The following is a 230,686-nucleotide window of genomic DNA, read 5'->3' as shown; positions in this document are numbered from 1 at the left end:
TTCAGCCGATTCGCGTGGAGCGTACGCTGACGCCAAAAGCTCTGACAGAGCCGAGACCTGGCGTGTTTATTTACGACATGGGACAGAATTTTTCCGGTGTGGAGAAGTTGCATTTGAAGGGACCAGCAGGCACGGATGTTCAAGTGCGCACCGGTGAAATTTTGAATGCGGATGGAACGCTGTATACGGATAATTTAAGGACGGCGCTTTCTACAGATCACTTCATTCTTGCGGGCAAAGGCGAGGAAGAGTTTCAACCTCAGTTTACTTTTCATGGCTTCCGTTATCTGGAGTTGACGGGCGTGGTGAGGAAGCCAAGTCTAAGTACTGTGACGGGTGTTGTCTTTCATACGGATGCTGCATTCACTGCTCAATTGAAGACGGGCAGCGGGATGATCAATAGCTTGTGGAGCAATATTCTCTGGGGACAACGATCGAACTTTGTCGGTGTGCCGACGGATTGTCCGCAACGCGATGAGCGGTTGGGTTGGATGGCGGATGCCCAGGTCTTTTGGCGTACGGCGACTTACAACATGGACCTGGCGGCGTTCTCAAGGAAGTATTCTGCCGATATGCGTGGGACGCAGGTGGGAAGCGCCTCCGGAACGCAGGCGGAGGGTGCGATGTTTGGAATTTACGCACCGGGTATCAGCACAACTTCGTCTGATTCTGGTGCGGGCTGGAGTGATGCAGGCGTGATCATTCCGTGGACTTCGTGGATGCAGAACGGTGATACGACGGTGGTGCAGCAGAACTGGAACGCGATGACGAAATACCTCGCTGCTATTGAGGTTTCCAATCCCGATCACCTATGGAAGAAGAATGCGGGCATCGGATTTGGTGACTGGCTTTCGCCTGAGGGACCGACGTATTATCCGTTGGTGGCGACGGCTTCCTGGGCCTATGACATTACGCTCATGAAGCAGATGGCTCATGCGCTGGGGAAGACACAGGACGAAGCCAAGTATGCGGCGCTGTTTGAGGAGATCAAGGCTTCTTTCGAGAAGGAGTTTGTACACGCGGACGGGTTCGTTGAAGGTGCGGACCATCAAGAGCCGTCTCATGCGGAGAACAATCCAGATGCGAAGGCTAAAACCGGCGATACACAAACGGGCTATGTGCTTGCGTTGCAGGTGAATCTTGTTCCTGAGAATCTGCGCGGTGCCGTTGCACAAAAGCTTGTCGATAAGATTGAGGCCAATCATGGATTGCTGGGAACGGGATTCCTGGGAACGCCGTATCTATTGGCTGTTCTAACTGAGACTGGACATCGCGATCTGGCATATCACTTGTTATTGAATACGACTTATCCTTCGTGGGGATATCTTGTAGATCATGGCGCGACGACGATGTGGGAGCGTTGGAATGGCGACAAGATGAAGGATGATCCAAGCATGAATTCGTACAACCACTATGCGTATGGCGCGGTTGCGGATTGGATCTATCGTTACGCCGCGGGTGTGGATGCTACGCCGATGGATGCTGGATTTCATACTGTGTATCTGCATCCGGCTTTTGATGCGCAGCTGGGCAGCATCGATTTCAGCTATCCATCTCCGTACGGTGAGATACATTCTGCGTGGTCGGTGAAGGATGGGACTGCGCATTGGCAACTGACGATTCCTGCGAATGCTTCGGGTTGGTTGCCGTTGAGTGATGCAGAGGCTGGCGAGTACAAGTTGGACGGACAGGCGCTGGCTTCGAGCAAACTGGTGCAGGCTGTTTCGCGAGATTCAAAGGCGGGCTACGTATTACCTGCAGGAAACTACAGCTTCGTGGTGAGTGGCGTTCGATAGAGGTCAGGGCCTGGGCTTGCATGCATGGCAGAATAGGGTATGTCTTTGATTACGAACAAGCCTATTCCAACATTTCTCTACGGCACAGCATGGAAAGAAGAACGAACGGCGGGGCTCACGGAAGCTGCGATTCGCAACGGGTTTCGTGCCATTGATACGGCGAATCAGCGGAAGCATTATTTTGAAGCAGGTGTAGGTGAAGGAATTGCGGCGGCCTGTGCTGACGACCTGGTAACGCGCGACGATCTTTTTTTACAAACTAAATTTACTTATGTACGCGGGCAGGATCATCGGCTGCCCTACGATGCTGTAGCAAGTCCATCTGTGCAGGTTGCGCAGTCGATGGCGAGTTCGCTTGAGCACCTTGGCACTGATTACGTCGATAGTTATATGCTCCACGGGCCGGCCTCTGGTTACGCCTGGGCAGATGCAGATGCTGAGGTTTGGGCGGCTATGCAGCGGGAGCGGGATGCTGGGCGAGCACGATTACTCGGGGTCAGTAACATCTCGCTGGAACAACTGGAGCAGATGATTGCCACGCATAGGGATGCGCCGGCGTTTGTGCAGAATCGTTGCTATGCGCGACTTGGCTGGGACAGGGAAGTGCGGGCCCTGTGTAATGCGCACGGCATTGTTTACCAGGGCTTTTCGCTGTTAACTGTGAATGCGGATGTGCTGGGCGACCCTTATTTGCGGAAGACGGCTATGCGTCATCGTGCGACGACTGCGCAGGTGGTATTTAGCTTTGCGCGGAGTGTGGGTATGCTGCCGCTTACCGGCACGTCGGCTTCGACGCATATGTTGGAGGATCTTGCGAGTGAGCGGGTGTTGCTCTCGCAGGATGAGATACGGGCTATCGAATCTCTAGCTGGCTGATTCGTTTTTGAGGCTATGTGCCAGCAAGCGGTGGAAGAGATGTTCGCCTGCTTCACGGCGTACTGATAAGCGGCCAGCGATGTAGGCGCGCGAGGTGAGTCCTCTTTGCACGGACTCGCAGATGGCCAGGTCTTCGTCCTGTACTTTGTCGCTGGTGGCGATGCTGGCGGCATTGTGCTCTTCATGTTCCTCATCGATATGGGTGAAGAAGAAATCGAAGACGACGCGACACTTATCGGGGCCAAGTGGAAGAACGAGATTGGTGTCCGTTACGCCTTCATAGATGTTGATCATGAAGTTAGGGTATAGCCAGAAGTAATGGGCGCGGTTGCCCTTGCGCGTGGTAGCAATTGCTGCATCTTTATCGCTGGCAACCATTGGACTGGATTGCAGACAATAGTGTTCGCCGTTTTCGATGGTGTAGCGGGTGTAGTCGAGTACGCTGTTCAGACCCTTGTGCAGATGGGGTACGTGATAGCCACCGTCGAGATAGTTATCTACATAGACCTTCCAGTTGCAATTGAGAGTGTAGCTTCGCTGTGAGTGAAATTGGAGAGAGTTGAGATTGAGTGGTGTTACTCGTTCCATCATGTTGCCAAGGAAGTGGTGCAGGGAAGATGGGTTGGGGGTAAGGTTGATGAAAACGAAGTTTTCCCATGTATCGATTGCAAGAGGAACGAGGCCGTTGCTGGAGCGATCAAAGTTGCAGACGCCAGTGAACTCGGGCGTGCCTTTGAGTGTGCCGTCCAGGCCGTAGTTCCAACCGTGGTATGGGCAACGAAATGACTGCGCTTGTCCGCAGGGAGCCGTGGCGACAGCGGCGGCGTGATGGCGGCATACGTTGTAGAAGGCGCGGAGTACTCCGTCGGCGTCGCGCACGGCGAGAATGGGTTCGCCAGCGAGTTCGGTGGTGAAGTAATCACCGTGCTTTGCTACCTGATCAATGCGACCGATTGCCTGCCATGTGCCGCCGAAGACTTGCTGCTGTTCCAGCGCAGCGATGGCGGGATCGACATACCAGGGCGCGGGAATCGTATGCGCTTCTTCGAGCGGCGCTTTGTCGTTGTAGAGACCAAGGATGGCTGTGAGCGACTGGTTCATGGTCGATTCTCTCGGATGATTTGAGCTGTTGTCGTAGTTATGCGCGATGACGCATGTTCGTTACGCGTTCACGGTTAGTCTTGCTTGTCTGCGCTTGCCGAGTGTATAGACGATTACGCCAGCTGCGAGGAGGATGAATGTCATTCCGACTACTTTGATTATGGCGAGGGGCTTGTTTGGTTCGTCGTCTGAAGGCAGTACGGAAAGGCAGATGGTGATGGTCGTTGTGAGCAGGCCGAGGATGCCGAGTGCAATGGCTATGCGGCTCCCGCCGGGAACGCGGATGATGTCTTCTCCGGAGGGCTTGCTCTGTACACGAATCATGGAGGCGAAGAGGAATAAGTAAGGAATGAAGTAGGTGATGATGCTCATGCTGACGAGCACGTCGTACGCACCTTTGACGGAGGTTTGTGCCTGACCGAGGAAGGCGAAGAGCATGCCTGCGAGTCCATAAAAGAAGACGGCGATGTAGGGTGTGTTCCATTTGGGGTGGATGCGACCGAATGCGGCGGGAAGGTAGTTGTCGATACCAGCGACGAAGGGCAAGCGGGAGCAGGAGGCCAGGTATGCTCCGGCTGCGCCTATGCTGCTGAGTGTGACGAGGAGGGCGATGCAGACGACGATCCAATCGATGTTGAGGTTGTGGCACATCTGCACGATGGCGGTCATGAAGCCGCCTAGTCCGCTGATCTGTTCGCTGGGGAGTGCGACGAGCATGGCGAGGGTTCCGCCGATGTAGCCGAGTGTTATCAGCAGGCCTGCTGCGATAAGCGCCCGAGGGACGGTGCGGCGGGTGTTTTTGATTTCTTCTCCCATGAAGGAGCCGGATTCTACGCCGCCAAAGGCGAAGAAGATGGTGGACCAGAAGATCGCGTTCTTGATGCTGGTGTGCGGTATCAAGCTGGCCAGAGTGAAGTGAGTTGCGCTACCGAAGTGAAGGAAAGAGATGAAACCGAGAATGATCAGAACTGCTACGGGTAAGGCCATACCAATGGCTCCGATGTTGTTGAGCCATTTGCTGGGCTTGACGCCGCGCATGTTTAAGAGAGTGATGCCGCCGAGTGCAACGAGTGAGAATGTCATGTAATAGCCGCTCTGGCTGGCGAGTCTTGCGCCGCGAGGTCCGGCGGCAAAGAGAGCGCTTCCTGCTGCGAAATAGAGTATGGCGGAGAAGTAGGGAAGGTTGCTCATCCAGTACGTCCATGCGGCCATGAAGCCGGCGAAATTGCCATATTCTTCGCGCGCCCAGACGTAGAGGCCGCCCTCCTGCGGATAGCGGGAAGAGAGCTCCAATACGCTGGCTGCGAGTGGGAGAAAGAAGCCGATCCAGGCGAAGATCCAGACGGCGATTGAACTGGGGCCAGAGGCGGCCGCGGTTGCGATCCAACGAAGGCTTAGACCGCTGACTACATAGAAGAGGGTGAGATCGAGGAAGCCGATCTCGCGCTTCATTTCAGGTTTATTGGGAAGAGGATGGATTGTCTGTTGCAAATCTGCCGCCTTCGCTGACCTGGTATGGATGCATCTACGATTACACTTTGACTCCTGTATCTTTCAGGACGGCCATGGCTGCGTTGCGACCATTCATGCCGATGACGCTGCCGCCGGGATGTGTGCATGCTCCGCAGAGATAGAAGCCGGGCATTGGGGTGCGCGCTTGCAGGCGGTTGCTCCACATGAACTGCGGGAGAATTTCGCCCTGAAAGATGTGGCCGCCGGTGAGGCCTACCTTCTTTTCAATGTCTGGAGGGCCGAGTACCTGCGCATCTTCGACAGCCTTGGGGATGTTGCTGCAAAAGCGGCCAATCGACTTGAGAGCAAGCGTTCGTGCGGCTGCGCGGTGATCGTCCCAGGTACCTTCTGCAAAGGTGTGCGGAACGTATTGCGCGAAGACGCTCATGGTGTGTTGACCGGCAGGGACGACGCTGGAGTCATGCACGCTTTGGAAATAAAGTTCGCACCAGAGATGCTCGGGGAGTTGGCCTGCGCTGGCAGCGGCGAATCCGCGTTTCCATTCTTCTTTGGTTAGAGGGGCATTGATCTGGCCGTAGTGATGAGGTTGGTTTGTGCCGGGGCGCGATTTGAAGTTGGGCAACTCACGAAGCAATACGTTCAGCTTGACGGTGCAGCCTTTAATGGGGATGGATTCGACTTGTGACTTCCATGCGTGGTCGGCGTTTGCACCCAACAGACGAAGCGAAACGACTGGGTCTGCGTTCGAGATGACGATGGGAGCGGAGATTTTTTCTCCGCTTTCGAGAAGGACACCTTCGCCGGGAAGAATCTGTGCGACGGGCACGCCTGCGGCTATTGTGGCTCCTGCCTCACGTGCTGCGTCGCAGAGGTAGAAGGAGACCATGCCCATGCCTCCTTTGACATATCCCCACATGCCGGGCATGCCGCCGAGACGACCTGAGGAGTGATGAAAACGGACTGACGCTGTGCCCTTGTCAAAGGGGCTGGCATTGGTGCCGATGACTCCCTGGCCGAGGTAGGCAACCTGTAACTGTTCATCGCGCAGATAGTGCTCGACGAACTCGGCCATTGACCAATCAAAGAGAACTGCGAGTGCCTCTTTGTCATTGCCGAGACGCTGCTCGATCTCGTCACGCGTGGGGGCTTCGCCTATCCAGGTATCGCGCGCGCCAGGTGGCCGGAGTGCATCGCGGAGACGGCGGATAACATCGCCCATGGCGCGGAAGCCTTCAATATCTGCAGGTGCAAAGCGCTGGACCTCCGCATTACATTGCGAGTCGTCATCCCAGAGCTGAATGCTGCGTCCGTCGAGGAAGGGAACGAAGAGTCCGTTCGTTGCCGGAGTCCATGAGAATCCGCGAGAGGAAAGGTCGAGTTCGTCGATGATAAGAGGATGGAGCAGGCCGGCAAGATAGGCGCATGGGGACATCTTTACGCCGGGGAACGCTTCTTCTACTGTGCATGCGCCGCCGATGCGTTCGCGTGCCTCAAGTACCAGCACCCGCTGTCCGCCACGAGCTAGATAGGCTGCGCATGCGAGGCCATTGTGGCCTGCGCCTACGACGATTGCATCCCACGGCTGCGATGCCAGTTGTTGGATGGAGGCTGGCAGGCCGATGCGTCCAAGAGTTTGCGCGGCTGGAGTTTGTGAGAACTGGGCGTCTTTCAAGTGAGAGTGCGCTCCACTATGAGATCGAGGTACGTCGAGTTGTTGTCTAAAAGAATAGGTCAGGTGGCGAGCTAACGTTCAATATATGCGCTGGAATCGCTTGCGTATAGCAATTTTTGTTGCATGGACAGAGGACAGTTGACTAATAGATGACTGAGCCAACTTGTTTCTTGCGGATATGGCTGTGATCGACGTTCTGCTGTTGCCTGCTGGATAATGCAGATGTGCGAGGTAGCTTGATTAGCAGGAAAATAAAGGTGTTGCTGGGAGTTGTGCTGTTCTTTGCGAGCCTCATTCAGGCGCATGCGCAGGAGGTAGAACGCGCGCTTTTCCGTGCTCTGCAAGGAACGCAAGGCTCGGCAGTAGTGCTTGATCCGCGGACGGGAGCGGTGCTTGCTTCCGCGGGAAAACAACGCCGCGGATCGCCTGGCTCGGCGATCAAGCCGCTGCTGCTGGAGTATGCGCTGGAGCATGGTATTGTACGTCCGGAGATGGAGGTTTACTGCCGACGTGATCTGCATGTGGGGGGCAGGGCATTGCCATGCACGCATCCGGCGGACCATCCTGTATTCACTGCTGAGAGCGCACTGGCTGAGTCATGTAATACATGGTTTGCAGAGATGGCGCGCCGTTTTTCCGGACCAGCATTAGAAGAGGCATTCCATGAGTTTCATTTGCAGCATGCGTCTATGAATCTGGTGAATGTGGAGCAACGCCAACTGGCTGTTCTGGGGCTTGACGGAGTGTCTGTGTCTCCGTTGGAAATGGGGCGAGCGTATCGTGACCTATTAAGCAGAATGCCGCGGGATGGAGTTATCGCGCGTGGATTGAGGGATTCGGTGAGTTATGGCATGGCTGATCCGGCGGCTGTTAAAGGTGTAGATATTCTCGGCAAGACGGGGACTGCGAGTGATGCTGGAGAGGCCTGGACTCATGGATGGTTTGTCGGCGCGATACCTGGTCGATATGTGCTTGTAGTGTATGTGCCGCATGGCGATGGTGGAACTGCTGCACGGTTGGCGCAGAAATTCTTCCGAGATATTACGTCTGAAGGGCAAACGCGATGAGGGGCTGCTGTTGGGCTGCCTGGCTTGTGATGTTATTCGCGAGTCTGGGAGCGGTTGCAGCAACGAGCGACGGCAGCGGTGGACGGGATATATCGGTGGCGCTTTTCTCCACGCAAAGTCTTCGTACTGTGACAGTGACGCCGATTGGCGCGCATGCATGGACGTCGCTATGCGCTAAATGTATACACACTCCGTTGACTGCGCCGCTTCATGTTATTGCGCCTAAGGAGATCTTTGCTGGTGGATCCCTGCGTGTTACTGACGATGCGACAGGTGAGATGCGTACCGCTACGGGACTTTGGCATCTACAGGCTCGGAGGCAGAATGTTGATGTTGTGCTTACGCTGCCGAGCGAGCGTTATGTGGCTGCGGTATTGAACGCGGAGGCTGCACATGACGAACCTGGGCAATCCTTGCGTGCGTTGGCTATTCTTGCGCGGACGTATGCGTTGAATGGAAGCCACTTCGTTGCTCAACATGGTCACCTGAGCGCGGATCTATGCGATAGCACTGCGTGTCAGGCGATGCTGCCTGGATCGGCGTCTTTGGCTATCGAAGATGCAGTGCGGGCAACTGCAGGGGAGACATTGTGGTTTGGTCCGCATCAGGTGGAGGTTTTCTTTAGCCAGAACTGTGGCGGTTTAACAGAAGATGCTGGAATCCTCTGGCCCAAACTTCGTGGTACGCCTTATCTGCGCAGTCACGGAGATCCATATTGCGGACGGCGTGATACGGCAGCGTGGCATGCGGATGTTCCGCTGGGTACGCTGCTGGAGGTCGCACAAAAAGAAGGATGGCATTTGCCTGCAAGGATCGTGACAGCGCATGTTGCGGAGCGAAGTCCGTCGCGGCGCGCGTTGCGCGTACTTTTCACTGGCGCGGATGGGGCGACATCGATGGTTTCGGCAAGTGCATTGCGCTTTGGGATTGGCCGAACGATGGGATGGAATCGTGTTCGTAGCGATGCATACGAACTTGGGGTTCGCAACGGCGAGCTTGTCTTTGATGGCCGTGGCCATGGTCATGGAGTTGGTCTTTGCCAGGTGGGCGCGACGGAGATGGCTTCTGAGGGGAAGAATGCGCGAGAGATTCTTGCCTTCTATTTTTCGGGGACGACGGTACGCATCTTGCCGGAGGACATGGGGTGGCAGGAGACGCGCGTCGGTCCACTTGCTCTACGCGCTACGCATGTGTTTTCTGCAGAGAAACAGGCAGAGATCGAGCGGATGTGGGGTGATGCAGAGAAGCGGTTTCCACCTCAACAAGAGATTCATCCTGAGATTATTTTTGCGTCGACGACGGAGGTGTTTCGTCAGCTTACGACGCAGCCTGGATGGGCACTTGCGAGTACGCGAGGGGACACGATTGTTTTACAGCCGGAGGCAATTTTGCATGCGCGTGGACGAGTTGCTTCGGAGACGCTGATGCACGAGATGCTTCATGTTCTTGTGGAGTCTGAGTCCAACGAGCGCACACCGCTTTGGTTACGGGAGGGCCTGGTTGAGGTGTTGGCAGGGGAACATTTTGAAAGCGCACATACGATGTCTATCGACGAGATCGAAAGCGCGTTGCAGCATACGGATTCGTTGAGGGCCAGCGAGAGCGCGCATCTTGCTGCTGCTTCTCGGGTGCATGCATTGCTTATACGCTATGGAGTTTCTTCTGTACGCGGATGGCTTTCGTCTGGAGTTCCGGCAGGTGTGAGGTAAAGCGCATCGGTCTGCCGCTCGCATACGGCCAGGATCGCAAGCAGGAAACATGCAATGGTGGCATCCAGGATCATTGCTACGCTTAGACGAAGCACCAGACTTAGCATCTCGATAGTCAAGCCCTGGCCCGGCGTCCACTCTAGCAGCAAGCCTGTGATGACAATCGCGCTGGCCGTTCCTAAGATAAGTACGCTCCAATAAGAGAGGGAGCTGAGTGCGCGGACTATGGCGCGAAGCGGCCGGATACTCGCAGTCAGGGTGAACACGAAGACGGCAATTATGCCAGCCATAATCCACCGCAGTGTTGCCCATAGCCATCCGAAGCAGAGCAGGATATGTTCAAAGGAAAACAGGTTGCGTAGCGAGTGCGGAAATCGCGAATTCAGATAACCGGCGCGAAGGTAGTCATCGCCATGCAAGTGTTGAAGCAGTACACTCCAGCCAAGCCAGAGTGCGGCTCCAATGAATAGCAACAGAGCACCGCGCAGGAGTTTGCTCAATGTGTGATGTTGGCCGGAGAGACGGAGGATGAGGGAAGACTCCCCTATGCCTGCTACTGCGAGCACGATGAGAGCAAGCAACACCGAGCCAATTACATCGATTGCACTTGCATCCGGGATGCGCAGCCAGAGAACGGAAAGTCCGAAGACCAGCAGTGCGAGGATGATCTGCTGCAAAATGAAACGAACGTTGAGCAGAGCCAGAGCGCCACGCAATGGCGAGGTTGAGTGTGATGTCATTGCGGACCTCCTGGCAGGGCTGGTGCAGGTACCTGTAGCTGCAGAGCATCGCTGGTAGCTTGCACGCCTTGCTGATACATAGGCTCCACGCGCGCGGGACTGATTTGAAATGTGCCAGGATTCACTACTCTGATCAGGTAGAAAATCTCTTGTCTTCCGGTGAATTCACTGGCGAAGAAGGCGGCGTGATCATCGTGGAATTCTCGTCTTGTAAACCAGTCATACCATCCACCGGGTTTGTGATCGATGGGATAGCTATCTTCACTCTGAACGAATTCTGTGCCTGCGGGGATTGGATCTTCGAGTAGGAGATAACGGGCGGGCGTGCCGTTGATTGCTTCGTGTACGGCGAGCACGTCTCCTACCTGGGCTGTGCCATTCATGGGCTGCAATGAATACAGTATTTTGTCATCTTTCTGCATAGGTTGCAGCTTGTAGTAATCGCGGGTCAAATTCAGAGACATGGTGCCGACCTGGTAGTTTTTCTTTTCTGTGGAGTAGTAGCCGCCGCGGACAGACCAATATATGCGTCCACTGCCGCTGGTTCGGACTATCTGTACATTGTTTGCCGCGGTCTGTAGATGTGCGGCGTCGAGATCGATTGTGAGAGAAGCGCCGTTGAGTGCATCTTCAGCGGTGAAATGTCGTTGCCCGGCGGAGTGGCCATTCACGAGCACGTCTACTGTGAAGTCTGACTGTAACTCCTGCGACGCGGCGAGATAGTCGGTTAGTCCGAAGAGCACCATTGCGGTCTGTTCGGTGGAATCCCACCAGACGTTACCGTTGCGCGCTAACATCAGACCTTGCGCAGCGCCGCCCAACAATGGGTTGCTCGGATCAACCTTCGCCAGCAGGCGTACTGCGTATGCGGTTGCTTCGGCATCGTTGTTGTAGTCGTAATCAAGCAGGGGGAGATAAGATCCTTTCCACGAGACGAGATTGCCTTGATGTATGGCCTGTGATGCGAGCAGATTGGCAATCTCTGTGGCGCGTTTATCGCGCATCTGCAACATCGCGAGCCCGGTCATGGCCAGTGCCTCTGGTTGCAGATCTTTGCGCTGTGCCCACTGAGCGTCGAGGGCGGTGCCAAGCCGTTTGTCGCCTGCTTCCGCAAGGGCGTAAACTACCGCAGCTCGCAGGTCGGGGCGCATGCTTGAATGCTGATCAAGAGCACTGCGCAGATAACCCATGCCGCGGTTGAGCATTGCTTGTTGGTCGTTTGAGAGTGGGACATACTGGGCTCCCTGACCGATACCACTGACGACGTATGCGGTCATGTAGACGCGGCTATCGTCTTCCTTCCACCAGCCCCAGCCTCCGTCGTCATGTTGATAATCCTTCAGACGTTCGAGGCCGGCTTGCATCTTGGCGTGCAGATCCACGTCGTCGATATGGCGATTTACCTTGAGGCGACTGAGTGTCTCGGCCACAATTACGTTTGGCAGATAACTCGACATCGTTTGTTCGGTGCAGCCGTAGGGATAGGACGTGAGATAGTTCAGAGCAGAGAAGAGCGAGCCAGCGATAGACGAACTTGCCTCGATATGGAGAGTGTGCGCAGCCGGATCGGTGTTGGATGGATAGGTTATGTTTGCTGTGACCTGGGAAGCGTTTTGTGCGATCGCTCCGCTCTGCGACAGGGTTTGCGCGACGCCCGCCGGTTCGACGGGGAAGGTTAGTTCAAGCGCGTCAGACTCGGTATCTGTTATGGCGGAGGCGGTAAGGTTTGCTTTGCCGACTTGTGTGGCTCGCAAGCGCCACAATACGGTGGCCTCGCCTTTGCTGGGGATTGTGACGCTCTTTTGTGCTCCGCTGAGTGTATCGAGCCCTTCGACTTTGAGCGAGACGGTTGCTTGTTTTGCTGTGTCGAGGTAGTTATGCACGATCACTGGCAGCGTGATTTCGTCGCCTTTTAACATGAAGCGCGGTGTGCCCATGCGTACCAGCACATTCTTGCGCACGAGAACACGGCTGATGGCGGAGCCGGCTTTCGAATCCGGCGTTATAGCGTGTACTGTGGCTCGCCAGGTCGTGAGCGAATCTGGAAAGGTGAGTGACACATGGGCGTGTCCGCTTGCGTCTGTATGGACGATAGGCGCCCAGAATGCTGTGTCGGGGAAGGCCTTGCGGATGCGCGGCTTTTGCTCATTGCCCGGCTTGACCTGAGCGAGTTGGGGACGATAGCGGGCGTCGCGCATGGCCAATAACGGCGACTTGCTGCCAGCCTCACCACTGAAGTAGTAATCGAGGGAAGAGTCAACCTGAGACTCAGCGAAGCGCTGTGGATACAGCCTTGCGACCATATCTCCACTACTGTCTGGATAGAGAGAGTAGATAGCTTCATCCACTACACCGAAACTTAAATCTGCACTGACGGGTTTGCTTGCATAATCCCGCGTGACGACATCATAAGTAGCGCTCTGCTGCGGTTGAAAAACTTCTTTTCCTGGGGTGATCTCTACATTCAGTTGCTGCTGAACGGGCGGGACTTTCAGAATTTTGCTGGCCTGGTAAAGAGTGTTGTCCTTGATGAAGTATGCATTCACCGAGATGTTGGGCTGCGAGTCGGAAGTAATGGGCAGATCGAACGAAAGCGTGTTGCCGTCGGTATGCATCACTTCGCGCATTTGTGTTGTGTAGCCCTGTGCGATTACCAGTGCATAGAAGCCGCCTGTCTGCGAGACGATGCTTAGATGTGCGGTATCGCCGGGGGCGTAGGTTTTCTTGTCGGCCACGATCTGCGTGGCCTGGGTGCTGCTATCCCAGCTTGTCTCTCCTGCGCCCATGATCCACAGATAACTATCGTTTACCGGGTCGCGTGTTCCTGGCACAACTGCAGCGGCAGTTACCTGAAGGCTGGCGCTACTGTACTTTGGCTGGCCGATGGGTACTTCGCCTGTGGCTTTGCCTGTTGCGTCGGTGGTTACATCGACTGTTGCGCCGAGCGTGGTTTCTGTCTTTCCGCTTTCATAATGTCGGAAGACAAGCTGAACGTGGACGCGGGTGCTGACAGGTTTATTGTCATAGTCCACCGTGGTCACGCGGAATTTTGCCTGTTCGCCGGGGCGTACCGCGTAACTTACAGGTTCGATATTCACGCGGAATGTTCCGTAGGTTGCGAGGAAGCGGCCGCGGCCTGTGATCTCGCGGTTGGCTGCGTCGGTTACGCCAGCTTCTACTGTGTAGTCCAGATCTGGATGTGCGTGGCCCTGGGAGTCGACGCGGGTTGGAACCTGGATGACGAGGATTCCGTTTGCATTCAGCTTGCCGGTCTGCTCGGCTTCCTCGTCACCGGCGTAACCGGTTTGATTTTCTGTGGATTGATTTTCTGCATCTGCATCGGCGCTTTCATCGCCGCCGGAGCTATCGTCATCCTGCTCTCCCCACCAGTAATGACGGCTGTGATACACGCGATACTTAACCTTTGCATTGGCCACAGGCTCGCCGAAGAAGTAGCGAGAATCGATCGTGACCGGCATTGTTGCGCCTTCAAGTACTCGTTTCTGCGCTGCTGTTACCTGTACGCGATACTCGGGCTTGCGGTAGTCCTCGACATGAAAGCCGCTGGAGATGAGATCTTCCTGCTTATCGCCTATTTGTAGAGAGTAGTAGCCCAGCGAGGCATCTTTGGGAAGATCGAAGTCGCCGGTAATTTCGCCGGTTGCGGGAAGAGGCATCTGCCGATCAAAGACCTTTTTGCTCTCCCCATCGGAGATGATTACGTGAACGCTGCCTGCTTTTGGGAGCGCCAATGCATTGCCGTTGTGTTCGCGGAGTATCCCCTTCCAATGAACGGTATGAGTTGGTCGATAAACCGGTCGTTCGGTGAAGACATAGCCTGCGAACTTGCCGCTTGAAGAGAGGTTCAGTGCCCAGCTACCTGGGGTGGAAGCTGCGAATTCATTTCCTTTGCCTGCAACCACCCAGAAGTTATCCGGCGAAGACTTATCAATGGGAATGGCAAGTTGAACTATTCCCTTGGCATCGGTGGTGGCTGTGGCTACTGCCTTCTGACCAAAACCTGCGTCCACCTTTACGTTGGGGATTGGCTGACCGGTTGTGCGATCGACAACATAGGCTACGACATTGCCGGAGGTGGTCCGCGTTACGAGGGCCATCTGCGTCATCATCAGCAGCGTGTAGGCCTTGTATCGTCCGTCGGTCGCCTCCAGGAGATATAGTCCGGCGGACAACTTGGGTACGGCTAGGTCATTCGCATCGGAGATGTACGTAGACGGTACGAGTTGTCGCCAGCGCGACACGAGTTGCCCCTGGTTGAGGATGGGAATCTGTGCGAACTCGGCTTCGCTAACGATGCGGCTGTGATGGGTGATTGCGCTTTGATGATCACGCAGCGCGCTGCGTGCTTCCTGCGAAAACTGTTGCCGGAAGAAATTGCGAATGCTGCTCCAGAGACCTGCTTTCCAGTCGTGGAACTTCTCCAGCAAGGTCCGTTTGTCGATTTGTTCTTTGCCGAGCAGGCCTGCTTCTGGCCCGAAGGAATGCAGCTCCCGCAGATTCTCCATGAACTTTACGGGATCATTTATACGATAGACGCGAAATTCGAGGGCATCTACGTTGTGCGTGTAGAGATGGATTTTAGGTTGCTCGCCGGGAGCAAATGTCTTGCTGGTGCTCAGATTGAACGAGACTGCACGGTCCTGTGCATGGGCGGCAGGATGGGCAAAGAGAAGCAAGGCAAGGAACGAAACAGCGCGCAGTCTCATCGAGGCTCCTCGCGAAGTATATTCCAACGGTAGACACCCAGGAAGTTATTATTTTCCGGAACTGGCCGCCAACGTGTATCCGGATGATGAAGTAAATCGTTCAATGTAACTCGCCGTATCTCTCCTGGTCCGGTACCGATTGGTCCGGTGTGATAGACCACCCAATTGTGAGTAGGGCCGGTCAGAATCATTGAGTGAAACGGGGAGTTTTGTTCTAACTGGCGATAAAAAAGCAGGTCTCCTGGCTGAGCTGTACGCACATCCCTGGTGACGAAGAAAGTGTTGTGCTGCCAAAGGGTTTTGGCGTCGGCGAACTGCGTAAAACTGCCATTGGAAACGTCGTCCGAAGCATAGGCTCCAGACGTTACGCGGAAAAGGTTTGAGCCCAGTGGTGTGAAGGGGTACGCATACTGCGTAATGGATGGGATGGGCGGCAGAGTTTCCATGGGCATGGTTGCCAGCCATGTTTCATCGTGAGAGTGCAGGGCGTTGCGGTAGCACCATCGCAGCAGGGCGGCGCAGTCATCAATCTCGTGCGGCAGGTGTTCGGTTGGAAGTGTGGCGGTGATATCGGCCATTGTTGTGAACCAGCGGCGGAAGGCTGAACGATCTTCTGTGGTGTGTAGACGGAGAAAGTCGGGAGTGCCGTCGCTGAAGCGATCGTTGTTATCGGAGATGAAATGCGCTACCAGGGTAACGGGAGCACCGCGGTACTTGAGGATGAACCGCTCGGTTGCCGGGTTGACCGGGGACTGAATCTCCAAGGCAGCGGCGGCGTCCCTGGTGGCGGGAAGGATGCGCGCAGGGGCGTGTCCAGTGATCGTGATGTTATTACTTTCGATCTGTTTGTTTTGTGACAGCCTTATTTGCGCAGCGCGATGTGGAGCGCCATCCGCGGGCAGGGTGAGTTCTCGAGGGGAGATCGCGAGGTGTGGCTGCGCACTCCGTTGCCACGTAATCAATGCAATGATCGCGGCGAGCATGACAAGCAAAAGAGCGATAGCGCGATTCACCGATGCGAGCCTCGTCCGGTTTTTCAGGATCGGAGATTACAACCGCAATTGTATGGCTTCTGATTCACCATGAAGATATCAAGTTATGAGTTGTTATAGAGGCTTTGGACTCTTTCGTACTATCCAGGTTGTCATGCAGCGATGATTTTGGACGATGGTTGTTTTTAATGGATCAACGAGTGTTCCGTGCATCTGCCGGGTTAACTTGAGGAGCATTTCTTCTTCTACGAGAAACCACTCCGAACCATCGCCGATGAGGAATCGATTGTTTCCCAGTGGCGGGAAGTCCATTCCAATTTTTGAACCGAGGCGGCAAAATAACATACCTCCTGGTTTTACGACTCGCCAGAGTTCGGACAACATCTTTTGGAAGTGGTCTTCATCGCGTGCGAAATGGAGTACCGAGTTGCAGAGGACTACATCTGCGAAATCATCTGGAAATTGCATGTGCTCGATGACTTCGACCTGGAAGTTTTCGGGAGGTAATCCGGTCATGAGCGAGCCGGATAATCGTCGAACGTGTTCAACAGCGTCGGCGTTGGCGTCGAGTGCGAATATCTGGCATCGTTCACGCAATAGATATACGAGATTGCGTCCGTATCCGCATCCTGCGTCGAGTACACGCATATCTGCGGTGATATTTCCTCGCAGGATCTGGTCGAATACATAGATATCAATCTGTCCGAATTGTTGCTGAATACTGAGTGTCATTTCTCTGCTGTCCTGATTTGCGAGGTTGTTTGTTTTGCGGATGATGCGCGATGTTCCTGTAGATGTTGTACAACATGAGATCCAATCCTCGTTATGAGAGATGGCATGGATGGAGTATGCTGCAGGCATGCTTGGAAATCGGAGTTGGGATAGTTGGATCACGCGTTACTCGGAGAGCCATCAGCATCCGCTGAATCAGTTGACGCATACTTTTGGTATTCCGATGATCCTGGTTTCACTGCCGATGATGATTGCGGGGATCTTTTGGAGACCGGTGCTTTGGGTCGGGATCGGCCTTTTTGTGGTGGGATGGGCATTGCAGTTTCTAGGCCACGCTATTGAGGGAAAGCCACCTGAGTTCCTGAGTGACTGGCGATTTTTACTGGTTGGGACGCGCTGGTGGGCAGCGAAGATGCGAGGGAAGGTTTAGTGGATGGCAACGAGGATACGTCGATCTCCTCGATACGGCATTCGGCCGTGTGTAACGAGGAAGTTGTCGACAACCAGCAGATCGCCACGCTGCCAGCGAAACCGAATTGTTGCGGTATCAATCGCGTGATGAATGGCGTTTAGTTGTTGAACGCTGATCGGGTACCCGTTTCCAAACGTCGCGTGAAAAGGCCGCACAAATGGATCTGGAAACGCGGCCTGATATAGAAGCCAGCGCATGAGACCGGTGGATCGCGGCGAGCTGAGGAAGGTCGCTACCTGGTTAAACCAGAGCACCTCGTTCGTGTCTGGATGTCTTCGGATGGCGGGCAGGACGTTGTTGATCTTTGCCCCTTCTTCTCGATCCCATCGTACTGTTCCACCATTCTCAGCGCAGGATTGCTCTACTACTGCGGGGTCTTCGGTGGAGAAGGCGGCCATCCACGAGGTATGCAGTTTCGCTATGCGATGACGGTTGCGGTGATGGAGCGTCATGCGTGGGCCATTCAAATAGCGATGGTAGGAGATGCCTACCCTTTCGAAAACATCGCGAATCTCCGCGGGCACGAGGTCGTAGATCACACGCGAATCGGCCAGCGGAGTTTCGCCGCCGTGCTGCGGTTCGATTTCGCAGAAGAATGCGAGCTCGCGGGGTGGGTCGGGAAGGTACGCCATTTCGTTGTGTTGCGGGATGCGGAGATGAGCTGGGAAGCGAGTGGATTCGTAGACGCCGGACATGACTTGCCCACGCGGACTTACGCCGCCAACGTAGTTCCGAAGGCTGTTCTCAAAGGCCAGGGCTGCAGCGGCGCGGAAATCCTCGGGAGTGCTGAGATCAAAGCCGCGAAAGAGAATTGCGCCGTACTTTTGCCTTATCGCGGTCAGCGAATCGCGTGCATCCCTGAGCAGAGTATGCAGCGATTCGCCTGCGATCGGGGTGATCATTGCAGGCAGCTTTCGCTCATTCAGAAACGCAAGGCGGTCTTCGATCTTCTCTTCCTGGGCGGTAGACAAGATTCTGTTTCTCCTTGCATTGGTTCGCTTTTACAAAGGGCGAGAGCTACCGGGTAGATGAGCAACTGACAGGCACTATGGAGTGAGACGTCTCAGAGTGCGGGCAAATTCATTTTGAGATGGAAAACATCCTCGGCGGGTAAAGCCGCGCTCTTGCAAAACGAAGGTGTTTGCATCAACGTGACAAGTCTATCCCTTTATTGTGGTTTTAAGATGTCTCTTCACTGGAAACCGGTTTTTTAATGGATCTCTTGTGAAAACCGCTCCTGCAGGACTCGTCGAAGTATCTTGCCGGTGTGATTTTGCGGTAAGTCGCCTGCTGGAAGAATCCAGATTTTGCGTGGGGATTTATAGGCTGCGAGATTCTCCCGGCACCAGGCGAGCAGGTCGCTTTCGCTTGCGGTGGAGTTGTTGTTCAGTTCGACTGCTGCGGCGGGAATCTCGCCTTTCTCTTGATGCGGCAGGCCGAAAGCGGCGGCTCGCGCTACTGCGGGATGGGTTACCAGGGTCTCTTCCAGTTCACGGACATAGACGGAATAACCGCCGGACTTGATCACGTCTTTCATGCGGCCAACGAGGCGGATCATGCCGAGGCGATTTCGCTTTGCGAGGTCTCCGGTGCGCAGCCAGCCATCGGAGGTAAGCAGGTCATTTGTGGCTGAATCATCGTGCTTTTTCTCATCGCTCCAATAATGCGGAATGAGGCCGCGACGGCGAATCTGACATTCGCCGGTAGAGCCAGCGGGCAGAGCGTTTCCGTTCTCGTCGGCGACGCGGATGTGAAAAGGCGGCACGGGGAAACAGAGATCTCCACTGCCGGGGAGAAGCGAAAACTCGATGCCCATCATGGCGAGGCCGCCGAGTTCTACCATGCCGTAGCCGTTGATGAGTACGGGCGGAATGCGCCGGCCACCCGGCAGTCGGATCAGAGCGCCATATTGTCGCAGGCGCTGCCTTACTTGAGAAGGTAGGTGATCGCTGGCCGAGAGCCAGACGCGCACACTGGCGAGCCTTGCAGGTTCAGGATTGCTGTTGACCAGTCGCGCAAACATTGCGGGCACACCGACGAAAGCGGTGATGCCGAAGCGTTCGACAAGGTCTATTGCGCGGGTTACGTCAAAGCGATCGAGGAAGCAGCCGCGGATGCCAGCCATGAGGCCATAGAGTGCGATGCTGACGGCCATGATATGTGACCAGGGCAGGGCTATGAGAGCGAGATCTTTTGGCCCCAGAAATAGTCCGGCAAACACTGTGGACGCGCGCGCACCGAGCAGGGCATTGCTTGAAAGCGCGGCGCCTTTGGGAAATCCGCTGGTGCCGGAGGTGTGGAATACGGCTACTGTCGCGGATGGATCGACGACTACGGGAGGGAGCGGAGATTGGGTATCGCCATCGACAATGCGTATGAATCCGTCGAGAAGCTCTGCCTCTTCGCTGTCAGCTTGAATCCAGGTGCGGACATTCAACTCGGAACGCTGCTTGATGCTGTGTTCAAAGACTGCCTTGTCGGTCACCAGAATCTCTGTGCCGCTGCTGGCCAGAATTCGCCGTACCTCGGACAGCGAAAGCATCGGGTTCAAGGGAACTGCGATGCCTCCAGCGCGGACAATCGCCAGGAACCAGCGGAAACACCGCCGATCATTGGTGCGATAAATGGCTACGGGTTGACCGGGGCGGAGTCCGATTGTGCGACGAAGAAAGGCGTCGATCAGGCAAACCTCTGCGTGCAGCTCGGCGAGGCGCCAGGGACCATCCTCCTCGACGCCGACTTCGCAATCTCCTTTGTGTTGCAGCAGCTCGTCGACGAGATTGGCGACGGTGACGTTGGGATCGCGTGAGAGCCGAAGCTGCTCCTGGATATTCATTGAGGAGAGACCGTCTTGCGTCCCCATTCGCTGGCTACGCAGTAATCGAACAGGCTATTGAGATACTCAAGGACGGGTGGCGGCCGTAGTCCAGATGGCGCCAACAGGCGCTCGGCATTGGTGGTATCGAACTGCATGCGCATGGAGAAGTAATCGCGATAGGCGCGGCCATCGCGGAGCACTTTGCGCTTGCGTCCCCATAGGGATAGATACAGCAGCGGTCGCAGTGCAGCGAAGAAGAACTTTGGATCGACGTAGCGCGGCTCGGGCACATGGAAATATTCCGATGCACGCTGGGCGATTTGCTGGATGGTGGCGCTGCCGCGTGGTCCGGCGCAGAGATGAACTGTGCTGCCCAACGCTGCCTCGTCAAAGGCCAGTAGTGCGACTGCGTTGGCAACGTAGTCGACCGGCACGATATCCAATACTGCGTCGGGAAAGCCGGGTATTGTGCGCCAGAGGCGGCGGGAGTAAATCTTTAAAGGCCAGTACATCATTTTGAAGCTGGAGGTCGCGCCGGTCTGGGAGTCGCCCACGATGATGCTGGGGCGCAGGATGACTCCCGGGATGGAGCCAAGATGTGAGCGCACGAGCGCCTCGGCCTCTGCTTTGGTTTGTTCGTAGGTGTTGCGATAGCTTTGCCCTAATATCAATTCACTTTCGAGGACTGGGCCGGTGCGTTCGCCGGCGACATAGGCTGTACCCACGTAGGCGAGGCTGCGAAGTTGTGGCGCTGTGGCTGCGAAATCCAGTATGCGCTGGGTGCCCTCGACGTTGATACGGCGGGCCTCCTCCAGCGAGTGATCAAAGCGGACGGTGGCGGCGCAGTGAATCACGCGGGTTGTCTCAGAGGAAAGATATTGCCTGGCACAGGCGTCGAGGCCGCAGTTGGGCAGGCCTACATCCCCTGAGTACACCTGTATGCGTTTGCGATCGGCTGGAGACACGATCAAATCGGCGCGTTGCTGGGCGGATTGATTGGATCTATCTCGAATCAGCAGCGCCAGAGTAGCCTGTGGATGGCGGTCCAGCAGTTCGTGAACCAGCTGCGAGCCCAGAAATCCGGTCGCGCCGGTGACAAAGATGAGTTCTTCGTTCTTCATTCTAAAAACCGACCTCAGTGTACGAACTACTCGAAGGCCGGTGGATGATGACCTTTCAGGTGCTCGTGGGGACGAGCAGATTCATGCGGAATTATAGCTTGAGGGCTTTAGTCGTAAATTTAGACAATTCCTCGAACTCGATTGGAGGTTTCGCAGGCTGATTTTTCTGAGCGACTTTCCGTTACTATCAGCATAAATGAGATAGAGGAAGAGTCGCTTATTGTGCGAGATTGAAGGCACCGGAAGAGGGGCGGATGCGGCTGTGATTTTAGTGTTTTATTTTATTCCTCGGCAGTCGTATCAGCATTAATATCAGAGGACCGGCTGGTAGCGTTCGCAATTCTGGGATCCATGTGGCTATTTCCAGGCCCCACAAATCACGGCGCATCGCTAGAATCCAGGTCTTCGCGATTTCGACTCTTTCAGTCGCGGGGATTATTAATTACATCGATCGCGGCTCCCTGGCGATTGCCAATACGACAATTCGAGCTGATCTTGGCATCTCCGCCACGCAGATGGGGATTCTGCTTTCGATTTTTTCGTTGGCCTACGCTATTTTCCAACTTCCGATGGGAATACTTCTGGATCGCTTCGGAGAACGCCTGGTTCTGGGCGCAGGGATGTTTCTATGGTCTGTAACGCAGGCAGCGACGGGTATGGTGAGTGGCTTTACCTCGTTCTTTGCTGCACGAGTAGGTTTGGCCGTAGGGGAATCACCATTTGTCATCTCGGCAGTCAAGACGGTGAACGACTGGTTCGATGTTCGTGATCGTGCTACGCCGATGGGGATAGTCAACTCCGCAACAACGATGGGGCAGGCTATTGCACCACCGATTCTTACGGTGACGATGATGGCATTTGGCTGGAGGGGGATGTTTATGCTGATCGGCATCCCTGGGTTGATTCTCTCGGTTGTCTGGTATGTTTTCTACCGCGATCGCAGGGCTGTTTCATTGAGCGATCACGAGATGGAGTATCTGGATACATCTGGGCAGAAGAGTGATCTGAGGAATGATCGAACGCGCATTTCTTCCGCTCAATGGCTTGGGCTCTTTCGCATGCGCACTATGTGGGGGATGATGCTGGGCTTTGGCGGTATCAACTACACGGTATGGCTTTATATGAGCTGGATGCCGAATTACTTTGAGGCAGAACATCATGTAAGTATCGCGGCTACCGGGATGATTGCCGTTATTCCTTTTGCCTTTGGGACTGTCGGCATGTTGATCAGCGGGATCATTGCAGATTTCTGGGTACGTCGTGGAAGTGCGCCGATCAAGACTCATCGAACTCTGCTGGTTACGGGGTTGACGTGTTCTGCAATCTGTACTTTGCTGGTGCCTTATATTCCGGGGGCAATGGGCGCTGCGTTTGGCATCGGGCTGGCGCTCTTTTTTACGTATCTCGCTGGGAACTCGGGATGGGGATTGGTGCAGTCCATCGCTCCAGCGGAAATTGTGGCTTCGGTTGGTGCGATACAAAACTTTGGAAGCTTCATCTGTGCGTCTTTTGCGCCGATCATCACGGGCTTTCTGCTTGACCGTACACATTCTTTTCATCTCACACTGGTGATCTGTGCGATGGTCTCGTTTTTGGGCGCACTCTCTTATCTCCTGATTGTGAAAGACCCAATCGTTATAGGAGAAAAGAAGCAGCTTGAGGGTGTGAGTTAAGAGCTAAAAATCGTGATGGTCATCCAATTGAAATGCGATGGATTGGGTACCCGTGGTGGGCTGCGTTTCTTCATTGGGGGTTGAATTAGCTGCCTCGGCATTGGCTCGCAATCTGGCTACAGACAGCCAGTTGTCCTTATGCGGCTTGTCAGCGATCCACGGAGGAAGCGGCATGCAAAGATAGTCCCCAAGAGCCTCGGCGTAACCCTCGTAGAGGGCGCGCATCTCGCGAAGACGTGCGAAGGATTGACCGTCGCGGCAGACACTTACACCGCTTTGACAAAGCAGGCTGTAGAGCTGTTCGTAGCGCTCGTAAGAGAGTCGGTCAGGGGCATTCTTGATTGGGGTAAGAGCGAAGATCTGCGCGAGGTCTACCATCGCATGACGCGCCATAGCAAAGGTCAGTTGTGCCTGACGCGCCTCATGTCCCTGCACCCCGGCAATCAGCAACGCCGACGTATCGAGGATGGCTGTCAGAGCGCTGATCCAACTCTGATTGTTGTGTTGCGAACGAAAATAACAAAGGAGCGGGTAGGAGATATGACTCTCCAATAGCTCTGCTGACCACCGCTCCCACTCCTCCAGCAGTAGTGTGAGAGCACGGTCTGCGCCGAGGTAGGAGTGGCGACGCATCAATTCAGCGGCGGTTGGCGGGGATCCAGCCCTGGCATCCAGTAGAGAGATGTTCACTTCGCGTCGTGAAAAAGCGCTATAGAGAACAGGGAAATATCCCATGACGACGGCTAAAAAGCCAAACCCGGTACCGGCCTCAAGAATTACAAGTTCGCGAGCCCAGGCACTGCGCGGGGTCACGTCTCCTAACCCCAGGGTGAATATCGTGGTTCCGCTCACGTACAGGTCGGATCGTAAGCCCGGCTTCTGCGTCATGTCGTTGAAAGGGCTTCCTAGCCCGTAGAAGATAAGCGCAAATCCGAAGACCATTGCACTTGCCCACACCACTAAAAGAATGATCAAGGACAAGGGACCGAAATAGCTGAGGGCGGATTCTCGCTTACGAGGATCGCTCATGCGTTGGGTAAAGAAGCTCCAGGGGGTCCATGTAGCAAGATAGAAAATGCGTGTGAGGCGAAAGCGGCCGGATGCGCGGCGCGGCAAAATGATGGTCTGGAAGGCATCGATCAGCACGGCGAATAGACAAACGATGCCTATAAGCAATATGAATATTCGCACTTAGTCCTCTTTCCCTGGATTACCCCAGCCACATTCTTAGCCAACTCACACACTCTATGTTAGTGGAGTGTGTGAGTCGGCTAAGAATGCGGGTGAGGTTGCGAGGAATTTTGTGGGTGGATTGTTTTATGAATGTTGTGAATATGGGGAAGGGACTGGTTTCTCCCATCCTTGTGCGATGAGACTGCACAAGGATGGGCTGGGTTAAGTTGCGGTGGCTACTGCCAGCCGCCGCCGAGAGCGCTATAGAGTTGCACGAGGGTGAGTGCTTCGCCTTGTTGAGCGCTTACGAGGTTTAGTTGAGCGGTGAAGAGATTGGTGTCGGTGGTTAGTACTTCGAGGTAGCTGGTAGCGCCGCCTTTGTAACGCATGCGTGCCAGACGCGTTGAGTCCTGCGCTGCGGCTACGAGCTTTTCCTGCTGCTCGCGGTAGGCGCGTTGTTTGTTCAATGCGATGAGGGCATTGGAGACGTCGCGGAAGGCGCCTGCGATGGTTTTCTGATAGCTGATCACCATCTCTTTTTCAGTTTCCTGAGAGAGATGGAGTTGGCCGCGAAGTTTACCGCCTTCAAAGAGCGGTTGAGCGAGGCTGCCGAGGCCGTAGATAGTTTTGCCGGCGGGGTCGAAGATGTTGTTCAGTGCGTCTCCGCCGACGCCACCTGAGGCGCTGATCGAGAGACTGGGAAAGAATTGCGCACGCGCAACGCCGATCTGTGCATTGGCAGAAATGAGCGTTGCCTCGGCTTGCTGGATGTCGGGACGGCGCTCCAGCAATTCGGAGGGCAGGCCGGTAGGCAGATTCTGCGGCGGAGGCGTCAAGGCATTGGGATCTTTGTGTGCGATTGGGCCGGGGTTTTCGCCGAGCAGGAAAGCGATTGCGTTTTCCTGCTGCTGAATCTGTTGCTCAAGTTGAGGAATCTCGGAGGTGGCGGCGTAGAGAAGTTGTTCGGCCTGACGGACATCTGAGAGCGGAACAGAACCTCCGCTTTCCAGAGTTGTGGTCAGGTCGACGGAGTTCTGACGCGCCTTGAGGGTGTCCCTGGTGATTTCAAGCTGGCGGTCGAGAGCGCGAATTTGCAAATAGGCCGTCGCTACCTGCTGCACAAGCGTCATTTGAACAGCGCGCTGGGCCCAGGTCTGCGCGAGCAATTGTGCGCGAGCGCTTTCTGTTTGTTTACGATAGAGGCCCCAGAAATCAGGCGTCCATGCGGCGGATAGATTGAAAGAGCCATCCACGAGCGGACTGCCGATCTGAGTCCCAAGGGAGGATGGCAGGGTAGCGCCAATTCCTGTGCCGCCAACGGAGAGCGTCGGTAGCTCCTGCGAACGGGTGATCTTTACCTGTGCCTGCTGTTCCAGAATGTGCTGGGCAGCGATACGCAGATCGTAGTTGTTGGCGAGCGCTTTGCGGATGAGTTCCTGGAGTTCCGGTTCCTGGTAGACGGCCGACCATTTTTCGTCACCGAGAGAACTCTTGGCGTCGCTGGTGACGGGAGCTTCATCTGCTCCGCGGAATGCGGGCGGCGCAGATGAAGCGGGCCTCTTGTATTTGGGCCCCACGTTGCAGCCGGCCAGAAAGCTGATGCCGATAGCTGCGAGGGCGAGCATATTGACGTTCTTCAGGGGCGATGAGGACGTTACGGAAGAACGAATCATGCCTGACCTCCTTCTGTCGTGGAGTGAGTCGTAGTAGATTGAGCGCCTCCGCCGGGGGGCAATTTGGTTCTTGGCTTGCAGTCCATCGTTGTGCCTTTGCCGCCTCTTACATAGCGATGCGAGAGGAACTCAACAACAGCAAATGTGACCGGGATGAAGATGAGTCCGATTGCGGTTGAGAGTGTCATGCCGCCGATAACGACAGTGCCGAGAATGCGCCGAGAGACAGCGCCGGAGCCGCTGGCGGTCCAGAGAGGCAAGCAGCCAAAGATGAAGGCGAGAGCCGTCATGACAATTGGTCTGAAGCGGAGACGCGCAGCGTTGAGAGCGGATTCGCAGATGCTTTGGCCACTGTCGTAATTGAGTTTTGCGAACTCAACGATGAGGATGGCGTTCTTCGCCGACAGACCGATCAGCATGACGAGCCCGATGGTGGCGAAGATGTCGTTTTCAAAAGAGCGTATGTGTAGTGCGATATACGCGCCAAGGATAGCGACAGGCGTGCTGAGAAGAACGCTGAAGGGCAGAGTCCAACTCTCGTAAAGAGCTGCAAGGATGAGGAAGACGAAGAGCAGGGAGAGTCCGAATACGGCCCAGGACGGAACGCCCTTTTCTGCCTGCTGCTCCTGGTAGGACATGCCGGAGTAATCAAAGCCGGCGCCTGGGGGCATGGTCTTCTTGAAGGTGTCCTCAAGCGCGGCCCGTATCTGGCCGGAGCTGTAGCCGGGAGCACCTGTGATGTTGAGCTGTGCGGCGTTGAATTCGTTGAAGCGGAAGATGAATTCAGGCCCGGTGATCTGTTTCACATGAACGAGTGAGCCGAGCGGGACCTGGCTGCCGTTGGCGCTGCGAACATAGAACTGATTGATATTCGCAATGCTGGTGCGGGATGTGCCTTCCGCCTCGACGTAGGTCTGCCACTGGCGGCCAAAGCGGTTGAAGTAGTTGACGAGATAGCCACCCATGAAGGTTTGCATGGTGGTGTAAATGTTTGAAAGGTCAACCTGCTGCTGGAGCGCTTTTTCGCGATCTACATCGGCGTAGAGCTGCGGCACGGCGGGTTGATAGGACGGGATGGCTGCTCCGATCTCGGGACGTTTGGAGAGTGCGCCGAGGAAGCCCATCACATTCTTGGTCAGGGTTGTGGGGTCGTCAGAGCCGGAGCGATCTTCGATCACCATGGTTACGCCGCCGGAGGTTCCGATGCCTGGAATTGAAGGAGGCGGGAAGGCGAAGGCGATGCCGTCCGGATCAGCGAAGAGCTGCTTCTGCAGATTGGCCTGAATGTACTCAAGCTGTTCCTGCTTGCTCTTACGAACCTCCCATGGTTTGAGGGAGACGAAGAAGAAGCCAGCGTTGGTACTTTGCACCTGGGTAAGCAGCGAGAAGTTGGTGACGGCGATTACGCCTTCAATGCCTGGGGTTTTCAGCAGGGCAGCGGTGATCTTCTGCTGTGCGGCATCGGTGCGCTGCGCCGATGCACCGTCGGGAAGCTGCAGGGCTAGGAACATATAGCCCTGGTCTTCTGTCGGGATAAATCCGCTGGGAAGGGATTTGCCGAGAAAGATCGCCAGAATACCGATGACGAGAATGCCAAGCATGGCCAGGCCAGATTTATGGATAAGTACATTGGAGGTGGAAACGAAGCTTTCCGTGGTGCGGCCAAAGAACTTATTGAAGAGCGCGAAGCCTTTGGCGAGAGGACCTTTGCTGGCACCTTCCTGCTTTGGCTTGAGTAGAAGAGAGGCGAGCGCTGGGGATAATGTGAGCGCATTGAATGCGGAGATGAGTACCGAGATCGCGATGGTAACGGCGAACTGCTGGTATAGACGTCCGGTGATGCCTGGGATGAAGGCAGTAGGGATGAACACCGCGGCGAGAATAAGGGCAATAGCAACGACTGGGCCGCCGACTTCTTTCATCGCCTGTTCGGTTGCGGCCTTCGGCTCCATTCCCTCTTCGATGTGATGCTCGACGGCTTCAACGACGATGATGGCATCGTCGACAACGAGACCGATGGCGAGGACGAGGCCGAAGAGTGAAAGAGTATTGATGGAGAAGCCGAGTGCGGGGAAGATGATGAAGGTTCCGATGAGTGAGACAGGAACAGCCAGCAATGGGATGAGGGTGGCACGCCATCCCTGAAGAAAGATGAAGACGACGATGACGACGAGAACGAGCGCCTCAACAAGCGTGAGGACGATCTCGTGGATACCGGCAGTGACGGCCTTGGTGGTGTCCAGAGGGACGTCGTAAGTGATCCCGGTTGGGAAGGTCGCTGATAGCTCCTTCATGCGGGCGTTGACGGATGCAGCGGTTTGGACGGCGTTGGAGCCGGGAAGCTGATAGATCGCCATTACGCCAGAAGGGGCCTGGTTATAACGGCCTGAGATGCCGTATGCCTGATCTCCAAGTTCGATACGAGCAACATCGCTCAGGAGCACGATCGATCCATCGGGGTTTGCACGGAGAATGATCTTACCGAACTCTTCCGGTGTAACGAGACGGCCCTGGGTTCGAACGGTGTAGGTGAATTGCTGGCCTTTAGGGATTGGCTCGGCGCCGATCTGACCGGCTGGATTCACGTTGTTCTGGGCTTGAATGGCGCTGATAACGTCGGGCGCGGTGATGCCCAGTTTGGCGAGTTTGTCCGGTTGGACCCAGACTCGCAGGGCGTACTGGCCGCCGAAGGTCTGAACGCGGGAGACGCCTTTGACGCGAGAGATCTGGTCCTGAAGGTTAATGATGGCGTAGTTGGTGAGGAAGTCCTGGCTCAGCTTGCCACCCTTGGAGTTAATCGCGACAAGCATGAGGGGTGAAGTGAGAGCCTTCTGAACAGTGAGGCCAGCGGTGGTTACCTGGGCAGGAAGCTGAGACTGTGCCTGGTCAACGCGGAGTTGGGCGAGGACCTGATCGATATTGGGATCGGTCTTGACATCGAAATCGACAAAGAGCTGAACTACGCCGTTATTGGCGCTGACGGAGTTCATGTAGATCATGTTGTCGACGCCGTTCATCTGCTGTTCGATCGGAGTCGAGACGGCCTGGGCGACGGTTTTGGCATCGGCACCGGGATAGGTCGCGGTGACGAGAATTTCTGGCGGAACGATGTCCGGGAACTGCGAAGTCGGCAGCGTAAGCAGTGTAACGACGCCGACAATCACAGTGAGGATAGCGATAACAATGGCCACAATGGGCCGACGAATAAAGAATTTTGACATCGATTACCTTCCTGCCGGGTTGACGGACGTAGCGGTAGGAGCAGCAGGGCTCTGATGCGGTGCGACGGGTGCACCTTCGCGTAGTTTTTGGAGATTGTCGACGATTACCAGGTCTCCGGCGGCGACTCCGCTCTCGGCGAGCCAGTCTGTACCGATCTGAGGTCCAAGCGTGACGGTGACCAGGTGGGCTTTGCCGTCTTTGCCTGCGACGTAGATTTGCTGCAGTCCCTGGAGTTCCTGAATGGCGATCTGGGGAATAAGCAGCCCATTGTGCCGCAGCTCGGTTTCAGCTTTGATGCGTCCGAACTGGCCGGGGCGCAGAACATTCCCTGGGTTGGGGAAGGCAGCGGCGATGCGGATGGCTCCAGTCTGCGGGTTCATCTGACGATCAACAAAAGCGATGTGTCCCTTGATAGGGAAGGGCTCTCCGTTCGCGAGTGTAAGGGTCAAGGGAACGGCAGATGCATTCTTGAGGAGATCTCCGCCGCCTTCGCGCGCGCGCTGTGTCAGGGCGAGATATTCCGAGTCGCTGATGGAGAAGTAAACCTTGATCGGATTCAATTGCGAGACGGAGGTAAGAACGGACTGGCCGTTTACCAGGTTGCCTACCTGGGTTGTTGCCTGGCCTGCAACTCCGTCGATGAGCGAGCGAACTTCGGTGAATCCTAGGTTGAGCTTTGCGTTGGCGACAGCGGCTTCAGCGGTGGCAACGGATGCCTCGGCCGATTTTACTGCGGCTTCATTCTGGGCCTTCTGCTGGGTGTCGTTATCGAGTTGGCTCTGAGCAATGGCATGTGCCTGTGCGAGCGGGGTATCACGATTGACGTTGATATCAGCGAGTCCAAGCTGCGCTTTGGCCTGTTGTACCTGAGCCTTGGCCTGCCCGAGTTGTCCAGTTGCCTGATCAAGCGCGGCCTGGAACGGACGAGGATCGATTTCAAAGAGAACCTGCCCTTTCGATACCTCGGCGCCTTCGCGGTAGTTCTGCTTGACGAGATAACCGCTAGCCTGGGGCTGGATCTGGGCGTTCACGTAGCCGTCGAGTGTTCCGACCCATTCGCCGGTGAGGGGCACGTTGGTCGATGTGACCTGAACTACGGTGACGGGCATCGGTCCTTGCGGCCCTGCTGGAGCGGTACTCTTGGGGCCACAGCCTGCGAGCAATCCGGCGCCGAGTAGAAGTATTACGGCAGTCCCGGCGGATGTAGCTCTGTTGAAGGTATTCATCTCTACTGCATATCCAGACTGTTCGCTCATGCTCATTCTCCGTAAGAAAGTTTCATTGTCTTGTCGTTCAGGCCCTATTGTTGAAAATAATACATCTATGTATGTTTGTTATATGACGCGGTGAAAAGCATGACCGATTCAAAAAATCAAAACGAGCAACAGGATGCAAAGCTTTTCAAGCAGAAGCGTGCACTTCTTACCCGGCGTGAGCTTATTCGTTCGGCTAGGGTTATCTTCGCGCGGGACGGGTTTGAACACGCTCGCCTTGAGGATATCGCATCGAACGCAGGAAAGACGCGGGGGGCTTTTTACGCGAATTTCAAAAACAAGGAAGATGTGTTTTTTGCCATCTTTGAAGAAGACAAGCAGCGGGATATGGCTGAACTTTGTCCGTTGCTCGTTAGTTTACCTACAAATGAGCAACGCATCGATGCATTAGGCGAATATTTAGGTGAACTTAGTAAAGATCGCCAGAGGATATTGCTCAATCTCGAATTTAAACTTTATGCGGTGCGCCATCCACGAAAGCGCAAGCGGCTTGCTGAGTTGCACTCTGTCATGTGTCTTCGTAATTCAGTTCCAGAGCTGGATCGATTACTTCCACAATTGGCCACACGGAACACCAGTGAAGAGTTGGGAGATTCTCTTACGATTGGTGGAATTATTGATGGGCTTGCTCTCAATCACCTCTTCGATCCGGATGCTTTTGACAATCGGGAGGTTGCGCGTTACCTCAAGCTGTGCCTGCGGGAAATGTTATGCGGAATACCAGAGGTGAAGAACGAAAAAGAGATTGAACCAATTGAATCAATAGAACCAATGGAATAAGCACTCGCCGTGTATAGCACATATGTTTATGAAATAAAGATTTAATTTCGATGCACTGCACATTGCCAGGCGAACCTGTTGGCCCCTCTGTATCTACAATTGGAATGAGGACGATGGCTGATGCTCCGGTATTGAACGCGTTGTTAAAGTCGTGAGAGTTTTGCGCTATTTGCACATATAGATATTGATGAATCTCAAGGTACAAGTTGTAGCAGGCTTGGCGTTTTTGCTTAGGCCTTCATGCGCTGGGCAGGTTTACCTGTGTGTCCGCTGCTGGACATGCTTGTCCGAAGATGGACGTTGAGCTGGCTGATTTATGTGTATCCCATCGTATTTATTTAGAGTAAGAGACTGACGATGCAGGTGATCTTGCATGGCGCAGTTGTGGGGCGCTGATTGCTAAGAGAAACTGAGAAGTGAGTTTGGAAAAGGTTAGTCAATGAAGCAATTCGAGTCGTTTGGGCTGGATACGTCCAATGAGTGCCTGTGGCGCGAAGGGACGAAGCTTGCTCTGCCGCCCAAGCCGTTTGCGGTACTCCGCTATCTGGTAGAGAATCCGGGGCGGCTTATTACGCATGATGAATTGCTGGATGCTCTGTGGCCTGAGACTTATGTGCAGCCCCAGGTTTTGAGAACGTATGTGTTGGAGTTGCGCAAAATCCTTGGCGATGATGCGGGGCAGCCGCGGTTTATTCAGACATTGCCTAAACGTGGTTATTGTTTTGTGGCGCAGGTGACAGATCGGAATGAATTGAAGCATGGGTCCGTTGCGACTGCTGCTCTGGATATAAAGCCTGCGGGGATCGTGGGCCGTGAAGCGGAACTTGGCCACCTTAAAACGCATGTCGAACAACTGCTCAAAGGGCAGCGTTGCGCGGTGTTCATTACGGGTGAGGCGGGGATTGGGAAGACTGCGCTTGTGGATGCTTTTTGCCAGCAGGCGGAGGTTATTTCACGCGTGAGTGTGGCTCGCGGACAATGCGTGGAGGGATTTGGCGGCAAGGAAGAGTATTACCCGGTGATGGAGGCGCTTGGACAACTCTGCTCATCGCCAGACGGAGAGCGAGCGTGTCGAACTTTATCCAGGATGGCGCCTGCATGGCTGGCGGCGCATGGCAGAGAAGATGGCATTGCGGATACACGGAACGCATCTGATGAGCGGATGCCAGGAGATCTTTGCGGCGCGCTTGAGGAGCTTGCAGCAGAAAAATCTCTGATACTCATCTTTGAAGATTTGCATTGGGCCGATGATTCTACGGTTCATCTCATATCGGCTTTGGCGCGGCGTCGCGCACAGGCAAAGTTGATGGTGCTGGTAACGTACAGGCCTCATGATATGGCGATCGAACATCGGTTGAAAGGTGTGAAGCAGGATTTACTGATGCGCCGGTTATGTGCGGAGATTCCGTTGCCTCCACTTGCCAAGATCGCGGTGAAGGAACTGCTGAGCAGGGAATTGAAGCAGGAGGAATTGCCCCAGGGACTGGCCAGCTTTGTACATAAACATTCGGAGGGCAATCCGCTCTTCGTGATAGCCATTCTGGAGCATCTGATAGCTCAGCATTTTCTGGTACGTGCTTGTAGGGGCGACGCTACTCTATGGGAACAGCGTGCGCCGTTCCAGGAGATGGAAGCGGGTGTGCCTGATGGACTCGCACAGATGATTGAGTTGAAAATTGATCGCCTGAATGCGGATGAGAAAAGTCTGCTTGAGGCTGGAAGCCTGATTAGCGTTGCGTTTCCTGCATGGGCAGTCGCGGCGGCATTGGGTAAAGATCCAGCAGAGACAGAGGAAGCATGTGATGCGTTGGCGCGCAGGCTCTACTTTTTGGAGCGTGCCGGGCAGGATGAGCTGCCTGATGGGACGAGTTCGGCGTTTTATGTGTTTGCTCATGGGCTCTATCGTGAAGTGCTGTATCAACGGCAGGTTTCGGCTCGGCGCTCGCAAAGGCATATTCGTATCGCGGAGAGATTGGGCGAGCTATTTGTTGGGCGTGAAGCCAACGTTGCCCGCGAGATTGCCATGCACTATGAAGCCGCCGGAAGCTGGCAACGCGCTGCAAAGGCTCTGCTTGCGGCTGCGAAATATGCAGAGAAGCGAGGGGCTCATGTAGAGGCTGTTCAACTGCTGGAGCACGCGCGGCGACTTGCGGAAAACCTGAATGAGACAGAGTGTGCCGTGGCTACCCAGGAAATCTGCGGCGAACTGGCAAAGGCGCATGAATCGCTGGCCAGAGCGGATGTACACGAACGGGTGACAATGACAAAAGTTTGACGATTTCTGGACGGGAACTTGACGTATTTATTTTTGAGAATCGCTAGTGTTGCTCAGGTAGGCAGGAGGACACACCAATGCGATCCATTCTTCGTAATCTTATTCTGGCGCCAGTGGTAATGGCGGCAGCAGTTGTGGCGACAAACACGGCGAAGGCGGAGGTAACAGTCAAGGTGCCTTTCAACTTCAAGGTTGATGGCAAGGACTGCCCTGCTGGCATCTATACGGTGAACAAAGACGCTTTTCGAGGCGTGGTGACGCTGCAGAACAAAGACACGGCGAGGGCCTTTACATGGATACTCGGCCCAGGAACCGATGTTCAATCCAGCTCCAAAGTGGTTCTGAAATTTGACCAGGCAGGCGAGGAGCATTCTCTTAGATCGCTTCAATATGGACAGCTCTCGACTCCCCCGCTCGACAAGCAACGGAAGGAAGCTGATTCCGTGCGCGTACAGACCGGTCACGGCCGGTAGAGTCGATTTCTGAGCCTAAACTGAGGGTGTTGGAAGGTTACTGCCGAAGTAATAAAAAATAGAAGTTATCTCCAGGGAGATAACTTCTATTTTTATTTGAACGGTTAATTTAACTACTATGCCAAGGCGAGAGGTACGGCTTCTTCCCAGCGACCTTGGGCTTTCAGGATGAGTTCTATTACTTCGCGGGCGGTTCCGCGACCACCTGTTCGCACGGTGATGTAATGCGATACAGCTTTTAATTCGGGTACACCGTCAGCAACGCAGACTGCCAGGCCTGCGCGCATGGCGAGAGGAATGTCAGGGAGATCGTCCCCCATGTAAGCGACTTCGTCTTCGGTTACGCCGGCTTGTTTCATGCACTCTTCAAAGGCCTGCATCTTTTTAGCCTGACCCAGGTATACAAAACGGACCTTGAGTTCTTCGGCGCGTTTGGCAACGGCTGGAGAGCGGCGGCCTGTGATGAAGCCGGTTTGAATGCCCATCGTATGCGCAAGAGACAGCCCCTGACCATCTTGTGCATTGAAGACCTTCATCTCTGAAACGGTTGAGCTGCCGTCACCGCTTGCCGAGGTCGAGGAGATGAGGCAGACGCCGCCGTCGGTGATCGTTCCATCTACATCCATGAGGAAGAGTTTGATCTTTCGGGCGCGGGCCAGTACTTCTGGAGATACAGACGATGCGGGAGTGGTGTTCGACATATTTGAATGATAAATGGCGTGGTTCGTCTGCGTCTGAATGATTGCCTTTGCTCTGCCTGAAGAAAAGGGAACTGGCGGTCGTGAATTGTTTGCATGGTTATGCGTGTTAGGTGATTGAATAGCGCATGAGAAAGGATCGGCTGGGATGATGGATGGAGTTGGGGCGGAGGTGCGGAAGCTGATTCGGCCTTTGCAGGCAGATCTTAAACGGTTGTTGCAGGAGCTTGTTCGAACGAACAGTGTGGCGTCGCCACCGGACGGAAATGAGACTCCTGCGCAGCAAGTTTTGCAGGTTTTTTTTCGCGAGCATGGGGTGAAGTCTGTTCTGTATGACACAGCTTTCATTGAAAAATCCGGGAATGCGTTGGTGCGGAAGAACAGGCGCTATCGAGGCAGGAAAAACCTGCATGCTCATGTGAGTGGTACTGGGCGGGGAAAGAGCCTGCTGCTGAATGGGCATATGGATACGGTGCCTCCTGGAGTCTCTGCGTGGAGCCGATCCCCGTGGTCGGGTCAGTCTGGGGATGGAAGGATTCATGGATTAGGCGCCTTCGATATGAAGGGTGGGGTCGTAGCAAATGCAGCGGTGCTTTGTGCTTTGGTTCGCGCAGGGATACGACCGAGTGGAGATGTTTTATTTGAGTCGGTGGTCGATGAGGAATGGGGCGGCGGCGGCGGAACGATTGCTGCTCGCCTGCGATCAGGCTCTGCCGATGCGTGCGTGATCTCTGAGGGTACGCAACTCGAGATTTACCGGGCCACGCGTGGAGGGTTTACTGTCGACCTGATTGTAGATGCGGGAGATACTTCGGGCTACTTTTCCAAGTCTGAAGTCGTAAGTCCTGCGATAGCCATTGGGCGTTTGCTGGGTTGGGTAGATCGTTGCGCAAAGCGGCGTGCCAGGCTCAAATCTACCGGGGCGTATAAGACTTTTTCCGATCCTGTTCCTGTCCAGGTATTGGCGATCGAGGCGAATGGGCTGGGTCGGGAGATTCCTTTGAGTGTGCCGTCAAGGGCTACGGTTCGCGTCTATTTCCAGTTTTTGCCGGAGGAAGATGTGGATACTGTGATCGATGGAATTCATGCCGATCTGGTCGAGTTTTCAAAGGCAGATAAATTCTTTCAGAAGTATCCGATTCAATGGGTGCCCCTGCTTGGCGGGCCTTTGTATGGGCACGAGCTTGCATTGGATCATCCGTTGACTCGTTGTATGGCGGAGAGCGCAGGTGCGGTATTGCAGAGGAAGCCGGTCGTTACAGCGGCTCCGTATCCATGCGATGCCGGGTTGATTCACCGCGATTTTGGGATTCCAACGCTTTTGTTTGGTCCGTGCGGTGCCGGTGCTCATAATGTGGATGAGTATGTGGAGTTCGGCTCGGTGTTGAGGACGGCAGAGGTCTTACTGGCAGCAGCGCTTACGTGGAATGGTTGATGCAGCTATCGTTGATAAACGATTGATCTGGCTATGTATACTTGGGCTTACGTTTAATGACCAGATTTTCCAACCCGCCCACTTTGACCGATGTTGCGCGTAAAGCGGGTGTCGGGACGACGACTGTGTCGCGTGTTATTAACGGCGGCGAGCGGGTCAGTCCGGAGACTTTAAGCCGCGTACAGGCAGTGATCGCTGAACTGGGATTTCGCCCAAATCAGGCGGCTCGGATACTGAAGGGTAATCGGGCCAAGACGATCAGTCTTGTGATTCCAAGTATTGCGGATCCGTTTTTTGCGCAGTGTGCGGAGGCGGTGCAGGTGATCGCACGGGCCCAGGATTCTCTTCTGATTGTGACGGTCACGAATAACGATCCGAGAGCCGAGGTTGAGAATCTCGAAACGCTGGTGCAGCACCGGACAGATGGATTGTTGGTGGTGCCGGCGAACCATCAGAGTCGCACGCTTCCTGCTTTATTGCAGCGGATGGGCGTTCCGGTAATATGCCTGGATCGGCCATTGGAGAATGCTCCATTTTCGAGCGTGGTGACGAAGAACTTTCAGGCTGCGCGGGATGCTACGAAGCATCTTGTCGATCATGGTTATAAGCGAATCCTGTGCCTGGGTGGGGAAGCGAATCTGTATACGATCCATGAACGAATTCGCGGATATAGCCGGGCGATGAAGGACGCGAAGCTGGTGGCGCTTATCGATATGTCTGCGAAGGATTATAAGAGTACCGAGCAGGCGCTTGAGGCGCATATGGGTGGGACGACTCCCCCGGACGCGATTCTTACATTAAAGAATGAGACCACGATAGATACATTTGAGGTGCTTCAGAAGTTTCGTATCAGTGTGCCAAAACAAGTGGCTCTGCTTGGATACGATGACTTTGAACTAGCGTCGTCGTTGCGTCCATCGATCACGGTGGTGCAGCAACCGATTTCAGATCTGGGCAGGATTGCGGCGGAAATGCTGTTTGCCGTTATGGCACAGCAGCCGCGTGGAGCAGGCAGGAGCACGGAACAGGTAAAGCTCGATACACGCCTGATTGTGCGTAGTTCCTGCGGCTGTAATCCCAGGGGAATCTGATACCGGGACAGGGAGTATTTTTTTGCTGTATAAATGGTATCGTTTCCATTTATGAATTTTTCCTGTATACAGGATGTGTAGATGGGTGGCTGCTGTGTGACGGCCAATCAATCGTCCTATGGATGAACATTCCGGGATAGGGAGTTATTAGGATATGGATTTCAGCATTGGGGTTGACCTTGGGGGGACAAACCTTCGAATAGCTGCGTACTCCCCTGCATCAGGGGTGCTTGAGGTGATCTCGCTGCCGACACGTCTGGCTTCGGGGAGCCTTGCTGTTGTTGACGATTTATGCGATGGCGTTCAGGCATTGATAGCACGGCATTCAGATGAATATGAGTTGTCGGGAATCGGAATTGGACTTCCAGGGCCGTTGGAACTGCCGGCTGGACGCGTTCACAGCCCACCGAATCTTCCGGGCTGGGATCAATTTGAATTTCGTCGCGAGGTAGAAGCACGGATTGGGCGACATGTGGCAATCGATAAAGACGCAAATCTGGCTGCGTTAGCGGAGGCTGGGCTGGGGCTTGGTTTCGAGATGGGTGTTTCTTCACTTTGTATGCTGACCCTGGGTACTGGGATAGGGAATGGCATTGTGCTTGATGGAAAGGTGTATCACGGTGCGATGGGTATGGCCGGTGAAGCTGGCCATTTGACAATCGATCCTGATGGACCGGTTTGTGGTTGCAAGAATACCGGATGCCTGGAGGTATTTGCATCGGCTACAGGGGTAGTGCGAATGGCAAGAGAGGCAATCTCAAAGGGTGCTGAGGGACTTGGGCGTCTGCACGATATTGATGGTGGGCAGTTCAGCGCACGAACAGTTGCTGAAGCTGCCAAAGGTGGCGACGTAGATGCACAGCGAATTTTCGAGACTGTGGGGCGATCTATTGGAATTGGGCTTGCGGAACTCGTGAATACTCTCAATCTGCCCTTGTATGTGATTGGTGGCGGATTAGTTGCAGCGTGGGAATTATTTGCTCCGTTTGCTCTCAAAGAGCTGCGAGCTCGGAGCTATGTATATCGGCTCACGGAGCCGGGAAGCGCTGTCGGAAGTGCGTTTTCTTTTGGAGGCACACAGGTGTTGCCTGCCAAGCTTGGCACGGATGCTGGTTTGCTCGGGGCCTGTTTGCTGGGGATGAACGAGATTTAAATATTAAAATTATTTTCTAAAATGATCGCCGGGCTGAACTATCAGTTTTCAGTCCGGCGGCTGGTACAAGTTTTAGCTATTTGAGTGCCGGAATCGTATGCGTTTCGCGCTTGAGCTATGAGGGCTTTCCAGCGGGTTTATTTCTTTTGCCTCTCTAGCTCCCCCGATGCGGTGACCGCGACGGCTGGGTCAGCATGAAATTCAGATCTTTAATTTGTCTGGAAGTTGCTATTGCGGTGAGATTGTTGTGTCATCTGCTACTGACGGGAATGCTTATGTTCTGGATAATGCATCCAACCGGCATAGCAGTCGGATTTATTCCGATGTCGAAAAGGCAAGAAAGGTACAAGCCCTGACCGTGAAAAACACCGTGCCAATAGCCTCTAACGCTCCTTCTAATCCTCCTTCTATCGACAGGTTCGCCAAGTTTGCGGCAGTTGCTTCTAACTGGCTTGGATCTAAGTGGGCATTTGCGGGAGCAGGTCTCGTAATTGTTATCTGGGCACTTACCGGGCCACTCTTTCACTTCAGCGATACGTGGCAGCTTGTGATCAATACCGGGACGACTATCGTTACTTTTTTAATGGTGTTCCTTATTCAAAACACGCAAAACCGCGATGCACGCGCTATCAATTTGAAGTTGAATGAATTGATACGTGCAATCGATAAAGCTCGTGATCAGATGATCGATATCGAAAATCTTACGGATATTGAGCTGGATGAATTGCAGGCAAAATATGAGGGGATCAAGGCGGCGTGGACTCAGCGGAATGGAAATGTAAATCCGGATTAATTATGTGCAGTGGAAATCTGGGTGATGAGGGTTGTTCTTTTATTGTGGGGTATCTGATTATCGGGTCGCCGGATTTTAAGTTCGGCGACCCGGTGTTGGTTCGTTTGGGATGATTGTTCTTTTTAGGGATGGGAGAAGCAGATTCCCTTCGGGAATGACAGCCAGAAAGGCAAGTGCTAAGGCAACGGCTAACAGCAGATTCCTTTCGGGAATGACGGCCGGAAAAGGAAGGGCAAAGGCTAAGGGCGAGAACGAAGTTCTGAACTTCGTTCTCGTGTAACAGACTTACTACTGGTGGCCTTGTTACCTTATCTTCCGTTTCCTTGGCTTACTTACATACCGTTTCGCTTTTCATTATTGGAACTTGAGTCCGGGTGGATGACGCGGTAGGTGGCGCCCCCTCTGGACCAGACCAGCAACAGAATATCTTTGCCAGTCGGCGTGGAATGTACTTCGCTGACGAAGGTGTCCGCAGACTGAAGAGGATGGCGATTGACTTCGAGAATCACGTCGCCGGGGGTTAGACCTGCATCTTCGGCAGGGCTTGCGGGGCGGACGCTTTCTACGGCAACTCCGTTGACCTGCGTGGGGATGTTCAACTGCTGACGGATGTCAGGGGTTAGATCGTTGACGGCGAGGCCGAGTCTGCCTCCATGCTGTGCTGGTGAATCGGATGCATCGGCTTCTTCAGTGCTGGCATGAAATTCGCCGACCGTCAGCTTAATGGTTTCTGGTTTGCCATCGCGAAGGATGCCGAGAGCGATGGTGGTGCCGGGCGAGATCTGACTTACGGCAACCTGAAGGGCACCGCTGTTTATGATTTCGCTGCCGTTGAGACTGCGCAAGACATCGCCGCCCTTGAGGCCGGCCTGTACGGCTGGAGAGTCTGGGCTCACCTGGCTGACGAGTGCTCCGTTGGTATCGGGAAGGTTGAAGAAGCTGGCGTTTTCCGGGGTGACATCGTTCATGCTGATGCCGAGGTAGCCGTGGTGAACAACGCCATTCTTAATGAGAGCGTCGGCTGTGGAACGAGCGATCTGGGATGGAATAGCGAATCCGGCACCGGCGAACGATCCGCTGTCAGAGATGATGAAGGTGTTGATGCCGACCAGCTCGCCGTGTGCATCGACGAGCGCTCCACCGGAGTTGCCGGGATTGATGGCGGCGTCCGTTTGAATAAATCCGCCGGGCTTGCGGGCGTCATCCCGGTAGGGGTTGGGACGGTTTACTGCGCTTACGATTCCACGTGTGACGGAGAACTGGAAATAGCCAAAGGGGCTGCCGAATGCCAGAACTGTTTGACCTGGGCGCAGCTTGGTGGAGTCTCCCCAGGGAATGTTGGGAAGGTTTTTGGCATCAACCTTGATTACGGCGAGATCGGTGAGCTTATCCGCACCGATGAGTTTGGCAGGCAGAACACGACGATCATTGAGGGTGACGCGAATCTGCACGGCTCCGTCGATCACGTGGTTGTTGGTGACGATGTACCCGTCGGGGGAGATGATGATGCCGCTGCCGATGCCATGCTGCAACTGTTGCGCCGGAGGCTGCATACGCTGACCGTGCTGGCCGTGTCCTTGTGGGCCTTGAGGACCGAAGAACCATTGAAATGCCGGTGGAATTCCGGAGTCCTGGCCATCGTCGTTGGCAGCGGCTTCCGAGTCTCCATGAGAGGTGACTGCGACGTTGACGACGGCGGGCGTGACGCGGGCTGCGACGGATTCGACAGCGTCATCGAGCGCGGTGAGAGCGGCTACGCTGTGGTCATCCAAAGGCGATGCTGTGCTGGCGGCATGCACCTGATTGTGTCCAAAGAAAAAGGCTGTAGCCAGAAGAAGAGTTGCTGCAGTGCCGACGGGGACTGCGAGTTTCTTTGCCTTAGCGACTAATGAATTAGTTGGTGAAGTCATGGGTTTCCTCTGAATTAAATTTCGTTGGCGGTTAGAGTTGGATTACGAGCCAGCCGCTGCGGAAGGGCACGGCTGCAAAGGTCGGTGAGGAAGAATTTGGAGGTCCGACTTGAAAGACTACGGGTTTGGGGATTGGCTGAGTGCCTGTACGAGAAGAGGGATGCGCCGTTTGAGAGGAGGGAATATGTGTGGTGTATTCCTGCCAGGTTGCGAAGACGACCAGGCTTTCCTGCTGAACTGAGTAGGTCTCATTGATCGCGAAGGTTGTGTCGGTGGGGAGAGCAGGGAAATTGGTTTCTGCTACCAAGGAGTTTGGCGTCGGTGCCTGCGGTTGTGTCAGTGCGTGTGCTTGCGTAGATCGCTGTTGGATGCCGATGTTGAGCTGTGCACGCTTTTGGATGATTTGCTTCGCATCGAACGGCCTGGGGGTGGTTCTCAGCGCACGAGGATTGATGACTGAATTTGTATCTCGGGGAGGCATGGTTGCGGTTAATTCCACGAGATGAGGCCTTGCAGAATTACGTGCCGAGACGGTGTGAAAAGCTTCGGGATTCGGTGTATTTCCGAATGTTTGTGCAATGGAACGTTGGTGTACATTCGCAACCGGCACGAAGGCGATGAGTTGCGGGCAACGCGAGAGTTCCAGCGAACCGATCGCCAGCCCTGCAATCAGAGTGATGGAAAGCGCACGTGCAGCCACGGGGCCAAGGAATTGCTTGCTGGCCAGGATACTGTGAACGCGGTGGACCAGCTCTGATCGGCGGTGCCATGTGCCTAGAGAGAGGACTTCGGAGTGACGCTGCAAGCGATGCTCTGCGAGACGCGTGAGGCATGTGGCGTAGGCTCGGGGCGCGTGGGTAATCTGAATGACGCCTTCATCACAGGCCATCTCACGCTCGAAGCAGAGGCGGCGTTCGATCCAAAGCAGGGCGGGATTGACCGGAAACAAGATCAGGCTGATTTTTTGGAGAAGGTTGGTCCAATCGTCACCGCGACCGAGATGCTGGTGTTCATGAAGGAGGATTTGTTCGAGCTCGGACTGGGATAAATTGGCGAAGAGCCACTCGGGGATCAGGATTCGTGGCTTGAAGAAGCCGATGACGCTGGGCCGATCGAGATCCGATGTGGTGCATAGTTGGGCCTGTCTGCCGATTTTGGATTGCCTGATCGCAGACAGTTGCGATGCGGAGGTTGGGACGGGGGTGGCGTTCGTCCATAATCTGCGAAGGCGAATGCTGTGCGAGGTCAAATCCACGGCCCGATAGAGAGATGCTGCGGCCCAGAGTGCGGTAATCAGCAGGCTCCAACGGGCATCGAGCTGAAACCAGGGATGATTCGCTATGGCGGTTCCGGAGGGAGATACGCCGGAAACTGACGTCCGATGAAGGTGAAGCAGGGGAAGAATAACTACAACCCCGAAAGAGGCGCTCCAGATGCTGAAGCGCAGGGCTGCCGTTGTGCGCGGAGCAAGTTTGAGGCAGATCCAGACGAAAGCGGCCAGAAGAGCGCCCTGCCATAGAGTGGCTACAAGAATGGTAGCTGCGCTCTGGGTCAGTGTTGGCAGGGATGTAAATAGCATATGTTCGATGTGTCCCATGGGCTATTTCTTCTCCTGTACTGCGTGCTTTGGTACTGTGTGCTCCGGTATTACATGATCCAGTGGGGTCTGCTCTGGGTCGCCAGTTGCGGGATCTTCCGAGGCATTCTGGATTGCTTCTTTGAGGCGTTGCAGTTCTTCCGGGGTGATTTCGTCGTCGCCGATCAGAGAAAGCAGGAGGCGTTCGCGGGAGTTGCCGAAGAAGCGGCTGAGGACGTGGCGAACTTCGGATTTGCCTGCTTCATGCTCCGCTACGCTGGTGCTGTAGAGGAATGCCCGGCCTTCCTGACGGTGCTGGACGTAGCCTTTTTGTTCGAGGATGCGGATCGTGGTTAGAACGGAGTTATAGGCGAGGGTTTCTCCTTCGGGCATGGCAGCAACCATATCGCTGACGCCGGATTCGCCGCGACGCCAGAGAATTTTCATTAGCCTTAACTCGGCTTCTGTCAACGTGATGGACTTTTTAGGTGGCATCCGAATCCGTTCGCCTTGGCTGGAAAGACGGCCAAGGTGCGTGCTTATATTTATAGACGATCAACTAAAGGATTAGTTTGCATGTTGGGCGGGGAATTTTCTGGAGGCTCTACTCTTTTGCCGTCTGCGACCAGACGGGATCTGGCGATCCACGAAGTGCTGGATTGTCCAGACTGGTGAAGTCGAAGACCACGACTTCGTTGGTGCCGGACTTGAGCCAGGGAGCGGGTAGGTAGAGCGATTTTTGAGGTCCGATGTCCCATACGCGACCGAGATTGTGGCCGTTGCCCCAGACGAATCCTTTACCTAATTTGCTGGTATCCAGATAGGTGTCGGCGATGGTCGTGAGGCTGAAGGAGCCGCGATGAAAGGCAGGGCCCGGGACGGAGGTGTCGCTCCAATGTTGAATGCTGCCGGAATCGGACATGGGCAGCGGAAAGATCTTCCAACCGGTGAGGGGTTGGCCAGCGAGGGTGACTGAACCGACGATTCCTGCACGGCCATCTGAAAGATGCGGACCATAGTTCACGCGACCTGTGTTTTCAACAAGGATGTCGAGCGTGGCGTGGCCTGAGGGCAGGTTCAGGTTGAGAGTTGTCTGCTTGAGCCGATGATCCAGGGTGCCGACTAGCTTCTGATTGATGTAGACAGCGGCGTAGTCACGGGGTTCGTCAATCTTTAGCTCACCGGATTTCGGTTGCGTCAGTTCTGTGCGGTAGAGGATGTATCCGTAGGCCTGGCCAAAGCTTTCCATCGGGTTTGGGTTTGCAGATTCGATGGATGTTGGCAGATTGCTCCAGAGACTGGCTGACTCTTTGAGCTGAAACTCGGGCACTGCGGCAATGGGTAGAGGCGCAGGCAATGGCGGAGGAGTGATGCCGGTATGTTTCTGGATTATGTCGCGAAGGAGGAAGAATTTCTTTGTGGGGCGACCGCCTTCATCGAGTGCGGCATCGTAGTCATAACTGGTGGTTTGTGGAGCGTAATGTCCGTCTGCATCGGCCTGGAGGTTGGCGCCATTCATGAAGCCGAAACTGGTGCCCCCGTGAAACATATAAAGGTTAAAGGAGTAGCCCTGGCTTAGCATCCAATCGATCTCGTTGGCCTGCTGCTGGGAGTCGGTGTGTACGTGTTGTTTATCGCCCCAGGCGTCGAACCAGCCATCCCAGTACTCGCCGGTCATCTTTGGTCCGTCGGGACGGAGCTTGATGAGCTTGGCAAACTCTCCTTTGGCTTCTCCGGGACCGAAGTTGATGACGGCGAGAATGCCGGGCATGGCATCGTTATGCAACTCGTCGACGCCGTCTGAGGTGTAGAAGAGGGAATCACCAAGTCCGGCGCGGATGAGCGACTGATGGATGTCTTCCATGTATTCGCGATCGCTGCCGAAGGAGCCGTATTCGTTCTCAATCTGAACAGCGATAATCGGGCCGCCGTGCGTGGCCTGGAGCGGGGCCAGTTCTTTGCCAACCCGGGCTAGATAGCGATCGGCCAGGGCGAGGAATTTGGGATCTTTGGTTCGGACTTTTATGTTTGGGTTGGCGAAGAGCCATGCGGGGTATCCGCCTGCTTCCCACTCTGCGCAGACGTAGGGTCCGGGGCGCACGATGACGTTCAGCCCCTCTTGCTGCGCGATGCGAACAAAGGCTGCTATGTCGTTTTGACCTGTGAAGTCGAAGACGCCGGGTTGGGGCTCGTGCAGGTTCCAGAAGACATAGGTCTCAACGGTGTTGAGGCCCATCGCCCGGGCTTTTTGCAGGCGGTCACGCCAATAGGCGCGTGGCACGCGGGCGTAGTGGATCGCTCCGGAGAGGATCTGATACGGCTTGCCGTTGCGAACGAAGTGATCGCCCTCGATGGTGACGGGCGATGCCGGGATATTTTGCGCTGCGGCCTGATGGGTGATGCCAGCAATCAGTGCCGCAGCCAAAAGTACGGAGTATGCGCGAAGCCTCATCGGACATCTCCGATCGTGCGTGTTCTCAGGAGCTGGTCTAAGCTGAGACGGTCAATTCGGACTTGGGCCGATCTTCGACCGAAGCTCCGAACTTCTCGTTGGGTTGATTTTTGAGGTCGAATACAAAATGACCTCCCCGTTCTACGTCGGCATGATGGAACCACGACTTTGAATGTGGCTTGCCGTCGAGTTCCGCAGAGTTGATGTAGATACTCTCTGCCGATTCGCGCCTGGCCTCGATGATGAGCTTTTTCCCACCAGCGAGGTTGAGGGTTACTCGATCGTAGAGCGGTGTGCCGATGATGTACTTCGTGCTCACGGGATCGACGGAATAAAAACCGATTGCGCTGAGGATGAACCAGGCTGACATCTGGCCGCAGTCCTCGTTGCCGGCGATGCCGTCGAGTGAGTTGGAGTAGAGCGTGGTCACGATCTGGTGAATACGCTGCTGCGTCTTGTGCGGCTGGCCTGCGAATGCGTAGAGATAGGCGATGTGATGGCTGGGTTCATTGCCATGCGCATACTGGCCGATCATTCCGGCGATATCCGGCGGAGCATCTTTGGGCAGTGTTGAAGGGCCGTCGAAAAGCTGATCGAGTTTAGCTACGAAGGCTTGATCGCCACCGAGTAGTTCGATGTAGCTGGTGACGTCGTGCTGGACTCCGAAGGTTGTCTGCCATGCATTCGATTCAGTGTAGTCGCGCCACTTGGACGAATGGCCCATGTCGATGGGATCGAACGGTGTTGACCAGCTTCCATTCTCGAATTTAGGACGAAGGAACCCTGTGGATTGATCCCAGAAGTTGCGATAGTTGCGGCTGCGCTTGAGAAGGAAGTTTGCGTCTTCAGATTGGCCAACGCGTGCGGCGACGTGTGCGACTCCCCAATCGTTGTAGTCATATTCGAGAGTTTTAGAGACGGATTCTTCTTCGAGATCGCATGGAATGTAGCCGAGTTTGCGATACCAGTTGAGGCCGCGATAGTCATCGACGAAGGCACGCTTGTGCATGACTTTGTAGGCGCGATTCCAGTCGATGCCAGAGAAGTTCTTGGCGCAGGCCTCGGCCATGACGGAGGCAGAGTGATAGCCGGTCATGGTGCCTGTTTCGGTGCCTTGCAGCGGCCATACTGGCATGCCTGCCGGGCTTTGTTCCGCCATGAGAATCAGGCTGTTGACCATATCCGGTACACGATCCGCGTGGATGAGCGTAAAGAGAGGATGCTCGGCGCGATAGGTATCCCAGAGCGAGTAGGTGGTGTAGTTGCGCTGACCGTGATCGAGCTGATGATTCTTGCCATCCATGCCGCGGTAGAGGCCGTCTACATCGTCAAAGAGCGTGGGGCCGAGCATGGAGTGGTAGAGCGATGTGTAGAAGAGTGTGCGCTCATTGAGGTCTGGATCAGGGCGTGAACTCTCGATCTGAATTTTACCGAGCTGATCCTGCCATTGATGAGCGGCGCTGGTTTGAATCTTGCGGAAGTCCCATGAGGGAATTTCTGCTTTGAGATTTTTCTGTGCGCCTGCAGTTCCGGTACCGGAGATTCCGGTTTTGACGTGCAGCTTTTCGTCGGCTGTGGTCTTGTAGTGAATGACGAGCTTGACGTTTTTGCCGCGTGTCTCGCCCGATGGGGACTCGACCAGTTTGCCATCGAGATAGACATCGACTTTGCCGAAGGGTTTGGAGAACTGCATCGCCGCGTACATCTCGCGGTTCGTACCCCAGGCGTTGGTCATGTGGCCGAGCAGAAGCGTGTCATTGCCTGAAATCTGTGCGCTGCACCAGCCGAGGCTTCGGTCAAGCTGTCCGTAGACATGGGTGAGGTCAACAATGACATGTGCGGAATCGCTGGCGGGAAATGTGTAACGGTGCAGGCCGGCGTGTTCCGTTGCCGTCAGCTCGGCTGTGATGCCGGAGTCCGCGAGCAGGACGGAGTAGTAGCCGGGGGTTGCGACCTCGGTTTTTTTGTCAAAGGTGGAGCGATAGCCCGCGGAGGGATCTTTGCGGTCGCCTGGCTCAAGGTGTACTTCGCCAATGCGAGGCATGACGAGAAAGTCCAGGAGATCGCCGCAACCTGTACCGCTCAGGTGCGTGTGGCTGAAGCCCATGATGGAGGTGTCGGTCGAGTGATAGCCGGAGCACCAGTCCCAGTCATCGTTGTACGTATCGGGGCTGAGTTGAACCATGCCGAAGGGAACGGTTGCACCGGGATAGGTATGTCCGTGGCCACCGGTGCCCAGGAAGATGTTGACTGGGTAGCCCTGCTCTTTTTTAGAGTGCTTGTTGGACTCGCCGCGTGCGATGGCGGGAAGCCCTAACGCTGTATATGCTCCAATTGCCGAAAGTCCGCCGATCAACTCTCGCCTGGTAATCCCATGATTCTTTCTCGCCGACATTCCTGATTTTCCCCTTTTCAACTAAACTTCACATTACTATTGTGCAGCCTCGACCGCAGGCATGCCAAAAGTCTCAGCGGGCGGCAGTCCCTTGTTGTTGTCAAAGCTGCGAATCACGGTTGCGAAAGCATATCCGCGTTGTTGCCAGCGCTGCATCTCCAGATCGAAGCGAACCATCACATTGCCGAGCCAATAGGGACGATTTTCGGCGAGCCATACTTCGCGATACTGATCCTTGATTGCGGAGTAGGCATCGCGCAGATCCTGGCAGCGGCCATTGTTGCTGCTGATGGCGTAGAGGGAGTTGTCGAGCACACTGGAGTGGTCCATATCGTGCTGACGCTTGTATACGGTTGCGTAGAAGTGCTGCATTTCGTCGCCGTACTGGAACTTCATTCCGATCAAATCGAGACGGCGAGCTCCAAGGTCCATGGCTTCTACGGCAGCCATTTCTTTGAGATGTGGATTGGCGGTGCGGACCTCGGTGAGCAGGACTACGGCGCGCTCTGCGTGTTCTCGAAGCTCGGAATTGTAGGGGCGCAATTTGGTTGAGATAACCTGACCTTCGGCGCTCCAGGGATCCATCCAGAAGAGGTCGTTCGAATTCATATCGACCTTGGCTTTGCCGAAGACTGCGTTGGCTGCAATCAGCTCTTCCTGTGCCTGGTTGATCTTGCCGCTGAAGTCTTCATGGAGGATTGGTCCATAGACGGCTTTGTAGGCAGGGATTGAGGCCTCTCCTGGCTGCCAACCTGCTGCGGAGGTAAAGAGTACGCCGTACCAGTCTTCGTTGAAGAGACCGTCGCCATCGTCGTTCCAGACTGTTGTCAGGAGGCCGGTGCTGCCGAGACGCTGGCCGTCGCGGGCGAATCCTTGAATGTTGGGTAGCGAGATGGAGTTGTCGGGGTAGACCAGGTTCCAGTTGGCGACGCCGGGGGCAACCCAGGTTTCAATGCCGTTGTCGGCGAAGGGCTTGATGTACTGGTCATAGCTCTTCTCAGGGTCATAGACCCACGGAATCGCGATCATATCTTTTGGAAGGCCTGCGACGGCTTTGGGATCGCTGCCGCCGATGTCTCCCCAGAAAAGTAGACGACGATGGAGAGGCGCAAGCTCTTTGTCGATTGAAGCGAGGAATTGTACGTAGGTCGGTCCGAGGCCATTCTTTTGAACTTGATCTTTGGTGCGACCAAGGCCGAGATCGAATGTTTCATCAGCGCCGATGTGGATGAAGGGAGAAGGGAACTCTTCGGCGATCTGGGTGAACCAGTCGTGGATTAGCGGCAGTGTTCCAGACTGACCTGGAGCAAGGACAAATCCATGCGGGGTTTCTGCGTCGTCTTTGTACAACTCATATTTCAAAACATGATGGAGATGTCCGAAGGCTTCCTGCTCGGGGACCACTGTGACGTGATATTGCGTGGCGAACTTGACTAACTCGGCTACGTCGGCGCGCGTCAGTGCTCCTCCGCGCGGAGCGGCCATTGGCGCTTTGTCATAGGCGAGCGTGTGTTCGATATAGGGTGAGTAGATATTCATCTTCACCGAGGCAAAGATTTCGATCTGGTGCTTCTGAAACTCGAGAGTTGGTACTGGACCGCGCGAGAGGTCATCATCCATGCCGCGATACTTCATTGCAGGCCAGTCGCGGATCGTTCCTGTGGGCAGTCCGGATTGAGGATCGCTCGTGGTCAGGAGCTGGCGGAGGGTCTGCGCGCCATAAAAAACTCCTGCACTGGTTGATCCAATGATAAATGCCTCTTTTGTGCGGATGACCAGGATGTAGCCCTGGTCTGTCATCTCCGGCGCAAAGGTCAATTTCTCTTCGGATAGGATGTCGTGAGCTTTGCTGGAGTCTGCGCGAAGGATGGTTACCGGATAACCTTGCTTGCCGCTTACCGGAGCTTCTTTGGTGATGGTTCTCGCGGCGAATTCGTCCTCGGCATCGTGGCCGGGAACGCGGACTTCGACTTTTTCCGGCGTGTCGATTTTGCCGGAGAGGTGGAGTTCGCGAGGCTGCGGCAGCAGGTGAGTTTCAGCGAAGGCGCCGGTTGCGGGGGCGATTAGCAGGCAGAGCCCTGCGCTGAGGCAGAGCGTTTTCACAAAACCATGGCGAAGTACAACAGATGTCTTGCAGGTGTTCGACATTTCGCTTGTCTCCGGCCCGTTATGCGAGCCTCTCGTTATCATGCATGTGCTGTTCGGGCTTATGCCTTTACGCTGTTTCGTTCGAAATACATCTCTATCTCTTCAAGTGACTTGCCCTTGGTCTCTGGAACCAGGAATGCTGAGGTCAGGAAGTAAAGCGTGGTGCAGCCTGCCCAGAAAAAGAACATGGCGAAGTAGCCATAGTTGCCTACAACTGGCAGGAAGACTCCGGCTATGAGTGTGGAGATGCCTTGATTGAGCAACAGAGCGATACCCATGCCCATGGCGCGAATGCGCGTGGGCATGAGCTCTGAAAGCATGAGCCAGACTACAACACCGGGGCCGAAGGAATAAGAAGTAATAAACAAGGCGAGACAGATGGTGATGAGCCAGCCGGTTGTTTCCGTGGGTACTGGCCCATACTGAGCGCGCTTGATAACGAGCGGAGATGTCGCCGTTGTATCTGCAGGGATGGTCAGAACCGGAACGGGATCGTTGCTCAGTACAGTGGCTACCTTGTTGCCGGAGCCAGTCGAGTAAAGGACGGTCAGGGCCATCGGACGTCCATTTTCCGCCGGGCCTAGCGTGGATTCGTTTATGGGTATGGTGAGCGCGTTGTTTGCGACAGAGGTTTGTACGCGGCTCAGCACATCTCGTTTTTGCGATTCAAAACTATGGAAGACAATTCCGCCGGCAAGAAACGCGATAACAATGCCAGCTGTGCCGAGATTGAGCAGGAACTTACGTCCTTTTCTATCTACCAGCGCGACACCGATAATTGTCATAACGCAATTCAACACCTTGACGACAACATCCCCTTGCGTAGCGTGACTGGCGGTCATGCCAGCCTGCTTGAGAATGATCACCAGGTATGCCATTACGGAGTTAATGCCGGTGGTTTGATTCAGCGAGAGAATGATGCAGGCGAGCAGGAATGGCCAGACATACTTACGCTTGAACAGCGAACCGGAGGTTTGTTCTTTTTTGTTTTCGAGAATAAGCGCCTGCATTTCGCGCATCTCGATTTCAGCCTCTTCGGGCGAAACAGAGCGCAACAGGGCTGCCCTGGCTGCGTCTACTTTGCCACGGCGAATGAGCCATCGGGGTGTTTCGCTCAGGAAAAAAGATCCGAGAAAAAAGATGATTCCGGGATAGATAACGGAGAGAAACATTCCGCGCCAGGCGTGGTTCTGGGCGAGTCTGATCAATTCCTGATTGCCTGCAGCGGCTGTGATGGCGGCCTCTGCCTGGCGGGTATAGAAGAAGCCAGTAAGCGCGGCGACGACGATACCAAAGGTGAGCATGAACTGGAAGATTGCCGTGCCGCTTCCGCGACGTTTGGAGCTTAGACATTCAGCGAGGTAGAGGGGCACAACGACTGCGATGACTCCTCCACTCATGCCTTGCAGCAGGCGACCGACGAAAAGCGATACGAATCCCTGCGAGACAACGATCAGGCCTACGCTCACCACGAACATAAAGCCGCTGACGATCATCATTTTCTTGCGACCGAACCAATCGGCGAAGAAGCCCGCGACCAGGGAAGAAACTGTACCTCCGCCGAGCACTGCGGCTACGAGAAGGGAAGTTTGTTCGATGGAAAGATTGATCGTCTTATTGAGATACAACAAAGCGGCGGCAATAATGCCTACATCAATGCCGTAGAGAAGACCACCCAAGCCTGCGATGAAAAGTAGAAACCTGCCATAGAGCACTCTGTTGCGGGCATTCGCAGACAATGGGCAATCCTCCGAAGAAAGTCGATCCGAGGTAATGACTATATTCAAAAAACAAAGAGCCGTTGCAGGCAGGCCCTGGAGAGTTTGGCTGGATTCAGCTTGTGAGCATTATATGGCAAGATGATCAGGCTGGCGATCTATCGATCAGGAGAGGTTTTGCCCCTCTATGAGCTACGCCAATATAGGCTCATAGAGGGGTAGTATCAGGCTTCGATGACTGCTTTAGAGAGATTGCGGGGGCGGTCGACATCTACGCCATGTTCGAGTGCCATGAAGTAGGAGAATATCTGAAACGGGATAACTTCCGAAACGGGGAAGATGTGTTCGGAGAGAGGCTCGACGTAGATGCAATCGGATACGAGGCGGGCGACGTCTGCATCCCCGGTATTGGCGACGGCGATCACGGTAGCACCCTGGGTTTGCAGGTCGGCGAGCAACTGTAATGTCTTCTCATAACGAACACGCGAGGCTTCCAGATTGCGATCGACCGTAGCGACAATTACGACGGGTACGCGGTCGCTGACGAGTGCATTGGGGCCGTGCTTGAGTTCGCCGGAAGGATAGCCCTCGGCATGTACGTACGAGGCCTCTTTGAGCTTGAGAGCGCCTTCACGAGCGATGGGATAGTGGACTCCGCGGCCCAGATACAGGAATGTTGAAGCGTTGCGGTACTTATGCGCCAGGGCTTCGATGTCTTTCTCCCAGGCTTCGAGTTGTGCGTCGAGTTGATCGGGAAGCGCCTGGAGCTCGGCCAGGTGTGCGGCGACGGTTGCTTCACTGAGACTGCCGCGGCGCAAGCCCTCATTGAGAGCGAGCAAATAAAGAACGACGAGCTGGCAGGTGAAGCTTTTGGTTGCAGGGATTGCGAATTCTTTGCCGGCACCCAGGGGCAGTGAAACGGTTGCTTCGCGGGCCATGGATGAAGTGGCCACATTGGTGATGGCGAGGGTCCTTTGTCCGCGGCTCTGTGCTTCGCGCAGGGCTGCGAGCGTGTCTGAGGTCTCACCGGACTGGGAGATCACGATGACGGAGGGATGACGGGTTTCTTCGCTGCCGCGGCAACTGTATTCGCTGGCATATTCCACATCGACGGCGAGGCCAGAGAGATCTTCAAGTGTGACCTCGGCGCAAAGGCCGGAGTGGCGGCTGGAGCCGCTGGCTGCGATCAACACTTCGCCGCCTGCGTTAGCCCATGCGGCTACGGGCGCCCATGCTTCCGCTTTGAGGCTTGTGCCTTCTACGTACATTGCAAGCGTGCGACGGATGGCGTCGGGTTGTTCGTAGATTTCGCGCAACATGGCATGTGGAAATTGACGCATCCCGGTATGAACCTCCGGCTGCTTCGCTTGGGCGAAGAATAGATCAGCTAATGATCATAATAAGGCAAATTGATCAAACACCTGCGCCTTTTTCCTAAACTGGAAGCATCTTGCCGTGCGAAAGTCGTAGTGGTAAGCACTTGCCCACAGGTAGAATCCTCAGGTATGCCCACAGAACTGAACGGTCGCGCCGAAAAGATCATGAAGTTCCTGCTCCGAGAGGGAGCAGCTTCTATTGAAGAGATTTTGAACGAAGTTGGGTCTTCCGCGCCAAGTATTCGGCGAGATCTGGTTTTGCTGGAAAATCGTGGGCTCATTCGCAGAACGCATGGCGGAGCGACACTCGTCGAGCCGCTGTTGTATGAGCCTTTTCGGTATGATCGCTCTTTCCAGGCTCGCGAACAGCGGTATGCGGAAGAGAAGCGCCGAATTGGTCTGGCGGCAGCGGAACTAATTCAAGAGCATGAGACGATCGGGCTGACCGCGGGCACCACGGCAACTCTGGTTGGACGCAGCCTGCGGCACCGGCATCATCTGCAGGTGGTTACGAACGCGATCAATATCGGAATGGAGCTTTGCAATCAGCCCGGAATTCGAACTTATCTGACGGGTGGCGCAGTGTCCTGGGCATGGTCGTTCTCGCTGACGGGTAATGCGGCGTTGAGTTTTCTCAATGACGTTTATATGGACAAGGTTTTTCTGAGTGTGATTGGTTTTGATACCGAGCGTGGTGCGACGACACTTGAGGCGGATGAAGCACTGGTGTTTCGAAAAATGTTGAAGCAGTCGAAACAGGTGATTGTTGTTGCGGATTCGAGCAAGCTGGGCGCGGTGAGTCCTGCGTTTATCTGCCCGGTCAGTGATGTACATCTTCTTATCACCGATACTGGTGCGACGGATGAGGATGTGGCTCTTTTTACCAGCCGAGGCGTGAAAGTGGTTCGCGTTTAAAGAGACAACAGCTTAGCTATCAGGGCTTCTGGATGGCTTCGCCGGTGATCTCGAAGCTGGTTCCATCGGTAGTCAAGTCTTTCGGTTGGGCATCTCCGATGAAAACTTTATATGAGCCTGGGCGTACCGCTCTTATCCCATCTGTGTCGACGAGGCTCAACTGGCGCTGAGTCAGCATGAAGTTCAAGGAACGCGACTCCCCAGGATTGAGGTGTATGCGCTGCATGCCCTGGAGCGTGAGCCGCGGCGCTCCGCTGCCTTGCGGAGGAATCAGGTATAGCTCGGCAACTTCGTCACTGGCGATGTGGCCGGTGTTCGTAACCTTTGCTTGAACCTGAAGGGATTGCCCGGCGCGCAGAGTTTTTGTCGATGGGGCTGCGGCGGAATATTGGAATGAGGAGTAGCTCAATCCAAAGCCAAAGGGGAACTCTACTGGTCGATCGAAGTACCGATAGGTGCGGTTAGACATAGAGTAATCCGTGAAGGCGGGCAGGTCTTCGATGGATCGATAGATGGTGACGGGAAGATGACCGGAGGGAGAGATGCTGCCACTCAGGATGTTGGCCAGGGCATGGCCACCTTCTTCGCCGGGATACCACAATTGAAGCAGGGCAATGGGTACGGTCATGTTCGAGATGATGGAGGCGGTTGAGACTGCACTGCCGGATGTGATGCCGATAACCATTGGCTTATGAAGTTTTGCCAGTTCCGATAGTAGCTTGCGTTGGGCCTCGGGCAGACTAAGGTCGGTGCGATCGCCACCGTCGAAGCCGGGGATTTTAATTCTCAGCGCTTCGCCTTCTAATGCCGGCGATAATCCAACCAGTGCGAGGAGGATGTCGGCATCTTTTGCTATGTGCAAGCTCTCCGCGAGTTGCGCCTCTGCGGGTGCTTCCCATTCGAGATGAATGCCTTGATCTTCACCGGTATGCAGCAGTTCAAGTTGGATTGTATGAGCGTGTGTGTCTTGCCAATTCACGGATAGCGAGTCGGGGACGTGTTCTTTTGTCCCATCATCTGAGAGCACTAGCTGTTTGTCGATCAAGAGACGATAGGCATCGTGGCCTTTGCAGTCGAAGCAGCGGTCGACTGCGACGTGTAATTTATATGTGCCTGGAGCAGGCGGAATGAGTGAGCCGGTCCAACGTATTGAATAGGCCGTGCCGGGCTGTGCAGCGAGAGATTGAGCGGCAGGTGAGATGTGATCGAAATCGAAATCTATGCGGGAATCGCTGCGTGTGAAAGCCGGTTTTCCGGTGAGGTCGGGAGTCGGGAAATATTCGGCGTGAAGACCGTTGCCAACGAAGGCTGTTGAGGCGATTGGGACGCTGACACCTTGCGCGAGTGTGCTTCCCTGCGCGTAGGTGATGATCGCGTTCTGGGGCAGCCAATGCCTTAACTCTTCGAGAAGGGTTTGTGTATTGCGGGTTGTGCCGTGGTAGTTGGCTTCGATTGTTGCGAGCATATCTGCAGTGGGGCCAATGACCGCGATGCGTTTTCCGTGCAGGTTGAGTGGCAGCAGAGGAGTAGGTGTTGATGTATCCGTCGTCGTGTTGTTGCGGAGAAGAACGATTGACTCTTCGGCTGCGCGGAGTGCAATAGCACGGTGATCTTCTGTATCGATTTCATTCGATGAGATCTTTGAATAAGGAGAGCAGTCCGCTGGCTGCAGCATTCCCAGGCGTAAACGCGCGAGCAGGAGACGATGGAGCGCACGGTTAATATCGGGAAGCGTTATGAGGTGTTGGTTCAGTGATTCATTGAGGTGGCTGTAGGCATTGCCGCAATTCAGATCAGTGCCTGCTTTGAGTGAGTCTGCAGCGCCGTGGGCATGGTCGGCTGTGTAGTGCAGATATTCCGTGACCTCATCTACTGCATCGCAATCGGAGACAATGTAGCCGTTGAATCCCCAGACGTTGCGTACGCGATCTTGCAATAGTGCGGTGTTGGCGCATGATGGGATGCCGTTGATGGCATTGTAGGAACACATCATTGCATCGGCGTGGCCTTCGATCGAGAGCTGGCGAAACGCTGGAAGATATGTGTCGGAGAGATCGTGCTGGCTCACGATGGAGTTAAAGCCGTCGCGGATGGACTCCGGGCCACTGTGAACTGCGAAGTGTTTTGGAGTTGCGTCGGCTTTGCGGTAGAAGCCATCTGGCCCCTGGATGCCGCGTACAAAGTGAGCTCCCAATTCGCCGGTCAGATATGGATCTTCACCGTAGGTTTCCTGTCCGCGTCCCCAACGTGGATCACGAAAAATATTAATGTTCGGGGACCAGATGGTCAGACCTGCATAGCGTGCTGAATCGACGTCGCTGTGCGAATTGAACTTGGCGCGCGCTTCTGTTGATACGACGTTGCCGACTTGTTGCAGCAAGTCTGGATCGAAGGTGGCAGCAAGGCCTATCGCTTGTGGGAAGACTGTTGCGTAGCCATTGCGTGCGATACCGTGCAGTCCCTCATTCCACCAGTTGTATGCAGGGATGTGCAGCCGCGGGATCGCGGGCGCGCGATCCTGTAACTGTGCGATGCGCTCCTCTGGAGTCATTTGTGCAATCAGGTTTTCTATCTTCTGATCGAGTTGTTGCGGAGTGAGTGTTGCGGCGCACTCCTGCTGAGCGAGTACCGGAAGCGTCGGGAGTACAAGGCTTATCGCTACAAGCAGGAGGCGCAATTTCATCGCTATAACTTCTCTGCGAGCAAGTGAGGTTTTTCCGTGGATAGTTTGACGATCAGTTCGCCAAAGAGAGTGTTCGCCCACGCAAACCAGGGGCGTGTAAATTGCGATGGATTATCCGGGTGGAAGGTTTCGTGCATGAAGCCTGTTCCCGCGGTTGTATCGCGGAGCCAGCGCAGGCATTGGCGAATCTCTGTATCGCTGGTGGAAGTGAAGGCGCGCATCATGATCGACATGGGCCAGACGCTGTTGAGTCCTTCGTGAGGACCACCGATGCCTTCGGCTGCGTTGCCGCGGAAGAAGTAGGGATTGGCCATGCTCCACGCGAAGTTGCGTGTGCGCTGATATAGCGGATCATCCAGCTTGCAGCAGCCGAGGTAGGCGAGACTCAAGAGGCCGGGTGCGTTGGCATCGTCCATCATCAATGCGTTGCCGTAGCCATCCACTTCATAGGCCCAGATCTCGCCATGCTCAGGATTGTGAACGATTCCGTGTTGGCGCACGGCGGCTTCGACCTCGGTTGCGAGTGCGTGACATTCGGCTGCCAGCTTCTGGTCCTGGACTGTGTGCGTCGCCAGCTCCGCTAATTGACGAAGGCTGGTTACAGCAAAAAGATTTGCGGGTACGAAGAGCGGATAGACGCAGGCATCATCGGAAGGACGAAAGCCAGAGAAGATCATGCCCACGGGTTTAGCGGGATTACCGAACCCACTGAGTGGCAGAGTGTCCGTTGGAGCAAGAGCTTCTCTTTGGAAGGAATATGGGCCTTGGTCATGCTTGCGCTGTTGTTCGCGAAAGGTCTGGACGATCTTCCATGCGGAGGCCTGCCACTGCTTGTCAAATGGATTGCCGGCCGATGTAATCGAACCAGATCCGGCGGCTTTCCAGTAGCCGTAGGCCAGGCGAATCGGATAGCAGAGCGAATCGATCTCCCACTTACGCTCGCCCACCCCGGCGATGTGTGTTGTTACATCTTTGACAGCCCAACTCAGAGGCGGGTCAGAAGGACTGTGCAGGAAGGCGTTTGCGTATGAGTCAAGCAGAATCAACCGCGCCTGGCGTCGAATCAATCCTTCTACGAAGGTGCGCAGGCCTGGGTCTTCATTCACCAGCGGAAGATAGGGAACCACCTGCGCAGATGAATCGCGCAACCACATTGCATCGATGTCGCCGGTGACTACGTAGGTATCCGGCTTGCCCTCAAAGGTGCCTACGGTCACGGTCGTATCGAGGGTATTGGGGAAACAGTTCTCGAAGATTGTTGCAAGATTCGCGTCGGCGATCTTTGGCTTTAGGCGCGTGATGAGTGCTTCAACCGCGGGGCTCTGAAATCTGCGATCTGCGAGCGCTGGCCGTGCGTGAGGTAATGCCGAGGCTGAGGGTATCGCTGTCGAGAGACTGTCGGTCGCCATGGCGGTTAGTCCATGAGCCTGAATGGTGAGGGCGGCAGCACCCATGACGAAACTACGACGACTTGGCAGAATGGGCGACATCCGAACGCTCCAATAAGTAGAAAATTTAAAACTTCCACCTCTATCATCGCTCACTGTACTGATGTTTGGATCATCATATGGCAGGTACTTGTCACTGTGAAGCTAGCGTGTCAATTGGGAGCTATGGGAGCTTACCTGCTCAGACTGGAAAGCATCGTTCAATCGGCTGATTGCCAGCTTTACATCTTCTAAGAAGACATCTCCCATCGAGATTGAATCGGTTGTTGCATGCGTTTGTGCAGCAGGCACAGGGGATTTGGCAGCTTTGCGGATGAGCGAACCATGTAGATATGTGACGCCTGTCTTGCGAGCGACCTCAAGCATGTTAGAGAGAGAAAGTCCTCCGCCAGCCATGATGGTGATTCGATTGCCGGCTTGCTCTCTCAATGCACTGATCTGATCTGCCCCTTCGAGAACGTTGGCCTTGCCTCCTGAGGTCAAGAGACAATCCGCTCCCGCGGCTATTACATCCTCCAGTCCCACATCCTGTACAAGCACTTTATCGAAGGCTCGATGGAAGGTGATCTTCAGAGGTGCTGCCAGTTCGGCAATTTCGCGGGTTCGTTTGACGTCGACGCGGCCATCGGGGAGCAGCAGGCCGATGGCTACTCCGGCTGCGCCTGCGGTTTTCGCTTGCAGTGTCTGTTCCCTGATTAAGGTAAAGTCGGTGTCGTTGTAGACGAAATTGCCTGCCCGTGGGCGAATGAGCATGTGAACGGGAATGGAGACGGCCCGAACCGTGTCTACCATGGTGGCGAAATCTGGGGTAATACCGCCGGCGGATAGCTGGTGGCATAGCTCGACACGATCGGCGCCACCGGCCTCAGCAATTCTGGCGGCTTGGAGGCTTTCGGCGCACAGCTCAAAAAAGAAGGTATTCATTCAGGGTTAGTGCCTATTCGAATTTTCTGACTACAAACAACACTCAAGGTGACCCTCAGCAGTCGAGTACTGAGGGCAGGGAATAGAGATGATTTGAAAAACAACGATGTTCAACCAGAAAGTGCTAACTTTTACGGATCATGGCAGGATGGGGCCTGCCCATTGATCATATCGGCTAGAAATGATCATATCAATGCTTCCGAGAGATCAATAATCCCTCAAGATTCTTAATTCGGTATTTCTCGATTCATTTAAACCTTTTTGAAGTCGGGCTTCGAATGGTTTGCGGACTGATGAGTTGTAGTGCTGATGTTGGATTAACCAGCAAAGAGCACCTCTCCTGGCGGCAAATTGCGGTGAGATACTAACGGATAACGAGAGGGAAAAATGTCGAGCTTTACTTCGAGAATGTTTGAGAAAGTGGTAGCAACGAGCCTGTGCTGGGTTTTGGCTGGAGGACTCGCCACGGCGCAGAGTTTCCCTGACATCAAGCCCGCTCCGCAGCAAACGGCATGGCAGGATCTGGAATTTGGCGTGATTCTCCACTTCTCGACGAATACATTTCTCAATAGAGAGTGGGGCGATGGAACAGCTGATCCAAAGGTCTTCAATCCGACCCAGTTTGATCCAGATCAATGGATGAAGGCGATTCGTGATTCGGGTGCGAAGTATGTAGTGCTTGTGGCGAAGCACCATGATGGTTTTTGTCTATGGCCGACAGGCCAAACAGAGTACAGCATAAAGAGCAGCCCCTGGAAGGATGGCAAGGGGGATTTGGTCGGCGATGTTGCACGTTCTGCGCGTAAGTACGGTTTAAAATTTGGAGTTTATCTCTCTCCCTGGGATCGTCATGAGCCGCGATATAAAGACTCCGCGGAATATGACAAGTACTACCTGGCCGAACTAGAGGAACTGGTGCAGAATTACGGTGATCTTGTGGAGTTCTGGCTGGATGGGGCAGGGAGCGCGGGCCATGTTTATAACTTCCCAAAGATTATGGAGACACTGCGAACATATCAGCCGAATACGGTTGTCTTCGCGGATACGGCGTTGTTTGAATACGGAGATGCGCGCTGGGTCGGGACAGAATCCGGCCGCGTAGGTTATGAGAACTGGAATGTGATTGATCGGCACGGCTATCTGCGTTGGCGTCCGGTTGAGGCGGATACTCCGCTGCGAGACTTGCATTGGTTCTGGCATCCAGATGATGAGAAATCACTGAAGAGCGTGGATGAACTGGTCAATACGTATGAGCAGACAGTGGGCCGCGGGGCGCAGTTGATGCTGGGTGTCGCTCCTGATAGTCGAGGGCTGCTGCCTGACTCGGATGCTGCGCGACTCAGAGAGTTTGGCGAAGCGATCCACAAGCGCTACGGTAATAATCTTGCTCTTGCTCATACGGCGGGTCCGACAGAAATATCGGTGGCCTTGGATAATGATCCTGACACATTCTGGACTGCTCCATCAGGATCGCACCATGCAACGCTCGAAGTGAACTTTGCGAAACCTGTGACCTTTGACCATGCCATTACTATGGAGTGGTTGAATGACGGCCAGAAGGTGCAGAAGTATGCGATCGAGGTCTGGTCGGAAGGTAAGTGGAAGCGAGTTGCCGGTGCAGAAGCGATTGGCCACAAGAAGATTGATGGATTCGCACCAGTAACTGCGAGCAGAGTGCGTTTGAATATTCTGTCCAGTACTTCAGAAGCTCAGATACGGGAGTTTCAGTTATATTTCACTGGCGCCGTCACGGCGAAGTGATGCGATTCAGACTCGCATCACTTCGATTCCGCTCTTTGTAAAGGCGAGCAGTGCTTCTTCCGAGATTCCATCATCGGTGATGAGCAGATCAATATCGGTTACGCTGCAGATTACAGCAGGGCTGACCATGCCTACTTTGCTGGAGTCTGCGACGACTACCACCTGCTTTGCCTGACGCGTCATGGCGCGAAAGACGGCTGCTTCATCTGCCTCGATGGTGGTTGCTCCGCGAACGGCATCTATGCCGCATACGCCTATAAATACACGGTCCATTACGACAACATTCAGACTCTCGATTGCAGTAGGACCAATCAGAGAGAATGCGTCTGCCCAGCGCATACAACCTCCGGTGAGTGTTGTATCGAGGCCATTGCTGCTGCTTAGTTCCATACCGATGTTTACTGCGTTGGTGATGATATGCAGGTTGCTGCGGTGGCGGAGGCTTCGAGCAACCTGGGTGGTCGTCGTTCCCGCTGTGAAGCCGAGGGTTTCGTTTTCGAGAACAAGTTGAGCCGCGGCTTGAGCGATACGTTGTTTCTCTTGAGAGAAGCGATCTTCACGAATACGAAAAGACGCGTCAAAGCGAAATGGTTCGTAGACGGTTGGCTCTGCGAGCATAGCTCCGCCGTGAGTACGGTGAACCAGGCCTCGTTCTTCAAGTCGTACAAGATCCCGCCGTACGCTGGCAGGGGAGGTTCCGAAGACTTCGGTCAGATCTTCGATCGAGGTCTTTCCATGGCTCAGTAGCAATCGCAGTATTTTATTTGCGCGTTCGTCAGTTTTGGATGACATAGCAATGAAAACGATTGAATCGGTGTACGACTGTTGTGGGGCTGGGTTTGCGTCGATTATCGCGTGGCTTGGTCTTGGTTTGAAAGGTAGGCAACTTCATCGAGAGCTTGTCTGAGTGCTCGGACCTCTTCTTCCAGGACGATGTAGCGTTGAAATTCTTCTCCCATGCGGCTGCCCATGTTCAAAACATGGTTGTGATAGGTTACCGGGCTGGCGACTCGCTTGCGTAGAGAGGCATGGAATTGTTGCGCTCCTGTGGCTCTAGCAACTTCAAGAATGTTGTTAGTACGAAGTCCACTTCCTACCATAATGCCTATTCTGTCTTGAGCGGCCTCAACCATTTTTGCTATCTTCTGGCTTCCGAGGGGCGCAGTCTGTTTGCCGCCGGAGGTGAGGATACGATGAGCACCTGTTGTGATGATATCTTCACAGGCCTGATCGAGATCGACGGCCATGTCGATGGCGCGATGAAAGGTTACATGCATGGGGGCGGCAAGTCTGACGAGCTTTTCCGTTCTAAGCACGTCTACATGCCCGTCGACGGTGAGTAGGCCTAACACGACACCGTCTGCTCCGAGGCGTTTGGCATCTGCGATGTCCTGAATCATGACAACGTATTCAGAATCCGAATAATACAAATCTCCGCCGCGTGGACGGATCATGACGAAGACACCGATATCGATTTTTGATCGAACGGAATGAATTAAGCCGCTGCTCGGGGTTATGCCACCTTCCATCAGATCGCTGCATAACTCAACCCGGTCTGCGCCTCCTTTTTCAGCTACGATCGCTGATTCCACGGAGTCCACACATATTTCGAGTTCCATGATTGCCTAGTCCTGTTCCTTTAAAAAATCCCGGATGTCTCGTGATCCAAGATATTAGGCGAGACATCCGGAGAGATGAAATGTTTCATAAGAGGTAGCCGCGATGTTTCGCGGCTGCCTACATCGTTAGAAGCTATAGTGTGCCGAGAATTGCAGATGCCGCTCGGTTGACCGGATCGAATTCTGTTGTCCGATATCGCCGAAGGTTGTGTTATTGATGCCGGTATCCGGGTTGCCATAGCTCACAATGTTGAATGCGTTAAAGGCATCAAATCGGAAGCCTACCGAATGGTCGCCTATGATGTGAAAGTCCTTGAATGCCGACATGTCCACATTTAGATATCCTGGGCCGCGTACAGAGCCGTTCCTGGATGTTCCAAAGGTGCTGTTTGCCGGGGCGCCGAAGGCACAAACACCGTTATCCACGCCTGGCGTGGTGCAGGGTTGAGCGGAAGGATCTGTTCCAAACCAGTGGTCGATGGAGCGATTCACAATCTTAATGTGACGATACTGGTTGGCACGCTCATTGCCGTAGCTTTGAGAGTTGCTGCTGATGCTAGAGGTAACGGTTTCCGGGAATCCCGAATACGCTACACCTGCGGTTGCGATTTTCCAGCCTCCAATGGCCTCATCCAAAATGCGATTGGCATGTGAGAAATACTCTTTGCCACGTCCCACAGGCAGCGCGTAGACGGCATTACCCGAAACGTTGTGGGTTACATCGTAACCCGATGGTCCGTAGTCGGCGGCACTGTCGTAGTAGTTTTGGAATGCGCCGCTGTATCCGTTCACATTCAACGCAAAATTACCAAGACTGTTGGTCATCGATTTGCCATATGTGTAGTTTAGCGTGTACTCCAGTCCATGGCTTTGACGTTGTCGCAGAACAACCTCGAGCGCGTTGAAATTCATCATGGCGCGCGATTCGGTTACGAGAAGTTTACTGGCGTCAACGGCAGTTGCCTGAGGCGAATTGATGCCGATATATGGGCTGTTGTAGAACGGAGCGGATGTTTGATCGCCGTTGACACGGTACTGATTCAGGTTGCCGTAGTCTTCAATGTGTTGACCCTGTTCGCCGAGGTAACCAGCCTGCAAGGAGAGTGTGCGTGTCAGTGCATATTCCATCGTCAGATTCCATTCCTGCACGTAGGCGGGCTGGATGTTCTTTGGATAGACGTTGTATGTTCCACCTGCGGTTGCCGGCGTGCTAAAAGCGGTCTCCGCGTTGAGGGGAGTTGGGACATCTGTAGCGGTAGGCTGCGTAAGGCTGAAGTTAATTGCCTGGATGAAGGGGGTTATGGAAGTCAAACGCTGGTTCGAAGAGTTGCCTTCGAAAAAGCTGGTTGCACCATAGCCGCCACGAACTACATATCGGTCATTGGCTTGATAAGCGAAACCAACGCGCGGCATGATCTGCCGGAAGTTTGGATCGTAGCAAGCGCGGTTGGTGCATACGCCGGATCCGGCTGGCGCTCCGATTGGAACGCTATGCGCGTATAGCACTTGACCGGTAATTTCATCGACGTTTCCGGTCTTGTTGTTGGACTCGACCCAGGGTTCATCGAATTCGTATCGTATGCCAAAGTTCAAAGTCAAATTCGGAAACAATTTGAAATCGTCGTTGACGAAGCCTGCCACGCGCCACTGACGCTGGCCAACGTTGACACTGGTGTTAGTTGCGGCGACTGAACTGACGCGATCGAGCAGGAAGTCGGCACCACCGTATCCCGAGTTGGCATTCGTGGGGTCCTTGGTGTAGTTTCCGTTGTAGCCCAAAGAACCCAGGTAACCGTTGTTGTTGGCGGTTGGATAGTTGTTCTGATAGCGCAGGCCTTGTACGCCCATGCTCAAGAGGTGACGACCGCGCTGCCAGGTGATGTTGTCGATGTAGCTATAGGTGTTATCGATGAGACCGCCACCGAAAACAGGGTTGCCGCCTGCAAAGATGCCGCCAGTGATGTTCTGGGAGGAGAAGCCGTTAAAGGCTTGATCTGGGAAAGTGATGCCTACTTTGGCGTTGCCAGAGGTTCCAAATAGACCTGTCGGATCGAGAGGAAAATTTTGAGCCCATACTGTGCGCGTAAATCCGATGCGAGCTGAATTAATCAGAGCAGGGGAGAACGTATGAACCCAGGTGGTGCCAAAGAGCTTGGTTGGATAAAGGTTGACGCCAGGAAAGCTAATGGCCAATACAGGTGTCGAGCCATCGTAGGCGGTGGACATTGAATAGAACCCGGAGATCTTGTCTTTCACACGGGGATCAAATTCAATCTTGATGTCACCTTGATTGTTGGCTTTGAAGTTACGCGTGGGTGCCTGGTAGTTGTTATTTGCGATTCCATCGGTAGGGGTAGCATTTGGCAATGGATACAGTGACGGATTCGCAAACAAAAACTTGGCTACAGGATTGATGGTCGGAATGCCCTGGTTATTGGCGTATGGTTTGAAACCATTGAGTGCGTCATAAAGCTGGATCGGTGTTGATGCGGAGAGCAGGGTAGAGAAGTCACCATCCCGCATTGCCTGTGTGAATACACTGGTCGAACCGATGCCCCCCGTATGGAAGCGCGATCCGAGGTAATCGACAAAGAAGAATAGTTTATCCCGCTTGATCGGACCACCGAAAGTCCCTCCGAACTGATTCTGAGAGAAGGGATTGATTGGAATGACGGGGGTTTGGTTCTTGTTCCCCCATGTGTTGGCATTCAGCCTGTAGTCCTGCACCAGGCCGTAAGCCGAGCCGTGGAATTGGTTGGTGCCGCTCTTGAGTATGCTCACGACGCCTGCCCCGTTTACGTTGCCGTAGTCTGCAGGGGAGTCAGCCGTGATGACCTTGAGCTCTTCAAGAGCCTCTGGGGCAGGGCTATAGGAGATCAGGTTATTGAATGTCTCATTCATATCGATGCCGTCGAGCGTGTAATTGTTCGACTGGGCACGGTTACCGTTCAGGTTTACGGAGTCGGTGTAATACGTACTGCGTTCGATGCTGGTTGTTCCACCTGTGCCAGCGGTGCTTACCGCTCCGGGGACGTACAGTGTCAGAGCCGAGAAGTCGAGGCCATTCAATGGAAAGTTTGAGATGGTATTGGCGGTAAAAGTGCCGCTCAAGGTGTCGTCATTTGTATTCAGGATAGGCGCGGCGGCGGATACATCTACGGTTGTCGCGGAACTGCCTACACCGAGTTTCACATTGAAGGTCGTGGTTTGCAGGACTTCCAGTTGGAAGGGCGGCAGTGTCTCCGTGTTGAAACCCTTGGCTTCAATTGTGACCTGATAGTGGCCGATCGGGAGAAACTGGATGCGGTAGAAGCCAGTTGAGTTTGTAGTTGTCGGTGAATCTACGTTCGTGTCTAGATTATGGGCGACGACACGGGCTCCGGGAACGACGGCGCCACTCGGGTCGGTCACTTCGCCGGTTATGGAACCGGTGACCGTTTGGGCGTGTGCAAACGTCGCTGTAAAAACGAGTGCGAATACCAGCCACGAAAATTGTCTGAGAATAGATCGGCACATGGGAGGCCTTCCTTTGAATGAGGTTGAGTCAATTCCTTAATCGAGTTTGCAAACAATGAAACGGTTGAATTTAGGGAAAATTCATGTGACATCCACATTAATCCAAAATGACGACATATTCCAGAAAAATGAAAAAATCTATCAAAATTGCTTCGTTTTAGCGTAATTTTTTGGCGTAAATGATCATTATTTGTTTGCGGGTTGTCCAAACCAATCGATTTTAGGAGTCGCAATCCTGAAGATGCAGAAGTGGCGAGCCCTGTATCAGAGCGACACGCCATCCTGATTTGGACTTCTGCTTCGCATGGGACGACAGGAATATGAAAAATACCTTGACCCATCAGAAACTGGACATATATAAAACTTGATTAATCGTTCAACTATGTGATCGAAATGCGCCAATGTGATCATTGCTCTATCTAGTGGGCGAGAATTTTGGCCTCGTGTATACGAGTACTGCTCGAATACGTTTCTTACGAACAACTTCTCATAGAGCGAAGGTACGAATAATGGCATTTCAGGTACTAAAGCGGCTTTTGGTTGTCCTCAATGTCCTGCTTTTTGCTTCCCCGTTGCTGGCTGCCGGCACCACGATGCCGTTGCACGAAGGATGGCGGTTGAAGTCGGGGTGTGAGGTTTCTGTTGATGGTGCGGCTATTTCCAAACCGGGGTTGGATGTTCAGTCCTGGCTCGGGATTACGGTTCCATCCACTGTCCTTGCCGCACAATCCGCAGCTAAAGTTGTTCCTGATCTTTATGTAGGAACGCATTTGCGGGATATTCCTGGTGGTGGGTATCCAATTGGAGCGAACTTTTCAAACCTGGCTATGCCGACCGACAGCCCTTATCGGTGCGCATGGTGGTATCGCAAAGAGTTTAGTTTGCCTGAGGCGGGACGTGGCGGTCACTACACGCTGCATTTTGGCGGCATAAACTACCGGGCTAACATTTGGCTTAACGGCAAGCGTATTGCGGATTCGACAACGATTGCCGGAGCCTATCGTGTGTACGATCTCGACGTCACCGGCCAGGTTCTTGCGGGGCAGCAAAATGTACTCGCCGTTGAAACGTTTGCTCCGACTGAAAAAGATCTTGGCATCAACTGGGTTGATTGGAGTCCCGCACCTCCGGATAAGGACATGGGGTTGATCGGGGATGTGTCCCTGGTTCGTACTGGAGCTGTGACTTTGCAGTCCCCGGAAGTGTCGACTCACTTTTCTGATGGCTCATTGGCTGATGCTGAATTGACCGTCTATGCCGAGCTTCACAACGCAACCGACGAAACGATTACGGGGGATGTAAAAGGAAAAATAGCTGGAGTCGACATTGAGCAAAAGGTTTCGCTGAATCCGCATGAAGACCGCACAGTAGCGTTCCTGCCGAGTGACTATCCGCAATTAAAGATCCGGAATCCAAAAGTGTGGTGGCCCTATGCGATGGGTGATCCGCATCTTGAGTCTCTCGATCTCCACTTTATTCGCAATGGCCAGATATCGGATGAGAAGGCGATTCGCTTTGGTATTCGCGAGATGACATCCGAACTCACGGAGAAGGGAAGCCGACTTTTTCGCGTGAATGGGAAGCCGATCCTGATACGTGGGGGCGGCTGGTCGCAGGATATGCTGCTGCGCACCGATGAAAAGAGGCTTAAAGAGCAGTTCAAGCTGGTACGCGATCTACGTCTAAATACGATTCGGCTCGAAGGAAAGTTGGAGACGGAGGACTTTTTCAATCTAGCAGACGAGCAGGGAATCCTCGTGATGCTTGGGTGGTGTTGCTGCGATCAATGGGAGCAATGGGATCAATGGTCGCCTGAAAACCGGACTGTTGCCGCAGCCTCGCTTCGCTCACAGATGTTGCGCCTGCGACATCACGCGAGCCTGCTTGTTTGGCTGAATGGAAGCGATAACCCACCGCCGTCCGATGTTGAGGAGCTCTACCTGAAGGTTGAAGCGGAAACGCATTGGCCTAACCCAACGCTTTCTTCTGCCAGTGCAACGCCTACATCCGTTAGCGGAAAGAGTGGCGTGAAGATGACTGGCCCTTACGATTATGTTGCTCCGTCCTATTGGTACGTGGATCAGAGCCATGGGGGTGCTTACGGATTTAATACGGAGACAGGGCCTGGGCCTGCAATTCCGAGCATTGTCAGTTTGAAAAAATTTGTTCCAGGAACTCTCGCGTGGCCGCCCAGTGAAGAATGGAATTTTCATAACGGCGGGGGTGAATTTCATTCTCTTAAAGTTTTTGATGATGCGATGAGCCATGTGTACACTTCGCCAACCGACGCGAAGGATTATGTACAGGTAGCACAGACGATGCAGTATGACTCTGAACGCGCGATGTTCGAAGCCTACAGCAGGAATAAATACACCTCGACTGGTGTGGTTCAGTGGATGTTGAATAATGCGTGGCCATCGAATATCTGGCATCTGTATGACTACTACCTGGATGCTGGCGGCGGATATTTCGGAGTCAAGAAGGCCTGCGAACCAGTGCATATTCAGTATTCCTATGATGATCACAGCATTGTTGTCGTAAACAGCACCTATCAGGCTCTGCCTAAACTACGCTCGACGGTGCATGTTTACGACATGCAACTGAAGGAGATCTTCTCTGATACGAAGGAAGTTGAATCGTCGGCAGATTCTTCGACACGTGCCGGCGTAATTCCAGACAACGTATTTGCCGGCGATTCCAGGATATTATTCGTGGAACTCATGCTCGTTGACTTGAGAGGACAGACCGTAAGCCGTAATTTTTATTGGGTTCCGACGACTCTTACCACCTTCGATTGGGAGAAGACGGACTTCACGCATACACCGGCATTGAAGCATGAAGAATTGTCGGCGCTAAGAGCACTCAAGCCGGTTAAGATAGCTTCGCATGCAGAGACTGTAAATACGAGCAAGGGGCGCGAAGTAAGAGTTCATCTCCAGAACCCATCCGATGGGCTTGCATTTCAGCTATCTGCTGCTATCCGTAGCAGCAAGGGAGAGCTGGTTGCGCCTGTGTTATGGTCGGACAACTGGATCGAGCTTATGCCCGGGGAGTCCGCAACTCTTATCGCGATTCTTCCCGAGGATGCGCCAGAGAAACCTGTTGTTGATATCGCAGGATGGAATGTGAAGCAAGAAGAGCTATCGCCTACTGTTGCCCCATAAGGATCAGAATGTCATCCAAGCAGGACGAAGTCTCCATGAATCAGCCGGCAAGCTTGAAACGGAGTCTTCGTTTCTGGGATCTCATCCTTTACGGGATCATCCTTATTCAACCGACGGCTCCTATGCCTAGCTACGGCGTTATCTCTGCCGAGGCGCATGGGCATGTCGTTACAGCGATCTTGCTGGCAATGATAGCGATGCTTTTCACGTCTGTAAGCTACGGACGAATGGCAAGAGTCCATCCGCACGGCGGTTCGGCCTTTCTTTATGTAGGCAAGGAGATTCATTCCAGCCTTGGCTATCTAACCGGCTGGTGCATGGTCATGGATTACATTCTCAATCCATTGATATGCATGATTTGGTGCAGCAAAGCTGCCATCAATTTTCTGCCAGAGGTACCGTATGTTATCTGGGTGTGTTTGTTCGCATTGCTCTTTACTACACTGAATTGCAATGGCATGGAGACGTCGGCCAAGATCAACGCAGGCATGGCACTTGTACTTGGTATAGTAATCATTCTCGTACTCATCGCAGCCCTGCGTTATCTTCTCCATCTACCGACATATCCTGCTGGATTTCTGACACATCCGTTCTATGACCCATCAACCTTTACGTCGTCAGGACTACTGCGAGGTACATCTATAGCGGTGCTTACCTACATTGGATTTGACGGCATTTCCACTTTGTCAGACGAGGCAAAAGATCCGTCACGGAATGTCCCGCGCGCGATTGTATGGACATGCATTGTTACTGGAATGCTCGCTAGCATTGAAGTATATGTTGGACAGCTTGCATGGCCCCAGAGCAAGGTGTTTCCCGATATAGATACAGCATATGTCTATATATCCGGCCGTGTGGGTGGCCCGGCATTGTTCACAATTGTGAATGGTGCGCTGTTATTAGCGACAATCGGTTCTGGCATGGCTTCACAGCTCGGAGCTGCCCGTCTCATGCTTGCGATGGGGCAGGATGGCGCGCTTCCTAAGCGATTCTTCGGAGCGGTCCATCCCAAGAACCGGATTCCTCGTAACAATGTGCTTCTCATTGGCGGCATATGTCTGGTTGGAGCTCTTTGCTTCAGCTATCAGCTCGGAACAGAACTCCTGAATTACGGTGCATTGCTTGCTTTTATGGGAGTAAACGTCGCTGCAATACTGAATGCCTGGCGACAGGGAAGACTGAAGGAATGGTTTCCTATTCTGCTTGGGGTTTGCGGCTTCGCCACCTGCTGTTTCCTCTGGTTCAATCTTGGGCATCTCGCTCGTGTAGTAGGAACCGTGTGGGCTGTTATCGGCATTGGCTTATGGCTACTTCGAAAGCGATACATGAAGCTACCCGGTGACGGCGTCGAAGCCTCTGTGTAATCGCCCTGTACGATTTAAACATCCTTGCTACTAAGCACCTGCTGATTCGCCTATCCGGAACGATTTTCATTGTTCGAATGAATGGGTATGAAATCGCCTCCCTCGGTAAATAGCCGGGGTGGAAGACGTGCGCTGTAACGGATGAGATGGTGTCCTACCTGTTGACACGACAAAGGGTGAAATTGCACACTTAGATGAGTTCACCCACCGAGATGGAGGACCACATTGCGAGACACCCCGCCGCAGGGAACATACAAAGTTCAGGCCCTAGACCGCGCATTTGCAGTACTTGATTTGTTGGGCGAGAGTGATGTTCCTCTTGGCTTGGCACAGGTTGCCTCATCGCTGAGCCTGCACAAGAGCACAGCTCATCGTTTTTTGATGGTTTTGGAACGACACCACATGGTGGAAAGAACGGTGAACGGCAAGTTTCGCCTTGGACTGCGGCTGTTCGATTTTGGAAACCGTGCCATCGAACAATATGACCTGCGGGATCGCGCTCAGCCTCATCTTCGCAAGCTGGTCAATGAGACCGAGGAGACTGCTCATCTCTGCATCCTGGAGCAGGCACATGTCATTTATCTGGATAAAATCGAGCCAGCGCGTTCGGTTCGAATGATCACTAGAGTTGGTGCGAGCAATCCGGTGCATTGCACCTCCGTTGGTAAAGCTATTCTGGCGTTTTTGCCTGAAGAACGCATTGTTGAAGTGATCCGCCGTACCCGCTTCGAGCGGTTTACGCATCGTACTATCGCCACCGCTGAAGCTCTTCGCGCTGAGATCGAAAAGACGCGTCGCCGCGGATATGCGGTCGATGATGAAGAGTTGGAGGAAGGGTTGCGATGCATCGCAGTTCCGGTGCTCGATGCGCAGCGACAACCTATTGCCGCCGTCAGCATTTCCGGTCCGTCCTTCCGCGTGACGGCGCAAAAGCTACCTGCGATTGCGAATAATTTACTGCAGTGCGTGCGCGGAATCTCTATGGATATGGGCTTTGTGTCTGCGATACGTAACTCGCGCGTTAGCTAGTTAATGCACGAGTTTTCCACGCCGCAGGTTTTACGAGAATCGGGTGGTTCTGCTACACTCGAAGAGTTGCAGTCAGTGAGACCAAAGGGTCAAGCTTGGGGACGTAGCTCAGTTGGTTAGAGCGCTGCCCTGTCACGGCAGAGGTCGCGGGTTCGAGCCCCGTCGTCCCCGCCATAAACCAAAGAAAATGAATGGTTTATGGCACAGTGACAATCTTAGTTTTAACCCGCGAGGGTGCTGAAGGGTGCTGAGAGTTTCCGGCACCTTTTTTGCTGCCTTCCAACATCAGCGGTTCCCTTTGCGAGGGTGCTGGCGAGGGTGCTGAAAGCCTAGTCTTGCCGGCCTCAATTACCATCTCCATCACTTTATTGTTGGCCTCACGTTTGTTCGCTGAGATCGCTCGTGTGTAGAGATCGAGAGTGATCCGCGAGTTCGCGTGACGCAGGAGTTCCTGGGCTGTCTTCAGGTCGGCTCCAGCCGCTCTCAGGTTGGTTGCCAAAGAGTGACGGAAGCTGTGCCATCCGATCCTTTTGCCCATGATTTTCGCCCGGACGAGTGCGGGGCGAATGATCTTCTTCAGAATCATGTCGGGAGTGACCGGCGTTCTTCCCTCATTCCGAAGCGATGGAAAGAGAAAATCGTCCTCGCCGTTGTAGCGGGATTCCTTCCTCCAGACATCGAGGCATTCGACGACCGACGTGTGCAGTGGAACGGGTTTGCGGCTGGCCTCGGTTTTCGTATCTCCGAAGCGACCCCGCACACATGAACGAAGGACGTTGATCTGCATCAGGAGCGGATCGACATCTCGCCATGTGAGGGCAACCAGTTCCGACCGCCGCAACCCCGTACTCCCAGCCAGGATTACCATCGCTTTTACACGCAGCGGTAGTTCTTCCACTAGGGCGGAAAATTCGCCAGGTGTCAGAACATCCGGTTCGCGCAGGCGCTTTGACGAGGCCCGGACCTTGGTGATGGGGTTGCGATGCGTCCACTCATACCGGATGGCATGGTTGAACACTGCGGACATGATGTTCCGGACTTTGCTCTTTGTCGCTGGAGCGTACGGCAGGGCGTGCAGCCACTCTTCGACTTCCACGGTCCGAACATCGGATAACCACTTTTCGCCCCATTTCGGAGCGATGTGGTTCGTCAGATAGATCGAGGTTGACTCAATAGTGGCGAATGCCTTTTTGTCGGCAGTCAGCTCGTGTTTGCGATAGTGGGCTATGAGTTCAGAGACCGTGATAGGAACTCTGACCTCGACATTGATGTTGGCGCGAAAGTCGGCGACGGCCTGCTCCGCATCCCGGCGCGACGGAAGATCTCTCACCGTCCCGAGATTACGTTTCTTGTATGTGCGTTTGCCACTGGTCTCGTCATACCAGCGAAACACCCATACGTCCGGCCCGCTCTTGCGCTTTTGTTTCAAGAGACTTCCTTGTTGAAACCGACTCATGCTGTTCTCCTAGCATGAGCGTTGATGGCTACTCCCATGGTACTCGTGGGCGGACGTCGTTCACAGTTGATTCTTCGGGCTTCCACCCACTGCAGCAGCTCATGCTCTACAAAGCGCCACAGCTTCCGTTTGCCCTCTCCCATCGGGTGGGCTGGAATTTGACCAAGACGTGCCCAGCGAACCAGCGTTCGCTTATCCATCCGAAGAATCTGTGCAGCTTCCTTTGCGTCAAGCAGGTAATGAGTCTGAGCCATAAAGATCACTCCAAACCAAGCGTCGAAGTCCGTCGTCCCCGAAACGAAAATTGGAACTTCTGGCCGATGCCTGAATTGAGCCAATGATCGTGAGGGATGTGCTCACGCGTCCAATGAAAATTAGGGAGACCGTTATTCCGCGCAAGAATAACGAGAACTTTTGGAGCATAGTCGTCTATAGCAAGTCGAGATGCATGAGGACTAAAATGCATACGTTGTAATCGACGAATGACGCTGTTTGTCTGTTCGCCGTCTCCCATCGCTGAGCTAGGAGGATGGTCATGGCTCTTCCCGAAGTTCGCTTACTTCAAGCCGCTATCGCTGTGGCGAAAGACTTGAATTTCTCGCGTGCCGCCGACCGCTTGCATATCGGTCAGTCCACGCTGAGCAAACAAATTTATGAACTGGAAAACCAGTTGGGATTTCGGCTCTTCAATCGCACCCACCAATCTGTCGAGTTGACCGACGCTGGACGTGCGTTCGTCGAAGAGGCGCGTGAAGCGATTTTGCACACCGAGCGTGCCGTTACAGTAGCAACCGCCGTCTTTAACGGTGCTGATGAAATTTTGAATCTAGGAAAGTCTTCCTATACCGATCCATTTCTCGTTTCCACTTTGTTATCCATCCGTTTGCCACTATTTCCCGGGATGAGGATTAAGCAGTGGAGCAACTATTCAAACGAATTGGCGCGCCATGTAATTTCAGGGGATCTGGACGCAGCTATCACAACCGGAATTCCCGAGACACCTAAACTTAGCCTATTGCGTCTAGCCGACAATCCGTTTTACATCGCCATGTCAATAGACGATCTTCTGGTGGATCATCGAGAAATTTCGATGGAGCAAATGCAGGGACGGAACTGGATACTACTCAGTCGTCATGCAAATCCGTACCTGTACGATTTGATTCTGCTCGCTGGCTCCGATAAGAATGTACGTCCGAAAGACATCTTTCACGTTATGAGCCCTGAAGAGGTATCCGAGCTCATTTTGGAGCATCAAGCGCTTGCATTTCTTCCGCGAAGCGCGGCATGGCGCATCTCGCGTGACGGCATAACTATGAGGCCGTTGTCAGAACAAAATCTTCGCCTAGTGACAAATCTTGCAGTTCGCTCCGATACCAAATCACGTCTCGTGAAAGAGTTTGTTCGAGCCACGTCGCGCAAGATCGATAACCTCGGTCACAAAATTCAGTCAAGATTGCCACTCACCGGATGACGAAATCTGCTAGTCAGATGGTTGGTCGGCGCTTCTAATTTCAACGTTAAGCGGTCCTTCATTCCCGCACTTTGGGCAAGTAAATATGCCGGAGGTAAGAGGCCTTCCCTCGAATTCCTCCCGTCTAAATGCACTTCCACAAAAAATGCACACATGAAAGTGCATAGGAATCGAACGGGGCCGATTGGGGGAGTCATCTCCTGCCATAGCAAACCTCTATGCTGGCGGCATGTATGTTCATTGCTTGCCTTCCAGCACTTTTTAGAAGCAACGTCGTTCCTGACTCCGGCGGCAAGTTGGCGTGCAGTCTTTGCGTCGGACACAAATCGAACGGGGCACAGCTACGCAAGCGCTGTGCCCCGTTTGATTTGACTGGAAACAACTACGCTCTGATGAATTGGACATCGAGAACTATCTGCACGTCTTCCCCAACCAAAACTCCTCCTGTTTCAAGGGCAGCGTTCCATGTCAGGCCAAAGTCTTTCCGGTTGATCTTCGTTGTCGCCGATAGACCGATTCGGGTGTTGCCGTATGGATCTTTTCCTGGCGCACTGGGACCTTCGACTGCAAATGTCACCACTTTTGTAATGCCGTGGATCGTAAGATCGCCCGTAACGGAATATTCTTCATTCCCCTTCTTTTCAACCGTCGTTGACTTGAAGGTCATCGCCGGATGCTGTTCCTGATGGAAGAAGTCGACGCTCTTGAGATGAGTGTCACGTTGTGCGTCTCCTGTGTTCAATGTGCTGATATCAATTGACGCATCGATCTCGCTCCAAGAATGATCAGTCGTATTCTCAAGGAGTGTTCCGCTTAGGCCGCTAAAGCTACCCTTCACGTTCGAGATCATCATATGTCTGATTTTGAATTCTGCACGAGAGTGCGCGGGATCCATTTTCCAGACAGTCGTTGGGCTTGATTGCGTTGCTGCGGTCGTCATTTGTATTCTTTCTCTCCGGCGATTCTGTCTTGTCTACTGCTGCGGCGATTGCTTTTACCGCAATTCGGTGAAGAACTAAAACTGGTGGTCCAAGTTTATTCCGTCTTGAGTGGGCTGCAACCTATACGAAGGTATTGGTCGATATCATCGTCCCATTACGCACAGCTACGCTGCGCATTATTTGCAATATCGATACCTTCGTCTAATTGTTCTCGCAGCGCCTCTCAGGCCTACTGAAAGCTTAGGACACGAAAGTATGTCGCGTCCGAACATCAGACGCTGAAGGAGAGTAGGGGAGATGGAAGGCATAGCTAAGGTTCAAAATATCAATTTGCCACGTCGCAAACTCGTAGTCGCTGCGGCAATCGGAGGGTTATTGAAATTGTTACCGTCCAATGCGTTCGCGCAAATAGCTTCTCAGGGCGCAGGATCGCAGTGGGACCGTGCAGCGGCTTTTGATGCCGCGATCGACAAAATCATAAGCTCACAAAAGATTGTCGGTCTCACGGTTGTTGCTGCGAAAAGCGGCCACGTCGTCTACGAACGTACAGCCGGCTTCGGAGATCGTGAGGCCAAACGTGTCGTAGGACCTAATGAGATCTACAGAATCGCGTCAATGACGAAGGCCCTTGTTTGTGTAACCGGTCTCTCTTTCATTGAAAAGGGAAAGCTATCCTTGGAAGATCCCGTTTCCAAGTGGCTGCCGTATTTTATGCCGAAGACGCAAGATGGAAAACAACCAGTTATCACTATCCGCCACTTGATGACGCATACGGCTGGTCTAACCTATGGCTTTCTTGAGCCGGAGGATGGCATTTATCACAAGCTTGGAGTGTCGGATGGTCTTGATAATGGAGAACTGACGCTTGAGGAAAATCTTCGCCGGTTGGCCTCAGCGCCCCTTCTTTACGAGCCCGGCACCAGTTGGGGCTACTCGCTGGCGATTGACGTTCTGGGCGGAGTTATCGAACAAGTCGCTCAAGCAAGCCTTCAGGATGCGGTCAAGACAACGATCACAGATCCTCTGGGTTTGGATAGTTTGAAATTTAGCGTGCCTAAAGGGACTGTTGTAGCCACCGCTTATGCAGACTCTCAGACACCGCCGGTCCGGATGACCGACTCTTTTCGATTCAAATTTGGTAAAGGAGCAATTGTGTATTCTCCGTCTCGTGCCTTCAATAACAAAGCTTTTCCTTCAGGCGGAGTCGGAATGGTTGGTACGGCGCGAGATTATCTGAAGTTTGTCGAAACAATCAGGATGGGCGGCGGACGCATTATTACTCCTAAATCAGCGGCAGCATTTACGACTAATGCATTGGGCGACCTGCCTATGAGTATGGGAGGCCCGGGCTTCGGTTGGGGGCTTGGAGTCGCGGTTCTTAAGGACCCCTCTGCAGCGGGACTTCGGTTGGGTCCAGGGTCGTGGAACTGGTCGGGCGTATACGGAACAAATTTCTGGGTCGATCCGGTCGCCGAGTTGTCAGTTGTAGCACTTACGAATACAGCTATCGGAGGTATGGCTGGGTCTCTGCCAGGAGACCTTCGGCATGCAGCCTACAACGGCTAAGAGCGAGTACGTCCGGCATATGTAGTTTGCCAGGGGCGCGACCACGACGGTTGCGTCCTTGGCAAACGTAATTCAAACGCTCTTACCTCCCATTTCGACTTCCACAGCCATGCAGTGAACCCGGCGTTGCCGGAATGAAGTGGTGGGAGGGGAGATCTCAAATGAATGATGCCTTACTCGTGTCTGTGGTCGATGATGATTTATCAATCCGCGAAGCATTACCCGTCCTTCTTCGCCAACTCGGATATGAAGCGAAGGCGTTCCGTTCGGCTGAAGAGTTTCTTGGGTCCGGATGTGTCGCATCTACTCACTGTCTGCTTCTGGATATCCAGATGCCGGGTATGAATGGACCCCAGCTTCACACTGAACTTAAACTCAGGCATCGACCTATCTCGGTGATATTCATTACCGCGCACTGGGACGACGCTATCTGCTCTCGCATGCTTGAGCTGGGCGCTGTGGCATGCCTTTCAAAGCCATTTAGTGACACGATGCTAATAAAAGCATTGAATTCGACCCTACAACGGTGCGGCGCGACATCCGGCAACAACCGTGTTGATTGACAGTGCATCTGGCGGGGGGCAACGGTCTTCATGATTGATGATCATATCTCGATGCGCAAAGCTATGGCTCCACGGGTAGGTCGGGCAGAGTCAACTCTCCATGCGATACGGGATCGCCATCCTCAAATCAAAAGCGTAAGAATATTTCCGAGGTCTGAGACAAAAGCGAAGATTTTGACACGCACGTATTTAGGCACCCATTTGTAATTGATCAGTGAGGTCCTATGGAGGATCAATAACTGAAGCCGTGGTCGACAGGACGATGTTAGGCGGTAATACCGCCCCCTACCTGCACAGAGGTGGCGCGAGTATCCGGATTCCCGCACCACCTCACCCCTTGTGAATCAAACTGTAAATAGGAGAATTGCTACATGCCTCAGAAAGTCGCATTTATTACCGGTGGAAACCGCGGCCTTGGTTTTCAGACCGCTCTCGATCTTAAATCCCCGGAAACCAAAGTCATCATCGGCTCCCGCGACCTTAAGCAAGGCGAAGACGCCCTCGCAAAGTTGCGGACCGCAGGCGTAGACGCCGATGTGATCAAGTTTGACATGACCAATTTATCCGACCACAAAGCTGCCTACGACTACTTCAATTCCAAGTACGATCGCCTCGATATCCTTATCAACAACGCTGGCATCGCAGGGGGCAAATTCCCCGGTAACGGCCCCGAGCACAGTGCGTCCGATGTTCCTCTCGACCTGCTTCACAAAGTATTCGAGACGAATTTCTTCTCTCAGGTGGCGCTCACGAAGTCCTTGCTTCCTCTCATCAAGAAGAGCCCCGCAGGCCGTATTGTTAACCTGTCTAGTATTCTCGGTTCACTCACTTTGAATGCCGATCCTAACTCTTTCATCTATAACTACAAGACATTCGCGTACAGCGCCTCCAAAGCTGCGTTAAACGACTTCACGGTCCACCTCGCATACGAACTGCGCGATACCAATATTAAGGTGAACTCCGCGCATCCAGGATGGGTGAAGACTGACATGGGCGGCGATCAAGCTCCAATGGAAATTGGCGAAGGCGGCAAGACTAGCGCTGAGCTTGCAACGCTTCCCGTCGACGGCCCCACCGGCGGTTTCTTCCACCTCGGACAACCGCTCCCGTGGTGACATCTCCGCCCAACATGGCTTCCACAGTTGGGTAACTGTGGAAGCCAAAGCTCCGATCAACCTTACAAGTCGACATCGTTTGACTAGGTATTTTCTTCAGGATACTTCTTTTGTCTTCAACCTCGAGCGCAACGTTAGGTGGGATTCGCCTCGCCACGCTAACAATTTCTCTCGTGCGCAATACTGGGAAAACGGGTAGTCAGGATGATTCCAACTGTCCAACGTATTAAGAGAAATGCAAGCGATCGAAGGCGTGAGCCTGTGTCGTGCATTGATTGCTCTTGGCAATGAAGGCAATGCGCAGCTAAGTATTTCGTACGAACAAAAAGGAAGACGTTCATGCTCTTGTTGTATGCACGTGTGTTGATTAGTAGTCTCGCCGTGGCGCTCTTTTCCAGCGGAACACCGTCGGTACCTAAATGGCAAACCATGCCCGCGGAACAGCCCCTTCCGAGACTCGCCAGGCAAGGCTTCGTCGAACATGACCAGGCTCGTATTTGGTTTGGAACGGTCGGTAAAGGTGCGCCGGTTATTCTCCTCCACGGCGGACTAGCGAGTAGTCGAACTTGGGGTAATCAGATCCCTGCTCTAGTTAACTCTCATCATGAAGTAATCCTCATCGATAGTCGTGGTCATGGCAGGAGTACTCTTGGACCGTATCCGCTCTCCTACGAGCGAATGCAAACCGATGTAGTGGCGGTGATGGATAACCTCCATATCAAAAGAGCGGCCCTCGTTGGCTGGAGCGACGGGGCGATTGTCAGCATCATCATGGCGATGAAGTGTCCTTCCCGGGTAACGAGGATATATGCATTTGGTGCAAATATGAACACGGATGGCCTTAGAAAGAACACCTTTGTTTCGCCACTTCTTTCTCTCTTAGCGAGGCGAATGAAGGAGGACTACATCCAGCTCTCAAGCACACCTCAAGCGTTCAACGTTCTTCATGTCGCAGTTGAAACTATGCAAATGAGTCAACCGAGGTACACAGAGCAAGACCTCTCCCACATAGTGGGCCCTAAGATTGCGATCGCCGATGGCGACCACGAGGAGTTTATAACCCGTGATCATACCGAATATCTTGCGAGGACTATTCCAGGAGCAAAGCTCGTAATGCTTCCCAATGTAAGTCACTTCGCGGCCTGGCAAGATCCCAGCACCTTCAATGCTTCAATGCTGGAGTTCCTCGGTGACTGATGAGTGGTTGTATCCAATGACATCTGCAGAGTCGCGTCGATGACAAAGGCCATTGCCATCACCACAGTAGTGAGAGATGCGTCTCTTACTGTAAAAACCAGAAAAGGAAATGAATCATGTCTTTGACCTCTCCTGAACTGCAACCGCTTGAGCCTCTCGCCGGCGTTCTTCTCCGTCCCCTCGGTGCCTTTGAAGAGCTCTACTGCCTCTTCGACCAGCATTTTCCCATCAACGGAGCCCTTGCCGCCGAGATTGCCGGACATACAACCGTCCAGCAATGGCGCGACGCGCTGGACGCGATACAACGACGCCACCCGCTGCTCTCCGTTTGCATCGACACAGCCTTCAACCGTGTCCCTCACTTTCGGCACGTTGCCCACCAGCACATCCCCCTCCGTGTAGTCACATCTCCCGATGCCCGCTGGCAGCAGGAGATCGCCGAAGAGATCAATGCGCCTTTCACGCCGGATCAGTCTCCTCTCTTCCGTGCCGTCCTTCTCTATCAGGAGAAGCGGAGCATCTTCATCCTCTCCTCCCATCACGCCGTGTGCGATGGTTCGTCCCGCATCTTTCTACTCCGCGACATGCTCCTTTCTCTTAGCGGCCATGACCTCGAAAAGCTGCCGTTGATGCCCTCTCGCGAGACTCTGTTCGGAGCAGAACAGAGGACATCCACCGAGCCCGGCCTGCCGGCTCTCGTTGCGCAGCGCCCGGCAATGCCCTACGTAGACGGTATTAAATTCACACCGGAACAGACCATCGCTCTTCAGGACCGCAGCCGCCTGGAAGGCGTTACGATCCATGCCGCTATCTCCGCGGCTCTCACCATTGCAGGTAGGTCTCTCGACGAAAGCTGGCGTAACAGCCCGCTCCGCATCATGTCACCCGCTGAGGTCCGCGATATTCTCGGCCTTGAAGATCAATGCATGGTCTCCCTCGCCGGGGGTGAGATCTCGATCCCGCCAGAGGGTCCGATGACATTCTGGGATCTCGCGCGGTTCGCGAAAGATGGCCTCTCTACTGTAAAAAGCCTGGAGAGCATCACGATGATGATCGATCGGCAATCTAAGTTGGTATCTACTAATCTCTCCGTCGAACAGGCGGATCAACTCAAGCGCAATGTGTTCAATGCACAGGTCATGTTCACGAATCTCGGCCGTCTCCCATTTGACAGCACCTTCGGTACTCTACAACTCGTAGATCTCTGGGCGCCATGTGCTCTACGTGGCATCGACGGAGAGCAGACCCTTGGAGCAGTCACAGTCAACGGATCACTGCATCTCACGCACACCAGCCCCGAACCTATCCCCGGCCTGCTTACGGGCATAGAAGAGGTACTCCGCAAAGCCTGCACGTCTTAGGGGGACGTTTGCAATGACTTTGGCGAAGCGGAGGGTACAAGAACCTCTTCGTCGTCGATGGACGCTCATCTCCGGGGCTGCGGGATGCGCAAATCCCTCACTCACAATTGCTGCCTTAGCGGAACAGAGTCTGGACTGCTTCCTAAGTACATACCGAAGATAGGCTCACAGACTGACCGTCGAGTTGTGGCGGGACCATTATTAACTGTGCCCATCGGCACCTACCATGAAAGGAAATAGAAGTGACTGTATCAAGCAATCAAGAAATCGTGCGCCCTCTCAGTGGCGTTGAAGAGTTGTTCTGGGTGTTAGACCACAGCAATACGCTACATTTTTCGCTCATTGGCGAAGTACAAGGTCCAATTGACGCGGACACACTACGCAAAGCCATCAACTCAGTGCAACGGCGTCATCCCCTGCTTACTGTCTCGATCGATTCTAGTTTCAATCGAGTACCCCACTTCCGCCGGACCGGGAGCCCTATTCCTCTGCGAATCGCCGAAGGCTTATCTTGGGAAGAGGAAGTCTCCCGCGAGTTGCGCACTCCCTTTGACCCGGCAATCGGACCCTTGCTTCGCGTTGTCTTCATGCCAGGAGCAGAGAGCTCGATTGTGATCGTGACCAGCCATCATGCTATTGCAGACGGAATGTCTCTAATCTTCGTTCTGCGCGACCTTCTGAAAGCGGCCGCCGGCCAGCACCTGGAACCGCTTCCGGAACCTGTCCCTATCGATGAAATTTTCGGCTATTCCACAAGAACATCTTCGGCGCCGGGTGTCGACTTTAAGTACAGTCGCGTGTGTGAGGAAGCGGTCTACGTCAAGAGCACGACCCTTACCGTTGATGAGACCCGGAGCCTGCATGAGCGTGCTCGCCAGGAGGGCACCACCATCCACGGTGTCCTTTGTGGAGCCCTAGCCCTGGCCGCTCGTGAACTCAATCCGGCTTTCCGTGAAGAAGACTTCCGGATTTTCAATCCGATTGACCTACGCAAGGCCGTTAATCTCCAAGACCAATTTCAGTTCGCTTTCATCGCCGGACAGATCAAGTTCCCCCCACACACAGACGCGTCTATCTGGGACATGGCCCGCGCTGCACCGTCCGTTCTCGCTCCCCTTAAGAGCTTCGAGGGAGGCGGGGCGGTCATAAACTTCCTTCACCAACTTGCCGATGAGGACATCGACGTCGAGCGGGGCGCCGAAATCATCCAGATTTATTTCAACGAACAAGCATCTATATCCAATGTCGGGATACTTCCCTATGAGTCGACGTTCGGAGACTTGAAGCTTGTTGCAGTTTGGGGGCCGGCAGTCCTTCGGGGTATGAAAGGTGAGCAGACTCTTGGCGCGGCGACGATAAATGGCGCACTTCATCTGCTGCACACAACTCGTGTACCCCTGCCGGAGCTTCTTGAGCGCACAAAGCAGCAACTTACCGCCGCTTTTGCTCCCGTTACTTTACAAACATAAAAGGCGGATAGCGACACGGCCCCAATCGAAAGATTTGGGCCGTGCCCTTTGTAAGCTTCAAGTTGTGGTCTCTGCGAGTCTTTGGTCTCACATGGCTGTCCGACTACGCTTGACGCGGAAATCCGACAAGAACAAGTCGCCAATATGCTAAATCTCTCGAGCGGTGTCGCCTTGGTAGCTGATTCGATGCTCTTTGTCGAATATTCTCGATCATTCGAAAGTCACTCAACCGATACCTTTGTCTAATGGTGTGTGTATGCAGATGACTGCATCCTAAAGAGGATTCCGCGAGAGCGTTACGTCCCTGCGGGGGTCAACTCACCTGCAAATGTGGCATGTGAGTGAGGCTTAATTCGGAGGAAAGATGAAACGGCACATCCTTGCATTTGTTCTCGCTGCTCTAATCTCACCTGCACTCAGCGTCGCGCAGCCGCATCAGAAAGGAGCAAAGACCGCGGCTGCATCGAATGAATTTGGCATCGTTGCCGATGCGGCGCTTGTGGCGATGAGTGAACGGGCGCATGAGTTGGGTGCCACTGGGGTCGCCGTGGTGGCGTACTTCCAAGACGAGACGATCCAGACGTGGAGCTCAAAGATGACCGTTGTAGGTAACTATAAGGTTGATCCAACGGCTGGAGACAAAGGCTTAAATCTACTCGCCATCGCTTACGCCAAAGCTGCCGAGGTGGCCGATACGCACAAGGATAGCGGGACCGGGATTAGGCCTCCCATGACTGGTGAGTTCGAATGGACCGGCGGTTTGATCGTGCGAGCCAAAACTGGCTACCTCATCGCGGCCTTCAGCGGAGGCAAATCCGATGAAGATACGCTTATCTCTCAAGCGGGCCTAGCGAAGCTCAAAGCAGAACTATAGCTGGAAGGCAGTAAGACAGCCCTGACCAGTCGTGCTTCGCGGAGGTCGAGACCTCGATTGACAGTGCATCACGCGAGCATACAAGATGAATGCATTATGTTGCAGATTCCAGATATGCCAGCAACGGTCTTCATCGTTGACGATGATATCTCGATACGCGAAGCACTTGAGGTGCTCGTGAGGCGTGAAGGCTTGAATGTTGAAACTTTTGTTTCTGCGCTGGCCTTTCTCGATTGTCCCAGACGGGCCGGCCCGAGCTGTTTGGTGTTGGACATCTCGCTCCCAGGATTGACCGGGTTGGAACTGCAGAAAAAGATTGCACCTGACCGTTCTGAAACACCCATCATTTTTATCACCGGTCACGGCGATATCCCGATGACCGTGCAGGCGATGAGAGCCGGTGCGATTGAATTTCTTACGAAGCCCCTCAATGATGATGCTCTGCTGCGAGCGATTCACGCGGCTCTTGATCGCAGTAAAGCGCTTTTGCTTCGCGATGCAGAAATGTCAGCTCTGAGGCTTCGATATGCCGGTCTCACTCCTCGTGAGCGAGCAGTGATGCTCCAAGTCGTGCTGGGTCTTCCCAATAAACAGATTGGCGATCTGCTTGGCATCAGCGAAATCACAGTAAAGGCACACCGTGGCAATGTGATGCGAAAGATGGAAGCTGACTCGGTGGCAGCTTTGGTTTACATGGCTGTCCGGCTGCGCCTCACGCGGAAATCCGCCACGAACAAATCGTCCATCTGCTAAAGCTGTCGAGCAGTGTTGCCTTGGTAGCTGGTTCGATACTCTAGGTCGGATGTTCTTCACGATTCTTCGAAAGTCACTCAACCGATACCTTCGTCTAATGGCGTGTATATACGGATAGCTGCATCCTAAAGAGGATCCCGCGAGGACGTTACGTCTCCGCGGAGATTAAATGTGGATTCGACCTCTTGGGATGCACCGATGGTTGTTCGAAAGGTGAGTATGATCTCACCCGTTTGTCCATCTTCGGTAATGTCAAAGCGATGGTCAAAACCCAGAAAAGAGAGAGATTATGAAACATGCAACAAGAGTTCTTATTATGGGCGCGGTGTTTTTCATGATGACGGCAGTGGCTCATGCGGCGAGCGAGGTCATCGAGGTAGTAACATTTAAATTGAAACCGGGCGTCAGTGCTCAGGAATTCACAAACATGGACAAAGCGGTTGGCCGAGAACATGTCGCCAAGCAACCCGGGTTTATTTCGCGGGAGTCGGCGTCAGGTGAAGACGGTACATGGCTGGTCGTCGTCCACTGGAGATCCAGACAAGATGCCGATGCCTCGATGAAGAGCTTCACTTCGGCACCAAGCGCGAAGCCTTTCATGGATAAGTTGCAAGCAGACACTATGAAGATGATTCGCTATGACAAACGCTGAACGGCGCTCTAACGAAAACCTGCTGCTGCATAGCCAATAGTTCACGCGGGATGGAGGAACCATATCTCCAGTGGGTCATTAGCGGGGGGGAAAGCTCGTTAAACGTGGGATAATTTTTATAACGATACTTCTCGAGACCTCTTCTGACATCAGCCGATGTATCGTCTGGAGCGCCGCATGCCTCTTGCACTAGACGTAAATGAAAAGAAGCAAATCGTTCATCAATTATTCACGGTATTTCGCGATCGAGGGTTCGAGGGTGCTTCATTGGCGGATCTTTCCCGCGCAACTGGTTTAGGGAAATCGAGCCTCTACCATCACTTTCCTGGGGGGAAGGCGCAGATGGTTGAGGCTGTGCTCGCACAAGTCAAGGCTGCTGTTCAGGAGGCGATCTCTGAAGTTGCAGACTCCCCGGAATCATTGAGTGTCCGCGTCCGCAAGATTGTTGAGGCGATTGAAATCATATACGAGGGCGGAAAGATTCCGTGTGTCCCGGGAAAACTCGCAGGCTCAAGCGTCTGCGGAAAAGCTCGCAAAATACTTAGTGAGGTTTTTGATCTCTGGCTGGGGGCGATTGCGGATCTGGCTCGCGACAGTGGAATGTCAGCAGAGCACGCACGTCATTTCAGCGAGGATTGGGTTGCTCAGATGCAGGGAGCTTTTGTCTTGTACGCTGCCAATGGAAATACAGGTCCGTTCGAGCGTGCATGCGCCTCATTGGAGAAACTCGCGAGATGTAGGTCCAAACTTGGCGGCAAATCTTGAATTGCTAAACCCGTTTCAGACGAAAGGATTCTGGCGATATCAGTATTTATCGACCCAACATTCTTCCGTCATCGTGGTCCCACGCTTTAGCCGCGAGGAGCCGGTTTTTTAAACGCACTTGAAGGTAAGTTGGAAGTCTATGAGGAGAGCGGTGTACAGCGAGGTCGGTCACGGATCGATTGCGTGAACAAGGAGAACACATCTTAGATCGCTTTAGAGGGGCTTTGGACGAAACGCAGCTTCTACATAGGTTTCTCTTTGTGACCGCTGCCACGCTCTGCCCTGCGAGCTGGTGTTTTCCTCAGGGGAGGCGCGCCTGCCGACGAAATTCCGACGGTGTAACGTTACAGAGTTTTTGGAATACCCGAGCGAAGTGTTGTGATGTCTCGAATCCACAGGCGAGTGCTACCTCGATGATCTTTCTCTCCGAAGTAATCAACATTTCTTTTGCGCGTTGAATCCGCGTCCGAATCACAAACTGATGCGGGGCGTATCCGGTAGAACGCTGAAACATTTGGGAAAAATAAGCCGGACTTAGCTGTACCGTTTCCGCGAGTTGCATGACACTCATATCCTCATCGATCCGTTCGTGGATATACTCGGTCACTCTTCGCAGTTGAGGGGGTGTAAGTGCTCCGGAATAGGAGCGCAGTGGCTTGCGAAGAACACCGCGCACCTGTGTGACGGCCGCAGCTAACGCCTGTCCTATGCCATCGAGATAAAGCCGCCCCGACGGAAATCCGTCGGCCTGCTCCTGTTCCACAGCCTCAATCAAGGCAGCCACGCGCTTGTCTTCAAAGCGCGGGGTGCCTTCGATCTCGATCCGATCCGCTCCGGTTGCCTGTGCCACCGCTTGTAGGGCACTGTCGGGCAGTTCGAGTACCAGCAGAACGGCATCGCTGGTCCATCTCACCCACTCCGCCGTGTCCCGGCGAGAGAGGATCATCTCTCCAGCGCCGTAGGAGTACGGGACCAGCTTGCCGGGTTGGAAGCCGTGCTGAAAGGTAGCTGGCTTCAAAATCTTTGCGATGCACTGGCTGGTCAGCACTTGGGTGTAAACATCCGGACTATTTGAGGCAACAAGCCTCTGTACTTTGAGCGAATCTCCCATGTTTGAAAAAGAATCCTTTCTTAGCTCACAACCAGAAATTCCTAACGTTTGGACACAAGTTCGAAGGAATGGATACGCGTTCGGTTCGTGTCTAAGGTGTTATCAATTTAGGAATAGTGTACCGCACGTTCGGTACGGTAAATTACGTTACAACCTTCAGCGAATTACTCGGTTGTGGAGGAGCATGATGCCGGTTACGGCCCTCGGAAGGATTTCGTTGGTACAAACCGGCGATGCCACACTCGATGCTCCGGCGACATCAGTGGTGGAGGCACGCCTGGAAGACGAGTGTCGTTCGGGCCAGAATTCAATTCAGCCATCTATGGAAGACCAGGACATGGATTTCTCTGATTCCAGTGACCTCCACGCGCAAATCGACTGTTTTCCCCCGCCAAACCAAAATGCCTTCCAAATATCGATGACGCGCTCAGGCATAGAGAACGAAATTGCTCGACGGGTAGCCGAGCGGACGCGAGAGCTCGAAATCTTGAATCAACAGCTCATAGAGGAAATTCGGACGAGTTGCATCGGGGCTCTGACGGCATCGGTCGTGCATGAGGTAAATCAACCGCTCTCCGGAATCATTACTAATGGAAACATTTGTGTCGGCATGTTGGACGATTCGCCACCCAACATTGACGGCGCAAAGGATGCTGCACGGCGAATCATCCGCGACGGAAATCGTACCTCAGAAGTACTTGTACGACTGCGAAAGCTATTCAGTCGCAAAGGACGAGTCGCTGAGTCGGTTGATCTGAACGATGCTATCCGCGACGTCATTGACCTTTCTTTAGCCGATCTCCGGAAAAGCCAGATTGTGTTGCGCCAAGAGCTCACGGATACCTTACCTCAGATCACTGGAGATCGAGTTCAACTGCAGCAGGTGATCCTGAATTTGCTGCGCAACTCTGTCGACGCACTAGCCACTGCCGATGATCAGGTACGCACCATCGTCGTCCGTACGGAACATGACGGCGAATATGTCTGCATGTCCGTTGAAGATTCCGGGACCGGATTCGATCCTGAATTTGCAGATCAACTCTTTGAATATTTCTTTACAACTAAGCCCGATGGGATGGGAATAGGACTCTCCATCAGCAGGTCGATCATTGAGCTCCACAATGGAAAGCTGTGGGCGATAAATAATAATGCTAGAGGCGCCACCTTTGGGTTTCGGATCCCTATAATCCAACCGCGGCCAACCAACGGCAAAACCGGAGTCTCCGGACTGGCCAGAGTAATTCCTTAGCTGACGCAAGAAATTCACAGCTTCATTGCAGGAACATCACAAAGCCACAGCAACAATGTTCGGGCGCAACCCCTGAAATAGATTCCGGCGCGACTTGTGCCACAGAAAGGTAAAAAACAATGAATTCCGATTCCACTATTCTTGTCACTGGCGTTAGCGGAATGATCGGTTCAGCGATCGCAAAACAGCTTCTGGATAACCAAATGCCGGTTCGTCTATTCACCCGAGACGCAAACAAGCTTAAAGGTTTTTCCACTGCGGAGACAGTGGAAGGCGACTACCGGGATATTCCATCACTCGATCGGGCCTTTGCCGGAGTGCGCGCGGCCTTCATTGTCTCTGGCTCCTCTGCTCCTGGCGATAGAGCCAAGCTTCACCGCAATGCATTCCAAGCGGCGCGACGAGCTGGGGTCCCATATGTGATCTATCTGTCATTTCTTGGAGCCGCTCCTAATTCGAAGTTTCCCATGTCCCGCGACCACTACGAGAGTGAACAGTATCTAAAGGAAACCAGCATACGGCACACCATTTTGCAAGACAGTTTTTATTCAGATCTAGCGCCAAAGATGTTCGACAGGAGTGGCGTAATTAAAGGCCCTGCCGGAGATGGCAAGGTTTCCTGGGTGGGGCGGGATGAGATTGCCGAAGCGGCGGCAACTCTTCTGTCCACCGAACACGACTTCATCGGGACCTTTCCAATGACAGGGCCATCAGCTCTATCCCTCGCCGAAACCGCTGAGGTGCTGTCGGATATCACGGAACGTCAGCTTCGATATCAGGAAGAATCGATCGAACAGGCTTACACATGGCGTAGAACACTCGGCGCTTCCGAATGGGAGGTTGGGGCCTGGGTAGGTTCTTACGAGGCGATTCAAGCTGGCGAAGTCGCTTACGTCGATTCCTCACTTGGTGCCATCCTCGGCAGGCCCACGAGCGACTTAGCATCTTATCTCCGCGCCCGTTCACATCTTTGGCACGGACTTGTCGGCTAAGTTTAACAGAACGTCTGTAATCACACGGAGCAAGGCTGCTTTATGCGTCGGCGAGTCCACCGTGGGGCTCAACGATTGACCAGGAACGATTTATGTCTTTTGAACGACTGTCGGCATCAATGACTTGCTCCGCCAGAAACCGGCTACTCATCAAATTCTGTTCGTTATGTCTCTTCTCTGCCGTCGGGTCCGCACAGCAGTTGCAGCCGTCTGCCGGAACACTTCGCCCGCTGGACCCACGCGTAATGGATCTTGGAGCGGATCCATGTGTGGACTTCGCGAAGTTTGCCTGCGGTAATTTCAACAAGCTCTATCCCATTCGTGCGGACGAAATGGAGTCCAGCCCCGGCGCGAGTTCAGGCGCACAGATCCGAGCGGCTCTAAAAGGGATTCTGGTGAATGACGCATCCCCGGGAGAGCACACTCCAGAAGAACGTTTGCTGGGCGACTATTACACGGCATGTATGGATGTCGACGCAGTCGATGCCAAAGGGCTAACGGCGCTGAGGCCTCTGTTGTTGGCTATTGATGCGTTCTCGGACAAAAGCCAGTTGCCCGCGTTGCTCGCGGAAATTCAGATGGTGCAAGGCGATAGCTTCTTTCGCGTGTACGCCTTCGCCGACGAACTGCACGCCAACCAGACGATCGCCGTGGTGGACCAGGCAGGCTTTGGTTTGCAAACCGGCGAGAATTACATGTCGAAAGATGCCAAGGCCGTCGCTCTGCGGCAGCAGTATGTCGCGCATATCGCAGCGCTTCTGGCGTTGTCTGGCAAGAACGCACAACATAGCCGGGCAGTGGCGGAAAACATTGTCTCGCTTGAAGTACAGTTGGTAGGGAAATTCCCGGAGCCCGCAATTCGCCGCGATCCGGTAGCTCGTTACCATGCGTTTACGTTGGATGAGCTTGAGCATCTCACACCTGCTTTGGGCTGGAGGAAGTACTTTGCAGGAATTGGAGTTAAGTATCCAATCAAAATCAATGTGTGGTCTCCTGCTTATATTCAACGTGTGGAGGAGGTGATCAACACCTCGAACCTTGAGACTCTGCGCTCGTTCCTGCGGTGGAGAGTATTGTCCTCCATTCCCGGTGTGGACTTACCGGTGGCCCTAGACGACGAGAAGTTCTCCTTTGAGGGCAGGATAATGTTGGGGATGAAACAACAGGCACCGCGAGAGCGACGATGCTTGTCATCCATTACTTCAGACATTCCAGGCCCTGTGTCCAGCGCAGTCATTCACCAGATGTTCTCTGCGGACGAGATCCGATCCGTTGATCAGATGGTCGCGCAGGTTGAAGCCGCGCTGACACACGAGATCGATGGCCTTTCATGGATGGGCCCGGACACAAAGTTACAGGCAAAACGGAAAGTTGACGCGATTACCAATAACATTGTTCGGCTCGATCCGTGGAATGGATGGTCGGCTGTCACCGTAACCCAAAACGACCCGCTCGCGAACTATTTAAAAGCGGCGCAGCTGAATGCACAGCGGACCTTTCAAAGGATCGGCCAGCCAGCCGATAAGACAGAACTCGCGATGAGTCCTATCTATTCAGGTGCCTATTGGACGAACTCTCGCTTGAGCATGAATGTGAATGCCGGTTCGATTCTACCGCCGTCCTACGATGCAACCAGTACAATCGCCACTAACTACGGTCATCTCGGTGCGGTCATTGGCCATGAGATCACCCACGGATTCGATAACTCTGGCGCTCATTATGATTACACCGGCAGCCTGGCTGACTGGTGGAGCGCCGATGACAAGCGGAAGTTTGATGAGAAAGCCTCCTGCTTTGTACAGGAATACTCAAACTTTGCAGAAGGTGATCTCCACGTTAATGGGGAGCTTACCTTGGGCGAGAATATTGCTGACAATGGAGGGCTTCGGCTTGCCTACCTGGCAATGCTGGAAGCTGTGGCCAAAAAACGTATCGCTCTTGCCGATAGAGCTGACGGCTTCACCCCCGAACAGCAATTCTTTATTGCCTTTGGGCAGGAATATTGCGGAGCTACTCGCCCGGAACGCGAAAGAGTCCTCATGTTGACAGATCCGCACTCTCTCGACCAGTTCCGGGTGAACGGATCGGTGCAGAACATGCGTCAGTTTGGGAACGCTTTCTCCTGTAAGGTGGGACAACCCATGATGCCTGCGAAGACTTGTCAGATCTGGTAGCCCTAACCAATTTGCGTCCTCTTGTGGCTATGTCACCGAAGAGGATCTTTCTGGAGACACCTGGCAATGGATAAGCGTTTCTGTGTGTTTCGGGCGGGCCTGAAACACACAGAAACGTGAATCGAGCGAGTCAGGCCGTCAGGACGACCTTGCCGACGTTTCCCTTTTCCGCAAATGCCTGAGCTTCGGCAGCTTCAGCCATCGGAAAGGTCTTTTCGATAGGCAACACAAGCTTTCCGTCGCGGACTGCAGTTCCATAGTGGACATAGGCCTTTGGGTCGGGCGCAGAGCTAATGGCCTTGACCGTAACTTTGAACTCAGAGGCGTTCGCTGGTGCCGATGTCACCGTTGCGAGGAAGCCGCCGGGTTTCACTTTGCCGATGATTTTCGTCGTAACTGTTCCGCCAACTGTGTCGGCGACCGCGTCCAACACTGGAAGTTTCGCGATCGCGGCGTCATCATTCACATCAATCGCTTCGGTTGCGCCCGCCTTGAGGGCTTCGTTGATCTGGGCCTTGCGGACACCCGCGATGACTTTAGCTCCGATCTCGAGCGCGGAAAACAGTGCCATACGTCCGACGCTCCCCACGGCACCCGTTAGTAGAATGGTCTGTCCCTTTTCAACCTTCGTGGCGCGAATCAATTGATCTCCGGTTGTCGCGACCAAGGGAAGGGGGAACGTCGTCCTGCCGCGCAGCCAGCGAGCGGAGGCCGGAGAGAAGGCGGGATGAGAGTCCGGGAGAAACCAAAGCGGTTTCTCCCGGCGCGGCGCGGAAGCGCCGTTGTTGTGCCAGAAGAGAAACTCCGGACAAGCTGTGATTGAGCGAAATGGGGGCGTCGCCGCTCCCATTTCGCTTACGCCGCCTTCTGCTTCTTGGCAGGGCTTTTTTTCTGAGGAGTCTTGACGAGCTTGGGCGTCTCCTTAGATTTGCTCGCACTCTTTGGCTTGGAAGACTTCGGCTGTGGTGGAGCGAATACGCCCTCGGCCTCGGACAATGGGTCTGGTTCGTTTTCGCGGGGGATGCTGACGTGGTCGATGAGGGCCAGACGCAGGGCAAAGCTGGTTAGCTTGTCGTCTGCGGTGTTTTCCAGTGCGGCGAGTACGATTTCCTCGTCGGTCTGCTGTGCGTTTTCGTCGTTCCCGGCGAAGTGGCTAGCTACCTCCTCAAGGAAGCTGTACGGGTCGATGTAGACAAGCAAGCGCAGGAAGGTGCGAAGCTGCGCGGTGGTGAACATGGCTGGGGCTTGGTCGAGAATGCGCTCGAAGGTCGCTGTCCGTGCCTTGCTCAACTTCTCCCGTCGCTTCTGTTCGGCTTCGTAGTGCTTCTGTTGCTTCTCCAAATCGGCTTCGCGTTCCTCCTCGCGTCGCCGCTGTTCCGCTTCATGCTCCTTACGACGCTGTTCGTATTCCGCTTCTTGCTTACTGACACGAGCAGCCGTGGCGGGATCATGCACCGGGCATTCGTCATCGGTGCAAACGGTGATGGTTTTTCCGGCATGGCGTCCGAAGACGATCAATGCGGATTTGGTGTGTTCGCACGGCGGCTCTGCGTCCGGGTTGTCGGGCGTGTCGAGTTCGCGGTAGGAGTGCTTGGCGAGAACGCCGGGGCGTTGTTCTTTCGCAGGTCGCCACGTCGTCTCGATTTGGACAAGGTGCGGATGTGCGGCCAACTCACGGTCGATGTACGCGGCAACTTTGGTCTGGTAGCAGAGACCGTCGAGGCACTGGTCGCCCTGCACATCGGAGAAGAGGGACGTATTGAAACCGCTGCGGCGGGGGCAAGTCACGCAAGCTCCGGCAGAGGTGTTTAGGGAGGTGTCCTCACGGTCGAAAGGAGCATCCGCAAGGGCGAGATAGAGGTTGGTCTCGATCCAAGCGGAAAGATGCTTGGCCGGGAGAAGATGCGGCTCTTTGTCCTGCCAGTCCTTACGCCAGCACTGCTCAAAGGCGGTAGCTTGGTGCTCCTGGGGCAGACGTGCAAGCAAGTTCGCATGGCTGGCCGTGATGCGTTCCTGCACGAAGGCTTCGGCCACCTCGGGGATGAGTTGCAAGAGAGACAGACGGGCGTAGATGTGCGATGCGCTTTTGCCAGACTTCAAGACGAGCGCGGCCACGTCATAGCCGGGCATGTCGAGCAATCGTTGGAAGCCTTGTGCCTCCTCATACGGATGCACGTCGACTCGTTGCGAATTTTCAACGAGCTGCCACTCCATTGCGGCGGCGTCGTCCAGTTCGACGATACGGGCAGGAATGGAGAAGAGTTCGGCAAGCTGCGAGGCACGGAAGCGCCTTGCTCCTGCGACGATCTCAAAGCCGCTTGCGTTGGGCCGCACGGTGACAGGCTGAATGAGGCCATGCTGCCGGATAGACTCGGCAAGCTCCTCCAACTTCGACTGATCGAAGGTGAGGCGTGGGTTGGTGGTGGACTCGTGAATCTGATCGATGGCGATGTACTGGAATGCGCTCGAATCCTGCATGATGCCCTCCTTGGGCGTGGTTGTGCTGTGAAGTTGTGGGGCGGACACGCTACCCTGTCTCCGCTCCGTGGGCGGGGAACTTGGGCTATCCGCGTATGTGTTTGTGCGGATCGAAGACTTCGGAAAATCCCTGCAAGCGCAGGTTGTTGTCCCATGTCTTCGCAAAGCGGACGTGCTGCTCATGCAACTGGAAGAGGAACACGTAGTGGTCACGGACGATGTTGCGGCTCCATTGCTCGACGGCAACGTAATCGTTGCGCCAGTACCAAGGGTCTAAGTGCGCACCTCCCGCAAAACCAAGCTCGAAACACATCTCGGGGTCACGCATGAGGTCGCCGTTCTGTTCGCCGTAGTGCGCTACGGAGATAGCGGGGAGTCCCATCGGTCCCGACTCGTCCATCGCCTCGATGACAAGCTCCATATATGGGGCGTTGTCGATCTTGAGATACAGGCCGGGGTGCCACCCTCCGGCCTTCTTGAGAATGTCGAGGATGGTCTGCATTAGGCCACCTCCGCAAGTTCCGCCGCTACATGGACGGGCGACTGCAACACGGTGACGTTGGCGGCGTATTCTTCTTCCTCTTCCGCAAACGTGGTGCCGAGGATCGAATCCACCGCTCTTTGAGCATTGGCGGCGGCGTGAACGATGAGGCGGTTATCCTCTTCCAGCTTGGAAATCCAGCTCTGGATATAGGCGGTGGTGTTGCGGTCGGTGTGTTCGTCTGCAATCTCCGCGATGGCGCAAAGGAAGGCCGCGCCCATCTCGGCTACCAGTTCTTCCTTGCTGTAGAGGTCATCTCCGAAGCGGTCGCCAAAGGTGCGATTCAAGCGGCTTTCGTGGCCTGTGCTGTGGACTAGCTCGTGAAACAGGGTGCTGTAGTAGTGGGGGGCATCCACGAAGCGGGAGCGGACGGGCATGTGGACGGAATCGGTGCTTGGCCGGTAGTAAGCGCGGCACTCGGTCGCACTGGTCAGATGAAGGCCGGGGCGGTTCTCCCATCCGGTAACGATGGCTTCGCACGTCTCGTCCGCGTCGATCTCCGGGGCGGCGGTGGGCTGCTCGATGATTTGCGGGAGCGTGAGGCCGTCGCACTGCTCGACGTTGAAGACGGTGTAGTAGCAGAGAACAAAGGGGGCGCGGTCGTCCGCTTCGCGGATGCTTTCGTCTTCCTTCCTACGGTCACGTAGCTGTTTGTAAAAGACAATCTGCGTCCCTTTCTCTCCCTTGCGGACGGTGCCTTTTAGCTCCTGCGCTTGTTTGAAGGTGAGCCAGAAGGGAGAGTTATAGGGACTGGACCAAAGCAAAAATACGTTGATGCCGCGATACGGTTTCCCGGTACGGAAGTTGCGCGGGAACGGGCCTCCGATAAAGTGTGGGGTCTGCCACGGCTTCTCCCACGGAATGACGCCAGCCTTAAGGCTGGAGAGAATGCGGTCGGTGACGGTCTGGTAGATGTTCGGTCTGCGGCTGGTGCTTGGCTTCTTCATCGCTTGCTTCTCCCTCGTGGTTGCGGTTGCTGTTGCACGTCCGCGTTGAAACGCGGCATGTACATGCCGAACGCCTCCTGGCGAAGGTGGGGGGTAGCAAGTGCAAGCCGAGGGGTATCCCCACCCGGAGCAAGGCGGAGGGCGGAGCGCAGCGGAGGTCTGCACAAGCGAAGCGCGGAAGATTGGGGAGTGGCTTGCAGGCGCGAGGGGCGAAGCTCCCCTTAGCAGCTTTTGCTTGTTCTACCCGGTGGGGCGTTGCGGGGAGGGTGGACCTCCCCGCTGAGGAGGGTGGCGAAAGACGCTACGCGGCTGGAGACAAGGGAGGAGACGTCCTCCATCAGATTCAGCTTGAGCAGGCGTTTGTCCGTTGGTGTGGGGAAATGATCTCCGTCAATCGACGCAAGGTGATTCTGATAGCTTCGCCGCAGCTAACAGAGCATCGCGACGTTCCACCTGGAAGTCATGGAAAAGTGCAGAATGGAGCCTATGGACGATAAAGCAGCCATGCGTTCCGTGATCGACGAAGAACTCAAGAAGCTCGTGAAAGCGAATCAACGGGTCATCGCAGCGCAGGAAACTGCGATGAATCTCTCCGCATTGCAGAACATTCCTGCGATACAGGAGATTCAAGCGGCGGCGGCGGCCTTTGCGCGGCTGGCATTTGAAGTCAAACAAACCATTGATATGTATATGGAACCAATCGCATCGTTCTTTGAAACGATGCGGGCCGCGCAGGTTCGTGTCGGGCAATGGTTAGTTGACCATCGTGAGCAGATCGATCAGATGGCACAGGCTTTGCCGCGTATCCAAAAGGCTCTTGAAAGCTCCGGTGAGATCGGCCATCTCGGTTGGACAGTGACCGAAGATATGGGGCTTTCTGTCATCCTGCATCTTTCCGAATGTCCGGACGCAGAGGCGGCGAACGCCTATATGCTGACGTATTACGAAGAAACGGACGCTGCCCTGCAAGGTATCGAAGAGCGGCTGAAACGAGTTGAATGTCTCAACCTTTTTTCGACCGGGCTGGAACAGTCGTTCGTCTCTTTCCGAAACGAGCAATATGCGCTCGTGATTCCATTGCTGGTCTCCGTACTTGAACATGCACTTCGACAACTGGATGCACCGCGTCCGTTTCCTTCTACGGATATGACGAAGACCGTCCGGAAGAGGTACAAGGAGATTGGCGAACAAGGGGAGATCGCTTTTGCGATGAAGTCCGTTGTCTCATTTACCGAAGATCACTACGAGCAGTACAACGCGCAGTTCAGTGGGAAGGTTGGCATTCGGCGAAAAGGCATTATGCACGGACTACAAGTTCCGCCCAACGAGCGTATTGAAGCAATTCGGCTCTATCACGTCATCGATACGATCGTGAGCTTGTATGAGCCGGTTGCTTTTCTCCAGTGAGCAAAGAGAGGGGAATCACCCACACTACCGAGGATCCTATTCCGCCGGGGAGGGCTCCGGCTTCTTGTCCGGCTGGTTGAGCCTTTTCATGCGCTCGACGAACTTATTTCGCTCCGTCATGTCTGCCCTGAGCTTTGCGAACACGTAGTCAAAAACCGCCGATGTATCGTCGGCAATCGCTATACATTCTTCCTCGCTCAGACCGTGGATGCCTTTGCTGACTAGGCTGTAGAGCGTTGCCAGAGGGTTATAACTGCCGACCAGAAGTGTATCCGGGAAAACTGTGCTGGCGTATTGCAGTTTGTCCTCAAATCGCGTGTAAACCGTCGAGTCGGCCGCCTTCCTGATTGCGGCAACCGTTGCTTCATCCAACTGATGCGATTCTGCCACTTCAGCGGCAAGCTCGATCAGCTCGTTCGTCTTGTCCTCCACCACGCGCCGGATATAAGTCGCTGCCGCTAGGCCGAAGCCATTGTTTCGGCAAACGAGGGCACGACGGTAGAATTGAGCCGCATCCTCGCCGAGGTTGCGCTCTAAATCCTTGGGTAAGACTACGGATGGAGCCGGGTACTGTCCAACCTTCATCACTTCCGTGACCACATCCACGCTGGCCGGAGGGGTCGAGGGTCTGCTGGACATTCCGGTTCCCAGTCTTGGCCGCACGACCGTCTTGCCCCGTTGCATATCCCGATAAACGATAGTTAGCACGGAGTGCTGACACTTAATGCAGATGTAGGAACATGATTTTAGGTCGTAGTCGGCAGGTCGAGCGCCCCTCTCGCTACCAGAACCAACTACAACGACTTCATCGGTTCTAACCCAGCTTGTTTCTTTGCCGCACTTTTCGTGCCAGCAATCGAAGCTGATTTCCCTCGGCGGATAAAAGCTGATTGGCACCTTTACGTAGAGAGGTGCCTTTGTGACGAACTCTTCTGCTGTCATCGGTTTCTTCTTCGATTCATCGCCCTTTGGCGTCGCCTGCCCACCTGCCATGTCCTATCTGCGCCTCGACAGAATCGTAACAGGAGCGGAACGCCACACGATGCACCTGCTACGAACCAGCCTGTTTCCGCATCTCATCCCACTCAGCTTGCTCGCGCAAAGCCTTCTTACCCGCTTCTGTGTTTTCCCATGCGTCTGTCGGTAGTTCGCGCTGAACGAACCACTCTGGACGAGAGATGCCTTTCCAAGAAACGAATTCCTTCTCCGCGAACGCCCTGATCCGGTGATTGGCATGTTCAACGAAGAACTGACCGACTTCTACATAGGGCTCGAACGTATGGTGTGAGAACATCAGCATGAGTTGCGGAGTGAGCGGCATCGTTACCTCTATATCGTTTTGCATCAAACCAGGGCTGCGATAAAAAGGCGGCATGGTATGGGCCTTTGGGTTGTACCAAGAGCAGGGCGCATCAGAGGTGATGAAGCCGATGGGATCGTTGGTGACCATGATCGTCAGGTTCATTTGGAAATACAACGGCGCTTCGTTCTCAAGGCTCATGGCAAGGAAGAATTGATGAGCGTTTTTAAGTAGTGCCGCCGTCTCCAGAGACGTGTGCGGCTCTGCACCCGCCGCCTTTTCCATTGCGACCACCTGATCGTGCATCTCTTGCTGCGTCTTTTGCCAGTGTTCGCCAGCTTTGTTTGTTCGGGAGTGCATAGCTGCGGTGAACAGGCAAAGCGTCGCCCGATCAACATCGCTCAACGGGTCCCGTTTACTGATTCGGTCGCGCACTTGAACGAATTTACTCTCAAGCTCAGCGAGCGTATCTTCGATTATCAAGTTCCTCTCACCGTTCGGCATTTTGATCGTGTATTTGTCGGTAGCGGTGAAGGACTTCTCTGGCGACCGGCGAAAAGGCTCCCCTCCATCCTTGGGGATTCGCCAGATGAACGGGCTCTGACCCGGCGGTACAACCGGATCGCACCACGCTTTCAGGTAGCAGTTCGGAATGAGATGCTGTTTCTTCTGCTTAGCCACAGGAAATGATAACGCGCAGCGCTCGGCTGGACGGACTGCACTGAGAGGCCCGTAGTACGCAGCTTATCCAGCTATACGAGCCCGATCCAAAGCCATGTCGAAGAACCTGTGGACTAACAGCCGCTCGTCAGACTTCTCCGCGCTCTTGTAATCGAATGAGCTGAGGACGTTCAGCAGGGTACACCCGGCCAGCAGAAGTTCGCGGATCAGCACCTTTTCATCCTTACGGTGCGATTCGGAGGATCGGTATAGGAAATCGATGCGGCACTGTTTTTCCCCACGCAGATACTTGATGGCCTCACCTACGCAGAAATCAGTAGGCGCATAAAACTGAGCAGAGTGATAGTCCCCAACCCGGCCGAGAAGCCGCCGCGTCTGCCCGACGTAGAGGGGAATCCTCAAGCCGTCGTACTCGACGACGAGGGCGTAGACATGAGTATCTCTGGCGCTTGTAATCGAGTCAGCACAGGCGCTTCATTCCACGGACACAAACTCTTTGAGTAGATGCTCCCAATCCCGTCTCATGCCCGTATCGTAATCTCTACCGCCTCGACCGGGACGTTGAAGGCCATAGCGAGGCCATGCTTCGCCTCGGAGATCGTTAGCGGCTTCGTCTTGGGTGGGTGCGAGGCTGTTGTATCGACTGCCTCTGCTTCGCCGCTCTCTTCGCCAGGCATTGCCTTCCACTTCAGCTTCTTGGGATCGATGCCCAGGTCCGCCACAGAGCCATACCGAACGGGGTTGCGGTCGCCCTTCTTCCACAGCTCGGGCACGTTGATGAGCGCGTACTCGGAGAAGCGGACCATCCAGCGAAGCGGTTCCTCGGGTGAGGGCACCACATCGCGCACCTTAGCAATGAGGAACCCCGAGCGGTGATCTTCATGCCCGTCGCCCCAGGCCGCCCTCGTGTTCCGCGTGCAAACGATGTAATTCATCTGCCGTGCATGTCCCGGCACCAAGCGCCAAGCCTGGGAGCCACCCTCCCCAACCATCCGCTCAACACTACGAGCGGTCAGCACGACAACCGTGTCATTCTTCATGTAAAACACCTCTGCAATACAAAGTATCACTATTGTAAAACTTTATCAATGTATTGCGAAGTATTGCGAAGATAATATTTCTACATCATGCATAAGTCATCTGTTTCCATATTCTTGTCAAGAATTCCTCAATTTGGGAGGCGCTGGCCGCTTGCGGTTGTGAGCAGCGATAGGCGAATATAAGGCGAATAAGCTTATGTCTTCCGCCATCGCAATCCGGCTCCAGATCGAAAGCGCTCTCGCACAAAGGATTCCCTCGGCGCTGACACCCCTGCCACGAATGATCCGGCCAGTGTCGGCGACCGGAATTGCGTCGCTGGATGAGATGTTGCAAGGCGGTTTGCCGGTGGGTGCGGTGAGTGAGCTGACCGGGCCGGAATGTTCGGGCAGAACTTCGGCGGCTCTGTCCTTCGTCGCTCGCCTCACACAAGCGGGCAAGGTCTGCGCGTGGATTGATGTATCGAACGCTCTCGATCCGTCGTCTGCGGCAGCGGTGGGCGTCGATCTGGAGCGGCTGCTGTGGGTACGTTGCGGCGTGACGCACAGGAGCAAAGAGCGAAAGAGCCGGAGCTTTGCGCTTCCTGAAAGATACCTGTTGCCTACCCCAGCGAAGCAAGGTTTGCATGGTGGCGGCTTCGGCCCGCACCCGCGCAGCGAAGCCAACGGACTATCGCAGGCAGTCGGCGAGTTGTTGGCTCCCCGCTGCGCGGAGCCGCAACGCCGCGCACCGAAGAAACTGGAGACCTTCGCGCCCACGCATCAAACGATTTCCATCTCCGGCAAGCGTCCTGTACATCCTGAAAAGCCCTGGTCGCGGATCGCCGACGGCCTGCGCGCCACGGACCTGCTCCTGCAAGGCGGCGGTTTCAGCGCCATCGTGCTCGATATGGCAGGAATCGCAGGGGACAATGCCTTGCGTGTCCCGCTGAGTCATTGGCATCGCTATCGCGTCGCTGCGGAGCGGACCCAATCAAGCATCCTTCTGTTGACACAACACTCTTGCGCTAAGAGCAGCGCCGAACTGCTGTTGCACTTTCATGCGGCAGATGTGCTCCATGAAGAGACGACCGTCTTCACAGGATTCCAGCCAAAGGTGGAGGTGGTGCGGCAACGCTTCGCACCGACGAATGTCATTCCACTGCGCAAAGGGCCGCAGAACGTCCGTACCGCCTGCTGGCAGAGCCGCACGGCATGGGCAGGGCGGAGATGACCGCGCCTGTCGAACTCTATGCGTGCCTCTATGCGCGGGAGTTTCCTGCGCAGGCCCTTTTGCGGTTGCGGCCAGAGCTACATGAAAAGCCGTGCGTGGTGATGGAGGGCGAGCGTCCGACACAATTCGTCTGCGCTCTCAACGCGAGGGCGCGCTTCCTGGGACTGAAGTACGGCATAAGTGCGGCGGAGGTCGATCTGTACCGCGATGCCGCCGTGCTCTCACGGTCGCAAACGACCGAGGCAGAAGCGCGGGCCGTCGTGCTCGAATGCGCGGGCGGCTTCTCGCCGCGTGTCGAAGATCGTAGTGGGGATACCGCGATGCTCTGCGCCATCGACATTGCGGGAACGACGCATCTGTTTGGGACGCCCGAGATGCTGGCGCGAACGCTGTTGGAGCGAGCCAAGGCGCTCGGCATCGTCGCCTGCGTTACGGTGAGCGCGAACCTCCATGCGGCGGCGTGTCTTGCCAAAGGACTTCCGCCGCGTGTCTCTCTCCGGGTGATACAAGCCGGAGAGGAAGGCCGCACATTGGCGGCACTGCCGCTCACTGTGCTCGACCTCACCGAGAGACAGGCTGCCACCTTCACGCATTGGGGTATCCGCACCCTGGGCATGTTGGCGGCATTGCCGGAGAAAGACCTGATTGCTCGCATGGGACAGGCAGGCAAGCGGCTCCGGCAACTCGCACTTGGGGAGCTACCGCATCTCTTCCAGCCCATCGAGCCGGTCTTCGTGCTGGAGGAGCGCATGGAACTCGATGCGCCTTTGGAAGACCTCGAAGCCTTGCTCTTTGTCATCGCTGTTCTGCTCGACCAACTCATCGCACGGGCCAAGGCGCGCATCTTCGCACTGGCGACCGTGACGGTGACGCTGTTTCTCGACGGAGGCGCAACGCATGTGCGTACCGTGCGGCCCGCCTTGCCAAGCAACGACAAAGCATTGTGGCTTAAGCTGCTGCACCTCGATCTGGAAGCACATCCGCCGTCGGCGGCGATTCTCGCCCTGACGTTGCAGGCCGAGCCAGGCAATACCAGCAAGGTGCAACTCGGCCTTTTTTCACCGCAACTGCCGGAACCGGCGCGTCTTGATGTGACCCTGGCTCGCATCCGCGCCATCGTGGGCGATGACTGCGTGGGCCGCGCCGTGTTGCAGAACACCCACGCGCCGGAAGGCTTTCGCGTAGAGCCGTTCGCGGTGCCTTCGGGAATGTCGAACGCTCCACCGTCTACGCGGTTGCTGGCGACCGTGCGGCAGTTACGGCCAGCGGAGACGGTCACGGTCACGCTGGAGGGGCGACGGCCAACACAGTTCTACTTTCGGGGACAGCGATACACCGTAGAGCGTGCCTATGGCCCGTGGCTCATGGGAGGTGACTGGTGGAACGCTTCTCTGTGGGGGCAGGAGCAGTGGGAATTAATCGCGCGCGCTCCGAATGGCGCTCTTTGTTGCTGTCTGATGCGGGATCGCCTCGAAGACATCTGGCAGGTGACGGCGCTCTATGATTGACGGGTATATCGAGCTGCACGCGGCCAGCGCCTTCTCGTTCCTCGAAGGTGGATCGCTGCCGGAGAGCCTGGTGGAGTGCGCCGCGCATCTGGAGATGGGCGCTATGGCGTTGCTCGACCGCAACGGCGTGTATGGGTCGGCGCGCTTCCATACCAGCGCGCAACGAAACAAGATGGCCGCCCACATCGGCGCGGAGATTGCCGTATCGAGCTTCGGCTCGCGCCTCGCGCCTCCATGTTGGCTGCCGCATCCAGAGTTAAAAGAATCTGCTCGGTTGCCGTTGCTCTGTGAGTCCCGCGAAGGCTATCAGAACCTTTGCCGACTCATTACGCAGTTCAAGATGAGGGAGACGGAAAAGAGTGAAGGCGTGGCGACCTTCGATGATCTTGAACAATACGCTTCCGGCTTAGTCTGCCTGACAGGTGGCGACGAAGGCCCGCTCGCGGCTGCTCTGGTGCGGGGCGGCGAAGAGGAAGGCCGCAAGACGGTGGAGAAGTTGGTAGACATCTTCGGGCCGAAGCATGTCTATGTGGAGCTGCAACGTCATCAGGAGCGGGAGGAAGAGTGGCGCAACCAGGCTGCGCTTCGTATCGCGCGGTCGCTGCATTTGCCGGTGCTCGCAACCAATGGTGTGCGCTACGCGAAGCAGTATGACCGCGAGATTCTGGATGTCTTCACGGCCATCCGGCATCACACCACACTCGATGAAGCCGGCAGGCTTCTCTCCCTCAACAGCAAGCGCCATCTGCGTTCGCCGCGTGAGATGGCGGCACTCTTTCGGGACATTTCGACAGCGACCGCGAACAGCGTCGAACTTTCCTCCCGTTTAGGTTTCACGCTTGGCGATCTCGGCTATCAGTTTCCGCTCTATCCCGTCCCGGATGGCGAGACGATGGACAGCTTTCTCCGCAAGCGGACGGAGGAAGGTGTCCAGCGACGTTATGGGCCGAAGAACGATCCTGGCCTGATGGAGCGAGCAAAGAAACAGGTGGATCACGAGCTGGCTTTGATCGCCAAGCTGGGCTTCGCGGGCTACTTTCTCATCGTCTGGGACATCGTGCGGTTCTGCAAGGGCAACGACATTCTGATTCAAGGACGAGGCAGCGCGGCGAACTCGGCTGTCTGCTATGCGCTCGAAATCACCGCTGTCGACCCCGTGGGCATGGAGCTGCTGTTTGAACGCTTCCTCAGCGACAGCCGGGGCGAGTGGCCGGACATCGACCTCGATCTTCCCTCCGATACTAAGCGGGAGCAAGCGATTCAGTATGTGTATCAACGCTATGGCGAGTTGGGCGCGGCCATGACCGCGAACGTCATCACCTATCGGCCCAAGTCTGCGGTGCGTGACGTGGGTAAGGCACTGGGGTATGACGAGGAGTTTTTGGACAATCCCTCCAACTTCGTCGGCAACTGGGAGTGGAAGGGCGAGAACGATACGATGGCGCACCAGTTTAAGAACGCCGGCCTCGATCTGCGCCATGCGCCACACGCGAAGTTTCTAGACCTCTGTATGCGGATTCAGAACTACCCGCGCCATCTCGGGCAACACTCCGGGGGCATGGTGATCTGCCAGGGACAGTTAAACCAGATTGTTCCAGTGGAGCGGGCCTCGATGCCGGGCCGTACTGTCGTCCAGTGGGACAAGGAAGACTGCGCCGACCTTGGCATCATCAAGGTGGACCTGCTTGGCCTCGGGATGATGGCGGTTCTCGAAGATACCGAAAAACTCATCGCGCAACACACCGGCGTCAGGGTCGATCTGGCGCAGATGCCGCACGACGATGAGGTGTACAAGGTGCTGCAAAAGGCCGAGACCGTCGGGATGTTTCAAATTGAAAGCCGGGCACAGATGGCGTCCTTGCCGAAGAATTGCCCGCGTGTCTTCTATGACCTTGTGGTGCAGGTTGCGATTATCCGCCCCGGCCCCATCGTCGGTAACATGACGAATCCGTATCTCGACCGGCGGCAAGGAAAGCAGGCCATCACCTATCCGCATCCGATGTTGGAATCCACGCTAAAGCGAACGCTCGGCGTTCCGCTCTTTCAGGAACAGCTTCTCCGCATCGCAATGGTGGCGGCAAACTTCTCCGGCGCGGAGGCGGACGAGCTGCGTCGAGCTGTGGGAATGCGCCGCTCTTGGGAGCGCATGAAGAACCTCGAAGCAAAGCTGCGCGCGGGGATGACGGTCAATAAGATCGCTGTGGCGACGCAGGATGAGATTGTGCAGCAGATTAGCTCCTTCGCGCTCTATGGCTTTCCTGAATCCCATGCTGCCAGCTTCGCTCTGCTCGCTTATGCGTCGGCGTACCTCAAGGTGCGGCATCTGGCGGAGTTCACCTGTGCCATGCTCAACAATCAACCGATGGGTTTTTATTCGCCGGATGTGTTGGTGAAGGACGCGCAGCTTAAGGGCCTGCAGGTCAAAGCCATCGACGTACAGACCTCCGATTGGAACTGCACACTCGAACACGAAAGCGACGGCAGACTCTCGATGCGCCTGGGCCTGCGTTATGCCACGGGACTTCGGAGTCGCGCTGCGGAGACATTGATCGTGTCACGGGAGCGGGGTGGTTTCTTCCATACGACCGAAGACCTCGCGCTACGGGTTCCATCGTTGAACGGCGCGGAGCTGGAGCTGTTGGCGGAGATCGGGGCGCTCAACAAACTCTCGAAGGTCGCACATCGACGCGATGCACTCTGGCAAGTTACACGAGCCGCGAAGCGAGAGGGGCCGCTGCTCCGCCAGCAGAGCGAGTGGCTGCACGAGGAAGATCCATCCTCGCCGCTTTATCAGATGGACACAAACGAGCGCCTGGTCGCGGACTACGCCGGGACTGGACTCTCCATTGATAAGCATCCCATGTACCATCGGCGCGGCGAGATGCAAGCGATGGGAGTTCTATCCTCCCGAGACTTGCAGAACTGTCGCGGCGGAACATTTGTGCGGACGGCGGGTTGCGTCATTGCGCGTCAGCGTCCGGGAACGGCCAAGGGTTTCATCTTCCTGTCTATGCAAGACGAGACCGGCATCTCGAATGTCATCGTGAGTCCCGATCTGTACGAGCAGAACGAAAAGCTCGTCCGGAGAAGCAAGTTTCTCTGGGTGGAAGGGCCATTGCAGAACGACGGCGGTGTCGTCCATGTGAAAGCAACTCGACTCGCAATTTTGTTGAATGGCAAGCAGGCGCAAGGACAGCTTGACATTCAATCCCATGACTTCCATTAGAGCTTGTCACACCTTATACCGATGTGCAGATTTCAGCCTAAGAATCCTCTGGACGAAACTCCCCAGGACGACCCACGCCTGTATTACGAACGCGCCTTACGTTTGGACGGTTGTTTGGGTTCAACTCTTCGGCTCGCTTCTCGGCCTCGTGCTGTGTTGGTAAGATCGCGCTTGCCTTGGCCCCGCCCTTAGCCTTGACCTCGAACCCGCCCGCATTCGACTGTTGAACTATGTATTGTTTTTTAGTAGCCATATCCGAAATCCTACTCGTTCGCCGTAATTACGGGTGGCCTTTCGCAAAATATTCAGGCAACGCGGGAGCGGATATAAACTTGACAGCCAGGTGGCATGTGTTACCATTTTGGTAATGAATGATTCAATTCATGTTTTACCCATTGGGGACATAATGGTCGTTACGGTCAGTGATAATAAGCTGCGAAAGGCTGTAGAGGACGAAGCCACCGCTCAAAAGCAGCTTGGCGTCGACATGGCAAAGAAGCTATCTCTACGGGTTGCAGCTTTGAAGGCAGCCACATCTCTCGCAGATTTCTGGCCGCCGAAGACGCCACCTGAGCGGTGCCATGAACTGCAAGGGGCTGACTTAGGTAAGTTCACGGTCGACCTGAAGCAGCCGTACCGCCTCGTGTTTGCGCCTGTCGATGAGAAGCCCCCGCAAGACCGCTCGAACGAGCAAGAACGATGGAGCTTGATCACGAAAATCAACCTTTTGTCGATCGAGGATACCCATGAATAGTTTTTTGAATGAAGAAGTACAAGTGAACGCCGTTCCTCATCCGGGGGAAAACGTCACCGAATATTTGGAAGCGTATGGATGGTCACAAAGTGACCTTGCGAGGCGGACTGGCCTCACTCCAAAAACCGTAAGCGAAATCTGCAATGGGAAGGCTCCTATCTCTCCGGCCACGGCGCTAACCTTCGAGCGCGTGCTGCAGCGCCCGGCACATTTTTGGCTTGGGTTGCAGAGAAACTACGACGAGTTCGAGGCTCGTGCCAAAGAGCTGGCCCGGACTTCTAATTGGCAAGAGTGGGTACTCCATTTCCCACTAAAGGAAATGCGGAAGCTCAACTACACTCTTGCCAGTGGCAGATCGGATGCTGAAACGCTTCTCAACTTCTTCGGGGTGTCCTCGCCTGATACCTGGGAGAGAGTGTGGAAAGCGTCAGCCGTCGCCTATAGACAGACCCAGTCTTTCTCAGCCAGAGAGGAAGCCACCGCCGCATGGGTTCGTGAGGTGGAACTAGTAGCCCGGGGTTTGTCCCTTGCGGACTTTGATGAAGACCGGCTCTTAGGCTCACTTGGTTATTTGCGGACTCTTACACTCATGACGGCTGAGAGCATCATGGACCCGGTTCAACAAGTTTGTGCCGCAGCCGGAGTTGCAGTTGTATGGGTGCCAGCGCTCAAAGGAACTGGCATTAGCGGATGCGCGCGATGGACATCACCGAAACGCGCACTCATTGGCTTGACACTTCGCTACAAGACAGATGATCAACTTTGGTTCACTTTCTTTCACGAACTCGGACATGTGTTACTCCATCGACAGAAACGGTCTTTTGTCATTGATAACTCCGAAGATTTGAGCGATCGTTTCATCGACCCCGAGATGAGAGCTTTTGAAGCGGAAGCCGATCAGTTCTCTTCCGATGTGTTGGTGCCGCCTGCCGAGTTAGGCGCGTTCATCCGACAAAACAAGTTCACAAATGAAGCTATCCATGACTTTGCGGAAAATATTGGAGTCGGACCGGGCATCGTTGTAGGTCGCTTACAGCATGACGGCATCCTTCAGAGACACCAAGGAAATGCTCTTAAACAGAAGTTGGACTGGAAATTTGCGGAGGATATTTAGCAATGATCGGTAAAATCTTCATCACCCGTTCCGGATATGATCCCCAGCTTGGGAAACACGTCAAAGACCCATATTTGGGCGCTAACCCGACTCTGGGCGCCTGTCGGCCCGATGTGAGAAGGCAACTGAAGGAAGGCGATCACATTTTCGTGATCTCCGGCAAGATTCCCCAGGCGAATCAATTCGTTATGGGGGGCTTCGAGATCGATGCGAAGATTCCCGCCCTCGATGCATACAAGCAATTTCCAGAACTCCGGCTCCGGCAACGCGATGATGGACAACTCACAGGGAACATCATCGTGGATGACAAAGGATCGCAGCATTCTTTGGACGATCACAATTCCTTCGATAGACGAATCGTGAACTACGTTGTCGGGCGGAATCTCTTGGCACTCGATCAACCGGACGAAATTCTCAGAGGCAGGAACGAAACCCTTGATGTTCTTCAAGAGATCATGCAGAAAAAGGGATCTTCGCCGGTTGAAGTGGTCGGACGGTGGGGATCGCGTCTCCAGGAAGATCAGATCTATCGCCTGAGAGAGTGGCTGAAGACTATCAAAGGAACTCCCAACTAGGATCACTCCGTACGCGTTTTCTTGTCATTAGGAGAAGGAACGATGAATGACTATTCGCTGATCCAGGGTTCTCGGCAGAAGTCGCTTTTCCAAACTGACACGTCTGTTGTTCCGACGATCACAGACCCTACCACTTGCAATATCGTTTCTGTCGGACGACGACGGGACGGAGGAACGCGATATTGGTGTCTAACGCACAAGGCAGACGCAACCGCGAAATATGGCGTCCCTGCGGAACAGTGCAAGCGTCACCAAACCGTCACGACAGATGATGGCGAAATCTTTACCTTGGACCTCGACCTTTACCCGGGTGGAATCGCACTATGGGGTGCCGTGCCGCCTGTATATGACACCACCGAATTTGGTATCGACCGCGGTATTCACGTTCACGCTCGCCCAGCTAAAGGCGGGTCGAAGAGTATCGATCAAAGCTACCGTCGCCTTCGCGTCATCGGCAAGCATCTGGAGGAACCGGGAATCGTGATCTCGGAGCTTGAGGCGATCTATTACATGGTCTCTTCTGTTTTCCAATATCAAATGTCCCGGATTGCCTGCACTTACTGCGGCCATTTACACCTCGACAAAGACTTCTTTAGCGTTCATCCGCATCGCCGACATCTTTGTTCAAACTGCGGACAGCACTTCCAGGACTTCCAAAAAGGGGTCGGAAATCCGATTTGCGGGATACGCGAAGCATGTCAGGTTTCGTCAAAGCCGCCCATATCGCCAAACCGCCCTCTGAACATTCGTCAGGAAGATTATCCGGGAGGTCTCCAAATTTGGGGCACCAATCCGTCGTTTCTTTGGACGGGCGAAGCGACCGAGGAAGACGGAATCCATGTTCATGCATTCTCTGAGTTGGGTGCCTCGGCAACAATCGATGAAACATACTCCGAGGTGATAATCGACGGCGTCACCTTGGATCCTGTAATGGTACGCGTTCTGATGGCACAGACAGCCCTTCCTTCTCTCAAAGATCGAGTCAAATCGCTAAGCTGTCCGGCATGTGGAAGCGATCAATTTGACCGTGGCCTCGGCGCTCATACCCCTCAGGCGATCAGACCATGCTCAAGCTGTTCTACAGAGATAAAAGCCTCCGGAATCATCCGGAATGTGGTTTCAAACCCGCTCGTCGGGATTTTGGATCGTTTAGTCCTAGCAGCTCCGCGCGCTACGCAGCAACACGAGCTGGATCTCGAACCTGAAACTCTCTAGCGAATCATAAGCCCATATTATCCAGTGACAGAAGACGGCGGAACGATTGGCAACACTGTGCCTATTACCGAACTTCGGATCAGAAATTTACGCAACTTCATAAAGACGAAGCTCTGTTGCGAGCCTAGCGTTATCACAGCCCAAGTGTCGGCTCGATTGTGACTGCCGAAGTCTTATTGACAGAGTGACTGAGATTCTCGGCCAGAGAGGATGCGATATTAGTAAAGATTTGCGTGTCCTGAGATGCACGAGAAATAGAGACATAGGCGAAGCGACTGTTGATTAAGTCAGGATGTGTCCTAGTGTCGATGTTTACAAGGACGCGATCCGCTGTAAGTCCTTGGGAACTGTGACTGGTGACAGCATAGCCGTGGTCGAAGTGCTGCATCTCGTGGGCGTTAAATGTAATCGTCTTGCCGTTACCGATGTGGACAGCAAGCTGCCCATCCTGGCCGATGTACTCGATGGTGCCGAGGTCGCGGTTGGCGACGCCAAGCTCTCGCTGCGATGCAGTGAACTGTAGTCGATCACCTACGGCAAACTCCCGCTCGATCTCGCGGTAGGCGCTGATGCCGTGAAGCCGGGCGGGATTGTAGGTGACGCGTTCGCCATCGGGTTTCTCCACGGTCAGTAGGTTCTCTTTGGGTTCGACGGCGACCACCTGCGCGTAGCTCTGTCTCTCGATGCCGAGGTCTTTGCTGCCGCGCTGGTAGCGCAACACATCGCCCACGTTATAACGGGCTGCCCAGGTGCGATCCGCGCCGGTCATGTCGGAGCGCGTAGCGAGCACGCGGAAGGCGTGGTCCTCCGTCTCGACCACACCGAGGGCCTGCAACTCGGCGCGGACGGCCTGATTGATGGCGCGGCGCGAAGCATTGTCGGGCGAGACGACGAGGGTGTTGTCCGGGTTGTCGGCGTAACTGCGGGCAATCGCGGCGATACGCTTTTGCGGGTCGGCAATCTCCGTCACCCGGCCCTGTTGCTCCAACAGCGCGACGCCCTCGGCGACTTCGCCACGGGACAGATGTTCAACCGCCCGCCGCAGTTCGGCATCCTTCTGGCGCACGATCTGGTCAAGCTCGGCGGTCTTCATCCCGGCCTGCACCAACTGCTCGAAGGGCTTCCCGGCCTCGACGCCCTGATGCTGGCGGGTATCGCCGATGAGCAACACGCGGTCCTCGGGGGTGATCTTGTGGAGGAAGTCCCGCATCTGTTTCGTGCTGGCAAGGCTCGACTCATCGAGCATATAGAGGTGACGCCTGCCGTCCGGCTGGACGGGGCGGGCAAGGAAACCCTGTAAGGTGTCGGCGGAGATGCCAGCGTCGCGGAGCTGATGTGCGGCGCGGGAGGTCGGCGCGAAGCCTTCGACCGCATAGCCGTGTTGTTCCGCGCCCTCGCGGACACTCGTTAAGGCCGTGGACTTCCCGACGCCCGCCCGCCCCTGCAATCCCTGCACGGTATCGCGGGAGGTGAGAATTTGTTCGATGGCTGCGCGTTGCGCGGAATTGAGCTGCTGGCGTGTTTGTGTGAGGGCCACGGCATCCTGAATGGGCATGATCGGCGCGGCCCGATTCTGTCCCTGCGCCATGTGCCCCATTACTTCGCGTTCGGCGTGGATGGTTTCTGCGGTCGTAAACTGGCGGCCCGTATCGTGCTTCTGCCCCGGCATGACTTGAAACTCGCCGGAGGCGACCCGCGCCGCGAAGCTGGCGCGTACCTCCGCGTAGGTGGTTTCACTCATGCCGCGCCGCAAGGCATCGCGGAAGAGGTCGCGTTCGTCGGTGACGGCCTCGCGCTCGAAGCTGCGGTCGCGGGCGAAAGTGACGGCCTCCCGCGCGGCCTGCTGCGTTCTCTCAGGAACTCGCTCTGCGGCCTGTCCCTGGCTCCGCTCCCGCGCCTCGGCAACGATGCGATCCGCCTGGTTGCCGAACTCGGCGGCAAGCTGGCGATGCGCGGCCAGCACCTCGGCAGGCGATTGAATCAGCTTCTTGTCGCGGGTGGAATGGGCGGCAATCTCGGCGGCTTCATGGCCGCGAAAGCCGCTCTGCTCCATGCGGTCGCGTATCTGCTGGCTGCGCTGGCTGGAGGCGTCAAGGTACTCCTGGGTATATCCCCTAATCTCCGGCGCTCCGCTGCGACCAGCCTCAATCTCGTAACCGAGATTGCGGAGCCGATAGGTCAGCTCGGATTGATACACGGCGGTCGCAAACTGCTGGGAGTCGAACAGGCTGCGCTCCTGCAATGCGCGGGTCTGTCCGTCCCCGCGCTCGGTGACATTGAAGATGACGGCGTGGGTGTGGAGCTGCGGCGCGGCGTAGCCATCGACGGGACGGGCGGTGTCATGCTCGAACTTCGCCGCGACGAATTGCCCGGTCGTCTCTGCCGGATTGTTGCCGCCGATGCGCGCCTGCGTATACCGTTCCAACTCCGTCAAAGCCGTGGTCACGGCCTGACGGTGCGCCTCCCGTATGCGGTCGTCACCGCCCACAAGAGCGGTCAGCGAGATGGATTTCGGCGCAGAGAACGTCGCATCCCAACCGGCGCGGTGCTCGACGGACTTGATCGTTTTCCCGTCCGCGCTCTGGTACTCGTAAGCCTGCCGGTGCTGCACGAGCTGGTCGCCGGTAAGCGGATGCTGCCCCTCGGAGAGCCGGGCGAACTCTTCCGCACCGACGGGGCCGGAGAGATCGAACCGCTCCGCAAGCTGGCCTTGCCACTCCCCCGGAACTTCCTGCCTACGGCTCCAATAGCTCTGATCGGGCGAGGTAAACTCGCTGGCATGGTAGGTCTGCGCTTGGGACGCGGAAAGTGCTTTCGAGATACGCAGCATGGCTCAGTCTCCGAGTGAAAATCCAGCCTGCATCGACTCGTCATCGGTTGCGCTTGTATCTGGCTGCGGCGGCTTCTTCACCAGCGTCTTCGTATCGAAGGCGAGGGCGTCGTCATCCAAAGGACGCGGGAGAAAAGCAAGCTGGGTGGCCGGAATATCGTTGTATGCGAATGAGAAGCGAGCGACCTCGTTCCCATGTTTTAAGAAAGCGTGCAGGTCGGGCAGGCCGGAGATTTCGGAGTCCATCACCAGCGGCTCGATCTGGCGCTCGACGCTGAAGTTGTTCCCAGCCCTTAAGCCGGTGGAGTGGGTCTCCCGCAGCCGCTCGATCTCGACTTTGCCGATGGCGTTCGACACCCACTCGGCGGCCTTGGGCTCCGTGATGCGGAGGAAGATTTTCGTCTTCGGCTGCGAAAGCATCACCTCGGCCATGTGCCCGTAAATGAATTCGAGCTGGGCCTTACCCTGAAAACCCAACACGAGAGGATTTTTCCCCTTCCTGTTTTCTGTCAACGCAGTATGGAGCTGCGGCAGGCGTTGCAGGCTGGCTAGCTCGTCCAACACAAACCACACCGGATGCTGGCTCTCTCGCGGCTCGTTCAGGAGACGCAACACCAGCAGGTCAATCCACAGGCTATGCAAGGGACGCAGAGCCTCGCGTTCGCTGGGCTTCGACGTAAGGAAGATCCATCCTTTGCGCGTCTCGGCCCATTGGGTCGCGTTCCAATGGTGCGCGGTTCTATCTTTCCGGGGCAGCATCCGCAGGCTGTCGGCAATCAATCCGAGCGAGGCCAGAACACCGTTGCGCTGTTGCTGGGCCCCCTTGGCAATCATCATCGCCATCTCCGTGTTCTGCACACGGCGGTCGATCTCGTCGGGGTTCGCCATCCACTCGACAAGCTCCTCCGGCGTGGGGCCAAAGGTCAGCAGGTGGGCAAAGATTTTCTGTGGCGTCTCGGTGAAGAACTCACCCTTCTTGTCGGTGGTGGGCTGGTACAGCGATGCGGCGATGGCCTTGGCCTCGGCGCGGCGGCGCAACTCCTCGGACGGCCCCCAGTAGGGGCAACGGGCATCGAGCGGATTCAGAACAATGTCACCGCGATCCTTGTCGTAGAACCGCTGCACATACTCGCACGCGGGGTCATACACGATAGCGGAATGGCCGCGTTCCTGGACTTGCAAGAGGAGCTGCATGATGAGCCTCGACTTCCCGGTTCCTGAGTCGCCCATCAGTTCAATATGCTGTCCTTCGGCCCGCTCCGGTATCCGCATGAGCTGCTTGAACTCGACGGTTTGGAAGCCGACGCCATCGCCCTTGACGGCACGATTGAAGTCCTTCGGAGACACCAGCACCGGCCCTTTGAGCAGGCGGCCGTATTTCATCTCTTTCAACCGCTCAACGTCCTTGCGCGTAGCGAAGACAAGCAATCCGAGGAAGGAAAGGAGGCCAGCGAGTAGCGGCCAGCGCAGCACGCCGACGATGCCGCGGCCGTCATAGAAGAATCGTCGCAGGTAGTCATGGAGTGGCCCGTTGCGGTAGCTGGCTTTGGGGCCGGGATACAGGTAAACGAGGCCGGAGGTGCGCGCCGAATTCGAGAGTGCAAGGGGCAAAGGCCGGCGATTGGGCTGTGGCGTAGAGCCTTTCTCCACGTCCGCTTCGGTGGCGGGCCGGGCGTGCAGATGCACGTCCGCGACGTTAAGGAGCTGGTACGTGTCCACCTGACGCACGATGCCCATCACGCCCGTCCGGACGTAGAGAGGCAGATACCAACGCTGCAACGGCGACATCAGAAACCCGATGTACAGGCCGATGAAAACGCACGTCAGAATCAGTGCCGCGAGGGTGGCGGCGAAGGCAAACACCGGAGCATGTGGTGGGCGAACGATGGTCTCTTTGCGTCCCCATTGGGTTGTGTTCATGGCTGTTCTGTTGTCCCTTCTGCATAGCTGGCGAGCATATCTGCCGCCGCCTTGCGCTTATTGGTTTTCACGTACCGGAGCATTTCCTTGAACTGCTCCGGCGTCATCTTGTCGCCGCGCAAAAGCGGCTCCAGCGTATTAATCAGCAGCAAGCGAATCGCGGTGATCTCACCCATGAGGGCAAGAGACGGCAGTTGCCGGTTGTCTCTGCCAAGCTCTCGCAACGCCAGGTCGCGCAGCCACTCCCCAACCGCTTTCCCATCGGCCTCCGAAGCCGCCTCGACTGCGGCGGCCTCGGTCGGCGTGAGCTTGGTGTTGAGGGTCTGATTGCGACTCTCGCGGCCTTTCACGGTGCCTTTGCGCCGCGTGGTTTCTATATTCAGAACTGCCATGCTGGACGACCTCCTTCTGGCAAAATCGAGTGGAGCTTATAAGCTCCCGCGATTTCATAACCTGTGTCGTTTCTGTCGGAACCCATTAGCTCCCGCAAGGAGCTAAACAGCTCCCTACAAGGGATGGAGTGTCAATCTTCTTCCGGTGCGCAGCACCGTTGTGGTCCTGCCACGGATTCCGATGGAGGATCATGCCTTCAACCCCGCCACAACTGCCGGGGTTTGTGCCGGAGACTGCACACCGCTTGCGGGCTTCTTCGCAGGCAGCTCCGCTGCATCATTGGCCGCCACTCTACGGACGCGCAGTGTGGGCGTGATGCGCTGCGCTTCTGGCGTCTTCAGGAACTCACGGAAGCCGGGATCTTTCGAGAAGACGTATTCGAGCGCCTTCTCTACCACACCATCTGCGGTTGCATGGATGTAGGCGGCGTACTGATCGACCTGCATAGCGGTCGTATCTGTCAGCCGAATCGAGGCGCTAAGGTGGCGGGTTTGGACGACTTCAAGTAAGGGCATTTGGGTCTCCTTGTTGGTGATGAATCAGGCAATCTTTCTGCGGGCAATCATGCGCTGTGCCGTGGTCGCAATCTCCCGCGCACGAGCAGAGCAAAGTGCAGCGGGAAGCTCGAAGCGGTGGCGGGATTCGAGCATGGTGATTACGTCGTCGATGCGGATGCCTTCGATCAGCCAAAGGCGAGCCGAAGCAACGTCCACCGTGCGCTGCGCGTAGTAGAGAGGATTGGGCTTGTTGGAGCGGCGCGAAGCCAGCTCCCTCGTCAGCTTCACGGCATCTTTACCGTGAGCAAGCTCATGGGAGACCCATGCCCAATCGGTCTCCGAATTGCTGTGCTTACCGGGTTGCCTCCGGGGTGGGATGGCATGGTCGAAGAGCATGGCATCGACTGCACCGCTATCGAGCCGGAAGTCGGCGGGAGTCCAGACGGAATCGCAGGGGTATTCGACCGTGACGCGGTGCGCGAGGGCATACTTACGATTCAGGAAACCGGGCAGCCGGAGAACACGGTTGCAGTCGGTGCAAGCGGAATCGCCGCCGAAGGCTATGGCGAGCAGCTTGAGGGCGCTTTCCTGAGAAGCGAAGTCGAAGCCTTCGACACGCCAAAGTACCTGATACTTTCCGGGGGATGTGGAGAGAATGGCGCTCGGAGTCGGTACGGCATCGGAAGCGCGGAGCGCAGCAAGTCGCGTATCGCCATCCGTGTCGATGTCGATATAAAGATGGCGAACCGATGCAATGCTTTCCTTGGTGCGTTTGCGACTGCCGGTGAGCAGCGGATTAGCAGCAGCATAGACGTTCGCGCCATTCCGGTTCTCATGCGCGAGCCACGCGAGATAGCGCGGCGCAAGCGCCTTCTCAAGAGCAACGATGCGCTGCGTCGGAAGGGTGGGACTCTCGCTGCGGAGCAGGAGAGCAATGGTCTCGTCAGGAGCAAAGCAACGGGTAAGAAAGTCGGCTGCGGTTTGATTCATCGTTACACCTCAGAAAGAAATGCGACGGAAGTCCGGTACTGGCTGGACCTCCATCGCGGCGAGGACAACCCCTAGAAGGGGATGTCCTCGGACGGTTCCGGCTCATGCTCCAGGTCTTCCGGGGCGGCCTTCTCCGCCCGGTCGAGTTTGAGGATGGAAGTGACCCGAACGCTGTCGGAGCGTACTGGCTTCTTCGCCTTCTTGGGCGTGTACTCGGTGTGCTGAATCTCACCCTCAAGATTGATATGTGCGCCCTTCTTGAGCGTGGCCGCGAACTCGCCGAACTTGCCGAAGACGATGCAGCGATGCCATTCGGTACGCGAGATGTACTCACCGGTCTCTTTGTTCTTGTAGGAGGTCTTAGTGGCGAGGGAGAACGTGGTGAACTTCTGGTTGTTCTTGCCGGTGCGAACTTCTGCGTCGTTACCGAGGAAGCCCATGAGGATTGCTTTGTTCTGGTACATGATGTGTCTCCGTTTTTGAATTCCCGATCTTGCTCGGGTCACACCCGGCGAAGCCAAGCGAGTGGGGCCGACTCCCAAGTGCCAAGGGTGCATTTTCTGGAGCGGGGACCCAGGCGTATTCCAGCTTGGGGGAGGAGTCCAGAAAAAGCAGAACCCGCCGTGCCGCTGGGCGTCGGTTTGCCCCCGAAGCAGTGACCGAGTGAAAGCGGGATTCGTGGTTGGGGACACACAACTGAACAATGAACTCATCCGCTTCCCGCCGATGCTATCCACCGGCAATCCAGATTCACTCTCCCCGTCCAGACCTCGGGCGAAGAGCCGCATATCGCAACCGCATTCGCGTGTCTTCTGGTCGGCACGGTCACGCTCAAAGTCACATCTTCTGCATGAGGGTTGGTTCATCGCACTGAGACCAGGAAGATCCATTGCATAGCTCCGATTCGTTCGGTTCAATCCGCAAGCTCAGGCCGCCAGCCGCGCACGATGGACTGGAACGCGACATTGAAGCCGAGAGTGTCGGGATAGGCGTTCGCACGAGCGACGTAGCTGAAGACAATCACCATGTCATCCGCAATCGAACGATCAACGAACCATAGCGTAGTGAGATCGAATCCTCCGCACTCACCCGCGTTCCACCACGCCAGTAGGAAGTCGGCGACACGCCGTGCCTGTCCGGTATCGCTTTGTGCAATCGCAATCAGACGTTCCAGAGATGCCTTTTGTTCAGTTGTCATCGTTGCTGCTCCTTTTCCGAAGCACGATAGATTTCCTCCGTCTCGAAGGACTGCTCCGTGTGGTTGTATCCGGCGACGTGGATCAACTCGCGGACACGGCGTTTGCCAGAGTGATCGCGCTCGCAATAGAGAACGAAGTCGATGGCCTCTGCTGTCTCCGAACGCACGAAAGCGTGATTGAGATTCGGCCTGGCACTCAGGGCCAAATCGGACAGCCGATTGAGAGCGTCCCACGCGGACTTTGCGTGGATAGTCGAGAGCGTTCCGCCGTGGCCTGTATTCATGGCTTGTAACAGGTCATAGCCGCACTCATCGCGGATTTCCCCCATGATGATGCGGTCGGGACGATGCCGGAGAGCAGCGGCCAAGAGCTGACTCGGGGTAATGGCAACCTGGCCGGGAATCGCTTCGACAGCTTCCCAGCGAATGGCGTTGGGATGTCCTACCTTCAACTCCGCTGGCTGCTCAATGACGATCAACCGTTCATGCAGCGGAACATGGTCGAGCAAGGCTTTCATCAATGTGGTTTTACCGGAGCCAGTTCCACCGCTGATGATGCCGTTCTTTCTCTCCCCAATCAGCCGGACAACGGTATCCCGAACCTGCTTCGGTAAGCTACCGGAAGTAATCAGTTCGTCGGACGTATACCAGCGGTTGAATTTTCGGATGGTCATGGTGATGCCATTGACGGATGCTGGCGGTCCTACGACGGCAACGCGCGAGCCATCGGGGAGCCGCGTGTTGAGAATCGGGTTCTGATCGGAGAGGTTCTGGCCGAGCTTCCGGGCAATCTGCTGAGTGGCAGCCAGCAGCGTATCGGTCGTCAGTGCAGAGGCAAGCGGGATGCGCTCTACCATCCCATTGCGGTCGGCAAACACACCCGTCGTCCCATTAATCATCAGGTCGGAGATGGTCGTGTCGAGGATGAGCCTCTGCATCTCTTCGGGGAAGAAGCCGAGTACGAGATCCCAACTCATCGGACAGCCTCTATCGGGCGTGCAGCGGCCGGAACTCCGAGCATTGTCGGAGCCGCCGTTGTCTGTGGAGACGTGGCAGGATCAATCGGCTCTACCGACAACCGATTTTCATGGAATTCCGTAATGGTGAGACCAAGCGGATTAATGGTCTCGAACTGAGGGAAGGTCTGGGCCGCGACACTGACTTGCGCCGGGTTAAGGTAGTAGGTCACAGAGAGAACCCAGTGCTCTTTGCGAGGCTGCCGGGAGTTGCGTGGGGAGAAGACCTTCGTGATGTTCACCAAGGCCGTCCCGCGCGCGATAGGCGCATCTTTAACGGTCTCCTGGGACATGGAGGTGATCGTCACACCATCCACTTCGACATCGTTCTGCTCGATTTGATTGGCGAGGACTTGCGAAACCAGATGCGTCGCATTGTCGTCGGCCATGTACTGATTGGCGAGCTGTGTCGACAGGAAATAATAGTTCATCGGATACTTCTTCGAGATGGTCTCTCGGTTGATGGTGTAGCGGTAGTTAGCCCAATCGGTGAGATACGTCCTCACCTCGCCCTCGCGGGGACTGTAGTTCAAGTCGCTGTACTGGATCGCCTGAGCATGGCGCATCTCGTCGATACGGACGTAGCGGTTGACGACGGGGCGATGGGCCAGTGAGACAATCACGGCAAAGCTGGCGACAAGAAGCACGCTCTCTGTCGCAATGACCATGCGACTCATCCTGCGTTCCGCATAGAATCCAACGTATTTCTCGTTCGCAATCTCATCGGTCAGCAGAACCTGATTGGGAGTAAGGCCTTCAGTCTTCACGGACCCTCCTGAGGGTGACGCTGCGGTGCGAATAGTGGCTGATGAAGTCGGGCGACATTGGCTGATGCGATCTCGGGTGGAAAAGGCTGCCGTGATGCACAGGGAGCGTGAGAATAATGCGAGCGAAAAGGACGAGCACAAGGATGAGAACCACGAGGACAAAGCCAGCGGCAAGCCACTGAGCAATGAATCGGAAACGAACGGGAATACAGAGATAGGCACAGATCATTGCAAACATTAGGCCCCCATTGCCACTGCCCTGATCACCAGGGCTTCAGCGAATTGCGCGACTCTTCCGGCTGCGCCGGAACCGCCACCGAAGAGTGTTTGTGTGATTGTTGGCACCATCGTCATATTGAGGATGAAGGCGATGAAGACGGCGATGACTCCGTAAAGGTTTGCTATCCACATGGCAAGCGAGTAGTCGCCATTGAAAGTCTGCTGGAGAAACGTCACTAGGAACCCTGACCAAACGAAGATGAACGCGGCAGCGACGGCCCGGATCATCGCGAAGCTGAGCAGCACATCAACAAAGTTGTAGAACTTGCCGCGAAAGGTACGGGACATCAGGAGCGGCACGAAGATGGGTCCGAAGAGAGCTGCTACGCCATAGAAGATGAAGGACGAGCAGTTGATCAGGAATAGGATTCCGCCGGCAAGGCCAACGATGAGGTAGACGAGGATATACATTCCTATCTCTAAAGGGGCCAGATAGCTGGGCTGAGGGGTGCTATTGAGCGCTGTACTGAGCGCCTGCTGCAACTGGTTGAGCGAGCTTTGATCGAGTGCCGCTACGATAACCTGCGCGAAGTACGAGAACAGGTGGTTAAATCCGAAACTTGCTCCCGGCAAGGGCGTCGTCCAATAGTTGATGATGAGCAGGCAGATAATGAGCTGCATCAAAAACTCGACAAGATCGCCGATGCGAACCGGCTGGGCGCTCAAGCTGAATGTCATGGTCGAGATGTTCCATTGCGCAACCATGCGGACAAGCTTGATGAGACTGATAAAGGCCAGTAAAGACATGCCTACAGACGACAGTGCGTCTCCGTTTTGGGTCGTGAGATTGGTGAGGTTATTGGTGAACTGATACAGCCAGTCAACCCCTGGGGCGGCGGCGGTCTGCAAGAAAAAAGCAGAGGAGGCCATGCTGTGAAGGATCATTTGTGGGTTCTCCTCTGTTGCAAGTTGCGTTGCGAGATAGAACGATTATTGGTTTGGAGCCGTGGTGGCCTTCTGTACATTGCGCTCGCGGATCTTCTGGATGGCGGCTTTGTCGTCGCGGTCGATCTGCGCTGCGTTCTCACGTTCGGCTGCGGTCTTGGCTGTGGAGGCGGCTGTCTCTTTGCTGACCTGAAGCTGATGGGCGACAACGACGCCAATCGCGCTGAGAGCGGCAAGAATCGCTATCAAGAGCTTCGTTCTGAAAGTCTGTTGCATGGCGGCTCCTTGTTTAAGGCAGGTACGTTTCCCAGGTTTGGGAACTGTTTGCAGGCGCGGACGAGAAGGTCGCCCGTTGTTGTTGAACGAATGCGGCATTGTTGATCTCATCCGCAGCCGCTGTCCGCTGAGCCATGTTCTGCACGGCGGCCTGAGCCGCCTGGCAGGCATGGAGTGCGCCTTGAGCTTGCGTCTCGTTAAGATGATGAGCATTTCCCATATTCACGAGATTGAGCTGTTCGAGTTCGGTACTGGTGAAGGATGTGGTATCAAACTGCGCTTGCGTGAGCGAACTCTGGGGCAGCATGTTTCCATTCCGCATCGCGTTGTAACTGCCCACAGAGCCAAGGCACTGACTAGAAACCCCGTCCATGGCTTCCATGCGCGTGAGGGTAGCCAACGCATGACTCGATCCGAGGACCTGGCTGCTCAGGAAAGACGACGAAGTTGAGTTAAGGCCCAGATTCATGAGCTTCCAGACCATACTTGCCGTGCCGGGCGCCTGGCCGTTCATGGCCGATTGGAGTCCAGTCGTCTCGCCGTATTGATTGGCAAAGTTTGCCATGGTGAGCTGGGACTGAATGGTTTGCCAGATGGACTTACTGCTGAAGTTCTTCAGGTTGTTCGAGATGGTGTTGTAGGTGGTAATGGCCTGCTGATAGTCCTTGTCTGCGGTGGCGAGAAGTTTGATCGTGTTTGCGAGTTGCTGTTGCCAAGTGGCGCTGTTCTGTACGTTCTGGGCAATTTGTTGGAGAGCATGGCCTGACTGCACAGGGTCGGTGAATACGCCACCGAACTGCGCGTGTCCTGGCAGGGCGGTCAACATAAGAAAGACGGCAGCAAGGGCTCCGTTCCGGTATCTGCTGAGAAGTGATTGCATGATTTAGCTCCTTTACGTCACAGTGCGGGTTCGACGCGGTGTTCTGCGTAGGAGGGGATGAGGATGTCACGGCCTATGTAGACCCGTGCGCGAGAACCTTCCTTGAGGGTGATGATCGGAAGGCGGTTGAGAAAGTGATTAAGTATCTGTTCACCCTCTTCACTGGTTTGCGACGTGACCCCGTTGCGAACCTGCGCTGAGGGATCAAGGATGTTGTTATTGCCTATCTGTGCGAGACCTCCTAATCCGCCAATCGCGGCAGCGACGGCGAACGTCTGGAAATAGCGGTTGTCCACCTTGGTTGCAAGCCCGGTCGTGCCCAAAGGATCAAGGCCCGCGAACTTGTCGAGATCGACGGAGAATCCGTCGGGGCATATTGCACGGTGGAAGGAGACCACCATCTTGCGAGCCTGACTGGAATTGACGGCTTGCACGCTTCCGATTAGCCGCGTGCCTTGTGGCAGCAAAAGCTGCTGGTGGTCGTGCGAGTAATAATCGGTCGTAAGCATAATCAGAATCGGACCAGCGAGGCCGCCGTCGATATGATTGGTCACGACTCCCTCGAAGACACTGCCCTCGAAGATCCGGTACAGCTTGCCGTCGTATGTGTCGAAGTCGTATTTGTCGATGGCTGCGTCTTTCGGCTCAGGCTTCTCCGGCGTATCCGTAGCTGGCTTGGCGGCATGGTGATCGTCAGCAACAATTGGCGCGGGAGTTGCGTGTTCCGTCGTGGGCTGGGAAAAGTCCACGGCAACCGTATCGCTGTTGATGGCGTCCTGATGTTGTTTCTCCCGCGCTAGTTCGGCCTGCTTCGCCTGAGCCTGCCGTTCCGACATCTGCGACGTTGCCTGTGGCGCGTTCGGATTGCCGGAGCCATAGATGGCGGCTCGCTGGGCAGGTGTCATCGGCGGAGCGCCCGGAGCCTCGGGGCCGGGTGTATCCGCAGCCTGGATCGCCGCAAGCAAGGCAGCCGTTGCCGCTTGTTGTCGCTGCACTTCCTGATCCTTCTTGGCGACTTGCTCCTGTTGCGTCTCGAAGGAGTTAACCTGCTGTGGATTGGCGGTCGCCGGTCTCGCCGTCAACTGGCTCTTGAGCGGTGTGGCTTTCTTGCTCGCCGTCACGACGCTGGAGATAACGAAGACCAGCAGGATAATGAAGAGCAGAATAATCATGGGTTGCCGCTTATTGATCGGCGCTGACGCCTCGGGCTGCTCTGGAACGGTGGCAGGGGGGTGCTGATTCGGTTCTGGCATGGCTAGTTCCTCTCTCCGGCCCGATGGAACTCAACCTTCTGCTTGCCGATGGCGAGATAGCCGCTCACTAACTCTTTCGGCACGGTGTACAGCCCGTTGTTGTAGTCGAAGTTGATGAGCGAGGGCTTTTTGTCCTTTACCTCATACAGAGCCGGGGTCTCCTGAAACTGCCCACGAAGGTACGTGAACTTGTCATCGCGCCAAATCTGCTGAATGCCAAGCGCCGCGCCCTTTTTCTGATCCCAGGCATAATCAAAGCGCAGCGTGCCGGGATAGCTTGCTTTGAAAGTCTCGGCGGCGGCAGCGACCGCCTTGTGGTCTGCCTCTGCCGCTTTCTTCGCGTCGTCGGCCTCCTTCCTGAGCTGGGCCTCCTTCGCCTCTGCCTCCGCTGCCGGGACAAACATCGGCGGCTTTGCGATGTTGTCGGCGGACTTCGAATCGCTCGACGAGATATTGATCTTCGAGTCGAAATGCGGATTGTCCTTGTCGCTCGAAATCTCGCGCAACTCAATCGTGTATTCGTTGCCGTGATCGGAGACGATGTGAACATCGGTCGTCCCATCCGCTATCTTCGGCTTGATGGAGACGTATCGAGAGGCAACGTGGCCTGCGTCAAATATCCAACTGTTCGTATCGCCGCCGAATACGGTTACGACCTTCTCCCCTGCGGGCAGCTCAAACAGCGTCGATTGGAGCAGGCCGACGCGGACCACAGGTGGAGGTGCGGAGTCGGTGATGACGAGAGTGCGAGGAGCACTGGGCTGGAGATGGGGAGTCTGAGCGAAACCCGCCGTGCTGATGGCTGCGGCGGTTATGAGCAGGAGCGGGCGTGGCGTCATGATTGATCCTCTTTCGGGTTTTGAGAATTGGTTGGTGCTATGCCGTCTCGCCCTGGGCGAAACGTTCGATACCTTCGTGGAGTCCGTACATCTCGACCAGCTTGGAACGTCTGACCCTGTCCTTCGGCTTGGTTGAAAACTTCGCATAGCTGCGGGCGTCGAGGTTGAGCGTGATGACCTTCGTGATCCCGTCACGACGCACATACAGACCTTCACGCGGACGCAGGCTCTCGAAGAGGTCTAGCTGCTCCTTGCTCAACTTGAATAACTCGCCATAGACCTTGCGATTGAACGTCGCATCAGGAAGGAAAAGGAACGACGTGCAGGAGTTCACAATCGAGTCGGCATTCTCGCCAAGGTCCGCTGCGGATGTACCGATCATGGTCAAGCCGCCGAGATTCTTCCGCACCATCTTGATCGAACTCAGGGCGCTTTCCAGGAGTTGCTTGTTCTTCATGTTCGAGAAAATCTCTTCGATCAATACGTGCTTGGGAACGCCCCAATTCGTTGGGTTGTAGACGATCTCGTCGATGCGGTGCAAAAGCCAAACCATCAACGGTTCGATCAGGTCCGCGTACTGCTTATTGTTGACTCCTTGAAAATCAAAGCACTGCAATCGCGACAAGCGCAGGCTGTCCTCTGTATTGTCGAAAACTGCATGGTAGACACCCTGGTCCTTCCACTTCGTCATGTAGCGGTCGAGATGCTTGGGAAGAGTGAGGTTCCCAAGCCGCCGCATGGCTTGCGGCAAGTTATAAATGCCCTTTACGGACTTGAAAACCTCGTCATCATCCTCGGGGCCTATTGTCGCGCCGGAGTTAGTGAGCAATAACTTGATGAACGAATGAAGGAAGGCAATGTTGATCTCGGTCGGTTCAAGCGCGAACGGATTGATGTGTGGCCCATCCTTGCCTACCCGCTCGATCCTTCCGCCGTACAACTCCACGACGCTCTCGTAGCTGCCCCCGATATCGAAAATGAAGGTGAACCCACCGTACTTCTGCTCAAGGCTCAACATCTGGTTCGCGTGGACGCTTTTGCCCGTACCCGTGGGGCCGATGATGAGCTGCACACGCACACCGTTCACATAGGCATCTTGGAAGTAGGGCGTCCGCGTCCGCGTCTCGAAGATGTTGAGGTACTCCGCCTCAAGATCGTCCGAATACGTGTGGCCGAGATGTGGCGCGAAGATGCTGGAGAGCCGCGCATGATGGTCCTCGCGCAGCCACAGCGGATACACGTTGAATTGTCGGTTGCCCGGAAACATGGCGTAGAACGCCGAGAGATTGCCGTAGGTCTCCTCGATGATCGGGGCGCGCGCATCCACAAATAGCCGATGCACGGCGGGCGTCGCTGCGCGCAACTCCGCGGCGGTGTTGGCGGCGAGCAGCAGCCGCAGGGCATAGTCCCCCTGGCTCAACTTATCGAGGGAAGAGACGACTTCTGAGAGATTGTCCACGTTGCCGGCGACGGCCTTCGCCGTGGCCGTGTTTTCAAGCGGCGCGGTATTCCTGCCGCTCATCAGGCGTTGGAACGGAGACAGCTTAAAGAACTCAAGAAACTTTTCTTGATTCGTTACTTCTTTACGGGTGGCGCTGTCGGGCCGGGGTCGCCATACCGAGCACAGAACGCTGTCGCAGTCGAGATCCATCAAGTTCGTGAACAGGCACGGACGCGAAATCTCCGGCGTATTGATGAGGGGAAACATCTGTACATAGCGGCGTCCGATGCGGAGGTGATCGCTGTGCCATTCAACCGGAGCGTGTACGAGCTGGCGGTCCACGCCGTCGTCCGTGCGGAGACGGACATCGGAAGCCCACTCCTCAAGATTGAAGAGATAGCTGAAAAACTGAAACGCTTGGTCTTTGCCGAGCAGCTTGAGACCAATCGAATCGCTCATGTGCGATTCGAGGATGGTTGCTGCCTTCTCAAGATCGAATAGCTGCCGGTCCGTCGCAATCCTCTGTTCCTTCGGCTTGCGGCCCAGCGGATTCGCGGTATCCGGTTCAACTGTCAGAGACCAGTGGAGGTCGATACGCCGGAACCGGGCAGTCTGATTAAGAAACTTAGCCCGGTCGCTGGCAAAGGACTCCGTGACCGGGCTGGGGTATTTCTCCTGCCGTGGGAGATCGAAGCCGGAGATGACGCGGGCGTACTGGTAGAGGCAGGAGCCTTGGGGGAGTCCACGCAAGGCGGCTTCGACGCCACGAACGCGAACGTCCAAGTCCTCATCAGTGCGGCTCTCGGGGTCGATACCGTCCAGTGAGAACAGGCATCCGTATCCACCGCCCTTGAGGGCGAAGATGCGGTGGCCGACGAAGTGTGAAATCGGAAGTATGCTCGTCGCCGCGCCAGCTTTGGTAAACCAGGGAGAGTTATTTGCGTGGGTCATAGTAGCTCCTCTGTTTCAAGCTCAGAGACCAGAGTTGGAACATCTTGGGGTGCTTGCGAACGACCAGCCACGCGCCGAGTAGCAAGGCGGGAAAGCTGAAGATGGCAAGCCATTTGAAACCGGCGAGGAAAACCGTCACCGTGACGAAAACAATGGACATCCACGCTGACAGTTCGAGACCTAATTTGGTCCTGGGTCGATTCAGTGCGCCATTGATTGGTAACGGTTCTCCACGCTTCGCCATCGATGCACCTCCTACATCGATTGACCTGTTAAACTGCCTATCCAACCGGCTCCCCAACCGAGCACTCCGGCACCGAATAGCGCACCGAAGAGTCCTGGGATAGCGTCTTGAAAACGTCCGCTCATCATGCGGATTCCGGCGAAGATGAGTCCGCCGAAACAGATAACAGCACCCGCATAAATCGCAAAAGTTTTGAAGGTTGTCATCAGCGTTTGCGCCCCGGAGAAGTCCATCGTTCCTTGAGCGTGCGCCACACCCACGAGGGAAAGAGCGATGAGAGTGGGGGCGACCACGCGGATGGCGTGGGAAAGGGTTTGCTTGAGAGAACGCTCCGCCCGCCGATTGGCAGGCCGAACGAGCAGCCGAAAGGAAGTCTTATCCAGTCGGGGGAAACGGCGGAATCGATTCACGTTGCACCTCCGCTGACATCACTGCGTCAGCATGGCGCAAAGCTAAGTGCCAGCCTCGAATCGAGTCCAATGATTTCTAGGGAGAGGGTTATTCCATTTGGGAATAATGGAGGGATACAACAGACTGTAAATCCCCTATAGCTCGTAATCGCGGAGCACCTTGGGCGTGCCAACGCCGCACTGATAGTGCGAGGCCGTTACTGCGGGAGGATGAGACACGCAGCAGGAGAATGATGTCCCGTCGGTAAGCTCTATCTGGATTTCCGTTCCGTCGCTTGCATGCTTATAGATGCGTAACGTATTGATAGTCTTCCCGGATAGTTCGGAGCATTCCACGTAATCTTGCTTCATGTTCTCAAACCTCGCTCAAATTAGATGCCAAGCCCATTATCACACTCATAGTGTGTAGACTCATAGTGGTCACACTCCAAGTATGGAAGAGTGACCACTCGTTCCATCAGATCTCGGTTTGGCACCTCATTACGCAGACTTCGCGAGGAACGAGGCTATTCCCAAGAAGAACTCGCTGAACGGGCTGGACTGCATCGCAACTACGTTGGGAGCGTTGAGCGAGGTGAACGAAACGTGGCTTTAGAAAATATCGTAAAGCTCTCGAAAGCTCTTTCCGTCGCCCCAAGAGAACTTTTCACGGATTTTTCCTGAAACTGCTTCCAGAATAAGCGTCGCCAATCGTGCAACAGTCTGTTGCACGATTCGATTATCGCGGCGCTGCCGAGACAATCGAATTCTCTCGCTATTAGGTCTTGGGATTTGCCGACAAAACCGTCACAGATTCCTACGATTGATCGCCGACCGTATGTGTGTGAAGCAGGGGGCAGCTTACGTCAATCTCTGTGACTCTATGGAAGCGATGTACTCGTCTATAGCCTTAGGCGGCTTCTTAAGGCTCTTGCGGTGATTTTCCGCCATCTCGACGACCAACCTTGGGACAAGATGATCTGTAGCCGCGCGGCAGTGTGTCACTTCTGAAGGAATATCGTGGTGGAGCAGGCAGAATCGGAACCGGTACCGCCTGCTCCTTCCTAGAGCAATGCGTTTTTTTCGCATTGTGGCTTCGGTAACTACCCGAGTTGGATTCCAATGGCAGCATTTTCTTCAGGAGAACCCATCCAGTAAGAATATTTGGCGGCTGCAGCAAACAGATGCTGCATCTCTTCCTGAGAAGGCGGCGCGGGCTGCTGACTGTTGGCTGGCTTGACGACTTCGCGGAAGAACCCGTACAACTGGTCCTGTGTGATCATCACAGTGGTTGCTGGGCTGGACGATGTATTGCGCAACGCGTGCTTTATATTGCCCGGAACGGCGATGATATCGCCAACACCAGTTGTCGACCACCCTCGCTGGGCGCCGCTCTCCTGATAGACCTCCAACTTACCTTCAAGCACGTAGAAGATTTCCGGCTCCTCGTGGCTATGGAGTGGGACCACGATGCCGGGAGGAAGGGTACCCTGATAAACACTGATCTTTCCACTAGCTTGTTCAGGTGCGATCAAAAACTGTAACTGGACACCAAAGATGTCAAAGGTCTGCCTATTAGATGTAACAGACTCGTGCGTTTCTGTCGTGATGCTCATCCTTATCTCCTAAGGCCAAATAATTGGCCTAGATTGATGACACTCCTGACACGGAATTAACGCGTATCCATTGCTTCGAACCTGTGTCCGAACATCTGGAGATCATCGAGGTGGCAATCGCCTGTGGATTCGAGACATCACAACATTTCGTCCCGGTATTCCAGAAACTCTGCAGCATTATCATTCGGCGTCGCCGGCACATCCGAAGCTATTTAGTGCGGATTGACCAAGGGCCGCCAGAAGTCCAGTAGGCATCTGTACTGGATGGGATCGTCAATGGAACCAGGAAGCTACGCAAGTCTGCGATCAACGTAAGCAGATCATTCGGCGCAGCGTTCATATGCTCGCGTTTGAGAAAGGCTTTCCACTGCGCACCCCACTGCTCCCCATATTGATCCGTCAAGCCTGTGGGTATACCAGTTGGCATGGGAGTCTCCCGTTGCTCAAAGGTTCGTTGCACAGCAGCGAACAAAGCAGCACGATCCAATTCAAAGGTTCGGGAAATCAGCCAAAGGTCATAGAAGTCTTTAAGCCGACTATTGGCAATCCCCAGCGTCACCATAGCGTTGAACTTTTCCGCAATTACGGTTTCAACCGGATAAGCGCGAAGATGCGGTGCTGGGGAATCGAGGAGAGCGGGGTAGTCGATCTCGACAGGCCCCGGCGTGATGACATCTCCAAAGCCGATGTCTACCTGAATGGGGATGCGTGCGCCGTCGATGATTGCCTGGGTACGGACTCGGACCCCGCCATACTCAATATCTTCCCGGATTGGTGCGGCCGTAAGGCCCTCGACGTCGAAGGTCACACCGTCGTCAGGAACAGAAGTTGAGCATATGGCTTTGAAGGTATCAGCAAGTGCTTCCGGGGTGCTCGCTCCATAGCCGAGTAGATCCAAGTCCCGCGTTGGCCGGAAGGGATCGGGGAGCCATGTCACAAAGAGCAATGCGCCTTTGAGGATAAAGCGCTCGCTGTGTACAGAGACACTAAGCCGGTAGAGCAGTCTCTCCAGTGCGTATCGTGTCAGAAGAATTTGATAATCAGAGCCTTCCGCTCGTGAGCGAGCGAGAAGCCTGGCCCGTACCGAAGCGCCGACGTTGCGAGTTTCACGCGGCATCGGATACCACCGTTTCAACATAGGGGCGCATGATTGTCCAGGCCCGGGCCTTCTTTGCATATTGCCAGAGCTGATCCGGCGTACATTTACGATGTCGAATGCCCTCGCGGAGCCCTTCTATGGCAACGTCGATGCCGATCTTGTTGCGATAACGGAAGCAGTCCACGATGGTTCGCGCAGGATTCGTAATCGGGACTTCGCGAGATTGAATGGGATACATCTCTACTCCCTCGGTGATAGCCCATCCGCTAAACCGCACAAAGCGAATGGGAGGATAGCTGATCGTTGGCCGCCATGCTGTACGTTCGATTGCCATCCACACGGCAGAAGGCATCTGGAGCGTCAGCTCATGGAATTGAAGAGCGGAGATGAGGCACACGATTCCTTTCGGCACGAGCACGGCAGCTTCGGCAAGCATGTAGGCTGCTTCAATCGGAGTATCTGGAAGCTGGTAAAGCCCGCGTGCGGGGCGGATGACTTGCTCCTCTCTGAGCAGTCGCGCCAGCGTCTCCGGTTCAATGTCCTCAGCGATAAAGTCCCTAAGACGAAGCATTCCTCTGGATTTTAGGAGATCGAGAGCACGGGTTCTCTGAGTGGCAATCATGTTACAAATCCTATGCTTTTTAATATATTAGCATAGGTTTTGTCACGGAGACGATTGACTGCCCCCAGCGCTTGCCCACACAGTGGGCAGTTAACCACGATCGTTTTATAAAGGGAACTTGTGTATCCAGGGCAGGGAGCCATGACGGCAGTATGGCGAATAAGGGGACACTCAGCTAAGTGTGGACAGGGTTATCGCGAGCGGCGCCCGACAAATAAATGACATCTTGGCGACAACTTCCAGACAATTCCCCGCAGGTCTTCATATAAGACTGATTAGGTCGTAATTAAATAAGACTGATTCGGTCGCAATCTAAACCTTTTCTAACAAACGGTCTAAGGAAGAACATCGTCATGATCCGAACCTGTAGTGTCGCTGGCCATCCCAGAAGAATCACTTTCCTCCTCCTCGTTCTCTTCTCCCTCGTCAAAGCAAGCACGGCCCAGAATATCGCGCTTACCGGCAAAGTCGTCGACCCCTCCAACGCAGCGGTGGTGAATGCACAGGCCACCCTGACGAACAATGGGAGCCACGCTATACGGCACGCAATTACGAATCAGGCAGGTGTCTATACCTTTCCCTCTGTTGCGCCAGGCACCTACAACCTGACGGTGGAAGCCAACAACTTTACCCGGTATGAGAACACCACCCTCACGGTTAACGCTGCGCAGGATATGACCGTCGATGTCAGATTGCTGTTAAGCCCCGTGTCACAGTCGGTCACGGTGAGCGACGACCATGAGTCGCTACTGGAAGTCCCGACGCTGGGTAAAACCGGCACGAAGCTGGAGGATATCCCGGGCAGCATTCAGGTGATCTCGCGCGAGGTGCTTGCGGAACAGGGCGCGACGATGCTGCGACAGTCGATGTCAAATGCCAGTGGCGTCAACTATGGCGGCCAGGACAGCAAAGGGTTTTACGATCACTTTTTGATTCGCGGACTCAATGCCACGATTTTTAGCGACGGCTTTACGGACGGCGATCAGCTGGGCGGCCTTTCGCACTCGCTGAATGGTGTGGCGCGAGTGGAGGTACTGGAAGGGCCGGGTTCGGCTCTGTTCGGCAGCGGCGCGCCTGGTGGCACGATCAATATCGTTCACTACACGCCTTCGTCGGAACGGCACTTCGGGGCCGGGCTGACAGGAGGCTCGTTCGGAACGATCTCGAACTACGACTATGTCACTGGACCGACCGGCATCGCAGGCTTGAACTATCGAGTAGACACTACGTTCTCGCACGCTGATGGCTTCCGCTCCCTGAGCAGCCATGACTACGAGGTAAGACCAACTCTTGAGTGGCAGTCGAAGAACCATATTCTCGACATCGCCGTCGATGCTCGCCATACTCACGACACGCCGGACTCTTACGGCATCCTCTACGTCAACGGCACGCCGGCCACCAACGTCTCCATCAACGCAAAATACTCCACTCCGTTTGCTTCCGCGAACCAGACCTTCGTTCGCCCGACCATTACGGACACGTGGCATGTCAACGACATCCTGACGATCAACAACCGCTTCTCGTATCTGTTTCGCCAACTCAACGCGCTGGGCAATGGTGACAGCACAAAGACGAAGTTCAGCGGAGGAGAAGTCGTTGGCCGGCAGCTTCGTGAGCAACGCGACACCGACGGCAGCTATGACTACCAGTTCGAGCCGGTATGGAAGCTAAAGACCGGCCCGATCCATCACACGCTACTGACCGGCTTCGAGTACCTGAGACAGACGATTACGACGAACAGAAGCACAGCGGATCTTCCCAATATTCCTGATGCGCTCCATCCGGTGCCGCCTGAAACTTCTTTGGCCGGGATCACGTTCCTGTGCGATGCGTCACATAACTGCAATAACGATCAGCTCTGGGCGAACTTCTACAGCGTGTATGCAACCGACCAGGTGGACCTCACGGAGAAGTTGAAGCTCCGTGTCGGTGTGCGTGGCGACTTCTTCGACTCCTTTCTGCTACCGCTCAGCGCGGGATCAGGCGGCGTCAACCAGGAAGGCCAACCCTTGACCCCGAACGTTGTGGAGAGCCGCCATGACAAGCCGGTCAGTTGGAACGCCGGGTTGTTGTACAAGGCAACTTCCTCGATTGTGCCTTACTTTGGAGCATCCAGCAGCCATCTTTCCAATTTCAGCTCTGAGAATACACAGGACGGTATTGGCGAGCCGGAGTCGGCAATCCAGTATGAGGCCGGTGTAAAGTTTCCGCTCCTTCATGACCGCGTCGCGCTGAATACAGCAGTCTTCAATGTCTCGCGCAATAACGTTGCCACGCCAGTGACGCTCCCCGGAGGGCTTGAGGGCGTGGTATTTGATAGCCAACGCACGAGGGGTTTTGAAGCTTCGTTCGACGGCAAGGTGACGGAACAGTGGCATGTGCTGGCGAACACGACCTATCAAAATGCAGTCATCACGGACAATCCGCAGGGCATCACCGCGCAGGGCAATCATCCGCAGGGCGCTCCGGCGCACATTGCCAATCTTTGGTCGACGTATGACTTTGCGAAAGCCGGTTTGCGGGGACTCAAGGTAGGTGGCGGGTTGAACTATCTTGGCAAAACCTTCAGCGACACTACGAATGTGAACTCCGCGCCGTCGTACGTGATCGGCAAGGCCACGGTCAGCTATGACAAATCTGCGTGGAATTTTCATCTGAACGTGGACAACTTCACTAACCAGCGGTACTTTATTGCTGCGAATGCCGCCGGAGCCTACGTGGGCAATACTGCCTCCGTCTATGGAGGGATCATCTGGAACTCTGGCTCTCATAGATGAGATAAGGACATATATTTGCATCTTATTGCGCCTTTGGCTCCGCCCCATAGGGGGTAGGCTCCCGAAATATGGCGTCGCTTTCGCATATGAGAGGACTGGGTCCGTTCTAACCGGGACCCGGCATCGGAGGCGACGCCGATGGTATAGATATCGCAACAACATTTCTCGATGAGCGAATAATCGCCGATGAACTCATCGAAGACGAATTGGTAGGCGGAAGCCAGCAGGTGAGCAGGGATTTTGGCTGACCTCTGCCGGAGTTCGGCAGAGATCTGCGGCGACCTGGAATGGCAACTATTAGATAATTATATGGATAAGCTGCGATCCTTTGAAAGACGAGGGTGCCGACGGGTGCCAGAGTGCAGATGGTTCGAGAGAAGCCGTTGCTCTTCACTTATCCTGCTTTGGCTCGCAAAGCAGACCTGTTTCGTTTTGTCACTGTGTTGAACGCTTGAATTCGCTTACACGGTGGACTATCAAATGGGATGAGCCTCCGAAATTCAAGCGAGACCGCGGTTGTAAAATGGAGCCCTGAGGCTTGGGAGTAAAGGTCATCTTACTGGTCTCAATGTGGGTCTCGGTTGGAGGAGTCAGCAGTACCGATCATGTTGCCTCGCGCATTTCGGTGAAGGTGCAGGAGAAAGTACAGATGACAACGACGATCAATAGCGAAACCAAGAATTTCCCGCAACCCGCTTCATCAACATGCCTTGCCACGCGGCACGGTGAGAAGGGGGCCAAGGCAAAGCATCATCTTGGGAAAGCAAATAAGAACGGATGGTTTAGAGCGACGTTGCAGCGGGGCCGTGGTCGGTATTGCTCTCCTCCAGCCGGAAAAGACAGCATTGAAGTACAAAGCGGTGACTTCCCACGTGCGACGATATTGAGGTTCAATTCCTCTTACCCGCGCCACTTCTAGAACGGCCCGCTGCACTAGCGGGCCGTTTCCCCTTATGATGAGCGTTTGTCAGTACTGTTTCTGAAGCAGCCGACCGCAGGGCCATTGCGACGGTAACTGTATGATGGGTGAGCCTATAAACTGCTGAGAAACGGAACGAAAGCTGTATTGACTGGCCGTTGAGGCGCCACGAATGTCCTTTGATCGCGCAGCCTTCGCAGACAAGATCCGCCGCTCCATGGAGCATTTGGATGTCGAGGATAACGAAGTAGTAGCCAGCACCGGCATACCGGATGCCCGGTTCGCAGTCTTACGGGCTGGGGGCGCAGATCCTACCGGTGATGAAGTACTCATCCTTGCTGACTATTTCGACTGCGATTACAAGTTCTTCATATCCAATGAGCGGCTCGCCGCCTTTGAGGAGACGGACAGCTTATATCGAAAGCATGGCGATCTCTTCAGCAAGTCAGATCGGCGATCTCTTCAGCAATTTTTATATCTCTGCGAATGCGAATCATGGCTCTGGAAAAGCAATGCTTATCGGTCGGACTCGTTCCACTTCTCACCGCAGGGTAGTAATTTCAAGAGGCAGGGGCAGACTGCTGCTAGCGCGCTGAGGGTTCATTTCGGATACCAAGATGACCAGATTCCTTCCGATTTGTTCAGGGATTTGCGGAAGCTCGGAATCCACGTATTTAGGCGGAAATTAGAAAATTCGAGCATTTCCGGGGTGATGATCCGTCACCCGGAAGCGGGTCGATGCATCCTCGTCAATTACGACGAAGATGTCTATCGGCAACGCTTTACTGCCGCCCATGAGTTGGCGCATGCACTGATGGAAGACAGCGAGTTTAACGTTTCGCTGACCAGAGACGGGTCGAATCTCATGGAAGTGCGTGCTAACGCTTTCGCTTCTCACTACCTGGTCCCCCCTGCGTTTGCACGCGCGGTGCTATCTCGCGTAGCCACTTGGGATGACACCGCCATCACCGAGTGGGCGAAGCGCCTAAAGGTAAGCACCGAAGTTCTCAGAATCTCACTGAAAGATCTGGGGATTATTGACAACATCATCTTCGATCAACTGAAGGGATCAAGAGTGCCACGACACCAGAAAGTCGATCCGGAGATCGGGTCGGAAACTGGCCGCACTCGTGATCGAAAGCTTTCGCTTCTTCAACGCGGACTCTCAATGCACTACGTTAGCGAGTGCCTGGAGGCCCTAGACGGGGGGCGAATTTCTCACGCGCGGGCCGCCGAGATGCTAATGGTCCGAGAGGATGAAATGGGAGAGATAAAAGCCCTTTTCACCCTGACTGGAACACAATGAGCCCGTACGCAACGTTCATGCTGCTCAACGTCGCTGATACCTGTGCGCTGTGGAATATCTTGGGAAGCGGCTGTCTCTATCGCGCGTCACGAAACGCGCGAATATCGATCAGTTCTACACAGTTCGTTCACTATGAGTGCTTCCACAAGCGCGGCGGAAATTCTCCAGAATGGCAGGAACTCCGGAGCCGACTCCGCGAGCGGATGAAGGATGGTGAGATTCGATTCTGGGATATCGACTTGGAAGATCTGCAAGAACTCGCGGCACTGGAGGAGCGGAAGGCCATTAGTAAAGGTGAACTGTCGTCCATCGTCTTTGCTAAGAGAACCGCGCAAAGCTTTCTGTCCGACGATGGCCAAGCGAAGAAGCTGGCACGAACCGTCATGGCCGAAAACGCCATCCAAGATACTCCACATCTCTGTGCCTGGCTGTGCATACACGATGTAATACATGAGAGTGATGAACAAACGATTCGCGCAGAATTGGCGGCGCTGAACCGCGCTTTGGAGCCGCACTTACACAACGCTTTTTTGAAGGCATTAGAGTACAAGCTAATGAAACAGATGGAAAGTTAACCAAGCCAACGTGTAGAGGGCACGTAGGGTAGGCGGATAGGCGTCTAATTAATTTTCGCTTCAAGTCGGTTTGTCAGTAACAGTCAGGAATACCGTTGGACCTCCTTTCTCTCACCGCTCAACCGAAGATCTCCTGTATCAGTTCTTGCTGGTTGGCTAATCACCACCGCGCTCGAGAAGCGCAATCGGTTTTGTGTCTTTCATGCACCTCATCAAAGCGCTCTAGGTTCGCGAATATGCCTGCCTTTACGATCGGCCAGTCTACTCCAAGGCGGTCGCGGTCGGCCTTCATGGTAGTCCGAACATTCTTTCCCAAGGAATCGCGGAACGCCCATTTCCCGAACCAGCCACATACCCAGCCCTCATCGGATGCCATCCGATCGTCCGTCACGATTAGCGAACCGAGAAACTCAAAGAAATCAAATAAATCGTCAAAGTCTTGAACGCCGGGCAGCTGCTTTGCGACGACAGCAGAAAAAAGACCGTGAACCCGCTCACTGTAGGGAACATAGAAATTCTTCCCCAATATCCGGTTGAGTGTGTCCTTATCCAGGATGCCTTGCAGGCCGAGACGCGGCAGCGCTAATCCCACACGTCGGTTCAGGTCCACTGCGCTTGTCCGAAAGTCGCGTGTCAGGAATCGCAGGCCTTCGTATCGTTCGGCTGCCAGAAGTCCAAGTCCCGCTGCATAAAACACTAAAGCCGCGGGATAAAGCTGTAGGTCTAACCATCCGGTTGTGCCGTTGAATCCGGTTCCTGTCACCATCAAGCGTTCAACGACAGAGGTGAGCAATCGAAGCGATGATTGATCTCCCCAATACGCAACATTGATGATGACCGGGATTAGCCTTTGGGTTATGGTTTCGTACAACTCAATACGTTTTAGGTAGAGGTCGTCGGTGAACTTTGCATTGACTGAAAGTTGCTTCGCGGCATTGACGACTTGGTCCGTCTCAGCCATGACCAGATCATGTAGCTGAATGCGATAGCGATCCTCTGCGACGTAGCGCTTCGCAGCGCGAACGGCGAGTTCGACCGAAAGTGGATGCGGTGTGTCGAAACTCTCAAGCGACTCAAGCTTTTCATTGAGTTGGACGAAGAAACTGTCCGCAGAGGTAACTTCGACCTTCTGTGCGAGACGAGAATGGATCACTTGTTCCGCCTCGGCGCTGAGGCTACCCACGTAGCTCCAGAGGGTTGTGAAGCGTCGGTTCGGTGTCCTCATGATGGCATCCCGGAGAGCGACGTCCCACGTCGCAGACCAACCGCTTACTATAAGCCCGTAATCATCGAGTACCCGATCCAAGAGCCCCCGCGTGGTTTCGTCATAGTCCGTCAGCTCCGCCACTGTATTGCGGAGGCGACCATCCCTGTAGTCACCATGCAGCTTAATAATGGTGCACGCACTGTGCGCCAGCGGCATGGCACCGTGCACTGCATCTGGCGTAGATAGGATGCTTGGGCTAACCCCCTCAGCCTCCAAGGCTCGCTCCAACAAACGGTCGAAATTCGTAGTCAGGAGGACGCGGAAGTAGCCGCGCTTGACCATCTTGGCGATGGCCACATGCGCGGCGGTGGGTTTCGCCGCCGGTCCATCTTCGTCCTCACCTGACTCGAAGTAACGGGCTAGCGCGGCGGTCCGTTCTGCCGGGGAAGTCGCAAGGTGCTCAAGCAAGTCGGAATAGCTCGGCTCGCATCTGAAATTGGCTCGAAACCAGGCTTCCGGGTCAGCATCGCATTGTTCGGTCTGAGAGCGCATTACGGCGATCCTGCGAATGAGGTCGAGCGTCACTTCCCATCCGGTTGGGACATTAGCCGCACGCGAGATTCCGGAGCCCAGGAGGAGCGCGTATACCCCTTTGCTATTGTGAATGGCGAACGCGGTGGAAGTAAGTGGATCGAGCATGACCTCCATGATAGCGGGCTGCTCTGTGTTGCATTCTCTTCCTAATAAAACCATGCTTTGTCTATCATCGAAGGATGGCTGGCAATCCCGTAACTGACGCAGTGCACCTCGACACGCAGTTTTTCGTGTCGTCTGCTTTTTCGTTCAACTCCAACAAGATCGAATCACTCAAGAGGCACTTTGCTTCCGGGCGGCTCCGGCTGATTTTGACGGACATCACGATCGCCGAGGTACACGCGCGCATTCGCAAAACGGTTGCAGAGGAATTGCTGCTGCATCGTCAGTTCGTGAACCAAGTGAAGGCTCTCCACAATTCCTCGTTGCAGCCCATCACCAGCCTCCTCGTGAAGGCAAAGGACGATGAAGTGGCGGCCGACTTGTCACACCAATTTGATACATTCCTCCATGAGAACGGAGCGACAACGATCTACGCTACCAAGCTGTCAGCAGAGGACGTATTCAAGAAGTACTTTTCGGCAGAACCGCCCTTTGGTACTGCCGAGAACAAGCGGCACGAATTTCCGGATGCCTTTGTGGTCGAGGCGTTGGCAGGCTGGACAGAAGGGGAAAACTCCGATTTGTTGGTAGTGACCGACGACAAACTTTTCGGAGAAGCTTGCGCATCCTCGGAGGCGGCCGAGCGTCTGCACATCAAGAAGACGCTGACCGACCTCCTGAATCACGTGGCTTCAGACGATGAATTCGCCGAATACTTGCGGGCCGAAGTTATGAAGCACATGGCCGAGATCGAGAAACAAGCCACGGAAGAGTTCGAAGGGTATTTCTTCTGGGTAGAGGATGAGAATGGTGAAGCGGAGGTCCATGTCACACAGATCACCCATGACGGCGACGTTGAGATTTTGGAAATCGATGAGGATGAAGCATTGTTTGAGATGAGCTTCGAGGTGAAGTTCACCGCGAAGCTTTCTTACGACGATTCGGCCACTGCCTCGTATGACCGGGAAGACGGTTCCCTGATCTATGTTGAGCACCGCCGAGAGAGTGTCGATCGTGAGGCTTCACTGACTGCTGAGGTGCGGGTTCAATTCGATCGAGAAGCGAAGACCGGCGTCGACCACATCGAGGTATCAGTTGTTGATCCTTCGGATGGGTTTGGAATCGAGACCAGTTCTAACTACGGCTACCCCTGGAAGTGACTGCGCGAATCCGACGTCTGGCAGGTGTCGGGCGCGGTGAGAAAATCCTGCGTAATCCTTCAAAGCCTCCTAAATGGAGCGAGCCAGGCCGCTCGGCACGCCGGCAATCAACGCATCTTGATGCCATACAGAGTTACCATGAGAGGAAAAGGCGGGTAGCAGGGACAAATGGGCCTGTCGTCTTGGTCCTCCGAATAGCCCGAATCCAGCTGAACGGATGCTTTACAACCGGTTCGAGGTCGGATCTAGCACGATGGAGGTGCGCATGTCTGAAGTCACCTCGATCAACGGACCTTTGCCCAACAAAGGCAGAGGTCAGGCACTTTTGAGGCGTAACTGAGTGAGGGTGCTGGCGAGGGTGCTGAAATTTGGAATCTTCGGTTTTCCCAGTGTTTTTGAATGCCCAAGGGTGCTGAAGTTAGCCATCAACGCCCATGAAATCATTTAGATACAACCAGTTAGCGTAACTGTCACGGCAGAGGTCGCGGGTTCGAGCCCCGTCGTCCCCGCCACTAAATCCAAGCAATACAAGGGTTTATGGCAAGTGACATTATCAAGACCCGCCTTTGAGGGTGCTGACTAAGGTGCTGGAGCGATCCGCACCTTTTTTCTTTTCCCCTTTATACCCTTCGATGGTGCTAGAATTTTCTTCCTTCCTGCTTCAAATACCGTCTCTATGACCAAGTTGCTGCTGGCCTCGCGCTTTGTCGCGGAGGTCGCTCGTGCGTAAACGTCGAGCGTAATCCGCGAATTGCATGCGCAAGTTGGCATGGCGGTGAAGTTCTTGCGTTGTGTTGAGATCTGCTTCCGCAGCTCCGAAGTTTTCTCATCGACTTTCGTCGAAGGGGCGATCGTACGACCAGTTAAAGATATGGAAACTCTAAAGTATTTGTAACTTTAAGTCTTTAGATACAAAGGCATCACGACGAAAGCCGCTAACGGTCACTGTTAGCGGCTTCGGTCATTCGTTTTGGCAAACGGATGCTCTCCACGCGCAGGTAAATGGCCCTTATAGCCGTGGCTCACATCCAACTTATTGTCCACATGTCCATGAAAATCCTTGGGACCGTGAAACCACGGACCCGCTCCAACAAACCGTCCGCCTGAAAACCACTCCGGCCCGTAATAGCCGTCAGGTGTGCACGAATAAGGAGAATAATCGTAGTAACCATATGGACACACAGGAGCCGCCCCGATACTGACAGAAATCTGAGCATCTGCCTTGTGTAAAGGAATCAGCAAAACACCTGCTCCAAGCACGACTACCGCCAAATATTTCAACATCTGCATAACTTCACCTCTATATTTGGAATAGCACGCAAGTCAAAAGATCGTTCGCATAGTGACAGGAAGTGCCTGCGGTAGATGGTACAGTCGCCCTCTGCAGCACCATTCCATCTCGATTAAAAGACAGACATGCTCGATAGAAATATATTCTCAAGGCAGGATGGAATGAATATGGCTAGAATGATCTTGTTTAACTACTCCAATGCCCATACCAGAAGATCTAGTTCGCATCGCACTTCAGGAGCAGCAGCTACAATATGCAAGCTTCAGTGAAGAGTCAGCATGGCTGCTTGGTACACGTCTGCGCCAACTTGCAGTAGAACGCAACCTGGTTGCCGTTATCGACGTGCGTCGCTTCAACCAGCCGCTTTTCTATACAGCCCTGCCAGGTACAACAGCAGATAACATTGACTGGGTACGCCGCAAAAGCAACGTAACCCTCCGCTTCCATCGAAGCTCATATGCCGTCGGATTGGAAACGAAACAGAAGAATTCCACCCTGTTCGAACGCTATGGGCTACCGGATAGTGAATATGCTTCTCATGGTGGAAGCTTTCCTATTCGTGTCGTCAGCGCCGGTATCCTTGGCGCGGTTACCGTCTCGGGATTGCCACAGCGTGCCGATCATGAATTAGCCGTCGAAGCACTCTGCCTTGAACTTGATCGTGACTTCACAGAATTTCGACTAGATTAACTAAATTGCGCAACGAACGAAAATAAGGCCCTCTAAAGAGGGCCTTATTCATCGCGCAATCTGCGCTTTCTCAAACCTTACCGATGTCCGTGCGGTGCTTCGTGTCCATGTGCATCATGCATAGCTTGACCATGGAACTCGGCACGATGATCTACGGGATGCTCGCCGCGAGCAGGCATTCGTCCGTGATATCCCTGGCGATAGTCAAGGTGATGGTCTACATGACCATAGAAACCTCTCGGTCCATGAAACCAGGGACCAGCGCCGATAAACACACCACCGTTGAACCACTCGGGGCCGTAATAGCCATCAGGCGCACAAGTGTAGGGAGGTTCTTCGTAATATCCATAGGGACAAACCGGCGCGACTCCAATACCAACCGATATCTGAGCGTCCGCTTTGTTAACAGGAACAGCAAGCAAACCAGCAGCAATTGCCATCAATCCAAGATGCTTGATCATTCGCATATATTCACCTCATCCAATTGGAATCCAGCCAGACACAAAAGGTTGGCTTGAAATTCCTTGTCTCCAGTTTACATATCCATTTAACTCTGCCTGTCATACGGTTAGCTGTTCAAATACACGCAGTATCGATTTGCGGATTCTGGAAGGTGTCGTGATTGTCAGCGTCACTCAAATCCAGACAGGCAAAGTCCTTCTCAACGATGATCTCCACGCTGCCATGCTTGCCGAGATCGACTGTAGAGTAAACACCAACCTGATCCGTCTCAGCCCATGAGATTGCCTGCTCCTTCGGAAGAACGACGATAACCTCGGACTGCTCGTGTCTCAATTCAACGTTCGCTAAACCGGACTCATGCTTCAATGCATAAATCAGAAAAGCATGATCGCTTGAAGAGAAATAAATCTTCCGCTCGATATGGCCTGTTTCAATGAACGTCGTCACATCGGAGCGGAGAAGTCTCAATCGAATTGAATTACCATTGATACGCAGTTTCATGTCGCTTCTCCTATTTCGTAGTGCTGCCAGAGATGTTTTCTGCCTCGCATTATGCACCCCGAATATACGAATGTGATGCTTCAGGGGCAGCCAGCGGCTCGATCCTTTTGATACAAATGATTAAGCTGGATACGCAGCTTTCTACCACTCTATCCGTATTGTTAAAGCGCTCTTGCGATCTAACTTTATCTGCGATTTTTTTAAACACTTTACAGCAAAAGCATCATCAAAGCTGTGGCACTGGAACTCTCTTACTATAGCTGGGCACACCCCTACATGCTCGACTCGGATTACGCGGAAATCGTCGCCCTTGGCCGATATTGTCGGCAAATACATTGCCCGGTATTCCGACTGAACCGCGGTCGGGTAAACCGCAGCCCCTCCACCCGTAACCTGTGAGAGGGTTTTGTAATCTGATCTTTAGCGAAGTCCAGGGCTTTCGTTCATTCTGGTATCGTGGCACTTGGACAAGGAGTAGGTGAGTATCATGCTTTTGCTTTTACTGGCATATTTCGGTGGAATTCTCACCATCCTCAGCCCGTGCATTCTTCCGGTGCTGCCTTTTGTATTTGCACGCTCCGACCAGCCCTTCCGCAAGACCGGTTTGCCACTGCTGGCGGGCATGGCCGTGACATTCGCCCTGGTCGCCAGCCTCGCCACGGTGGGCGGCGGATGGGCTGTCCGTGCAAACCAGTTTGGTCGAATCGCCGCACTTGTTCTCTTCGGCATCTTCGGTCTCACTCTGCTCTTCTCGTCGCTTGCCGAACGCATCTCTCGCCCGATTGTCCAGTTTGGGAACAAATTCTCTCAAAATACAAGCTCCACTCCAGGCGCGGCCAACTCCTTTCTCCTCGGTATTGGGACCGGTCTCCTCTGGGCACCTTGTGCTGGACCAATTCTCGGATTGATCCTCACCGGCGCAGCTCTTGGCGGAGCAAGTATCCATACCGTCTTTCTCCTCCTTGCCTATGCCGCTGGAGCGGCTACCTCCCTTACCATCGCACTCCTGGCTGGCGGTCGAGTCTTCGCAGCGATGAAAAGTTCGCTTGGCGCGGAGGAATGGATTCGTCGCATCCTGGGAGTTGCAGTACTCGCAGGCGTTGTCGCGGTGGCGTTTGGTCTCGACCGCGGTATTCTCACCCGCCTCTCACTCGCCAGCACAGCGAATCTTGAGCAGCATCTCGTGGATCGCTTCCATCCTCTAAGCCCAAGCACAAACCCGCAGTTGGCATCATCAGACGAATTAGCCTCAGCGAACGATCAGATGATGGCCGTCAATCCGCAGAAGAAGCCTGCGGCGAATGCGACTGTGGATGCCAGCGCCAGCAAAGACGGCGGCACTCTCATGCCTGATATATCCGGTGCTACTGCCTGGATCAATTCGCCTGCCCTGACTCCTGCATCTCTTCGCGGCAAAGTTGTTGTGATCGATTTCTGGACATACTCCTGCATCAACTGCCTGCGGACGCTGCCCTACATCAAGGCATGGAATGAGAAATACAAGGATAGTGGTCTCGTCGTGATCGGTGTTCATACCCCCGAGTTCCCTTTCGAGAAGGATGAAGCAAACGTCCGTAAAGCAGTCAAAGACCTCGGCATCACCTACCCGGTTGCGATGGACAACGACTACCGCATCTGGCGCAACTTCAACAACCAATATTGGCCCGCACACTACTTCATCGATGCGACAGGACATGTCCGTTATCATCACTTCGGTGAGGGCAGCTATGAAGAATCCGAGAAGTGGATTCGCGATTTGCTCGAAGAAGCCAATCACAAACCTCTACCGCATGCTTCCATAAATATCGCTGCGACCGGAGCAGAAGCTGCTCCCGACTCCAACGATGTGAAATCTCCAGAAACCTACGTCGGCTATGAACGAGCGCAGAACTTTGCATCTCCCGGCGGCCTGAACCAGGATGTTCCGCAGCTCTATAAGGCACCAGCCGACTTCAAACAGAACGAGTGGGCGTTCGATGGCAACTGGCGTGACGAAAGACAAATCGCCACTTCACTCAGCGCATCCAGCGCCATCTTGTATCGCTTTCATGCCCGCGATCTTCATCTGGTCCTGGGACCATCGAAGGGTGGTAAGCCAGTTCGCTTCCGCGTAACGATCGACGGCAAATCCCCCGGCGCAGATCACGGCGTGGACACGGACGCAGCCGGATACGGCACCGTGACGGAAGACCGCCTCTATCAGTTGATCCGTCAGCACGGCAACATACAGGATCGAACCTTCAGGATCGAGTTTCTAACACCAGGCGTTGCAGCCTATTCATTCACCTTCGGTTGAGACATTCGTCAACCAGAGATAAGAGATAGCGAGACCATAGCGCAAACGCGCTCTACCCTGCCGATCGATGCAGGATGCAACCTTCGGATGCATCCTGCATCGATCTGGTATTCCGCGCCACATCGTCAGCGGACCTTCATGAGTGCATGAGAAATAGATCAGAAATCTCTTCACTAACCGAACCTATCTCAAGCGCAAAACCCGCGTGTATTGACATATGAAATAATTTAAATCAGATAGAGTTCGATGAAAATAATCTGGAGATCTGCCATATCGAGTAAACCGCAGAGGTCCTTCGACTACAGCTCTTGCGATAAGGCCACGAGAGCCTCCGCTCAGAATGATACGGCTTTTGCCCATCAATGCCTTAAAGATTAGCCATACATCGATACGACTTAGAAGATTTTTAAATGGCGGCCTTCTTCCGGCCGCGTGTTTTTTAACTTTCAATAGAACGCAAGGAGCAAGTTTGCAGAACACATCGCAAGTACCACATGAACAAATTCAATCTATTATCCTCGGCTACTGGCAGGCGCGGTCGCTTGCATTAGCCACTTCACTGGGCATAGCAGACCATTTAGCAGCCGGTCCCATGGCTGTAAACGAGCTTGCAAGCCGTACCGAGACGAATGCATCGGCCCTCTTCCGACTTCTGCGTGCGCTGGAGAGCATTGGAATCTTTTCCCAGTCTTCGCCACAGGTATTCGTCAACACGCCGACGAGTGATTGCCTGCGAAGAAATATACCAGGCGCACAGTGGCCGACCGTTCTCCATAACCTGGGAAGAGGCTACGGGCCGGTCGAGGGATGGGACGAATTGGAGTACTCGGTAAGAACCGGCAAGCGCTCTATCGATAAGACATATGGGTACGATTTCTGGGAGCTTTGCCGACGGAACCCACAGGCCAATGCTGCTGTAAACGGAACAATGCGCTCGCTAAGCGAAGCCATGACACCGGTTATTACAGCGGCTTATGACTGGAGTAGGTTTCCCATCATCGAGGATGTGGGCGGCGGAATCGGCACACAGATCGTATCGATTCTTGAAGCGAATCCTTCCTGCAGCGGCGTGCTGTTCGATCAAGCGCACGTGGTGGCGGAGGCTATCGTTCACGACCGGTTGAGGACAGTTGGCGGGAGCTTCTTTGAGTCCGTGCCGGGCGGTACGGATGCGACCCTGATGCGCTGGATACTTCATGACTGGAGCGATGCAGAGGCAACAGCGATTTTGAAGACAGTGCATCGGTCGATGAAGCCGACAGCACGGTTGATCTTAGTTGAGTTCGTGTTGTCGGATGGATCAGGTTTTGACTTCGGCAAGTGGACCGATCTGCAGATGCTGGTGATGTTTGGTGGACTCGAACGAACGAAGGAAGAATATCGCGCGCTGCTGCTGGCCGCGGGATTCGAGCTGGAAGAGGAAATTTCTACCTCGGCGCCTGTGAACTTACTCGTCGCAAAGCCTGTCTAGCGCCGACTTGTCGCAGCAGTTAACGGCACAGGCCTCCATGTGATACCCGGAGGTCTATGCCGTTAACTCAGGGCGCAATTGAAGAACCCTTACTAGCGTATTCTTTATAAGCGCGTTAAATAAAAGTGTTTGTCGCGTATTTAAATTCGAAAAGGAAGAAAAAAGTATGTCAGTAGCTCCCACGAGTACACAAAAACTGATCATTAAATTTCCAACAGACAAGCAATGGATCAAAGCCGTACCCGGTGAACAAGCTGCGATCTGCGTTCGCGGGTCCGACGTTAGCGACGCCTATTCCGTCGTGGAGTTGATGGTTGCTCCCCTTGGCGGTCCGCCCATGCATATTCATGAAAATGAAGATGAAATTATTGTAGTTCTTGAGGGCTGCGTTCGGTGCGTCTGTGATGAAACTCGCTTTGATGCTCCAGCGGGTACGACCTTTGTAGTGCCACGCGGCGTTCCACATGCCTGGAGAAGTCTCCCGGATACGACGTCACGCGTTTTGTTGACGTTCACTCCGAGCGGCATGGAAGGGTATTTTGAAGAAGTCGCAGGCCGGCCGCAGGAGGAATGGGCGACGATTGCGAAGAAGTATGCCTGCCTTCTGGTTGGCCCCCGAATCGAACTCTAAACATTCAGCACCTAAGCGGGCAGCCTTCCAAGGTAAAGATGCCCGTGATGGCCGCGGACACGAAGTGAAAAGGTAGAAGAGATTTTAAGACTTGCGGAAAGGCCCTCCCTGGAGGGCCTTTTTTGTTGAGTGATTTTGACTATGCTATCCCGCTGTATGGTGCAGGCGGAAACGAGCGCGTACACTGTCAGGGATGCTTTTGGAGCGCTTCGGTGCGCGGTGAAGGCACGGATTTTCAGGAGAGTAGAAGCATGCGAGTTGCGCTGTTGACGGGTGGCGGAGATTGCCCCGGTTTGAATGCGGTGATCTATGCCGCAGTGAAGAAGGGAATCAACAAGTACGGCGATGAGTTTGTCGGCTTCCTAAACGGTTGGCGCGGAGTGCTGGATAATAACTGGATTCCGCTGACACTTGAGCGGATTGACGGAATCCAGCTACTTGGCGGGACGATCCTGCACTCTTCTCGTACCAACGTAAAGAAGATTCCGGGCGGCATTGAGCAGGTTGAGGCGGTGTTGAAGGCGAACAAGATCGATGCCTTGATTGCCCTCGGCGGCGACGACACGCAGTCGGTGACATTGGCTCTAACCGATGCTGGCATTCCGGGTGTGGGTGTGCCGAAGACGATCGACAACGATATCAACGGCACGGATGCGACGTTCGGATTTGATACTGCGGTATCAATTGCAACGGAGGCCGTGGATCGTATTCGCACGACGGCCGATTCGCACAATCGTGTCGTGGTCATTGAGGTGATGGGCCGCGATGCGGGCTGGATTGCATATGCGGCTGGCGTAGCTGGTGGTGCAGACGTGGTGTTGGTTCCCGAGAAGGAGATCGATATCGATCATGTGTCGGCTCTGCTGAAGTATAACTACGATCGCGGTAAGCACTACGGTTTGGTAGTTGTAGCTGAAGGTTGCCATTTACCCGAGGTCGGGCAGGTGACGGGGTCGGCAGAAGTGGATTCGTTCGGACATGCGCGCCTGTCGGGTATTGGCGAGAAGCTTGCTGATCTGATTGAAAAAAAGACCGGCTTCGAAACGCGTTCAGTAAATCTGGGGCATACGCAGCGGGGCGGTTCTCCTACGGCATATGACCGTTTGCTGGGGCAGCGGTATGGTCTGCATGCAATCGACATGGTTCATGCGCAGAAGTGGGGCCGCATTGCAGTATTGCGCGGCACAGACATTACAGACATCACGATCAAGGAAGCGATTGCTACGAATCGCCGCCTCGATCAGCGATTCTTTGATGTGATTACGGACCTGGAAGCCAAGGTCTAAATCAGCTATGGTTTTGGCATGAGGAGCCCGTCGATTTTCGGTGGGCTCCTTTGTTTTGGGTGAGCGATACTGTTCGTCTGTAATTAAAACGAGGCGTTCTGACGGGTGGGAATGCGGTTTCCGCTATCCTAATAAATGTGAAGCCTCTCATCGCCGGGCCCGACGCGCCTGGTACATCGACCCGATTGTTTATCCCTTCTGATCTGCCTGCGTTGTACGCGGTGGAGCGGGTTTGTTTTGCTCCGCCGCTGCGATTTAGCCGGGCGCTGATGCGCTCCTTGAGTGAGGATCCGAATTGCCGGACGTGGCTGGGGATCGCGAGCCAGGTCTGCGCGGGGTTTGCAATGGTAGGCGTCGCGGGTGAGTTCGATGATGCGACGGGGGTGAAGGATTCTGCCGCGTACTTATGGACGATAGAAGTGCTGCCTGCTTTTCGGCGGATGGGTATAGCCCGGGCTTTGCTGGAGCGGGTGGAAATGAGCGCACGTGAGGCAATGTGCTCTGCGATTCAGTTGCATGTGGCGGCGCACAATCTGGACGCGCTCGCACTCTATGAGGGGCATGGCTTCGTTCGATATGGGATGGACCGGGAGTTTTATGGCCGGGGCATGGATGCTTTTCGATATCGGAAAACCCTGGAATAGGGGAAATTGTGCCCCTTGTATGCGGTCAGTTGGGCATTCCAACGATTTGAAATATAAGCCGGATCGGGCGGTTGCACCATTCGGCATACTTGTACTACGGGTTGGGCCAGAATCTCTCGACACCCCAACCGGCTGGAAGCTGACTGCGCCAATTTGCAAATACTTGTTAGCAGATGAAGCTCGATTACCGGAAATAATGGGGTAATTACCGGAAAAGCCTTGAATCTGCGGGTGATTCCGGGGTATACAGGGACAAGAGCAGTTCGGTCCCCCAGACCTTTCTCGTATGTGAACAAGCTTTCTTTGGAGACTTTCTGATGCGTCAAGCTGCCAAGTCCAACCTGCTGGTTCCTGAGATTCGCGAGGTGATGGACATTCGCCAGGCGTCGGATTACCTGGGTATATCGCCGGATACTTTGTATAAATATGCATCGGAAGCATTTGTGCCTGCGTTCAAGCTTGGGAACCGCTGGCGGTTCAAGCGTTCGCGCCTGGATGAATGGATGGACCGGCAGTCGGATCAGATGACGGCTATGGCTGAACCAGAGGTTTCTGCCAAAACGCGGAAGCCGGTCAAGGCTGCTTACTGATATTTGATTTTCTTTTCCTATAAATTTTGGCCACGGTTGATAGCTGTAAACCATATCGCACAGTCTTTCAAGGTTTACGCTTTGTAGCATCTAGCGTTTGAAGGCAGGTGACATTCGAATGCACGTTCAGATCAAGCGGGTTTATGAAGAACCGGGCGAGGCTGATGGCATTCGAATTCTTGTGGACAGGCTTTGGCCACGAGGTCTGACCAAGGCGAAAGCCGCGGTAGATATCTGGATGAAGGAAATAGCACCCAGCAATGAGTTACGTAAGTGGTTTGCTCACGATCCTGTTAAATGGGAAGAATTTAGAACGCGTTATATCGATGAATTAAAGAAGAATAGTCAGCAGGTTTTATTGTTGAGGCAGCAGGTCGAGAAGGGAACGACGACATTGCTCTATGGCGCAAGGGATGAAGAGCATAACGAAGCTGTCGTTCTGCAGCAACTCTTGCGTAAGTAGCTCTGGGACGAGATTTCGCAGCACAATCGAGTCGACGAGTGCTGCTCTGCCTGTGCGCCGCGTGATATACCTATCCGGATGAATTACTCAAAACGCATTGGGGCTTTGCGGCGGAAAATGGCTTCGGCATCCCTGCCGGGACTGCTGGTTACACATCTGCCAGATGTCCGCTATCTTTGTGGATTTACCGGGTCGAATGCTGCCGTGGCCATGACTCGGAGGGCAGTACGACTCTTTACCGACGGGCGCTATACAACACAGGCCGCTGAGGAGGTTTCGGGGGCTAAGGTGGAGATCGTGTCTTCGTCTCCGGCTATCGCTGCCGTGCAGTGGTTAGCCGTGCAGGTTACTGAGGCTGCGGGCGAAACGGGAGTTGTCGGGTTCGATTCAAATCATACTTCGGTGGCGGAATTGGAGCGGCTGAAAGCTGCGCTGCCTGGAAAGCTCAGGCGGAAGCTGCTGGTGCCACTGGAGAGTCCTCTGGTGGAGGCTCTGCGCTGGCTCAAGGATGAAGATGAACTGGCGATTATGGCTGAAGCTGCGGCGCTTGGTTGTAGTCTGTTTGACCACATGCTTGGGTTCATTCAACCGGGGCTGACTGAGGCTACTGTGGCAGCCGAGTTGGAGTACCAGGCACGGGTGCGTGGTGCGGAGGCAATGTCGTTCGAGAGTATCGTGGCCTCGGGGGCGCGTTCGGCATTGCCGCATGGCCGGGCAACCTCGGCGCGACTGCCTCGGCGTGGGTTTCTTACACTCGACTTCGGTGTTATCCTCAAAGGTTACTGCTCAGATATGACCCGTACGGTCTGTCTAGGCAAGCCAAGTGCCCGCGAACGAGAGGTTTACGGGGCGGTGCTGGCTGCGCAGGAGGCGGGTGTCGCGGCAGTGATTGCGGGCGCGGAATGCGGCGCGGTGGATGAGGCGGCGCGAAGTATTTTGCGTGGTGCAGGGATGGCGGAAGCATTCAGCCACTCGACCGGGCATGGTGTGGGAATTGAGATTCATGAGGCCCCGAGGATTGGTGCGGGGCAGAAGACAAAGCTGGCATCGGGCATGGTAATTACGATTGAGCCTGGTGCGTATTTTGCAGGTGAGTTTGGCGTTCGTATTGAGGATATGGTAGCGGTGACGAGGACGGGCGGGCAGGTGCTGACACCGTCTCCAAAGGCGCTGATCGAACTGTAGGGAATTTCAAGGAGAACGGAATGTCTGCTTATATCGTAATCACGCGCGAAAAGACGCGGGACACAGCTAAGCTGGAAGAATACAAGAAGCTCTCCGCTCCAACGTTTGAGGAGTTTCCAGTTACGGTGCGCGCCATTCACGGGCGGCACGAGGTTCTGGAGGGGGCTGCGACAGAAGATATCATCATCCTTGAGTTCGCCAGCTACGAAGAGGCGAAGACCTGGTATCACAGCCCGGTTTATCAGGCCGCGTGTGAATCTCGTTTTCAGGGTGGGGACTACCGTTTTATTCTCACTGAGGGCAGTCCGGCTAAATGATAGCCGTTTAAGTCAGGCGCAATTTTTGCTGAAGCAGTAAAGATCTGGAGAGCAAGAGCCAAGTATGAAACAAGACGAAATTGAAGAGCTGAAAGAGCTCATCGCTTTTCTGAAGGAAAACGAGATCGCCGAGTTTGACCTGGATCGTGGCGATTTCAAGGTGAGATTGAAATTCGCTTCGGCGGTTGTAGCTCCTGTTGTGCCGGCGCAGGGTGTGGATATGGCGACGTTGGCGCGCTTGCTGGGCTCGCAGGCTGCTCCTGCAGGCGTGAGTTACGCTGCGCCGGTTGACTCTGTGGGGCATGTCCATGCGGCTGCTTCGCCCGCGACTCCTGCTGCTGAAGAAGAGAATCTGCACATCTTGAAGTCTCCCATCGTTGGGACTTTTTACGAGTCGCCGTCGCCAGGTTCGTCGGCGTTTGTTTCCAATGGAGACAGGGTCGAAAAGGGCCAGGTGATCTGCATTGTAGAAGCGATGAAACTGATGAACGAGATTGAATGCGACGCGACAGGTGAGATAGTGAAGCGTCTTGTTAATAACGGCCAGCCGGTTGAGTACGGCCAACCACTTTTTGCTATTCGGATATCGTAAGTTGCCCATGCTTCGTAAAGTTCTAATTGCTAATCGTGGCGAAATTGCGCTGCGCGTGATCAGTGCCTGCAAAGAGATGGGCATTCGTACCGTTGCTGTTTACAGCGAGGCAGATCGTAATTCGTTGCACGTACGTTTTGCCGATGAAGCTATCTGCATTGGCCCGCCCAGGCCTGGCGACAGCTATCTCAATGTGCCTGCGGTGATCTCTGCGGCCGAAATTGCCAATGTGGATGCAATTCATCCTGGGTACGGTCTGCTGAGCGAAAATGCAAACTTTGCCGAAGTTTGCCGAGCTTCAAATATCAAGTTCATCGGACCTCCGCCGGAAGTTACGCGATTGATGGGCGAGAAGGAAAAAGCACGTCAGGCGATGAAGGCCGCCAGGGTGCCGATTTTGCCGGGTTCAGACGGTGTTGTTGCCGATGCGGATGATGCTCTTGCATGGGCGGCGAAGGTAGGTTATCCCGTTATTCTAAAGGCCAAGGCAGGCGGCGGTGGACGCGGTATGCGTATCGTTCGTTCGGCTGAGGAGTTGCCCAATCTTTATCATGCTGCGTCAAGCGAGGCTGCCAATGCATTTGGCAACGGCGAGATGTACATGGAGAAGTTCATCGAGACGCCGCGGCATATCGAGTTCCAGATATTGGCGGATGAGCATGGCAATGTCGAAGTGTTATTTGAGCGCGAGTGCTCGATTCAACGGCGGCATCAGAAGCTGATTGAAGAAGCGCCGAGTTTACAGATAACTCCGAAGATTCGCGCGGAGCTGACGGCGACCTTGAAGCGTTGCTTGAAAGATATCGGCTATCAGAACGCAGGTACGATCGAGTTTCTGATGGACGAGGATGGCTCGATCTACTTCATCGAGATGAATACGCGTATCCAGGTGGAACATCCGGTGACGGAAGCGATCACGGGCGTTGATCTGGTGAAGGCTCAGTTACGGATTGCCGCAGGTGAGCGGTTGGATGAGATCTTGCCTGCGAAGATCGAAATGCGCGGCCATGCGATTGAGTGCCGTATCAATGCGGAGCATCCGATCAAGTTCACGCCATCCGCGGGGAAGATTACAGTCTTCAATCTGCCGGGCGGAAATGGTGTTCGCGTGGATACAGCGCAGTATGCTGAGGGCGTTGTGCCTCCATACTACGACTCGCTGATTGCCAAGCTGATTGTGCATGGCAAGGATCGCGAAGAGGCAATGCAGAAGATGGAACGAGCGCTGGGAATGTTTGTGGTGGAGGGAATTGATACTTCGATTCCACTGCATCGAGAGATTTTCCAGGATCCGGATTTCAGGGCAGGGAAGTTTGATACGAAGTTTATGGAGCGGTTCCTGGCGAATCGGGTTGCTCCGAGCAGCTAGTATGCCCTGTTTCCCCATTTTTGTTTCCTGATCTTTGCTTCTTGATCTTGTTCTTGAGTCGGTTCCTCCATGAGGGGCCGATTTTCTTTGCGACTGAAACATCTCCCGGGCCGAGCGATGTAATCTTGAGGCATGCGTGATTGGTTGCCTAAGGTTTATCCCATTCTTGATTCTTCTATAATTCCTTTCGTAGATAGAGCCGTATTTCTGGATAGGTTAGGTCGCTCGCTCGCTGGTGCCGAGGTCCGCTTGCTGGAGTATCGCAACAAGAACGGGACAGACGCAGAAGTACTCGCAGATGCGCGGGTGTTACGGGCAGCAATGCCTGAGACGAAGCTGATCCTGGACGATCGCGTGGATATAACACTGGCGGCAGGTTTCGATGGAACTCATGTGGATGCAGGGGACATTCCCATAGCCGATGCACGGCTTCTGCTTGGTCCGCAGCGTATCGTAGGGACGTCGGCGGGCACGTCGGCAAGCGGTGAGTCCGGGGCGAGGGCGGCGGTGGCTGAGGGAGCGAACTATGTATCGTTCGGGCCGGTATTTACCACTACGACAAAGCAGACTTCGGCGCCGACGATCGGAATCGAGGGAGTGCGGCGATTTCGTGAGTTTTCCGGGTCGGAACCCGTTCTGGTGGCTGCGGCGGGAATTACGCTGGACACCGCCCCTGCAATTCTGGAGGCGGGAGCGGATGCTGTCGCTGTAGCGGCTGCTTTGTTTCGGAATGATGACCCCGCAAAGGAGTTTTTGCGGTGGATGGCGATTCTGAGATAAATCTATTGTTTAGAATTAGATGTTGCCTTGTACGGACGACATTGGTTTAAATAATAACCGGAATTTCAAGTAGCTTGAATTGCTTATCTTTTTAGGGATATGGCCCCTTCAAAGAAAGCAGAAGACTTTTTGTTTCAATTCGGGTAAAACCAATCCAAGTGACGACCCCAACTGCATCTCAATCTCGTGAGGCCGCCGCTGTCTCCAGTCCACAACTGGTGCAGTCTTTAGGACTTTTTAGTTCAACCACAATTGTTGTCGGGTCCATGATCGGGTCCGGCGTTTTTATCGTGGACGCAGATATCGCGCGGACGACTGATTCTCCTGCACTGCTGCTGGCAGCCTGGGTCGTAACCGGCATCATGACCATGATCTGCGCGCTGAGCTATGGCGAACTGGCCGCGATGATGCCCAAGGCCGGCGGCCAGTATGTCTACCTCCGCGAATCTCTGGGGCCGCTGTGCGGATTTCTCTATGGATGGACATTGTTCCTTGTAATTCAAACGGGGACGATTGCGGCCGTTGCGGTGGGGTTTGGCAAGTTTCTCGGCGTATTTTTCCCGAGCATATCGAGTACGCACTGGCTCTGGCATATTGCGCATGTACCTGCGGTTCGAGTAGGACCGATGATACTCGGCAACATGGAGATTGGCGTGAGTACCGCTAATCTGGTGGGCATTGTCGTTGTCTTTCTGCTGGCGTTCCTGAACATCTTTGGGATGAAGATTGGGGCGATGATCCAGAACGTGTTCACCTCGGCGAAGGGGCTTTCTCTGGCGGCGCTGGTTGTGCTGGGTTTTACCGTTGGCCGCAATCCAGTAGCGTGGGCTGCAAACTTTGGGCCGGGGCTAAGCGCGCTTTGGCGAAACGCAAGTTGGGGTTCGCTGCACCCGGTACAGGTTGGTATCGGCGGCCCAAGCATTCTGGTGAACATGGCGATCGTTTTGGCGGTGGTTCAGGTGGGGTCGCTCTTCTCCGCGGATGCCTGGAACAACATCACCTTTACTGCGGGTGAGGTACGGAATCCAAAGCGAAATATTCCTCTGTCGTTGATCCTGGGAACAGGGTTCGTACTGACGGTCTATTTTCTGGTCTCTGTGGCGTACATGCTGGTGCTGCCACTGCATGGCGATCCTCATGGTGCGACGGTGCTGGCGCGAGGCGTGCAATATGCCGCTGAGGATAGGGTTGGAACTGCAACGCTGGAGCAGATCTTCGGTGGCATTGGGGCCTCGCTTATGGCTGCAGCGATCCTTATTTCTACCTTTGGTTGCGCAAATGGAATGACAATGGCGGGCGCGCGTGTGTATTACGCGATGAGTCGCGACGGGCTATTCTTTAAATCTGTTGGTAAGCTGCATCCGAAGTACAAGACACCGGTTGCAGGTCTGATTGTGCAGGCTGTGTGGACGGCAGTGCTGTGTATATCCGGTTCTTATGGGCAGTTGTTGGACTACATTATTTTTGCAGTGCTACTTTTCTACATTTTGACGCTGCTTGGCTTGTTTGTACTTCGTGTGAAGCGGCCGGATGTTGTACGGCCTTACAAGGCTCTCGGTTACCCGGTGCTTCCTGCTGTTTACATCGCGATGGCGGGTTGGATCTGTATCGTATTATTGCGATATAAGCCTCAGTACACTTGGCCGGGTTTGATTATTGTCTTACTGGGGATTCCCGTTTATATTTTCTGGTCGCAGCGTTCGAAGAATGTATCGTCGGACGGTCTAATTCAATCTGAAATCAACAACTGAGGAGGAGTGCCCTCATACATGTCAAGGCTACTGCGAATTAAACCGATGTCCATGTTGTCGCAAGAGGCGGGTGAAGAAGGCGAGCACACGCTCAAACGATCGCTGGGGGCATTGAATCTCATCACGCTGGGAATCGGTGCGATCATCGGTGCTGGAATTTTTGTGCTGACCGGACAGGCTGCAGCGAAGCACGCCGGACCGGCTGTATCGCTGAGCTTTATTCTGGCCGGCATCACTTGCGCCTTTGCGGGGCTCTGCTATGCGGAGTTTGCATCGATCATTCCGATTGCCGGTTCAGCCTATACCTATGGTTATGCAACGCTCGGCGAGATGGTTGCGTGGATCATTGGCTGGGACCTGGTATTGGAGTACGCATTTGGCGCGGCTACGGTCGCTTCGGGGTGGTCTGGTTATTTCGTAAGCCTGCTACAGCAGATGCACATCTCTATACCGCCCGCGCTGACGACCACAACGGGCAATGTGCTGGTGCAATATAAAGGGGCCTGGATGGATAGGATGTCGCTTCCTCCAGGAATAAGTGATGCGGGGCTGCCGCACGTAACCGGTCTTTTCAACCTGGTGGCCATGCTGGTGGTGCTGGTGATCACGACGATTCTGGTGATCGGCATCAAGGAATCGGCAAATCTGAATTCAGCAATCGTGATTGTGAAGCTGGCGATCGTGGGTATCTTCCTGGTGTTGGGCATTGGCTTCCTGATCAAACATCCGGAACTTGCCAGGTTGAACTGGCATCCCTTCATTCCGCCATCGGATGGACATGGGCAGTTTGGGTTGAACGGTATTGCAACAGGAGCGGCTTCGATCTTCTTTGCGTACATTGGCTTCGACGCTGTTTCGACAGCAGCGCAGGAAGCAAAGAATCCGCAACGGGATATGCCCATCGGCATTCTGGGCTCACTGGTTGTTTGCACCATCCTCTACATCATGGTGGCCACCGTGTTGACTGGCTTGGTGAACTACAAAGCGCTCAATGTGGCGGCTCCCGTGGCGCTGGGCATTGACGTGACCGGAGTTAGCTGGGGTTCGCTGATTGTAAAAATCGGCGCCGTCTTCGGCCTGGGCACGGTGATGCTGGTGATGCTCCTGGGCCAATCCCGAGTTTTCTTTTCAATGGCCAAGGACGGGCTGCTGCCGAAGTGGGCTGCAGCGATTCATCCGAAGTTCCGCACGCCTTATATCTCGACGATCCTTGTCGGAGTCGTCGTATCGTTCATGCCGGCATTTTTGCCGATCGACAGGCTTGCAGAGCTGGTGAATATAGGCACGCTTCTGGCCTTCACAATCGTTTGTGCCGGCGTTTGGATCCTTCGAGTCAGGCATCCAAATATGAAGCGTCCCTTTAAGACACCATTTGTGCCAGCCGTTCCAATTCTCGGCATCATTTCTGCGTTGTACCTGATGACCAAGTTGGAGATTATTACGTGGGTGGTGATGATAGTCTGGCTTCTGTTTGGGCTGATTATCTATTTTGGCTACTCTATCAAGCACAGCAAGGTGCAGGCGCTGCCATTAGCCTCGGATGGCGACTGATTCGGTTAGGAGCAAACAGGAAAGCCTCCCGATTGGGAGGCTTTCCTGTTTGCAGATGTGATTTTCTGCATGGAGCTAACTTGTGCAGTTGCCTGGCTTATGCCGTTGCTTTGGCGCAGAGCTCGTCAAAGGCACGGACGAGTTCACCAGCGATCTGGGGAGCTGTGCTGGACTCGATGATGTAGCGCTGCATGAGGTAGACAAGCTTGCCGTCGCGGAGGATGGCGATGGCTGGCGATGTTGGTGGTTGTCCTTCAAAATAGGAACGAGCACGGTCGGTGGCTTCGCGATCCTGGCCAGCGAATACGGTAACGCTCTGGTCAGGGAGCGTCGGATGCTGTAGTGCAAGCCGGACGCCGGGGCGCATCTTTCCGGCAGCGCAGCCGCAGATGGAGTTGACGACCAGCATCGTTGTGCCTGGCTTGGCAAGCGCCGCGTCAACTTCTTCGGCAGTACGTGCTTCCTGAATTCCGGCGCGGGAAAGTTCTTCGCGCATGGGGATGACCATAATTTCTGGGTACATGGATGCCTCTCATTGATTTGCTGTTGATTTCAAAATTATTAGCAATAAGTCTTGATTTTTGAAGAGCTTATCACTGCCACAGGTAAATCCAAAACAATGCGTAAATTGCGTAAAATTGATGAAAGCATCGACCAATTCAGCAACTCTATGTTTTGGATGTTCTCCCAAATACAAAAAGAGCAGCCATACGAATATTATTTTACTCCGGTGAATACTCTCTCTGCTGCTTTTGGCCCTGCAAGCGTTTGGCTTTGCAAATATATGGCCGACATACAAATGAGTATGGGATGACGTTCCGAAGGCCTATCGGAACCATCGGAATCGGCGGGTGTTGCCTGTTGACTCAATCTAAGTGTTCTCCGGGGCGATGGTTTTGAAGCCGTAGGTTTCGTAGCGCCAACTGATTTTTTCATTGCGGAGGCTAACGACGGTAAAGCCCTCCGGAATTCCCCATCGAGTGCCGTGCCACCAGTTGCCGGAAACGGCTCCGCTGGTGACGTAGTGTACGCCACGAAACAAAATATCTTCGTTGATATGTGTGTGTCCCTGGAAGACGGCGAGGGTGTTGTGCTTTTCGAGCAGAGGGATTACATCGTAGGCGTTGGCTACCGTTAGTTGCTGATGAACAATTGCTGAGGTGACGGCTACTCCAGAGCCTGATTTGGCAGCAGGAGCCGCGTACTCGCCTGCGGCAGATATCAGGGGGACATGGCAGGAGGCGATTACGGGCGTGCCGGGAGCGAGCTTGGAGAGGTTACTCGCGAGCCAGTCAAGTTGCGGGTCGTCGATGCGCGCTTCCCAGGATCGGTCGTCGGTGGGCTGGATGCTGTCCAGCACGACGAAGTGATAGCCCTTGTGATCAAAGGAGTAGTAGGTGGGGCCGTGGAGTTCGGTGAAGAGTTTTTTGCCATAGCCCGGGCTGTCGGGGTTGACCTTCTTGGAAAACAGGCCGAAGAGGTCGTGATTGCCGATGGTGTGATGAATTGGCTTACGGATGGACTTTTCGGTTTCGGCATAGAGATTTGTAACCAGATCGACGCGGGCGCGATCGACGGCGAGCGAGTCGAAAACATGATCTCCGCCTTGAATGACGAAGTCTGCAGGAATGGATTGGACTTTCTTGAAGGCCATGGCACAGCCTGCGGCAGCATCCAACTCCGGCTGGAGATGCGTATCGGTGAGAAAGATGAAGTCAAAGCTGCCGGGATTACCCGTGGATGTTTGATCAGCTGCCAGCGCATCTTTTGTGGCGTTCGGGAGAATGGCGGCGCCAGCTGCAACGGCACTTAGCGAAAGAAAATTTCTTCGGTTCATCAAGCTCATAGCGGGCATGGTAGCACGGGTCTTGTTAACAGCGCACCGGTTTTAGGCCAAGTTGAGGGCTGGTGTTGTAGGCTGCGGAAATGGAGATTCAAGAGCAAGTGTTGCTGGCACCGTTTACTACATTTGGGATCGGTGGTCCGGCGCGTTGGTTTGTTGAGGCGGCCAGTGAGGCAGATGTTGTGGATGCCGTGCGTTGGGCGCGGGACCGTGCGGTGCCGCTGTTCGTGTTGGGGGGAGGGAGTAATCTGCTGATTTCGGATGCCGGGTTTTCGGGGCTGGTATTGCGGGTTGTGTTGAAGGGGATTGGGACATTTCCTAGCGATTCGGGAATGCTCTTTCGAGTGGCCGCTGGCGAAGATTGGGATGAGTTTGTCTCGCTGGCAGTGATGCAAAACTGTGCGGGAATTGAGTGTCTGGCGGGGATTCCTGGGACAGTTGGCGGAACTCCGGTGCAGAATGTTGGGGCCTATGGGCAGGAAGTTGCTGAGACGATCCTAGGTGTCCGAGTGATGGATTTGGAGACGCTTGAGTTTCGTGAGATGACAGCGGCGGAGTGTGGATTTGCGTATCGCAGCAGCGTCTTCAATTCGACTGCACGCGGGCAGTTTCTGGTGACGCGGGTGGATTATCGGCTTCGGCCGGGTGGTGAGGTAAATCTACGCTATGCGGATTTGCAAAAGGTATTTACGGCGGGCAGTAATCCGGGGTTACTGGAGGTTGCGAACGCTGTACACCATATCAGGCAGTCGAAGGGGATGCTGCTGGTTGAAGGAGATCCGGATTGTCGGAGTGCAGGAAGTTTCTTCAAGAATCCTGTGGTCTCTGCTGTGGAGTTTGCTCATCTGTCGGCTCGGCTTGGATCTGCTCAGCTCGGATCTGTGCCGCCCTCTTATCCGGCAGGCGAGGGGCTTGTGAAATTACCCGCGGCGTGGCTGATCGAGCAGGCTGGATTTCCAAAAGGATTTCGGCTGGGGAGAGCCGGGATTTCTTCGCGGCACACACTGGCGTTGGTGAATCTAGGTGGGGCAACGGCTGCGGATCTGTTAGTTCTGCGGGATGTCATTGTGGCAGGAGTTTCCGAGAGGTTTGGGATTGCTCTGGCGATGGAGCCGGTGATGGTTGGTTTTTAGTGAGAATTTGCCTCTGCCCTTTGCGTATAACAGCGTTGAGGATTCGGCATCTTGGAGGTTTATACCCATTGAAAGTGAAAATACTCTAACTTCAATTAGTTTTTGGGTGGATTGGCTGGGTTCCAAAATGGTTCTGGTGATGGGACGAACTGGATTGGGACCTCTTTAATAAAGTCTCGGAGCCAATCTGCGCATAAGATCATGCCGCCCTGTTCCGAGAGAACGTGGCCTACGACGATAAGAGCTTTCTTATTTCCCGCCGTAATGCTGTCCTGCACGTATTCGACGAGTTCCCATTCCCGAGTTTCGCCACAGATGAGCAGATCGGTTTCAGGCTGCTCGATTATCTTGATTCCGGATTCGCGGCTGATGTATCCCCAACTGGTCTGCACGTGACGGATAGGTAGCTGCGGATCGCCGATGACACGGAGAGTCGTGGCGTTGAGGCGAGTCTGCATCTGGCGCGCGAAGGCTGCAAGAGGTGTAGCCGGAAATGTGAGCTTTTTCGGGTCAGCAGGGTCGCTTACGAACTTTTGCCAGCCAAGTTGCTCGACCATTCCCTGGGCTATACCGTCGGGGTGGCGTGCGTGCCAGTGATCGTGGAAGTGGAAGATGGCGACTTCGTTCTTTTTGCAGAAATCCAGCTTGAAGCGAAGCGTGGGGTCGTCGGCGATGTCGGCGGTCTGATCCTGATGCAGATAAAAGGGTGTTTCGTGGGTTATGACCATGTTGCTACCCTGCGCTACGCATCGCTGAACCACATCTAAGGTGGCCATCATGGTGGTTGCAATGCCGTGAACCTGGGTTTCAGGCGTGCCCGTGAGCAGATTATCTACAGTCTTCTCCATCCATGGAACGCCGATATGTGCCTTGATTCGGGAGATGACTTCGCTGGCGGTAAGCGGCGAGTTTGAGGGAGATTGACCGAGGGCGATGCTGGAAGCGAATGCGCTGCTGGCTGCGAGAAAGGCGCGCCGAGAGAGTGTGTTTGTATCGGACATGATCGGGTTTGCCTTGGCAGAAAAGATAGGGTTTCGCTTCACGGGCAAGGCTACAGGATTGATGTGGGTTGGAAAAGGGAAAAGTTAGTTTGAAGCACGATTGAGGCGGTTCAGAATGCGTTGCCGTTCAGCGGCCAGAACCTGGCTGGCGGGACCGAGAGCGGTGAGATGGCCTTCGTGGATCATGGCGACTTCAGCCGATGTGGCCAGCGCATCCGCTGCATCATGGGTGACGAGGATAGTCTGAATGTTTTGTTGGGCGAGCCAGCCTTGGAGTTGGGCGAGAACCTGATCGCGGGCCTCAGCGTCGAGTGCCGAGAGTGGTTCGTCGAGCAGGAGCAGGCGAGGTATGGGGGCCAGTGTCCGGGCAAGCGAAACCCGCTGAGCTTCGCCACCCGAGAGTGTGCGTGGCCAGCGATCGACAAGGTGGGCTGCGCCAACCAGGTCAAGCATTGTATTGAGCCTTGCTTTACATGTGGTTGAGTCTAAATTCTTAATGCCGTACATCACGTTGGCTTTAACACTTAAATGAGGGAAGAGTGCAGGTTGTTGAGCCGCGAGACCAATTCCTCGCTGACCCGGTTGCTTGTGGAAGTGTTTGGCTGTATCCGTCAAAGGCCGGTCATCGAACAGGATGTTGCCCGAATCCGGCTTTTCGAGGCCGGCAATCATGCGTAGCAGGGTGCTCTTGCCTGCGCCGGATGGGCCGTAGATTACGGTCCAGGGAGACGCTAACACGCACTCGATTTTCAGATGGAAGCTGCCGCGATGGGCCTGGAGATTCAGCTCAAGCATTGCGGTTACTCCGGCTCCTGGGACGAGCGTAGATGGCGATCAGCGCGACAGTACACAGGATGAGCAGTATCGCAGCGGTGCGGTTGGCTGCGGCGTAGTCGAAGTTTTCGACCTGATTGAAGAGCACGATAGAAAGAGTACGGGTGGCTCCTGGAATATCTCCGCCGAGCATGAGAACTACACCAAATTCGCCGAGAGTGTGGAGAAAACTGAGAACGGATGCGGTAAGCAATGATCGGCTGGCTAAGGGAATGAGCAGGGTGCGGACCAGGCGGATGGGACTTGCGCCGATAAGTTTGGCGGCATCGATGAGGGACGGATCTATTGCCGAGAAACCAGCGACGATGGGCTGGACTGCAAAAGGAAAGCTGTAAATCACGGAGCCCACAGCCAGTCCTGCGAATGAGAAGGCAAGCGGATGGCCTAGTAGCGAAGCGATGGTGCGACCAATGCCGGTGCGCGGGCCCAACAGGACAAGTAGATAGAAGCCGAGAACTGTGGGTGGCAGGACAAGCGGAAGAGCCGTCAGAGCCTCTGCAACTGCGCGCAGGCGGGAACGGCTTAGAACTATCCAGGCACTTATCGGGATGGCGATGCAGATGAGGATCGCGGTGGTGATGGCGGCGAGTTTCAGGGTGAGAACGAGCGCTTGCCAGTCCATTGATTCCAGCGAATGCATCGGGCTACTTCACCGGCGTCAGGCCGGATTTGGCGAGTTGTTGCTGGATGGGGGTACTCAGGAGATATTCGAGAAATTTGTGCGCGTTCTGACGTTGCTTTGAGTTGGTGACGAGGACTGCGCCTTGTTCTATGGGCGGGTAAAGATCTTTAGGGATGAGAACGTAGTTTCCGATAGTTTGCAGATGTTGTGTGCTGGCCGAAGTGAGTGAGATGAGACCTGCGTCGGCGTTGCCGGTTTCGGCGAATTGGGCAGTCTGGCTGATGTTTTCGGCCGTCACCAGCCTGGGCTTCAGGGTATCGAGAAGCTTGAGGCTGGTCAGTGCGGCAATGGCGGCTTTCCCGTAGGGTGCGCGGTCGGGATTAGCGATAGCCAGGCGTTTCAGCTTGGGATCGTTTAATGTTGCCAGCGTCGGCATTGGCCATGCCGAATCTTTGCGGGTCCAAAGGACCAAAGTACCCTTGGCATAAATTGCTGGAGTGCTGGAGTCAGAGAAGCCATTGGTGTTCACGATGCCGGCGGTGTCGGCCAATCCTGCATCGATAAGGCGCTTGGGATAGCCGAGGTCCGCGGAGAGAAATACGTCGAAGGGAGCGCCATTCTGAATCTGCGTGGTGAGCGCTGCGGAAGCCTGGTATGTGGCTTCGGCGTGAATCCCTGTTGCCTGTTCAAACTGGGCGAGGATGGGGGGCAGAACTGGCTGAAGATCGGCTGCTGCGGCGATATGCAAAGTGGTCTGTTCAGCGTAAGCTGAACCAGCGAATAGAACACAGACCGAAAGCAGAGCGAAGACCTTCCCCTGAATATTTCTTAACGTGTTTCCCAGGAATTTTCGAAGGGATGAATTTTTCCGCGCGATGTCGTTGGTCATGGTCGCCTCGGCCCAAAATTCGGGCTCGTGCTGGTAGGCTAACACTTGTATGAACGACAATCTGCATCAGTTACGCTGTTTCGGTTGCGGCACGCGCATTCGCGGGGATCAGGCTGGTTCAATCTTTCGTTGTAAAGATTGCGGCGATCTTTTTGAGGTGGAGTATCCGGGTTGGGGAATGGTTGGTGGCACGGATCGTCCCAATGCCGGGGCTTTGAAATGGCTCTGGCGAGAGCGGCGCGCATCTGGAGAACTTCTGGATCATTCAGGAGTCTGGCGGTTTCGTGAGTTCTTGCCAATTTTGAACAGCTTTGGCAATGCTGTGACTTTGCGGGAAGGGAACACTCCGCTCTATCACTTGCCCCGCGCGGCGAAGGCGTTGGGTGTGGACCAGATTTATGCCAAACATCAGGGCATGAATCCTACCGGATCGTTCAAGGATACGGGGATGACTTCCGCGCTAAGCGTGGCCAAAGAGCGCGGCTATGAGTGGGTAGCCTGCGCATCGACAGGGAACACGTCGGCGGCGATGGCTGCGTATGCGGCGCGGGCAGGAATGAAGTGCCTGGTGCTGATCCCGCAGGGGAAGATCGCGTGGGGGAAGTTAGCGCAGTCGATGGATTATGGCGCTGTGACGTGCCAACTCGCGACGGACTTTGACGGCTGCATGAAGGTACTGTCGCAGATCGTACAGGAAGCGCCGATTTACTTACTGAATTCGGTGAATCCTTATCGCTTAGAGGGGCAGAAGACGCCAGCGCTTGAGATCGTGGAGTACTTTGACTGGGCTGTGCCGGAGCACATCCTGGTTCCGGGCGGAAACCTGGCGAACGGTTCCGCGCTGGGCAAAGGGTTTCGCGAGATGAAGGCGCTAGGGTTGATTTCGCGGTTGCCTAAAATTTCGGTGATCCAGGCTGAGGGAGCGAATCCGCTGGCGCGAAGCTTTGCGGCGAACGATGGACAATCTCTGGAGCCGGTTGAGGCGAACACGAGAGCAACCGCAATACGCATCGGCAATCCAGCTTCGTGGAGGAAGGCATCCAAGGTTATCCACGAGACTGGCGGATGGTGCCTGGACGTAAGCGAGGCGGAGATCGCAGTCGCCAAGGCTGAACTTGGTCGCGAAGGCATTGGGTGCGAGCCCGCCTCGGCAGTGACCCTGGCTGGTCTGAAGAAGCTGGTGGCGCAGGGGAAGGTTGCTGCCTCCGATACGGTGGTCATGATCCTGACCGGACACACCTTGAAGGATGCGGATTACACGATCGATTTTCATCGTGGAACGCTGTTGACCGAGTCTGAGACTGCTCCGGTACTGCCGGAGATTGTCGCGCTGCGCCGGAATGCCGTTGAGGTTGAGGCTACGCCTGCGGCAGTGCTAAAGGCACTGGAAGAAATTCAGAGCAAGTGGAGCTAGCCGTGGGTTCTGGATTTCGACTGCGTTTGCCTGCTACTTCTGCGAATCTTGGCGCGGCTTTTGATACGGCTGCTGTGGCGCTTGATTTCCACCTGGAGATTGAGGCTGAGGTTGCTGAGAGTTTTTCTATTATCGCGACTGGACGGAATGCAGATCTCTGCTCGGTGACGGATGGAAATCTCATTCTGACTACGTACTGTGAGTTGTTGGAGCGGGAAGGCATTGTGGCACCAGCGCTTGCAGTAACGATGCATAACCAGATTCCGCTGGGAATGGGTTGCGGGTCATCGGCTGCCGGACGACTGGCCGCCATTGCCCTGGCCGTCCACTTTGGCGGATTGGGGTGGACTTCGGCGCAGATTTTGGCCGAGGCTTGTGTGCAGGAAGGGCATCCGGATAATGCGGCCGCGTGCTGGCTCGGCGGGCTGGTGATTGCGGCATGCGAGGGAAGAACTGTCCACGCGGCGCGGGTTGAGCCTCCACAGGACTGGCGGGCTCTTGTGGTGATTCCGACGACACCGCTGGCAACGAGCAAGGCCAGGGCTGTCCTGCCGGCAGAGTATTCGCGGGCTGACGCTGTTGCTAATATTCAGGCGGCGTCGCTGCTGGGGCTGGCGTTTGCGCATGGGCGCGGGGAGTTGCTGCGTCCGGCAATGGCGGACAGGGTTCATCAGCCGTATCGGATGGAGATTTGTCCTCTGCTGCCGAGTCTGCTGCCACTTGCCGGTAGTCATGGCATTCTTGGCGTAGCGCTGAGTGGAGCGGGTCCATCGGTATTGCTGATCGTTTCAGGTCCGGATGCAGTTGTAGACGCCACCTCGGCGGTTTTAGAGACCCTAGGGGACGATGCGGACGCGGAAATCCTTGTTACGAGCTTTGAGCACCGCGGAGTAACACTGAATCAGTAGAGTTTTTCTGAGATTTTGCAGCGTAAATGCAGGTAATTGGAGTGCGAATCATATCCCCCGTTAGTGACTGGTTTTTGTATTACCTAAGATTTCTTGCTTTTCTATAACGAAAACCCTAGATTCGTCGTGTGGGCAGTTCTGGGGGAGGGCTGCTCTAGCGTCCGTGATTCCTTTATGGGATCCGGGCGCTTTAATTTTTTGCCCTCAAATTGCTTTCTTAATCGATTTAATTTATCCAGCCTTATTGCTAGTACGGGTACTTTGCGACTTCCGACACAATCCTGCATCTCATTGAGTGGTAGGTGCGGTTACACTGAGATGTCAGTACCGCGAGGAGAATGATGGCAGGAATTGGAGTTCTGGAAGTAAGTGATGCGACGTTCGATCAGGAAGTGCTGCAATCGGAGCAGCCTGTGCTGGTTGACTTTTGGGCAGTCTGGTGTGGGCCATGTAAGGCAATTGCACCGATCGTCGATGAACTGGCCACAGCTTATGCTGGCAAATTAAAGGTCACAAAGGTCAACGTGGACCAGAATGGCGCCACGCCGTCGCGGTACGGTATCCGCGGAATTCCGGCACTGCTGTTCTTCAAGGGCGGCAAGGTAGCTGATCAGATCGTTGGGTACGTGCCGAAAGACGTAATCGAAGCGAAGGTCAATCAGATTCTGGCGTAAGTTTCCAGAAACTACTTAAGCATTTTAAAAAGCGGCCGGGCGTTATGCCCGGCCGCCTTTTTGTCTTGGATTTTAATATTGATCAACAGATGGCCCTTCTACCGATATCGGCGCAAAACCCCGAGAACACGGCCCTGGATGGCAACCTGGCCTGCAGGGATCATGATGGGTTCCATTTCCAGATTGGCGGGCTGCAGGCGCACCTGGCTGCCCTCGAGATAGAAGCGCTTGAGCGTGGTCTCTGAGCCGCGCACGAGGGCGACCACGATCTCTCCCTGGCGGGCAGTACGAGTGCGTTCTACCAGGACATAATCACCGCTGATGATGTGTTCATCGCGCATGGAGTCGCCACGAACTTCAAGCGCGAAGACATCCTTGTTTCCGACAACATCGTGTAGCGAGATGCTTTCTGTATTTTCGGCTGCTTCTACAGGCAGACCGGCGGCGATACGCCCCATGAGAGGCAAACGCTCGCTGGTCCGCGTGCGCGTGCCTGCCGGCACGACGTCGATCGAGCGGCTGCGGTTGTGGACACGATCGAGTAACCCCTTTTTTTCGAGGTTGGAAATGTGCTTATGCACCGTCGCCAGCGACTTGAGTTCGAGACCTCTGGCGATCTCTTCGAAGGAAGGCGAATAGCCGTTGCGGGTGACAAACGACTCCAGAAAATCGAGAACTTCTTTTTGCCTGCGTGTAACTGCCATGCGCGCATTATAGCGAATGAAAAGCGAATTTGCGAGAACTATTTTCGCTGTTCTTTCTCCAGCCAAATCTAGATTCTCTTATGCCTCCTTGGTGAAGACAAAGTTCCGAGGGACTGTGTGTGAGGAATTAGGACACTTTTGGGAATTTTGATGAGCGCCTCCCAATCCCGGAATTGTCCCATCCGTGGATTTTGCATTTCTCTTGAAAGTTTCCAACCCGGAGAGGATCGTGAAGCAAGCACACCAGAACAGACTCTAACCCCATCTCCGACAATGCGCGGGAGATCGGATAGGAACAAACAGACGCGGGGCGACGTGAGACCACGCGAGATGACGCGAGCGGCGAAGTCTTGCCTACCGCAAGCTGTAGGACGGAGAAATTCTATGCGGTTGTTGATTGCTGAAGACGATCGGGCTTTAGGGATGTTTCTTACGCGAGGGATGGAATCCGAGGGGCACAGAGTTCGCTGCGCCTTTGATGGCGCAGAAGCGGTGGCAGCGTTTCATCAGGATTTGCCGGATCTGACCATACTGGACTTGAACCTGCCGGTAAAGGACGGAGAGCAGGTTCTGGCTGAGATCCGCTTATCGGATTCGCAGTTGCCGGTGCTGATACTCACTGGGCGCGATGAAATAGAGACACGAATTCGCTGCCTCGATCTCGGAGCGGATGACCTCATGGTAAAGCCGTTCAGCCTGCATGAACTACGGGCTCGGTGCAGGGTATTGCTACGCCGCAAGAGGGAAGCCAGGCTGATGCTACGGGCAGGCAATCTGGAACTCGATCGGCTTGATCATACGGCTCATCGAGCTGGAGAACTCATCTCTCTAACCAACAAGGAGTTTGCGTTGCTGGAACACCTGATGCTGCATCGCGGCCAATGCATCTCCCGCGTTGAACTGCTGGATGCGGTATGGAATATGGAGCCGGCACAAACCACCAATATTGTGGATGTCTATGTAAATTACCTGCGACGCAAACTGAAGGATCCACCACCCGGATACCTGCTGCGTACCGTGCGGGGACACGGGTATGTTGTGCCTTCCGAGGCAGAAATACATCTTCCAATTCCACCCTTGATTTCGCCACTTTTGGCTTCGTCGCAGGACGGTCCCGTAGATCGGACGAAATCTGATATCAACGCCGATGCTGCCATTTTTCCTCTGTCTGTCTTTCCATTACGCGGATAGGTCACAAGAATATTGAGTTCAGGAGATTACTATGCTTCCTTCACCCGTTTCAGTGGCCTCTACGATGCCGGTTCCGTTCACAGCCGCTTCCTCTTCACGTTCACGGATGAGAATCGTTCTGATCGCGAGCTCGGATTCCAGCTTCCGGGGAAAATTGAGCGAGGCGCTGGGAGGATTACGATGGCAGGTATTGGAAGCTCCCGGTGGTGCTGAGGCCTGGTCTGCGGCACAGGGGACGTCTCTGGAAGCACTGCTGGTCGATCCATGGTTGCCTGATTTGGAGGTAAGAGAATTCCTGAAAGATTTTCGCCGTGAGTATCCGACCGTCGATGTGGTCATGACCGATGGAGCGACTGTTCCGGATAGCCCGCGGAGCCCATATCGTCAGGAACTGTTGTATGCGCTACGCCGAAGCCAGGAAGGCGACACGGCGGCATGGAAGGCTGCTCCGGTGATGGATGGGGCGGATGCAACTGAGGCAACTTTTCCAGGCACTGAAGTCCCCGATGCGTTTTTGCCCTCTCCGACGATCCAATCTTCGATCTTGATCGATCCAGATCGTGACAGATCAGATCGTGACAGGCATGCGGGAGATGCGGCCGTACAAAACTTGCGTGTGACAACACCGGATATAGGCATTCGTGGCATGTACAAACGGGCAACTGCGATAGATCGAATTCCAGACCTGGTCGGGGATAGTGCCGTCATGTTAGAAGTCAGCCGGCGTATTCGTCTTGTCGCAGGTAGAACCACGCCGGTATTGATTGAGGGGCCTACCGGCACAGGCAAGGAACTGGTTGCAGAGGCCTTGCATCGACTATCTCCACGCTGCCGTAAGGCGTTTGTTGCTATAAACTGTGCCGCTATCCCGGAAGCATTGCTCGAGGCTGAGCTGTTTGGGCATACGCGCGGGGCATTTACCGGGGCCGTTCAAGGAAGAATCGGCAGAATAGAGTCGGCAGACGGCGGAACTCTCTTTCTAGATGAGATAGGAGAAATGCCGCTAGGCCTGCAATCGAAACTCCTGCGATTTTTTGAGAGTGGGGAATTGCAACGGATCGGGGATAACGAAACAGTAAAAGTCGATGTGCGAATCGTGGCAGCGACCCATCAACCACTCTCGGAAGATGCTCAGAAAGGGCTGTTTCGAGCGGACCTTTATTATCGCCTCGCTGTTTTTTTGATTCGTACTCCACCGCTTGCTGCGCACATGGAAGATCTGCCACAGCTTGTAGGTCATTTTTTGGAACGCATGGGCCGCAAGACACCCATGAAGCGGATGGACTCTTCTGCAATGGCCACATTAGCGGTGCATGTGTGGCCGGGAAATGTGCGTGAACTGGAGCATGTGCTGGAGCGGGCAGCCATCCTGGCCGGAGATGATCCGGTAATTACTGCAGCGGAGATCGATTTTGGATTTTCGCAGGGGAATTGAAGCTGCCCATTCGTTTATTGCTCTTAGCGTTTTCAGGGACAGATGAGTTGTTCCTAGAGCTGTAAGTGCAGCAGATTTTATCGGATGCGTAGCGGTCAGGAAATGGTGAGGCGATGGAAATTGCAACGCGATTAAGTAATGAAATTGCGCGTTATATGGATCTGGATACGCGGCAGATTCAGATCACTGCGAGGAACATGGCGAATATCGATACGCCTGGGTATCGTGCTGTGGGGATGGATTTTGAAGGCGAAATGCGGAGAGCTATGACAGGTGTTGATGAGATAGGGGGCTCTGCAATCAATCCTCGGATCTTCGATGTGGATGGTCTTGTCGTCAGGCCAGATGGCAACAATGTCTCAATGGACAGGGAAAGCTTGAACCTGGCCGAGGCACAGTTGAAGTTCAAGACTGGTGTGGCTTTGCTCAAGAGAGAATACACGCGAGTGATGGATGCAATACATGCGGATGCCAAATAGCTGAAGGCCGAGAATAGCTGAAGACTTGGAACCGGGTGCGAAGGAGTGGAATGAATCTCTTTGGAATGATTGATAACTCAGGTGCGGCGATGCAGGCCGAGCGGATGCGCGCAGAAGTGGTGGCAGCCAACATGGCCAATGCTGAGACTACGCGAACAGCGGCAGGTACTCCATATCAGAGGCAGCATGTAATCTTTTCGTCTGGAAGCGGAGACAAGAGCTTCGCGGGGCAACTCGCAGGCAGATTGATTAGCTCGAACTCGTCCGGGCCTCTCTTGTCAGGAGAGACTGCTGGCGACTTATCCGGTCTGAATCTCTCTGGTTCGAGTCAGGTTGCGCCTGGTGTTCATATTGCGGGGGTGGTGAAAGATTCGTCTCCTCCTTTGAAGAGATACGATCCCAGCCATCCGGACGCGGACGCGCAGGGATATGTTTCCTATCCGGATATTGATCCTCTTACGGAGATGGTCGACCTCATGGGTGCTACGCGCGCGTACGGACTGAATGGCTCGGCGGTGCAGGCAGAGAAATCGATGATCAGCTCAGCTCTGGAGATTGCCAAGTGAACATATCTCAGAGTGCTCGTAAGCAAAGAATGGAACAGCCGAAGGTGGCCGCATGATTCCGGTAACGCAGATGGCTTCGATCTCCAGTGGTGCTCTGGCTCCCGTTATGCCTCTCGACCCATTTATATCGGCCGTTGGTGGCGGAGTTGGTCAGGCCGTGATGACAGGCATTGATTCCGCTGGTTTTGTACCTGCACCAGCATCGATGACCGTTCCGTTTGGGGATCTATTGACGGAAGCGGTAGGACAGGTGGATCTGCTGGAACGTCAGGCCAGATCTTCCGTTGAGGGACTGATGTCTGGAACGGGCGTAGATGTTCATGAAGCCATGATCACTACGGAAAAAGCAGAGATGGGGTTTGAGCTGGTATTGTCTGTCCGCAATAAGGCCTTGTCTGCATATCAGCAGGTGATGGGCATGCAGTTCTGACCTGAGGTTTGCCATGCGCGGATATGCACAGGATGAGATCGAAAACGATGGATAACCGGACGGAGTTCAGAGAGTCATGGCAACAGGGACACAGTTGAATAAGGCAGCCTCGGCTCCGGCGGAATCGACTGGACGTCCCAGCGACGTACCAGGTGCCCAACCCTTGGGGTCCCAGGCAGGGATGCCGGCGTTGGAGCGGATGACGGGGTGGTGGGAGCAGGGGGCTGGTCATCTGGCGGGGCATTGGGTCGCCCATTGGTCTACTCTCCCTCGCCGGCAGCGCAGTTGGATGCTGGTGACGGCAGGGTTGGTATTGGCCTCTGTGAGTGGATTGATATGGTACGCAACTCGAACCGACTGGCGAACTCTCTATGCGGGACTTGACCCCGAGGATTCCCGGCAAATGGCTCAGGTTCTTACCCAGGCTCAAATTCCGTTTGATCTTGCTGCAAACGGGACAACTCTGCTGGTTCCTGTTGGACAACTGGATAAGGCGCGGCTGGCAACAGCGGCTAAAGGTGGTCCTCGTAGTGGAAGGCTTGGGTTCGAGCTTTTCGACAAGCCGAACTGGGTGGGTTCAGAGTTCGACGAGCAGGTAAATTATCAGCGTGCGCTCGAGGGTGAACTGGAGCATACAGTGGCGACGCTGAGTGATATACAGTCGGCGCGAGTGCATCTGGTGATGCCGCATGATTCGCTGTTCCGCGATCAGGAGAGACCGGCTAAGGCTTCGGTGGTTCTCACGTTACGGCATCGCTCGCTTGCAGATGGAGAGGATGAAGCCATTCGCAATCTGGTGGCTTCGGCGGTCGATGGATTGTCACCGGCCCAGGTTTCGCTGGTGGATGCGAGCGGACATCTTCCCCTGGGTCCCAAGAGTAGTGAGGCTATGAGACTGGGGATGGAGCAGGCGCTTGAGGCTAAATTGGTTGAGACTCTGGAGCCGGTAACAGGTCCAGGCAATGTGCGTGCGTCGGTAACGGTCGATTACGATCCAACGGCAATCGAAGAGACCGATGAGACTTACGATCCCGCACAGACTGTGACTCTCTCGATGCAGCGAACGGAACAGACGACAGGAGCGCAGCCGATTGCGGCGGGAGTTCCGGGAACGGCCAGCAACGCACCAAACTCGCAGACGCTGCCGGTGTATCCGCAACAGGTTTCACCGCCGCAGAATGCCAAGACTGAAAGCGGAACATATGGCACTTCGCGCAAGGTGAAACATACAACGGAGGCGCCCGGGCATATTCGCCGGCTTACGGCTGCAATCGTCGTCAACGACAGACTCGCCACCTTGGCACAGAAGGGAAAAACTGCAAGCTGGCAGCCACGGACGCCAGAAGAATTGCGTACATTAACTTCGCTGGCTCAGGCAGCAGTGGGCTTCGATTCGAACCGTGGCGATCTGGTCTCGGTTCAGGATCTGGCTTTTGACGAAAATCGAAATGCAGCGGCTACGTCCCCTATTCGACAGGTCCTGGAGATGGCAGAAGATTCGCCGGTATTGATCAAGTACGGAACAGTTCTAGTGGGGATACTGATGCTCATTCTGTTGGGAATCAGGCCTGCATTGCGACGGTCCAGAACAGATCCTGCTCTCATGGCAAAGAATGCGGGTGAACTGGCGGGAAACTCAGTTCAAGCCGCACTGCCCCCTGCAGAGTCTGCGGTCCAGGATGCGGAGCGGCAGCGAGTTCAGCAGGTCTTCGATCAGGTAACGAATACCTTGAAACGCGATCCAACGCAGAGTTCGCGACTGTTGCAGAGTTGGATTCATTCAGACTAAGCATTTGGTATAGCTATGAAATGAGCGGAGGTTGGTTTGACGGAACCAGGACAGGACGGAGCACCACAAAAGCGTTTAACTGCGCAGATGAGCGGTATACGCAAAGCAGCGATCCTGTTGATCGCGGTTGGAGAAGATGTAGCCAAAGAGATTCTCCGCGTCTTGCCTGAGGTGGATGTACAGCGGATCACTGAGGAACTCGCGGATCTGCGCAGCGTTTCCCCCGAGGTTTCTGGCGAAGTTATGCAGGAATTCTGGGAGTTACTGGAGACGCAGCATGTGATGGTTCATGGCGGCCTGGATTTTGCCGCCCGTTTACTTCAGGACACCTTTGGCAAGCAGCGTGCAGATGATTTGCTGATGCTGGTGCGTCGTGCACAGGAAGCAAGCCAGGGCAACCTGGCCAAATTACAGAAGACCGATCCACAGCAATTAGGCAAACTCCTGGATTCCGAGCATCCGCAGACGATTGCTTTGGTCCTCGCGCATCTCGATCCTCGGCGGGCCTCTCTGGTTTTAGACAACTTGCGGGAAGAGAACAAGGTCGTATCGATTCAAAGACTCGCGGAGATGAGGCAGTTCTCCCCGGAGATGGCTCAGAAGGTGGCGTTGATTCTGCACCGCCGTCTGGAAAATGTGGGAGATACCAAGCGCAAAAGCTACTCGGGCTTCAAGGCTGTCGCCGATCTGCTAAACCGGGTGAATGCTGAAGAGGCGAAGAGGATTCTGGAGTCGATTGAAACCGGCCAGCCGGAGCTGGCGCTCAATATTCGCAACCTGATGTTCACCTTCGAAGACCTGGTGACAGTACCTCCGGCAACGATTCGAGAGATTGTGTCGGGTGTCGATAAACGTCAACTGGCACTGGCACTGCGTGGTGCGAATGAGGAGTTGCGTGCCCAGGTCTTCAAGGCGATGAGTTCGCGCGCCGTTGAAATGCTGAAAGAAGACATGGAAGTGCTGGGACCGGTGCGGTCTCGCGAAGTAGCTGCGGCGCAACAGGAGATTCTTAATCTCGCGCGGCGGCTGGAGTCCGAGGGCAAGGTGATTCTGAAGATGGAGACCGGCGACGAGATGCTGGCCTGAGTATGAGTCAAGCCGGAGCAGCCACAGGGGCTGAAGAGGAGGCAGATGTTGCAGTCTGATATGCCACAGAGAAAAGGTGTTGCACAACACGTTGAGAGCTTTGTCTATCCCGAATCTCCAAGGAGGGACGGCCCTTCGCTGCCAGGGCTTCAGTTCCCTGAAATCATCCTCGACGATTCGGGAGGTATAGAGGCTTTGCCTTATTGGCAGGACAACAGAACAGGGGAAGAGCCTTCTGTGTCCAATCGATCTTCCGATTTAGGCGAGAATGAAATCTCTCAAGAGACAGAGCGTTTGATCGCAGAAGAGACTGGCAGAGCGGAGGAGCGTGGCAGAGCCGAAGGAATAGAAATTGGTCAAGCTCAAGCTCGCGAAGCAGCAGCTCAATATTTGGAGGGAGAGCAGAATCGATTATGTGCCCAGGCTGCGGCGCTTCTGGAAAGCTTTGACGAGAGTCGGCTGCGATATTTGCAACGATTGGAGCATGAATCGGTGCGCTTGACACTGGCGATTGCTGCCCGGGTATTGCGACGTGAGGCGCAGGCGGACCCTCTTCTGCTGACCGGAGCCGTGCGGGTTGCCTTAGGTCAACTTACCGACTCGACTACGGTTCGACTTAGAGTGCCGGTACAGGATCGAGGAATGTGGGAAGAATCCTTGGCGCTCATGCCAGGTTTGCGGCTGCGCCCCGAGGTTATTGGCGAAGAGCAGATGGGATTGGGCGAGTGCAGGTTGGAAACGGATCTGGGATCGGCCGACATGGGTCTCTGGTCTCAGTTGAAGGAAATTGAGCGGGGATTTTTTGGCTACCCCGGCGGGAGTCGTAATGCTGTTCCGCATGAGGATCTGCTGCCGGATAATTCGATGGGAAGTCGGCCTTGAATTCTTCGCCTACAGCCGATGCTTCCATGCTTGAACGCTACTTTCAGAGTCTACGGCGTGGCCAGCCGTGGCGATGGAAGGGACGAGTGCTGGAGGCCATTGGACAGACGATTGAGTCGACAGGACCAATCTCTTCCGTGGGCGAGTGCTGCGAGATTATCGATCAACAGGGCTGCGCGCATTTGGCGGAAGTGATTGGATTTCGGGGCTCTACTGTATTGTCTATGCCGGTCAACTCTTCGGAGGGGATTCGTTATGGGGATACGGTTGAGGCATTGGGAACGAGTCCCGAGATAGCGGTTGGGCCAGCGCTTATGGGCAGAGTACTGAATGCGTTGGGCGAACCCATTGATGGAGGCAGGAAGCTGATATCGACCGATGCACTACGGCTGGATGGTCCGGTTCGATTGCCACTGGAGCGGACACCGATTCGGACACCACTGGGAACGGGTATTCGGGTGCTGGATGCTTTGCTGACGGTGGGGCGCGGCCAGAGGATAGGCATATTTGGAGGCTCTGGCGTAGGTAAAAGCACTCTGATCGGAATGATGACTCGTAATACGGAAGCGGATGTTACCGTAGTGGGGCTCGTTGGGGAGCGAGGACGCGAAGTAGGGGAGTTTCTCGAAGATGCGCTCGGCGATGAGGGGCTAAAACGATCTGTAGTACTGGTCTCCACTTCAGACCAGTCACCTCTGATGCGAATACGAGCAGCGCTTGCGGCGACCAGCGTCGCAGAGCACTATGCCGCGCAGGGCAAGCATGTATTGCTCGTGCTGGACTCGCTGACCCGTTTCGCCATGGCGGCGAGAGAGATTGGTCTGGCTGCGGGAGAACCGACTACGGCCAAGGGATATACGCCGTCGGTGTTCTCTCGACTAGCCAAGCTCGTAGAACGCGCTGGCAACTTCAAGACGGGTTCCATTACGGCCTTTTACACGGTACTTATGGAGGGGGACGATCAGCAGGATCCTCTTGTCGATGCGGTGCGTTCGCTGCTTGACGGGCATGTCGTACTGTCGAGAGCACTGGCCGCCGAGGGGTGGTATCCCCCTGTTGCCGTATTGGATTCGATAAGCCGCCTGATGTCTGCAGTCGCGGGCTCGGATCATCGCGATGCGGCGGCTCTAGTGCGACGCTTGATGGCAGCTTACGCGCGGTCTGAGGATCTGGTGCGCATCGGAGCATATAAACCAGGTTCAGATGAGGATCTGGATAGAGCATTGCAAGCCAGACCGCTTCTACGCGATTTTCTCGCTCAGAGATCGCAGGAGCACGTCCACTTTGAGGACTGTATTGCAAAACTGTTGGAATTGGCGGACACGATATGAAGTTCGTCAAAATCAAGAGGATGAGGGAAGAGGTATAGATGGCGCGTCCTGAAGTGTTACGTCGGGTACTTCGATTGCGTGAACTGCAGGAAGAGCAGAGCCGCCTAATGCTGGAGGCAGCGGCGGCTGAGCGGATGCGGATGGAGAGGGTAATGGAGTCCGCGGTGCAGTTGCAGGTAAGTGGACGAAGAAGTTTTTTATCTGCTGTATTGGCAGCAGATGGTCCAGGAAGAGTGGGCGGTAACTTTGACCAACAGCAGGGCGGGAGTCTGAAGGAACAGATAGCTCCACAACTAGCCGCTGCGGAGATCAAGGTGGGTCAGCAACGGGCCGAATTTCTGTCACGTAGAACAGAGCGACGTCAGGTTGTCATTCTTATTGAGAATGAACAGGCATTGGCGGACACCGCGATAGAAAGACGAACGCAACAGATTCTGGATGATTGGTATGGTCGTCGAGCCCAGAAGGAAATGCAAAGGAGAGATGCGGTGACCAGGGCGAGATCTATTAGCAAAAGCACAACAGAGAGCGAGAGTGCAACGAAGGGGGATTCGACTTCTTTGCTTTGATCTTTCCCATGAAAGTTGCCTAACCCTGGCCGCAATTCTTTGGACCCCAATTTGCTCCATCCTTGGGTATGACTTCTTCGGGCAATGTCGATACCAGGATGTTGTTGATGACCGAGGGCGCTAGCCCCCGCCTGGGACGAGTCACCGGCGCAGCGGTCGGAGCTTCTTCCAGTGCAACAGATTCGAGTTTGCATGCGCGATGGGGCGCGGTGTTCTCGGGAGAAATGGCTGAAGCTTCATCTGAGACGACATCGACATCGACTGCCGGCTCAGATCTGATCGATAAAGACTGGACTCGATCTCTATCCCAATCTGCGACGTTGACTATCGCCTCTGGCGCTTACGAGCATATCTCCAGCTCGGATTCCACGATTGACTCGGGACATATGATTCCTGAGTTCAAAATCTCAGGGAGCGTAGGCCGTTCGTCTGCTGAGATGGCTTCGCAGTTGGGCTCAGAGCCCGGATCTTTGTCCAGTCTTGGATCTTTGCCTGACCGAGAAATTTACAGTCTACGAAGTCAGGAGTATGAACAGAGCGCGCCGCATTCCGATGCGCTTTTGGGGAAGGAGGGAAAAGGATCCGATAGTGAGGCACGCCCAGCCTCCGCACTGCGGCAATTGGAGCCAGACAAGCAGCGGACCAGTACATCGCACACGACTAACGGTTTTGAATTTTCCTCGCGAAAGATCGAGGGTAGTGGTCGGGATGAATTGTTTGGAAAGGCGCGTAGACATACGCAACCCTTGGCTGGAGGCGATATGGCCTCGATATCTGCGTATTCATTGGTTGCAACGCCTGTTCGTTCTTCAGGAGAAGCAGGTATGCCTTCTCTGATTGCATCGCGGGAACAAACCGATACGTCTCTGACGGAATCTTTTTCTCGTTCAACAAAGACAGCCGATTTAAGCAGTTCGAGCGTGGAAACAGGTGTAGAGAAAATGCCCATTGCTCCGATATCTCCAGATCTCTTTGATCGCTCTCTGCAAGGCGTAGGCGCAGTATCCGGTCTAAGGGCATCGCACACTGAATTGCAGAGAGTTGAGCCCTCTGCTAGTCAGAGCCATAGTACAGGGACAGAGGAGCTCAGATCGCCGCTAGGAAACGTCGTGGATGCTGCTGATGATTCATCATCATCATCAGTTTTGCCTGATGGTTCAAATTCAAAATACATGCATGAGCTAGTTGGTTCGGATTTTTCTGGGCGCTTCAATTCCGAAACGGGGTCGCAGGGAAAAACGGATAATCTCTCCTTAGCTCCGGATCAGAGAGACGTTCCATCGAATTTCGATTCCAATGTTGCTGTTGAATCTTCCCGAGGTTACAGCATGACGGGAATGTTGCCTTATGTGGAAGGCGCCAAGAGCAGAAATGTGAATGACGATGCTATGGGTGCGAACTTTGCAGTGAGACAAGGTAGCAGGCCGGTAGTCACGCAACCCCGGGATCGATTTGACGGCCCCACTCTCATTCACGGAAGTCACTCTGAGGGGGCAACGACATTGGGCACTGTCGAGTCGGGAGGAGTATCTGTTGCATCCAGTCAATCCGGGGCACCGGGTTTCCTGGGGACACACGAGAGCGTAAGTCATGGCGCGGGTGATCTGCTCACGGGTGAGGCAGGAGCGAATCCATTCGATGTCCTGGATGCGGGCGGTGAATCTTCTGATATCGGCTTGGGCTCTGGCGTTGCATCGCGGCAACCAGGTACAGCGCGAGGTCTAGAGGTTGGTTATCAAGACTCTGCGCTGGGGTATGTGGAGTTGCATGCGCACGTGGCCGGGGGCGGGATTCATGCTTCGCTGGTAGCACAGTCGACAGCTTCGGGAGACGCCTTGAATCATCAGCTTTCATCTTTGGCTAGTTGGCTTGAAGAGCGCAAAACCCCTGTTGATAGCATAACTGTCGTTGCGAATCGAGACAGCAGCCTATATGAAACAGCCCACGGAACAGGTAGCAATTCTAGACGTGACTCGAGCAGCGGTGGAGGAGATCAAGAGCCTGCACTGACGCGGTATGCCGAGGACGTAACGACTCTGCGTCCGGCGGTGGTTGCAAGCGCTGTCTCTTTAACGGGTGCGAGTACGACATTCACGAAATTGCCGTATGGAAGCAGTATTTCGGTTCTGGCGTAAAGACTCGTCACGATGGAATAGAGCAAGGGCGCTGTATAGCACTGGATAGTCAATTTCACCGCAGTAAAAGGAGCGGAAAGCGATATGAGCAATATTTGGGGCGGGTTGGATACACAGGCCGGGACGAATCCTTTTCAGACGAATGGAAAGGCGCCGACGCCCGGTGGCGGCACGGCGGCCAAATTTCAATCAATGTTGCAATCGAGCTCACATGCGTCGGGCACAAAAGGCGGAACTGCGCAGTTGGGACTGAGTCCGAGTGCCAGATCGGCTTCGTCCTCCGCCAGTGGTAAGGTGGCGCAGCCTATGGACGCATCGGATTCCAGCTCTTCAGATACATCGAATACGACCATCTCAGCAAATGATTTTCTGACGCTGCTGGTGACGGAGATGCAGAACCAGGATCCGACGGCACAGACCGATCCCAATGAATATATTGATCAACTAGTGCAGATCAACAGCCTGGAGCAGTTGATCTCAATCAACCAGAACCTAACGGATGTCCTGGGCACTGCGACGGCTCCGACAGGTTCTGTCAGCGGGAAGGGAATAGACAATGCCGGTGGCTCCGCAGCGCCTGCAGAGACGCGCAGTGTTTCTTTGAAGACGGGAGTTGCGGGCCCGCACGCTGCGTCTGCGGAGTCGGCGGTTCGAACTTCGAGGGCATCATCCGGTTCGAGTGGTCCTGGAAAGGCGAGAACACATGGAAATCTCAGCGTACCGGGAGATGCGCCTTCCGCGCGTACGGTAACTCGTTCGTTGGACGGCCGTCCCCGAGGTGTCGGACATGGACATGGGATCCGGGATATTCCAACGCATTGATGATGGCACGGTTGTTACTTCACCATAATTCTGCGTCGATTGCGTCGCAGGGCAATGAATTTGAGCTCTGAAGCGCTACTGACTTCTGAGCCCTTTACTGAAATCTCAGAGGAGGATCTACTCATGGCAAGTTTCTATATTCCGCTGACCGGGCTGGAGACGGATTCAACAGCGATGAACACGATCGCGAACAATCTGGCCAATATGAATACGACCGGATTTAAATCGCAGACGGTAAATTTCTCTGACCTGTTTTATCAGCAGATTGGAACCGAAGGGTCGGGAGATGAGATTCAACTGGGTGCAGGTGTGCAGACCTCTTCGATCGAGTCCGATTTTACACAGGGCGGCGTCGATTCCACGGGAGTTTCTTCGGATGTGTATCTCGATGGGAACGGTTTTTTTGTATTGAACGACGGGGGTACGAATATCTATACGCGCGATGGAAATTTTGGCACAGATCAGAATGGAAACCTGATTACTGCCAGCGGGCTGCCGGTTATGGGTTTTCCGGCGGTCGGAGGGGTTGTGAATACCAGTGCGCCTCTGGCACCGATCAGCATTCCGGTCGGGCAGGTAGAGCCTCCGCAGCCGACGTCGACCTTTGGAATGACAGTCAATCTCGACTCTTCTGCAGCGGTCGGAGCGGTGGTTCCGGGACAGGTCAAAATATATGATTCGCTCGGAGCAAATTATATGGCGAATGTGACCTATACCAAAACTGGCACGAACACCTGGTCCTATGCAATAACACTGCCAGCGGGCTCATCAACGGGCTCGGCAAATACAACTGGAACGCTTGCTTTTGATGCTAATGGCAACCTGACAACTCCTACAGCAAATGTTCCGGGCATCAACTTTACTGGAATGTCCGATGGCGCCGCGGATATGAGCATGACCTGGAACATTTCAGGAACGGCGGGTAAACCCACCATCACTCAGGTCGATTCCGCTTCAGGTGTTTCTGCGACTACTCAAAATGGCTACACAAGTGGGCAGTACCAGAGTTTTACCGTTGGTGCAGATGGAACCGTATCGGCTACGTTCTCAAATGGCCAGCCACTCGCGGTAGGACAACTGGCATTGGCTAATGTTTCCAATTTGCAAGGGTTGCAACTCATGGGCAGCGGGAATTATGCAACGACATTGGCTAGCGGAGAGGCTTCGGTTGGGGTCTCGGGAGCGGCTGGACTGGGGAGCATTCAGGATGGAGTATTGGAAGATTCCAATGTGAACATTTCAGCAGAATTTTCCGACCTGATCATAGCTCAGCGAGCTTTTGAGGCCAACTCGAAAGCGGTGACAACCTTCGATACTGTCACGCAGGAAACGATCAACATGATTCACTAAACACTCGTCCGAGTGAGGCCGCAAGCCACATGCTGTCTCACTCGGAGATTCTCTTTTATTTAAGAGCTAATTAAACATTAGATTTTCCCAATAAAAATGTCCCAACTTTGGCCATTTTTCTGCTTCTAGTCCAGGCAGGAATCTACCTATGGCAAGCACAACTTCGACACCGCACGTGACTGCGCAGGGTCTTTCTGCTGCTCCGTATTCAGAGGCGCAAACGCTGCATGCATCGGATGCTTCCGCAGCTTCTGGTCTGAAAGCCGTTTCGAGCGGGGATAACTCCATTGCGACGCTGGAAGTGAACACACAGTTGCTTGAAGGGGACAGCCATTTCTCTCTTTCTCCAGCCTGCAGCAGGCTGCCTGTCGGCATGGCTGTGGCAATTCCAGTGCGGGAGTTTCGCGTACGCAATCTGCTGACGATGGCGCCTGGAGAGGTGATTGGGACGCAGTGGGCAAACGGAGAGGATCTCCCGTTGAATTCAGGGGATGTGCAACTCGCCTGGAGCGAGTTTGAGGTAGTAGATACGCGGCTGGCAGTACGGATTACCAGGTTGGCCTGAGGCGATTGAGAGGGAGCGATGAAGCTGACACAGCATGGAACACAAGCGGTAGCTGACGTTCAGGATCGGCTTTACGGCAGGCAAGTTCAGGATGAGAAACCGATCACGCCGCAGCACGTATTCTCCAGCGGACTGGCTGGGTGGCTTGCACGTTTCTGGATGCAATGGCAGCGGTCGATTGGATCTGCCGCGCATCGATCTCGTCTTGCATTGATCGAGCGGCTTCCGTTGGGACCTAAGCAAACTCTGCTTCTGGTCGAGGCAGATGGAATGCGATTGCTACTGTCGATATCGTCCGAGGGAGCGCCTGTTTTCTTTCCACTTTCTGAAGCGCGGTTTGAGTCACAGGAGGCAGTGTCCGATGTGATGACAACTCTCTCTCTCGGTTCACGACGACTTCCATTGCTGAGAACACGACGTCGCAGATTTGCAGGCATGAAGCGTTCAGGCAGGTCCACATGCTGATGACCTCGTTCCTTTGGAACGCTGCGCCCGCCTTGTCGTTGCCTGATCTGAATGCCAAGCTGCATCCAGGAGATTCCACGCCGTGGACGATCTTGTTTGTACTTACGATGATCACGTTGTTGCCCGCTTTGGTGATGGCAGTTACGCCGATGGTGCGGCTCATGGTGGTCTTTCATTTTCTACGTCAGGCACTGGGGACCCAGACTGCGCCTTCCAACCAGACGTTGCTGGGATTGGGGTTGATCATGACATGGTTTTTGATGCAGCCGGTGCTGATGTCGGTAGAGCAGCAGGCTGTGACTCCCTATCGCGCTGGACAGGTAACAGGGTGGGAGGCCATTGATCGCGGCTCAATACCGATCAAGATGTTTCTGCTGCATTATTCACGCGAAAAAGATCTCGCGTTATTTACTGCTGCGGGACAGGTGCCGAGACCGGCCAAGCCAGAAGACTTGCCGATGCGTGTTGTCGCTCCGGCGTACATGCTTTCTGAACTGAAGGCAGGCTTTGCGATCGGGGCGGTATTGTATTTGCCTTTCCTGCTTATCGACATGGTGACAGCGGCTATTACGACCTCAATCGGCATGTTTCAACTGCCACCGGTTGTGGTATCGACGCCTCTAAAAATTCTACTGTTCGTCATGGTTGACGGATGGAATTTGGTAGCAGGGTCACTTTTGAAAAGTTTCTGATCAGCGCATCGACAAGAGGGATGAATGAGTCCGGATCAGGTTACGGAGATTCTACGCGAGCTGTTGAAGCAGGCCATGTTTGTGGCTGCTCCAATTTTGCTTGCGGCAGCTTTCTTGAGCTTTCTGTTGAGCCTGGTGCAGACGCTCACTTCATTGCAGGAGCAATCCTTGACAGCGGTTCCTCGACTGTTTGCAGTGGTGGCCATTCTGACGGTTGGTATGCCGTGGTTTCTTCATCGGCTTGGAGCCTACACCGTGTTGTTGTACACCGACCTGGGTCGTTATATCCATTGAGCGTTGATGAGGGATGCCTGTGATTGCTTCGGAAAGCATTAGTTCAAGCGCGTGGGACTCGATGGGGACGGCGATGATATTGGTGCTGGTGCGCGTGAGCACAATGATTGCGTTGGCTCCATTCTTTGCTGGAAAGACGATATCTGCGCGGAGCAAAGTGGTCTTCGTTCTGGCAGTTTGCTGGCTTCTCATGCCTGCGATTGCCGTGGCGAGTGCGAAGGGTGTGGAGTTGAGCTTTGGACGCATTTTAGGTGAAGTTGCCGTCGGAGCTATTTATGGACTGACGCTGAGTCTCTTAAGCGAAATGCTCTTGCTGGCAGGGCAGATCGTGGGTCTGCAGTTCAGTTTTTCACTGGTGAACCTTCTTGATCCTGCGTCGGAGATTCAAACCCCGTTGATGGGCGATCTCTTTCAGTTGATGGGAACGCTGGTTCTGATAACAGCGGGCCTTGACCGTGTCATGCTGGGGTCCCTTGTTCGTAGCCTGCATGCTGTTCCACTGGGAAGCTTTCCGCTCGGTGCGGTTCCGGCTACTGCGAGTGTGCTGGTGCCGATGCTTTCCGGATCTTTCTTTGCAGCGCTGGAGCTTGCGGCGCCCGTACTTGCGACAACTATGCTCGTCGAGATTTCCGTGGCGTTACTAGGTAAAATTTCGCCGCAATTGCCGGTGATCTCACTCACGGTTCCCCTCAAAACGTTGACCGGGTTCGGCATGCTCATCGGCTCGCTTGCATTATGGCCGCGATTTATTGAGGCGCGCTTCAGCAGCTTGCTGGATGTAGCGGAGAAGCTGATCTCGCACGGCGTGCAGGGCGCGGGGGGATAGCGATGGCAGGAGAGAGGACTGAGCAGGCTACTCCGCAACGACGCGAAAAGGCCAAGCGTGAAGGCGACCTGGTTCATAGTCGTGAGCTTTGTTCTGCAGCTGGAACATTGATTGGGGTGATGTTGCTGGGCGTAGCCGCGCCGAAGTTTCTTAATGCATGGTTTACGGCACTGGGAGGATTTCTTGGCTTTGGAATGGCGGCGCATTGGGAGCCAGACTCCATTGATGCAACGCTACATTCGTTGCTTGGATTGGCGATGGCCGTGTTGGCTCCGGTGGGGCTTGTAATGGCTGGAGTAGCCACAGCGGCACTTGCGGCGGGTGTACTGCAGACCGGAGGAGTGCAGGTGCATCCGCAGGTCCTGGGCCTCAAATTCGATCGCATCAATCCACTGAGCAATCTGAAGAATTTATTTTCTCTGCGATCGATGGCACGACTGGGAAAGTCGATGATTCCAGCGGCACTGCTGGCGGTTTTCTCTGTTCATCGCGTGGCGCGGCAATGGGCTATTCCTCCATTTTCTTCAGTACGACTTGTTTCGCTCGGCGGGGATGTGTATGCCCTGTTGCTGGCGACGGCTTGGCTCCTGTTTGGGTGGGCTTTGATTGATTATGTCGTGGAGTGGCGTAGCCGCGAGCAGCGCCTGAAGATGAGTCGCCAGGAGATGCGCGAGGAGCACAAGGACTCGGAAGGGAATCCGCAAATTCGTGGGCGAATTCGCAATCTGCAGAGACAGGCGCGCCGGCGGCGAATGAAGACAGATGTAAGCCGCGCCGCAGTCGTTGTTACTAACCCTACACACTACGCAGTAGCGTTGGATTTCAACTTCGAAACTATGGATGCTCCCAAGGTATTAGCCAAGGGGCGTAATCTGCTGGCCGAGGAGATCAAGGACCAGGCAAGATGGGCCGGAGTGCCCATTCTTGAAAACCCACCACTTGCTCGCTCGCTTTACCGAGCAGTTGAAGCTGGTGATGCTATCCCTTTGGAACTGTATGCGGCGGTGGCTTCTATTCTTGCGTTCCTCTATCGGCAGCGTGTGGAACAGGAGATGCGTGTCAGGCGCGAGCGGACAGGTGCGAGAACCCCTGCTCCGCCGAAAGCTGGTGAGCCTTCTCCGGGAGCAACGATTCCGGGACTCGGCATAGCGCGTGGAAAACGTTTCAGCGAACGAAAGTTGAGCTCGGTAGGTGACACAGATATGCCTTTAAGAGGTGGTCAATGAGCACTGCTGTAATGGTGAATGCACCGGTGAATGGAATAGCCCGACTATGGAGCCGGTTGCGAGAATTTCTGCTGCCTGTTGGAGCGATCAGTGTGATTTTCGTGATGCTGGTTCCATTGCCATCGATGGTGCTCGATATGCTTCTGGCGATTTCGATGGCTGCTTCGATCCTTGTTTTTCTTTCTGCAGTGCAGGTGCGCAGGGCAGTGGAACTGAGTGTCTTTCCTACTCTGCTGTTATTGCTGACCCTCTTTCGTCTGGCTCTGAACATCGCTTCGAGTCGGAGGATTCTACTTCACGGCTCGGAGGGAACGGCCGCGGCAGGGAAGGTGATCGAGGCCTTTGGGCAGTTCGTCGTGGGCGGAAATTATGTTGTTGGCTTTGTATTGTTTCTCGCGCTGATTGCTATTCAGTTTCTTGTCGTTTCGCATGGCGCGGTTAGAACGGCGGAAGTAACTGCGCGCTTCACACTCGATGCGTTGCCAGGAAAGCAGATGGCAATCGACGCGGACATGAATGCCGGATTGATCAATGAGCAGGAGGCGCGACGGCGACGGCAGGCAATTGCCCGGGAAGCAGAATTTTACGGTGCGATGGATGGTGCAGCGCGCTTCAATCAGCGAGACTCGCTGGCTACGATTCTCATTACCGCAATCAACATTATTGCGGGCCTGCTCATTGGAACATTGCAGCAAGGAATTGAAATCGGTGAAGCTGTTCGAACATATACGGTGTTGACAGTGGGAGATGGGTTGGTCACTATGATCCCCTCCTTATTGGTCTCAGTCGCTGGCGGCATTACCTTGACGAGAACAAATTCTGCCGTGACCCTGGGCGGAGAGTTACGCTCTCAACTGTTCGAAAAACCAGCGACGCTGTATATAGCAGCCGGAGTCAGTGCGGCATTATGTCTGATTCCGGGACTGCCGAAATTTGCTTTTCTTCTCGTGTCTGCAGCCCTTGTTATGGCGGGGCGCAATCTTGGGAGTCCTGCTCTGCCAGAAGGCGAGATGGCTGGAGAGCGCAATGTGGCTGATTCAAGCGCAACTGCGATGAAGCCTGGGGAGGCTGTGGTTACGGGAGAAATGGCAGCGCTGCTCAAGTTGGAGGAACTGACGTTGGAGATAGGCTTCCAACTGATTCCACTGGTGGATGAGAAACAGGGTGGGCAACTGCTGGGCCGAGTACGAACGCTGCGCAGACATCTTTCGCAGGAGATGGGCTTTCTGGTGCCGCCGGTACATATTTCCGACAATCTCCGGTTGCGTCCCAGGGAGTACGTGTTCTCTCTGCGGGGTATCGAAATTGGACGATGGCAAACGGAAGGAGCTCAGCTTCTGGCTGTTTCTGCAGATACCGCCAGACGACCGCTCCCGGGAAAAGAAACGAAAGAGCCTGCCTTCGGAGTGCCTGCTTTATGGATTGCTCCGGCACTGGAAGATCAGGCGATAGCGGCAGGCTATTCGGTGGTGGATCCGGTGACTGTTATTACCACGCATCTTGGAGAACTGATTCGTCAGCACGGACATGAGTTGCTGGGGCGGGCTGAGACGAAGCGGTTGCTGGATAGCCTCAACGACACGCATCCTCGACTTATGGAGGAGCTGGTGCCCAAGCTGCTGACCCTCGGTGAGGTGCAAAAGGTGTTGGAGCAACTGCTGCGGGAGCGTGTTTCGATTCGCGATATGGGAACGATCCTGGAGGCGCTGGTCGAGACCGCTTCTGTTAATAAAGGACTGGTAACGCTGGTAGAGGCGGCACGGCATGCATTGGGGCGAAGGCTGATTCAGCCGCTGTTGGATGGAGATGGGCAATTGTCTATACTCCAGCTTGACCCTTCCTTGGAAGACGAAATTCTGGGCTTGTTGATGCAGGACACAGCACAGCGGCAACTGACCCAGACAGCACGATCTTCGACTCCAGTGGTACGTCGTCTCGCTGATTCTGTGAGATTACTTATCGGTTCCACCCCTGCAACGGCCCTTCCGGTGCTTCTGGTCCCGAGTCCGGCTCGATATCACGTGAAGCGATGGCTTGAGCCGTGGGTGCCTCGGATGGCGGTAGTTGCTGCCACGGATATTCCTCCGGAAACGAAGCTTCACCCCATGGGAACGGTGCGCTGAGGGACGGCTGGATGGATGCGAATTTGAGATGTCAACGAGTCATCAGAATGTCAACGCACAGGGCAACGCGAGGGGGATAAATGTCAGGTGCAGAAGCGCGAGGATCGACAACAGCTGGAATATCTGGCCTGACTTTGCTGGTAGGCGTTGGCGACAATCAGGCCGGCGCAGTAGGTGCGGCAGTGAGTGCATATTCTCCAGGACGATCACTTCATCAGGAGTTAACGCCCGAAGAAGAACGCGTTCTTTTGGAGCATCTTCCTATGGTGCGATTTCTGGCGCGGCGGATTCGCGAGCGTCTGCCACAGCACGTGGAGATTGACGATCTATATTCCGCGGGCGTTCTAGGTCTGATGGATGCCTTTGCAAAATTTGATCCCAGCAAGAAAGTGCAGTTTCGCAGTTACGCCCAGTTTCGCATTCGTGGGGCGATTCTGGATAGCTTGCGCACCCTAGATTGGAGTCCGCGAGAACTAAGACGCAAGGGGCGGGCAGTGGAGGAGTCGATCCGGACGTTGACCGGGAGGCTCGGGCGTGCACCATCGGAAAGTGAGGTGGCGGCTGAGCTTGGCTCGGGGCTTGAGGCCTATCAACAGTTGCTCGGGGAATTGAAGGGCCTAGAGATAGGCACTCTTCACCTGGAACGAAACGAGGATTCAGGAGAAGAAGATCTGGCCTACATTCCAGGAAGCCCTGACGAAGATCCACTGTTCAAGTGCCTCCGTGGCGAGATGGAAGAGCGTTTGACCGGGGCAATTCAGGAGTTGCCGGAGCGGGAGCGTCTGGTGATGACTCTTTATTACTACGAAGAAATGACCATGCGGGAGATCGGACTGGCTCTCGGTGTGGTGGAATCGCGCGTATCGCAGATTCATGCTTCCGCGGTTCTGCATCTACGCAGTGTCTTGTCGGATCTGACAGCTCGAGGATCTGTTCGGTGATCAGTGAACAGGCGTGGTGGGTCGCTGCGATTGTCCGGTGGCCTGGGGCGTCTGGGTTGAACCAATCAACGTCGTGTATGGCGGGAATAAGGCAGAACCATCCGGATCGAAGGGTTTGAGAATGAGCTAGGGGGGCTCAATGACTGAATCGGGAACGGTTGATATTCGCGCCTGAATCAGGAATAGAAATGTTTCCGACAATCAGATTCCTGTTCTGTTTTTTGTTCGACTACGAAAGATTTGGTACATGGAAAAGACACTTAAGCAGGATGAAATTGATGCATTGTTTCAGGCGGCTCGGATCAGCACTGCCGAAGGCAATACAGAAGTACGGGCGAAGGTCTTGCCATATAACTTTTCTTCGGCAGGTCAGATTTCCAATGAGCAGCTACGCGCTATCAGCATGTTGAATGATCTGTTTGCGCGAAATCTTACCCATAATCTTTCAGCGTGGTTGCGTACCCGCATGCAGGTCAACCTGGTTTCAGCGGAGCAAATTACGTTCAATGATTTTCTTCTGCGAATTCCTGAGATTTCCTATGTTTCGTCCGTACGTCTGGAACCGCTGGGAGCGTTGTCTGTGTTGCAGTTGGATCTGGCTTTGGCGCCTTCAATCATCGATCTACTTCTGGGCGGAGAAGGACATCCTGGGTCGCTGCGCGAGCTGACAGACATTGAAGAATCCATTGTCGGACATGTCGTTGAGATTGTTTGTCGTGAGCTGACTGCGGCCTGGCAGCCGGTTGGATTGAGCTTCAACTTTGAGCGTCGTCAGATGCAGACGCAGACCGCGCGAATTATGCCGGTGACGGAAAAAACTTTATGTCTGAGCTTCGAGGTACGGATGGGAGAATCCTCCGGGATGCTCAACCTTGCTTTCCCTGCAGTTGTGGCCAATACCATTCTGCGAAGGTTAACTGGCGAATGGGGGGGCCGTCGCCGTCATGCGGAAGAATCGCGCGCAAGGATAGAGAAAACTGCCCGCAATCTTTGTTTTGGAGCCGTTTTGCAGCTTCCTTCGGTGCGGATTGAGGCGCGCCAGTTAGAGGATCTTGTTGTTGGCAAAGTGATTCGTCTCAATTTGGCTGGCAATGGAAGCGCTGATTTGCGGGTTGGCGGGCAGGTACTTTTTCATGCTCAACCAGTGAAGCTGGGAGCGCATAGAGGAGCCCGACTCGAATCCGTTGTTGACGAGATGATGGATCGGAGAATGGGAACGCAGGTGAGCGTTTAAAGCTTGCTTGCGAAAAGCTGAATGTGTTTAGAGCAGGTGTATGGGAGCGCTGAATGAATGAGATTGGAATGGCAGGGAGTGGAAAGTTTCTCGAATGTTGGATTGATGCCGCGACCGGTCTGTTTGCGCAGACGCTGGCAGGGGAGCCTTTACTGACAGAAGCGCTACCTGGCCTGTCGAGTGCGGGATCGTTTGGCTTTGTGGCTACCATTACAGGCGAGGAACAGGGGCGGTTTGGCGTGATGCTCGATGGCGCCCTTCTGGAAGAAGTCCTTCTGGGAGAAGGTATAGACCAGAAAGCAGGCTGGGGTGAATTGTTGAAGGAAGTCGCGAACGCGGCGGCAGGAGAATTGCTGACGCGCACCGGACGAAAATGCCAGGTTATTGACTTCACGGAGATGAGCGGGGAAACCAAACTTTCGACAGCATTTCGATTGCAATCAGGAGAGCGAACCTGGACCATCCTGATTCGCAATGACGTGCTGCTGGCAGAAGCATTGATCGGAGAGTCTGCAGATGCCTCTATGGACGCAGGCACCTCTGCTTCCGGTCAATCCTACCGTGTTCCGAAATCTGTTGCTGATGCTCCATCTGTGCTTTCGGCTGGGTTGGAATTGCTTCTGGATATAGAGCTGGAAGCTACCTTGCGCTTTGGAGCTCGTGAGATGCCATTGGGTGAGATTCTCGACCTGGGGCCGGGGGATGTAGTGCAACTGGATCGCCACGTCAACGACCCGGTCGATCTCATTGTCGGTGACAAGATCGTTGCCAAGGGCGAGGTGGTACTGGTGAACGGCAACTTTGGTTTGAGGGTGACGGAAGTGTCTGAGCCGCAACGACGGTTGGAGAGTATTCGATGCCTCTTTTAGAAAAGAAAAATGACTTTGGCCGTGATCGGCACACGACGCAACAACAGCCCGGAAGGATGAAGATGAGTGGAGTCGGAAATGAGACGAGACGGAACAATTTTGATCAGGGCCTGGGTATAACGGATTCGACTTACGGGCTCCCCAGTGTTTTAGGGTGGGCAGACGCGCCTGCGAATGGTGGCAGGCTGGCTGGACTATTCGCGACCTGTGCGAATTCGGATTGTGCCAGTGGATGGTTGCACCTCTGGCGAAGCCGTTCCGGTCCGATTTTTGAGCGAGGATGGAGTTGCTCGGCGAACTGTACTTCGATGCTTCTGCAGGCTGCAATACGGCGTGAAATGGGTGGGCGCCAGAGCGAAACAATCAGCCGGAGGCATCGTGTTCCACTGGGACTGGTGATGTTGGAGCAGGGTTGGATTACGCCAGATCAGCTCAGACAGGCGTTGGATGCCCAAAAGAATGCAGGGCAGGGACGACTGGGAACGTGGCTGGTGCAGCATCTTGGTGTTGCTGAGCAACTGGTGACGCGAGCGCTTGGTCTGCAGTGGAATTGTGCGGTTTTGCCATTGGATTTTCATGATGCGGATGGATTGGCCACTGTGCTGCCGCGACTATTCATTGAGGCTTTTGGCGCGCTGCCGCTGCGGGTGGCTGCAGGACAGATCTTGTATCTGGGATTTGAAGATCGCCTGGATCGCATACTCGCTCTGGCTGTTGAGAGGATGTCTGGTTTGCGAGTAGAAACAGGGCTGGTGCGCGAATCCATGTTTGTCTCCGCACATCGACAGATGCTTCAGGCAAGCTTTCCAAATAGCGAGTTGATCGAGGCTTCGTCGGAGTCTGCATTAGTTCGCGTTCTGACGAAGGCTGTTGAACGAGCCAAGCCCGTGGAGTCCAGGTTGGTTCGAGTACATGATTGCTTGTGGTTGCGGATGTGGGTGCGGCCTCAAGTTGGTCCATTACCTAACACGGGTGATGTTGAAGATGTGATTTGTTCACTCGGATCGAGCTAGACGTGCCGACATCCGGGTCAGCCTGGAGTTGATCAGCAGCGAGGCGAGGTTCATGCATTGCTTCCGCAGGCCGATAAGTGCCGTAGCAGAATCTTCCAGGCGGAGTGTTGTCAATGAACGAAGCAAATGCGATGCGGGTGCTGATTGTGGATGATTCGTCGGTGATGCGCAAGATTGTAGAAAGAGCATTGCGACAGGCAGGCCTTGAACCGATGGAAGTACTGGAGGCGGGGAGTGGAATCGATGGCCTTGAAATATTGCGGGGTGGAACGGTACATCTCATTGTTTCTGACATCAATATGCCATTGATGGATGGCCTCGAATTCCTGCGTCAGATTCGAGCACAGAAGCTGGCAGGTGGTGTCCCTGTAGTCATGATTACCACCGAGTCGAGTGAAGAGCATGTGAAGCAGGCGATTCTCTCTGGGGCGCAAGCGTATATTCGCAAACCATTTACTGCGGAGCAGGTGAAAGAGCGAGTGCTGCCTTTACTCGTTGGAGTGTAATTCTCTTGGTTGATATTTAAAAGGCATAGGCAAGTGCTCCGAAGGGATCCTCCATGGTTTTGAACGGTATTCGGATCGGCGCTGGATCTTGGCAGCGCGATGGAGTTGAGGCCGCGATGAAGATACGATCCTTGCGAGAGAATTTGCATTTGATGTCCGATCCGCAAAACCTCCATGAAACTGTGGATGAGGTTTTTCTCATGATGCTAAACATGAGCTGCGATGCTATCGAGCAACAGGCAATTCAAGACTCGGAAACAATTACGGCCGTGGTAGGTTTTGGCGGTTTATTGAGTGGTGCATGTGTCTTTCGTTCTGGAAAGTCTGTGGCTCTGTCCATTGCCGCGACGATGACGGGTATGGAATTTTCTGAAATTGACGACATGGTTAAGGACGCCATCGGCGAACTCTGCAACATGTTGGCCGGCGTATGGAAAGGCAAAGTTCCAGAGCTCTCGGCCAACTGCGGGTTATCGATTCCGGCTGTCATTACCGGTCGCGATTACAGCATTCACGTACAGGCACCTGAGTTTCGACTTCATCAGGAATATCGTTTCGAGGATGAAGTTTTTGAAGTTATGATTATCTGCGATGGATTGCACTAACCTGTCTTGAGGAAAACCTGGTGAGAGTGAAGGTTGTAGTTATCCAAAATGCAGAATGATCTCGCGTATGGCTATATATATCTTTTCATAAATCCTCTCTAATCCTTTTGCATCCTGTTTGGCCCCGTTTCTGCTCTTGTTTTCAGCAGTAGGGGACAAGAATGGATAGTGGATATTACGCGGCTTTTGCAGGGCTGGTGGCTCGGACGCAGGCGCTGGATACGGCAGCCTCTAATCTGGCGAATGCGCAGACAGCGGGATACCGGGCCGAGCGTGAGTACTTTCGTTCAGTACTGCTCGATCCGCTTCAGGGAAACTCGCAACTGGGGCAGACGGTAAACAATTTTGGTGTTCTTGGTGGAGACCACCTCGACATGGGGCAGGGCGTGTTAACGCCAACCGGGAATGCTCTGGACCTGGCAATCGAAGGGCAGGGATTTTTTGCAATAGAGACTCCTGGTGGAGTTCGCTATACGCGGGATGGCAGCTTCCACCGGGGGCGTGATGGCCGGCTTGTAACTGCGGCTGGCGAGTTGGTGCTTTCCAGCCAGCGCCAGCCGATTCCTGTGCCTCCCGGTGCGGTTTCCGTTGGAGTAGATGGGGCTATTTCTGTTGATGGAGCGATTGCCTCGACGGTAGGCGTGTTTGTTTTTCCGGTTGGAACACAGCTAACTCCAGAGGGGAAGAACAGCTACCTTCCGCCCGACAAAGTGCAGCCTGCGCTATCGACTGAAGCCATCGTTCATCAAGGCAATCTTGAAGCGGCCAACGAAGATGCGATTCAGGGCAGCCTGGATTTATTGATGATGCAGCGCCAGGCAGAAACCATGCAGCGCGCGCTGACTATCTTCCACACTGAATTCAACAAGACTGCAGCAGAGGATTTGCCGCGAGTTTAAATCATTCTCAGGAGAAATAGCGTGATACGAGCACTGTATACGGCAGCCAGCGGCATGAGCGCACAGCAATTAAATCTGGATACAATTGCCAATAACCTCGCTAACTCTTCGACGACCGGTTTCCGTCAACTACGCCTTCAGTTTCAAGATATGCTGTATCAAAATCTGGTGACGCCAGGCGCAGCTCAGTCTCAATCGACTGTATCTGCTGGACTGCAGATCGGCCTAGGTACTAAGTCCGCGGCTACGGAAGTAATCATGACGCAGGGCGAACTTAACCAGACGAGCAATCCGTATGATGTGGCGATTGAGGGCTCTGGATTCTTTGAGGTGCAGAGGCCGGATGGCACAACGGCGTATACGCGCGCGGGACAGTTTCACTTGAATAACCAGGGCTCGATCGTCACCACTGACGGCGACCCCTTGCTGCCCACTATAACAATTCCAGCCAATGCCACTGCGGTCACAATTACGCAGTATGGCGTGGTAAACGCGACGCTGCCGGGGCAGACGAATCCGGCACAGTTGGGACAGATACAGTTGGCGACCTTTGCCAATCCTGGCGGTCTCGAGAGCATGGGTGGCAATCTGCTTCAGCAGACACTCAGCTCGGGCGATCCTGTACTTGGAAACCCAGGCGGAACTGAAGGTCTGGGCACGTTGCAGCAGGGATATCTGGAGAATTCTAACGTGGATGTCGTAACTGAATTTGTCCAGATGGTGCTTGCCCAACGAGCATACGAATCAAACTCCAAAGTTATCAAGGCCGCGGATGACATGTACTCCCAGGTAAATAACATGACGCGATAGTTATTCGCAAAATGGATTGGGTACCGATGTCTATTGGAAAGCTTCATAAGCAAAGGAAAGAGCCAATGAACTTGCACCGGTTGAGCCTTAAATCCAAGCTGTCGGCCAGATGTTACTCCATCGCGAGTGGACTTCTGGCTATATTTTTAGTGATAGCTTTGGCGATTTTCTGCGCAATCGCCAAGGGTCAACCGCTTAAAGAACCAAACGATACGAGCATGGATCGAATCGATCCATGCCTGGGGCTGCATTGGCATGTTGTAGTCAATCAGGAAAATCATTCCGGTCCAGATCGGATAATTCTGACGGATACAGCAGATGCGCAAGAGAAGAAGATTGCAAGACATGCTGCCGCAAAAAACATTTTGAAGGCAGTAGCTATTTCGCCGCAGATCATCATTCATGTGGGCGATCAGATTATTGTCGATCAGGAGTCCGAGTTGCTCCATGCGCGATTGCCGGCCATGGCGCTTGAGTCTGGACCACTTGGCGCCCGGCTACGTGCTCGTTTGAGTGCTGGAAAAAACTCCCAGATGAGTGTCAATGGACCGGTCATCAGTGTTCTGGCTACAGGGTTGAAGCAAGCGAAGTGGTTGCCCATGGAATGGAGTTCACGATGACCAATCACAGGCTGCGTGATAGATGCCGATGTCTCCAGATAGCTTTAGCGACTGCGTTGGGTTTCGTGTTTATTATCTCCGGGTTTACGAGTCAAGCCGCAACTCTGCTTACGAAAAAATCAACAGACAAAACTGAAAGCGCCAAACTGACTCCACCAGAAGCAGCGTTGAAGGCCTATATCTCCAGGGTGCGGGCTTCGCAGGAAGCGGAGGTGCGTACGCCCGGATCGATCTGGATTGATCAAGGGCGGTTGGTGCGGTTATCTACCGATGCCAAGGCTGTGCGGCTGCATGATGTGGTGTCCATTGTCGTTTCGGAGAGCCTGGCGGCTTCAACGGACGGACAGGTAAAAAATTCAAGGGCATCAAGCGCTACCTCAGGACTCTCAGGTTTATTTGGCGCGTTAGGTACGAATAACAGACTGCAAAATCTGTTGGGACAAAATGCTACTTCTGGTCTGACGGCACAGGGACAAAGTGTGACCAACTCCAGTCTTGCAACGACCTTTGGAGGAGAAGTGGTAGACGTATTGCCTAACGGAATGCTTGTGGTGCAGGCTACTCGACAATTGACATTTTCACAGCAGACACAGTTGATCAAGCTGAGAGGACTCGTGCGTCCGGAGGATGTGAGTGCGCAGAATCAGGTGCAGTCAGCGGCAATGACCGATCTGGAACTAGAGGTAACTGGCAAGGGAATCGTGAACGACTCAACCTATCGGCAGAATCCCATTTGGAGATTTTTGCAGAAAATGTTGGTGTTTTAGTGGCGCGTTCTGTTGCAGGGCCTCATACGAAGAGAAAATGGTTGCTAGCGGGATGTAGGTGGATGTTCCTGCTACTTGTTCTCGTTGTTGGGAACAGAGAGAGCATGGGGCAATCTGGTTCAACGCCAGTGAGGTCGGAGTCTCGTGGACAAAAAGGGGCGGCTGGGCGTTCTGCGGTGAGGGCTACGTCATCTGAGCGGACTGGTATCGCGCGGCCTGAGTTAGCTCAGCAACAGGCAAGAACTGCATATGCCGATGCTGGACATCAGAGCGTTATCCCAGGAACTGCACAATCAAGCGAGCAATTGGCTTCTCAGCGAACGCGTATCAAAGATGTCGCGTCGATCGAAGGCATTCGCGATAACCAATTGATTGGCTACGGTATTGTTGTGGGTCTGAAGGGTACTGGCGACACGCAACAGACAGTCTTTCCAATCCAGACATTGCTCTCAACTTTGGAGCGGATGGGGATTACGGTTCCGCAGACGGGCAACAACAGCGCCAGTAATATGCAGGTGAAGAATATGGCGGCAGTCTTCGTGGTTTCGACACTGCCGCCGTTCAGCAGACCGGGAGAAAAACTGGATATCACTGTTTCTTCTGCCGGAGATGCCCGGTCACTTGAAGGCGGGCTGTTGTTGATGACTCCACTGTACGGACCGGATGGGCAGATCTACGCGCAGGGGCAGGGACCTTTGGTACTGGGTGGGTATCAGGTGACAGCAAATGGAAACTCCAGACAGGTGAATCATCCCACGACCGCGCGTATTCCCGGAGGAGCATTGGTGGAGCGCTCAGTGCCGTTTGATCTGAAGCAGATGAAGACGGTGAGCGTGATTCTGACCGATGCGGATTTTCATACCGCGGAACGTATGGCGGGGGCCATCAATGCCGAGTTAAAGACGGAACGCGCCCACGTAGTCGATAGTCGAAGAGTTGAAATTGCAGCGAAGCCAGAGGAAGATCTACCAGCGTTACTGGATCAGATTGAAGCAGTTCAGATTGATGTTTATCCGCGCGCGCGTGTAGTGGTTAATGAACGAACGGGAACGGTTGTAATTGGAGGTAAAGTGCGATTGCAGCCGGTCTCAATTCTGCATGGAGGTCTATCTGTGAATGTGGTGACGGAGACCAAGGTTTCGCAGCCGAATGCGTTTGCTCAGGGAACGACGCAGGTGGTGCAACAGACGACAGTTCAGGCGCAGGACAAACCGGTGAATCGGATCGAGCTGAAGGAAGGCGCGACTGTCGAGGATCTGGTTCAGGAGTTACAGCAGATCGGAGCAACGGCGCGAGATGTGATTTCGATCCTGCAGGGAATGAAAGAGGCAGGGGCGCTCGAAGCGGACCTGGAGGTTTTGTGATGATTAATCCAGTGCTGCCTGGAGCGGCTGCGGCGTCTTCTGGCTCAATGTCTGCTGAATCGGTTCCTCAGCCGCGATTGGTAAAAGCCGCACACGAATTCGAAGCGCAAATGATGAAGGAGTTGATGGCTCCACTCGAGTCGGGGAAGGGTCTCCTGGGCGGTAGCGAAGACGAGGAGAGTTCATCTTCAGCATTGAACTCCTTTGCCGGAGAGGCGATGGCTAAGGCTATTTCAGAGCATGGGGGATTCGGTATTGCGAAGAGTATTTTGCATCAGTTGAGTCATGTGTCCGACGCGAAGAAAGGACAGGCTCCAAATGCAGTTACGGCTCACATCGGTAACCATTTTGGGAGAACGAATGGTGAGTCAAATTAAAACGGGAATGGCTCAAATGTGCTATTCAAATGACTATCGTTATTAGCGTCCAGGACGATAAATAGGGTAGGAGAGAAACAGGATGAATGTACGGAATGATATTCGAAATGATGGAGAGAGCTTGCAGCACATTGCTCCTTCTCAGACTTCGAGCACTCAGGTTTCGAGTAATGCGATTGCTGCGACCGCACAGGTCGCTAGTACGGGTAAAGCGCAGATGGATAATCTGGCGCAAGATTCGACGCAGTTTAGTGCTGCAGCCAACGAGGCCGCACAAGCAGCAAGTGAATCTGATGTGCGCATGGATAAGGTTGCCAGCATCCAGAATGCACTGCAAGCCGGCACCTACAACATACCGGCCACGGATGTGGCACAAAAAGTAATCGACTCTCTGCTTGTGCCGGAGAAGTAGCCCTCGGGTTAAATAAGAGTTCATCAATTCAAAGATTGGATTGGTAGAGAAATGGCGATCGAGTGGCAGGAACAGTTGAGGCCGGGAATAGCACTGCGAGCGATTGTGCGGCAAGCTACGGCTGCACTGGCTAGTATGGACGCGGATCGATTGGAAGAGTTGGCACGTTGTTGTGTGGACCTGAACCGTGAGTTGCAGCAGTCCGGTCTGGTTAGCCCTGTGGATTTGGTTGCGGAGACTTCGAATCTGCACCACGATTTCAAAAACGATCTAGACGAAGCGTCGGGAGACTTGCGTGTGTTGGAGCGTGTATTACATGCGACTAGATCCAATCTAACGGTCTTTTCTCGATTGCATGTTCTTCGAATTCAGCAGGCGCAACAAAAGATCGAGGACGGGGCAGGCCTGTTAATGGAAACAGGCGGTCGTAACAGACAGGGAATCGAGGCAGAGTATGGGGACAATTAATGCGGCTTTTAATCTGATAACGGGGGCTCTGGATGCGGATCAGGCAGCCCTCAATGTCGTGTCGAACAACGTCGCCAACGCATCCAACGCGAGCTACACGCGTGAGGTATCGAACTGGGAAGAGAACCAGCCGATATATATCAATGGGATTGAAAATGGCACAGGAGTGACTGTTACCGGTGGCATCTCGCAACGGGACAGGGTACTTGAGCAACGCTTGCAGCAACAGACTCAGGCTAGTTCTTCTTCTACCGCGCTGCTGAATGCGCTGACCACATTGCAGGCAAATTTCACACCTGCCTCCAGTACAAATTCCTCCGGCAATATTGGTTCCGACATCACGAATTTCTTTGATGCTTATACGCAATTGGAATCGAGTCCGACGAACAGTGCCGATCGGCAACAGGTTTTGGAATCAGCCAATACTTTGGCCGGAGATATTTCCAGCACCGCGGCCAATCTCAATGCCCAGAAATCTTCGTTAGATCAGTCAGCGGCAACGGTAGCCTCTCAGGTCAATGCAATTACAACTTCTTTGGCGCAGGTGAATCAGCAGATTCAGTCGCTTTCTCCAAACCAGGATGCAGGGACGCTGGAAGATGAGAGGCAGGCGGATCTAGGTCAGCTTTCGCAGTTGATCGGTGTGAACCAGATTACGACCGAGAACAATGGCATGAGTATTGCCACTGCCAGTGGGCAGTTGCTTGTTTCTGAAGGAAGTTCATTTCAAATTACGACGGGAAATGTAGATGGAGTAACACATTTCTTTGTTGGCAGTACGGACGTAACGAGCGATTTGACTTCAGGTGGAGGGGAGATCGGTGGACTGCTCACGGCGCGTGATCAGAGTATTCCCACTACGATGGCGTCGCTTGATCAACTGGCCTATGGAATTGCGAGTCAGGTGAACACGGTGAACAACGCGGGCACGGATATGGATGGAGACAACGGAAACGCGGGGAATATTTTTAATGCGCCAAGCCAGGTAGCGGGGAGTGCCGCGTCGATGGCGGTCGTAATGACTGACCCGAACAAAATTGCCGCGGCCGGTTTAGGCAATGGTACTGGAGACGGTTCAAATGCGGTTGCGGCTGCAAATCTCTCTACGCAGTCGATCATCAACGGTCAGACGCCGTTAAACTTTTACTCAAATTTTGTAGGTACGCTGGGAGCGACTGTATCTGAAACGACGACGCAGAATACCGCGCTCACTGCCTCTGTGAGTCAATTGCAGAGTCAGCGAGACTCTCTTTCGGCGGTAAATCTGAACGACGAAGCAAGTTCTCTTGAGAACTTTCAACGTTCGTATCAAGCAGCATCGCAAGTGTTCACGATTCTGAATTCGGTGATGTCTTCTGCGCTGAACCTGGGCGTGGAAACTGCGGTGGCCTGATCGTCACGGCGAGCCAAAACCCAAGCACGTACGGTACGAAATACGGTGCGAAAGACGAGGATCAACGATGCGGGTAGACCCTTTTTATACGACGAATCTGGCCTCTGCTCTGGATCAGACATCGACAATGCAACAGCAGTTGACCCAGGAGATATCGAGTGGTGTGCGGGTGACGTCGATCGGTGATGATCCTTTCGCGGCTGCTGAGAATGTGCAACTGCTTGGCCAGATCCAGGGAGATGATTCCTTCACGCAGACATCGAGCATGACGCAGGGCATGTTGCAGGTGGCTGACTCTGCGCTGGGTAGCGTGGTGACTCAGTTGAACCAGGCCATTTCGCTGGCAACGCAGGCCAATAATGGCACTTTGAGCACGAGTGATCTGAAGTCAGCGTCCAACGAGATTGCCGGCATACGTGACGAGGTGCTTTCGCTGGCGAATACCAGTTATCAGGGGCAGTACGTCTTTGGCGGTAGTCAGACTGAAACAGCTCCTTTTACTCTTGATAGCTCGACAACGCCAGCCACAGTCACCTATAACGGCGATGAGAATGTGAACACACTCACCGCTCCCAATGGGCAGTCTATTCCAATCAATGTTCCAGGCGACCAGATATTTACTTCTTCGACAGCAAGTGTGCTTGGAGCGCTGAATAACCTGGTGGCCGATTACGCCAACGGAAGTTCGGGTAGCGGCGTCACCGACCTGGCATCTCTCAATTCAGCGCTGAACTATGTAAGTCAGCAGCGAGTAACTGTAGATAACTCTATAACCCGATTATCTGCAGCCTCAGGAGCAGCCTCTTCGGAGGCCACGCAATTGACGGCGGTGCAAACCAACCTGATGCAGGCAGACATTCCGGCGATTGCGACGCAGCTTGCTCTTGTGGCATCTCAGCAGACGGCGTTGATCAGTGTGATCTCAGGGTTAGGGCAAGGAAGCCTCTTCGACAAGCTATAGCAGACATTATCGTCATGCCGCATATGGGGATCCTACAGCCTTTTGGATGCTGTTTCTCAGTGTTTCGAGCTCCTCGCTCTATACTCAAAGGTGAGGAGCTTTTGCATGTTTGCGTCCCTGCGCTTTATTTGGAATGCCACCCGCGGCCACCGGCTTGCTCCCTGGAAGAGCGAGTACCTGAAATGGCGGATCGAGACATACTCCGGTAAGAAGGCGGAGACGATTCGGGCACGGGATGTCTTCCACTTTGTGTGGGAATCGAAGTGGGAGTTGCTGGGTTTTCTCGCGTGGACGGGACAGCTAGAGCGTGAAGTGCAACGAAAGCCTGTTCGTAATAACTAGCGTGAATAGTGAGGGTGAGTGCGAAACTCCGATTGGCTGACAAGACGAGAGTTTGCACGCTCGGTTGCTGCTTTCGGTTTGAGTGCCGCGCTTCCATTGAGCCTTCCCGGCAAGGATCGCAAAAAGAAGTTGCACCCGGATAGCCTGCCTGTGCCACAAAGGGAAACGCGTTCCTATACGGGGTCAGACTCTTTGCGTGTCCATGCCGCTGCTGTGGGGTTACTGGCGGGATGCGCGGTCGTTCCTGAACTACTGAATCTCACTGCGGATGGCGACGGGATTCATGATGTTTATACGCAGACCGTGGCGGAGCAAGCGGGCATTCTAGTTGCAGAAAATGCGATGAAGTGGTCGTCTCTACGGCCATCGCCATCGAGTTATAACTTTGCTCCCGTTGACAAAATATTTGCCTTTGCTGCCCAGTATCAACAATTTGTGCGTGGGCACAATCTCTGCTGGCATGAGCAGTTGCCGTTGTGGTTTGCGCAGGTCGCGACGAAAGACAATGCACGTTCGCTCCTGGAGCAGCATATTCAGACTGTGGCGGGTCGTTATGCGGGGAGAGTGCATAGCTGGGATGTAGTTAATGAAGCGGTGCATATTCCAGGTGGGCGCGCGGACGGGCTGCGTAAATCTCCCTGGCTGGAATTGCTGGGACCAGGGTACATCGAGATGGCCTTTCAGTACGCATCGCAGGCCGATCCGCAGGCAAAGCTGACTTATAACGATTTCGATATTGAGTTGGATACGCCGGAGCAATCGGCAAAGCGCGGGCAGGTGCTGATGCTTGTACGCCGGCTGCATGCTCGTGGCGTACCAATTCATGCCGTGGGTATTCAGAGTCATTTGCAAGCCAATGGACCGCCGCCGGGAGCAGGCGTGAAGCAGTTCATCCGCGACCTGGCTGCTATAGGCCTCGATGTCTATCTCACGGAGCTTGATGTGAACAGCCATGCGTTGCCGGGCGGCCCTGAGTTGCAGGATGTAGCTGTGTCTGAGATTTATAAAAATTACTTAGGACTTGTACTGCCGGAGCCGAACGTGAAGGCGGTACTGACCTGGGGAATTACGGACGCGCATACCTGGCTGAACCAGAGCAGGCAACCATGGGCTATGCGCCCCGACGGAGCGCGGCAGAGGCCGCTACCGTTCGACGATAATTACACGCCGATGCCTGCATTCTTTGCGATGCGGGATGCGATGGATTTCTCTCGAATGCCGATTACGCCGGCAGATATTACTGCGCCACTGCAACAACCCGCCGCCGATCCGTATGCGCCATTTGCGGTGCCTGGAAGCCCAGAGACACCGCAAACTCAACCCAAACCATAAGCTGTAACGCTATTCGTTTCTGAGCACCTGCATCGGTTCGACAGATGCTGCGCGGCGAGCGGGGAAGTAGCAGGCTATCAGGGATGCAGCTAGCAAAATGGCCCCGACTACGCTGAAGGCGGAGTAGTCGAGAGACCCCACTCCGTAAAGCATAGTCTGCATGGCGCGCCCGATAAAGTAGGCGCCAATGAGTCCGATGCCGAGGCCGATTCCTGCGAGGAGCAATCCTTCTTTCACTACTTGAACGACGACGCGGTTTCTGCCGGCTCCGAGCGCCATACGCAGGGCTATTTCGTGTGATCGCTGAGCAACAGAGAACGACATTACCCCATAGATCCCAAGTCCAGCTAGTAAAAGCGCAACGGCTGCAAAACAACTGAACAGGAGAAGCGTGAAGCGGTCGTTGGAGAGAACGCTGTCCCGAACTTCATCCATGGTGCGTGGCGTGGCCAAAGAGATTTGTGGATCAACAGCATGCACGGCGGCTTCGATGCTTTTGGTCATGGATGTTGGATCGTTCGCGGTGCGCACGGCGATGCCTGCCGTGGTCCAGGGAATCTGCCAGAAGGAGATCAGCACTTCGGGATTGTCTTCACGAAAGCCCCGGCTGCGTACGTTGTGATAAACCCCAACGATTTGCCATTCGACCGCAGGGCCCAGCTTGGTGACACCGGGGATCAGTTCTTCAACGGAGATGCGCTGTTGCAGCGGGTCAACGTCTTTGAAGTACTTCCTGGCAAACTCCTCGTTAACCATGGCTACTTTTACGCTGGTGGTTGTGTCCTGATCGCCGAGAGTACGCCCGCGGATGGTTTGGATGCCGAAGGTCTGGAAGTAGTCCGTCGTAACCATGCCAAATCCGGTAAGTGGCCGCTGCGAAGGGTCGTTGTAGGCAGGCTTGCCAACGATGGTGAAGGGCATGCCAAAGCCCGCTCCGAAAAGCGGCATACCTGTCATCGCCGAGGTATGTTGGACACCGGGAACCGAGTTGATACTACCGAGGATTCGTTTGTAGTAAGAGACGATCTGTTCCGGATCATTGGGGCGAGATTCGGGTACGGGCAGAAAGAAGGTGAGGACATGGTCTGTCTTTACCCCAAGATCGACGCGCTGCAAATTGAGGAAGCTGTGAATGGCCAATCCCGCTCCTGCAAGAAGCGCAAGCGCGAGGGCAAATTCACCGATGACAAGAGTTCGACGAAGCCAATGACGAGCCTTGCCTGACCCGGAACGGCCGCCTTCTTTGAGTGTTTCGCTGGGGTCGATGCGCGAAGCGAACCAGGCAGGCGCGCAGCCGAAGAGCAGCCCCGCGAGCGTGGTTGCACCGAGTGTAAACAACAGAATCGGAAAGTTGAGGGTGAGATCGGCCTCTGTTGGCAGCGTCCCATCCGGCATGGCGGCGATAAGTCCGCGCAACATGCCGTAGCCTACGCCGATGCCTAGTAATCCTCCTGCAAGCGCCAGCAGGAGGCTTTCCGTGATGAGTTGGGCAAAGATGGCTTTCGGAGACGCACCGAGGGCGCTGCGCACGGCCATTTCCTTTTGACGCGACAGGCTTTTTGCGAGTAAAAGATTAGCTACATTGACACAGGCGATGAGCAGAATGAAGGCTACAGCGCCAAGCAGCAGCCAGAGCGTGAGCTTGCGATCGCTGGGAAGAAAATCGTTCTTGAGGGGTTCGACGATTGCGCCCCAGCCTTTGTTGCTTTTGGGGTAAGCCTGCGCTATATGTGCTGTTACGGCGTCCATATCGGACTGGCCCTGTTTGATGGTGATACCGGGCTTAAGGCGTCCCATGGCGAGTAGCCAATGGAAGTCGTGGTTAATCTGTTCCGGTTTGAAGACCAGCGGAACGGTTAATTGGTCGGTGCCGCGATCGGTTAGCCCTTCGGCTAGAACCCCAACGACCGTATAAGGCTGGCCGTCGAGGCGAATCTGGGTGCCAAGGATGTTCTTATTTTCGCCGAGATGCGCCCATAGCTTATGGGTGAGGATGACTACATGGTCCTTGCCTGCAACGCCTTCCTCTGGCAGAAAGTCGCGTCCCATGGCGAATTTGCTGCCCATCATCTTGTAAAAGCCGGCAGTATTGCGGCGACCTTCGATGTATTCAGGCTGATCGTGTGTAGCTATGTTGAAGGAGCCACCGGTCCAGGCGTTGATGTCCTGGAAGGCGCTGTTTCGATGCTTCCAATCGAGGAAATCCCCAGCCGAGATACCGTTGCGGAAGCCCTGGATCTTGGACCAGACCATGACCAGCTGATCTGGTTGTGGATAAGGCAATGGTGCCAGTAATGTTGCGTAATCAACAGTAAAGATGGCGGTGTTGGCTCCTATCCCGAGTGCCAGAGTGAGCAAAACGGTGATGGTCAGACCCGGGCTCTTGGCCAACATGCGTATGCTGAAGTGCAGGTTCTGAAGGAGTTTCTGCATAGTGCTCCCTTGGTTCTGCCAGATTAGCTCACACGGGACTACTCAAAAGGGACTAGCGACACTCTGTATTCCGTACACAGCACCTACTTGTGGATGCCGCTGAAGGGGATATTTCTTCTGACGCACTGAAGCATATCCGAGTAAGCCAGCAGTGTTACAAAAAAGGACGAATATTTTTGCCTGAGCGTTCAAGGCAAGTTTTCTCAGGCATGCGACGTCTAAGCTAGAAGGCTGTAATACCGTGCTGGTCAGAACCCTTTTGGAGGATGGATTGCGAATGGGATTGTTTTTAAGAATGGCACGGCCCAGGGAACTGGCTTTGATGGCTGCGGTGATATTAGGTTTTGGTCCGTTGGCGTTGGCTCAGCAGCCCGCTACTATCTCATTGCCGCCACCTGAGCCAGCTCTGCCATTGCCCTCATCCACACAGGGTGACGAGGTTACGCTGCGTACCACGACCAATGTGGTGTTGGTGCCGACGCTGGTCGAAAAAGGTCACGGCGAGGTGATCTACGGGTTAAAGAGCAAAGATTTTGAACTGGAAGACAACGGCGTTCCGCAAAAGCTACGAGTTGAAGAAGAGCTGGATACTGCTCCTGTGGCGCTGGTGGTTGCTGTAGAGCAGGGGCGCGACGGTGGGCTGGAGTTCGACAAGATAGCAAAATTAGGCCCATTGCTTGATCTTTTTCTAGGGGACGGCAAAGGCGAGGCTGCCCTGGTGAGCTTTGATAGCGCTCCGTTGCTGGTGCGTGATTTTACACATTCAGAGGACGATCTGAGCCGCGATTTGAGGGATCTGCAGCCCGGCGATGGTGGCGGCGCGATTCTGGATACGATAGGGTACGCGGTGGATCTGCTGCAGTCTCAACCGAAGGAGTATCGACGAGTGCTGCTTTTGATCAGCGAAGAGCGCGATCACGGAAGCAAGCATTTGAATCCGCAAAAGCTGGTTGAGAGAATTGGGCTTACAGATGTGCTCGTGCTGAGCCTGACCTATTCGCCCTCACGAGCGGAGTTGCTGCATGACTTGAAAGACAACGGCGACAACCGGGTGATGAATCCAATTGGATCGTTGCTGATGGCGGTTCAGGCTATGAAGAAGAATGTTGCCAAGCAGATAGCGGTAATGAGTGGCGGTGAATACGCGCCATTCACACGGGATAAGGGATTTCAGGATGAAGTTGCGGAAGTGGCCCAACACTCTCGGAACCGGTATTTGCTAAGCTTTCATCCGACAGACAATACCCCGGGATTGCATACGCTGCGAGTGCGTCTGACGCAGGATTATGAGGCTCATGTTGTGGCACGGGCAAATTACTGGGCCGTGGATGAGCGCTAGGCTGTTGGAACGTACTTGAGCGGCTGTCGTTTCGGGGCGAAAAGATGGCAAATTGAGTGCAATTCGTGGTACTCTTGCTGCAGACATTGAGATTGAGTGAGGATCGGAAATTTGACGATCTGATTCGACGATTTGAGGAGTAACAAGAACGCTGTGTTGGCATCCGTAGCAAAAACCGACCTGATTCAACGCTTTCGCACCCACGATTCCGACACCGGTTCGCCGGAAGTTCAGATTGCAATTCTGAGTGTGCGCATCGGCGAGTTGACCGAGCATTTCAAAACCCACAAGAAGGATCACGCCTCCAGGCGCGGTCTTTTGATGCTCGTCAGCAAGCGCCGCCGCCTGCTGGATTACCTGAAGGCACATGACACGGACCGCTACCGCGATGTCATCGGCAAGCTGGGCATCCGCAAGTAAGCGAACCTTATCCTTGAGCAGGTATTGCCGAGACCGAGATGTGGTCAAGGCTGCGACCTTACAAAGGTCATGCGGCTATGGTGTACCTGACTCTTGGCAGTACGAACACAGGAACGAGCGCAATATCAAGCCAAGACCTGTGCAGAGCAACCGTCTCTGCACGGGTTCTTTGCGTGTGGGCATGCCTATATCCCACAGTAGCGAACGCCGTAATCGTTTCGCGGCATCCTTGCTGCTCGTACTGGTGTCTTCCACGTTTCTAAAAGCGAAAATACTGATGAAAACCGAAAGAGGTTTCTATGAAGCATGAAGTAGCAGTCGAGCTTACTGGCGGAAAGCGCCTGGTTTTTGAAACCGGACGCATCGCCAAGCAAGCTTCTGGTGCAGCATTTGTGACGCTCGGCGAGAGTGTCGTACTGGCGACCGCCGTCGCCTCTCCCGATCCTAAAGAAGGCATTGATTTCTTCCCGCTCACAGTGGACTATCGCGAATACACCTATGCTGGTGGCCGCATTCCCGGTGGCTTTATCAAGCGTGAAGGACGGCCAAGTGAGAAGGAAATTCTTACCTGCCGCCAGATTGATCGTCCGATTCGTCCGCTATTCCCTGAGGGCTTCCGCAACGAAACCCAGGTGATCGCACTGGTAATGTCCGCGGACAAGGAAAATGATCCCGATGTTGTTGGCATCAACGCTGCCGGTGCAGCTTTGGCGCTCTCGGATATTCCTTTCGGAGCGACTGTCGGTGCCGTACGCGTCGGTCGTGTAGACGGGGAATTTATCGTCAATCCGAGCTACGCCGAACGTAAAGCCAGCACCATGAACATCATCGTCGTCGGTCATAAAGACGGCATCACGATGATCGAGAGCGGCGCAATGGAAGAGTCGGAAGAGAACATTCTTGCGGCTATCGAATTTGCTCACGTAGAAATCAAAAAGATTGCTGCAGCTATCGACGAACTCGTTGCACTGGCCGGCAAGCCTAAGCGTGCATTCACTGCTCCTGTGGAAGACACCGAATACTACAATGCTCTCTTCGCCAAGGTTGGCGATCGTTTGAAGGATGCGCTGGATACCAAGACGCACTCCAAGACCGAGAGCTACAGCCTGATCAAGGACATCAAGGCTGAGTTGGTGAAGGAACTTCCCGCTGACGATCCGACGGCCAAGAAGAAGTTGAGCACCTACTACGAACTGGTTCGCGAGCGTATCTTCCGTGAGCAGGTCACAGTGGATCGCATCCGTCCCGACCGTCGCGCTTTCGATCAGATTCGCGAGATCAGCATCGAAACCAGCGTTCTGCCACGCACACACGGATCGGCTCTCTTTACCCGTGGTGAAACCCAGGCACTCGTTACCGCAACGCTCGGCACGACCGACGACGGACAGCGTCTCGAAAGCTACGAAGGCGAGCAGAAGAAGCCATTCATGCTGCACTACAATTTCCCGCCGTTCTCGGTTGGCGAAGTTGGCCGCATGACAGGTACTGGCCGTCGCGAAGTAGGTCATGGAGCATTGGCTGAACGCGCAATCAGCGCAGTTTTGCCGAGCCCCGATGAGTCTCCCTACACTGTTCGCATCGTCTCTGACATTCTTGAGTCAAACGGATCTTCTTCGATGGCATCGGTGTGCGGCGCCAGCCTTGCACTGTATGACGCAGGCATCGCACTCAAGGGTTCCGTTGCCGGTGTGGCGATGGGCCTGGTGAAGGAAGGCGACAACTACGCCATCCTGACCGATATCGCGGGTGCTGAAGATCACTACGGCGATATGGACTTCAAGGTAGCCGGAACCCGCAAGGGCATCACGGCACTGCAGATGGACATCAAGATCAGCGGACTGACTCGCCAGATCCTGCAGGAAGCGATGGAGCAGGCGCGCGTTGGCCGGCTCTTCCTTCTGGACAAGATGGATGCACATCTGGATGGACCGAAGGTTGAGCGCTCGAAGTATGCGCCTCAGATTCGCACTGTACACATTCCCACCGACAAGATTCGTGACTTGATCGGACCGGGCGGCAAGACGATTCGCGGCATCATTGAACAGACCGGCGTCAAGATCGATGTGGATGATACGGGTCGCGTCAATGTTGCCTCGAGCGATGCCGATGGGTTGGAGCAGGCGCTGCAGATCATCAACAATCTGACCGCAACCCCTGAGATTGGCAAAACCTATCTCGGTAAGGTAGTCCGACTGGCAGAGTTCGGCGCGTTTGTCGAGCTGTTCCCAGGTACGGATGGACTGCTGCACATCTCCGAGATTGCGGAGCATCGCGTCAAGGAAGTGAAGGATGAGCTTCGCGAAGGCGATCAGATCATGGTGAAGGTGCTGGCAATCGAAGGCAACCGCATCAAGCTGAGCCGCAAAGCGCTCATCAAGGAACAGAAGGCCAAGCTCGGAATCGCCGATACACCAGCGCCAGCCGAATTTGCTGCTTCTGAAGCCGTAGCACCTCGCCAGGATGCTCCGAAACAAGAAGCCCGCCATGAATTTGACGAGCGTCAGCCCAACTCCAATCAGAGCACTATCCTGATTGAGGGCGGCGACGACTCGGAAGAAGAGGATGGCGAGGAGTTTGACGAAGAGAATGAACCAAACTTCAACCTCGCGGATGGAGTAGCGCCTCAGACTCCCGGTCAACCAAATTCCGGCGGAGCAGGTCGTCCTGCCGGTGGACCTGGTGGCAACAGCAATCGCCGCCGTCGTCGTCGTGGCCGTCCAGGCCCCGGAGGCGGAGGTCGCGGGCCGAGTTCCGGTTCAAGCAACTAAGCCCTGCCACTAAACACTAAAAAGGCCGTCCTGTTATCACGGGCGGCCTTTTTTAGCTTTCAGGAATTGATGAATCAGAAATTGATTGATTGGCAAGAGGTTTGCTTGGTTCGAGGTTAACTCGCCATAAAATGTTTCTCAGGAGTCGAATTCTCGGACATCGTTAGCTTCCGGATATCCAACTCTGCGGTGCGACGCGTTTCTTTTTCGTGATACATGCTCTGATCTGCGGCTATGCAGAGCGAGTCAACACTTCCTGCATCATCGGGAAAGAGCGCGATACCAATGCTGGCTCCAATGTGAATACGATTTCCGGCCAATACAAAAGGCTCCGATAGTATGCGGATAAGAGTATCTGCAACCATTTCGGCTTCATATCTGCCTGATGGTTCTTCCATAATGATAGAAAACTCATCCCCACCGGTGCGTGCAACAGTGTCGGAGCGCCTGACCCTGGCTTCCAGAATCCCAGACACATGCTGGAGAAGCAGATCGCCAACATGGTGGCCATAGGTGTCGTTTACTAATTTGAACCGATCTAAATCGACGCTCAACAATGCCATCGAATTTCCTGCCCGTCGCGAACGCTCAATAGCGGTAACTAACCGATCCTGGAAGAGACGACGATTGGCGAGGTGAGTGAGATCATCATGCAGGGCAAGATGCTGCGTGCGTTCAATCTGTTTCTCGAGAAGAAGAAGCAGCATACCTACGGCTACAACGTATTTCGGTAGGTTCCAGACTTCGTTTTCCAGATGGATATTGTGTAAAAATGCCTCTGTTGTTGGAGCAACTACGAAGACCAGGGACCACGCCAGAAACCCGCCAATCGTGATAATTGATCCGGCAGTTCCATTGCGGTGGGTATACCAAAAGTACAGGCAGCACCCCATGTAGACGGCAAACAGCATGGCGTCTGTGCCAAGGTCCGGGGAGCTGAAGTGCTTGTGAGCAAAGATTATCAGCGATACTCCAAGACAAAATTGCAGCCCGACGGTAACCCATCGTAGAGGATGTTGGTCTTCGCGACCGGAAAGCATCCCTACCGCCAGAGGGCCTGTGCCGATGACAACAGCCGTGTAGTCTACAGCGGAGGGTGACGGATTCGGTAGCGATTCAAGGACGATATATACAGACATCGCAACAAAGGAAATCGCGACCATCCAGCGGCAACTCATGCCGGTGTCGTAGGGAACCGTTGCCCACATGAAGAAGATGCCTGCCGCGATCAAGGCGATTAAGCCAATTGCATTGCAGGCAGCGCCGATACCATCTGGAAGATCCGCACCGATGCCCGTAACAAAGTGCAGGACGATCAGGATCCACCCTACGAGCCAGAGGCGATGTCCAGAAGAGGAGGGATCACGGCGAAGGATTGACGAAAAAGCGCAAGCGAGGCAGGTGACGGCTAAGATGTCAGGAACTTTAGACCAAAACACGCCTTACCTCCTCGGGATCAATCTTCGTTGCCCATCCTTACTTCTCTAGCATCTAGCACAAGGGCTGTTTTTCTTATAGCTCAATCGTGTTAGTGCGGGATTCTTAAGTGGATGTACCGATCAATTGTGTTGTATGTGATGCGTTACGCTACACGGGATAGCATTTACCCGATGTTATGGAGTCTCAAAAAACACCAGAGCCAATAGTAAATCACTTGTTATACGCAGAGACATGCGAAACGGATTTAGATATACGAAACATCTTATCAAGATAGGTAACTCGGCTCGGTTTCTAATGGAATCCACGGAAATTTCAAGTACACTCAAGCCGATGAGTGCAAGTTTATACATTGTGGTGGAAGGCGACGATCCGGGCTTTGATATTTTCGTGAACGGGCAGGCCCTGGCTCGCAACGAAGATGCTCTGGAGCGGCTCGCGGGGCGTCTACACACTCGCCCACTGCTCGATTTTTTTTCGGCGGATAGAAACTCAATGGCGATGTTGCTTGAACAGGGAGCCGGCGACCCTGAATGGAGCGAACACCTTCCTCAACCGCAATGGTTCGCAGCAGAAGATGGGCTCAATACAGTGCGTCGGCTGCTGACGTTTCTAGTAAGCACTCCGGTAGCGCTCGGTTCTGACACGGAAATTGTGACGCGCGAGCTACGCGAATACGAGACTGTACTTCGCAAGGCGAGCCAGCGTGAGTTACGCTGGCACCTGGCTGTAAGCTGGCGTTAGAGCGAGATACCTATTCGGCGGTTTCCCGAGCGGAAAAGATGTCTCCCATCCGTCGAATCTGTGCTCCAACTCCGCGAAGCTTTTCTTCAATGCGTTCGTATCCACGGTCCATGTGGTACACGCGGTCCAGGATGGACTCGCCATTGGCGACCAATGCAGCCAGCACCAATGACGCCGATGCACGCAGATCCGAACACATGACGGCTGCTGCTGATAGCTCTGTACGGCCCCGAACCGTGGCGGAGCGGCCATCGACGGCAATATTCGCGCCCATGCGGACCAGTTCCTGGACATGCATGAAGCGGTTTTCGAAGATGTTTTCCCGAACCTGGGATACGCCTTCGCACTGCGTCGCCAGAGCCATATATTGAGCCTGCATGTCGGTGGGGAAGCCGGGATATTCCTGCGTAGAGATATCCGTAGCTTTGAGATCGCCATCAGCCCGAACGCGGACCGTGTCGGCACTCAGAATATCCACGCGTGCTCCCGCTTCCTGCAACTTGCCAATGACCGCGCCTAGATGAGCTGGGTTGCAATTGGCAACGATGAGGTCGCCACGCGTAATAGCACCAGCAACCAGGAATGTTCCGGCCTCGATGCGGTCTGGGTTGATGCGATGGCGTACTCCATGCAGCTTTTGTACGCCATGGATGCGGATAGTCGCCGTTCCTGCACCCTCGATCTGCGCACCCATTCCTACAAGCATTGCCGCGAGATCCGTAACTTCTGGTTCGCGAGCGCAATTCTCAAAGATCGACTCGCCTTCAGCCAAAACAGCAGCCATTAGCAGATCTTCCGTGCCCGTGACCGTGATCTTGTCAAAGACGATGTGCGCGCCCTTGAGCCGTTCAGCGCGTGCTTCGAGGTAGCCGTGCTCCTGGGTAATGACGGCCCCCATCTTTTCCAAGCCCTTCAAATGAAGATCGATAGGACGACCGCCGATCGCGCAACCTCCGGGCATGGCAACCCGAGCCATGCCGCAGCGAGCCACCAGAGGTCCAAGCACCAGGGAACTAGCGCGCATGGTCTTGACGATTTCATACTTGGCAACAGGGTCGGAAAGAGTTTTGCAACTGATCGTCGTACGATGTTGGGCGCGCCCATAGCCGAGTTCGACTTCCGCGCCCATTGAGGCAAGAAGTTTCCGCTCTGTCTCGATGTCCTGCACCTGGGGAATATTCTCGAGAGTAACCTCGTCTTCGGTGAGAATAGCTGCGGCCATACAAGGCAGCGCTGAGTTCTTTGCACCAGAGACCCGAATTGTGCCAACGAGCGGATTGCCGCCTCGTACTACGAATTTATCCATAAAAATGAACGACTCCTGAGTATCCAGTGTAAAGCCGCACTGGAGGGTTAATCCTCGGTGGTATCTGGAGTGGTAATGCAATATCGAGAAAAAATAAGATTGATTGGAGTAAGCGTAAGAAAGGGCACCCACAGAATGACTTGTGGTGCCCTTTTGACGAAGCTGATCGGGGATGCGAGGTACTTATAGTTCGAGAACAGTATCTTCGATTGCCAGACGGACATTGCCGTCTGATTTGGCTAGGCGGCGAACAGCCTCTGGCTTGTCAACCTTTGCCTTGAGCATTACCAGCGCTACAGGAACGCTGCGGCCTGCGCTCTTGATGGTGTTCACCGCTGTCTCGCGGTCAATTCCGCAAGCCCGCATGAGAATACCAATGCCGCGTTCAACCAGCTTGGAGTTTTGCATGTGAACGTTGACCATCAGGTTTTCGTACACATAACCCAGACGCGTCATCGTACCTGTCGTAATCATGTTGAGAATCATCTTCTGAGCAGAACCCGCCTTCATGCGAGTCGAACCAGAAATAACCTCAGGACCAACTTCAGCGACTATCGCGATATCAGCCGCAGCGGCCAGCGGAGTATCGAAATTGCAAGTAACAGCCGCCGTCCGTGCGCCACGTGCACGAGCGTAGGCAACTGCTGCAACCACATAAGGAGTGCGTCCGGAAGCAGATAATCCGATCACAACATCTTTGCGCGTGGGACGTCGCCGGGCAATGTCTCGCTGGCCCAGCTCTTCCGAGTCTTCATTGACTTCAACTGCGGACGCCAATGCTTTGGGACCGCCAGCCATGATGTACTGTACCTGTCCCGGAGCAATGGAATAATTCGGCGGACATTCAGAAGAATCGAGCGCAGCAATGCGACCGCTGGAACCGGCGCCGATGTAAATAAGTCGGCCTCCATCCCTGAGACTGCGAGCTACCTGATCGATTACCTGGGCGATTTCCGGCAGGGCTTTTTTGACAGCGCCGGCAACTTTCGAGTCTTCATGGTTGATGATCCGCGCAATTTCAAGTGCGGACTTTGTATCCAAGCCCTGTGAGGCTTCATTCTGGCTCTCCGTAGTGAGCTGATGAAGCTGGGCTGCAGGCTCTTTCTTCGGCTTATCAGTCGTACCGGCCGTCTCTTGCGTCGTCAAGCTGGTGAGCATCGTTGATATGTCCCTAACATCTCATTGTAGCCCCATATCACGCTATTCGTGTGAGCGAATTGTGACTGTTTGCAGAACGGAATTAGTATAGTTAATCTTCCCCGGCAGAGTCGCTATAAGTGCGGGAACTCGTTGCTATAGAGGTTTATACAGGGCCTTTCGAACTGCGTCGTGAAACACCGGACGTACCGAACGAATTAACTGAGATTCACGATGCGGCCAGGTTCGATTGGTAAGCAAAACGATTGCTAGTTTGGCAGAAAGATCGATCCATAAAGAACAACCAGAGTACCCGAGATGCCCAATCGATTGCCTGCTGAAATATTGGCCAGAGGAAGACTCTTCTGAAGGAGTGTCCCAGCCAAGCGCGCGGGAACTTCCAGGCGGCGGCTGGCGTTGCGAGAAAAGTTCAATCGTTGCCGGAAGAAAAAGACTATTTGTTCCAGACGTCAGTATGGCGGTAGAAAAGCGAAGCAGATCCGGAATATTGGAGAAGATGCCTGCGTGCCCCGCCGCTCCATGCAGAAGAAATGCATGCTCGTCCTGAACCTCGCCTTGAATCACGCGCTGGCGAAAAAGTTCATCGTCTTCGGTCGGTGGAATCTCCGCTCGTAAGGCTGACGGTGGACAAAAGGTTGTTGCGGTCATCGCCAGCGGCGAGAAAATTTCACGCGTCACCCAACTCGCAATCGGCTCGCGAACAATCGTTTCGAGAGCCTTACCTAATAGGATGAAGCCCGGGTCGCTGTATTCCGCACGCGTTCCAGGCTCGGCCTCGATAGGAAGCTCAAGACAGCCGCGTAGAACCGCGTAGGGCGTCGTCGCCGTATGAAAAAGCGGAACATAACCGGGCAGCCCCGAGCTGTGTGCCAGCAGGTGGCGAATGGTGACGTTTCGTCCATGTTGGACAGCATCACGGCCAATGATGAAGCCAGGAAGAACTTCGCCTACTGGCATATCGAGATCGAGTTGTCCGCGTTGATACAGCAGCATAGCCATCGCCGTTGTGGACACAACTTTTGTGAGGCTCGCGATGTCGTATCGGGTTGTGGGCATTACTGACGGCGAGTCGGATTCGTATGTAAACCGCCCCAGCGCGTCTGCAAAAAGAACTTGTCCATCGAGCAGCAGCCCGAAAGCGCAACCAGGAAAGGCGTGGTCGGAGATGGCCTGATGCAGAACGGAGTAGGCTTCAGAGAAGCGGGAGTCCGGTTCGTTGGCCGACCGTTCGGGATGGGGAACGAAACTCATCTATCTCTGGCATCCTAACCCGAATCCTACGTCAAGGCTGTGCAAGCTCCGAATTTTCTTTTCTGGCGGGATTTTTTAGCTGCTATTCCGCGCTTCTTTCGTCTTGTCTACAAATGTAAGTAAAATTGCATCCTCTGAAGGTTTTTTCAAGGTGGAGGAAGAAGTGCTTAGACCAAGACAAGTCACAATGGCGTTTGCAACCTTTGCCGCAACCTTCGCAATGCTCAGCTTGGCGGTTACCAGTTGGGGTCAGACGTCTGTGAATTCAGATGCAGCGGACTCGGTAGCTGCACCCGTTGCCACGGATCCTGTTTCGGGAGTTCCGTTTTCTGGAGTTCAGGCGAGGCAGACGATTGATTCCAGCGCCCGCTCAGTTACCCCACCCAAGCCAACCTATACCGTGCCCGCAGGAACAAAAGTGCTGCTCCAACTGCGGAGCGCCATTAATACCAAGAGCGCCAAGCCCGGCGACGGCGTCTACCTGGAATCAACTTTTCCTGTAGTTGTCGGTACCCGGGTCATGATCCCGGCGGGAGTATATGTTCAGGGCGTAGTCGATAACGTGATACGCGGAGGTCGCGTGAAGGGCCGGGCGCAGCTAAATATGCATTTCACGTCGATTATCTTTCCGAACGGCACTGTAGTCGAAATTCCGGGGATCATCAACAGCCTGCCGGGGGCGAGCAAACAAACGGTTAATGGTGAAGGAAATATCCAGGAGAACGGCAACAAGGGACGCGACGTGGGTAACGCAGCCAAAATCGGGTTGGAAGGCGCAGGAATTGGGACAATCGGCGGAGCTGCAACCGGCCATCCGTTGGAAGGACTGGCGATTGGAAGTCTGGGTGGGGCAGCGGTGGGCGCGGCTGTAGCGTTGTTTACCCGAGGAGACGACATCAACATCGAGAATGGGACTCCCGTGGAGATGATGCTTCAACGACCGCTGATATTGGAGCAACAGAATCTTGCAACCAGCGTTCCTGAAGGGGCGCAGACTCCTGGTTTCGTACCGACAGGCAATCAGCAGCGGCCGCTGAATAAGCCGGTGATTCCTCGCGCCTATTTGCTATGCCCTCCCGGAAGTTTGGGATGTCAGTGAGGTTGCGAGTAATCTGGTAGATAGATATGAACGATGAACCTCAGGCTGGGCCTGCTCAGCAGCTCTCCGATTCTCACGATGGACATCCCGCGAACCTCCCTTCGCCAAATCCGCCAAGCCGCGTCTCTGGCTGGAAACTGTGGATGCGGGATTTACTCATCTCCTCTGCCGCTTCTGTGATGATCATTACCTTCCTCTATCAGCCGGTTCGCGTGGAAGGTACCAGCATGTTGCCGCGGCTTGTTGATCAGGACCGGTTGTTCATCAACAAGTTCGTTTATCACTTCGAAGCGATTGAGCACGGCGATGTCGTGGTGTTCCGCTATCCCCGCGATTTGAGTAAAAGTTATATCAAGCGGGTGATTGCCGTTTCAGGAGATCGCTTGTCGATCGATCGTGGTCAGGTCTACGTAAATGACAAGTTGCTAAGTGAGCCGTATGTGCCCGAAGAATTTCACGACAACCGATCACTCGATCCCATGATTGTCCCTGCAGGCGAATACTTTGTGATGGGCGATCATCGTTCGATCTCCAGTGACAGCAGGGAATTCGGCCCGGTCAGGAAGGACCTCATCTACGGCAAGGCGGAATTCGTGTACTGGCCGCGGCAGGATGTCGGAGTCGTTCACTAGCTTTTCGCACGCTTGGCTGACCAGGATTCTGTGGATTTTAAAATTTGTACTTCCTTTGCGCAAGCGATTGCGCATGGATGTTTTTTGATGTTAAAGTGATCTGCCTGAGGACATTCCAGCCTATGTCTACCACGCAGGTTGCCGCGCAATCGTCTGCTTCAGAACACACGCAACCCTCCTCGCGAAGACTGATTTCTTTGGACGTTTTTCGAGGTCTGCTGGTGGCCGGAATGGTGCTTGTCACCAACGCCGGTTCCTGGAGCTACGTTTACTGGCCGCTGAAGCATGCTGACTGGAATGGTTTGACTCCGACGGACATGATTTTTCCGTCCTTCTTATTCCTGGTCGGCATATCGATGACCTTTTCCTTTATAAAGCGCCGCAACCAGGGCGAAACTCCAGCCAAAACTTGCATACACATCGTTCAGCGAAGCGTGTTGCTGATTTTCATTGGTTTATTTCTCAATTGCTTTGACCTTTTTCAACTACCTGACCTCAGAATTCCCGGCGTATTACAGCGGATAGGCCTCTGTTATCTTCTCGGCGGCCTCTTATATCTTTTCATTTCTGGCTGTCGGCCCGTTCGTCGCATGGGCATGCTTATCACCGTGGTAGTCCTATTGCCAGCGGTGTACTGGATGCTTCAGACTCTGATGCCAGTTCCTGGTTACGGAGCAGGACGGCTTGATCCGGTAGGCACACTTAGCGCGTATTTAGACCGAGCGGTTTTTACGACGAAACATCTCTGGCACTGGGGTGGACCCGGTCAAGTGTGGGACCCCGAAGGCCTGCTCACAACGTTACCTGCGATGGCCAATCTGCTGCTTGGCATTCTCGCTGGGGAGTGGCTCCGAAGCCCCAGTCTAAAGGCAAATTCAGCAAGCCGCAAAGTCGTGGGCATGGTGGTTTTGGGCGTAGCACTGATGCTGATCGCCATCGCGTTGAATCCGCTTATTCCGATTAACAAGAAAATCTGGACGCCCAGTTTTGTGCTTTTTAGTGGTGGCTTCAGCTTTTTGGCGCTGGCACTGCTGCACTGGCTCATCGATCTGAAAGGGTGGCGTAAAGGACTGGCCCCCTCACTCATTTTTGGATCAAACGCAATTCTTGGTTTCGCACTGGCGAACATCCTCAATCCCATGATTGGGCTGGTTAAATTTCATGATTCTACGGGCAGCCTAATGACCATTCCTGGCGTAATCTTTCAGGCGTTCGCCACATTTCTCGATCCGTGGAGCGCATCACTGGTGTATGCCTTACTTTTTACGCTGCTAATCGGCGTCATTCTGTGGGCGTTTTACCACAAACGTATTTTCATTAAGCTTTAGAACCCTCGTGAATAAAGGGGAAAAATTGCCGGGTCAGACACGCAAAAGCCTCGCGACTAATATTCCTCTGCAAAACCTGCTAAAATCGATTGAATCTTTCTATCTCTTTCAATCGAGCCCACTTGCAGGATTCTAGCAGGAATGGTTATGCGCTGAATTGGCAAAAATCGCCTAAAAAGCGGCTTGGTTCTGCAAATCTTCTGCAAAACCTGCAAGACACTTTTGGCGTTGTTCTAAGCGGCAGATTTGCTCTTCTGTTTTGGGGAGGTAGTGGAGTCGGTCAGGCTCTCCCAGGGCAAAACACGTAACTTATTGACTCTACTACCTTCAAATCTGTCATGATTTACCATTTGCAGATCTTCCGTACAAATTTGGTACAAATCACGTACAAATTGTGCCTAAAACATGGGAGGAATGTACTGCCTCCCGAAAATCGCGCTACGTGTATGCTCGATCCTCCACAGCACTCAACTCTCGCTATTGCGTCAGTTTTGCGGCTTAGAAACTTTATACAGAATCAGGACGCCGAGCGTTACCTCTGCCTATGAGCGGTTGGCCCTGCAGGTCCAAATCCTGCCTTCGCAACCATAAAACCTTTCTAATCAACTCCGGCCTGCAACCATCATCTTTCCTTGGCGCGTTTCAAAGGTTCGATACCTCCTGCGTCTACTGCGGAGTTGGATGCTGCGCGAGTGATTCTGTCGGAGTTCGGGAAACAAGCGTGCCGCGCTTCAATGCCCGTTCCTTCATCATGACGAAGGAACGGGCACCAAAATCAAGACATGGATTGTTGAGGTAATCATGCCCCCAACGATGGGTGCGGCAATGGGTTTCATCACATCGGAGCCGATGCCGGATTCCCAGAGGATAGGAACCAAGCTGGCAAGGACCGCACAGACGGTCATGAGCTTTGGCCGGAGACGATGGACAGCGCCCTCGATGGCAGCATCCTGCACGTCCTGATTCGTCAATGGCCTTCCAGCTTGTTTTCTGCTTTCGAGTGCTTCATGGAGGTAGACGACCATGACTACTCCAGTCTCTACCGCGATGCCAAAGAGCGCGATATAACCTATTGCGACGGCGACGCTGAAGTTGTACTTGAGCAACCAGCGTAGCTCAACTGTCGCCACCGATAGTCCTCGTTCGTGAAGCATGAAATCGGCGAACTCAAGCATCCTGGCTTCATACGGTTTTGTAAGTTTGCTAGGGGTCTGAATGCGCTCCATAAAGCTCAGCCACCGAACAGCTTCACGAATGAATCGCTGCCTCGAGAGCTCCGGGCGGACCCTAATGGGTGGCACAGCTTCCCGACTGGCACAGCGTGCTCCAGCCTCTTCGATCTCCTGCAGGCTGATGATGGAGTTGGGTCGCTTGGCCAAGTTCAGGAGTTTCTCGACGGTTATGAGAAGTACGGCAATGAGCCTAACGGTACTCCTCGCCATTCCTAGCCCAATGCAGTGGAGAACGTAACGGCGACGTTCGTCGGCCAAGGGTGCAGAGCACTGGCGACGCAACGCATGGGATCGTTCAAAGAGTTGATCGAACATTTTCGGAACCTCTTCCTTGTAGAGTGAAAGAACGGTTCCGAATATAGTTGAGCTACCTGAGTCGGTGGATCGGGGCTCCTTAGTCTGCGGCAACCAGATTATGTGGCGTTCAAATACAACAGCAGCGCGACAATGGCTGCCTGCTTAGCTGAACGCCACATAACTGGCTGCGCCACAGAAGAATTATTATGTGGCCGGCCACATAAGAGCTCGATTACAAAGTAGCAATGGAGGCGGACGTGATAAAAGAGCAGGTCGAGATAGAACATCCGTCTCCAACCGGAAGCGGCACCTGACTGCCGACGAAAGCGAATCCGCGGCCGAGCTCCAACAGGCTCTGGTGCAAATTTTCCGATGGTTTCAGTTCTTCTGCCAGCGGTGTCCAAATCAAGCGGCGAGCACTGCATTCCAGAGTGCAGGTCCAGCCTGGTCTTTGAGGCGGAGGCGGCTGAGGGAGAATTGCTCCTTTTGAATGCGACGAGGCAGGTCCACTCCGGCAATGGTGCTTGCGGCAGAGGAGAAGCTCTTGAATCCGAGCATGGGGTGGGTTCTGGACTTGATGCTGCGGTGGTCCTGTTCGATGAGATTATTCAGATACTTTGACGACCGTAACCTTGTCCGTCCAAGGAGCAGGCCATCGATCTGCATTTCGCGCACTGCGCGATGGGTGGCGGCATAGCCATCCAGGGTGATTGTGTGTGGCGGCCGACTGTCATGTCGAATCGCCTTCTGAAAGAAAGCCTTCGCCGCTCCGACATCCCTTCTCTTGCTGAGGCGGAAGTCGACAGTCTGCCCGACCTTGTCTACTGCTCGATACAGTTAAGTCCACTGACTTCGGACCTTGATATAGGTTTCGTCAACTCGCCAGGACCGGCCGGCGGCCTTGCCGAACCGGTTCCAGCGCTTGATGAACTCTGGTGCATAGCACCGAACCCAGCGCAGGATCGTCGTATGAGCAAGGTCAAGGTTGCGTTCCGCCATCATCTCGACCAGATCACGATAGCTGAGCTTGAAACGGAGGTACCAACGCACACACAGAATGATCACCTCATGGTCGAAGTGCCGAGCTACGAACATCTCTTCCATGCTGCCCAGCTTGCCCATACTCGCTCCTCAACTTCCTGAAAGGCCAATCTACTCGACTCCGAGACCGATTTGCACCAGACCCTCATCGGTATGAATCAGATGCACGGCCATCTACCTTCGTTCTGCTCCGCTCGCCTAATAGTCGCAACGCTTATCCAAAACTCACGTCCATGTAGTCCGACATATGCGTCGCCTATCATGACATCTACGTATGCCATTTGTCCGGCGCTGGTAACGTCCATAGCTATCAACTGAGGACACCCTGTAACATGGACACCCAATTGGAGTTGAAATCCACGGAAGATATCTGTCGTTACCTCATCACCCTGATAAGCGAGACTGATTCTCGAACCACCCTTATCAGAGCGCAAAGTATTCTTCTACGCCACGGCTATCGAATGCCATACGGCGACATCGCCCAAATAATAGGCTGGTCGACCGGATCGGTTCGTAATTACCACTGTCTTTTCCGAAGGATAGGCGTGCAAGCATTGTTTCGTCCGCCACTAGGCGGTCGCAGGCATTTCAACATCCCTCTCATGTGGGAACGCGAGTTGTTGAAAGCCTTTTCTGCCCGCGCTCGAAGCGAGGGTTCAATAAATGTTAAAGCGCTCAGAGCGGCCTATGAACACTTAGCTGGACATGCTTATTCCTTATCGACCATCTACAGGCTAGTCCAACGCCATGGCTACAGCCGTCAGCTCCCAAATGCTCGGAGGGTACACCGTAATTCTTGATCGCTAATGAACAGATTTATCTACCGCTGTAGTCTTCCGCTACGACACCCACTCTGGCACAGTTATAACAAGCCAAGCACTGGGGGCCTCGAAACGACTCAGACAACACCATTTTCTTGGGGCTTGAAGCAGAGGCCACGACCATCCCCCGTCCACCGATAATCATCGAACGACGATATAAATCAGCGAAACTTTCACACGGAATTCTCAGGAGACTTATGTCGAACCCATCAGCTGCAGCACAAGCCATCAATTCCGCTAATACCGCTCAAGCCGGTCAAGCACTGCTTATTCAGGGATACGCTAATAGTGTCTTAGAACAGCCGCAGGTTGATTTCACTGGCGATCCAACATTGCAGGCCTATCAGGCTCAAATCAATACAGGGTTGCTCAAAGCCCAAGACCATGCAAACAATTACTTGAATACTATTCAGCCCAGCATTATCGAGAACATTTCGGCAATTGGCAACTATTATGCACTCAACAACACTGTTCCAATGTCTCTCCCTGCGGGTTCAACCACGGCTCAATGGACAGATACTCTAGGTATTCTCAGTGCGCAGGCTACTGCATATGAAGCTGATGCCAGCAACGTACTGACCTCTTTACAGACCCTGCACGCCTCGCTCTCATCCGATGCTGCGGACTTTGCGACGGTAGTGAGCGAACTAAACGCGGCTGTCAACGGTGATAACGGAGTTCTCGCATCCGACGACGTTCAACTCAAGTCTATCCAGGGGCAAATAGACGGCGCAATCGCAGGCACGGTCGTGAGCGGTCTTACAATCGCCGGCGGGGCGTTCATGATTGTGGTCGGTGGCATCGCTGATTTTGTCACTGCAGGCGCTTCAACACCTCTAGTTCTAGCTGGAGTGGGAGTTGTGGCGACGGGTGTTGGCGGTGAAGTGGCTTCTGCAGTCATGTTGAAAAGTCTTCTCGATCAGAAAGCATCGTTTTTAAGAGCGGAGGCCTCGCTGAAGGAGGAAGTCAAATTAGCATTGGGACTCAGCAGCAGCTACCATAGCCTATCCGGCCAGTTGAGTAGCGCGATTAATGCAGCTACAGCCATGAAGAATGCGTGGAACTTCCTCGGAAGTGACTTGGAAAGTTTTATAAGTGACTTGAACAATGGCATACAAAATGCCGATCAGGTTCGTACATTATTTTTGGCAGTAGCTAATACGGAAGTGCAAACGGTGCTCAGCGATATCAGCACAATAAAGGCCCAGATGGAGGGTGTGGCGGTGATAAAGGCAGCTTCGGGGCAGACTGTAGGGGATGCACTCGTGGCCGCGCTCAACGAAGCGTGGCAGCTTAAGCGCCTCACGCTGCTTAATACTTCAGAATTGACCTCAAGGAAAGTGGGGTACCTGTCTAACATTGAGCAACGGATCAGCAACAATTAACAGCTTGCAACCAAAGTTATTTTCAAAGGAGTAATATGAACGGAACACTTTCACAAGCCACTTCGAATTTGAAGGCCATCCAGCAACAAATCGACGCGCTTAATGACCTTCCGTCTGACGCCCACTCAGTGCAGAGTCTGGTTTCCACCACGATTTCTGGAATGTTCCCACCAATTCTGGCAATGCAAAATCAAGTGGTTGCATACGTGCAAATTTCGAATCCACAGTTGAAAGAACTCGAATCACTTGTTTCGAAGAAAGCGTCTTTGGTAGAGCTCCAGCCGATAATAGACCTCTTGAAAAATAAAACAACCGACTTGAAGGGGTCGATATCCGCGCTCACAAATCAAGTCGGCACATTGTCGGCTGGACTTCCTGACTGCATCAGCAAGTTGTCGGTGATTGAATCTAGGCTAGCGAACGAGAACTCTCAGTTGCAGGCTACTCTTAATGATGTCCAGAGCAAAGAGGCTGCAGCCAAAAAGAAGTATTACTACCTCTTGGCACTTGGGCCGCTGGGTCTACTGGGTCTTGCTGCCGCACTCGCTGTGCATTCAAAATTGAAGTCGGATGTGAACGAATACTGGCCTGACCGATCTTTTGTACCAGTTGGATTGTTAGTGTAGCGCAGCAATTTCTGAGTTCAGGTCGATGCAGGACATAGCGGCAAGAGGAGCCGGGAGCGAAGCGACCGGCTCCTCCTGCCGCCGAACAGTTGCTGCCAACCACGCCTCTGGCGCCGGCGGTCTGTAACCTAGCGACGAGTGCGGTCTGGCGGTGTTGTAGTGGTTGCGCCAGCGTTCGGCCAGCACACGCAGTTCCTTTATCGAGTAGAAGATCTCTCCATTGAGGAACTCGTCTCGCATCTTCGAGTTGAAGCTCTCGCAGTAGCCGTTCTCCCACGGCGAGCCAGGCTCGATGTACATCGTCTTTGCTCCTGTATCCGCCAGCCATTTGCGCAGGTCATGTGCTATGAACTCGGGCCCGTTGTCCGATCTCAGATGTTCCGGCACACCCTTGACCACCATCACGTCGGCAAGCGCTTCGATTACCTTCGCACTCGACCAACGCCGCTCAACGCGCACGAGGAGGGCTTCGCGCGTGTGCTCATCGATCAGGTTCAACGTCCGTGCCATCCTGCCGTCATGCGTGCGTACGCTCACGAAGTCGTAGCTCCACACATGGTTGCGGTGCGTCGGCCGTAGCCGCACGCACGAGCCATCGTTGAACCACAGACGGCCGCGTGACTTCTGCTTCTGCGGTACCTTCAGACCTCGCGACGCCAGATCCGTTCCACGCGGTCCTTGCCCACGCGCCAGCCCGCATGCACCAGCAGAGCCGTGATGCGACGATAGCCGTAGCGGCCATACTGGCCGGCCAGCGTTACGATCGCCTGCGTCAGCTTGTTCTCGTCCGCCCGTTGCGTTGGTCGATAACGCTGCGTGCCGCGCGGCTGGCCTGCCAGCCAGCACGCTCGACGCTCCGTGATCCCATGCTTCTGCCGCGCATGCTCCACAGCGCCACGACGACACTCCGGGCTTAGAAGTTTCCCGAGGCGAAGTCCTTCAACACAAGATTATCCAGGCTCAGGTTCGCCACCAGACGCTTCAGCTTCGCGTTCTCCTGCTCAAGCTCCTTCAACCGCTTCGCCTGGTCTATCTGCAACCCGCCGTACTCACGGCGCCAACGGTAGTACGTCTGCTCCGTGATCAGCGCTTCCTTACACGCCTGAACCGTCGTCTTCCCGTTCGCTACAGCCACTTCAATCTGTCGCAGCAGGTTCACTACCTGCTCCGCCGTATGCTTCTTGCCCTTCGGCATATCAAGCTCCTTGTACCAAGTCTCTATCACGCAAACTGGTACAAAAAACGCCAGGCAGACCAACCTGCAAGGGCTCAGCTATGTGTGCTGCCACTAATGGAAACATGGGAAGTGAAAAACCTTAACATATGTCTCTTGGGATAAAAACGTATAACTACTTTTACTGACAATTCTTTTTCGAGGGTTGCTTTCGTTTTTGTCTTCGGGTTAGACTGCTCTCACTGCAATACTTTTAGTTTTGTCTTGGGGATAATCATGCGTATAGTTGTGCCTCGGCTGGATTATGGTCGCTCTCTTTTAGCTTTGCTCAAACGCTCCAAAGTCCTGGTTGTGGCTTTTGTCCTACTCGGAAGCCTAGAGTCCGTTATGAACTTTGAACCTGTTTAGGAACTTTGCGGCGGTTTGAGTTTTGTTGAGTATGGAAGGATGAGTCTGAAGGGGCAGGTTGGTTATCCGAGCGATGTGACGGATGAGGAGTGGGGATTTGTGCTGTCGTATCTTTTGCTTTGCCGGGAGGACAGTTTGCAGCGGAAGTACCATCTTCGGTCCGTGTTTAACGCTGTGCGGTATGTGGCGCGAACGGGCGGTCAGTGGCGATTTCTGTCGAACGATATGCCGCCCTGGTATGCAGTGTTTCAGCAGATGCAGCGTTGGCTGAAATGGGGTTGTTTCGAGATTCTGGTGGAGGATACTCGTTCTCTGGTGCGGGAGTGGGCCGGACGCAAGGGGCAGCCGACGACGGTCTACATTGACAGCCGCACCTTGCAGTCGACGCCGAAGTTTGGTGGGCGGGCGGGCTATGACGGAACCAAGCGCAGGAAGGGATCAAAAGTGCATATCGCGGTCGACACGCTTGGCCACCTGCTGGCGCTGACAGTGACCCCGGCCTCAGACGGCGACCGCGAGCAGGTCGCAGCTCTCCCCGAAGAAATACAGCAGGTAACCCGCAACTCGGTGGAATTAGCCTTTGTGGATCAGGGCTATACCGGTCCCAACGCGACCGAAGCCGCACAGCAGTACGGCCTGCGGCTCGAAGTCGTCAAGCATCCCATGGCCAAATGGGGATTCGTCCTCCCGCCGCGCCGATGGGTGGTAGAGAGATCCTTCGCATGGGCCGCTCGATTCCGACGACTCGCAAGAGACTACGAAAGGCTCGACACCACACTCAAAGTACTACACCTGCTCGCCTTCCCCGCCCTCATGCTCAGAAATCTCGCTAATACTCTCAACCAAAGTTCATAACAGACTCTAGTGGTCAACCATGCAATATTTTCTCTAATCATCTCAGCGTAAAATGTGTTGTTTCATTTGAAAAGATAACTGCGAGTCGGGAGTTCATGTGTCAATTTTAATCTCTTACAGAAGAAGCATGCATCGCTTATTGTCTGCTAGGAATTTGCAGTTTCCACTAACTCTTGTCGTTTTGCTGATGACTTACACAATCGCCTACTCGCAAGTCATTTCACTTGGCGACCAAGTATCTCGACCCCTTCCGGGCTCTGGCCATGATTATATTCACGGATTGGCCGAGACAGTGAACCCGGCCAACGGAACCTTAAGTATAAAGATTGATTTGCCAACTCCGAAAGGACGTGGACTTACACTTCCACTCTCAATAACTTACAATTCGGGCGAAATGTATAACCCAATATCACTCCAACCAGGCACTTCTCAAGACGAATTTAACACCAACAGGAGCTTTGGAGGGTGGAGCGATACGCTTCCTTATGCAACGATAACTTATTTTGCTATTCCCATAAACGAGGGGCCCTATTATGGAAATGGACCATTGTGCCCGATGACATCGTCTTACAATTTTTATGATCCTACTGGAGCATCGCACCAACTTGGTCTCGCTGCTATTGGCCCTCCTTCTGACTTTAATTCGACGCCCGTGCCACAGGCTGGGTGTTCCAATGTCCCCTATGGGTCCGGGTCCTATTTTTATAGGGCCTTCCCTACCGGTGGAGATGATCAAGTTTATGCTCAAATGGATGCTATCTGTGATGGAGATGCTTACAATGAAGTCTATCCGAGCGACTGTATGTCAGCATTTCCTGCATTTACAGTTACAGACATAAGTGGGACCATCTATTCATTTCCGGCGAATACCAAGTCAGTATGGGTAAATCCAAGTTCTACAACTCCCGAAGTTGAAGTAATATTTCCAGCAAAGATTCAAGATCGTAATGGTAACGTGATTCAGTTCACAATTCCTAGCGATAGCATACCCGCAGGACTCCCTATTGTAGATACTTTAGGACGGCATATATCGGCCGGAGGTATTACATCATCTACGGGCGCCTATTTTGGTCTATCTAGCAGCTATACAGTTGGTGGATTGACCTATACCCTCGGTTTTAATGGAACTACTGACGCAAAATTTTCTGTAGGCTATAAGCAGATATATCCCATTCCATTTCCGAGTGGCGCCTCTTGTGAGTTCGGCCTGGGAGGCATTGGGTCCACATCAGGGCTTTTCAATACGCTTACTCTTCCAAATGGCCAAGCCTACACCTTTGAATACAACAACATATATGGGCTTATTAGTAAAATTACTTATCCTAATGGAGGATGGGTTTCTTATACATGGGGGCTAAGCCCTAATATGTCTACGATAGCGACTTACGATGCTTTAGTTTCAGGTTCCTCTCCATATAGCGGAGGATGTAATTTTGAATATCAAACTCCAGTGATTACAGGACGAGAAGTCGGTTACGACAGTTCTACGTCACCGGCCCAGACACAGGTATTTTCATACACAACAGGCTGGGATGACAGTACCGGACTTTGGACGAGCAAAACAACAAAAATTACAACGACGGATAATATAACGGGGCTTGCATCTGAAACAGACTATTCTTACGGATCCGTGTATCAACTTCAATCTCCAAATAGTGGGGGGCAGCGGAGAGCCCAGCTTCCTGTAGAAAAGACAATCAAGTACTTCGATTGGGGACAAGTAAAGTTATTGAAAGCTGTAACAGAGTCTTGGGCTGATCAATTTGAAATGAGAAGCCAAACGACAGAGTGGAACAATAATCCTAGTGCAACCTCGATAACAACATACTGCTATATGGGGGGCGATTGTTCTGAAGCCAATAGCCTAGCCGGCGTAAGCCCAAGCGGATTGCCAGATCCAAGTGGGTTTCCGCAACTTCTACACGAACAGGATGAATATGGTTATGATGGAAATTTATTCCGGAAGACCACCTCAATTTATTACGCCTTTCAGGAGCCGTGTCAATTCACGCCACCTATCAGTTTTCAAACAAACCCTCAACAGCCTTGTGCAAGCGCCCAGAATGCTCAATCTGTAGGCATAGTCGGCCCTTGTCAAACGATCACATATGATGGCCAAGGTAATCCTGTAGCTGAGACTGATGCCTACTACGACAATCAGGCTTTATGTCTAGACTCGAATCCAGTTTTGACGTCGGCCGTTGCAAGTCCCCTTCCTCTTCCAACTGGCACGCATGACGAATCCAATTATGGACCTACTCCTCCCACACATAGCTTATCTATGCCGTTAATCGGGCGAGGAAATCTCACAAAGCTCGTTAAATGGTCTAGCCCTACCAGCTCTATAGCAACATCATTTTCTTACGATGAGACGGGGCAGGTTATTTCCGAAACAGATCCATGTGGAAACGTTACTTGCAGTTCAATGACAGATACGAACCATACAACCACTTACTCCTATAGCGACTACCCAGTTGTAGAGAATGCGACGACTACTTCAAACGCCTATGTAACGACTATCACTAAGCCATCCACGAATGGAACTTCTCATACTTCCAGCTATTCATACGACTATGTGACTGGTGAGCTCACGTCCAGTACTGATGAAAATACGCAAACAACCAACTACATCTACAATGATCCATTAAAACGGCTGAAAGAGATTCAAGGCCCCCCGGATCCTAACAATTCTGGGCAGCGGCCCACGACAATGTATAAGTATGATGATGCGGCTCCGAATCCCAGCGTTACTACCATACAGACTGTGAATACTGCCGGGATTATTGGAACCAGTGTTTCAGCCATGGATGGCATGGGGCACGTGACAAGTACTAACCTGACATCGGCTGCACAAGGCGCAGACCACGTCGATATAACCGTCGATACAACTTATGATGGTTTGGGGAATGTCCATACCGTTTCAAACCCGCACGCCTCTACTGATTCCGTTAACCTCACCACGTACAACTATGACGCATTAGGCCGTAAGGCCAGCCAGCTTGACTCAGACGGCTTGAGTAAGCAAATGTGGACTTATAACGGAAACACCGTCATATATCAGGACGAAAACGGTAATCAGTGGAAAAGAACATACGACGCCTTTGGCGACTTGACACAAGTCCTTGAGCCGAGTCCTCCATCACCGCCGCTGGAGACGGACTATACCTACAATACACTGAACAATCTTTTATCCGTAACGCAACATGGTGCCAATGGGAGTATTGCTCGCGTCCGTACATTCAATTACGACAGTCTATCAAGGCTGCTCTGCGCGTCTAATCCTGAGTACTCTAATAGTTCTAACCCTAGTGCGCCCTGTCCCCTAACAACGACAGGAGCATATATCCCTGGTACGGTTGGTTACAGCTATGATGCAAACGGGAACTTGCAATCGAAAACGGATACGCGCAACATTACCACCAACTATGGATACGACGCACTGAACAGGATCATCTCCAAAGTTTATATAAACGACGCAAGTAAGACGCCGATATCGTGCTTCCAGTACGATACTTCTCCCCTAGCGAGCGGAAAATCGCTCAATCTCGTTGGCAGGTTGACTAACTCCTGGACGCAGGGTAATTCAGCAACAGCATGTAGTTCCGCCCCCACTGCTGGTAACTACCGCTCCCTCCACTCAATTCTTGCCTATAACCCTATGGGCCAGGCAATTTCGGAACAACAGTGCACTCCTTCCAATTGCGCGAGTTTAAAGCCATATTCGTCTCAAGCAAAATTCGATCTAGCAGGAAATCTGACTTATTACACTAACGGGATTACGACGACTCCCGGATTGAATGCTCTTCTTTCATTTACCAGCAGTTATGATGGCGCAGATCGCTTATTATCAGTCAAGAGTAGCTGGAACGATAGCTTGTTGCATCCATCCTCTATCTTCTCCGCTCAGTCACCATCCTCCGGTCCCTGTGGCCAAAGGTATTCCTACGCTGCATTTGGTGGATTACTGAATGCTACGCTCGGCAGCAATCTGACTCTTAGCAGAAGCTACGACAGTCGATTGCGAAGAACTTGCGAGACAGACACAGCAGGTCCGCTCGCAAATCGGACTGGTGGTTCCGCAACAATAACGATTATCGGGGCCGAGCAGACAAAATGAAGAAGAAAGACGCGTTAGAAGTCGTTAATTACAAGTCCATTGCGAAAGTATCGAGCGTGGACCAGAATTACGAGTCTGTGATTCCGGTGACATGCGGCGATAGCTGGTTTGCTTTTCTTCGTTATTTACCACTTGCTACCATTCATCTGTCCTGGCTGATAGTCCTGCTTCTGGTTTCGGTCTCGCCCCTGCGCGCCCAATCCACTCAACCAACGCAAACGGCTCTAACGTTATCCTCTGCATCGGCTGGATATGGCACTCCAATCACGATCACGGCTTCCGTTGGAACGACACCGGTCGGACAGGTCAACATAACGGATAACGGGTTCACCATTTGCAGCGGACAGCTAGACTCGAGCCGCGCTCCCATAACCTGTACTATTTCTACATTTTCGATTGGAAACCATCCGCTACAGGCGGAGTACCTAGGTGGCACATCTCAGAGCACGACTTACTCTGCTTCAACAAGTTCGATCGTATCGTTAATAATCAGCGAGCCGACACCAGCACTTACTGTCTCGACCTCAGGTACTCCGTCTACGTATGGCGGATCGGTGACTTTCACGGCCACCATTTCCAGCGGGCCAACTGGGATAATCACGTTCTACGATGGCGGCACATCGATCGGCACGGGCTCGATCAGTGGAACGACGGCGACATTCAGTACGAGCACTCTCGCTGCAGGCGCTCATAGTATTACGGCAGGTTGGGCTGGCAATACGAATTACAGTGCAGTTACCTCCAGCGCTGTCACGCAATTGGTGAACAAAGCTACGCCAACGTTGGCAGTGGTGACCTCGGGAACGCCATCTACGTATGGCGGATCGGTAACCTTTACGGCCACTATTTCCAGCGGGCCTACTGGGCCAATCACGTTCTACGATGGCGGCACATCGATCGGTACCGGCTCGATCAGTGGAACGACGGCAACATTTACCACCAGCACTCTTGCTGCAGGCACTCACAGTATCACGGCAGGTTGGGCTGGCAATACAAACTACAGTGCAGTTACCTCCGGCGCAGTCACGCAATCGGTGAATGAGGCTACGCCAACGTTGGCTGTGGCGACCTCAGGCACGCCATCGAACTATGGTGGATCGGTAACCTTTACGGCCACCATTTCCAGCGGGCCTACGGGCGTAATCACGTTCTACGATGGCGGCACATCGATCGGCACAGGCTCGATCAGTGGAACGACGGCGACATTCAGTACGAGCACTCTCGCTGCAGGCGCTCATAGTATTACGGCAGGTTGGGCTGGCAATACAAACTACAGTGCAGTTACCTCCGGCGCAGTCACGCAATCGGTGAATGAGGCTACGCCAACGTTGGCTGTGGCGACCTCAGGCACGCCATCGAACTATGGTGGATCGGTGACCTTTACGGCCACCATTTCCAGCGGGCCTACGGGCATAATCACGTTCTATGATGGCACAACCTCGATCGGCACAGGCTCGATCAGTGGAACGACGGCGACATTCACCGCTACCACTCTCGCTGGAGGCTTTCACAGTATTACCGCAGGTTGGGCTGGCAATGCGAATTACAGTGCAGTTACCTCTGGTGCAGTCACGCAATCGGTGAATGAGGCTACGCCAACGTTGGCTGTGGCGACCTCAGGCACACCATCTACGTATGGTGGATCGGTAACTTTTACGGCCACCATTTCTAGCGGGCCTATTGGAACAATTACGTTCTATGATGGCACAACTTCGATCGGCACAGGCCCGATCAGTGGAACGACGGCGACATTCAGCACGAGCACTCTTGCTCCAGGCGCTCACAGTATCACGGCGGGCTGGAATGGCAATACGAATTACAGTGCAGTCACTTCCAGCAGCGTCACGCAAACGGTGAATGCCTCTACAGAGGCGATTTCTTTATCGGTATCATCGAGCGGTGTATCTCAGGGTACGGCGGTGACGTTTACAGCGACAGTGAGGAATGGGACTACCCCCGTATTTCCAGGTCTGGTGCGGTTCTGCGACGCATCGGCGGGTGAGTGTGAGGACATGGC

198 protein-coding genes, 1 tRNA gene and 2 pseudogenes (1 of these 201 cut by a window edge) are annotated in these 230,686 nt (G+C 54.3%); 119 read left to right on the top strand and 82 right to left on the bottom strand.

The genetic code is table 11. The annotated features are described in order from the left end of the window. Both OHL19_RS20635 and OHL19_RS20630 read left to right on the top strand, forming a co-directional pair. Positions 1–1,796, top strand: the 3' portion of a protein-coding gene (locus OHL19_RS20635) for an alpha-L-rhamnosidase (RefSeq protein ID WP_263359727.1). Its footprint begins 1,576 nt before the window's first position; 1,796 of the gene's 3,372 nt are visible here — the last part of the coding sequence; the start codon falls outside the window, past its left edge; it ends in the stop codon at positions 1,794–1,796. 39 nt (positions 1,797–1,835) lie between these two features. Further along, the gene (locus OHL19_RS20630; protein ID WP_263359726.1) at positions 1,836–2,672 is read left to right on the top strand and encodes an aldo/keto reductase family protein; all 837 of its coding nucleotides are present in this window, start codon (positions 1,836–1,838) and stop codon (positions 2,670–2,672) included. Here OHL19_RS20630 and OHL19_RS20625 read toward each other — a convergent pair. Genes OHL19_RS20625 through OHL19_RS20615 form a run of 3 tightly spaced genes read right to left on the bottom strand, consistent with a single transcriptional unit; the run spans position 2,661 to position 6,918 of the window. Continuing rightward, entirely contained in the window at positions 2,661–3,773 is a 1,113-nt protein-coding gene (locus OHL19_RS20625; RefSeq protein ID WP_263359725.1) for an aromatic ring-hydroxylating oxygenase subunit alpha, read from the bottom strand. The genes OHL19_RS20630 and OHL19_RS20625 overlap by 12 nt on opposite strands. A gap of 60 nt (positions 3,774–3,833) precedes the next feature. Beyond that, positions 3,834–5,264 carry an APC family permease gene (locus OHL19_RS20620; RefSeq protein WP_263359724.1) on the bottom strand — a complete coding sequence of 477 codons (1,431 nt, stop codon included), beginning with the start codon at positions 5,262–5,264 and terminating at the stop codon, positions 3,834–3,836. Between the two features lie 40 nt (positions 5,265–5,304). Then, a complete protein-coding gene (locus OHL19_RS20615) occupies positions 5,305–6,918 on the bottom strand; it encodes a phytoene desaturase family protein (protein ID WP_263359723.1) in 1,614 nt (537 codons plus the stop codon). Positions 6,919–7,175: 257 nt separating this feature from the next. On the opposite strand from OHL19_RS20615, the gene OHL19_RS20610 reads away from it, so the two are divergent. Together OHL19_RS20610 and OHL19_RS20605 are read left to right on the top strand one after the other, a co-directional pair. Then, complete coding sequence (locus OHL19_RS20610) at positions 7,176–7,985, top strand: penicillin-binding transpeptidase domain-containing protein (protein ID WP_263359722.1); 810 nt, start codon at positions 7,176–7,178, stop codon at positions 7,983–7,985. A 29-nt stretch (positions 7,986–8,014) separates the two neighbouring features. Beyond that, on the top strand, positions 8,015–9,694 hold the full coding sequence (locus tag OHL19_RS20605) for a SpoIID/LytB domain-containing protein (RefSeq protein WP_263359721.1): 1,680 nt from the start codon (positions 8,015–8,017) through the stop codon (positions 9,692–9,694). On the opposite strand, the gene OHL19_RS20600 is transcribed toward OHL19_RS20605, so the two are convergent. The 4 genes from OHL19_RS20600 to OHL19_RS20585 form a co-directional block, all read right to left on the bottom strand. Beyond that, a complete protein-coding gene (locus OHL19_RS20600; protein WP_263359720.1) occupies positions 9,634–10,434 on the bottom strand; it encodes a hypothetical protein in 801 nt (266 codons plus the stop codon). The genes OHL19_RS20605 and OHL19_RS20600 overlap by 61 nt on opposite strands. After that, on the bottom strand, positions 10,431–15,161 hold the full coding sequence (locus tag OHL19_RS20595; RefSeq protein WP_263359719.1) for an alpha-2-macroglobulin family protein: 4,731 nt from the start codon (positions 15,159–15,161) through the stop codon (positions 10,431–10,433). Before OHL19_RS20595 ends, OHL19_RS20600 begins: the two co-directional genes overlap by 4 nt. Further along, positions 15,158–16,174, bottom strand: a complete 1,017-nt coding sequence (locus tag OHL19_RS20590) for a DUF1175 domain-containing protein (protein ID WP_263359718.1) — start codon at positions 16,172–16,174, stop codon at positions 15,158–15,160. The genes OHL19_RS20595 and OHL19_RS20590 overlap by 4 nt, the downstream gene beginning before the upstream one ends. 93 nt (positions 16,175–16,267) lie before the next feature. Then, entirely contained in the window at positions 16,268–16,885 is a 618-nt protein-coding gene (locus tag OHL19_RS20585) for a class I SAM-dependent methyltransferase (protein ID WP_263359717.1), read from the bottom strand. Between the two features lie 127 nt (positions 16,886–17,012). Between OHL19_RS20585 and OHL19_RS20580 the strand changes: the two genes are divergently transcribed. Beyond that, a complete protein-coding gene (locus OHL19_RS20580) occupies positions 17,013–17,315 on the top strand; it encodes a DUF962 domain-containing protein (protein WP_263359716.1) in 303 nt (100 codons plus the stop codon). On the opposite strand, the gene OHL19_RS20575 is transcribed toward OHL19_RS20580, so the two are convergent. The 3 genes from OHL19_RS20575 to OHL19_RS20565 all read right to left on the bottom strand — a co-directional run bounded on the left by OHL19_RS20575 (position 17,312) and on the right by OHL19_RS20565 (position 21,296). Next, positions 17,312–18,328 (bottom strand): TauD/TfdA family dioxygenase, encoded by a 1,017-nt coding sequence (locus OHL19_RS20575; RefSeq protein WP_263359715.1) that lies wholly within the window; start codon positions 18,326–18,328, stop codon positions 17,312–17,314. The genes OHL19_RS20580 and OHL19_RS20575 overlap by 4 nt on opposite strands. A 239-nt stretch (positions 18,329–18,567) precedes the next feature. Further along, positions 18,568–20,220: a class I adenylate-forming enzyme family protein gene (locus OHL19_RS20570; protein WP_263359714.1), complete on the bottom strand. Its 1,653-nt coding sequence runs from the start codon at positions 20,218–20,220 to the stop codon at positions 18,568–18,570. Beyond that, a complete protein-coding gene (locus OHL19_RS20565) occupies positions 20,190–21,296 on the bottom strand; it encodes an SDR family oxidoreductase (protein WP_263359713.1) in 1,107 nt (368 codons plus the stop codon). Before OHL19_RS20565 ends, OHL19_RS20570 begins: the two co-directional genes overlap by 31 nt. A 353-nt stretch (positions 21,297–21,649) precedes the next feature. Between OHL19_RS20565 and OHL19_RS20560 the strand changes: the two genes are divergently transcribed. Further along, entirely contained in the window at positions 21,650–22,969 is a 1,320-nt protein-coding gene (locus OHL19_RS20560; protein WP_263359712.1) for an MFS transporter, read from the top strand. Positions 22,970–22,972: 3 nt separating this feature from the next. On the opposite strand, the gene OHL19_RS20555 is transcribed toward OHL19_RS20560, so the two are convergent. From OHL19_RS20555 to OHL19_RS20540, 4 genes are all read right to left on the bottom strand, one after another. Continuing rightward, positions 22,973–24,160 (bottom strand): potassium channel family protein, encoded by a 1,188-nt coding sequence (locus tag OHL19_RS20555; protein WP_263359711.1) that lies wholly within the window; start codon positions 24,158–24,160, stop codon positions 22,973–22,975. A 218-nt stretch (positions 24,161–24,378) separates the two neighbouring features. Then, on the bottom strand, positions 24,379–25,815 hold the full coding sequence (locus OHL19_RS20550) for an efflux transporter outer membrane subunit (protein ID WP_263359710.1): 1,437 nt from the start codon (positions 25,813–25,815) through the stop codon (positions 24,379–24,381). Further along, entirely contained in the window at positions 25,812–29,036 is a 3,225-nt protein-coding gene (locus tag OHL19_RS20545; protein WP_263359709.1) for an efflux RND transporter permease subunit, read from the bottom strand. The genes OHL19_RS20550 and OHL19_RS20545 overlap by 4 nt, the downstream gene beginning before the upstream one ends. A gap of 3 nt (positions 29,037–29,039) precedes the next feature. Then, positions 29,040–30,293: an efflux RND transporter periplasmic adaptor subunit gene (locus OHL19_RS20540; RefSeq protein ID WP_263359708.1), complete on the bottom strand. Its 1,254-nt coding sequence runs from the start codon at positions 30,291–30,293 to the stop codon at positions 29,040–29,042. A 99-nt stretch (positions 30,294–30,392) separates the two neighbouring features. Here OHL19_RS20540 and OHL19_RS20535 point away from each other — a divergent pair, with 99 nt between their 5' ends. The 3 genes from OHL19_RS20535 (at position 30,393) to OHL19_RS20525 (ending at position 33,839) form a co-directional block, all read left to right on the top strand. Then, positions 30,393–31,091 carry a TetR family transcriptional regulator gene (locus OHL19_RS20535; RefSeq protein WP_263359707.1) on the top strand — a complete coding sequence of 233 codons (699 nt, stop codon included), beginning with the start codon at positions 30,393–30,395 and terminating at the stop codon, positions 31,089–31,091. Positions 31,092–31,530: 439 nt separating this feature from the next. Continuing rightward, complete coding sequence (locus OHL19_RS20530; RefSeq protein ID WP_263359706.1) at positions 31,531–33,366, top strand: AAA family ATPase; 1,836 nt, start codon at positions 31,531–31,533, stop codon at positions 33,364–33,366. 77 nt (positions 33,367–33,443) lie between these two features. After that, positions 33,444–33,839: a hypothetical protein gene (locus tag OHL19_RS20525; protein ID WP_263359705.1), complete on the top strand. Its 396-nt coding sequence runs from the start codon at positions 33,444–33,446 to the stop codon at positions 33,837–33,839. A gap of 116 nt (positions 33,840–33,955) precedes the next feature. Here the strand turns inward: OHL19_RS20525 and OHL19_RS20520 are convergent, their stop codons facing one another. Then, positions 33,956–34,540: a KdsC family phosphatase gene (locus OHL19_RS20520; RefSeq protein ID WP_263359704.1), complete on the bottom strand. Its 585-nt coding sequence runs from the start codon at positions 34,538–34,540 to the stop codon at positions 33,956–33,958. A gap of 145 nt (positions 34,541–34,685) precedes the next feature. Between OHL19_RS20520 and OHL19_RS20515 the strand changes: the two genes are divergently transcribed. The 4 genes from OHL19_RS20515 to OHL19_RS20500 all read left to right on the top strand — a co-directional run bounded on the left by OHL19_RS20515 (position 34,686) and on the right by OHL19_RS20500 (position 39,009). Further along, complete coding sequence (locus OHL19_RS20515) at positions 34,686–35,972, top strand: M20 family metallopeptidase (protein ID WP_263359703.1); 1,287 nt, start codon at positions 34,686–34,688, stop codon at positions 35,970–35,972. 56 nt (positions 35,973–36,028) lie between these two features. Then, positions 36,029–37,063 (top strand): LacI family DNA-binding transcriptional regulator, encoded by a 1,035-nt coding sequence (locus OHL19_RS20510; RefSeq protein WP_263359702.1) that lies wholly within the window; start codon positions 36,029–36,031, stop codon positions 37,061–37,063. A 154-nt stretch (positions 37,064–37,217) separates the two neighbouring features. Further along, entirely contained in the window at positions 37,218–38,216 is a 999-nt protein-coding gene (locus OHL19_RS20505) for an ROK family protein (RefSeq protein WP_263359701.1), read from the top strand. 247 nt (positions 38,217–38,463) lie between these two features. Then, entirely contained in the window at positions 38,464–39,009 is a 546-nt protein-coding gene (locus tag OHL19_RS20500) for a low affinity iron permease family protein (protein ID WP_263359700.1), read from the top strand. Positions 39,010–39,341: 332 nt separating this feature from the next. Here the strand turns inward: OHL19_RS20500 and OHL19_RS20495 are convergent, their stop codons facing one another. From OHL19_RS20495 to OHL19_RS20460, 8 genes are all read right to left on the bottom strand, one after another. Next, on the bottom strand, positions 39,342–40,919 hold the full coding sequence (locus tag OHL19_RS20495) for a Do family serine endopeptidase (RefSeq protein ID WP_263359699.1): 1,578 nt from the start codon (positions 40,917–40,919) through the stop codon (positions 39,342–39,344). Between the two features lie 31 nt (positions 40,920–40,950). Continuing rightward, positions 40,951–42,516, bottom strand: coding sequence for a M56 family metallopeptidase (locus OHL19_RS20490; protein WP_263359698.1), 1,566 nt, complete (start codon positions 42,514–42,516; stop codon positions 40,951–40,953). A gap of 3 nt (positions 42,517–42,519) precedes the next feature. After that, positions 42,520–42,990 carry a BlaI/MecI/CopY family transcriptional regulator gene (locus tag OHL19_RS20485; protein ID WP_263359697.1) on the bottom strand — a complete coding sequence of 157 codons (471 nt, stop codon included), beginning with the start codon at positions 42,988–42,990 and terminating at the stop codon, positions 42,520–42,522. Between the two features lie 109 nt (positions 42,991–43,099). Next, positions 43,100–44,947, bottom strand: a complete 1,848-nt coding sequence (locus OHL19_RS20480) for a glycoside hydrolase family 35 protein (RefSeq protein ID WP_263359696.1) — start codon at positions 44,945–44,947, stop codon at positions 43,100–43,102. A gap of 37 nt (positions 44,948–44,984) precedes the next feature. Further along, complete coding sequence (locus tag OHL19_RS20475) at positions 44,985–47,342, bottom strand: GH92 family glycosyl hydrolase (protein ID WP_263359695.1); 2,358 nt, start codon at positions 47,340–47,342, stop codon at positions 44,985–44,987. A 36-nt stretch (positions 47,343–47,378) separates the two neighbouring features. After that, the gene (locus OHL19_RS20470; protein WP_263359694.1) at positions 47,379–49,490 is read right to left on the bottom strand and encodes a beta-N-acetylhexosaminidase; all 2,112 of its coding nucleotides are present in this window, start codon (positions 49,488–49,490) and stop codon (positions 47,379–47,381) included. Between the two features lie 59 nt (positions 49,491–49,549). Then, positions 49,550–51,229 carry a sugar porter family MFS transporter gene (locus tag OHL19_RS20465; protein ID WP_263359693.1) on the bottom strand — a complete coding sequence of 560 codons (1,680 nt, stop codon included), beginning with the start codon at positions 51,227–51,229 and terminating at the stop codon, positions 49,550–49,552. 203 nt (positions 51,230–51,432) lie between these two features. Beyond that, positions 51,433–52,548: an SIS domain-containing protein gene (locus tag OHL19_RS20460; RefSeq protein WP_263359692.1), complete on the bottom strand. Its 1,116-nt coding sequence runs from the start codon at positions 52,546–52,548 to the stop codon at positions 51,433–51,435. A 165-nt stretch (positions 52,549–52,713) separates the two neighbouring features. Here OHL19_RS20460 and OHL19_RS20455 point away from each other — a divergent pair, with 165 nt between their 5' ends. Beyond that, positions 52,714–53,499 (top strand): DeoR/GlpR family DNA-binding transcription regulator, encoded by a 786-nt coding sequence (locus OHL19_RS20455; protein WP_263359691.1) that lies wholly within the window; start codon positions 52,714–52,716, stop codon positions 53,497–53,499. 19 nt (positions 53,500–53,518) lie between these two features. Here the strand turns inward: OHL19_RS20455 and OHL19_RS20450 are convergent, their stop codons facing one another. From OHL19_RS20450 to OHL19_RS20440, 3 genes are all read right to left on the bottom strand, one after another. Next, positions 53,519–56,182, bottom strand: a complete 2,664-nt coding sequence (locus OHL19_RS20450; RefSeq protein WP_263359690.1) for a glycoside hydrolase family 3 protein — start codon at positions 56,180–56,182, stop codon at positions 53,519–53,521. A gap of 2 nt (positions 56,183–56,184) precedes the next feature. Continuing rightward, positions 56,185–57,672 carry a glycoside hydrolase family 125 protein gene (locus OHL19_RS20445; RefSeq protein ID WP_263359689.1) on the bottom strand — a complete coding sequence of 496 codons (1,488 nt, stop codon included), beginning with the start codon at positions 57,670–57,672 and terminating at the stop codon, positions 56,185–56,187. Between the two features lie 102 nt (positions 57,673–57,774). Further along, the gene (locus OHL19_RS20440) at positions 57,775–58,554 is read right to left on the bottom strand and encodes a copper homeostasis protein CutC (protein ID WP_263359688.1); all 780 of its coding nucleotides are present in this window, start codon (positions 58,552–58,554) and stop codon (positions 57,775–57,777) included. A 408-nt stretch (positions 58,555–58,962) separates the two neighbouring features. On the opposite strand from OHL19_RS20440, the gene OHL19_RS20435 reads away from it, so the two are divergent. Then, positions 58,963–60,315: an alpha-L-fucosidase gene (locus tag OHL19_RS20435; RefSeq protein WP_263359687.1), complete on the top strand. Its 1,353-nt coding sequence runs from the start codon at positions 58,963–58,965 to the stop codon at positions 60,313–60,315. A gap of 6 nt (positions 60,316–60,321) precedes the next feature. Here the strand turns inward: OHL19_RS20435 and OHL19_RS20430 are convergent, their stop codons facing one another. The 3 genes from OHL19_RS20430 to OHL19_RS20420 form a co-directional block, all read right to left on the bottom strand. Beyond that, a complete protein-coding gene (locus OHL19_RS20430) occupies positions 60,322–61,107 on the bottom strand; it encodes a DeoR/GlpR family DNA-binding transcription regulator (protein ID WP_263359686.1) in 786 nt (261 codons plus the stop codon). Positions 61,108–61,163: 56 nt separating this feature from the next. After that, a complete protein-coding gene (locus tag OHL19_RS20425) occupies positions 61,164–61,934 on the bottom strand; it encodes a copper homeostasis protein CutC (protein ID WP_263359685.1) in 771 nt (256 codons plus the stop codon). A 126-nt stretch (positions 61,935–62,060) separates the two neighbouring features. Next, entirely contained in the window at positions 62,061–65,450 is a 3,390-nt protein-coding gene (locus OHL19_RS20420) for a TonB-dependent receptor (RefSeq protein ID WP_263359684.1), read from the bottom strand. A gap of 509 nt (positions 65,451–65,959) precedes the next feature. Here OHL19_RS20420 and OHL19_RS20415 point away from each other — a divergent pair. From OHL19_RS20415 to OHL19_RS20400, 4 genes are all read left to right on the top strand, one after another. After that, complete coding sequence (locus OHL19_RS20415; protein WP_263359683.1) at positions 65,960–68,614, top strand: glycoside hydrolase family 2 protein; 2,655 nt, start codon at positions 65,960–65,962, stop codon at positions 68,612–68,614. 8 nt (positions 68,615–68,622) lie between these two features. Continuing rightward, positions 68,623–69,978, top strand: a complete 1,356-nt coding sequence (locus OHL19_RS20410; protein ID WP_263359682.1) for an APC family permease — start codon at positions 68,623–68,625, stop codon at positions 69,976–69,978. Between the two features lie 225 nt (positions 69,979–70,203). After that, positions 70,204–71,007 (top strand): IclR family transcriptional regulator, encoded by an 804-nt coding sequence (locus OHL19_RS20405; RefSeq protein ID WP_263359681.1) that lies wholly within the window; start codon positions 70,204–70,206, stop codon positions 71,005–71,007. 97 nt (positions 71,008–71,104) lie between these two features. After that, positions 71,105–71,181, top strand: a tRNA-Asp gene (locus tag OHL19_RS20400). A gap of 22 nt (positions 71,182–71,203) precedes the next feature. Here the strand turns inward: OHL19_RS20400 and OHL19_RS20395 are convergent. Further along, complete coding sequence (locus OHL19_RS20395; RefSeq protein WP_263359680.1) at positions 71,204–72,463, bottom strand: tyrosine-type recombinase/integrase; 1,260 nt, start codon at positions 72,461–72,463, stop codon at positions 71,204–71,206. Then, positions 72,460–72,717 (bottom strand): helix-turn-helix domain-containing protein, encoded by a 258-nt coding sequence (locus OHL19_RS20390; protein ID WP_263359679.1) that lies wholly within the window; start codon positions 72,715–72,717, stop codon positions 72,460–72,462. The genes OHL19_RS20395 and OHL19_RS20390 overlap by 4 nt, the downstream gene beginning before the upstream one ends. 281 nt (positions 72,718–72,998) lie before the next feature. Here OHL19_RS20390 and OHL19_RS20385 point away from each other — a divergent pair, with 281 nt between their 5' ends. After that, on the top strand, positions 72,999–73,934 hold the full coding sequence (locus tag OHL19_RS20385) for a LysR family transcriptional regulator (protein ID WP_263359678.1): 936 nt from the start codon (positions 72,999–73,001) through the stop codon (positions 73,932–73,934). Between the two features lie 382 nt (positions 73,935–74,316). Here OHL19_RS20385 and OHL19_RS20380 read toward each other — a convergent pair whose 3' ends face one another. After that, entirely contained in the window at positions 74,317–74,874 is a 558-nt protein-coding gene (locus OHL19_RS20380; protein WP_263359677.1) for a YceI family protein, read from the bottom strand. A 298-nt stretch (positions 74,875–75,172) separates the two neighbouring features. Here OHL19_RS20380 and OHL19_RS20375 point away from each other — a divergent pair, with 298 nt between their 5' ends. The 10 genes from OHL19_RS20375 to OHL19_RS20330 all read left to right on the top strand — a co-directional run bounded on the left by OHL19_RS20375 (position 75,173) and on the right by OHL19_RS20330 (position 85,190). Next, a complete protein-coding gene (locus tag OHL19_RS20375; protein ID WP_263359676.1) occupies positions 75,173–76,441 on the top strand; it encodes a serine hydrolase domain-containing protein in 1,269 nt (422 codons plus the stop codon). A 161-nt stretch (positions 76,442–76,602) separates the two neighbouring features. Next, positions 76,603–77,004 carry a response regulator gene (locus tag OHL19_RS20370; RefSeq protein WP_263359675.1) on the top strand — a complete coding sequence of 134 codons (402 nt, stop codon included), beginning with the start codon at positions 76,603–76,605 and terminating at the stop codon, positions 77,002–77,004. Positions 77,005–77,375: 371 nt separating this feature from the next. Beyond that, positions 77,376–78,119 (top strand): SDR family oxidoreductase, encoded by a 744-nt coding sequence (locus OHL19_RS20365; RefSeq protein WP_263359674.1) that lies wholly within the window; start codon positions 77,376–77,378, stop codon positions 78,117–78,119. Between the two features lie 339 nt (positions 78,120–78,458). Continuing rightward, positions 78,459–79,316, top strand: coding sequence for an alpha/beta fold hydrolase (locus OHL19_RS20360; RefSeq protein ID WP_317890601.1), 858 nt, complete (start codon positions 78,459–78,461; stop codon positions 79,314–79,316). Positions 79,317–79,432: 116 nt separating this feature from the next. After that, entirely contained in the window at positions 79,433–80,677 is a 1,245-nt protein-coding gene (locus tag OHL19_RS20355; protein WP_263359673.1) for a condensation domain-containing protein, read from the top strand. A 242-nt stretch (positions 80,678–80,919) separates the two neighbouring features. Further along, positions 80,920–82,146, top strand: coding sequence for a phthiocerol/phthiodiolone dimycocerosyl transferase family protein (locus OHL19_RS20350; RefSeq protein ID WP_263359672.1), 1,227 nt, complete (start codon positions 80,920–80,922; stop codon positions 82,144–82,146). Between the two features lie 364 nt (positions 82,147–82,510). After that, positions 82,511–83,020, top strand: coding sequence for a hypothetical protein (locus OHL19_RS20345; protein ID WP_263359671.1), 510 nt, complete (start codon positions 82,511–82,513; stop codon positions 83,018–83,020). 96 nt (positions 83,021–83,116) lie between these two features. After that, on the top strand, positions 83,117–83,773 hold the full coding sequence (locus OHL19_RS20340; RefSeq protein ID WP_263359670.1) for a response regulator transcription factor: 657 nt from the start codon (positions 83,117–83,119) through the stop codon (positions 83,771–83,773). A 289-nt stretch (positions 83,774–84,062) separates the two neighbouring features. After that, positions 84,063–84,425 (top strand): antibiotic biosynthesis monooxygenase family protein, encoded by a 363-nt coding sequence (locus OHL19_RS20335; protein ID WP_263359669.1) that lies wholly within the window; start codon positions 84,063–84,065, stop codon positions 84,423–84,425. A gap of 177 nt (positions 84,426–84,602) precedes the next feature. Further along, entirely contained in the window at positions 84,603–85,190 is a 588-nt protein-coding gene (locus OHL19_RS20330; protein ID WP_263359668.1) for a TetR/AcrR family transcriptional regulator, read from the top strand. A 301-nt stretch (positions 85,191–85,491) separates the two neighbouring features. Here the strand turns inward: OHL19_RS20330 and OHL19_RS20325 are convergent, their stop codons facing one another. Then, positions 85,492–86,301 carry a helix-turn-helix domain-containing protein gene (locus OHL19_RS20325; RefSeq protein ID WP_263359667.1) on the bottom strand — a complete coding sequence of 270 codons (810 nt, stop codon included), beginning with the start codon at positions 86,299–86,301 and terminating at the stop codon, positions 85,492–85,494. A gap of 184 nt (positions 86,302–86,485) precedes the next feature. Between OHL19_RS20325 and OHL19_RS20320 the strand changes: the two genes are divergently transcribed. From OHL19_RS20320 to OHL19_RS20310, 3 genes are all read left to right on the top strand, one after another. Continuing rightward, positions 86,486–87,550: a sensor histidine kinase gene (locus OHL19_RS20320; RefSeq protein ID WP_263359666.1), complete on the top strand. Its 1,065-nt coding sequence runs from the start codon at positions 86,486–86,488 to the stop codon at positions 87,548–87,550. A gap of 119 nt (positions 87,551–87,669) precedes the next feature. Next, positions 87,670–88,542, top strand: coding sequence for an SDR family oxidoreductase (locus OHL19_RS20315; protein WP_263359665.1), 873 nt, complete (start codon positions 87,670–87,672; stop codon positions 88,540–88,542). 92 nt (positions 88,543–88,634) lie between these two features. Then, positions 88,635–90,716, top strand: coding sequence for a M13-type metalloendopeptidase (locus tag OHL19_RS20310; protein ID WP_263359664.1), 2,082 nt, complete (start codon positions 88,635–88,637; stop codon positions 90,714–90,716). A 130-nt stretch (positions 90,717–90,846) separates the two neighbouring features. Here the strand turns inward: OHL19_RS20310 and OHL19_RS20305 are convergent, their stop codons facing one another. The 4 genes from OHL19_RS20305 to OHL19_RS20290 are packed head-to-tail and all read right to left on the bottom strand — an operon-like array spanning position 90,847 to position 94,682. Next, positions 90,847–91,566, bottom strand: coding sequence for a zinc-binding dehydrogenase (locus OHL19_RS20305; protein WP_263359663.1), 720 nt, complete (start codon positions 91,564–91,566; stop codon positions 90,847–90,849). A gap of 5 nt (positions 91,567–91,571) precedes the next feature. Next, positions 91,572–93,242, bottom strand: a complete 1,671-nt coding sequence (locus OHL19_RS20300) for a ParB/RepB/Spo0J family partition protein (RefSeq protein ID WP_263359662.1) — start codon at positions 93,240–93,242, stop codon at positions 91,572–91,574. Positions 93,243–93,279: 37 nt separating this feature from the next. Further along, positions 93,280–93,696, bottom strand: a complete 417-nt coding sequence (locus tag OHL19_RS20295) for a DUF6908 domain-containing protein (RefSeq protein ID WP_263359661.1) — start codon at positions 93,694–93,696, stop codon at positions 93,280–93,282. Beyond that, positions 93,696–94,682: an ArdC family protein gene (locus OHL19_RS20290; protein WP_263359660.1), complete on the bottom strand. Its 987-nt coding sequence runs from the start codon at positions 94,680–94,682 to the stop codon at positions 93,696–93,698. The genes OHL19_RS20295 and OHL19_RS20290 overlap by 1 nt, the downstream gene beginning before the upstream one ends. 266 nt (positions 94,683–94,948) lie before the next feature. On the opposite strand from OHL19_RS20290, the gene OHL19_RS20285 reads away from it, so the two are divergent. Together OHL19_RS20285 and OHL19_RS20280 are read left to right on the top strand one after the other, a co-directional pair. Further along, on the top strand, positions 94,949–95,179 hold the full coding sequence (locus OHL19_RS20285) for a hypothetical protein (protein WP_263359659.1): 231 nt from the start codon (positions 94,949–94,951) through the stop codon (positions 95,177–95,179). Beyond that, positions 95,169–96,089, top strand: coding sequence for a hypothetical protein (locus OHL19_RS20280; RefSeq protein ID WP_263359658.1), 921 nt, complete (start codon positions 95,169–95,171; stop codon positions 96,087–96,089). The genes OHL19_RS20285 and OHL19_RS20280 overlap by 11 nt, the downstream gene beginning before the upstream one ends. A gap of 36 nt (positions 96,090–96,125) precedes the next feature. Here OHL19_RS20280 and OHL19_RS20275 read toward each other — a convergent pair whose 3' ends face one another. The 4 genes from OHL19_RS20275 to OHL19_RS20260 all read right to left on the bottom strand — a co-directional run bounded on the left by OHL19_RS20275 (position 96,126) and on the right by OHL19_RS20260 (position 99,110). After that, positions 96,126–97,082 carry a hypothetical protein gene (locus tag OHL19_RS20275; RefSeq protein ID WP_263359657.1) on the bottom strand — a complete coding sequence of 319 codons (957 nt, stop codon included), beginning with the start codon at positions 97,080–97,082 and terminating at the stop codon, positions 96,126–96,128. A gap of 58 nt (positions 97,083–97,140) precedes the next feature. Beyond that, positions 97,141–98,070 (bottom strand): DUF4238 domain-containing protein, encoded by a 930-nt coding sequence (locus OHL19_RS20270; protein ID WP_263359656.1) that lies wholly within the window; start codon positions 98,068–98,070, stop codon positions 97,141–97,143. A gap of 63 nt (positions 98,071–98,133) precedes the next feature. Beyond that, on the bottom strand, positions 98,134–98,472 hold the full coding sequence (locus OHL19_RS20265; protein WP_263359655.1) for a hypothetical protein: 339 nt from the start codon (positions 98,470–98,472) through the stop codon (positions 98,134–98,136). A gap of 119 nt (positions 98,473–98,591) precedes the next feature. Further along, positions 98,592–99,110, bottom strand: coding sequence for a hypothetical protein (locus OHL19_RS20260; RefSeq protein ID WP_263359654.1), 519 nt, complete (start codon positions 99,108–99,110; stop codon positions 98,592–98,594). Between the two features lie 196 nt (positions 99,111–99,306). Between OHL19_RS20260 and OHL19_RS20255 the strand changes: the two genes are divergently transcribed. Genes OHL19_RS20255 through OHL19_RS20245 form a run of 3 tightly spaced genes read left to right on the top strand, consistent with a single transcriptional unit; the run spans position 99,307 to position 105,054 of the window. Then, positions 99,307–100,320, top strand: a complete 1,014-nt coding sequence (locus tag OHL19_RS20255; RefSeq protein WP_263359653.1) for a DNA recombination/repair protein RecA — start codon at positions 99,307–99,309, stop codon at positions 100,318–100,320. Next, positions 100,317–101,828 carry a DNA polymerase Y family protein gene (locus OHL19_RS20250; RefSeq protein WP_263359652.1) on the top strand — a complete coding sequence of 504 codons (1,512 nt, stop codon included), beginning with the start codon at positions 100,317–100,319 and terminating at the stop codon, positions 101,826–101,828. Before OHL19_RS20255 ends, OHL19_RS20250 begins: the two co-directional genes overlap by 4 nt. Beyond that, positions 101,821–105,054 (top strand): error-prone DNA polymerase, encoded by a 3,234-nt coding sequence (locus OHL19_RS20245; protein WP_263359651.1) that lies wholly within the window; start codon positions 101,821–101,823, stop codon positions 105,052–105,054. Before OHL19_RS20250 ends, OHL19_RS20245 begins: the two co-directional genes overlap by 8 nt. A 37-nt stretch (positions 105,055–105,091) precedes the next feature. Here the strand turns inward: OHL19_RS20245 and OHL19_RS20240 are convergent, their stop codons facing one another. Beyond that, positions 105,092–105,307, bottom strand: a complete 216-nt coding sequence (locus OHL19_RS20240) for a DUF2188 domain-containing protein (RefSeq protein ID WP_263359650.1) — start codon at positions 105,305–105,307, stop codon at positions 105,092–105,094. 114 nt (positions 105,308–105,421) lie between these two features. On the opposite strand from OHL19_RS20240, the gene OHL19_RS20235 reads away from it, so the two are divergent. From OHL19_RS20235 to OHL19_RS20220, 4 genes are read left to right on the top strand one after another with little or no spacing between them, the layout of a single operon-like run. After that, on the top strand, positions 105,422–105,808 hold the full coding sequence (locus OHL19_RS20235; RefSeq protein ID WP_263359649.1) for a hypothetical protein: 387 nt from the start codon (positions 105,422–105,424) through the stop codon (positions 105,806–105,808). Next, the gene (locus OHL19_RS20230) at positions 105,801–106,922 is read left to right on the top strand and encodes a HigA family addiction module antitoxin (RefSeq protein WP_263359648.1); all 1,122 of its coding nucleotides are present in this window, start codon (positions 105,801–105,803) and stop codon (positions 106,920–106,922) included. The genes OHL19_RS20235 and OHL19_RS20230 overlap by 8 nt, the downstream gene beginning before the upstream one ends. Positions 106,923–106,924: 2 nt before the next feature. Continuing rightward, positions 106,925–107,497, top strand: coding sequence for a hypothetical protein (locus OHL19_RS20225; RefSeq protein WP_263359647.1), 573 nt, complete (start codon positions 106,925–106,927; stop codon positions 107,495–107,497). Positions 107,498–107,539: 42 nt separating this feature from the next. Continuing rightward, positions 107,540–108,712, top strand: coding sequence for a hypothetical protein (locus OHL19_RS20220; protein ID WP_263359646.1), 1,173 nt, complete (start codon positions 107,540–107,542; stop codon positions 108,710–108,712). A 133-nt stretch (positions 108,713–108,845) separates the two neighbouring features. Here the strand turns inward: OHL19_RS20220 and mobF are convergent, their stop codons facing one another. The 18 genes from mobF to OHL19_RS20130 all read right to left on the bottom strand — a co-directional run bounded on the left by mobF (position 108,846) and on the right by OHL19_RS20130 (position 126,132). Next, positions 108,846–111,542 carry a MobF family relaxase gene (gene mobF / locus OHL19_RS20215; RefSeq protein ID WP_263359645.1) on the bottom strand — a complete coding sequence of 899 codons (2,697 nt, stop codon included), beginning with the start codon at positions 111,540–111,542 and terminating at the stop codon, positions 108,846–108,848. A gap of 3 nt (positions 111,543–111,545) precedes the next feature. Continuing rightward, positions 111,546–113,462 carry a type IV secretion system DNA-binding domain-containing protein gene (locus OHL19_RS20210; RefSeq protein WP_263359644.1) on the bottom strand — a complete coding sequence of 639 codons (1,917 nt, stop codon included), beginning with the start codon at positions 113,460–113,462 and terminating at the stop codon, positions 111,546–111,548. Beyond that, positions 113,459–113,854, bottom strand: a complete 396-nt coding sequence (locus OHL19_RS20205; protein WP_263359643.1) for a hypothetical protein — start codon at positions 113,852–113,854, stop codon at positions 113,459–113,461. The genes OHL19_RS20210 and OHL19_RS20205 overlap by 4 nt, the downstream gene beginning before the upstream one ends. Positions 113,855–114,043: 189 nt before the next feature. Continuing rightward, positions 114,044–114,370, bottom strand: a complete 327-nt coding sequence (locus tag OHL19_RS20200) for a hypothetical protein (protein WP_263359642.1) — start codon at positions 114,368–114,370, stop codon at positions 114,044–114,046. Positions 114,371–114,394: 24 nt separating this feature from the next. Then, the gene (locus OHL19_RS20195) at positions 114,395–115,342 is read right to left on the bottom strand and encodes a RepB family DNA primase (RefSeq protein WP_263359641.1); all 948 of its coding nucleotides are present in this window, start codon (positions 115,340–115,342) and stop codon (positions 114,395–114,397) included. Positions 115,343–115,413: 71 nt separating this feature from the next. After that, positions 115,414–115,806, bottom strand: a complete 393-nt coding sequence (locus OHL19_RS20190) for a single-stranded DNA-binding protein (protein ID WP_263359640.1) — start codon at positions 115,804–115,806, stop codon at positions 115,414–115,416. A 449-nt stretch (positions 115,807–116,255) separates the two neighbouring features. Further along, positions 116,256–116,540 (bottom strand): DUF7673 family protein, encoded by a 285-nt coding sequence (locus OHL19_RS20185; RefSeq protein WP_263359639.1) that lies wholly within the window; start codon positions 116,538–116,540, stop codon positions 116,256–116,258. Then, positions 116,537–117,517: a CpaF family protein gene (locus tag OHL19_RS20180; RefSeq protein ID WP_263359638.1), complete on the bottom strand. Its 981-nt coding sequence runs from the start codon at positions 117,515–117,517 to the stop codon at positions 116,537–116,539. The genes OHL19_RS20185 and OHL19_RS20180 overlap by 4 nt, the downstream gene beginning before the upstream one ends. Then, positions 117,514–118,323 carry a VirB8/TrbF family protein gene (locus OHL19_RS20175; protein ID WP_263359637.1) on the bottom strand — a complete coding sequence of 270 codons (810 nt, stop codon included), beginning with the start codon at positions 118,321–118,323 and terminating at the stop codon, positions 117,514–117,516. The genes OHL19_RS20180 and OHL19_RS20175 overlap by 4 nt, the downstream gene beginning before the upstream one ends. Positions 118,324–118,560: 237 nt before the next feature. Beyond that, positions 118,561–119,487, bottom strand: coding sequence for a type IV secretion system protein (locus OHL19_RS20170; protein ID WP_263359636.1), 927 nt, complete (start codon positions 119,485–119,487; stop codon positions 118,561–118,563). A 45-nt stretch (positions 119,488–119,532) separates the two neighbouring features. After that, complete coding sequence (locus OHL19_RS20165; protein ID WP_263359635.1) at positions 119,533–119,763, bottom strand: hypothetical protein; 231 nt, start codon at positions 119,761–119,763, stop codon at positions 119,533–119,535. A 13-nt stretch (positions 119,764–119,776) separates the two neighbouring features. Next, positions 119,777–120,643 carry a hypothetical protein gene (locus tag OHL19_RS20160; protein WP_263359634.1) on the bottom strand — a complete coding sequence of 289 codons (867 nt, stop codon included), beginning with the start codon at positions 120,641–120,643 and terminating at the stop codon, positions 119,777–119,779. 17 nt (positions 120,644–120,660) lie between these two features. Further along, a complete protein-coding gene (locus tag OHL19_RS20155; protein WP_263359633.1) occupies positions 120,661–121,896 on the bottom strand; it encodes a TrbI/VirB10 family protein in 1,236 nt (411 codons plus the stop codon). 2 nt (positions 121,897–121,898) lie between these two features. Continuing rightward, positions 121,899–122,735 carry a TrbG/VirB9 family P-type conjugative transfer protein gene (locus OHL19_RS20150; protein WP_263359632.1) on the bottom strand — a complete coding sequence of 279 codons (837 nt, stop codon included), beginning with the start codon at positions 122,733–122,735 and terminating at the stop codon, positions 121,899–121,901. 37 nt (positions 122,736–122,772) lie between these two features. Beyond that, positions 122,773–125,127, bottom strand: a complete 2,355-nt coding sequence (locus tag OHL19_RS20145; RefSeq protein ID WP_263359631.1) for a VirB4 family type IV secretion system protein — start codon at positions 125,125–125,127, stop codon at positions 122,773–122,775. Beyond that, the gene (locus tag OHL19_RS20140; RefSeq protein WP_263359630.1) at positions 125,111–125,371 is read right to left on the bottom strand and encodes a VirB3 family type IV secretion system protein; all 261 of its coding nucleotides are present in this window, start codon (positions 125,369–125,371) and stop codon (positions 125,111–125,113) included. Before OHL19_RS20140 ends, OHL19_RS20145 begins: the two co-directional genes overlap by 17 nt. Positions 125,372–125,382: 11 nt before the next feature. Next, on the bottom strand, positions 125,383–125,670 hold the full coding sequence (locus tag OHL19_RS20135; protein WP_396126816.1) for a hypothetical protein: 288 nt from the start codon (positions 125,668–125,670) through the stop codon (positions 125,383–125,385). A gap of 246 nt (positions 125,671–125,916) precedes the next feature. Then, entirely contained in the window at positions 125,917–126,132 is a 216-nt protein-coding gene (locus tag OHL19_RS20130) for a hypothetical protein (RefSeq protein ID WP_263359629.1), read from the bottom strand. 90 nt (positions 126,133–126,222) lie between these two features. On the opposite strand from OHL19_RS20130, the gene OHL19_RS20125 reads away from it, so the two are divergent. Beyond that, on the top strand, positions 126,223–126,444 hold the full coding sequence (locus OHL19_RS20125) for a helix-turn-helix domain-containing protein (protein ID WP_263359628.1): 222 nt from the start codon (positions 126,223–126,225) through the stop codon (positions 126,442–126,444). Between the two features lie 419 nt (positions 126,445–126,863). On the opposite strand, the gene OHL19_RS20120 is transcribed toward OHL19_RS20125, so the two are convergent. From OHL19_RS20120 to OHL19_RS20110, 3 genes are all read right to left on the bottom strand, one after another. Next, the gene (locus OHL19_RS20120; RefSeq protein ID WP_263359627.1) at positions 126,864–127,376 is read right to left on the bottom strand and encodes a cupin domain-containing protein; all 513 of its coding nucleotides are present in this window, start codon (positions 127,374–127,376) and stop codon (positions 126,864–126,866) included. Between the two features lie 208 nt (positions 127,377–127,584). Then, complete coding sequence (locus tag OHL19_RS20115) at positions 127,585–128,493, bottom strand: nucleotidyl transferase AbiEii/AbiGii toxin family protein (protein WP_263359626.1); 909 nt, start codon at positions 128,491–128,493, stop codon at positions 127,585–127,587. Continuing rightward, entirely contained in the window at positions 128,483–129,097 is a 615-nt protein-coding gene (locus tag OHL19_RS20110; RefSeq protein WP_263359625.1) for a type IV toxin-antitoxin system AbiEi family antitoxin domain-containing protein, read from the bottom strand. Before OHL19_RS20110 ends, OHL19_RS20115 begins: the two co-directional genes overlap by 11 nt. A gap of 353 nt (positions 129,098–129,450) precedes the next feature. On the opposite strand from OHL19_RS20110, the gene OHL19_RS20105 reads away from it, so the two are divergent. From OHL19_RS20105 to OHL19_RS20090, 4 genes are all read left to right on the top strand, one after another. Beyond that, a complete protein-coding gene (locus OHL19_RS20105) occupies positions 129,451–131,874 on the top strand; it encodes a TonB-dependent receptor (RefSeq protein WP_263359624.1) in 2,424 nt (807 codons plus the stop codon). A gap of 538 nt (positions 131,875–132,412) precedes the next feature. Next, positions 132,413–132,793, top strand: a complete 381-nt coding sequence (locus OHL19_RS20100; protein WP_263359623.1) for a hypothetical protein — start codon at positions 132,413–132,415, stop codon at positions 132,791–132,793. A gap of 172 nt (positions 132,794–132,965) precedes the next feature. Next, positions 132,966–134,099: an ImmA/IrrE family metallo-endopeptidase gene (locus OHL19_RS20095; RefSeq protein ID WP_263359622.1), complete on the top strand. Its 1,134-nt coding sequence runs from the start codon at positions 132,966–132,968 to the stop codon at positions 134,097–134,099. Then, complete coding sequence (locus tag OHL19_RS20090) at positions 134,096–134,674, top strand: calpain family cysteine protease (RefSeq protein WP_263359621.1); 579 nt, start codon at positions 134,096–134,098, stop codon at positions 134,672–134,674. The genes OHL19_RS20095 and OHL19_RS20090 overlap by 4 nt, the downstream gene beginning before the upstream one ends. A 160-nt stretch (positions 134,675–134,834) precedes the next feature. Here OHL19_RS20090 and OHL19_RS20085 read toward each other — a convergent pair whose 3' ends face one another. Then, positions 134,835–136,580 (bottom strand): SIR2 family protein, encoded by a 1,746-nt coding sequence (locus OHL19_RS20085; protein WP_263359620.1) that lies wholly within the window; start codon positions 136,578–136,580, stop codon positions 134,835–134,837. A gap of 74 nt (positions 136,581–136,654) precedes the next feature. On the opposite strand from OHL19_RS20085, the gene OHL19_RS20080 reads away from it, so the two are divergent. Then, positions 136,655–137,737 carry a PIN domain-containing protein gene (locus OHL19_RS20080; protein WP_263359619.1) on the top strand — a complete coding sequence of 361 codons (1,083 nt, stop codon included), beginning with the start codon at positions 136,655–136,657 and terminating at the stop codon, positions 137,735–137,737. A gap of 948 nt (positions 137,738–138,685) precedes the next feature. Here OHL19_RS20080 and OHL19_RS20075 read toward each other — a convergent pair. Then, positions 138,686–139,027, bottom strand: coding sequence for a hypothetical protein (locus OHL19_RS20075; protein WP_263359618.1), 342 nt, complete (start codon positions 139,025–139,027; stop codon positions 138,686–138,688). Positions 139,028–139,226: 199 nt separating this feature from the next. On the opposite strand from OHL19_RS20075, the gene OHL19_RS20070 reads away from it, so the two are divergent. Continuing rightward, positions 139,227–139,718, top strand: coding sequence for a heme-degrading domain-containing protein (locus OHL19_RS20070; protein WP_263359617.1), 492 nt, complete (start codon positions 139,227–139,229; stop codon positions 139,716–139,718). Positions 139,719–139,795: 77 nt separating this feature from the next. Here the strand turns inward: OHL19_RS20070 and OHL19_RS20065 are convergent, their stop codons facing one another. Both OHL19_RS20065 and OHL19_RS20060 read right to left on the bottom strand, forming a co-directional pair. Then, positions 139,796–140,185, bottom strand: a complete 390-nt coding sequence (locus tag OHL19_RS20065) for a hypothetical protein (RefSeq protein WP_263359616.1) — start codon at positions 140,183–140,185, stop codon at positions 139,796–139,798. Between the two features lie 109 nt (positions 140,186–140,294). Continuing rightward, on the bottom strand, positions 140,295–140,681 hold the full coding sequence (locus OHL19_RS20060) for an OB-fold nucleic acid binding domain-containing protein (protein WP_263359615.1): 387 nt from the start codon (positions 140,679–140,681) through the stop codon (positions 140,295–140,297). A gap of 487 nt (positions 140,682–141,168) precedes the next feature. On the opposite strand from OHL19_RS20060, the gene OHL19_RS20055 reads away from it, so the two are divergent. From OHL19_RS20055 to OHL19_RS19990, 14 genes are all read left to right on the top strand, one after another. Further along, entirely contained in the window at positions 141,169–142,977 is a 1,809-nt protein-coding gene (locus OHL19_RS20055) for a cytochrome c biogenesis protein DipZ (protein WP_263359614.1), read from the top strand. A 340-nt stretch (positions 142,978–143,317) separates the two neighbouring features. Further along, positions 143,318–144,448 (top strand): acetylserotonin O-methyltransferase, encoded by a 1,131-nt coding sequence (locus OHL19_RS20050; protein WP_263359613.1) that lies wholly within the window; start codon positions 143,318–143,320, stop codon positions 144,446–144,448. Positions 144,449–144,614: 166 nt separating this feature from the next. After that, a complete protein-coding gene (locus OHL19_RS20045; RefSeq protein ID WP_263359612.1) occupies positions 144,615–145,079 on the top strand; it encodes a cupin domain-containing protein in 465 nt (154 codons plus the stop codon). Between the two features lie 251 nt (positions 145,080–145,330). Next, positions 145,331–146,365: a 6-phosphofructokinase gene (locus OHL19_RS20040; RefSeq protein ID WP_263359611.1), complete on the top strand. Its 1,035-nt coding sequence runs from the start codon at positions 145,331–145,333 to the stop codon at positions 146,363–146,365. A gap of 137 nt (positions 146,366–146,502) precedes the next feature. Continuing rightward, positions 146,503–147,009 carry a GNAT family N-acetyltransferase gene (locus tag OHL19_RS20035; RefSeq protein WP_263359610.1) on the top strand — a complete coding sequence of 169 codons (507 nt, stop codon included), beginning with the start codon at positions 146,503–146,505 and terminating at the stop codon, positions 147,007–147,009. Between the two features lie 317 nt (positions 147,010–147,326). After that, positions 147,327–147,599, top strand: coding sequence for a helix-turn-helix domain-containing protein (locus tag OHL19_RS20030; protein WP_263359609.1), 273 nt, complete (start codon positions 147,327–147,329; stop codon positions 147,597–147,599). 118 nt (positions 147,600–147,717) lie between these two features. After that, positions 147,718–148,062, top strand: a complete 345-nt coding sequence (locus OHL19_RS20025; RefSeq protein ID WP_263359608.1) for a DUF488 domain-containing protein — start codon at positions 147,718–147,720, stop codon at positions 148,060–148,062. 78 nt (positions 148,063–148,140) lie between these two features. Next, positions 148,141–149,247: a M24 family metallopeptidase gene (locus tag OHL19_RS20020; RefSeq protein ID WP_263359607.1), complete on the top strand. Its 1,107-nt coding sequence runs from the start codon at positions 148,141–148,143 to the stop codon at positions 149,245–149,247. A gap of 20 nt (positions 149,248–149,267) precedes the next feature. After that, positions 149,268–149,564: a DUF1330 domain-containing protein gene (locus OHL19_RS20015; protein ID WP_263359606.1), complete on the top strand. Its 297-nt coding sequence runs from the start codon at positions 149,268–149,270 to the stop codon at positions 149,562–149,564. A 64-nt stretch (positions 149,565–149,628) separates the two neighbouring features. Further along, positions 149,629–150,156: an acetyl-CoA carboxylase biotin carboxyl carrier protein gene (gene accB / locus OHL19_RS20010; RefSeq protein ID WP_263359605.1), complete on the top strand. Its 528-nt coding sequence runs from the start codon at positions 149,629–149,631 to the stop codon at positions 150,154–150,156. A gap of 7 nt (positions 150,157–150,163) precedes the next feature. Next, complete coding sequence (gene accC / locus OHL19_RS20005; protein WP_263359604.1) at positions 150,164–151,525, top strand: acetyl-CoA carboxylase biotin carboxylase subunit; 1,362 nt, start codon at positions 150,164–150,166, stop codon at positions 151,523–151,525. A gap of 132 nt (positions 151,526–151,657) precedes the next feature. After that, entirely contained in the window at positions 151,658–152,305 is a 648-nt protein-coding gene (locus tag OHL19_RS20000; RefSeq protein WP_263359603.1) for a thiamine phosphate synthase, read from the top strand. Positions 152,306–152,463: 158 nt separating this feature from the next. Further along, positions 152,464–154,056 (top strand): APC family permease, encoded by a 1,593-nt coding sequence (locus OHL19_RS19995; RefSeq protein ID WP_263359602.1) that lies wholly within the window; start codon positions 152,464–152,466, stop codon positions 154,054–154,056. Positions 154,057–154,074: 18 nt separating this feature from the next. Next, positions 154,075–155,607 (top strand): amino acid permease, encoded by a 1,533-nt coding sequence (locus tag OHL19_RS19990; protein WP_263359601.1) that lies wholly within the window; start codon positions 154,075–154,077, stop codon positions 155,605–155,607. Positions 155,608–155,704: 97 nt separating this feature from the next. Here OHL19_RS19990 and OHL19_RS19985 read toward each other — a convergent pair whose 3' ends face one another. Next, positions 155,705–156,130 (bottom strand): BrxA/BrxB family bacilliredoxin, encoded by a 426-nt coding sequence (locus tag OHL19_RS19985; RefSeq protein WP_263359600.1) that lies wholly within the window; start codon positions 156,128–156,130, stop codon positions 155,705–155,707. Positions 156,131–156,181: 51 nt separating this feature from the next. On the opposite strand from OHL19_RS19985, the gene OHL19_RS19980 reads away from it, so the two are divergent. Beyond that, the gene (locus OHL19_RS19980) at positions 156,182–156,421 is read left to right on the top strand and encodes a hypothetical protein (protein ID WP_263359599.1); all 240 of its coding nucleotides are present in this window, start codon (positions 156,182–156,184) and stop codon (positions 156,419–156,421) included. 57 nt (positions 156,422–156,478) lie between these two features. Here the strand turns inward: OHL19_RS19980 and OHL19_RS19975 are convergent, their stop codons facing one another. Then, a complete protein-coding gene (locus OHL19_RS19975) occupies positions 156,479–157,444 on the bottom strand; it encodes a metallophosphoesterase family protein (protein ID WP_263359598.1) in 966 nt (321 codons plus the stop codon). Positions 157,445–157,533: 89 nt separating this feature from the next. Between OHL19_RS19975 and OHL19_RS19970 the strand changes: the two genes are divergently transcribed. Continuing rightward, positions 157,534–158,583 carry a UDP-N-acetylmuramate dehydrogenase gene (locus OHL19_RS19970; protein WP_263359597.1) on the top strand — a complete coding sequence of 350 codons (1,050 nt, stop codon included), beginning with the start codon at positions 157,534–157,536 and terminating at the stop codon, positions 158,581–158,583. A 95-nt stretch (positions 158,584–158,678) separates the two neighbouring features. Here the strand turns inward: OHL19_RS19970 and OHL19_RS19965 are convergent, their stop codons facing one another. From OHL19_RS19965 to modA, 4 genes are all read right to left on the bottom strand, one after another. Continuing rightward, a complete protein-coding gene (locus OHL19_RS19965) occupies positions 158,679–159,584 on the bottom strand; it encodes a Nif3-like dinuclear metal center hexameric protein (protein ID WP_263359596.1) in 906 nt (301 codons plus the stop codon). Positions 159,585–159,668: 84 nt separating this feature from the next. Beyond that, complete coding sequence (locus tag OHL19_RS19960) at positions 159,669–160,379, bottom strand: ABC transporter ATP-binding protein (protein ID WP_263359595.1); 711 nt, start codon at positions 160,377–160,379, stop codon at positions 159,669–159,671. After that, positions 160,372–161,040, bottom strand: coding sequence for a molybdate ABC transporter permease subunit (modB, locus tag OHL19_RS19955; RefSeq protein WP_263359594.1), 669 nt, complete (start codon positions 161,038–161,040; stop codon positions 160,372–160,374). Before modB ends, OHL19_RS19960 begins: the two co-directional genes overlap by 8 nt. A gap of 22 nt (positions 161,041–161,062) precedes the next feature. Then, positions 161,063–161,929, bottom strand: a complete 867-nt coding sequence (gene modA, locus OHL19_RS19950) for a molybdate ABC transporter substrate-binding protein (RefSeq protein ID WP_263359593.1) — start codon at positions 161,927–161,929, stop codon at positions 161,063–161,065. Positions 161,930–161,978: 49 nt separating this feature from the next. Between modA and thrC the strand changes: the two genes are divergently transcribed. The 3 genes from thrC (at position 161,979) to trxA (ending at position 164,925) form a co-directional block, all read left to right on the top strand. Further along, positions 161,979–163,343: a threonine synthase gene (gene thrC / locus OHL19_RS19945; RefSeq protein WP_263359592.1), complete on the top strand. Its 1,365-nt coding sequence runs from the start codon at positions 161,979–161,981 to the stop codon at positions 163,341–163,343. A 2-nt stretch (positions 163,344–163,345) separates the two neighbouring features. Further along, positions 163,346–164,251 carry a homoserine kinase gene (thrB, locus tag OHL19_RS19940; RefSeq protein WP_263359591.1) on the top strand — a complete coding sequence of 302 codons (906 nt, stop codon included), beginning with the start codon at positions 163,346–163,348 and terminating at the stop codon, positions 164,249–164,251. 341 nt (positions 164,252–164,592) lie between these two features. Next, positions 164,593–164,925 (top strand): thioredoxin, encoded by a 333-nt coding sequence (trxA, locus tag OHL19_RS19935; protein ID WP_263359776.1) that lies wholly within the window; start codon positions 164,593–164,595, stop codon positions 164,923–164,925. A gap of 98 nt (positions 164,926–165,023) precedes the next feature. On the opposite strand, the gene lexA is transcribed toward trxA, so the two are convergent. Then, complete coding sequence (gene lexA, locus OHL19_RS19930) at positions 165,024–165,629, bottom strand: transcriptional repressor LexA (RefSeq protein ID WP_263359590.1); 606 nt, start codon at positions 165,627–165,629, stop codon at positions 165,024–165,026. 384 nt (positions 165,630–166,013) lie between these two features. Between lexA and OHL19_RS19925 the strand changes: the two genes are divergently transcribed. The 38 genes from OHL19_RS19925 to OHL19_RS19745 all read left to right on the top strand — a co-directional run bounded on the left by OHL19_RS19925 (position 166,014) and on the right by OHL19_RS19745 (position 200,798). Next, a complete protein-coding gene (locus tag OHL19_RS19925; RefSeq protein WP_263359589.1) occupies positions 166,014–166,820 on the top strand; it encodes a response regulator transcription factor in 807 nt (268 codons plus the stop codon). Between the two features lie 31 nt (positions 166,821–166,851). Continuing rightward, positions 166,852–168,255 (top strand): sigma-54-dependent transcriptional regulator, encoded by a 1,404-nt coding sequence (locus tag OHL19_RS19920; protein ID WP_263359588.1) that lies wholly within the window; start codon positions 166,852–166,854, stop codon positions 168,253–168,255. Between the two features lie 113 nt (positions 168,256–168,368). Then, positions 168,369–168,734, top strand: a complete 366-nt coding sequence (gene flgB / locus OHL19_RS19915) for a flagellar basal body rod protein FlgB (protein ID WP_263359587.1) — start codon at positions 168,369–168,371, stop codon at positions 168,732–168,734. A gap of 50 nt (positions 168,735–168,784) precedes the next feature. Beyond that, positions 168,785–169,300, top strand: coding sequence for a flagellar basal body rod protein FlgC (gene flgC, locus OHL19_RS19910; RefSeq protein ID WP_263359586.1), 516 nt, complete (start codon positions 168,785–168,787; stop codon positions 169,298–169,300). 52 nt (positions 169,301–169,352) lie between these two features. Continuing rightward, positions 169,353–169,730 carry a flagellar hook-basal body complex protein FliE gene (fliE, locus tag OHL19_RS19905; protein WP_263359585.1) on the top strand — a complete coding sequence of 126 codons (378 nt, stop codon included), beginning with the start codon at positions 169,353–169,355 and terminating at the stop codon, positions 169,728–169,730. Between the two features lie 76 nt (positions 169,731–169,806). Further along, positions 169,807–171,519 (top strand): flagellar basal-body MS-ring/collar protein FliF, encoded by a 1,713-nt coding sequence (gene fliF / locus OHL19_RS19900; protein ID WP_263359584.1) that lies wholly within the window; start codon positions 169,807–169,809, stop codon positions 171,517–171,519. A gap of 36 nt (positions 171,520–171,555) precedes the next feature. Beyond that, on the top strand, positions 171,556–172,605 hold the full coding sequence (fliG, locus tag OHL19_RS19895; RefSeq protein ID WP_263359583.1) for a flagellar motor switch protein FliG: 1,050 nt from the start codon (positions 171,556–171,558) through the stop codon (positions 172,603–172,605). Between the two features lie 60 nt (positions 172,606–172,665). Then, positions 172,666–173,487: a FliH/SctL family protein gene (locus tag OHL19_RS19890; protein WP_263359582.1), complete on the top strand. Its 822-nt coding sequence runs from the start codon at positions 172,666–172,668 to the stop codon at positions 173,485–173,487. Continuing rightward, entirely contained in the window at positions 173,484–174,818 is a 1,335-nt protein-coding gene (locus OHL19_RS19885; protein ID WP_317890600.1) for a FliI/YscN family ATPase, read from the top strand. The genes OHL19_RS19890 and OHL19_RS19885 overlap by 4 nt, the downstream gene beginning before the upstream one ends. A gap of 38 nt (positions 174,819–174,856) precedes the next feature. Next, positions 174,857–175,387: a hypothetical protein gene (locus OHL19_RS19880; protein WP_263359581.1), complete on the top strand. Its 531-nt coding sequence runs from the start codon at positions 174,857–174,859 to the stop codon at positions 175,385–175,387. 1,328 nt (positions 175,388–176,715) lie between these two features. Continuing rightward, positions 176,716–177,522: a flagellar hook-length control protein FliK gene (locus tag OHL19_RS19875; protein ID WP_263359580.1), complete on the top strand. Its 807-nt coding sequence runs from the start codon at positions 176,716–176,718 to the stop codon at positions 177,520–177,522. Positions 177,523–177,606: 84 nt separating this feature from the next. Next, the gene (locus OHL19_RS19870) at positions 177,607–178,344 is read left to right on the top strand and encodes a flagellar hook assembly protein FlgD (protein ID WP_263359579.1); all 738 of its coding nucleotides are present in this window, start codon (positions 177,607–177,609) and stop codon (positions 178,342–178,344) included. 123 nt (positions 178,345–178,467) lie between these two features. After that, the gene (locus tag OHL19_RS19865; protein ID WP_263359578.1) at positions 178,468–179,694 is read left to right on the top strand and encodes a flagellar hook protein FlgE; all 1,227 of its coding nucleotides are present in this window, start codon (positions 178,468–178,470) and stop codon (positions 179,692–179,694) included. 148 nt (positions 179,695–179,842) lie between these two features. After that, complete coding sequence (locus OHL19_RS19860; RefSeq protein WP_263359577.1) at positions 179,843–180,259, top strand: FliM/FliN family flagellar motor C-terminal domain-containing protein; 417 nt, start codon at positions 179,843–179,845, stop codon at positions 180,257–180,259. 18 nt (positions 180,260–180,277) lie between these two features. Then, entirely contained in the window at positions 180,278–180,724 is a 447-nt protein-coding gene (locus tag OHL19_RS23180) for a flagellar biosynthetic protein FliO (RefSeq protein WP_396126813.1), read from the top strand. Then, positions 180,718–181,416, top strand: a complete 699-nt coding sequence (gene fliP, locus OHL19_RS19855; protein ID WP_263359576.1) for a flagellar type III secretion system pore protein FliP — start codon at positions 180,718–180,720, stop codon at positions 181,414–181,416. Before OHL19_RS23180 ends, fliP begins: the two co-directional genes overlap by 7 nt. A 24-nt stretch (positions 181,417–181,440) precedes the next feature. Further along, positions 181,441–181,710, top strand: coding sequence for a flagellar biosynthetic protein FliQ (locus tag OHL19_RS19850; RefSeq protein WP_263359575.1), 270 nt, complete (start codon positions 181,441–181,443; stop codon positions 181,708–181,710). A gap of 13 nt (positions 181,711–181,723) precedes the next feature. Next, positions 181,724–182,536 (top strand): flagellar biosynthetic protein FliR, encoded by an 813-nt coding sequence (locus tag OHL19_RS19845; RefSeq protein WP_263359574.1) that lies wholly within the window; start codon positions 181,724–181,726, stop codon positions 182,534–182,536. Between the two features lie 2 nt (positions 182,537–182,538). Beyond that, positions 182,539–183,762 (top strand): EscU/YscU/HrcU family type III secretion system export apparatus switch protein, encoded by a 1,224-nt coding sequence (locus OHL19_RS19840; RefSeq protein WP_263359573.1) that lies wholly within the window; start codon positions 182,539–182,541, stop codon positions 183,760–183,762. After that, complete coding sequence (locus OHL19_RS19835) at positions 183,759–185,885, top strand: flagellar biosynthesis protein FlhA (RefSeq protein ID WP_263359572.1); 2,127 nt, start codon at positions 183,759–183,761, stop codon at positions 185,883–185,885. The genes OHL19_RS19840 and OHL19_RS19835 overlap by 4 nt, the downstream gene beginning before the upstream one ends. Before the next feature lie 80 nt (positions 185,886–185,965). Then, on the top strand, positions 185,966–186,826 hold the full coding sequence (locus tag OHL19_RS19830; RefSeq protein ID WP_263359571.1) for a FliA/WhiG family RNA polymerase sigma factor: 861 nt from the start codon (positions 185,966–185,968) through the stop codon (positions 186,824–186,826). A gap of 247 nt (positions 186,827–187,073) precedes the next feature. Further along, positions 187,074–188,060, top strand: a complete 987-nt coding sequence (locus OHL19_RS19825; protein ID WP_263359570.1) for a flagellar motor switch protein FliM — start codon at positions 187,074–187,076, stop codon at positions 188,058–188,060. Between the two features lie 53 nt (positions 188,061–188,113). Next, complete coding sequence (locus OHL19_RS19820) at positions 188,114–188,929, top strand: FliM/FliN family flagellar motor C-terminal domain-containing protein (RefSeq protein ID WP_263359569.1); 816 nt, start codon at positions 188,114–188,116, stop codon at positions 188,927–188,929. Next, positions 188,917–189,942 (top strand): hypothetical protein, encoded by a 1,026-nt coding sequence (locus tag OHL19_RS19815; RefSeq protein ID WP_263359568.1) that lies wholly within the window; start codon positions 188,917–188,919, stop codon positions 189,940–189,942. The genes OHL19_RS19820 and OHL19_RS19815 overlap by 13 nt, the downstream gene beginning before the upstream one ends. A gap of 113 nt (positions 189,943–190,055) precedes the next feature. Beyond that, the gene (locus OHL19_RS19810) at positions 190,056–190,448 is read left to right on the top strand and encodes a response regulator (RefSeq protein WP_263359567.1); all 393 of its coding nucleotides are present in this window, start codon (positions 190,056–190,058) and stop codon (positions 190,446–190,448) included. 152 nt (positions 190,449–190,600) lie between these two features. Then, a complete protein-coding gene (locus OHL19_RS19805) occupies positions 190,601–191,053 on the top strand; it encodes a chemotaxis protein CheX (protein WP_263359566.1) in 453 nt (150 codons plus the stop codon). Positions 191,054–191,214: 161 nt separating this feature from the next. Then, positions 191,215–191,952: a flagellar hook-basal body protein gene (locus tag OHL19_RS19800; protein WP_263359565.1), complete on the top strand. Its 738-nt coding sequence runs from the start codon at positions 191,215–191,217 to the stop codon at positions 191,950–191,952. A 21-nt stretch (positions 191,953–191,973) separates the two neighbouring features. After that, a complete protein-coding gene (flgG, locus tag OHL19_RS19795) occupies positions 191,974–192,762 on the top strand; it encodes a flagellar basal-body rod protein FlgG (protein WP_263359564.1) in 789 nt (262 codons plus the stop codon). A 65-nt stretch (positions 192,763–192,827) separates the two neighbouring features. Next, positions 192,828–193,382: a hypothetical protein gene (locus tag OHL19_RS19790; RefSeq protein ID WP_263359563.1), complete on the top strand. Its 555-nt coding sequence runs from the start codon at positions 192,828–192,830 to the stop codon at positions 193,380–193,382. Then, positions 193,379–194,149 carry a flagellar basal body L-ring protein FlgH gene (locus tag OHL19_RS19785; RefSeq protein ID WP_263359562.1) on the top strand — a complete coding sequence of 257 codons (771 nt, stop codon included), beginning with the start codon at positions 193,379–193,381 and terminating at the stop codon, positions 194,147–194,149. Before OHL19_RS19790 ends, OHL19_RS19785 begins: the two co-directional genes overlap by 4 nt. Before the next feature lie 305 nt (positions 194,150–194,454). Next, on the top strand, positions 194,455–195,513 hold the full coding sequence (locus tag OHL19_RS19780; protein ID WP_317890599.1) for a flagellar basal body P-ring protein FlgI: 1,059 nt from the start codon (positions 194,455–194,457) through the stop codon (positions 195,511–195,513). Next, complete coding sequence (locus OHL19_RS19775; protein WP_263359561.1) at positions 195,510–195,890, top strand: hypothetical protein; 381 nt, start codon at positions 195,510–195,512, stop codon at positions 195,888–195,890. The genes OHL19_RS19780 and OHL19_RS19775 overlap by 4 nt, the downstream gene beginning before the upstream one ends. Before the next feature lie 82 nt (positions 195,891–195,972). Then, a complete protein-coding gene (gene flgM, locus OHL19_RS19770; RefSeq protein ID WP_263359560.1) occupies positions 195,973–196,302 on the top strand; it encodes a flagellar biosynthesis anti-sigma factor FlgM in 330 nt (109 codons plus the stop codon). A gap of 51 nt (positions 196,303–196,353) precedes the next feature. Further along, positions 196,354–196,770 (top strand): hypothetical protein, encoded by a 417-nt coding sequence (locus OHL19_RS19765; protein WP_263359559.1) that lies wholly within the window; start codon positions 196,354–196,356, stop codon positions 196,768–196,770. Beyond that, positions 196,757–198,163, top strand: coding sequence for a flagellar hook-associated protein FlgK (flgK, locus tag OHL19_RS19760; RefSeq protein ID WP_263359558.1), 1,407 nt, complete (start codon positions 196,757–196,759; stop codon positions 198,161–198,163). Before OHL19_RS19765 ends, flgK begins: the two co-directional genes overlap by 14 nt. Positions 198,164–198,230: 67 nt before the next feature. Then, a complete protein-coding gene (flgL, locus tag OHL19_RS19755; RefSeq protein WP_263359557.1) occupies positions 198,231–199,124 on the top strand; it encodes a flagellar hook-associated protein FlgL in 894 nt (297 codons plus the stop codon). 105 nt (positions 199,125–199,229) lie between these two features. Continuing rightward, entirely contained in the window at positions 199,230–199,466 is a 237-nt protein-coding gene (locus OHL19_RS19750) for a hypothetical protein (RefSeq protein WP_263359556.1), read from the top strand. Positions 199,467–199,484: 18 nt separating this feature from the next. Continuing rightward, complete coding sequence (locus OHL19_RS19745; RefSeq protein ID WP_263359555.1) at positions 199,485–200,798, top strand: endo-1,4-beta-xylanase; 1,314 nt, start codon at positions 199,485–199,487, stop codon at positions 200,796–200,798. A 9-nt stretch (positions 200,799–200,807) separates the two neighbouring features. On the opposite strand, the gene OHL19_RS19740 is transcribed toward OHL19_RS19745, so the two are convergent. Further along, a complete protein-coding gene (locus OHL19_RS19740; protein ID WP_263359554.1) occupies positions 200,808–203,231 on the bottom strand; it encodes an ABC transporter permease in 2,424 nt (807 codons plus the stop codon). Positions 203,232–203,508: 277 nt separating this feature from the next. On the opposite strand from OHL19_RS19740, the gene OHL19_RS19735 reads away from it, so the two are divergent. The 3 genes from OHL19_RS19735 (at position 203,509) to pnp (ending at position 207,758) form a co-directional block, all read left to right on the top strand. Then, positions 203,509–204,570, top strand: coding sequence for a VWA domain-containing protein (locus tag OHL19_RS19735; RefSeq protein WP_263359553.1), 1,062 nt, complete (start codon positions 203,509–203,511; stop codon positions 204,568–204,570). 153 nt (positions 204,571–204,723) lie between these two features. Next, positions 204,724–204,990, top strand: coding sequence for a 30S ribosomal protein S15 (rpsO, locus tag OHL19_RS19730; RefSeq protein WP_263359552.1), 267 nt, complete (start codon positions 204,724–204,726; stop codon positions 204,988–204,990). A gap of 299 nt (positions 204,991–205,289) precedes the next feature. Beyond that, positions 205,290–207,758: a polyribonucleotide nucleotidyltransferase gene (pnp, locus tag OHL19_RS19725; RefSeq protein ID WP_263359551.1), complete on the top strand. Its 2,469-nt coding sequence runs from the start codon at positions 205,290–205,292 to the stop codon at positions 207,756–207,758. 116 nt (positions 207,759–207,874) lie between these two features. On the opposite strand, the gene OHL19_RS19720 is transcribed toward pnp, so the two are convergent. Further along, positions 207,875–209,197, bottom strand: a complete 1,323-nt coding sequence (locus OHL19_RS19720) for a GGDEF domain-containing protein (protein WP_263359550.1) — start codon at positions 209,195–209,197, stop codon at positions 207,875–207,877. 331 nt (positions 209,198–209,528) lie between these two features. Between OHL19_RS19720 and OHL19_RS19715 the strand changes: the two genes are divergently transcribed. Beyond that, entirely contained in the window at positions 209,529–209,939 is a 411-nt protein-coding gene (locus tag OHL19_RS19715; RefSeq protein WP_263359549.1) for a hypothetical protein, read from the top strand. Between the two features lie 10 nt (positions 209,940–209,949). Here OHL19_RS19715 and murA read toward each other — a convergent pair whose 3' ends face one another. The 3 genes from murA to OHL19_RS19700 form a co-directional block, all read right to left on the bottom strand. After that, complete coding sequence (murA, locus tag OHL19_RS19710; protein ID WP_263359548.1) at positions 209,950–211,245, bottom strand: UDP-N-acetylglucosamine 1-carboxyvinyltransferase; 1,296 nt, start codon at positions 211,243–211,245, stop codon at positions 209,950–209,952. A 183-nt stretch (positions 211,246–211,428) separates the two neighbouring features. Further along, positions 211,429–212,403: an N-acetylmuramic acid 6-phosphate etherase gene (gene murQ, locus OHL19_RS19705; RefSeq protein ID WP_263359547.1), complete on the bottom strand. Its 975-nt coding sequence runs from the start codon at positions 212,401–212,403 to the stop codon at positions 211,429–211,431. Between the two features lie 135 nt (positions 212,404–212,538). Beyond that, positions 212,539–213,654: a serine hydrolase domain-containing protein gene (locus OHL19_RS19700; protein WP_263359546.1), complete on the bottom strand. Its 1,116-nt coding sequence runs from the start codon at positions 213,652–213,654 to the stop codon at positions 212,539–212,541. A gap of 163 nt (positions 213,655–213,817) precedes the next feature. On the opposite strand from OHL19_RS19700, the gene OHL19_RS19695 reads away from it, so the two are divergent. From OHL19_RS19695 to OHL19_RS19685, 3 genes are all read left to right on the top strand, one after another. Next, complete coding sequence (locus tag OHL19_RS19695) at positions 213,818–214,753, top strand: TrbI/VirB10 family protein (protein WP_263359545.1); 936 nt, start codon at positions 213,818–213,820, stop codon at positions 214,751–214,753. Between the two features lie 26 nt (positions 214,754–214,779). Further along, positions 214,780–215,385, top strand: coding sequence for a signal peptidase I (lepB, locus tag OHL19_RS19690; RefSeq protein WP_317890598.1), 606 nt, complete (start codon positions 214,780–214,782; stop codon positions 215,383–215,385). Positions 215,386–215,606: 221 nt separating this feature from the next. Further along, positions 215,607–216,713: an acyltransferase family protein gene (locus tag OHL19_RS19685; protein ID WP_396126811.1), complete on the top strand. Its 1,107-nt coding sequence runs from the start codon at positions 215,607–215,609 to the stop codon at positions 216,711–216,713. 749 nt (positions 216,714–217,462) lie between these two features. Here OHL19_RS19685 and OHL19_RS19680 read toward each other — a convergent pair. After that, a complete protein-coding gene (locus OHL19_RS19680; protein ID WP_263359543.1) occupies positions 217,463–217,888 on the bottom strand; it encodes an efflux RND transporter permease subunit in 426 nt (141 codons plus the stop codon). 759 nt (positions 217,889–218,647) lie between these two features. Beyond that, positions 218,648–219,346: pseudogene (locus tag OHL19_RS23175) on the bottom strand (IS6 family transposase). Positions 219,347–219,615: 269 nt separating this feature from the next. Between OHL19_RS23175 and OHL19_RS23170 the strand changes: the two are divergent. The 3 genes from OHL19_RS23170 (at position 219,616) to OHL19_RS19660 (ending at position 222,115) form a co-directional block, all read left to right on the top strand. Continuing rightward, on the top strand, positions 219,616–220,083 hold the full coding sequence (locus OHL19_RS23170) for a winged helix-turn-helix domain-containing protein (RefSeq protein ID WP_396126810.1): 468 nt from the start codon (positions 219,616–219,618) through the stop codon (positions 220,081–220,083). A gap of 218 nt (positions 220,084–220,301) precedes the next feature. After that, positions 220,302–221,489, top strand: a complete 1,188-nt coding sequence (locus OHL19_RS19665) for an alpha-helical pore-forming toxin family protein (protein ID WP_263359541.1) — start codon at positions 220,302–220,304, stop codon at positions 221,487–221,489. 35 nt (positions 221,490–221,524) lie between these two features. Beyond that, the gene (locus OHL19_RS19660) at positions 221,525–222,115 is read left to right on the top strand and encodes a hypothetical protein (RefSeq protein WP_263359540.1); all 591 of its coding nucleotides are present in this window, start codon (positions 221,525–221,527) and stop codon (positions 222,113–222,115) included. Here the strand turns inward: OHL19_RS19660 and OHL19_RS19655 are convergent. Then, positions 222,107–223,310: pseudogene (locus tag OHL19_RS19655) on the bottom strand (IS3 family transposase). The gene OHL19_RS19660 and the pseudogene OHL19_RS19655 overlap by 9 nt on opposite strands. Positions 223,311–223,736: 426 nt before the next feature. Between OHL19_RS19655 and OHL19_RS19650 the strand changes: the two are divergent. From OHL19_RS19650 to OHL19_RS19640, 3 genes are all read left to right on the top strand, one after another. Then, the gene (locus tag OHL19_RS19650; protein ID WP_263359539.1) at positions 223,737–224,552 is read left to right on the top strand and encodes an IS5 family transposase; all 816 of its coding nucleotides are present in this window, start codon (positions 223,737–223,739) and stop codon (positions 224,550–224,552) included. Positions 224,553–224,649: 97 nt separating this feature from the next. Beyond that, positions 224,650–228,669: an RHS repeat domain-containing protein gene (locus tag OHL19_RS19645; protein WP_263359538.1), complete on the top strand. Its 4,020-nt coding sequence runs from the start codon at positions 224,650–224,652 to the stop codon at positions 228,667–228,669. Further along, on the top strand, positions 228,666–230,686 hold a 2,021-nt coding region (locus OHL19_RS19640; RefSeq protein WP_263359537.1), incomplete at its 3' end, for a beta strand repeat-containing protein. The genes OHL19_RS19645 and OHL19_RS19640, both read left to right, overlap by 4 nt.

Source organism: Acidicapsa ligni (assembly GCF_025685655.1).
Taxonomy (GTDB): Bacteria; Acidobacteriota; Terriglobia; order Terriglobales; family Acidobacteriaceae; genus Acidicapsa; species Acidicapsa ligni.
Note: the sequence above shows the minus strand (reverse complement) of the source record. Positions and strands in the feature narration are given on the sequence as shown.

Excerpts from the sequence above, each read along its gene's own strand:
- OHL19_RS20630 (WP_263359726.1), top strand. The coding sequence starts at position 1,836 with ATGTCTTTGATTACGAACAAGCCTATTCCAACATTTCTCTACGGCACA.
- OHL19_RS20625 (WP_263359725.1), bottom strand. The coding sequence starts at position 3,773 with ATGAACCAGTCGCTCACAGCCATCCTTGGTCTCTACAACGACAAAGCG.
- OHL19_RS20605 (WP_263359721.1), top strand. The coding sequence starts at position 8,015 with ATGTTATTCGCGAGTCTGGGAGCGGTTGCAGCAACGAGCGACGGCAGC.
- OHL19_RS20600 (WP_263359720.1), bottom strand. The coding sequence starts at position 10,434 with ATGACATCACACTCAACCTCGCCATTGCGTGGCGCTCTGGCTCTGCTC.
- OHL19_RS20595 (WP_263359719.1), bottom strand. The coding sequence starts at position 15,161 with ATGAGACTGCGCGCTGTTTCGTTCCTTGCCTTGCTTCTCTTTGCCCAT.
- OHL19_RS20585 (WP_263359717.1), bottom strand. The coding sequence starts at position 16,885 with ATGACACTCAGTATTCAGCAACAATTCGGACAGATTGATATCTATGTA.
- OHL19_RS20580 (WP_263359716.1), top strand. The coding sequence starts at position 17,013 with ATGCTTGGAAATCGGAGTTGGGATAGTTGGATCACGCGTTACTCGGAG.
- OHL19_RS20570 (WP_263359714.1), bottom strand. The coding sequence starts at position 20,220 with ATGGGGACGCAAGACGGTCTCTCCTCAATGAATATCCAGGAGCAGCTT.
- OHL19_RS20565 (WP_263359713.1), bottom strand. The coding sequence starts at position 21,296 with ATGAAGAACGAAGAACTCATCTTTGTCACCGGCGCGACCGGATTTCTG.
- OHL19_RS20550 (WP_263359710.1), bottom strand. The coding sequence starts at position 25,815 with ATGATTCGTTCTTCCGTAACGTCCTCATCGCCCCTGAAGAACGTCAAT.
- OHL19_RS20545 (WP_263359709.1), bottom strand. The coding sequence starts at position 29,036 with ATGTCAAAATTCTTTATTCGTCGGCCCATTGTGGCCATTGTTATCGCT.
- OHL19_RS20540 (WP_263359708.1), bottom strand. The coding sequence starts at position 30,293 with ATGAGCGAACAGTCTGGATATGCAGTAGAGATGAATACCTTCAACAGA.
- OHL19_RS20535 (WP_263359707.1), top strand. The coding sequence starts at position 30,393 with ATGACCGATTCAAAAAATCAAAACGAGCAACAGGATGCAAAGCTTTTC.
- OHL19_RS20530 (WP_263359706.1), top strand. The coding sequence starts at position 31,531 with ATGAAGCAATTCGAGTCGTTTGGGCTGGATACGTCCAATGAGTGCCTG.
- OHL19_RS20525 (WP_263359705.1), top strand. The coding sequence starts at position 33,444 with ATGCGATCCATTCTTCGTAATCTTATTCTGGCGCCAGTGGTAATGGCG.
- OHL19_RS20520 (WP_263359704.1), bottom strand. The coding sequence starts at position 34,540 with ATGTCGAACACCACTCCCGCATCGTCTGTATCTCCAGAAGTACTGGCC.
- OHL19_RS20515 (WP_263359703.1), top strand. The coding sequence starts at position 34,686 with ATGATGGATGGAGTTGGGGCGGAGGTGCGGAAGCTGATTCGGCCTTTG.
- OHL19_RS20510 (WP_263359702.1), top strand. The coding sequence starts at position 36,029 with ATGACCAGATTTTCCAACCCGCCCACTTTGACCGATGTTGCGCGTAAA.
- OHL19_RS20505 (WP_263359701.1), top strand. The coding sequence starts at position 37,218 with ATGGATTTCAGCATTGGGGTTGACCTTGGGGGGACAAACCTTCGAATA.
- OHL19_RS20495 (WP_263359699.1), bottom strand. The coding sequence starts at position 40,919 with ATGACTTCACCAACTAATTCATTAGTCGCTAAGGCAAAGAAACTCGCA.
- OHL19_RS20490 (WP_263359698.1), bottom strand. The coding sequence starts at position 42,516 with ATGGGACACATCGAACATATGCTATTTACATCCCTGCCAACACTGACC.
- OHL19_RS20485 (WP_263359697.1), bottom strand. The coding sequence starts at position 42,990 with ATGCCACCTAAAAAGTCCATCACGTTGACAGAAGCCGAGTTAAGGCTA.
- OHL19_RS20480 (WP_263359696.1), bottom strand. The coding sequence starts at position 44,947 with ATGAGGCTTCGCGCATACTCCGTACTTTTGGCTGCGGCACTGATTGCT.
- OHL19_RS20475 (WP_263359695.1), bottom strand. The coding sequence starts at position 47,342 with ATGTCGGCGAGAAAGAATCATGGGATTACCAGGCGAGAGTTGATCGGC.
- OHL19_RS20470 (WP_263359694.1), bottom strand. The coding sequence starts at position 49,490 with ATGTCGAACACCTGCAAGACATCTGTTGTACTTCGCCATGGTTTTGTG.
- OHL19_RS20460 (WP_263359692.1), bottom strand. The coding sequence starts at position 52,548 with ATGCGTCAATTTCCACATGCCATGTTGCGCGAAATCTACGAACAACCC.
- OHL19_RS20455 (WP_263359691.1), top strand. The coding sequence starts at position 52,714 with ATGCCCACAGAACTGAACGGTCGCGCCGAAAAGATCATGAAGTTCCTG.
- OHL19_RS20450 (WP_263359690.1), bottom strand. The coding sequence starts at position 56,182 with ATGAAATTGCGCCTCCTGCTTGTAGCGATAAGCCTTGTACTCCCGACG.
- OHL19_RS20445 (WP_263359689.1), bottom strand. The coding sequence starts at position 57,672 with ATGTCGCCCATTCTGCCAAGTCGTCGTAGTTTCGTCATGGGTGCTGCC.
- OHL19_RS20440 (WP_263359688.1), bottom strand. The coding sequence starts at position 58,554 with ATGAATACCTTCTTTTTTGAGCTGTGCGCCGAAAGCCTCCAAGCCGCC.
- OHL19_RS20435 (WP_263359687.1), top strand. The coding sequence starts at position 58,963 with ATGTTTGAGAAAGTGGTAGCAACGAGCCTGTGCTGGGTTTTGGCTGGA.
- OHL19_RS20430 (WP_263359686.1), bottom strand. The coding sequence starts at position 61,107 with ATGTCATCCAAAACTGACGAACGCGCAAATAAAATACTGCGATTGCTA.
- OHL19_RS20425 (WP_263359685.1), bottom strand. The coding sequence starts at position 61,934 with ATGGAACTCGAAATATGTGTGGACTCCGTGGAATCAGCGATCGTAGCT.
- OHL19_RS20420 (WP_263359684.1), bottom strand. The coding sequence starts at position 65,450 with ATGTGCCGATCTATTCTCAGACAATTTTCGTGGCTGGTATTCGCACTC.
- OHL19_RS20415 (WP_263359683.1), top strand. The coding sequence starts at position 65,960 with ATGGCATTTCAGGTACTAAAGCGGCTTTTGGTTGTCCTCAATGTCCTG.
- OHL19_RS20410 (WP_263359682.1), top strand. The coding sequence starts at position 68,623 with ATGTCATCCAAGCAGGACGAAGTCTCCATGAATCAGCCGGCAAGCTTG.
- OHL19_RS20395 (WP_263359680.1), bottom strand. The coding sequence starts at position 72,463 with ATGAGTCGGTTTCAACAAGGAAGTCTCTTGAAACAAAAGCGCAAGAGC.
- OHL19_RS20390 (WP_263359679.1), bottom strand. The coding sequence starts at position 72,717 with ATGGCTCAGACTCATTACCTGCTTGACGCAAAGGAAGCTGCACAGATT.
- OHL19_RS20385 (WP_263359678.1), top strand. The coding sequence starts at position 72,999 with ATGGCTCTTCCCGAAGTTCGCTTACTTCAAGCCGCTATCGCTGTGGCG.
- OHL19_RS20380 (WP_263359677.1), bottom strand. The coding sequence starts at position 74,874 with ATGACGACCGCAGCAACGCAATCAAGCCCAACGACTGTCTGGAAAATG.
- OHL19_RS20375 (WP_263359676.1), top strand. The coding sequence starts at position 75,173 with ATGGAAGGCATAGCTAAGGTTCAAAATATCAATTTGCCACGTCGCAAA.
- OHL19_RS20370 (WP_263359675.1), top strand. The coding sequence starts at position 76,603 with ATGAATGATGCCTTACTCGTGTCTGTGGTCGATGATGATTTATCAATC.
- OHL19_RS20365 (WP_263359674.1), top strand. The coding sequence starts at position 77,376 with ATGCCTCAGAAAGTCGCATTTATTACCGGTGGAAACCGCGGCCTTGGT.
- OHL19_RS20360 (WP_317890601.1), top strand. The coding sequence starts at position 78,459 with ATGCTCTTGTTGTATGCACGTGTGTTGATTAGTAGTCTCGCCGTGGCG.
- OHL19_RS20355 (WP_263359673.1), top strand. The coding sequence starts at position 79,433 with ATGTCTTTGACCTCTCCTGAACTGCAACCGCTTGAGCCTCTCGCCGGC.
- OHL19_RS20345 (WP_263359671.1), top strand. The coding sequence starts at position 82,511 with ATGAAACGGCACATCCTTGCATTTGTTCTCGCTGCTCTAATCTCACCT.
- OHL19_RS20340 (WP_263359670.1), top strand. The coding sequence starts at position 83,117 with ATGTTGCAGATTCCAGATATGCCAGCAACGGTCTTCATCGTTGACGAT.
- OHL19_RS20335 (WP_263359669.1), top strand. The coding sequence starts at position 84,063 with ATGAAACATGCAACAAGAGTTCTTATTATGGGCGCGGTGTTTTTCATG.
- OHL19_RS20330 (WP_263359668.1), top strand. The coding sequence starts at position 84,603 with ATGCCTCTTGCACTAGACGTAAATGAAAAGAAGCAAATCGTTCATCAA.
- OHL19_RS20325 (WP_263359667.1), bottom strand. The coding sequence starts at position 86,301 with ATGGGAGATTCGCTCAAAGTACAGAGGCTTGTTGCCTCAAATAGTCCG.
- OHL19_RS20320 (WP_263359666.1), top strand. The coding sequence starts at position 86,486 with ATGATGCCGGTTACGGCCCTCGGAAGGATTTCGTTGGTACAAACCGGC.
- OHL19_RS20315 (WP_263359665.1), top strand. The coding sequence starts at position 87,670 with ATGAATTCCGATTCCACTATTCTTGTCACTGGCGTTAGCGGAATGATC.
- OHL19_RS20310 (WP_263359664.1), top strand. The coding sequence starts at position 88,635 with ATGTCTTTTGAACGACTGTCGGCATCAATGACTTGCTCCGCCAGAAAC.
- OHL19_RS20305 (WP_263359663.1), bottom strand. The coding sequence starts at position 91,566 with ATGGGAGCGGCGACGCCCCCATTTCGCTCAATCACAGCTTGTCCGGAG.
- OHL19_RS20295 (WP_263359661.1), bottom strand. The coding sequence starts at position 93,696 with ATGCAGACCATCCTCGACATTCTCAAGAAGGCCGGAGGGTGGCACCCC.
- OHL19_RS20290 (WP_263359660.1), bottom strand. The coding sequence starts at position 94,682 with ATGAAGAAGCCAAGCACCAGCCGCAGACCGAACATCTACCAGACCGTC.
- OHL19_RS20280 (WP_263359658.1), top strand. The coding sequence starts at position 95,169 with ATGGACGATAAAGCAGCCATGCGTTCCGTGATCGACGAAGAACTCAAG.
- OHL19_RS20275 (WP_263359657.1), bottom strand. The coding sequence starts at position 97,082 with ATGGCAGGTGGGCAGGCGACGCCAAAGGGCGATGAATCGAAGAAGAAA.
- OHL19_RS20260 (WP_263359654.1), bottom strand. The coding sequence starts at position 99,110 with ATGAAGAATGACACGGTTGTCGTGCTGACCGCTCGTAGTGTTGAGCGG.
- OHL19_RS20255 (WP_263359653.1), top strand. The coding sequence starts at position 99,307 with ATGTCTTCCGCCATCGCAATCCGGCTCCAGATCGAAAGCGCTCTCGCA.
- OHL19_RS20250 (WP_263359652.1), top strand. The coding sequence starts at position 100,317 with ATGACCGCGCCTGTCGAACTCTATGCGTGCCTCTATGCGCGGGAGTTT.
- OHL19_RS20245 (WP_263359651.1), top strand. The coding sequence starts at position 101,821 with ATGATTGACGGGTATATCGAGCTGCACGCGGCCAGCGCCTTCTCGTTC.
- OHL19_RS20240 (WP_263359650.1), bottom strand. The coding sequence starts at position 105,307 with ATGGCTACTAAAAAACAATACATAGTTCAACAGTCGAATGCGGGCGGG.
- OHL19_RS20235 (WP_263359649.1), top strand. The coding sequence starts at position 105,422 with ATGAATGATTCAATTCATGTTTTACCCATTGGGGACATAATGGTCGTT.
- OHL19_RS20230 (WP_263359648.1), top strand. The coding sequence starts at position 105,801 with ATGAATAGTTTTTTGAATGAAGAAGTACAAGTGAACGCCGTTCCTCAT.
- OHL19_RS20225 (WP_263359647.1), top strand. The coding sequence starts at position 106,925 with ATGATCGGTAAAATCTTCATCACCCGTTCCGGATATGATCCCCAGCTT.
- OHL19_RS20220 (WP_263359646.1), top strand. The coding sequence starts at position 107,540 with ATGAATGACTATTCGCTGATCCAGGGTTCTCGGCAGAAGTCGCTTTTC.
- mobF (WP_263359645.1), bottom strand. The coding sequence starts at position 111,542 with ATGCTGCGTATCTCGAAAGCACTTTCCGCGTCCCAAGCGCAGACCTAC.
- OHL19_RS20210 (WP_263359644.1), bottom strand. The coding sequence starts at position 113,462 with ATGAACACAACCCAATGGGGACGCAAAGAGACCATCGTTCGCCCACCA.
- OHL19_RS20205 (WP_263359643.1), bottom strand. The coding sequence starts at position 113,854 with ATGGCAGTTCTGAATATAGAAACCACGCGGCGCAAAGGCACCGTGAAA.
- OHL19_RS20200 (WP_263359642.1), bottom strand. The coding sequence starts at position 114,370 with ATGCCCTTACTTGAAGTCGTCCAAACCCGCCACCTTAGCGCCTCGATT.
- OHL19_RS20195 (WP_263359641.1), bottom strand. The coding sequence starts at position 115,342 with ATGAATCAAACCGCAGCCGACTTTCTTACCCGTTGCTTTGCTCCTGAC.
- OHL19_RS20190 (WP_263359640.1), bottom strand. The coding sequence starts at position 115,806 with ATGTACCAGAACAAAGCAATCCTCATGGGCTTCCTCGGTAACGACGCA.
- OHL19_RS20185 (WP_263359639.1), bottom strand. The coding sequence starts at position 116,540 with ATGACAACTGAACAAAAGGCATCTCTGGAACGTCTGATTGCGATTGCA.
- OHL19_RS20180 (WP_263359638.1), bottom strand. The coding sequence starts at position 117,517 with ATGAGTTGGGATCTCGTACTCGGCTTCTTCCCCGAAGAGATGCAGAGG.
- OHL19_RS20170 (WP_263359636.1), bottom strand. The coding sequence starts at position 119,487 with ATGATCCTTCACAGCATGGCCTCCTCTGCTTTTTTCTTGCAGACCGCC.
- OHL19_RS20165 (WP_263359635.1), bottom strand. The coding sequence starts at position 119,763 with ATGCAACAGACTTTCAGAACGAAGCTCTTGATAGCGATTCTTGCCGCT.
- OHL19_RS20160 (WP_263359634.1), bottom strand. The coding sequence starts at position 120,643 with ATGCAATCACTTCTCAGCAGATACCGGAACGGAGCCCTTGCTGCCGTC.
- OHL19_RS20155 (WP_263359633.1), bottom strand. The coding sequence starts at position 121,896 with ATGCCAGAACCGAATCAGCACCCCCCTGCCACCGTTCCAGAGCAGCCC.
- OHL19_RS20150 (WP_263359632.1), bottom strand. The coding sequence starts at position 122,735 with ATGACGCCACGCCCGCTCCTGCTCATAACCGCCGCAGCCATCAGCACG.
- OHL19_RS20145 (WP_263359631.1), bottom strand. The coding sequence starts at position 125,127 with ATGACCCACGCAAATAACTCTCCCTGGTTTACCAAAGCTGGCGCGGCG.
- OHL19_RS20140 (WP_263359630.1), bottom strand. The coding sequence starts at position 125,371 with ATGGCGAAGCGTGGAGAACCGTTACCAATCAATGGCGCACTGAATCGA.
- OHL19_RS20130 (WP_263359629.1), bottom strand. The coding sequence starts at position 126,132 with ATGAAGCAAGATTACGTGGAATGCTCCGAACTATCCGGGAAGACTATC.
- OHL19_RS20120 (WP_263359627.1), bottom strand. The coding sequence starts at position 127,376 with ATGAGCATCACGACAGAAACGCACGAGTCTGTTACATCTAATAGGCAG.
- OHL19_RS20115 (WP_263359626.1), bottom strand. The coding sequence starts at position 128,493 with ATGCCGCGTGAAACTCGCAACGTCGGCGCTTCGGTACGGGCCAGGCTT.
- OHL19_RS20110 (WP_263359625.1), bottom strand. The coding sequence starts at position 129,097 with ATGATTGCCACTCAGAGAACCCGTGCTCTCGATCTCCTAAAATCCAGA.
- OHL19_RS20105 (WP_263359624.1), top strand. The coding sequence starts at position 129,451 with ATGATCCGAACCTGTAGTGTCGCTGGCCATCCCAGAAGAATCACTTTC.
- OHL19_RS20095 (WP_263359622.1), top strand. The coding sequence starts at position 132,966 with ATGTCCTTTGATCGCGCAGCCTTCGCAGACAAGATCCGCCGCTCCATG.
- OHL19_RS20090 (WP_263359621.1), top strand. The coding sequence starts at position 134,096 with ATGAGCCCGTACGCAACGTTCATGCTGCTCAACGTCGCTGATACCTGT.
- OHL19_RS20085 (WP_263359620.1), bottom strand. The coding sequence starts at position 136,580 with ATGCTCGATCCACTTACTTCCACCGCGTTCGCCATTCACAATAGCAAA.
- OHL19_RS20080 (WP_263359619.1), top strand. The coding sequence starts at position 136,655 with ATGGCTGGCAATCCCGTAACTGACGCAGTGCACCTCGACACGCAGTTT.
- OHL19_RS20075 (WP_263359618.1), bottom strand. The coding sequence starts at position 139,027 with ATGCAGATGTTGAAATATTTGGCGGTAGTCGTGCTTGGAGCAGGTGTT.
- OHL19_RS20070 (WP_263359617.1), top strand. The coding sequence starts at position 139,227 with ATGCCCATACCAGAAGATCTAGTTCGCATCGCACTTCAGGAGCAGCAG.
- OHL19_RS20065 (WP_263359616.1), bottom strand. The coding sequence starts at position 140,185 with ATGCGAATGATCAAGCATCTTGGATTGATGGCAATTGCTGCTGGTTTG.
- OHL19_RS20060 (WP_263359615.1), bottom strand. The coding sequence starts at position 140,681 with ATGAAACTGCGTATCAATGGTAATTCAATTCGATTGAGACTTCTCCGC.
- OHL19_RS20055 (WP_263359614.1), top strand. The coding sequence starts at position 141,169 with ATGCTTTTGCTTTTACTGGCATATTTCGGTGGAATTCTCACCATCCTC.
- OHL19_RS20050 (WP_263359613.1), top strand. The coding sequence starts at position 143,318 with ATGATACGGCTTTTGCCCATCAATGCCTTAAAGATTAGCCATACATCG.
- OHL19_RS20045 (WP_263359612.1), top strand. The coding sequence starts at position 144,615 with ATGTCAGTAGCTCCCACGAGTACACAAAAACTGATCATTAAATTTCCA.
- OHL19_RS20040 (WP_263359611.1), top strand. The coding sequence starts at position 145,331 with ATGCGAGTTGCGCTGTTGACGGGTGGCGGAGATTGCCCCGGTTTGAAT.
- OHL19_RS20030 (WP_263359609.1), top strand. The coding sequence starts at position 147,327 with ATGCGTCAAGCTGCCAAGTCCAACCTGCTGGTTCCTGAGATTCGCGAG.
- OHL19_RS20025 (WP_263359608.1), top strand. The coding sequence starts at position 147,718 with ATGCACGTTCAGATCAAGCGGGTTTATGAAGAACCGGGCGAGGCTGAT.
- OHL19_RS20020 (WP_263359607.1), top strand. The coding sequence starts at position 148,141 with ATGAATTACTCAAAACGCATTGGGGCTTTGCGGCGGAAAATGGCTTCG.
- OHL19_RS20015 (WP_263359606.1), top strand. The coding sequence starts at position 149,268 with ATGTCTGCTTATATCGTAATCACGCGCGAAAAGACGCGGGACACAGCT.
- accB (WP_263359605.1), top strand. The coding sequence starts at position 149,629 with ATGAAACAAGACGAAATTGAAGAGCTGAAAGAGCTCATCGCTTTTCTG.
- accC (WP_263359604.1), top strand. The coding sequence starts at position 150,164 with ATGCTTCGTAAAGTTCTAATTGCTAATCGTGGCGAAATTGCGCTGCGC.
- OHL19_RS20000 (WP_263359603.1), top strand. The coding sequence starts at position 151,658 with ATGCGTGATTGGTTGCCTAAGGTTTATCCCATTCTTGATTCTTCTATA.
- OHL19_RS19990 (WP_263359601.1), top strand. The coding sequence starts at position 154,075 with ATGTCAAGGCTACTGCGAATTAAACCGATGTCCATGTTGTCGCAAGAG.
- OHL19_RS19985 (WP_263359600.1), bottom strand. The coding sequence starts at position 156,130 with ATGTACCCAGAAATTATGGTCATCCCCATGCGCGAAGAACTTTCCCGC.
- OHL19_RS19975 (WP_263359598.1), bottom strand. The coding sequence starts at position 157,444 with ATGAACCGAAGAAATTTTCTTTCGCTAAGTGCCGTTGCAGCTGGCGCC.
- OHL19_RS19970 (WP_263359597.1), top strand. The coding sequence starts at position 157,534 with ATGGAGATTCAAGAGCAAGTGTTGCTGGCACCGTTTACTACATTTGGG.
- OHL19_RS19965 (WP_263359596.1), bottom strand. The coding sequence starts at position 159,584 with ATGTCCGATACAAACACACTCTCTCGGCGCGCCTTTCTCGCAGCCAGC.
- OHL19_RS19960 (WP_263359595.1), bottom strand. The coding sequence starts at position 160,379 with ATGCTTGAGCTGAATCTCCAGGCCCATCGCGGCAGCTTCCATCTGAAA.
- modB (WP_263359594.1), bottom strand. The coding sequence starts at position 161,040 with ATGGACTGGCAAGCGCTCGTTCTCACCCTGAAACTCGCCGCCATCACC.
- modA (WP_263359593.1), bottom strand. The coding sequence starts at position 161,929 with ATGACCAACGACATCGCGCGGAAAAATTCATCCCTTCGAAAATTCCTG.
- thrC (WP_263359592.1), top strand. The coding sequence starts at position 161,979 with ATGAACGACAATCTGCATCAGTTACGCTGTTTCGGTTGCGGCACGCGC.
- trxA (WP_263359776.1), top strand. The coding sequence starts at position 164,593 with ATGGCAGGAATTGGAGTTCTGGAAGTAAGTGATGCGACGTTCGATCAG.
- lexA (WP_263359590.1), bottom strand. The coding sequence starts at position 165,629 with ATGGCAGTTACACGCAGGCAAAAAGAAGTTCTCGATTTTCTGGAGTCG.
- OHL19_RS19925 (WP_263359589.1), top strand. The coding sequence starts at position 166,014 with ATGCGGTTGTTGATTGCTGAAGACGATCGGGCTTTAGGGATGTTTCTT.
- OHL19_RS19920 (WP_263359588.1), top strand. The coding sequence starts at position 166,852 with ATGCTTCCTTCACCCGTTTCAGTGGCCTCTACGATGCCGGTTCCGTTC.
- flgB (WP_263359587.1), top strand. The coding sequence starts at position 168,369 with ATGGAAATTGCAACGCGATTAAGTAATGAAATTGCGCGTTATATGGAT.
- flgC (WP_263359586.1), top strand. The coding sequence starts at position 168,785 with ATGAATCTCTTTGGAATGATTGATAACTCAGGTGCGGCGATGCAGGCC.
- fliE (WP_263359585.1), top strand. The coding sequence starts at position 169,353 with ATGATTCCGGTAACGCAGATGGCTTCGATCTCCAGTGGTGCTCTGGCT.
- fliF (WP_263359584.1), top strand. The coding sequence starts at position 169,807 with ATGGCAACAGGGACACAGTTGAATAAGGCAGCCTCGGCTCCGGCGGAA.
- OHL19_RS19890 (WP_263359582.1), top strand. The coding sequence starts at position 172,666 with ATGCCACAGAGAAAAGGTGTTGCACAACACGTTGAGAGCTTTGTCTAT.
- OHL19_RS19880 (WP_263359581.1), top strand. The coding sequence starts at position 174,857 with ATGGCGCGTCCTGAAGTGTTACGTCGGGTACTTCGATTGCGTGAACTG.
- OHL19_RS19875 (WP_263359580.1), top strand. The coding sequence starts at position 176,716 with ATGACGGGAATGTTGCCTTATGTGGAAGGCGCCAAGAGCAGAAATGTG.
- OHL19_RS19870 (WP_263359579.1), top strand. The coding sequence starts at position 177,607 with ATGAGCAATATTTGGGGCGGGTTGGATACACAGGCCGGGACGAATCCT.
- OHL19_RS19865 (WP_263359578.1), top strand. The coding sequence starts at position 178,468 with ATGGCAAGTTTCTATATTCCGCTGACCGGGCTGGAGACGGATTCAACA.
- OHL19_RS19860 (WP_263359577.1), top strand. The coding sequence starts at position 179,843 with ATGGCAAGCACAACTTCGACACCGCACGTGACTGCGCAGGGTCTTTCT.
- OHL19_RS23180 (WP_396126813.1), top strand. The coding sequence starts at position 180,278 with ATGAAGCTGACACAGCATGGAACACAAGCGGTAGCTGACGTTCAGGAT.
- fliP (WP_263359576.1), top strand. The coding sequence starts at position 180,718 with ATGCTGATGACCTCGTTCCTTTGGAACGCTGCGCCCGCCTTGTCGTTG.
- OHL19_RS19850 (WP_263359575.1), top strand. The coding sequence starts at position 181,441 with ATGAGTCCGGATCAGGTTACGGAGATTCTACGCGAGCTGTTGAAGCAG.
- OHL19_RS19845 (WP_263359574.1), top strand. The coding sequence starts at position 181,724 with ATGCCTGTGATTGCTTCGGAAAGCATTAGTTCAAGCGCGTGGGACTCG.
- OHL19_RS19840 (WP_263359573.1), top strand. The coding sequence starts at position 182,539 with ATGGCAGGAGAGAGGACTGAGCAGGCTACTCCGCAACGACGCGAAAAG.
- OHL19_RS19835 (WP_263359572.1), top strand. The coding sequence starts at position 183,759 with ATGAGCACTGCTGTAATGGTGAATGCACCGGTGAATGGAATAGCCCGA.
- OHL19_RS19830 (WP_263359571.1), top strand. The coding sequence starts at position 185,966 with ATGTCAGGTGCAGAAGCGCGAGGATCGACAACAGCTGGAATATCTGGC.
- OHL19_RS19825 (WP_263359570.1), top strand. The coding sequence starts at position 187,074 with ATGGAAAAGACACTTAAGCAGGATGAAATTGATGCATTGTTTCAGGCG.
- OHL19_RS19820 (WP_263359569.1), top strand. The coding sequence starts at position 188,114 with ATGAATGAGATTGGAATGGCAGGGAGTGGAAAGTTTCTCGAATGTTGG.
- OHL19_RS19815 (WP_263359568.1), top strand. The coding sequence starts at position 188,917 with ATGCCTCTTTTAGAAAAGAAAAATGACTTTGGCCGTGATCGGCACACG.
- OHL19_RS19810 (WP_263359567.1), top strand. The coding sequence starts at position 190,056 with ATGAACGAAGCAAATGCGATGCGGGTGCTGATTGTGGATGATTCGTCG.
- OHL19_RS19805 (WP_263359566.1), top strand. The coding sequence starts at position 190,601 with ATGTCCGATCCGCAAAACCTCCATGAAACTGTGGATGAGGTTTTTCTC.
- OHL19_RS19800 (WP_263359565.1), top strand. The coding sequence starts at position 191,215 with ATGGATAGTGGATATTACGCGGCTTTTGCAGGGCTGGTGGCTCGGACG.
- OHL19_RS19790 (WP_263359563.1), top strand. The coding sequence starts at position 192,828 with ATGAACTTGCACCGGTTGAGCCTTAAATCCAAGCTGTCGGCCAGATGT.
- OHL19_RS19785 (WP_263359562.1), top strand. The coding sequence starts at position 193,379 with ATGACCAATCACAGGCTGCGTGATAGATGCCGATGTCTCCAGATAGCT.
- flgM (WP_263359560.1), top strand. The coding sequence starts at position 195,973 with ATGAATGTACGGAATGATATTCGAAATGATGGAGAGAGCTTGCAGCAC.
- OHL19_RS19765 (WP_263359559.1), top strand. The coding sequence starts at position 196,354 with ATGGCGATCGAGTGGCAGGAACAGTTGAGGCCGGGAATAGCACTGCGA.
- flgK (WP_263359558.1), top strand. The coding sequence starts at position 196,757 with ATGGGGACAATTAATGCGGCTTTTAATCTGATAACGGGGGCTCTGGAT.
- flgL (WP_263359557.1), top strand. The coding sequence starts at position 198,231 with ATGCGGGTAGACCCTTTTTATACGACGAATCTGGCCTCTGCTCTGGAT.
- OHL19_RS19750 (WP_263359556.1), top strand. The coding sequence starts at position 199,230 with ATGTTTGCGTCCCTGCGCTTTATTTGGAATGCCACCCGCGGCCACCGG.
- OHL19_RS19740 (WP_263359554.1), bottom strand. The coding sequence starts at position 203,231 with ATGCAGAAACTCCTTCAGAACCTGCACTTCAGCATACGCATGTTGGCC.
- OHL19_RS19735 (WP_263359553.1), top strand. The coding sequence starts at position 203,509 with ATGGGATTGTTTTTAAGAATGGCACGGCCCAGGGAACTGGCTTTGATG.
- pnp (WP_263359551.1), top strand. The coding sequence starts at position 205,290 with ATGAAGCATGAAGTAGCAGTCGAGCTTACTGGCGGAAAGCGCCTGGTT.
- OHL19_RS19715 (WP_263359549.1), top strand. The coding sequence starts at position 209,529 with ATGAGTGCAAGTTTATACATTGTGGTGGAAGGCGACGATCCGGGCTTT.
- murA (WP_263359548.1), bottom strand. The coding sequence starts at position 211,245 with ATGGATAAATTCGTAGTACGAGGCGGCAATCCGCTCGTTGGCACAATT.
- murQ (WP_263359547.1), bottom strand. The coding sequence starts at position 212,403 with ATGCTCACCAGCTTGACGACGCAAGAGACGGCCGGTACGACTGATAAG.
- OHL19_RS19700 (WP_263359546.1), bottom strand. The coding sequence starts at position 213,654 with ATGAGTTTCGTTCCCCATCCCGAACGGTCGGCCAACGAACCGGACTCC.
- lepB (WP_317890598.1), top strand. The coding sequence starts at position 214,780 with ATGAACGATGAACCTCAGGCTGGGCCTGCTCAGCAGCTCTCCGATTCT.
- OHL19_RS19680 (WP_263359543.1), bottom strand. The coding sequence starts at position 217,888 with ATGCTTGAGTTCGCCGATTTCATGCTTCACGAACGAGGACTATCGGTG.
- OHL19_RS23170 (WP_396126810.1), top strand. The coding sequence starts at position 219,616 with ATGGACACCCAATTGGAGTTGAAATCCACGGAAGATATCTGTCGTTAC.
- OHL19_RS19665 (WP_263359541.1), top strand. The coding sequence starts at position 220,302 with ATGTCGAACCCATCAGCTGCAGCACAAGCCATCAATTCCGCTAATACC.
- OHL19_RS19660 (WP_263359540.1), top strand. The coding sequence starts at position 221,525 with ATGAACGGAACACTTTCACAAGCCACTTCGAATTTGAAGGCCATCCAG.
- OHL19_RS19650 (WP_263359539.1), top strand. The coding sequence starts at position 223,737 with ATGAGTCTGAAGGGGCAGGTTGGTTATCCGAGCGATGTGACGGATGAG.